Origin of the sequence: Pigmentibacter sp. JX0631 (assembly GCF_029873255.1) — a bacterium.
Taxonomy (GTDB): domain Bacteria; phylum Bdellovibrionota_B; class Oligoflexia; order Silvanigrellales; family Silvanigrellaceae; genus Silvanigrella.
Window position 1 is genome coordinate 115,344 of record NZ_CP123622.1, and the last position, 230,686, is coordinate 346,029.

At 30.4% G+C, this 230,686-nt stretch carries 210 protein-coding genes, 1 tRNA gene, 1 pseudogene, 3 CRISPR repeat arrays and 1 riboswitch (2 of these 216 only partly in view); of the genes and pseudogenes, 116 read left to right on the plus strand and 96 right to left on the minus strand.

The annotated features are described in order from the left end of the window. A protein-coding gene (locus tag QEJ31_RS00425) for a peptide ABC transporter substrate-binding protein (RefSeq protein WP_280591744.1) crosses the window boundary here: on the plus strand, positions 1-1,329 show its 3' portion. Its footprint begins 303 nt before the window's first position; 1,329 of the gene's 1,632 nt are visible here — the last part of the coding sequence; its start codon lies beyond the left edge, outside the window; the stop codon is at positions 1,327-1,329. A gap of 1 nt (position 1,330) precedes the next feature. On the opposite strand, the gene dapF is transcribed toward QEJ31_RS00425, so the two are convergent. Both dapF and QEJ31_RS00435 read right to left on the minus strand, forming a co-directional pair. Next, positions 1,331-2,284, minus strand: a complete 954-nt coding sequence (dapF, locus tag QEJ31_RS00430) for a diaminopimelate epimerase (RefSeq protein WP_280591746.1) — start codon at positions 2,282-2,284, stop codon at positions 1,331-1,333. Between the two features lie 38 nt (positions 2,285-2,322). Then, positions 2,323-2,604: a 2Fe-2S iron-sulfur cluster-binding protein gene (locus QEJ31_RS00435; protein WP_280591748.1), complete on the minus strand. Its 282-nt coding sequence runs from the start codon at positions 2,602-2,604 to the stop codon at positions 2,323-2,325. A 155-nt stretch (positions 2,605-2,759) separates the two neighbouring features. Between QEJ31_RS00435 and QEJ31_RS00440 the strand changes: the two genes are divergently transcribed. From QEJ31_RS00440 to QEJ31_RS00450, 3 genes are all read left to right on the plus strand, one after another. After that, complete coding sequence (locus QEJ31_RS00440; protein ID WP_280591749.1) at positions 2,760-3,566, plus strand: hypothetical protein; 807 nt, start codon at positions 2,760-2,762, stop codon at positions 3,564-3,566. 66 nt (positions 3,567-3,632) lie between these two features. Further along, entirely contained in the window at positions 3,633-4,493 is an 861-nt protein-coding gene (locus QEJ31_RS00445) for a lysophospholipid acyltransferase family protein (RefSeq protein WP_280591751.1), read from the plus strand. A 5-nt stretch (positions 4,494-4,498) separates the two neighbouring features. Continuing rightward, positions 4,499-4,690: a hypothetical protein gene (locus QEJ31_RS00450; protein ID WP_280591752.1), complete on the plus strand. Its 192-nt coding sequence runs from the start codon at positions 4,499-4,501 to the stop codon at positions 4,688-4,690. Positions 4,691-4,746: 56 nt separating this feature from the next. Here QEJ31_RS00450 and QEJ31_RS00455 read toward each other — a convergent pair whose 3' ends face one another. The 9 genes from QEJ31_RS00455 to aspA all read right to left on the minus strand — a co-directional run bounded on the left by QEJ31_RS00455 (position 4,747) and on the right by aspA (position 16,389). Further along, a complete protein-coding gene (locus QEJ31_RS00455) occupies positions 4,747-5,226 on the minus strand; it encodes a hypothetical protein (protein ID WP_280591753.1) in 480 nt (159 codons plus the stop codon). 10 nt (positions 5,227-5,236) lie between these two features. Beyond that, the gene (locus QEJ31_RS00460; protein WP_280591755.1) at positions 5,237-6,433 is read right to left on the minus strand and encodes a hypothetical protein; all 1,197 of its coding nucleotides are present in this window, start codon (positions 6,431-6,433) and stop codon (positions 5,237-5,239) included. Positions 6,434-6,656: 223 nt separating this feature from the next. Next, entirely contained in the window at positions 6,657-7,769 is a 1,113-nt protein-coding gene (gene menC, locus QEJ31_RS00465) for an o-succinylbenzoate synthase (RefSeq protein WP_280591756.1), read from the minus strand. Continuing rightward, on the minus strand, positions 7,766-9,259 hold the full coding sequence (locus tag QEJ31_RS00470) for a hypothetical protein (protein WP_280591758.1): 1,494 nt from the start codon (positions 9,257-9,259) through the stop codon (positions 7,766-7,768). Before QEJ31_RS00470 ends, menC begins: the two co-directional genes overlap by 4 nt. 39 nt (positions 9,260-9,298) lie before the next feature. Then, on the minus strand, positions 9,299-10,516 hold the full coding sequence (locus tag QEJ31_RS00475) for a branched-chain amino acid transport system II carrier protein (protein ID WP_280591759.1): 1,218 nt from the start codon (positions 10,514-10,516) through the stop codon (positions 9,299-9,301). 482 nt (positions 10,517-10,998) lie between these two features. After that, complete coding sequence (locus tag QEJ31_RS00480) at positions 10,999-11,517, minus strand: GNAT family N-acetyltransferase (protein ID WP_280591762.1); 519 nt, start codon at positions 11,515-11,517, stop codon at positions 10,999-11,001. Between the two features lie 125 nt (positions 11,518-11,642). Continuing rightward, entirely contained in the window at positions 11,643-13,082 is a 1,440-nt protein-coding gene (locus QEJ31_RS00485; RefSeq protein WP_280591765.1) for a DHA2 family efflux MFS transporter permease subunit, read from the minus strand. A gap of 17 nt (positions 13,083-13,099) precedes the next feature. Beyond that, complete coding sequence (locus tag QEJ31_RS00490; protein WP_280591767.1) at positions 13,100-14,479, minus strand: hypothetical protein; 1,380 nt, start codon at positions 14,477-14,479, stop codon at positions 13,100-13,102. Between the two features lie 62 nt (positions 14,480-14,541). Continuing rightward, the gene (gene aspA / locus QEJ31_RS00495) at positions 14,542-16,389 is read right to left on the minus strand and encodes an aspartate ammonia-lyase (RefSeq protein WP_280591768.1); all 1,848 of its coding nucleotides are present in this window, start codon (positions 16,387-16,389) and stop codon (positions 14,542-14,544) included. A gap of 140 nt (positions 16,390-16,529) precedes the next feature. Between aspA and QEJ31_RS00500 the strand changes: the two genes are divergently transcribed. The 4 genes from QEJ31_RS00500 (at position 16,530) to QEJ31_RS00515 (ending at position 20,683) form a co-directional block, all read left to right on the plus strand. Continuing rightward, positions 16,530-17,504, plus strand: coding sequence for a hypothetical protein (locus tag QEJ31_RS00500; protein ID WP_280591770.1), 975 nt, complete (start codon positions 16,530-16,532; stop codon positions 17,502-17,504). A gap of 126 nt (positions 17,505-17,630) precedes the next feature. After that, complete coding sequence (locus tag QEJ31_RS00505; RefSeq protein ID WP_148697668.1) at positions 17,631-18,659, plus strand: rod shape-determining protein; 1,029 nt, start codon at positions 17,631-17,633, stop codon at positions 18,657-18,659. Positions 18,660-18,703: 44 nt separating this feature from the next. Beyond that, on the plus strand, positions 18,704-19,306 hold the full coding sequence (locus QEJ31_RS00510) for a hypothetical protein (protein ID WP_280591777.1): 603 nt from the start codon (positions 18,704-18,706) through the stop codon (positions 19,304-19,306). A 222-nt stretch (positions 19,307-19,528) separates the two neighbouring features. Beyond that, the gene (locus QEJ31_RS00515) at positions 19,529-20,683 is read left to right on the plus strand and encodes a nucleoside hydrolase (RefSeq protein WP_280591779.1); all 1,155 of its coding nucleotides are present in this window, start codon (positions 19,529-19,531) and stop codon (positions 20,681-20,683) included. A gap of 86 nt (positions 20,684-20,769) precedes the next feature. Here QEJ31_RS00515 and QEJ31_RS00520 read toward each other — a convergent pair whose 3' ends face one another. Next, positions 20,770-21,525: a hypothetical protein gene (locus QEJ31_RS00520; RefSeq protein ID WP_280591781.1), complete on the minus strand. Its 756-nt coding sequence runs from the start codon at positions 21,523-21,525 to the stop codon at positions 20,770-20,772. 294 nt (positions 21,526-21,819) lie between these two features. Further along, positions 21,820-23,439: direct repeats of the CRISPR family, unit length 36 nt; unit sequence AGCGTATCAAAGCGTTTATTCTAGGCAAGTCCTAGC. A 1,069-nt stretch (positions 23,440-24,508) separates the two neighbouring features. Between QEJ31_RS00520 and cas9 the strand changes: the two genes are divergently transcribed. Genes cas9 through cas2 form a run of 3 tightly spaced genes read left to right on the plus strand, consistent with a single transcriptional unit; the run spans position 24,509 to position 29,014 of the window. Next, positions 24,509-27,748 (plus strand): type II CRISPR RNA-guided endonuclease Cas9, encoded by a 3,240-nt coding sequence (cas9, locus tag QEJ31_RS00525; RefSeq protein WP_280591782.1) that lies wholly within the window; start codon positions 24,509-24,511, stop codon positions 27,746-27,748. Next, positions 27,745-28,638, plus strand: coding sequence for a type II CRISPR-associated endonuclease Cas1 (gene cas1 / locus QEJ31_RS00530; RefSeq protein ID WP_280591784.1), 894 nt, complete (start codon positions 27,745-27,747; stop codon positions 28,636-28,638). Before cas9 ends, cas1 begins: the two co-directional genes overlap by 4 nt. A 34-nt stretch (positions 28,639-28,672) precedes the next feature. Continuing rightward, a complete protein-coding gene (gene cas2 / locus QEJ31_RS00535; protein WP_280591785.1) occupies positions 28,673-29,014 on the plus strand; it encodes a CRISPR-associated endonuclease Cas2 in 342 nt (113 codons plus the stop codon). 52 nt (positions 29,015-29,066) lie between these two features. Then, positions 29,067-29,552: a CRISPR direct-repeat array (repeat unit 25 nt; unit sequence AGCGTATCAAAGCGTTCATTCTAGG). Positions 29,553-29,566: 14 nt separating this feature from the next. After that, positions 29,567-29,867: direct repeats of the CRISPR family, unit length 32 nt; unit sequence TATCAAAGCGTTCATTCTAGGCAAGTCCCAGC. A gap of 243 nt (positions 29,868-30,110) precedes the next feature. On the opposite strand, the gene QEJ31_RS00540 is transcribed toward cas2, so the two are convergent. Both QEJ31_RS00540 and QEJ31_RS00545 read right to left on the minus strand, forming a co-directional pair. Continuing rightward, positions 30,111-30,458 carry a helix-turn-helix domain-containing protein gene (locus tag QEJ31_RS00540; protein WP_280591786.1) on the minus strand — a complete coding sequence of 116 codons (348 nt, stop codon included), beginning with the start codon at positions 30,456-30,458 and terminating at the stop codon, positions 30,111-30,113. A 1-nt stretch (position 30,459) separates the two neighbouring features. Beyond that, on the minus strand, positions 30,460-30,795 hold the full coding sequence (locus QEJ31_RS00545; RefSeq protein WP_280591787.1) for a type II toxin-antitoxin system RelE/ParE family toxin: 336 nt from the start codon (positions 30,793-30,795) through the stop codon (positions 30,460-30,462). Positions 30,796-31,490: 695 nt separating this feature from the next. Here QEJ31_RS00545 and QEJ31_RS00550 point away from each other — a divergent pair. From QEJ31_RS00550 to QEJ31_RS00565, 4 genes are all read left to right on the plus strand, one after another. Continuing rightward, the gene (locus tag QEJ31_RS00550; protein ID WP_280591789.1) at positions 31,491-32,297 is read left to right on the plus strand and encodes a transposase; all 807 of its coding nucleotides are present in this window, start codon (positions 31,491-31,493) and stop codon (positions 32,295-32,297) included. Between the two features lie 84 nt (positions 32,298-32,381). Continuing rightward, positions 32,382-32,771 carry a hypothetical protein gene (locus QEJ31_RS00555; protein WP_280590086.1) on the plus strand — a complete coding sequence of 130 codons (390 nt, stop codon included), beginning with the start codon at positions 32,382-32,384 and terminating at the stop codon, positions 32,769-32,771. Continuing rightward, positions 32,768-33,139: an IS66 family insertion sequence element accessory protein TnpB gene (tnpB, locus tag QEJ31_RS00560; protein ID WP_280591791.1), complete on the plus strand. Its 372-nt coding sequence runs from the start codon at positions 32,768-32,770 to the stop codon at positions 33,137-33,139. Before QEJ31_RS00555 ends, tnpB begins: the two co-directional genes overlap by 4 nt. Positions 33,140-33,170: 31 nt before the next feature. Next, positions 33,171-34,757 carry an IS66 family transposase gene (locus QEJ31_RS00565; RefSeq protein WP_280590084.1) on the plus strand — a complete coding sequence of 529 codons (1,587 nt, stop codon included), beginning with the start codon at positions 33,171-33,173 and terminating at the stop codon, positions 34,755-34,757. 265 nt (positions 34,758-35,022) lie between these two features. Here QEJ31_RS00565 and QEJ31_RS00570 read toward each other — a convergent pair whose 3' ends face one another. From QEJ31_RS00570 to QEJ31_RS00610, 8 genes and pseudogenes are all read right to left on the minus strand, one after another. After that, on the minus strand, positions 35,023-36,882 hold the full coding sequence (locus QEJ31_RS00570; RefSeq protein WP_280591793.1) for a site-specific DNA-methyltransferase: 1,860 nt from the start codon (positions 36,880-36,882) through the stop codon (positions 35,023-35,025). 35 nt (positions 36,883-36,917) lie between these two features. Further along, positions 36,918-37,960, minus strand: a pseudogene (locus tag QEJ31_RS15735) (NAD(P)-dependent alcohol dehydrogenase). Positions 37,961-38,073: 113 nt separating this feature from the next. Continuing rightward, a complete protein-coding gene (locus QEJ31_RS00585) occupies positions 38,074-38,919 on the minus strand; it encodes a hypothetical protein (RefSeq protein WP_280591799.1) in 846 nt (281 codons plus the stop codon). Positions 38,920-38,976: 57 nt separating this feature from the next. After that, positions 38,977-40,461 (minus strand): tRNA uridine-5-carboxymethylaminomethyl(34) synthesis GTPase MnmE, encoded by a 1,485-nt coding sequence (mnmE, locus tag QEJ31_RS00590; protein ID WP_280591801.1) that lies wholly within the window; start codon positions 40,459-40,461, stop codon positions 38,977-38,979. Between the two features lie 50 nt (positions 40,462-40,511). Then, entirely contained in the window at positions 40,512-41,582 is a 1,071-nt protein-coding gene (locus tag QEJ31_RS00595; protein WP_280591803.1) for a R3H domain-containing nucleic acid-binding protein, read from the minus strand. A gap of 91 nt (positions 41,583-41,673) precedes the next feature. Then, the gene (gene yidC, locus QEJ31_RS00600; protein ID WP_280591805.1) at positions 41,674-43,386 is read right to left on the minus strand and encodes a membrane protein insertase YidC; all 1,713 of its coding nucleotides are present in this window, start codon (positions 43,384-43,386) and stop codon (positions 41,674-41,676) included. A gap of 32 nt (positions 43,387-43,418) precedes the next feature. Then, complete coding sequence (yidD, locus tag QEJ31_RS00605) at positions 43,419-43,640, minus strand: membrane protein insertion efficiency factor YidD (protein ID WP_348524547.1); 222 nt, start codon at positions 43,638-43,640, stop codon at positions 43,419-43,421. Between the two features lie 10 nt (positions 43,641-43,650). Beyond that, entirely contained in the window at positions 43,651-44,043 is a 393-nt protein-coding gene (locus QEJ31_RS00610; RefSeq protein ID WP_280591807.1) for a ribonuclease P protein component, read from the minus strand. Positions 44,044-44,138: 95 nt separating this feature from the next. Between QEJ31_RS00610 and QEJ31_RS00615 the strand changes: the two genes are divergently transcribed. Genes QEJ31_RS00615 through QEJ31_RS00625 form a run of 3 tightly spaced genes read left to right on the plus strand, consistent with a single transcriptional unit; the run spans position 44,139 to position 47,045 of the window. After that, positions 44,139-45,254 carry a FecR domain-containing protein gene (locus QEJ31_RS00615; RefSeq protein ID WP_280591809.1) on the plus strand — a complete coding sequence of 372 codons (1,116 nt, stop codon included), beginning with the start codon at positions 44,139-44,141 and terminating at the stop codon, positions 45,252-45,254. Between the two features lie 14 nt (positions 45,255-45,268). Further along, on the plus strand, positions 45,269-46,348 hold the full coding sequence (locus QEJ31_RS00620; RefSeq protein ID WP_280591810.1) for a hypothetical protein: 1,080 nt from the start codon (positions 45,269-45,271) through the stop codon (positions 46,346-46,348). A 55-nt stretch (positions 46,349-46,403) separates the two neighbouring features. After that, complete coding sequence (locus QEJ31_RS00625) at positions 46,404-47,045, plus strand: hypothetical protein (protein WP_280591812.1); 642 nt, start codon at positions 46,404-46,406, stop codon at positions 47,043-47,045. Here QEJ31_RS00625 and QEJ31_RS00630 read toward each other — a convergent pair. The 3 genes from QEJ31_RS00630 to QEJ31_RS00640 all read right to left on the minus strand — a co-directional run bounded on the left by QEJ31_RS00630 (position 47,042) and on the right by QEJ31_RS00640 (position 49,590). After that, complete coding sequence (locus tag QEJ31_RS00630; protein WP_280591814.1) at positions 47,042-47,257, minus strand: hypothetical protein; 216 nt, start codon at positions 47,255-47,257, stop codon at positions 47,042-47,044. The genes QEJ31_RS00625 and QEJ31_RS00630 overlap by 4 nt on opposite strands. Before the next feature lie 91 nt (positions 47,258-47,348). After that, the gene (locus tag QEJ31_RS00635; protein WP_280591816.1) at positions 47,349-48,977 is read right to left on the minus strand and encodes a peptide ABC transporter substrate-binding protein; all 1,629 of its coding nucleotides are present in this window, start codon (positions 48,975-48,977) and stop codon (positions 47,349-47,351) included. A 211-nt stretch (positions 48,978-49,188) separates the two neighbouring features. Then, positions 49,189-49,590: a TraR/DksA C4-type zinc finger protein gene (locus QEJ31_RS00640; RefSeq protein ID WP_280591817.1), complete on the minus strand. Its 402-nt coding sequence runs from the start codon at positions 49,588-49,590 to the stop codon at positions 49,189-49,191. Between the two features lie 223 nt (positions 49,591-49,813). Between QEJ31_RS00640 and QEJ31_RS00645 the strand changes: the two genes are divergently transcribed. The 5 genes from QEJ31_RS00645 to QEJ31_RS00665 are packed head-to-tail and all read left to right on the plus strand — an operon-like array spanning position 49,814 to position 54,775. Further along, on the plus strand, positions 49,814-51,292 hold the full coding sequence (locus QEJ31_RS00645; protein WP_280591819.1) for an aldehyde dehydrogenase family protein: 1,479 nt from the start codon (positions 49,814-49,816) through the stop codon (positions 51,290-51,292). Between the two features lie 17 nt (positions 51,293-51,309). Beyond that, positions 51,310-52,557, plus strand: coding sequence for a GTP cyclohydrolase II (locus tag QEJ31_RS00650; RefSeq protein ID WP_202914074.1), 1,248 nt, complete (start codon positions 51,310-51,312; stop codon positions 52,555-52,557). Continuing rightward, the gene (locus QEJ31_RS00655) at positions 52,550-53,794 is read left to right on the plus strand and encodes a URC4/urg3 family protein (protein ID WP_280591824.1); all 1,245 of its coding nucleotides are present in this window, start codon (positions 52,550-52,552) and stop codon (positions 53,792-53,794) included. The genes QEJ31_RS00650 and QEJ31_RS00655 overlap by 8 nt, the downstream gene beginning before the upstream one ends. Before the next feature lie 58 nt (positions 53,795-53,852). Further along, positions 53,853-54,464, plus strand: coding sequence for an adenylate/guanylate cyclase domain-containing protein (locus QEJ31_RS00660; RefSeq protein WP_280591826.1), 612 nt, complete (start codon positions 53,853-53,855; stop codon positions 54,462-54,464). Then, positions 54,461-54,775 carry a hypothetical protein gene (locus QEJ31_RS00665; protein ID WP_280591827.1) on the plus strand — a complete coding sequence of 105 codons (315 nt, stop codon included), beginning with the start codon at positions 54,461-54,463 and terminating at the stop codon, positions 54,773-54,775. The genes QEJ31_RS00660 and QEJ31_RS00665 overlap by 4 nt, the downstream gene beginning before the upstream one ends. Positions 54,776-54,779: 4 nt before the next feature. On the opposite strand, the gene QEJ31_RS00670 is transcribed toward QEJ31_RS00665, so the two are convergent. From QEJ31_RS00670 to QEJ31_RS00680, 3 genes are all read right to left on the minus strand, one after another. After that, on the minus strand, positions 54,780-55,151 hold the full coding sequence (locus QEJ31_RS00670) for a redoxin domain-containing protein (protein ID WP_280591829.1): 372 nt from the start codon (positions 55,149-55,151) through the stop codon (positions 54,780-54,782). Between the two features lie 9 nt (positions 55,152-55,160). Next, positions 55,161-56,159: a hypothetical protein gene (locus QEJ31_RS00675; RefSeq protein ID WP_280591831.1), complete on the minus strand. Its 999-nt coding sequence runs from the start codon at positions 56,157-56,159 to the stop codon at positions 55,161-55,163. 164 nt (positions 56,160-56,323) lie between these two features. Next, positions 56,324-56,647 carry a hypothetical protein gene (locus tag QEJ31_RS00680; RefSeq protein WP_280591832.1) on the minus strand — a complete coding sequence of 108 codons (324 nt, stop codon included), beginning with the start codon at positions 56,645-56,647 and terminating at the stop codon, positions 56,324-56,326. Between the two features lie 58 nt (positions 56,648-56,705). On the opposite strand from QEJ31_RS00680, the gene QEJ31_RS00685 reads away from it, so the two are divergent. The 4 genes from QEJ31_RS00685 (at position 56,706) to QEJ31_RS00700 (ending at position 59,902) form a co-directional block, all read left to right on the plus strand. After that, the gene (locus QEJ31_RS00685) at positions 56,706-57,503 is read left to right on the plus strand and encodes a hypothetical protein (protein ID WP_280591834.1); all 798 of its coding nucleotides are present in this window, start codon (positions 56,706-56,708) and stop codon (positions 57,501-57,503) included. A gap of 20 nt (positions 57,504-57,523) precedes the next feature. Beyond that, positions 57,524-58,795 (plus strand): hypothetical protein, encoded by a 1,272-nt coding sequence (locus tag QEJ31_RS00690; protein WP_280591835.1) that lies wholly within the window; start codon positions 57,524-57,526, stop codon positions 58,793-58,795. After that, the gene (locus QEJ31_RS00695) at positions 58,786-59,376 is read left to right on the plus strand and encodes a hypothetical protein (RefSeq protein ID WP_280591838.1); all 591 of its coding nucleotides are present in this window, start codon (positions 58,786-58,788) and stop codon (positions 59,374-59,376) included. Before QEJ31_RS00690 ends, QEJ31_RS00695 begins: the two co-directional genes overlap by 10 nt. Before the next feature lie 205 nt (positions 59,377-59,581). Further along, a complete protein-coding gene (locus QEJ31_RS00700; protein WP_280591840.1) occupies positions 59,582-59,902 on the plus strand; it encodes an RNA-binding protein in 321 nt (106 codons plus the stop codon). A 42-nt stretch (positions 59,903-59,944) separates the two neighbouring features. Here the strand turns inward: QEJ31_RS00700 and QEJ31_RS00705 are convergent, their stop codons facing one another. Further along, positions 59,945-60,436 carry a hypothetical protein gene (locus QEJ31_RS00705; RefSeq protein ID WP_280591842.1) on the minus strand — a complete coding sequence of 164 codons (492 nt, stop codon included), beginning with the start codon at positions 60,434-60,436 and terminating at the stop codon, positions 59,945-59,947. Between the two features lie 126 nt (positions 60,437-60,562). On the opposite strand from QEJ31_RS00705, the gene tmk reads away from it, so the two are divergent. The 11 genes from tmk (at position 60,563) to QEJ31_RS00760 (ending at position 75,448) form a co-directional block, all read left to right on the plus strand. Further along, positions 60,563-61,219, plus strand: coding sequence for a dTMP kinase (gene tmk / locus QEJ31_RS00710; RefSeq protein ID WP_280591844.1), 657 nt, complete (start codon positions 60,563-60,565; stop codon positions 61,217-61,219). Continuing rightward, positions 61,216-62,058, plus strand: a complete 843-nt coding sequence (locus tag QEJ31_RS00715) for an AAA family ATPase (protein ID WP_280591846.1) — start codon at positions 61,216-61,218, stop codon at positions 62,056-62,058. Before tmk ends, QEJ31_RS00715 begins: the two co-directional genes overlap by 4 nt. Before the next feature lie 63 nt (positions 62,059-62,121). Then, positions 62,122-64,596, plus strand: a complete 2,475-nt coding sequence (gene glgP / locus QEJ31_RS00720; RefSeq protein WP_280591847.1) for an alpha-glucan family phosphorylase — start codon at positions 62,122-62,124, stop codon at positions 64,594-64,596. Positions 64,597-64,635: 39 nt separating this feature from the next. Further along, the gene (locus tag QEJ31_RS00725; RefSeq protein ID WP_280591848.1) at positions 64,636-66,054 is read left to right on the plus strand and encodes a glycosyltransferase; all 1,419 of its coding nucleotides are present in this window, start codon (positions 64,636-64,638) and stop codon (positions 66,052-66,054) included. 12 nt (positions 66,055-66,066) lie between these two features. Next, the gene (locus QEJ31_RS00730; protein ID WP_280591849.1) at positions 66,067-67,392 is read left to right on the plus strand and encodes a glycoside hydrolase family 57 protein; all 1,326 of its coding nucleotides are present in this window, start codon (positions 66,067-66,069) and stop codon (positions 67,390-67,392) included. Next, positions 67,320-69,203, plus strand: coding sequence for a glycoside hydrolase family 15 protein (locus tag QEJ31_RS00735; protein ID WP_280591850.1), 1,884 nt, complete (start codon positions 67,320-67,322; stop codon positions 69,201-69,203). Before QEJ31_RS00730 ends, QEJ31_RS00735 begins: the two co-directional genes overlap by 73 nt. 2 nt (positions 69,204-69,205) lie before the next feature. Then, positions 69,206-70,189: an ABC transporter substrate binding protein gene (locus tag QEJ31_RS00740; RefSeq protein WP_280591851.1), complete on the plus strand. Its 984-nt coding sequence runs from the start codon at positions 69,206-69,208 to the stop codon at positions 70,187-70,189. 86 nt (positions 70,190-70,275) lie between these two features. After that, positions 70,276-70,959, plus strand: a complete 684-nt coding sequence (locus QEJ31_RS00745; protein WP_280591853.1) for a cyclase family protein — start codon at positions 70,276-70,278, stop codon at positions 70,957-70,959. 305 nt (positions 70,960-71,264) lie between these two features. Continuing rightward, positions 71,265-72,005, plus strand: coding sequence for an ABC transporter substrate-binding protein (locus tag QEJ31_RS00750; RefSeq protein WP_280591855.1), 741 nt, complete (start codon positions 71,265-71,267; stop codon positions 72,003-72,005). A gap of 204 nt (positions 72,006-72,209) precedes the next feature. Beyond that, the gene (gene mnmG, locus QEJ31_RS00755; protein ID WP_280591858.1) at positions 72,210-74,111 is read left to right on the plus strand and encodes a tRNA uridine-5-carboxymethylaminomethyl(34) synthesis enzyme MnmG; all 1,902 of its coding nucleotides are present in this window, start codon (positions 72,210-72,212) and stop codon (positions 74,109-74,111) included. Positions 74,112-74,263: 152 nt separating this feature from the next. Then, the gene (locus tag QEJ31_RS00760) at positions 74,264-75,448 is read left to right on the plus strand and encodes a hypothetical protein (RefSeq protein WP_280591860.1); all 1,185 of its coding nucleotides are present in this window, start codon (positions 74,264-74,266) and stop codon (positions 75,446-75,448) included. 44 nt (positions 75,449-75,492) lie between these two features. On the opposite strand, the gene QEJ31_RS00765 is transcribed toward QEJ31_RS00760, so the two are convergent. Then, on the minus strand, positions 75,493-76,038 hold the full coding sequence (locus QEJ31_RS00765) for a GNAT family N-acetyltransferase (protein ID WP_280591862.1): 546 nt from the start codon (positions 76,036-76,038) through the stop codon (positions 75,493-75,495). A gap of 258 nt (positions 76,039-76,296) precedes the next feature. Here QEJ31_RS00765 and QEJ31_RS00770 point away from each other — a divergent pair, with 258 nt between their 5' ends. Then, complete coding sequence (locus tag QEJ31_RS00770) at positions 76,297-77,280, plus strand: fatty acid desaturase (RefSeq protein WP_280591864.1); 984 nt, start codon at positions 76,297-76,299, stop codon at positions 77,278-77,280. 59 nt (positions 77,281-77,339) lie between these two features. Here QEJ31_RS00770 and QEJ31_RS00775 read toward each other — a convergent pair whose 3' ends face one another. Both QEJ31_RS00775 and thiD read right to left on the minus strand, forming a co-directional pair. Then, positions 77,340-78,029 (minus strand): MBL fold metallo-hydrolase, encoded by a 690-nt coding sequence (locus QEJ31_RS00775; protein WP_280591866.1) that lies wholly within the window; start codon positions 78,027-78,029, stop codon positions 77,340-77,342. A gap of 27 nt (positions 78,030-78,056) precedes the next feature. Then, a complete protein-coding gene (thiD, locus tag QEJ31_RS00780) occupies positions 78,057-78,881 on the minus strand; it encodes a bifunctional hydroxymethylpyrimidine kinase/phosphomethylpyrimidine kinase (protein WP_280591868.1) in 825 nt (274 codons plus the stop codon). A gap of 36 nt (positions 78,882-78,917) precedes the next feature. Further along, a riboswitch (TPP riboswitch) is annotated at positions 78,918-79,024 on the plus strand. Positions 79,025-79,176: 152 nt separating this feature from the next. On the opposite strand from thiD, the gene thiC reads away from it, so the two are divergent. The 7 genes from thiC (at position 79,177) to QEJ31_RS00815 (ending at position 86,191) form a co-directional block, all read left to right on the plus strand. Continuing rightward, positions 79,177-80,832, plus strand: a complete 1,656-nt coding sequence (gene thiC, locus QEJ31_RS00785) for a phosphomethylpyrimidine synthase ThiC (RefSeq protein ID WP_280591871.1) — start codon at positions 79,177-79,179, stop codon at positions 80,830-80,832. A gap of 10 nt (positions 80,833-80,842) precedes the next feature. Further along, the gene (locus QEJ31_RS00790) at positions 80,843-81,928 is read left to right on the plus strand and encodes an FAD-dependent oxidoreductase (protein ID WP_280591873.1); all 1,086 of its coding nucleotides are present in this window, start codon (positions 80,843-80,845) and stop codon (positions 81,926-81,928) included. After that, on the plus strand, positions 81,916-82,128 hold the full coding sequence (gene thiS / locus QEJ31_RS00795; RefSeq protein ID WP_280591874.1) for a sulfur carrier protein ThiS: 213 nt from the start codon (positions 81,916-81,918) through the stop codon (positions 82,126-82,128). The genes QEJ31_RS00790 and thiS overlap by 13 nt, the downstream gene beginning before the upstream one ends. Further along, entirely contained in the window at positions 82,129-82,905 is a 777-nt protein-coding gene (locus QEJ31_RS00800; RefSeq protein WP_280591875.1) for a thiazole synthase, read from the plus strand. After that, positions 82,898-83,521: a thiamine phosphate synthase gene (locus tag QEJ31_RS00805; RefSeq protein ID WP_280591876.1), complete on the plus strand. Its 624-nt coding sequence runs from the start codon at positions 82,898-82,900 to the stop codon at positions 83,519-83,521. The genes QEJ31_RS00800 and QEJ31_RS00805 overlap by 8 nt, the downstream gene beginning before the upstream one ends. Beyond that, the gene (locus QEJ31_RS00810; protein ID WP_280591877.1) at positions 83,494-84,579 is read left to right on the plus strand and encodes a ThiF family adenylyltransferase; all 1,086 of its coding nucleotides are present in this window, start codon (positions 83,494-83,496) and stop codon (positions 84,577-84,579) included. The genes QEJ31_RS00805 and QEJ31_RS00810 overlap by 28 nt, the downstream gene beginning before the upstream one ends. Positions 84,580-84,943: 364 nt before the next feature. Further along, entirely contained in the window at positions 84,944-86,191 is a 1,248-nt protein-coding gene (locus QEJ31_RS00815; RefSeq protein WP_280591878.1) for a protoglobin domain-containing protein, read from the plus strand. On the opposite strand, the gene QEJ31_RS00820 is transcribed toward QEJ31_RS00815, so the two are convergent. The 5 genes from QEJ31_RS00820 to QEJ31_RS00840 form a co-directional block, all read right to left on the minus strand. Next, complete coding sequence (locus tag QEJ31_RS00820; RefSeq protein WP_280591879.1) at positions 86,192-86,530, minus strand: carboxymuconolactone decarboxylase family protein; 339 nt, start codon at positions 86,528-86,530, stop codon at positions 86,192-86,194. A gap of 77 nt (positions 86,531-86,607) precedes the next feature. Beyond that, complete coding sequence (locus QEJ31_RS00825) at positions 86,608-87,111, minus strand: hypothetical protein (RefSeq protein ID WP_280591880.1); 504 nt, start codon at positions 87,109-87,111, stop codon at positions 86,608-86,610. A gap of 455 nt (positions 87,112-87,566) precedes the next feature. Beyond that, complete coding sequence (locus QEJ31_RS00830; protein WP_280591881.1) at positions 87,567-87,857, minus strand: hypothetical protein; 291 nt, start codon at positions 87,855-87,857, stop codon at positions 87,567-87,569. 79 nt (positions 87,858-87,936) lie between these two features. Continuing rightward, positions 87,937-88,239, minus strand: coding sequence for a hypothetical protein (locus QEJ31_RS00835; protein ID WP_280591882.1), 303 nt, complete (start codon positions 88,237-88,239; stop codon positions 87,937-87,939). 79 nt (positions 88,240-88,318) lie between these two features. Beyond that, entirely contained in the window at positions 88,319-89,197 is an 879-nt protein-coding gene (locus QEJ31_RS00840) for an Rpn family recombination-promoting nuclease/putative transposase (protein ID WP_280591883.1), read from the minus strand. A gap of 518 nt (positions 89,198-89,715) precedes the next feature. Between QEJ31_RS00840 and QEJ31_RS00845 the strand changes: the two genes are divergently transcribed. The 4 genes from QEJ31_RS00845 to QEJ31_RS00860 are packed head-to-tail and all read left to right on the plus strand — an operon-like array spanning position 89,716 to position 96,257. Then, the gene (locus QEJ31_RS00845; protein ID WP_280591885.1) at positions 89,716-91,542 is read left to right on the plus strand and encodes a hypothetical protein; all 1,827 of its coding nucleotides are present in this window, start codon (positions 89,716-89,718) and stop codon (positions 91,540-91,542) included. A gap of 16 nt (positions 91,543-91,558) precedes the next feature. Continuing rightward, the gene (locus QEJ31_RS00850; RefSeq protein ID WP_280591887.1) at positions 91,559-93,286 is read left to right on the plus strand and encodes a hypothetical protein; all 1,728 of its coding nucleotides are present in this window, start codon (positions 91,559-91,561) and stop codon (positions 93,284-93,286) included. Further along, on the plus strand, positions 93,283-94,518 hold the full coding sequence (locus tag QEJ31_RS00855) for a hypothetical protein (protein ID WP_280591890.1): 1,236 nt from the start codon (positions 93,283-93,285) through the stop codon (positions 94,516-94,518). Before QEJ31_RS00850 ends, QEJ31_RS00855 begins: the two co-directional genes overlap by 4 nt. Then, the gene (locus tag QEJ31_RS00860) at positions 94,518-96,257 is read left to right on the plus strand and encodes a hypothetical protein (RefSeq protein WP_280591892.1); all 1,740 of its coding nucleotides are present in this window, start codon (positions 94,518-94,520) and stop codon (positions 96,255-96,257) included. Before QEJ31_RS00855 ends, QEJ31_RS00860 begins: the two co-directional genes overlap by 1 nt. Before the next feature lie 77 nt (positions 96,258-96,334). On the opposite strand, the gene QEJ31_RS00865 is transcribed toward QEJ31_RS00860, so the two are convergent. Next, positions 96,335-99,295: a hypothetical protein gene (locus QEJ31_RS00865; RefSeq protein WP_280591894.1), complete on the minus strand. Its 2,961-nt coding sequence runs from the start codon at positions 99,293-99,295 to the stop codon at positions 96,335-96,337. 328 nt (positions 99,296-99,623) lie between these two features. Between QEJ31_RS00865 and QEJ31_RS00870 the strand changes: the two genes are divergently transcribed. Next, on the plus strand, positions 99,624-101,129 hold the full coding sequence (locus QEJ31_RS00870) for a hypothetical protein (protein WP_280591896.1): 1,506 nt from the start codon (positions 99,624-99,626) through the stop codon (positions 101,127-101,129). 3 nt (positions 101,130-101,132) lie between these two features. Here QEJ31_RS00870 and QEJ31_RS00875 read toward each other — a convergent pair whose 3' ends face one another. From QEJ31_RS00875 to QEJ31_RS00895, 5 genes are all read right to left on the minus strand, one after another. Further along, the gene (locus tag QEJ31_RS00875; protein ID WP_280591898.1) at positions 101,133-102,224 is read right to left on the minus strand and encodes a dipeptide epimerase; all 1,092 of its coding nucleotides are present in this window, start codon (positions 102,222-102,224) and stop codon (positions 101,133-101,135) included. After that, positions 102,221-102,502 carry an HU family DNA-binding protein gene (locus tag QEJ31_RS00880; RefSeq protein WP_158999620.1) on the minus strand — a complete coding sequence of 94 codons (282 nt, stop codon included), beginning with the start codon at positions 102,500-102,502 and terminating at the stop codon, positions 102,221-102,223. The genes QEJ31_RS00875 and QEJ31_RS00880 overlap by 4 nt, the downstream gene beginning before the upstream one ends. 548 nt (positions 102,503-103,050) lie before the next feature. Then, positions 103,051-103,560 carry a DUF3015 family protein gene (locus tag QEJ31_RS00885; protein WP_280591899.1) on the minus strand — a complete coding sequence of 170 codons (510 nt, stop codon included), beginning with the start codon at positions 103,558-103,560 and terminating at the stop codon, positions 103,051-103,053. A gap of 308 nt (positions 103,561-103,868) precedes the next feature. Beyond that, a complete protein-coding gene (locus tag QEJ31_RS00890) occupies positions 103,869-104,705 on the minus strand; it encodes an MnmC family methyltransferase (protein ID WP_280591900.1) in 837 nt (278 codons plus the stop codon). After that, entirely contained in the window at positions 104,693-105,199 is a 507-nt protein-coding gene (locus QEJ31_RS00895) for a transcriptional repressor (RefSeq protein WP_280591901.1), read from the minus strand. Before QEJ31_RS00895 ends, QEJ31_RS00890 begins: the two co-directional genes overlap by 13 nt. 123 nt (positions 105,200-105,322) lie before the next feature. Between QEJ31_RS00895 and QEJ31_RS00900 the strand changes: the two genes are divergently transcribed. From QEJ31_RS00900 to QEJ31_RS00945, 10 genes are all read left to right on the plus strand, one after another. Continuing rightward, a complete protein-coding gene (locus QEJ31_RS00900; protein WP_280591902.1) occupies positions 105,323-105,889 on the plus strand; it encodes a DUF2796 domain-containing protein in 567 nt (188 codons plus the stop codon). After that, positions 105,886-106,569, plus strand: coding sequence for an ATP-binding cassette domain-containing protein (locus QEJ31_RS00905; protein ID WP_280591903.1), 684 nt, complete (start codon positions 105,886-105,888; stop codon positions 106,567-106,569). The genes QEJ31_RS00900 and QEJ31_RS00905 overlap by 4 nt, the downstream gene beginning before the upstream one ends. Then, on the plus strand, positions 106,566-107,825 hold the full coding sequence (locus QEJ31_RS00910) for an FtsX-like permease family protein (protein WP_280591904.1): 1,260 nt from the start codon (positions 106,566-106,568) through the stop codon (positions 107,823-107,825). The genes QEJ31_RS00905 and QEJ31_RS00910 overlap by 4 nt, the downstream gene beginning before the upstream one ends. Continuing rightward, positions 107,822-108,784 carry a metal ABC transporter substrate-binding protein gene (locus tag QEJ31_RS00915; protein WP_280591905.1) on the plus strand — a complete coding sequence of 321 codons (963 nt, stop codon included), beginning with the start codon at positions 107,822-107,824 and terminating at the stop codon, positions 108,782-108,784. The genes QEJ31_RS00910 and QEJ31_RS00915 overlap by 4 nt, the downstream gene beginning before the upstream one ends. Positions 108,785-108,807: 23 nt before the next feature. Beyond that, entirely contained in the window at positions 108,808-109,479 is a 672-nt protein-coding gene (locus tag QEJ31_RS00920; protein WP_280591906.1) for an ATP-binding cassette domain-containing protein, read from the plus strand. A gap of 53 nt (positions 109,480-109,532) precedes the next feature. Continuing rightward, on the plus strand, positions 109,533-110,372 hold the full coding sequence (locus QEJ31_RS00925; protein WP_280591907.1) for a metal ABC transporter permease: 840 nt from the start codon (positions 109,533-109,535) through the stop codon (positions 110,370-110,372). 11 nt (positions 110,373-110,383) lie between these two features. Further along, complete coding sequence (lysS, locus tag QEJ31_RS00930) at positions 110,384-111,868, plus strand: lysine--tRNA ligase (protein WP_280591908.1); 1,485 nt, start codon at positions 110,384-110,386, stop codon at positions 111,866-111,868. A 41-nt stretch (positions 111,869-111,909) separates the two neighbouring features. Then, positions 111,910-114,771, plus strand: a complete 2,862-nt coding sequence (gene polA, locus QEJ31_RS00935) for a DNA polymerase I (RefSeq protein ID WP_280591909.1) — start codon at positions 111,910-111,912, stop codon at positions 114,769-114,771. Further along, entirely contained in the window at positions 114,772-115,623 is an 852-nt protein-coding gene (tatC, locus tag QEJ31_RS00940; RefSeq protein WP_280591910.1) for a twin-arginine translocase subunit TatC, read from the plus strand. Between the two features lie 322 nt (positions 115,624-115,945). After that, entirely contained in the window at positions 115,946-117,364 is a 1,419-nt protein-coding gene (locus QEJ31_RS00945; protein ID WP_280591911.1) for a hypothetical protein, read from the plus strand. An 88-nt stretch (positions 117,365-117,452) separates the two neighbouring features. Here the strand turns inward: QEJ31_RS00945 and QEJ31_RS00950 are convergent, their stop codons facing one another. The 9 genes from QEJ31_RS00950 to ccsA form a co-directional block, all read right to left on the minus strand. Then, positions 117,453-118,850: a TIGR01777 family oxidoreductase gene (locus QEJ31_RS00950; RefSeq protein ID WP_280591912.1), complete on the minus strand. Its 1,398-nt coding sequence runs from the start codon at positions 118,848-118,850 to the stop codon at positions 117,453-117,455. A gap of 116 nt (positions 118,851-118,966) precedes the next feature. Further along, positions 118,967-119,278 (minus strand): Grx4 family monothiol glutaredoxin, encoded by a 312-nt coding sequence (gene grxD / locus QEJ31_RS00955; protein ID WP_280591913.1) that lies wholly within the window; start codon positions 119,276-119,278, stop codon positions 118,967-118,969. 25 nt (positions 119,279-119,303) lie between these two features. Further along, positions 119,304-119,564 (minus strand): BolA family protein, encoded by a 261-nt coding sequence (locus QEJ31_RS00960; protein WP_280591914.1) that lies wholly within the window; start codon positions 119,562-119,564, stop codon positions 119,304-119,306. Positions 119,565-119,597: 33 nt separating this feature from the next. Then, a complete protein-coding gene (locus tag QEJ31_RS00965) occupies positions 119,598-120,104 on the minus strand; it encodes a hypothetical protein (RefSeq protein ID WP_280591915.1) in 507 nt (168 codons plus the stop codon). Between the two features lie 107 nt (positions 120,105-120,211). After that, positions 120,212-120,958, minus strand: coding sequence for a uroporphyrinogen-III synthase (locus tag QEJ31_RS00970; protein WP_280591916.1), 747 nt, complete (start codon positions 120,956-120,958; stop codon positions 120,212-120,214). Positions 120,959-120,973: 15 nt separating this feature from the next. Continuing rightward, positions 120,974-122,062, minus strand: coding sequence for a hypothetical protein (locus QEJ31_RS00975; protein ID WP_280591917.1), 1,089 nt, complete (start codon positions 122,060-122,062; stop codon positions 120,974-120,976). A gap of 27 nt (positions 122,063-122,089) precedes the next feature. After that, entirely contained in the window at positions 122,090-123,472 is a 1,383-nt protein-coding gene (gene hemA / locus QEJ31_RS00980) for a glutamyl-tRNA reductase (RefSeq protein ID WP_280591918.1), read from the minus strand. Between the two features lie 12 nt (positions 123,473-123,484). Beyond that, on the minus strand, positions 123,485-124,528 hold the full coding sequence (locus QEJ31_RS00985) for an asparaginase (protein ID WP_280591919.1): 1,044 nt from the start codon (positions 124,526-124,528) through the stop codon (positions 123,485-123,487). A 23-nt stretch (positions 124,529-124,551) separates the two neighbouring features. Further along, complete coding sequence (ccsA, locus tag QEJ31_RS00990; protein ID WP_280591920.1) at positions 124,552-125,403, minus strand: cytochrome c biogenesis protein CcsA; 852 nt, start codon at positions 125,401-125,403, stop codon at positions 124,552-124,554. A 117-nt stretch (positions 125,404-125,520) separates the two neighbouring features. Here ccsA and QEJ31_RS00995 point away from each other — a divergent pair, with 117 nt between their 5' ends. The 3 genes from QEJ31_RS00995 to QEJ31_RS01005 all read left to right on the plus strand — a co-directional run bounded on the left by QEJ31_RS00995 (position 125,521) and on the right by QEJ31_RS01005 (position 129,736). Beyond that, positions 125,521-125,907, plus strand: a complete 387-nt coding sequence (locus QEJ31_RS00995; RefSeq protein ID WP_280591921.1) for a J domain-containing protein — start codon at positions 125,521-125,523, stop codon at positions 125,905-125,907. Between the two features lie 35 nt (positions 125,908-125,942). After that, complete coding sequence (locus QEJ31_RS01000) at positions 125,943-127,421, plus strand: M20/M25/M40 family metallo-hydrolase (protein ID WP_280591922.1); 1,479 nt, start codon at positions 125,943-125,945, stop codon at positions 127,419-127,421. Positions 127,422-127,633: 212 nt separating this feature from the next. After that, positions 127,634-129,736 carry a hypothetical protein gene (locus tag QEJ31_RS01005; protein WP_280591923.1) on the plus strand — a complete coding sequence of 701 codons (2,103 nt, stop codon included), beginning with the start codon at positions 127,634-127,636 and terminating at the stop codon, positions 129,734-129,736. A 2-nt stretch (positions 129,737-129,738) separates the two neighbouring features. On the opposite strand, the gene QEJ31_RS01010 is transcribed toward QEJ31_RS01005, so the two are convergent. Next, positions 129,739-130,410, minus strand: a complete 672-nt coding sequence (locus tag QEJ31_RS01010) for a DUF374 domain-containing protein (RefSeq protein WP_280591924.1) — start codon at positions 130,408-130,410, stop codon at positions 129,739-129,741. 192 nt (positions 130,411-130,602) lie between these two features. Between QEJ31_RS01010 and QEJ31_RS01015 the strand changes: the two genes are divergently transcribed. The 5 genes from QEJ31_RS01015 (at position 130,603) to QEJ31_RS01035 (ending at position 138,639) form a co-directional block, all read left to right on the plus strand. Then, positions 130,603-132,165, plus strand: coding sequence for a hypothetical protein (locus QEJ31_RS01015; protein WP_280591925.1), 1,563 nt, complete (start codon positions 130,603-130,605; stop codon positions 132,163-132,165). 60 nt (positions 132,166-132,225) lie between these two features. Next, a complete protein-coding gene (locus tag QEJ31_RS01020; RefSeq protein WP_280591926.1) occupies positions 132,226-134,049 on the plus strand; it encodes an acyl-CoA dehydrogenase in 1,824 nt (607 codons plus the stop codon). Positions 134,050-134,271: 222 nt separating this feature from the next. Continuing rightward, positions 134,272-135,279 carry a C1 family peptidase gene (locus QEJ31_RS01025; RefSeq protein ID WP_280591927.1) on the plus strand — a complete coding sequence of 336 codons (1,008 nt, stop codon included), beginning with the start codon at positions 134,272-134,274 and terminating at the stop codon, positions 135,277-135,279. Positions 135,280-135,482: 203 nt separating this feature from the next. Further along, on the plus strand, positions 135,483-136,871 hold the full coding sequence (locus tag QEJ31_RS01030; protein WP_280591928.1) for an O-antigen ligase family protein: 1,389 nt from the start codon (positions 135,483-135,485) through the stop codon (positions 136,869-136,871). Between the two features lie 148 nt (positions 136,872-137,019). After that, positions 137,020-138,639: a hypothetical protein gene (locus QEJ31_RS01035; protein WP_280591929.1), complete on the plus strand. Its 1,620-nt coding sequence runs from the start codon at positions 137,020-137,022 to the stop codon at positions 138,637-138,639. A 123-nt stretch (positions 138,640-138,762) separates the two neighbouring features. Here the strand turns inward: QEJ31_RS01035 and QEJ31_RS01040 are convergent, their stop codons facing one another. The 8 genes from QEJ31_RS01040 to QEJ31_RS01075 form a co-directional block, all read right to left on the minus strand. Further along, on the minus strand, positions 138,763-139,437 hold the full coding sequence (locus tag QEJ31_RS01040; protein ID WP_280591930.1) for an O-methyltransferase: 675 nt from the start codon (positions 139,435-139,437) through the stop codon (positions 138,763-138,765). A gap of 69 nt (positions 139,438-139,506) precedes the next feature. Further along, positions 139,507-139,582: transfer RNA gene (locus QEJ31_RS01045), tRNA-Phe, on the minus strand. A gap of 40 nt (positions 139,583-139,622) precedes the next feature. Continuing rightward, the gene (locus tag QEJ31_RS01050; protein ID WP_280591931.1) at positions 139,623-140,648 is read right to left on the minus strand and encodes a hypothetical protein; all 1,026 of its coding nucleotides are present in this window, start codon (positions 140,646-140,648) and stop codon (positions 139,623-139,625) included. After that, the gene (locus QEJ31_RS01055) at positions 140,638-141,807 is read right to left on the minus strand and encodes a hypothetical protein (RefSeq protein WP_280591932.1); all 1,170 of its coding nucleotides are present in this window, start codon (positions 141,805-141,807) and stop codon (positions 140,638-140,640) included. Before QEJ31_RS01055 ends, QEJ31_RS01050 begins: the two co-directional genes overlap by 11 nt. Continuing rightward, the gene (locus tag QEJ31_RS01060) at positions 141,749-142,447 is read right to left on the minus strand and encodes a hypothetical protein (protein WP_280591933.1); all 699 of its coding nucleotides are present in this window, start codon (positions 142,445-142,447) and stop codon (positions 141,749-141,751) included. Before QEJ31_RS01060 ends, QEJ31_RS01055 begins: the two co-directional genes overlap by 59 nt. A 6-nt stretch (positions 142,448-142,453) precedes the next feature. Beyond that, a complete protein-coding gene (locus QEJ31_RS01065) occupies positions 142,454-142,951 on the minus strand; it encodes a hypothetical protein (protein ID WP_280591934.1) in 498 nt (165 codons plus the stop codon). Then, entirely contained in the window at positions 142,948-143,745 is a 798-nt protein-coding gene (locus QEJ31_RS01070) for a hypothetical protein (protein WP_280591935.1), read from the minus strand. The genes QEJ31_RS01065 and QEJ31_RS01070 overlap by 4 nt, the downstream gene beginning before the upstream one ends. A gap of 2 nt (positions 143,746-143,747) precedes the next feature. Beyond that, positions 143,748-145,610, minus strand: a complete 1,863-nt coding sequence (locus QEJ31_RS01075) for a pilus assembly protein N-terminal domain-containing protein (protein ID WP_280591936.1) — start codon at positions 145,608-145,610, stop codon at positions 143,748-143,750. 248 nt (positions 145,611-145,858) lie between these two features. Here QEJ31_RS01075 and QEJ31_RS01080 point away from each other — a divergent pair, with 248 nt between their 5' ends. The 6 genes from QEJ31_RS01080 (at position 145,859) to QEJ31_RS01105 (ending at position 150,196) form a co-directional block, all read left to right on the plus strand. Further along, the gene (locus tag QEJ31_RS01080) at positions 145,859-146,149 is read left to right on the plus strand and encodes a hypothetical protein (RefSeq protein ID WP_280591937.1); all 291 of its coding nucleotides are present in this window, start codon (positions 145,859-145,861) and stop codon (positions 146,147-146,149) included. A gap of 2 nt (positions 146,150-146,151) precedes the next feature. Further along, positions 146,152-146,967: a hypothetical protein gene (locus tag QEJ31_RS01085; RefSeq protein ID WP_280591938.1), complete on the plus strand. Its 816-nt coding sequence runs from the start codon at positions 146,152-146,154 to the stop codon at positions 146,965-146,967. Then, entirely contained in the window at positions 146,964-148,415 is a 1,452-nt protein-coding gene (locus tag QEJ31_RS01090) for a CpaF family protein (RefSeq protein ID WP_280591939.1), read from the plus strand. The genes QEJ31_RS01085 and QEJ31_RS01090 overlap by 4 nt, the downstream gene beginning before the upstream one ends. Positions 148,416-148,576: 161 nt before the next feature. Beyond that, the gene (locus QEJ31_RS01095; protein WP_280591940.1) at positions 148,577-149,128 is read left to right on the plus strand and encodes a type II secretion system F family protein; all 552 of its coding nucleotides are present in this window, start codon (positions 148,577-148,579) and stop codon (positions 149,126-149,128) included. Then, complete coding sequence (locus QEJ31_RS01100; protein ID WP_280591941.1) at positions 149,125-149,682, plus strand: type II secretion system F family protein; 558 nt, start codon at positions 149,125-149,127, stop codon at positions 149,680-149,682. Before QEJ31_RS01095 ends, QEJ31_RS01100 begins: the two co-directional genes overlap by 4 nt. Positions 149,683-149,701: 19 nt before the next feature. After that, on the plus strand, positions 149,702-150,196 hold the full coding sequence (locus QEJ31_RS01105; RefSeq protein ID WP_280591942.1) for a MarR family transcriptional regulator: 495 nt from the start codon (positions 149,702-149,704) through the stop codon (positions 150,194-150,196). Positions 150,197-150,322: 126 nt separating this feature from the next. On the opposite strand, the gene QEJ31_RS01110 is transcribed toward QEJ31_RS01105, so the two are convergent. The 8 genes from QEJ31_RS01110 to QEJ31_RS01145 all read right to left on the minus strand — a co-directional run bounded on the left by QEJ31_RS01110 (position 150,323) and on the right by QEJ31_RS01145 (position 159,697). Further along, on the minus strand, positions 150,323-151,354 hold the full coding sequence (locus QEJ31_RS01110; RefSeq protein WP_280591943.1) for an ROK family protein: 1,032 nt from the start codon (positions 151,352-151,354) through the stop codon (positions 150,323-150,325). A 130-nt stretch (positions 151,355-151,484) separates the two neighbouring features. Next, positions 151,485-152,594, minus strand: a complete 1,110-nt coding sequence (locus QEJ31_RS01115; RefSeq protein ID WP_280591944.1) for an FUSC family protein — start codon at positions 152,592-152,594, stop codon at positions 151,485-151,487. A gap of 1 nt (position 152,595) precedes the next feature. Further along, complete coding sequence (locus QEJ31_RS01120) at positions 152,596-153,690, minus strand: hypothetical protein (RefSeq protein WP_280591946.1); 1,095 nt, start codon at positions 153,688-153,690, stop codon at positions 152,596-152,598. Beyond that, positions 153,683-154,330, minus strand: coding sequence for a phosphoribosyltransferase family protein (locus tag QEJ31_RS01125; RefSeq protein ID WP_280591947.1), 648 nt, complete (start codon positions 154,328-154,330; stop codon positions 153,683-153,685). The genes QEJ31_RS01120 and QEJ31_RS01125 overlap by 8 nt, the downstream gene beginning before the upstream one ends. Continuing rightward, entirely contained in the window at positions 154,327-155,478 is a 1,152-nt protein-coding gene (locus QEJ31_RS01130) for a hypothetical protein (protein ID WP_280591948.1), read from the minus strand. The genes QEJ31_RS01125 and QEJ31_RS01130 overlap by 4 nt, the downstream gene beginning before the upstream one ends. A 2-nt stretch (positions 155,479-155,480) precedes the next feature. Next, complete coding sequence (locus QEJ31_RS01135) at positions 155,481-156,461, minus strand: amidohydrolase family protein (RefSeq protein WP_280591949.1); 981 nt, start codon at positions 156,459-156,461, stop codon at positions 155,481-155,483. Between the two features lie 11 nt (positions 156,462-156,472). Beyond that, entirely contained in the window at positions 156,473-158,128 is a 1,656-nt protein-coding gene (locus QEJ31_RS01140) for an argininosuccinate synthase (RefSeq protein WP_280591950.1), read from the minus strand. 231 nt (positions 158,129-158,359) lie between these two features. Continuing rightward, positions 158,360-159,697, minus strand: coding sequence for a hypothetical protein (locus QEJ31_RS01145; protein WP_280591951.1), 1,338 nt, complete (start codon positions 159,695-159,697; stop codon positions 158,360-158,362). Between the two features lie 174 nt (positions 159,698-159,871). Between QEJ31_RS01145 and QEJ31_RS01150 the strand changes: the two genes are divergently transcribed. After that, on the plus strand, positions 159,872-161,152 hold the full coding sequence (locus QEJ31_RS01150) for an N-acetylmuramoyl-L-alanine amidase (RefSeq protein ID WP_280591952.1): 1,281 nt from the start codon (positions 159,872-159,874) through the stop codon (positions 161,150-161,152). 12 nt (positions 161,153-161,164) lie between these two features. Here QEJ31_RS01150 and QEJ31_RS01155 read toward each other — a convergent pair whose 3' ends face one another. The 3 genes from QEJ31_RS01155 to QEJ31_RS01165 all read right to left on the minus strand — a co-directional run bounded on the left by QEJ31_RS01155 (position 161,165) and on the right by QEJ31_RS01165 (position 165,741). Next, positions 161,165-163,363 (minus strand): glutamine synthetase III, encoded by a 2,199-nt coding sequence (locus tag QEJ31_RS01155; RefSeq protein ID WP_280591953.1) that lies wholly within the window; start codon positions 163,361-163,363, stop codon positions 161,165-161,167. 153 nt (positions 163,364-163,516) lie between these two features. Next, positions 163,517-164,311, minus strand: coding sequence for a hypothetical protein (locus tag QEJ31_RS01160; protein ID WP_280591954.1), 795 nt, complete (start codon positions 164,309-164,311; stop codon positions 163,517-163,519). After that, positions 164,308-165,741 (minus strand): DHHA1 domain-containing protein, encoded by a 1,434-nt coding sequence (locus QEJ31_RS01165; protein WP_280591955.1) that lies wholly within the window; start codon positions 165,739-165,741, stop codon positions 164,308-164,310. The genes QEJ31_RS01160 and QEJ31_RS01165 overlap by 4 nt, the downstream gene beginning before the upstream one ends. 213 nt (positions 165,742-165,954) lie before the next feature. On the opposite strand from QEJ31_RS01165, the gene QEJ31_RS01170 reads away from it, so the two are divergent. The 5 genes from QEJ31_RS01170 to QEJ31_RS01190 all read left to right on the plus strand — a co-directional run bounded on the left by QEJ31_RS01170 (position 165,955) and on the right by QEJ31_RS01190 (position 171,718). Then, positions 165,955-166,728, plus strand: coding sequence for an S-adenosylmethionine decarboxylase (locus tag QEJ31_RS01170; RefSeq protein ID WP_280591956.1), 774 nt, complete (start codon positions 165,955-165,957; stop codon positions 166,726-166,728). Positions 166,729-166,902: 174 nt separating this feature from the next. Beyond that, complete coding sequence (gene rarD, locus QEJ31_RS01175) at positions 166,903-167,820, plus strand: EamA family transporter RarD (protein ID WP_280591957.1); 918 nt, start codon at positions 166,903-166,905, stop codon at positions 167,818-167,820. Between the two features lie 140 nt (positions 167,821-167,960). After that, positions 167,961-169,862: an NAD(P)/FAD-dependent oxidoreductase gene (locus QEJ31_RS01180; protein WP_280591958.1), complete on the plus strand. Its 1,902-nt coding sequence runs from the start codon at positions 167,961-167,963 to the stop codon at positions 169,860-169,862. Between the two features lie 117 nt (positions 169,863-169,979). Then, entirely contained in the window at positions 169,980-171,290 is a 1,311-nt protein-coding gene (locus QEJ31_RS01185; RefSeq protein WP_280591959.1) for an AarF/ABC1/UbiB kinase family protein, read from the plus strand. Between the two features lie 5 nt (positions 171,291-171,295). After that, positions 171,296-171,718 (plus strand): 6-carboxytetrahydropterin synthase, encoded by a 423-nt coding sequence (locus QEJ31_RS01190; RefSeq protein ID WP_280591960.1) that lies wholly within the window; start codon positions 171,296-171,298, stop codon positions 171,716-171,718. A gap of 8 nt (positions 171,719-171,726) precedes the next feature. Here QEJ31_RS01190 and QEJ31_RS01195 read toward each other — a convergent pair whose 3' ends face one another. Both QEJ31_RS01195 and QEJ31_RS01200 read right to left on the minus strand, forming a co-directional pair. Then, positions 171,727-172,374 (minus strand): VTT domain-containing protein, encoded by a 648-nt coding sequence (locus QEJ31_RS01195; RefSeq protein ID WP_280591961.1) that lies wholly within the window; start codon positions 172,372-172,374, stop codon positions 171,727-171,729. Positions 172,375-172,463: 89 nt separating this feature from the next. After that, entirely contained in the window at positions 172,464-174,314 is a 1,851-nt protein-coding gene (locus tag QEJ31_RS01200; protein WP_280591962.1) for a hypothetical protein, read from the minus strand. Between the two features lie 140 nt (positions 174,315-174,454). Between QEJ31_RS01200 and QEJ31_RS01205 the strand changes: the two genes are divergently transcribed. Beyond that, the gene (locus QEJ31_RS01205; RefSeq protein ID WP_280591963.1) at positions 174,455-175,099 is read left to right on the plus strand and encodes an ElyC/SanA/YdcF family protein; all 645 of its coding nucleotides are present in this window, start codon (positions 174,455-174,457) and stop codon (positions 175,097-175,099) included. Here the strand turns inward: QEJ31_RS01205 and QEJ31_RS01210 are convergent, their stop codons facing one another. Further along, entirely contained in the window at positions 175,100-175,552 is a 453-nt protein-coding gene (locus tag QEJ31_RS01210) for a hypothetical protein (RefSeq protein ID WP_280591964.1), read from the minus strand. It lies immediately after the preceding gene. Between the two features lie 43 nt (positions 175,553-175,595). Beyond that, entirely contained in the window at positions 175,596-176,207 is a 612-nt protein-coding gene (locus tag QEJ31_RS01215) for a tetratricopeptide repeat protein (protein ID WP_280591965.1), read from the minus strand. A 160-nt stretch (positions 176,208-176,367) separates the two neighbouring features. Here QEJ31_RS01215 and QEJ31_RS01220 point away from each other — a divergent pair, with 160 nt between their 5' ends. The 4 genes from QEJ31_RS01220 (at position 176,368) to QEJ31_RS01235 (ending at position 180,583) form a co-directional block, all read left to right on the plus strand. Beyond that, the gene (locus QEJ31_RS01220; protein WP_280591966.1) at positions 176,368-177,630 is read left to right on the plus strand and encodes an adenylosuccinate synthase; all 1,263 of its coding nucleotides are present in this window, start codon (positions 176,368-176,370) and stop codon (positions 177,628-177,630) included. Positions 177,631-177,748: 118 nt separating this feature from the next. After that, complete coding sequence (locus tag QEJ31_RS01225; RefSeq protein WP_280591967.1) at positions 177,749-179,017, plus strand: diphosphate--fructose-6-phosphate 1-phosphotransferase; 1,269 nt, start codon at positions 177,749-177,751, stop codon at positions 179,015-179,017. A 103-nt stretch (positions 179,018-179,120) separates the two neighbouring features. Beyond that, complete coding sequence (locus QEJ31_RS01230; RefSeq protein ID WP_280591968.1) at positions 179,121-179,588, plus strand: Dps family protein; 468 nt, start codon at positions 179,121-179,123, stop codon at positions 179,586-179,588. A gap of 233 nt (positions 179,589-179,821) precedes the next feature. Then, complete coding sequence (locus tag QEJ31_RS01235; RefSeq protein ID WP_280591969.1) at positions 179,822-180,583, plus strand: thioesterase domain-containing protein; 762 nt, start codon at positions 179,822-179,824, stop codon at positions 180,581-180,583. Between the two features lie 62 nt (positions 180,584-180,645). On the opposite strand, the gene QEJ31_RS01240 is transcribed toward QEJ31_RS01235, so the two are convergent. After that, positions 180,646-181,005, minus strand: a complete 360-nt coding sequence (locus tag QEJ31_RS01240; protein WP_280591970.1) for a hypothetical protein — start codon at positions 181,003-181,005, stop codon at positions 180,646-180,648. Between the two features lie 99 nt (positions 181,006-181,104). Beyond that, a complete protein-coding gene (hisS, locus tag QEJ31_RS01245) occupies positions 181,105-182,442 on the minus strand; it encodes a histidine--tRNA ligase (RefSeq protein ID WP_280591971.1) in 1,338 nt (445 codons plus the stop codon). Positions 182,443-182,665: 223 nt separating this feature from the next. Between hisS and QEJ31_RS01250 the strand changes: the two genes are divergently transcribed. Genes QEJ31_RS01250 through QEJ31_RS01275 form a run of 6 tightly spaced genes read left to right on the plus strand, consistent with a single transcriptional unit; the run spans position 182,666 to position 190,624 of the window. Then, positions 182,666-183,445 (plus strand): isoprenyl transferase, encoded by a 780-nt coding sequence (locus tag QEJ31_RS01250; protein ID WP_280591972.1) that lies wholly within the window; start codon positions 182,666-182,668, stop codon positions 183,443-183,445. 10 nt (positions 183,446-183,455) lie between these two features. Further along, a complete protein-coding gene (rseP, locus tag QEJ31_RS01255) occupies positions 183,456-185,243 on the plus strand; it encodes an RIP metalloprotease RseP (protein WP_280591973.1) in 1,788 nt (595 codons plus the stop codon). A 13-nt stretch (positions 185,244-185,256) separates the two neighbouring features. Then, positions 185,257-185,898, plus strand: a complete 642-nt coding sequence (locus tag QEJ31_RS01260; protein ID WP_280591974.1) for a hypothetical protein — start codon at positions 185,257-185,259, stop codon at positions 185,896-185,898. Then, positions 185,895-186,794: a CDP-diacylglycerol--serine O-phosphatidyltransferase gene (gene pssA, locus QEJ31_RS01265; protein ID WP_280591975.1), complete on the plus strand. Its 900-nt coding sequence runs from the start codon at positions 185,895-185,897 to the stop codon at positions 186,792-186,794. The genes QEJ31_RS01260 and pssA overlap by 4 nt, the downstream gene beginning before the upstream one ends. Positions 186,795-186,815: 21 nt before the next feature. Further along, positions 186,816-187,898, plus strand: coding sequence for an aspartate-semialdehyde dehydrogenase (locus QEJ31_RS01270; RefSeq protein WP_280591976.1), 1,083 nt, complete (start codon positions 186,816-186,818; stop codon positions 187,896-187,898). Between the two features lie 20 nt (positions 187,899-187,918). Then, entirely contained in the window at positions 187,919-190,624 is a 2,706-nt protein-coding gene (locus tag QEJ31_RS01275) for a hypothetical protein (protein WP_280591977.1), read from the plus strand. 2 nt (positions 190,625-190,626) lie between these two features. Here the strand turns inward: QEJ31_RS01275 and QEJ31_RS01280 are convergent, their stop codons facing one another. Beyond that, positions 190,627-190,887 carry a hypothetical protein gene (locus QEJ31_RS01280; RefSeq protein ID WP_280591978.1) on the minus strand — a complete coding sequence of 87 codons (261 nt, stop codon included), beginning with the start codon at positions 190,885-190,887 and terminating at the stop codon, positions 190,627-190,629. A gap of 93 nt (positions 190,888-190,980) precedes the next feature. Between QEJ31_RS01280 and QEJ31_RS01285 the strand changes: the two genes are divergently transcribed. From QEJ31_RS01285 to QEJ31_RS01310, 6 genes are all read left to right on the plus strand, one after another. Then, positions 190,981-191,928 carry a hypothetical protein gene (locus QEJ31_RS01285; RefSeq protein WP_280591979.1) on the plus strand — a complete coding sequence of 316 codons (948 nt, stop codon included), beginning with the start codon at positions 190,981-190,983 and terminating at the stop codon, positions 191,926-191,928. A 113-nt stretch (positions 191,929-192,041) separates the two neighbouring features. Next, on the plus strand, positions 192,042-192,683 hold the full coding sequence (locus tag QEJ31_RS01290; protein ID WP_280591980.1) for a YceI family protein: 642 nt from the start codon (positions 192,042-192,044) through the stop codon (positions 192,681-192,683). Between the two features lie 21 nt (positions 192,684-192,704). Further along, positions 192,705-193,064, plus strand: coding sequence for a hypothetical protein (locus QEJ31_RS01295; protein ID WP_280591981.1), 360 nt, complete (start codon positions 192,705-192,707; stop codon positions 193,062-193,064). 22 nt (positions 193,065-193,086) lie between these two features. After that, a complete protein-coding gene (locus tag QEJ31_RS01300; RefSeq protein WP_280591982.1) occupies positions 193,087-193,440 on the plus strand; it encodes a hypothetical protein in 354 nt (117 codons plus the stop codon). A gap of 5 nt (positions 193,441-193,445) precedes the next feature. Then, positions 193,446-194,273: a DUF692 domain-containing protein gene (locus QEJ31_RS01305; protein WP_280591983.1), complete on the plus strand. Its 828-nt coding sequence runs from the start codon at positions 193,446-193,448 to the stop codon at positions 194,271-194,273. After that, entirely contained in the window at positions 194,270-195,106 is an 837-nt protein-coding gene (locus tag QEJ31_RS01310; RefSeq protein WP_280591984.1) for a hypothetical protein, read from the plus strand. The genes QEJ31_RS01305 and QEJ31_RS01310 overlap by 4 nt, the downstream gene beginning before the upstream one ends. Here the strand turns inward: QEJ31_RS01310 and QEJ31_RS01315 are convergent. Beyond that, positions 195,087-196,094: an adenylyltransferase/cytidyltransferase family protein gene (locus QEJ31_RS01315; RefSeq protein WP_280591985.1), complete on the minus strand. Its 1,008-nt coding sequence runs from the start codon at positions 196,092-196,094 to the stop codon at positions 195,087-195,089. The genes QEJ31_RS01310 and QEJ31_RS01315 overlap by 20 nt on opposite strands. Positions 196,095-196,258: 164 nt before the next feature. On the opposite strand from QEJ31_RS01315, the gene QEJ31_RS01320 reads away from it, so the two are divergent. Beyond that, positions 196,259-197,038, plus strand: a complete 780-nt coding sequence (locus QEJ31_RS01320; RefSeq protein ID WP_280591986.1) for an FKBP-type peptidyl-prolyl cis-trans isomerase — start codon at positions 196,259-196,261, stop codon at positions 197,036-197,038. 222 nt (positions 197,039-197,260) lie between these two features. Here the strand turns inward: QEJ31_RS01320 and QEJ31_RS01325 are convergent, their stop codons facing one another. Together QEJ31_RS01325 and QEJ31_RS01330 are read right to left on the minus strand one after the other, a co-directional pair. Beyond that, the gene (locus tag QEJ31_RS01325; protein ID WP_280591987.1) at positions 197,261-198,112 is read right to left on the minus strand and encodes an ABC transporter substrate-binding protein; all 852 of its coding nucleotides are present in this window, start codon (positions 198,110-198,112) and stop codon (positions 197,261-197,263) included. A 500-nt stretch (positions 198,113-198,612) separates the two neighbouring features. Beyond that, positions 198,613-200,820 (minus strand): hypothetical protein, encoded by a 2,208-nt coding sequence (locus QEJ31_RS01330; protein WP_280591988.1) that lies wholly within the window; start codon positions 200,818-200,820, stop codon positions 198,613-198,615. Between the two features lie 344 nt (positions 200,821-201,164). Here QEJ31_RS01330 and QEJ31_RS01335 point away from each other — a divergent pair, with 344 nt between their 5' ends. Then, positions 201,165-201,974, plus strand: a complete 810-nt coding sequence (locus tag QEJ31_RS01335; protein ID WP_280591989.1) for a transporter substrate-binding domain-containing protein — start codon at positions 201,165-201,167, stop codon at positions 201,972-201,974. A gap of 2 nt (positions 201,975-201,976) precedes the next feature. On the opposite strand, the gene QEJ31_RS01340 is transcribed toward QEJ31_RS01335, so the two are convergent. Continuing rightward, the gene (locus QEJ31_RS01340) at positions 201,977-202,561 is read right to left on the minus strand and encodes a PAS domain-containing protein (protein ID WP_280591990.1); all 585 of its coding nucleotides are present in this window, start codon (positions 202,559-202,561) and stop codon (positions 201,977-201,979) included. A 165-nt stretch (positions 202,562-202,726) separates the two neighbouring features. Here QEJ31_RS01340 and QEJ31_RS01345 point away from each other — a divergent pair, with 165 nt between their 5' ends. Then, positions 202,727-203,281, plus strand: a complete 555-nt coding sequence (locus QEJ31_RS01345; protein ID WP_280591991.1) for a hypothetical protein — start codon at positions 202,727-202,729, stop codon at positions 203,279-203,281. Positions 203,282-203,284: 3 nt separating this feature from the next. Here the strand turns inward: QEJ31_RS01345 and tpiA are convergent, their stop codons facing one another. Together tpiA and QEJ31_RS01355 are read right to left on the minus strand one after the other, a co-directional pair. Beyond that, a complete protein-coding gene (gene tpiA / locus QEJ31_RS01350; RefSeq protein ID WP_280591992.1) occupies positions 203,285-204,082 on the minus strand; it encodes a triose-phosphate isomerase in 798 nt (265 codons plus the stop codon). Positions 204,083-204,099: 17 nt separating this feature from the next. After that, the gene (locus QEJ31_RS01355; protein ID WP_280591993.1) at positions 204,100-205,308 is read right to left on the minus strand and encodes a phosphoglycerate kinase; all 1,209 of its coding nucleotides are present in this window, start codon (positions 205,306-205,308) and stop codon (positions 204,100-204,102) included. Positions 205,309-205,464: 156 nt separating this feature from the next. Between QEJ31_RS01355 and QEJ31_RS01360 the strand changes: the two genes are divergently transcribed. Together QEJ31_RS01360 and hemE are read left to right on the plus strand one after the other, a co-directional pair. Beyond that, a complete protein-coding gene (locus QEJ31_RS01360) occupies positions 205,465-206,577 on the plus strand; it encodes a sugar phosphate nucleotidyltransferase (protein ID WP_280591994.1) in 1,113 nt (370 codons plus the stop codon). A 32-nt stretch (positions 206,578-206,609) separates the two neighbouring features. Beyond that, positions 206,610-207,656 carry a uroporphyrinogen decarboxylase gene (gene hemE / locus QEJ31_RS01365; protein WP_280591995.1) on the plus strand — a complete coding sequence of 349 codons (1,047 nt, stop codon included), beginning with the start codon at positions 206,610-206,612 and terminating at the stop codon, positions 207,654-207,656. A 134-nt stretch (positions 207,657-207,790) separates the two neighbouring features. On the opposite strand, the gene QEJ31_RS01370 is transcribed toward hemE, so the two are convergent. Further along, the gene (locus QEJ31_RS01370; protein ID WP_280591996.1) at positions 207,791-208,198 is read right to left on the minus strand and encodes a hypothetical protein; all 408 of its coding nucleotides are present in this window, start codon (positions 208,196-208,198) and stop codon (positions 207,791-207,793) included. A gap of 274 nt (positions 208,199-208,472) precedes the next feature. Between QEJ31_RS01370 and pepF the strand changes: the two genes are divergently transcribed. The 7 genes from pepF (at position 208,473) to QEJ31_RS01405 (ending at position 216,621) form a co-directional block, all read left to right on the plus strand. Beyond that, positions 208,473-210,284 carry an oligoendopeptidase F gene (gene pepF, locus QEJ31_RS01375; protein ID WP_280591997.1) on the plus strand — a complete coding sequence of 604 codons (1,812 nt, stop codon included), beginning with the start codon at positions 208,473-208,475 and terminating at the stop codon, positions 210,282-210,284. Between the two features lie 15 nt (positions 210,285-210,299). After that, positions 210,300-211,115: a YoaK family protein gene (locus QEJ31_RS01380; RefSeq protein WP_280591998.1), complete on the plus strand. Its 816-nt coding sequence runs from the start codon at positions 210,300-210,302 to the stop codon at positions 211,113-211,115. 19 nt (positions 211,116-211,134) lie between these two features. Beyond that, a complete protein-coding gene (locus QEJ31_RS01385) occupies positions 211,135-211,995 on the plus strand; it encodes a purine-nucleoside phosphorylase (RefSeq protein WP_280592000.1) in 861 nt (286 codons plus the stop codon). 23 nt (positions 211,996-212,018) lie between these two features. Then, positions 212,019-212,564 (plus strand): hypoxanthine phosphoribosyltransferase, encoded by a 546-nt coding sequence (hpt, locus tag QEJ31_RS01390; protein ID WP_280592001.1) that lies wholly within the window; start codon positions 212,019-212,021, stop codon positions 212,562-212,564. A gap of 182 nt (positions 212,565-212,746) precedes the next feature. Beyond that, complete coding sequence (locus tag QEJ31_RS01395; RefSeq protein WP_280592002.1) at positions 212,747-212,935, plus strand: hypothetical protein; 189 nt, start codon at positions 212,747-212,749, stop codon at positions 212,933-212,935. Positions 212,936-213,013: 78 nt separating this feature from the next. Then, positions 213,014-213,766 (plus strand): hypothetical protein, encoded by a 753-nt coding sequence (locus QEJ31_RS01400; protein ID WP_280592004.1) that lies wholly within the window; start codon positions 213,014-213,016, stop codon positions 213,764-213,766. A gap of 89 nt (positions 213,767-213,855) precedes the next feature. Continuing rightward, entirely contained in the window at positions 213,856-216,621 is a 2,766-nt protein-coding gene (locus tag QEJ31_RS01405; protein WP_280592005.1) for a M1 family aminopeptidase, read from the plus strand. Here QEJ31_RS01405 and QEJ31_RS01410 read toward each other — a convergent pair. Genes QEJ31_RS01410 through mreC form a run of 7 tightly spaced genes read right to left on the minus strand, consistent with a single transcriptional unit; the run spans position 216,565 to position 223,138 of the window. Further along, complete coding sequence (locus tag QEJ31_RS01410) at positions 216,565-217,776, minus strand: hypothetical protein (protein WP_280592006.1); 1,212 nt, start codon at positions 217,774-217,776, stop codon at positions 216,565-216,567. The genes QEJ31_RS01405 and QEJ31_RS01410 overlap by 57 nt on opposite strands. Beyond that, positions 217,731-218,312: a crossover junction endodeoxyribonuclease RuvC gene (locus tag QEJ31_RS01415; RefSeq protein ID WP_280592007.1), complete on the minus strand. Its 582-nt coding sequence runs from the start codon at positions 218,310-218,312 to the stop codon at positions 217,731-217,733. Before QEJ31_RS01415 ends, QEJ31_RS01410 begins: the two co-directional genes overlap by 46 nt. Positions 218,313-218,324: 12 nt before the next feature. Then, positions 218,325-218,510, minus strand: a complete 186-nt coding sequence (locus tag QEJ31_RS01420; protein WP_280592008.1) for a hypothetical protein — start codon at positions 218,508-218,510, stop codon at positions 218,325-218,327. 10 nt (positions 218,511-218,520) lie between these two features. Further along, on the minus strand, positions 218,521-219,642 hold the full coding sequence (gene rodA, locus QEJ31_RS01425; protein WP_280592009.1) for a rod shape-determining protein RodA: 1,122 nt from the start codon (positions 219,640-219,642) through the stop codon (positions 218,521-218,523). A gap of 3 nt (positions 219,643-219,645) precedes the next feature. Further along, positions 219,646-221,676: a penicillin-binding protein 2 gene (mrdA, locus tag QEJ31_RS01430; RefSeq protein ID WP_280592010.1), complete on the minus strand. Its 2,031-nt coding sequence runs from the start codon at positions 221,674-221,676 to the stop codon at positions 219,646-219,648. A 21-nt stretch (positions 221,677-221,697) separates the two neighbouring features. Further along, entirely contained in the window at positions 221,698-222,246 is a 549-nt protein-coding gene (locus QEJ31_RS01435) for a hypothetical protein (protein WP_280592011.1), read from the minus strand. After that, entirely contained in the window at positions 222,239-223,138 is a 900-nt protein-coding gene (mreC, locus tag QEJ31_RS01440; RefSeq protein WP_280592012.1) for a rod shape-determining protein MreC, read from the minus strand. The genes QEJ31_RS01435 and mreC overlap by 8 nt, the downstream gene beginning before the upstream one ends. Before the next feature lie 170 nt (positions 223,139-223,308). On the opposite strand from mreC, the gene QEJ31_RS01445 reads away from it, so the two are divergent. The 4 genes from QEJ31_RS01445 to QEJ31_RS01460 are packed head-to-tail and all read left to right on the plus strand — an operon-like array spanning position 223,309 to position 227,194. Then, positions 223,309-224,850: a peptidylprolyl isomerase gene (locus QEJ31_RS01445; RefSeq protein ID WP_280592013.1), complete on the plus strand. Its 1,542-nt coding sequence runs from the start codon at positions 223,309-223,311 to the stop codon at positions 224,848-224,850. A gap of 47 nt (positions 224,851-224,897) precedes the next feature. Next, on the plus strand, positions 224,898-225,884 hold the full coding sequence (locus tag QEJ31_RS01450; protein WP_280592014.1) for a hypothetical protein: 987 nt from the start codon (positions 224,898-224,900) through the stop codon (positions 225,882-225,884). Between the two features lie 39 nt (positions 225,885-225,923). Further along, a complete protein-coding gene (gene nuoB / locus QEJ31_RS01455) occupies positions 225,924-226,421 on the plus strand; it encodes an NADH-quinone oxidoreductase subunit NuoB (protein WP_280592015.1) in 498 nt (165 codons plus the stop codon). A 2-nt stretch (positions 226,422-226,423) separates the two neighbouring features. Further along, on the plus strand, positions 226,424-227,194 hold the full coding sequence (locus tag QEJ31_RS01460) for a response regulator transcription factor (protein ID WP_280592016.1): 771 nt from the start codon (positions 226,424-226,426) through the stop codon (positions 227,192-227,194). Between the two features lie 32 nt (positions 227,195-227,226). Here QEJ31_RS01460 and QEJ31_RS01465 read toward each other — a convergent pair whose 3' ends face one another. The 3 genes from QEJ31_RS01465 to QEJ31_RS01475 all read right to left on the minus strand — a co-directional run bounded on the left by QEJ31_RS01465 (position 227,227) and on the right by QEJ31_RS01475 (position 229,924). Further along, positions 227,227-228,447 (minus strand): hypothetical protein, encoded by a 1,221-nt coding sequence (locus tag QEJ31_RS01465; protein ID WP_280592017.1) that lies wholly within the window; start codon positions 228,445-228,447, stop codon positions 227,227-227,229. A gap of 44 nt (positions 228,448-228,491) precedes the next feature. Continuing rightward, positions 228,492-229,277, minus strand: a complete 786-nt coding sequence (locus QEJ31_RS01470) for a hypothetical protein (RefSeq protein WP_280592018.1) — start codon at positions 229,275-229,277, stop codon at positions 228,492-228,494. A gap of 173 nt (positions 229,278-229,450) precedes the next feature. Then, the gene (locus QEJ31_RS01475; protein ID WP_280592019.1) at positions 229,451-229,924 is read right to left on the minus strand and encodes a hypothetical protein; all 474 of its coding nucleotides are present in this window, start codon (positions 229,922-229,924) and stop codon (positions 229,451-229,453) included. Between the two features lie 225 nt (positions 229,925-230,149). Here QEJ31_RS01475 and QEJ31_RS01480 point away from each other — a divergent pair, with 225 nt between their 5' ends. Both QEJ31_RS01480 and QEJ31_RS01485 read left to right on the plus strand, forming a co-directional pair. After that, a complete protein-coding gene (locus QEJ31_RS01480) occupies positions 230,150-230,542 on the plus strand; it encodes a hypothetical protein (protein ID WP_280592020.1) in 393 nt (130 codons plus the stop codon). Between the two features lie 80 nt (positions 230,543-230,622). Next, positions 230,623-230,686, plus strand: partial view of a hypothetical protein gene (locus tag QEJ31_RS01485; RefSeq protein ID WP_280592021.1) — the start only. It continues 128 nt past the right edge of the window; only the first 64 of its 192 coding nucleotides appear in the window; its start codon is at positions 230,623-230,625; its stop codon lies off the right edge, out of view.

Here is a 230,686-nt window from a genome sequence, read left to right on the forward strand (position 1 = left end):
AGAAAAAATGCTAAATGGTCAGATGGTTCACCCGTTACAGCTAATGACTTTGTTTATAGTTTTAGACGTTTTGTAGATCCTAAAACGGCTGCAGAAATGGCTTATCTTGCTTCTGTGATAAAAAATGCACAAAACATCAATGAGGGTAAACAAAAACCAGAAACTCTTGGTGTCAAAGCCATCGATCAGTATACCTTGGAGATAACCTTAGAAACTCCCGTAAAATATTTTTTAAGTTTACTTACTGGATCAAATTTTGTTCCACTAAAAAAAGAAATTATAGAAAAATATAAAAACAATTGGACCAATCCAAATAAAATGGTCAGTAACGGAGCTTATAAACTAACTGCATGGAACGTTGGTGAGAAAACTACATTAGAAAAAAACTCTCATTATTGGGATAGCAAAAATACAATTATAAAACAGGTTAATAATTTCGTAGTACAAGATAAAACAGCTTCACTTAGAATGTATGAAGCAGGCCAATTAGACTGGACTTATGGAGTCCCGCCCGGTATGTTTCAAAATTTAAAAATTAAATATCCTAAAGAGATGCGCAGCTATCCATCCTTAAGTGTAGGTTATTTAACTTTTAATACAACAAAACCTCCATTTGATAATAAAAAGTTAAGAGAAGCTCTTTCTATTATTATAAATCGTGAACATTTTACAAAATTTATTTCTGGGAAAAATGAAAGACCAATTTTTGATTTTCCACCATATGGAATTGCAAATTATAACCAATTTGTTCCTGCATGGGCAAATTTTTCTGAACAACAAGTCAAGGAAAAAGCTAAAAAATTATATCAAGAAGCCGGTTATTCAAAAGACAAACCTGCAGTGATAAAATTTACTTATAGCACTAACGAAACAGATAAAAAATATGCAACAGCATTAGCCTCTATTTGGAATAAAGAACTAGGTGTAAAAACAGAAATGTTTAGTGAAGAATGGAAAATTCACTTAGCTAATTTATCAAACAAAAATTTTGAAATAACACTTCAATTATGGAGTGCCGATTACAATGACGCGCAAAACTTTTTAGGTTTACTTGAAAGTAACAACGTACAAAATGTTGGTGGCTTTAAAAATGCGAAATTTGATGCAATTATGCACCAAGCTGAAAAAGAAAGTGATCAAAACAAAAGAAAAAAATTACTAGAAGAAGCAAGTAAAGTAGCTATGGATGAGTTTCCTGTTTCACCAATTTACTCTAGCACTAACAGCAGATTGATAAAAAATTATGTTCAAGGAGCAAATTTTCATAATCCGCAAGATAATTACAGAAGTAAAGAATTTTATATTGTTGAGCATGATAAAAAAAGTTAACTTAAATTGTTCCGTTATAAACAAATTCTGCTGGCCCAATTAAAAGTCTTTGTTCAGAAAATTGAGGGATAGACATTTGAGAAGAAATTTGGATTAAACCTCCTGGCATTTTTAAAGAAACAAGCTCAGTATTCTTCTCAATTTTTCCTAATTTTTCTAGAGCTATTCTTGCAGCAACACCGCCTGAACCACAACATTGAGTCAATCCAGCTCCACGCTCATAGACAACTAAACTATACTCATTGTTTGGTTTTTGCCAAAGCATTCCAATATTGGCTTTTGGAACAGAATAATTAACTACATTTTCGCGCAAAGAATTTTGTGCGAATTCTCCAAATTGAACAAATTCTTTGTTACTAAATTTGTCGAAATCTTGAGATAAAAATACCCAATGGGGGTTCGCAAGCTGCACAAAGATAGGATCAGCCTCTAATGCAATTTGTATACTATTATTTTTCGTAAATTTTGTTTCTGTAACAATTTGTTCTTTTCCCATTCCCACTTGAACATTTGCAACTTTGTTGGAATTTGAAAATTGAGCCGATTTTAAAATGGCAAAAGGTTGAGTTAGTTGGAGGAATTTGACCTCAGAAAAATTTTCAAGACATGTTGGATAAATATAATTTACGGGAAACAATATGTTTCCATTCCAGATTTCATCTTTAATTAATTTTAATCCAAGACAACGTAATGCATTCCCACAAGTTTCTGGAATGCTGCCGTCAGAATTGATAATTAGAATTTCAATTTTATTTAAAGAATTTGTATTTGATAAAAATTTATAAAAAACAATTCCATCAGCTCCAATTCCTGTATTTCTGTTACAGAAGCGAAAGGCAAAGTTTTTTAAATCTTCTAAATTACTAAATGAGGAAAGAACATCATGCGCAATAAAAATGAAATCGTTTCCTGCTCCATGATATTTTTCAAACGTAATATTTTCATGAAAACTCATATTAAATCCTAATAAGCAGAGAAACAAATATTAAAAATTTATTCGGACACTTCTATAGTAACATCACCTAAAACTTTACATTGGCAAGCCAAACGTTCATCTTCTCTTGCCGCCATAGTTTCCAGAAAGTCCTTTTCATGATCTTCCATTTTGCTTAAATTCGAAGGATTATCAACTACTTTTATCATGCAAGCACCACAAGCACCGTCACGGCATCCAAATAAAATACTTGTTTCTTCATTTTCACAAACATCGATAATAGATGCTCCTACTTCAACATTTATATTTTTTTTATCTGTTTTTATTGAGAGAATTGGCATTTTTTTTTCCTTCCTAAAACTATCCTTAACTGGACGTTCCAAATACTCCTATATGAGTTCCCTGGTGATAGCAATATTTAGTTTTTTAACAACTTTCCGATATATATAAAAGGAATGCTTGAAGTTATCACCCTATTATTTCATAGAAAGATACTATGGGAATTCCAAGAAACATTCAATCTTTTTTAAAACCCTCTGCAGGCTCCCTTTCGCCAATGCAGAGACTTTGCCGTGTTATGAAGGGACCTGGTTGTTATGTATGTGGTTTATGTGGAAAAAGATTTACAAATCCTAACGATGCCTGGAAATGTTTAACAAATAATGCCTTAAATATTCAGTCCTTACCTGTCATTGCAACAAAAAATAATACCCAAACTTACATGTGTTTATTATGCGGTAAAACATATACAAATCAAGAAGATACCGCTCTATGTGTGATTCGCGATCTGCAAGTCAGTCGTTTTCCAAAAGTATTAGGAGATCATTTACACAATTTGTTTTCAGGTTTAGCTGAGAAAGCTGAGAAAACAAAGCGTGATAAATTAACATCGAGGCAAGGAACAATAGGTTCTTCAATCCCAAAAAATTCAGTAGCATATAGAGCTCCATTACGAGCAGTACCAAATCAGCCTGAAGATTCAGAAAATGTAGACACAACACCTGATGATATAAATGTTGAATCCTCAGAGTCAGATGTTATGCAGGCTCAAGCTGAACCGGCTGTAGAACCACCACCAATGGAAGAAGAATCGGTAAGCACGGGCGACCCTATGGATCATGAATCGGATATAAAACAAACGCCAAAAGAAATTGAAAAACCAGTATTGTATAGAAAACCAAATCAAAAACCGTTCTCCCGTGAAAACGCTCAATATCGCTGTTCAGTATGTAATGAGAAATTTTTTACCAAAATGGAAGTTGAAACTCACTTCTTGGAACACCCTCTAGTTGAAGATGTCTAGACTTAATAACAAATTATAGTTAGGCTAAGATGGCTTTGGCAGTCATTTTAACTTGGGGCCTTTCTAATGTTATTAACCTTATTTTTAAATATAATTTCTTTTTTGTTTTATACTTTAGGACATAGAGGAATTGCTATTTTTGCTTTTTTTCTTGGCATACTTTCCTTTGACATTTTGCGTATTAGAAGAAAAGTTATTTTAAAAAATCTGTCGATTGCTTTTGGAGATGAAAAAACATTAGAAGAAAAAATAAAATTAGGTAGGAAATCTACGATAAATTTTTTCCGCACCGCAATTGAATTACTTGCAGCTAATAGGTTATTCAAAAAAACCAATTATATATTTAAAAACAAAGAATATATGGAAGACCTTATAGCAAGAGGTCAAGGCGTATACGCAATTTGTATCCATATGGGAAATTGGGAATATCTTTGTCATATCAGCGCAAAAAATTTAGTTCCTATTCATGTTGTTGTTAAGCCTATTGGTAAAGGAAACTTGGCAAAATGGTTTGAAAATATGCGCTCAGAAGTTGGTTTTCATTTAATTGAACGTAATGGAAACTTATCTACTACAACACAAATATTTAATGCCTTAAATAAAAAAGAAATTATTGGTTTTATAGTTGACCAAAAGCGCCCGAGAGGAGAAATGTTACCTTTTTTTGGGAAAAATGCTTCTACTAATAATAGTTTAGCAAAGCTTTGGCTACGAAGAAATGCTCCAGTTATTCCGGCGATAATAAAACGAATTAACATCAATACCCATGAAATTATTTTCTTTCCAGAATTTCAAATGACTCAAGATAAAAACAAATCTTTTCAAGAAAATGTAACAGAAAATACTGTTCGTATAAATTCACAAGTAGAACAAATGATTCGTTTAAATCCTGAAGAATATTTTTGGATGCACAATCGTTGGGGATAGAAAGTATGACCAAATCAAATCTAAAAGATGAAAAAGCAAAATTAAATCATGATTACAAAGCAAATATTCGATTTTTAGAAAATTTATTAGAAGAAATAAAATTAGCGACCACTATTGAAGAAATAAATGACCCACATATTCTTGCAAAATTAACTGATTGTATAGATTTCTTTAAAGATAAAGTTAAAATATCTTAATTATCTAATAAAGATCATTTATTTCAATTTTTAATAGATAATTAAAATTTAATTCCTTAATTCCACGTGATCAATTCAAATACTTTATTATCTTGATCTTTTAAATAAACGCCATTAGCATTGGAATATAAATACACAACAGGAAACATACCATGTAATTGAATTTGTCCTATTAACGGAATTTTTAGAAATGAATTTAAATCTGTAAAACGATCTCCATAAAAAGCATTTAAAGACCAATTGCCGGAATCTGCCAAATAAAATTTAAATCTTTTTTTTCCAGAGGGATCGAAAAAATAAAAGACATCAGAAGCCTGTCCTGAATTAAATACTAACTGACATCCTGGTGGAAAATTTGTAGTTGAAGGACATGAATAAGGAGGATAAGTATTAGCGCTAAAATAAATATTACTTCTGTTTAATTTTGTATAATCCAATGTACTTACATTTACAGTATAATCAGCATAACAAAAACTTGAATAACAGAAAGGTAAAAGACTTAAAAATATTCTAGAATAAAATTTAATTTTCAACATAAAACTTCCTTTAAAGAGAAGGAACACTAACCGGCCAAGTTACTAACATTTTTGGTTCATTTTCTTTACTATTCATAAAAGCAGTAGTCCCAGAAGTAATTCCAGAATTTGATTTAGAATCAAAATAGTCTTGTGCTTTAGAAAAAGTAAATTCAGAATTATTTTCAAATTTCTTATTCAATTCACTAATCAACTCATCTACTACAGGAAAATTATCATTTACTCCAATATAAAGTACGTATTCACCTATCGTGGATTGTGTTTCGGGTTTATCAAAAGTAACAGTGTTTGTTACAGTAGTGCTGTCTTGAAAAGACACCGTTTTATTAATTGCTTGTCCTATTGTTCCGCTAAGATCACCCGCTTTAATTGGAATTTTTAAGCCAATTGACCAAGATAAAGTTGTTGATGTCGTATCAGTTAAACCTGTTGAATAAGAAAATTGAAAGGATTGAGAAGTATCTGGACTAAGATATCCTTTTTGCTCAAGTTTCCAAAAGCTTAAATATTCTACTTTGTTTCCTGAAAACATAGCATCAAAAAGTTGTTTTTTAGGAGAACAATTTTCTCCTTTGCCATCACATATTTGATAGAAAGAATTAGGTACTAAAGGCAACTGGATATAAGATATAGGTTTGCTAAATTGGTATGAAAAATATGGACTCACATCTATAATATTATCGGTTCCTATAATTTCATTCATATTTGGTTGTTCTAAAGTATAAGCTAAATTGGACATATTTATAGGACTTCCATTTTCTGTACTCAACTTTATGCTAACATCAGCTTTTTTATTGGTTAAATTGTCAGAAGCTACAATATGCAGTAATCCATTACCCATATCCCCTATTTCAAGCCGTGTATTGCAAAGAGGTTCTTGCATGCAATTAAGTTGAATAGGAAAATTTTTAAATCCGCCGGAAGTAAACGCTTCATTTAACTGAACAGTATTTAAATTTAATTTGCCATAAACATTTGGCAAATTACCACTATTTTGTTTGGCATATTGCTTTAAACCATTTAAATCAGGTAAAGGTGCAGGAATAATGCCATCGCTACTTCTATCTAAATTATTAACATTTAATATTTTCACATCACTATTTATTAATTTTTCAGATTTATTAGAAAATGCGTATATTTTTAAATCAAAAGTTAATAAAAAAAGATACATAGAAACTTTAAAATAGAGTTTTGTTTTCTTTTCCATAGTTTACCTTTCTGAAAGAATAGATAACCAAAAACAAATTAAGTAATACATCATTTTTGGGTAGCTAACAAAGAAAGGTTTTGATTGTAATTTTTTATGACATGCTATTTAGAAAAAAGAATAAATAAAATCTTTGATTTTATTATAAATTTAAAGATTTTGCAGGCATTTGCATAATTACAAGACAGAATTTTTAAAATAATCACTAATAAACTAACATTATTTAAATTAAAGAAGAATGTAAGCAATTTAAATTGATATTTTCACTAATTCCACTTCCAAAGAAATACAGAGAAGCTTTATCCAGTTTTTTTTCAATAGGATGTTTACAAAAATATTTGTAAAAATTATCAATTAACCAAAATGAATCTAAAAAATCGACTGGATAATTGCAGCCCGGCAACGCAGAAAAGGCAAGATTAGCACTTATTCCAACGGGGGATTCTACCATACCGCCTACCCAAGCAGGAATTTTTTCTTTTAAACAATAATTATGGATTTTAATACTTTCTGATAACCCACCTACTCTTGGGATTTTTATGTTAACCATCTGACAACTTCCCAATTCATAGGCTTTAATAAGATCTTCACAGCTTTCTATTGATTCATCCAATGCAATCGGAATATTTAATTTCTTTTGTAACTTTGCGTGTTCAACAATATCGTTGTGAGCCAAGGGTTGCTCAATACAAAATATAGAATATTCTTCCATTTTTTTAAATATTTCAATTGTTTCTTTATTATATGGATAAGAAGCATTAGCATCAACCATTATTTGAGCATTAGGAAAAGCATTTCGCAATGCTGCTACAAAGTGAATATCATTGCCGGGTTTGATTTTTAATTTTAGAGTTTTAATATCTTTATAACTATTGCTTTCATTTAGCATAGCAGAAATTTGTTCATGAATAGAAATTGTATTTGATACTGTAACAATATTTTTTTCAGCTCCAAGAAATTTCGCCAAACTTTTTTTATTTATTTTAGCGAAATAGTCATAAGCAGCTATCGATAAAGAAGCCTTTGCAAAATTATTACCTTTAATAAAATTCAAAGATTTATCAAGTTCCTCTGGTGAGGAAAACGATTTTCCAACTAGAAATGGAAGTATAATTTCATTTAAAACACAATATGCTGAAGAAAAAAATTCTGATTTATATACAGGATAGTCAAGAACTGGGGCTTCTCCAATCCCAAAATTCCCATCAGAATCTATTAACTTTACAAGTATAATATTTCTTTGTACTAAAGAACCAAAGCTCGTAACAAATGGTCTAAGTAAAGGGATTGATACTTTAAATATTTCAATATTTTTAATTTTAAGAATATTATTCATAATTGTAAGATATTTCCTTTTTCTTTAATTTGTTGAATAAATTGATTTTCAAACAAAGGATCAAAATTTTCTTGCAGTAAAAATTCGCATAAACTTGGAATACTTAAGTTTAAAGCATCCTCACCTGGAATATTTAAAATAGAATGCATATGACTTTTGTTTAGCTTTATTTCCTTCTCCAAAAAATCTGAATAACATAAAAGATCATTCGTACCTTTCATAATTCCCCAAGAAAGACTGATATTCATAATCTCGCTAGGTAATTTTTTAAGGGCTGCAGCACGTTCATGTTCACCAAGATCATTTTGTAAAAAATGTATTGATAAATCACGAATTTTAGTACAATATATCGATTGGTTCATACCCCCTAAAGGTAACAATCCGCCTTCTATCATGAAAAGAAAAAATTGCAGAACACCTTTTGGGATAATTCTATTTTCACGCAAATTTTCCAATATCTTCTCAATGAAAAGATCAGATTCACTATTTTCAATTTCAGAGGCTATGAGAGGAAATAATTTTTTTATCCCATTTTTTTCTATCACCTCATCAAAAGGTAATTGTCCAGATTGCCACCCGGTTTGAATCTCAGAAAAAATATTTAAAAATTTATCCCGCAATTTTTTATCAGAAAATATTTTATACGTTATACTTTTTTTATCTTCTAAAAGTTCAATTAAAAAATCCCAAGAAATTTTTTCATAATCTATTGAAACATGCTTTAAACCTGTTTGGCTTAAAATTTCGTTAAAAAGAAAAGAATTAACTTTAGATATCTGTTCACTAAAAGTTAAATTATTTTTATTTTCAGCATTTTCTTTTGTTGAAACTTCTTCAAAGAATGCGAATATTTTTTCAATATTTTTTATACCATTTTGCAATTCATCAACTTTATTCGCATATTTTTTTCTAATAAAATTTGTTGCTTGCATTTTTAAGTTTAGAATACCAGATAATTCAAAAGAAGGTATATAAATTTGTGGAGTATCTTTCCAACGATTAGATACTAACCGAACACATCCGTCATCTTTGTCAAACTGAATATATGCCGCACTATTTGCGTTGTTTAAGTAAACTCTACTTGTACCCATACTAAAATGAATTTTATTTTCATTATTTATATTTTTTGCTGCTGATAATATAGTCCCCTGAAAAATTAACGTATTTATGTTACGATTAACGCTAATATTTTTCCCAACTTTATCTTGACTTCTAGGTATAGAAATATGCGAACCAGTTTCAGCACAAAAATTTGAATCAAAATATTTTTTAACTAAATAAGCAGTTTCAATATCATATACTTTTTTAATATTGTCTATTATTCTAGATTTTAAATTTTCTTTGTAAGGAAAATTTTTACTATCAGGTTTCCAATTACATGCTGGTTCATAATAATATTTTAGATTTTTACTATCTATAATTCTTTTGAAATGAGGATTAATTTCTAATAATTTAAAAATTATCTCAGAGTATTTTTGTTTGTCTAGCATAATTAATTCTCTAATTTTAATAAAATTTATAAAACATTTCTAAAAAGATAAAGTCTTAAGTATAATTGTAATTATAAAAGTTGTAATCACTGACATTTTCACATAGTTAAACCCCATTTTTTTATAAATTATATTGCAGATTGATAAAACGATAATTGCTGGATAACATATTTCAGCTAAAGGGATAATAATGTTCATAATGCCGCTAAATCCCAAATTAGTTAATATACAAGCTAATATAATTGTAAATAGTAAACAAATAATATATGATTTATCTTCTTTAAAATGAAATATTTTATTAAACATTTGTTGCAAGTAATTTGTAAAAACAGCTATTAAAGCAATTGCTGAAACTATGCTAGAAACTACAATTATTGCGCTAATTAACATTCCACTATTTTTGCCTAAAATCATTGGAGCTAAGGTATTAATTATTTCATAGCGATCAACTCCCGCAAGTTCAGTACTATGAAATGAAGCTAGTAAACAGAATCCTACATACACAACTAAAAGTAATAAACCACCAATAATAGCTACTTTTACTGAGTCCATTTGGAATTTTTTGTCATTTTCTGACATTACTTTACAATCATTTTTTCGTAGATGAGAAGCGATAAATTGACCTATAAGTAAAACTCCAAGAAGATCTAAAGTTCCATATCCATCAATTAGTCCTTTTTGAATTGCCTGAAGTGGATTTAAATCAGTTTGAATTTGTGAATTCATTCCAAAAAAGAGTCCATATATAACAAACATCAACAATATTATTATTTTAATAGGACCAAGAATTTTTCCAATGTAGTCTATTATACTATTTTTCTTAAAAGTAAACAAAAGTAATATCGGAATAATTATAATACTAAATTGTATAAATGAAAGATCAGGTAAATACCAATTTAATGAAGTATATGCTGTTCCTAACAAACGTGGAATAACTCCTAAAGGGCCAAGCAAAATCATGCAAATAAAAATAATTAATTTCCCTGGAAAAATTCCCACTTTTGAAAAATATTCTTCAATATTTCCATCATAAAGTAAAATTGATAATAGGCCAATAATGGGTAACAGTACGGTAGCTATTATAAAACCTATTAGGGCCCAATGTGTCATGTTACCCGAATCTTTTCCAAGCGCTAAGGCTAAAATAACACTTCCACTTCCAAATAACATTGCAAAAAAAGCAACTCCTGTAAAAATTAAATCAATAGATAAAAAAGGTTTTTTTAATTTTATGTTATGATCTATCGTATTTTTCATTCAAAAATTACTCCATATAATAAATATTTATAGTAACTTTTTTAATAGAAATTTATTCCTATTAAATGCAGAAAAAGATTTTTAAAAATATAGATTTAAAATTTATAAATAAAATTACCTATACTTTTAATTTTTTATATTTTTGAGATTTGTTTTTTTGTTAGTCAACGACAGAGAGGAGCAGGTTTAATAAGACTAGTAAATTAACTTGAGATACTTTTGAAAAGAATTTGTTATTAGAATTATAAAACCTTTTTATGACATAAAAATTGTAATTTTTCATAAGAAACAGCCTTTTCAAGAGACAGAAAAATTCTGTACCAATACATGTATAGTATTTATCCTCTTTTATCAATAAGAAAATATAAATTTAATCAAATATATAAATTTTTAGGTAGTTACATTATTATTTTAGTATCCTCATAATTGAGAAATATATCTCTTTTAAAATTAATTACTGGTTTAGTATTCCATTTTACTTGTCAATTCTTTACTTGTTCAAGATTAATATCAATTTTAGGAGAATCAATTGGCATTTTTACATCACTTATTATATGATTTTTATCTAAAGATTTAATAAACATTTTAAGGTCTTTTATATATTGAAAGCCATTTTTAAGACAAAAATTACTTTCTTCTTCTATATTCGATTGGTTATATAAAAATACCTCTTTAAAACCACAATTTTTAGTCCAGTTTTCAGCATAATTTAGTAGTCTTCTACCTACTCCATTACCTCTAAACCTTTCATCAACAATTAAGGCAGAAATTTCTACTCTAAATGTAGAAAAAAGGAGGTAACGGATTTCTAAGTGCATCCAGGCAATAACATTTTTATCCGCAAGTGTTTCACCAACAACAAGATGATGATGTGGTAGTTTATTAATGAGCGAAAATCTTTTATCAAAATCGATTAATTGTTCTGGATAACCTAATTGGACAGTTAATTCTTTGCATTTAACTGAATCAAATTTATTCATTTCACGTAAAACGAATTCCACAGTTTGATCCTCACTCTAAAAGAGGTTTGTTCTATTAGAACATAAGAATTTAAAAAAAACCAGATTCAAAAAAATGATTGATTATTAGCTGATTGCATAAGCTTTTTCCTAAAACTCTATTTTACCTAGGTTTTCTTTGCTACAGAATTCGAAGTCCTTAACTTTTCCAGGATTTGTTTATTACTGATAGTTAGGGTTATAAAAACTGCCAAAAAAGATATTGCAGATAGTAATATGAAAACTCTCTCAAATATTGGTAAAGAGCTTTTATTTAGCATTATATCCGTTGAAGAAATATTAAATTCACGAAATCCGCTAGCTAATACCAGCGATGACAATGCTACTCCAAAACTAATGGCTATTTGTCTACCAGCATTGAATAAGGAGCTTGCACGACCAGCATCTTCTTTCTTTATATTGAATAAAACTGAAGCTTGTATTGGAGCATTAATGAGACCTAAAACAAGGCCTCGAACCCAAAGCAAACACGCTGCGAAGAAAAAGTCACTCTCAACTTGAATTTTAGGAATGAGATAGGTCATTCCAGATAAGCCGATTAATCCCCAAAAAATTAAATATTTTGGCCCAAAGCGATTAAAAATTTTTGGAACAATAGGCAAAAGCATAATTGAGCCTATAGGTTGAGTACACATAGCCAGTCCACTTTGGAAAGGTGTCATTCCTACGCCAATTTGCAAATAAATAGCAATTATAAATAAAGAACCAAAATGCGTTATTTGTAAGCAAAATTGGATTAAATTAGCCTGAACAAATAGTGGTACTTTAAAAAATTTTAAATCTATTAAGGGATTTAAATGTATTTTCTCCCAAAAAATAAAAATTCCCATAGAAAAAATAGCAATAAGTAAACAAACCCACACCAATTCATCACCTAATCCAAAGTGTCCTACTCTTGAAAAAGTATATAGCAATGAAGCTAACCCAATGGCTGATAAGAAAAATCCAAACCAATCTAAAGGGGGAGCTGATGGCAATTTTTCTTCCTTTAAATAAATAATAGAGAGAAAAATTGCTAACATTCCAATAGGAACATTAAATAGAAAAATCCATCTCCAGCTAAAATGCTCGAGAACAAAACCTCCAAAAGTTGGCGCTATCGCAGGGGCAACCAAAGTAGGCATTAGTGTGTAACTAGCAGCTTTAGAAAATTCGGTATGTGAAAAAGCTCTATAGGTCATTGTCATACCAACGGGAACTAAAATTCCTCCACCTAAACCTTTTAAGACTCTAAACATAATTAGTGATGAGAGACTCCAAGAACTCGCACAAAACAATGAACCTAATGTAAAGATAATTGTTCCTAAAATAAAAATTTTTTTATACCCAAACTTGTCTCCAAGCCAACCACTAATTGGAATTACAATTGCGAGAGACATCAAAAAACCAGTTGAAATCCATTCTGTTCTTGTAATTGGTACTTCAAAAACTTTTGCAAATGTTGGCATTGCTATATTAACTATCGTAACATCCATGCGATCTAAAAATAGAACGCAGGTATAAATTAACGCAACTAGATATTTATATTCCAGCCTTTTTATTATCATTAGTAACCAATATTAATTTAAAAAAATAAAGGACTACCATTATTAATATTAGATTTCTTCTTACTTAAAGTCGAGTCTGGAAAGAAAAAAGAAAAACTATACTTTTCCTGATCTGTGACTAATCTATCGACTATTTGTGATGTTATTTTTTCTTTCAATTTTTCCCATGGTAGTTGTTTATTTTTAACCAAATTTAGATTTTCACGGAATATTTTAATTTCAGCTATTCTATGCTCAAATACTTGACGCACTAAATCAAAGCCTTGAAGAGCAACTATACATTTACTTAATTCAGAATCAATATATTTAAAATCGCTTTTTATTTCTTGATAAGTGTCGAACCAAGTTAAGTTAATATACTGATCATATTTCAATTTTCTTCTTAATGAAATGATTATTTTTTCTCCTAAATCATTCCCATTGAAAGTTGTAAATGCTTGATGTAAATTTCCAATATCACCAAATCTTAAAACGTGCGTTCCAAGCTCAACTCCAACATCTTCTAAACTTTTTGCTATTGGGTCTAGCTGTTCAGTAAAATTCATAAAATTTTCAAATTGATCAAAAATATCATGAGAAGACGCTGTATCTCGCATAAATAATGCTTCAAAAGTTTGTACTACTGATTCAAATGTTCCACTACTCAAATTGATTGCAGAAACTACTGTTTTGGAAATTTCATGAATATGAGGCATTAATGACATTAGATAACGTGATTTAAATTCACTAAAATTTGGTAAAATATTTTTCACAGAAAATTCTAAACAAGAAATTTTCGCACAAATATTTTGTAAACTTTCCTCAATTAAAATAGAAGTAGAATCTTGCGCTAACGAACATATTTCTAATACTAATTTTGTAAAACAAACATATTCATAAAGAAAAGTACAAAAATCTTCATTCTCAATACACCACTTTGATACATAATTCTTTTTTGGTAACAAATAATCCTGAAAATACGGTCTACATAAATGATGTAACGAGCCACTAATCATTTGTCCTGTTTGGATCTTTGCAAAGCGCCCTTGTTTTTTTCCTAAATCACTAAGTTTCTCTAAGGTAATATCTTGTTTTAATATTCTATCATCTAATCCAAAAAATTCAATTTGAAAGCTTTTAATCCCAATTTTTCTTCCAAAATTAGGAAGTAAAAGCAAAATCCTATAAACATGTGGCGGTATATTAGATAACTTAATAGGATTTTCTATTTTTAATAAAATATCATATAGACGTTGAACACCAAGCCAACTAATAGAATTTAATTGACTAAAATTAATTTCATTTGATTTAGAAAAAACTTCTTCGAAACGAGAAAATTCTGTAGAATCTACCAAATGTCCTTTGAGGGTAGCTACAGCATCTTCCAAAATTACGTCGAAATCATTTTCTACAACCATGTAAAAATACCCCTGCAATTTTGAAAATATCTGTAAGATTTTCGGAATTAGGGGTTGTTTCTTTAGCGGGAACTTAACATATTTTCAGGTTTTAATGCTTCTTCTAGCTGCTCTCTTGTCAGTAATTTATGTTTTAAAACTAAATTAAAAACACTTTCGCCAGATTCAAGAGCTTCTTTTGCTATCATAGTTGAATTTTCATATCCAATTAATGGATTTAATGCAGTCACTAATCCAATACTATGTTCAACAGCTCTGCGACATGCTTCTTTATTAGCTGTTATACCTTTCACACAAAGACGAGTTAAAGTGCGCATTCCTCGACTTAACATATTCACACTTTGAAAAATATTAAATACCATGACAGGTTCAAATGCATTTAATTGCAACTGCCCACCTTCAGAAGCCATAGTCACAGTTAGATCATTTCCTATTACTTGAAATGCAATTTGGTTTACGACTTCAGGAATCACTGGATTTACTTTTCCAGGCATAATACTGGAACCAGGTTGCATTGGAGGTAAATTAATATCACCAAAACCACAACGCGGTCCGCTGGATAACAGGCGTAAGTCATTAGAAATTTTACTTAACTTAACTGCTAAACGCTTTAAAATTCCTGAAAAAAGAACAAAAGCTCCCGTGTCAGGAGTGGCTTCTATTAGGTTAGGTGAAGAAACAACATTTAATCCTGTAATTTCTTTAATTTTTCTCACAGCTGTTGCTGGATATTTTGGATGCGCATTGATACCTGTACCAATAGCAGTTCCACCTATACTCAACTCTAAAAATAATTTCGCACCTTCACGAATTCTTTCAATATCTTCACTAAGCATGACTGAAAATGCTTCAAACTCTTGTCCTAAAGTCATCGGCACTGCATCTTGCAACTGAGTTCTTCCCATTTTAATAACATCAGAAAATTCTTTAGCTTTTTCAGAAAATGTTTGGCATAGTTCTTCTAACGCTTCTATTAAATATGGAATAGATTGAAGTGCTGCTAAACGAATTGCTGTTGGATAAGCATCGTTCGTTGATTGACCTAAATTTACATGGTTATTTGGATGAATATATTTATATTCACCTTTTTTCTTGCCCCATAATTCTAATGCTCGATTTGCAATGACTTCATTTGCATTCATATTTGTTGAAGTTCCTGCGCCTCCTTGAATCATATCTACAAGAAACTGGTCATGCCAATGGCCTGCTATAATTTCATCACAAGCCATAGAAATATAATTGCAAATTTCTTGATCTAGGATTCCAATTTCACAGTTTGCCATAGCTGCAGCTTTTTTAACCTGGGCTAAGCCTTTAATAAATATTGGGAAATCACTTAAAAGAACACCTGTAATATTAAAGTTTTCTATAGCACGTAAGGTTTGAACTCCATAATAGGCTTCATCAGAGATTTCTCTATCACCAAGTAAGTCGTGCTCTAAACGTTTCTTTCCAGAACTATATCCTGAATATTGCACTTTGCCTTGACTTGCTCCTCGAGCCAATTTGCTAAATACGTAAGAACCAATATTCATTTGAATTTTACAAGATATTTCTTGATTTTCTTGCATTAATTTTAAAAACTGAGCTCTGGTTAAAATAATAATATCTACATCTGTTACTGTTTGTGCTTTTGCTTTGTGGAGCGTGCCTTCTTCTAATAACGCAGCTTCACCTAAAAATTGCCCAGGACCATAAATTGTAGAGGGTTCTTCAAAATCAAAGGTTTGTGCCGAAACTTCTATACGCCCTTTGACAATCAGCCGAAGTCTGTCTCTAATAAGTCCTGGAGAGTAAAGAGTTACATCTTTCTTAACAGATAGTGTTTCTAGGTAGTTAGACAAAATTTGCAGATCATTATCTGAAAGATTAGCGAATAAGGGAAACTGCGAAATGAGAGCGATATCCATAAAAAATACACCTCCAAATATGGATTTAGTTTGTGTTACACTTAATTTTTTGTTGTGACAATGGGAGGAATAAGTGGTACTGACATATGGTTGATACTCTTGATAATTAGTAAAAATCTAGCACTACTGGGGACATTTTTTTGAGTTATAGAGAAACTGAGATTAACTTTGCTATATGGCTTTACCCTGAAAAAAAAGACTTTTTCAGTTTTATTCTTATTTATTCTATAATTCTTCATGTTTTTTTTGCTTTCATTCTAGAAAACTTAAATAAGTCAAAAGACACAAAAGAAGTAACGACTATAAGCCACCAAAATAAACCAATTCATATTCAATTTACAGACGGAAAACTACAATCTAATTTACCAAAAAATAAACAAAAAGAAAAACATCTTACAGAAAATATTCCTGAAAATATTGCGGGAGGAGTTTTAACTGATAAAAATCCAAACTCAAAAAGTAAAGTTAATGTACCAGAAGAACTTGCAGCTAAAAACTTGAAAGCTAATTCAAATCCTTTTATTTCTAAACGACTTCCAACTTATAAAAAGAAAAATATTCCTCCTACAATAGTTGATAAATCTGATAAAAATCGAAAATCAGAATTAGACAAATTTTTACCAAATGCAGATTCTGCATATATTGATAACCTAAGAAATCAATACAAAAATGAACCAAATATTGAGGGAGACAGTGGAGATATTCCTATTATGGGTGATGAATATACTCCATTAAGCGAACCAAAAGTTAGAGAACGTTATTCTGTTAGAGATTTAAGTCTATTTCAATTCAGTCAACAATTTAAAGAAAAATTTTCTGGAATTTGGAATTCAAAAGATAGAGTTGTTCCGCCAAGCTCACCTTTAAAACCGGGAGATATTATTTATTATAAGCTTTACATTAAAGGAAATGGATCTTTAGAGAAGTATGAAAACCTAACACAAAAAAGATTTCCGCAAAAAGATTTTTTAGCAGTTGATAAAATGCTCGATGAAGTAGTATCTAAAGTTTTTCCACTTGCTTTACCAGGTAGGTTTGCAAATAACATTGTGACTGAAATAATAGCAATTCAAGTGGTAGGAAGGAATAGTCCTGTCCAATATTCGTTTCAATAGGTGAAAAAGTGTTTTGATTTTATAGAATAACCATTCTCAAAGTGATACCTTTTTTGATATAAGCATGAATTAAACTCTGAATGCACTTTAACTGTTCATTCTCTCAATTTTCCTTAGGGAGGATCCATGTTCGATTGGTTTTTTAGACTTCTATCCCATGATTTAGCCATTGACCTTGGGACAGCAAATACACTCGTATATGTAAAAAATAGAGGTATTGTTGCAAATGAACCCTCTGTTGTCGCTGTGCAAAGAGACTCTCGCGGTCTAAGAACTGTAAAGGCAGTGGGAAGAGCAGCAAAAGAAATGCTAGGTAGAACACCAGGCACAATAGAAGCTGTTCGACCTATGAAAGATGGGGTAATTGCTGACTTTGAACTTACTGAAAAAATGTTAAGTTACTTTATTGGCGTGGCACACAATCATCGTTCGCTGGTCAGACCACGTGCAGTTATCTGCATCCCTTATGGAATTACTGAAGTTGAGAAAAGAGCAGTTAGAGAATCAGCAGAGTCCGCCGGTTGTTCCTCTGTTTACTTAATTGAAGAACCAATGGCTGCTTCCATCGGAGCTGACTTGCCCATTCATGAAGCAAGCGGAAATATGATTGTTGATATTGGCGGAGGAACGACCGAAGTTGCAGTTATTTCTTTGCTTGGAATTGTTTATTCAAAAAGCGTTAGAGTTGGTGGCGACAAAATGGACGAATCCATTGTAAATTATTTAAAACGCCGTTTTAACGTACTCATTGGGGAAAGAACTGCGGAGCAAATTAAAATAGCTATTGGCTCTGCATACCCAGAAGAAGAAATTCGCACTATGCAAGTTAAAGGTAGAGACCTTGTTGCCGGAATTCCTAAAACTATTGAAGTAACAAGTGAAGAAATTCGTGAGGCTATGCAAGAACCTGTTAATGCAATTGTTGAAGCAGTTCGTCTTGCACTTGAAAAAACTCCTCCAGAACTTGCTGCTGATATCGTGGATAAAGGTATTGTCTTAGTTGGTGGTGGGGCTTTGATTCGTAATTTAGATGTTCTATTGCGCGAAGAAACTGGTTTACCGATTGTTGTGGCAGAAAATCCGCTAACAGCAGTTGTACTTGGCTCTGGCCGAGTTCTTGACAATCCTGAACTTCTCAGGGAAGTTACATTCTAAATAAAAATTTTGTTTTTATTTAGAATGTAACTGTTGAGGTTCTAATGCCATTTATTTTCACTGCTGCCCAAAGAAGATCACTTGATAGAATTTCTGGGAATTATTTAAATTTTTTGGACGAAGAATCTGATTTTACTATTTCAGATATTTTCTCCTTAGGACTGTTACTAACACAAGCCACTCTTGCAAAAGATCGCAATAAACAACTTATTGATTATTATAAATCTGCCTATTCTATCACATGCGGAGCTTTACACATTAAAAATCCTGAATTATTTTTGATTCGTGTTGCTGGGAAAGATAAGGTTGAATCATGGAATGATTTTTCTGATTTTAAAGCAGTTTGGTATCCTAAATGGTTTTCAAATCAATTAGAACTAAGAAAAAGTATTTTTCTGTTTACTAACGAAGAGCTACAAAAAAGTACTCCTGATTTTTGGGGAGAAACTTGCTCAGATGATTTAGTAAAAAATGAACTTTTAGCAGTAAAAAGTTCATTTCAGCAAATTCATATTGGTGTCTTAGCTGTAGTTCTAAAAATAGATTTTGCCTTAGCTGCATTATTAAATTGGCCTTCGCATGTACAAATTCCTTGGAAAAATTTACAAGAAAATTATCATTTTCCTAGTTATCCAGGTCTTTCTTAATTTTATTTTAAAAAAATAATTCAAATCAATTATTTTATGCTTAATGTGCAAAGTTAACATAATTGGTTTCTTTTTTAGCGTTAAATTTTAAATAATATATAAAATTTTTATTTTCATCTCTTAATATAATGAATCATTAAAATATAAAATAGCATAGCATTTACAACTTTTTTGAGTTAAAAAAAGAAAAACACTGTAAACTTAAGAAAGGTATATTTTATTATGATATTTTCAAAATATTGGAAAATTATCTACATTTTATTTTCTCTATTTAGTTTTAATTTTGGACATGCATACGAAAAAGAAGCATTTCCCCTAATCATTGACACAGATGCGGCCATCGATGACTGGCCTGCAGTTTTGTATTCTCTTAATCAAAAAGCGCATTCAGATTTGCTTGGTATCACAATTAGTGCTACAGGAGAAGCCCATTGTAAACCAGCACAAAAAAATATAGCCGATTTAATATATTTGTCAGGTCGGGAAAGCGAATTTATCCCTGTTACCTGCGGAGATTCAGTGCCTCTCGAGGGTTTTCATACTTTCCCAGATGAATGGCGAATTACTTCAGACAGTTTATTTGATGTTAAAATTCCTTCTAACCCTACCCCACATATTTTAACTAAACACTCTGTTGAATGGATGCATGAAACTTTAAGTAAAAGTAAAAAGCCTGTAGTTTTTTTAACGATTGGACCGCTCACTAATCTTGGTCAATTAATTCAAAAATATCCTGATGATGTTAAAAAAATTAAACGTATTTATATCATGGGCGGCGCTATCAAAGCAAAAGGAAACTTAAATGTACCAAATATTACAGAAAATTTACAAAATAAATATGCAGAATGGAATATTTGGATAGATCCTCTTTCGGCAAAAATCGTATTTAACTCTGGTGTTCCTTTGTCTGTTATCCCATTAGATGCCAGCAATCAAGTAAGAGTAACACGTGAATTTTTAAAGAAACTAAAAAGCGAAATTCATTCAAAATCTGCACAATTTTATGCAGATATTTTAGATAAAAATTTAGACTTTATTGATTCTGGTGAATACTATTTTTGGGATGTCCTATCTACAGCTAGTATGTATATGCCTTTTTGTACTGAAAAAAAAGTAAAACTCGATGTCGTCACCAAATTCGATCCTAGTCAATCTGGAAAAGAACAAATGAAAAGTTTTGGTAAAAATTTTAGTTTGGTATTTGCACAATTCGAAGGTAATATGCAAAATAGACACCCATTCGAACAAATTGAAAGTGGTAGAACAATTGAAATAGTAAAGCAAGATAAAAAATTAGATCATGTTATGTGCTTTAAAGTTGACGGGGATGTATTTAAAGATCACTTTATAAAGACTTTGAATAATTCGAAGGAGTAGTATTTTAGTTTTTTTTATAAGAATATATCTATGGTTCTCTATTTTTTTGCAAAATAGAATTAATTTATATTACTGAATTTTCTAACTCATTTTTTATCTAAATCTGATGTTTCATTTGGAATATTATTCTCAGTCTCATCAATGATAATTGGCTGTGCAAAAGCATTTAGAATTTGTTCAAACATTTCTAAAAGTTCATCTTTAATTTTTTGAGGATGAACTTCATTTAAATAAATTAATGGATTCGAAGGAGACTCTGAATAACCTGGATAGTAAAACTCATGAACTGCTAAGCGCATTTTTTTAACTGAATATACCAGTCTATAATTCCAGCAGGATTTTAATTCTGAATAATAATTTTGTTTTTCTTCTAAAGATAATTCCATAAAGTTATTTGAAAAAAATTCTTTACTGTAAACGACTTGTTTTTTATTTTTAGTATCGTATATAAGAAAGCCTTTTGAATCATCATTTATTTCAATTTCCTTAATTAAAAAAAATAAATTAGAACTTTCTTTTTTAATAAATATTTTTGCGTTATCTAATGTTGTATAGTTGAAAACTCTATTTTTATTTTTTTGTATTTCAGATAGAGAAGGCTCAATTGAAGAAAAAGATTCTTTGTACCATTTATCTAGCTCATCTTTCGTTGGAAGCATCCCATTTTCAAAACAAACAACACTATCTATTCCACAATAGGGACATAGTGCAGTTTCATTATTGTCAACGTATTCGGTAATTTCAGAAGTTTCAAACGTTTTTAAACAATAAAAACATGAGCATTTCTTATATTTTTCAAGAATATTTCGATTTTTAAAAGATAAATCCCCTTTGAATGACATTAGTTAATTCTCTCTCATTTGTTAAATTGTAATTATGCTGGAATTAATTAATCCTACTTTTTCTCATCTACTTAATTAGATTAAATCATTTCTGTTAGCTAGTCCTCTTTAATTGGAACACTCATTGCACATGTGACAGCATTTTTAGTAATAACAAAACTTTAAAATTTTAAAAGAAGGAATAAAATTTATAAAAAACAATCTTATGCAAAAAAATTTGCTCATAAGATTATAGTTTTTATTATAAAAAATAACTAAATAATCCTTTAAAGTCAAAGCATTATATCAACATCTAGCGTATCAAAGCGTTTATTCTAGGCAAGTCCTAGCCCAGATATGACTGTTTTGTATATTAAAGAAAGCGTATCAAAGCGTTTATTCTAGGCAAGTCCTAGCCGAATGAGTGGCGAGATCGCAAAGAGATCGAGCGTATCAAAGCGTTTATTCTAGGCAAGTCCTAGCAAAGCCATAGGTTATAAGGGATTCTTTTTAGCGTATCAAAGCGTTTATTCTAGGCAAGTCCTAGCTGACCTGTTTCAGTGTTCACCATCATTATAAGCGTATCAAAGCGTTTATTCTAGGCAAGTCCTAGCCTTGCCGACGGAACGATCAGGTACGGCCATTAGCGTATCAAAGCGTTTATTCTAGGCAAGTCCTAGCTCAATTTCAACACTGTCAAGAATTTTGTCTAGCGTATCAAAGCGTTTATTCTAGGCAAGTCCTAGCTAGTTTCTTTGTACTTTTCAAGTAATTCTGAGCGTATCAAAGCGTTTATTCTAGGCAAGTCCTAGCCACTATATCAACAGAGCCCAATGTATTAATAGCGTATCAAAGCGTTTATTCTAGGCAAGTCCTAGCAGCGATTCCAGTTTATTAAAACCAGAAAAAAGCGTATCAAAGTGTTTATTCTAGGCAAGTCCTAGCTAAACTATCGCAATTCCACCCGCTTTGTTCAGCGTATCAAAGCGTTTATTCTAGGCAAGTCCTAGCTTGAGAGCAATTGGAAAAGAGAAAGCGGAAAGCGTATCAAAGCGTTTATTCTAGGCAAGTCCTAGCGAGAAGACAGACCCAATCTACTCACTAAATAGCGTATCAAAGCGTTTATTCTAGGCAAGTCCTAGCAAAGGCTGGAGACTGAAAATAAAGATTTAAAGCGTATCAAAGCGTTTATTCTAGGCAAGTCCTAGCAGAAGCCCTGGCATTAATGCAGACTGTAACAGCGTATCAAAGCGTTTATTCTAGGCAAGTCCTAGCTCTTCACATTCATGTGAGATATTTACTGTTAGCGTATCAAAGCGTTTATTCTAGGCAAGTCCCAGCTTTATTAATGATTCATTTTTTGTTGCCCATAGCGTATCAAAGCGTTTATTCTAGGCAAGTCCCAGCTATAGCTTGCAAAGATGAAGATGAGCAAGGAGCGTATCAAAGCGTTTATTCTAGGCAAGTCCCAGCTACGGAGGAATATGAGTGAATCCTTGCTGAAGCGTATCAAAGCGTTTATTCTAGGCAAGTCCCAGCTGCCTCACGTAGGCAGTAGTAAGGATTGTAAGCGTATCAAAGCGTTTATTCTAGGCAAGTCCCAGCCAAGACGAGAACCATTTTCATAATAAAATTAGCGTATCAAAGGGTTTATTCTAGGCAAGTCCCAGCTTCAAATTACTTACAGACACAATTAAAAGCAGCGTATCAAAGCGTTTATTCTAGGCAAGTCCCAGCCAAGACGAGAACCATTTTCATAATAAAATTAGCGTATCAAAGGGTTTATTCTAGGCAAGTCCCAGCTTCAAATTACTTACAGACACAATTAAAAGCAGCGTATCAAAGCGTTTATTCTAGGCAAGTCTCAGCAAAAATCTAAAAAAGTAACAAAAAACGGTAAGCGTATCAAAGCGTTTTTAGGCAAGTTCTAGCATAAAACTGTAGCGTATCAAATCGTTTATACTAAGCAAGTCACAACATTTATCAAAATAAACCGAAAAAATAGTTAGTGTATAAATGGAATCATTTTGGGCAAACTCCAGCCACTTAAGACGCAGTAAGGGTGAGTATTTCTGCGATTAAGTAATTCAACTGCAAATGAGAAGAATAATAAACTATTTTAGAATTTAAAGTTAAATTAGAATGAGAGTATTTATTGGAAATAATAAAAAAAGGAGCCACGAAGGCTCCTAAAGCTGATTAAAGCTGCGGGCATAAACCCTTGCTAAAGCAAGCAAAGAATATCCGCTTTGATACGCTTGTTGTTATAGATATTTCTATATTTATAATTTGTCAAGTAGCAAGTACTAAAAAATTTATTTTAACAGCTAAAATGTAAATTAAACTAAAAACAATGTTATTTTTGTGCCGTGAAATAAATTTTTCCAGAAAATTCAATTAATAGTTAAATAATAATTCCAATTCTACTAAGTTTTACCGATAATGTTTTTTAAAATTACGAAAATTATATATACTTGATAATTTTGTTACATAATTTTCTCCATGCTTCTCTTCCATTTTTAATAAAATATTCTAATTTTAGTATAATTTTAAAGATAAAAAATTTTATTTAATAAGAATCAATTGCGGACTATATGATAGGAGAAAAAAATAATAATTTTGTTGTAAATATCTATCGTTAAAACATCTAATTCCATAAAGTGAAGTCATTTAAACTATTTATTCTAAATTTCAAAATTTATTTTTGGTTTGTTTTTGTAAATTATATTTTATTTTGGTTAGTTATTTTAAGCAAAAAATTTATCAGAATGTATGTTACATAATGCTAAAATTTAATGAAAGGATTTTAGGACCAAATATTGGATATTTTATTTTTTTATTATCAATAAATGAAATTTAATTAAATAAAGAGTTGACAAATTTTAATGTTTAGAAATAACTTATCGCAATTGTTTATTTTAGCTATGATTTATTATTATAAGTTATTTTAAATAAAAAAAATATTATTTTATTACTTAAATGCGATACAAGGAATTATGGAAATATGAGCAATCTAGAAATAAATGGTCTAATTTTAGGACTTGATTTAGGAACCACTAGTATTGGTTGGTCTCTGATAAATGAAGAAGAAAAAAAAATAATTAAAATGGGTGTTAGAATTTTTGATGAAGGAGTAAATAGAGATCCATCAGGTAAAGAAAGTACCAAAAATGCACAACGAAGAGATGCAAGATCGGCTAGAAGGATGCGTGAAAGAAGATATATGCGCACCCAAAAGTTGTTTAAATTGCTGCAAAAATATGATCTTCTTCCTAAATATTCAAATGAGCAATTAAAAGAAATAGAAAATGTAACGTATACAAAACAAGCAAAAAAGAAAGAACAAAGAAGACTCCAATTATGTTTTAGAAATAAAATAATTGAAAATCTAGACAAAGAATTAATATCAAAATGGGAAAAAATATTACCACATCGTCCAGAGCTTTATAAAAAATATTCTAAATCTTTACATCTTATTTTTCCATTTTTTTTGAGAACGATAGCATTAAGCGAAAAACTAGAAAGATATGAATTAGGTAGGGCTATTTTCCATTTAAGTCATAGAAGAGGTTTTTTAAGTAATAGGAAATCTGGTAAAGGCAAAGAAGATGGTGATGTATTAAAATCAATAAATAAACTTTTTGATGACATTAATATTCATCAATATAGGACTATTGGCGAGCTATTTTCAACATTTGATCCGGAAAAAATTAGAATTAGGAAAAGATATACTTCTAGAATAATGTTTGTTGATGAGTTTAATAAAATTATTAATTCTCAAATTGAAAGATTAAATCAAGTAGTTCCAGATGAGATAGGAATTAAGTCTATTTATAAGTCTATTTTTTATCAAAGGCCATTGAAGCCTGTCAGAAAATTTATTGGATTTTGTTCTTTAGAGAAAAATAAAAGAAGAATGAAGATATCTTTCTTAAATGCACAAGAATTTAGAGTAAGACAAACGCTAAACAATATTGTAATATTTAATGATTCTCTTGAAAGACGGTTAAGTAAAGAAGAGACAGAAATTTTGTATCAATATCTTCTTGAGAACGAAAAACTAAAATTATCTTTAGCCAAAAAAATAATCAGGCTATCACCTAAAGAAAAATTTAAATATGAAGATAATGAAATTAAAGGAAATACAACTTCAGCTAATATATCAAAAATATATAAAGATTTTTTATCTTTTAATGAAAAAGACAAAGAAAAATTCGTTAACTCATTAATAAGTTTTGATAGTGAAAAGCATCTAACAACTCATTTGGTAAATAAATGGAATATTAAAGAAGAAATTGCATCAAAATTAGCAGAGATAACTTTTGAAGAAGGGTATTTGTCGTACTCTAGTCGAGCAGTGAATCGATTACTACCAATGTTAAGAGAAGGTTTAGATCTCCACAACTCGAAATTAGCAGTTGGATATAAAGAAAAATCAAATATTAATATTTTTAATTTTTTGCCATCTTATGAAACAGTTGATCCATCACTAAGAAACCCAATTGTATCTAGAGCATTATCTGAATTAAGAAAAGTGGTAAATGGCCTAATCAAAATATATGGAAAACCAAAACAAATTAGAGTAGAACTTGCAAGAGAATTAAAAAAAGGGAAAAAATATCGTGAAAATATATTAAAAGAAAATAAATCAAGAAGAAGCGATAGAGAAAAAGCTATCGCTGAAATTAATAAATTTAATCCAGCCTTAAAGGTTAGTAATAGAGATATTGAAAAGTTACTTTTATTTAATGAATGTGGCAAGCAATGTCCTTATACAGGTAGGTCTATAAGCATGGAAGACTTATTCGGAAGTAATCCTCTATATGATGTGGAACATATCATTCCATTAAGTAGATGTTTAGATGATTCTTTCTTAAATAAAACTTTATGCTTTCATTATGAAAATCGACACGTGAAAAAAAATAGAACTCCTTATGAATCTTATGGATTAAATAATCCGGAAAAATATAATGAAATTTTAAAAAGGGTTGAAAAATTTTCAGGAAAAGGAAAATATAGAAAGCTGGAATTATTCAAAAAGAAAATTTCAACTTCTGAAGAAGATTTTACAACTCAAATGCTTAATGATACCCGCTATATAACTAAATTAGCAAAAGGATTTTTAGGATTATTATATGGCGGCGAAGTAGATCCTAATCATATACTTCGAATAAGAGCGAGTACAGGTCAAGTAACATCATATTTAAGAAATATGTGGAAATTGAATTCAATTCTTTCTGAATCAAATTTTAAATCTCGGGATGATCATAGACATCATGCAATTGATGCTTTAGTTATTGCTTTAACTACTGAAAATTCAATAAAATTACTAAATATTGCTTCTAAAAATTCTTATTTAGAAGGGAAAAATAAATTTGGGAAAATAAATCAGGTTTGGGATGATCTTTATGAGCAAACTAATGAACATGTTAGTTGTATTAAAATTTCTTATAGAGTAGAAAAAAAGATAAATGGTTCACTTCATAAAGAAAGTTTTTATGGGAAAAATAAAGATAAAATTGAAAATACAGAATATTATACAATTCGAAAACCAATAAATTCGTTATCTAAAAATGAACTCAACAGTATAATAGACCCTTACATTAAAAATGCCGTCATTGAAAAATTAGATTCTAGTGGTACTAGCGATGTAAGAAAAGCTTTTGATCTGGAAAAAATTGAAACCCTGCCGTACATTGAAGTAAAGCATAATAAGCAAGAAAATAGGCCGTATGCGAAAAATAAAGGTGAAAAAATATTTATAAAAAGTGTTCGTATAAGAGTTAAATATGTAAATAATTTAGAAATTGGAAAAGGGATACAACAGAGAGCGGTTCAACCAGATGAAAATCATCATATTTCCTATTACTTATTTGAAAAGAATAATGGGACACTATGGAAGTCGGAAGTAACTTCTAGATTACAAGCTGTATTAAGAAAACAAAATAATTTACCAGTAATAAACAAAGAGGTTATGAAGGAGCATGGAGGTAAATTTTTATTTTCATTGGTTAAAGGAGATACAATAGAAGTGAGTGAAGGTGATAAAATTAAATACTGGAATGTAAAATCTATTTTGTCTGATGGACGAATTTATTATTCACCAGTAAACGATGCAAGAACGCAACAAATAAGAGAAGAAAATAATGCATACTTGAGAGTTTCAGCAAGATCGTTACAATCATTGAGATGTAGAAAGGTAATTATATCTCCAATTGGAGAAATTTATGAGTGCTCTGAATGATAAAACGAATAATTGATATATCAAGCTTGAATGTTAAATTATCTGTTTCTCACGATTTGCTTGTTATCGAATCTCAAGAAAAGGTAACAGTTCCTTTAACTAATATTGCGGCATTGATAGTTTCTTCTCCCGCTGTAATCTATACCCATGCAGTGTTAGCAAAATTATCTGAATTTGGTGCAATATTTGTATGTTGTGATAATTATCATTTGCCAATAGGTATGCTTCAGCCATTAGTTTCTCATTCAACTCAAACGCAACGTTTTGCAAAACAGATTTTGGCTACTATTCCTTTTAGAAAACAAATATGGAAGAAAATTATCACTAGAAAAATTGAGGTGCAAGCCCAATTATTAATTAGAAGAAAAAGAGAAGATTTTGGTTTATTATCATTATCAAAAAATGTGAAAAGTGGTGATGAAGGAAATTTAGAAGCACAGGCTGCAAAAATTTATTGGAAGCATATTTCTAGCAACATTGATTTTAAAAGAAATATCTACGGTGATAATGAAAATATATTACTGAATTATGGTTATGCTATTTTACGTGCAACAATAGCTAGAAACCTTTGTGCCACAGGATTAAATCCTTCTATTGGTATTTTCCATAAAAGCAAATACAATCCATTTTGTTTGGCTGATGACCTAATGGAACCATTCAGACCTTTAGTTGACAATGAAGTTTTCACAATTGTGGATGAAGGAAAATTTAATGATAAAATCCTTAATTCAGAAATAAAACATCGGATTATTTCTTTAATGTATAATAAATTTTTATTGAATAAAGAAAGTAGACAATTGCATGATATAATTTCCATATCTGCACAGAGTTTGTCTGCGGCATTTCTTACCTCTAAATCAAATTTAGTTCTGCCGAATTTATTGAAGTGAAATTAAATTTACAAAATTATTTAAGAAAATTCTTATGAAGAAAGTTAGTACACCTGGAGGTTATGCGGCAGTGTGGCTTTTTGCGCTTTTCGACATGCCCAATAACACAAAAAATGAAAGAAAAGAATATACGAAATTTAGAAAAATTTTGATTTCTTCTGGTTTTAGCATGTTGCAATATTCAGTATATGTAATCTATTTTCAAAGCGAAGATGCGAGTATTAGTACTCAAAAGCTAATAGAAGCTCGTCTTCCTAGTTGTGGTCAAGTCAGACTCCTTTTAGTTACCGACAAGCAATTTGGAAAACAAAAGGTATTTTTTGGAAAAAATGAAGCTTTGCCAGAGATTCCATTGCCTCAAATACTACTTTTTTAAAATGTAAAAAACAAACAAAACACTATGATTTTATCATAATACATAGTGTTCTAGCGTATCAAAGCGTTCATTCTAGGCAAGTCCCAGCATTTGCATATAGTTTGGAACACCAGGAATTAGCGTATCAAAGCGTTCATTCTAGGCAAGTCCCAGCTTGTCGTCGCCAATTAAAACACCTTCGACAAGCGTATCAAAGCGTTCATTCTAGGCAAGTCCCAGCGTGTTTTTTAACGACTCGCTATAAGTTTTAAGCGTATCAAAGCGTTCATTCTAGGCAAGTCCCAGCAGACCCTTGCGTATATTGCTGCTTTCATGAAGCGTATCAAAGCGTTCATTCTAGGAAAGTCCCAGCACAATGGCAATAGAAAGACCTGATGAATTAGCGTATCAAAGCGTTCATTCTAGGCAAGTCCCAGCACGGCTAAAGATCCTAATTCAGTCTTATATAGCGTATCAAAGCGTTCATTCTAGGAAAGTCCCAGCAAGCCTCCCTCGTTTAGTGCATTAATCACTAGCGTATCAAAGCGTTCATTATACAACGCAAAAAAGGAAAAGCGTATCAAAGCGTTCATTCTAGGCAAGTCCCAGCAACTCATGAGGTTTATTACGGATAGGTGTAAGCATATCAAAGCGTTCATTCTAGGCAAGTCCCAGCAAACTTTGGTTAATAAAAAGAGCAAAGAAAAGCGTATCAAAGCGTTCATTCTAGGCAAGTCCCAGCGGATTTTGTTGTAAAGCAGTCATGCAAAATAGCGTATCAAAGCGTTAATTCTAGGCAAGTCCCAGCTCATGCATAAAATTATGAACATCTGAAGACAGCGTATCTAAGCGTTTATTCTGGGCAAGTCCCAGCTTAAATCTATCAGGAAGAGAAAGTTCATTTAGTGTATAATAATTTTTATTCTGCACAAATTCTTAATATAAAGTCGTTGTAAGTATTATCGAAGTAATCATTTTATAATTTTTTTTTCGCTAGTAAATTATATAATTTGCAATCAGAATTTATCAATAAATAATTTTTAAGTAAAAAATGATTCTATAAAAAAGCTTTGTTAACTTAAATTATAATAGTTTTAATTTATCCTGGAAATTTTCCTCAATATCTTGAACCAATATGTAGATCAATTTTTAATCCAGTAACTTCACTAATCTCTGCTATTGTATCTAAAGTAATATTTGAATTCCCTTTAAGAATTTTTGATAACGTTGCTGAACTCATATGTAGTTGTTTTTTAAAATCATTAAAGCCTAGATGATTTTGTGCCATATATTGTATTAATGCTTTTGATAGAGCTTCAGTCATGTCATTTCTAGCTTTTGATCTTTTTAATGCTCGTTTATGAATATCATTTATCTCATCTTCAGAAAATAACTCTTTTTCTAAATCATCTAGTGACTGAAAACTATCAAAATCTTTTTCAGAGAAATTCATTTTTGTTGTCATGTTATACCTCATTCTTTAAACGTTTTTTAGCAAGATCAATATCTCTATCTTGGCTTTTTTTGGACCCTGCGTGCACAACTAAGCAAATTATTTGCGCCCCATTGAATCCAAAATAGATTCTAAACCCAGGCCCAGGGGAGCGTTTGTCTTTGATTTCCCATAACTCGCCCTCTAAATGTTTAAAAACCTTTGGCCTTGAGAAAGGGCCATCCGTGGCAAGATCTCGAAAGATATCTGCTAGATAGATTTGATCCTCTTTTCTAAGAGATTTCATCCATTTAGCCACTGGTTTTTCACCAAAACGATTCTGCCAAAACAAAACTTTAAAATTACTCATCCTTAAATACCCTATCGGCTTTAGTTTATTATACTAAACTACTTCACTAAAGTAAACTATTTTAATTCAAGAGTCAAAATTTTTGAACAAAATATATGTATAAAATACATTAATAAGATATTTATAAATGTTACATTGCTATTGATCCAAAACAAAAAATTCTACAGCTATACCATTACCTAAATGGATTTAGCTGTGAAACAAGATTTCTAGCTAAATGTTGAAACAATTTGCTCGATAAATTGATCTTTTTCAGTGAGCATTTCAAAATGCCTAGGGGTTCAAATTTTAATAAGTCATTTTTCCACTGAATTAATCATTAATTCTTACATCTTTTTCTGAAAAGGGTTCTTTTGGATCAACATAAATAATAGCTTCTTTATCTCTATAATCCAAAGAAAAGCAACATTAATTTTTCATCATTAAAACACCAAACTTCAAAAGAATCTTATCACCAACGTGTATTTGAATTTAATGATATAATTTTTCAGTTTCCTTTAACTTTTACATTTATTCAGTTTTCTTTATTCAAAAGTAACAACTTCAAATAAGGCCAGGATCAGAAACTCAACCTAATTTTTCATTTAAATTTAAAATGCCAGTTAAGAGTTGAGAAAAATATTGTGAAGATTGAAGAAATAGCTCCAATTTGTTAGTTAATTGTTGCTTAAAACAAAGTAACAAAGGAGCTACCAATGGATTGGCAGAACCAACTCATTACCGTTTACCTTACTTCCTGCAAATTTTTTTCTCAACTTTCTCCCTACATTTTTTTAAAAATAAGTCCTAATTCAAATCCTTCGTTTACTGATGAAGAAACCATCACAATTTACATCTTTGGAATTTTGAATGAACTTAAAAATATAAAATCAATTTTTAAATTTACAAAAAATTTCCTTAGTGAATGGTTTCCAAATTTACCTTCTTATGAAGGATTTTTATTTAGACTTAACAATCTGAATCATCTTTTTCCTGAACTTTCTAAATTCCTTTTACAGAATAAAAAGTTCAAATTAAATTCAAATACTACTAAACCTTTCGTTCTAATTGACTCTTTACCAATTATCTTGGCAAAGGGTTTTAGAGCTCACAAATGTAATACAGCAAAAGAAATTTCTTCAATTGGTTTCTGCTCTTCCAAAAATCTTTTTTATTTTGGATTGAAACTTCATCTTACTGCTTTATTTAAAAATAAACGCCTTGCTTCCCCGGTATCAATGAAAATAACACGTGCTGCAACACATGATTTAACAGCGGTTAAGAATGATCTTTTAAATTTAAATCACTCAGAACTATTTGCTGATCGAGCGTACTGCGATCAATTTACTAAACAAAAATTGGCTAAAAAAAATTCTAACTTGCATACTCCAATTAAACTTTCAAGAAGTAAAAAAACTCTCTCATACGATGAAAAAGTATATTCAAAATCTGTTAGTTCAATTAGACAATCAATTGAAATCCTATTCAACTGGCTAATTGAATCTAGTGGTATTCAAACGTAAATCATCGCACAAGCCCACATTTCAATAAAAATTAAATTTGTTAGATTAAAATAGTCATCATAATAGAAGAGAAAGGAGATGATAATGGAGAATGTAACCTTAAAAAGGAAGTTAAGTTCTTATGTATCAGATAAAGGGTATTTAAAGCATGTCCCCGATGACATATTGTTTGAAGTGTTAGTAGCATGGGAGAATTGGACAGGTTCAAGTAAGGAATTTTATGCGACTTTAGGTTTTACACATGCACAAATGGCATCTTTAATTGGTAAAGCAAAAAGGTTAAAAAGAGAAGGTCACTTTAGTGACGAAGATTTTAAACAAATAAAGATATCAACGGAACAAAATTTAAATTCAGAACATGCAACAGTAACAACATCTGTATGTGGTGCTGCAGAGTTAGTGTTACCAGGTGGTAAATTGATTCGATTTTCAAACATAGATTTTTTATTGGATTATTTAAAGAAAAGCGCATGATTAATTTTAATAGAAGAACAAAGATATATGTAAATAAGAGTCCCACGGATATGCGAGAATCGTATGATGGGTTATTTAATCGTGCAAAAAATGTTCTTCGTAAGGATCCTTTTTCGGGACATTTATTTTTATTTATAAATAAGAAAAGGTCTTCTTGTAAGTGTCTTTATTATGATGGTACTGGACTCGTAATCATATCCAAAAGGCTTGAAAAAGGGTTATTTTCAAGAATAAATCCGAGGTATAAAAAAGAAATTATTCTTACTCAAGCTGAATTTAGTTTATTTTTTGAAGGAACAGATCTAAACAAAAGATTTGTTGAAAGTCCTGCAGAAATTAGAAAATACACAACCAAATCAAATGCTTGAAATTTAATGAATTAGGTGTTATCTTGCGCGAATGGAAAAAAATCTATTCGAAAAAATTACCGCGAATGATCTTTTAAAATTCAATAGCAAACAGCTGATTGAATTCTTTGAAAATCAAAAGAAATATACTGAGAAAATATTAAATTCTCATAATGAATTTATTCAAAAACACAATCTCATCCTTGAAGAACGAGATAGCTTAAAAAAGCATAATAAAGAGTTACTGGATAAAATTGTTGAAGTTGAGGGGCAACTTGTATTACTTAGACGAAGGATATTTAGAGAAAAATCTGAAAGGATTGTAAAAGATAAAAGTACTTCAGAACCATCTGATAATATAAAGAAAAATAGTTCAAAAAAACGTGCCAATGAAATTAAAAGACTTCCTTCTGAGCGATATCCTGAAGCAGAAATAATTGAAGAACATGTAGAATTTAAGGAACTGCCTATTTGCAACTGCTGTGGTTCACAAATGCGTGATTCTGGAATGACTGAAGATAGTGAGTTTTTAACAACAGAGCCAAAAGATTACTACATAATAAAACAAAAGCGACATAAATACCGGTGTACCAAATGTCATGGAGATATTAAGACTGCTCCTACTCCTAAAAAAATAATACCAAGTTCAGTTTATAGTGACGAAATGATAGTCGATGTTGCAATGACAAAGTACTGTGATCTCATCCCTATTGAAAGATACAGTTCAATAGCAGGGCGTGAAGGCTTTGTGGATTTACCACCCAATAGTTTAATAGGTACGACACATAAACTAGCCGAATATGTTGAGCTGGCATATAATAAAGTAAAGGAAGAAATATTATCTTCAAACGTATTACATGCGGATGAAACTCCTCACCGAATGTTAGAAGGAGATGAAAAAAAGAGCTGGTATTTATGGGGATTTTCCAACAAACAAAGCTCATACTTTGAAATCAGGAATACCAGATCAGGCGATGTCGCTTCTGAGATTCTTGGCAAATCTAAGTGTGAATATTTAGTCAGTGACATTTATTCCGGTTACGTTAAATCAACAACAGAAGTAAATAAACAGCGAGAGAATAAAAATATTCCATTAATTAAAAATATTTATTGCAATGCGCATAGTCGTCGCAAATTCATGGAAGCTGAAAAATTCCCTGAAAGTAAATTCTTCATTGAACAGTATCATGAAATTTATAGGTTAGAATCAGATGGAAAAAAGGATCCTCAACTACTCCAAAAAAATAGAAATCAAATGAAAGCACTCTTTGAAGACATGAAGATAATAGGAAAAAAATTGTTACAAGGAGTTTCTGCTCAAAGTACACTAGCAATCGCTATAAACTATTTTTTAAAAAACCATGAAGGGCTTACAAGATTTATCGAAAATATTGAATTGCCCATTGATAATAATCACCAAGAAAGACAACTTAGAAGTCCTGTTATAGGAAGAAAAACTTGGTATGGAACTCATTCAAAACAAGGTGCAAAAACAGCATCTATTATGTTTACTCTTGTAGAGTCTTGTAAATTAAATGGAATAAATCCTAGAGAATATTTTTCAATGCTTGTTAAGCATATTCATGCTGGGAAAAACGTCTTTACCCCAAAAGAATTTAATAATATAGACAGCGGATAAAGAAACAATTCTTATTCATTTATCAAATTACGTAAATAAATCACTATAAATTAAGTTACTTCATTGACGTTTACTCGGCAATGTGTGAAGGTTCGACGATTTACATTCAAACGGCATCTAAAGTCCGTTCAACAAAGGGCTTGCTTGTACATGTTTTCGGAAGATTTTCTGCATGCCTTTTTAAGTACATGTTCTTTTTCTAAATACATATTCTCAACTCTTAACTGGCATTTAAAGAATATAAAATTTGACTTTAAAAAATATTCTAATGAATAACATCTTCATAAAATTTTACATTATACAACGTTACTAATTTTTGAATCAAACTCTGCTTTAAATTAACAGAAAGTACAGGAAGAATAACTACTATTTTCCAAGAACTAAATTTTTCATGGATATGTTCTATATTTTTTAAAGAATTATCTAAATTTTTTTCACTATAATAAATTAATAATATTTTATTTGTTGGCTCATCAATTACTAAATAAAAATCATTTTTTATATCATTCGTATTATTTGAAAATTTAAATTCTAAAGATAATTTTTCTAAAAATATAATATCCCAAATTAAATTCCTCCTGTGATTAGAAATTATATTATCTCGATAATTTGTACTCTTTTTTACTGCTTCGCTATAACTAAGTAATTTAAATATTTTTTGATCTACAATTTTAAAGCACTTAAAGCCTATATTATTAATATTTTTACATTTACTATTATCTTTTAATATTTTTTCTATAGCTCGTCTATTTCTTTCTACAGCTAATTCATAGATAGAATTGAATCCGAAATTAACTTTAAGTAAATGACTTTTTTCTGCATTTTGGATTGAGATAGAATTCAAATTATAATGCCCTGATGCATTCATTTTTAAAATAGAATGTAAAGTTGAGCCTGAACCGGCAAAAAAATCTAATATGTAGTCGTTTTCATTTAATTGCACTGATTTTAATAAATACTCTATTAATCCAGTAGGTTTTGGATTATTAAAAATCCCTTTTTGATTATTAAAAAGATGTTTTAATTCTTCTGATCCTTTTTCATTATAACAATCAGAATTATCCAAAAAATCATTCATAACAGATTTCTTCGATAATTCAACCTGAAGTACATTTCTTCTAAATCCATTATTTTTTGTAATGAAAATTGTTGAGTTTAAAATATTTTGATTGATTCTCCAAGGACCTTTTACTTTTATAGATTTATCTAAAACACTATTTTTTATAATCATGTCATTCAATATTTCAAAATGAATACTTCGTGTTTTGTAAATTCCAGCTTTATAAATACCATCAGGACATTTTGCAACTGTACCTTTATGAACATCCCTAATTGAATTTTTATTTCCTTCATTAAATACAGGTCTAGTTACTTCAGTATTTTTTTGATTGCCCAAAAATGGAAGTTTCGAATTTTTAGAATAAATAACAATATAGTCAAATAAATCTGACATACATTTAGATAAAAAAGTATTTTTCCTTGCAGCTCTTCTCTTTATTGTCCCACAATAATTTTCAGCTCCAAAAATTTCATCAAGCAAAATTCTTAAATTATGAATTTCGTTGTCATCAATTGAAACGAATATAATTCCATCTAAAGTCAATAAATTTTTTGCAACTTTAAGTCTTGGATATATCATACTTAACCAATTATCATGATAATTATTAACTTGACGATTTTTCATTACATCTTTAGAATTTTTAATTTTTTTATTCTTAAAATTATCGCTATAAACAAACAACTGACCTGTATTGTAAGGAGGATCAATATAAATAACTTTTATTTTATTTGAATATGCTGTTTGAAGAATTTGCAATACTTCTAAATTATCACCTTCTATAAAAAAATGTCTTGCATTATTTTCTAACACTCCACTTTCAAATTCGGGGCATAAAATTTTATTACAATTCAATTTAATATTATTTAAACATTTTTCTTTTTCATACCAAGTTAATTGATATTTATTTTTTTCTTTAATTAAAACATTAAGCAAATAAGAATAATTTATTTCCTGTTGATTTATAAAAAGGTTAGGAAATAATTCTTTTAAAATATCTTTACAACCGTTGTTCGATTCATGTATATTGATGCAAGATTCTAAATTATTTTTTAAATTTTCTTCCATCAAAAAACCTTATAATTAAATCTAATTTTTTTAGACTAAAAAGATTTTAAATCAATAACAAATCTATATTTTACATCGCTTTTAACAACTCTTTCATAGGCTTCATTTATTTTATCAGCTGAAATAACTTCAATATCTGCGGTGATATTGTGTTTTCCACAAAAATCTAACATTTCTTGCGTTTCTTTAATTCCTCCAATTAAAGATCCAGCTAACCTTCTCCTTTTAATTATCATCGAAAACATATTTAAAGTATTAGGTTTATCTGGAGCACCAACCTGCACCATTGTCCCATCTCTTTTTAATAAAAAAAGAAAATTTGTTAAATCTAAATTTGCAGACACTGTGTTAATTATAAAATCAAAAGAATTCATTTCATTTTGCATTTGGTCAGATATTGTTGAATTGATATAACCTTTTGCCCCAAATCTTTTTGCATCTTCCTTTTTATTTTCAGAATGACTAATTACAAAGACATCAGCTCCCATTGCTACTGCAATTTTAACAGCCATATGCCCAAGCCCCCTAAACCTATTACACCTACTTTATGACCTTTTGTAATTTTCCAGGTATTTAATGGAGAATAAGTAGTTATACCTGCACATAACAAAGGGGCAGCCTTATCAAGGGGAAGATTACTAGGTATTTTTAATACAAAATCTTCATTAACGACTAGTTGTTTTGCATAGCCGCCGTAAATGGGTAATCCTGTGTCACGAAATTTATCATTATAAGTTAATGTAGCCCCTTTTTCACAATACTGTTCTAAATTCTCTGCACAAGAGCTGCAATCTTTACAGGAATTAATCATACAACCAACACCAACAGTATCACCGATTTTAAATTTTTTTACAGAGGAACCGACTTTCGTTACTTTACCAGTTATTTCATGGCCTGGCACCATAGGAAATATGCCCGGACTCCATTCGTCTCGCACTTGATGAATGTCTGAGTGACAAATACCGCAATAAAACACTTCAATTTGTACATCCTCTGCTGTTAAATTACGTAACTCAAATTGAAAATGACGCAAAGGTTCTTTTGGCTTCATAGCAGCATAAGCATCAACTAAGTTCATAAATTCTCCTAGCATTGTAACTTAACAAATTCAGTTTAGTTACTATCACAAACGGAAAATTAATTCAATGATTTCAATTATTAATAAATATTTGATACTAATTCTAATAAACTCTATTGATTACTATAGTACTTAGATATTAAATTAGAAATTAATTCTTTATTACTATATACGTTTCTAATTTCGTTCCATAAACTAATTCTATGCTGCTTAGGAAATGATGATTTTTTTGAAAAAGGTATATAATATGATTTTTGTACATAAAATTTCTTATGAATTTTTAGTTGATCGGAAAGTTTCTGATATTTTTTAAGATCAAGAATATATGCAAAATGAGTAATCACACTTCCCTGCTTATCTCTTAATAGCTTTTGTAGATTTATCATATCACTTTTACTAACTTCTAAATCATTTTTAAAAATATCTTCAAGATCGGAAACTATAGAATAACCTCTTGCAACTCTTACCGGTCTGGGTAGTAACTTTACATCTCCTTTGTACTCAAAAGGATTAGACTTTAAAGTAACTACAACATATCCCGAACAGGCTATTTTAAAAAGAGAAGCGCATGGTCTGCCTTCTTTTCCTCCTGCGTCAGGAGGATAATCTAAATACTTAGCCCGTTCTTCTTTGTGTGATGCTATCAAAGCTGCATCCATTTCACCTTTTTCAAGTAAAAATAAGCAACGACTCCAAGGCATGTATTCTATTTTCAACTCAATATCTGCTTTTTTTTTCATATTACTAACAGCTTGTTTTAATATATCGATGCTTACATTTGTATTTGGCGCGCTAGGATCTTCCAGTCTTATATCATTTGCACAAATTTTTAATTCAATAGCAGAAGAGTATTGTTGAATAAAAAGACAACATATAGAGCAAAAAAATAAGAATTTTAAAAAAACAATACCTTTTGCTTTAACAAGTATATTGATCTTTTTAGTAATGTAAGTAAACATAAAAATCCAAGTTACTATATTTTCTAATAACAGACAAAATTCAATATGTATTTATAGCTATTTTCCGATACAAAATGTGGAAAATATTTTTTCTAAAACATCGTCTAATTGAATTTCACCAACAACTTCCTGTAATGACTGTCTTCCTTGATTAATCACTGAAGATATTTTTTCAGGATAATCTTTTTTATAGATTAAATCTATGCCTTCATTTAAATTTTTGACAGCAATTTCGATTTTATTTCTTTGTCTTTCAGAAATTAATGTGGGATTATTCTTTTGCCCTAAAAGACCTGTCAATTGATCGTGCAGTTCTACTAATTCAGAAGAAAGAATTTCCGTATCTAAATATGAACAAAATATACATTTTTTACTGAGAATACTTTGGAAATTATGAAATTTTTTGTCTTTTATAATTATTGAATAGCTATTTTCTATAATTTCAAGAGAATTATTCGGTATTGTATCCATTTTGCTAAACACCGGAAGAATTATTTGCTCAGAAAAAAATTCAGAACTCAAAAGAAATTCAGATAGTGATTCATCAATAAATTTATGATAGTCTTCATACTTAACATTTTCTAATGTAATAACTAGACAAATTATATCTGCTTTTGTTAAAGTCTTGATACTTCTTTCTACACCAATTTTTTCAACAGCATCTTCTGTTTCTCTAATGCCAGCTGTATCCATTAGTACAAAATCTTTATTTCGAATAATTAGCCTATCCTCTAAAACATCTCGAGTTGTTCCAGGAATGTGCGTTACTATTGCTCTTTCATATTTTAACAGAGCATTATACAAACTAGACTTCCCAGCATTAGGTTTTCCCACTAATGCTATTTTCACTCCTTCTCTCGCTCTTAAACCTGAAGAATAAGACTTTAATAAAATTTGCATTTTATTTAAAGCTTGTTTCATTAATGGCAAAAGTGATTCAGGTTGGTAATCCCCGACTTCATCAGGAGCAAAGTCAATATGAGCTTCTAAATAAGCCATAATTTCAATCAATATATTTTTTACTTCTTCTGTTTCTTTAGATAATTCTCCTCCAACAGATTCTCTAGCTAACTGAATTCCACCTAAAGTTTCAGTATGAATCAATTGATTTATACCTTCAGCCTGAATTAAATCAATTTTACTATTTAAATAAGCACGCTGAGTGAATTCTCCTGGTAAAGCATCACGCAGTCCAAGGTGCCTAAATAATCTTTGCAACAAACTGCTTATAAGAGGATTTCCATGGGAACTTATTTCAATTACATCTTCACCTGTATAACTATGCGGCGCCTTAAAATATGAAAATAATACATCATCAATAATGTTACCTTCAGTATCTTTTAGAATAAGATATTGAGTAAATGGCTTTGATTTAATTTGATCATTAATTAAAGAAGTATTTATTAATTCATTAGATTTTACTTTAAATAAATAGCCTTGAAAATATTTAAGTAAATTTATTCCTGATATTCTATGAATATGAATGGCACTTCTTGCATTAGCGGAAGAAAGAGCAAAAATAGAATCAATACTTGAGGTCAAATCATCTTTCCTTCTTTAATAAAATAAAAGCATATTTTATTATGTGAGATTTATAAATGTTTCTGATGAGTATGAGGAAGCTCATCTTGATCATCTTTCGAATTATCTATTGAAGAAACTGCGCCTACTCTTTCAGTATTTTGTTTATCTTGGATAGAGAAGTTAGAATTTCTTTTTTTTGGAATTTTCTTTTTATAGCGAGATTGATTTGAAGAATTAGGAAAATTTTTCTCTTGATTTTTAGGTAAATTATTTGCATGATTTCTTGGTTTTTTTTCAGTTGAATAAATAACCAATCTTCTTTTATCACCTGTTCCAACACTACGAGTTGCAATCCCAGCCATACCATCTAAAGCTAAGTGAATAATTCTTCTTTCCTGACTACTTTTTGAAGATAGTATTACACTTTTTCCAGTTTTTTTAACTTTTTCAGCAAGTGATTTCGCCATTCCAATGAGTCTTTCTTCTCTTTTTTCAGAAGAGTCACCTGCTTCCACCGTTATTCGGGAGGAAATATCTCCTAATTTTTTTTGCGCAATTCTTTTAAAGACATGCTCAAAAGCCAAGGATAATTTATCACTTTTACTTAGATATTTTTCAATTTCAGAGTCAACAACTTTAACAACAGCTTCATTTTCTTGCACGATTATTTCAACTTGGTCTTGTGAAATACCAAAAGCAGAGAAAAATAACTGATTATAATTTTCAAATAGTTCTTGTACACCTTCACTTTCCATATTCAAAAAAGTTCGCGGTGGGTAGTCACTTTGAGTATTCGAACTAATATTCTGTCTCTCTGTTTTTCTTTCTACCGTTTTAGGCTCAGAGAACATATGCGTTTCTTTTTTTACTTTCCCTACAGGAGACAAATTATTTTTAGTTGTGTTACTTTTTCCTAAAGTTTGCCTTACAACTTCACGGGCGGCAGCTTGTAAATCTTGTTTTACTGTTTCAACCCAAGCTTCAATTTTCACAGATCGCGAAAACAATCGAGATAATATTCCGCCAGTAGGTTGTTGGATTACATTATAACAAAGCAAATCTTTATCAGTAGAAAAGGCTCTTGCTGCTTCAGATAAAGCATCGTCAAGAGTTTTTCCAGTAAATTGCCTTTTATCCATGAATACTCCATTTTTAAAAAAGTTTAAACAGCTACTGCAATGCCTTAGCTGTTTTCAGAATCTAAAGGTAGACTCCTAATTATAGATTACTTTATTTTTCATGAACGTTCTTATACCGATGTGTCAGGAACGCCTGCCTAATCATAGAAATAATAGTATTTGTTATCACGTAAAGTGCCAACCCTGATGGATAAAAAACCATAAAGATGGAAAATACCAAAGGTAATATTTTCATCATTTTTGCTTGAGTTGGATCCATGGAAGGCATTGGAATCATCTTCTGATAACCAAGCATCAAAACTGCCATTAAGATTGGTAATATGAAATATGGATCGTGTTGAGTAAGATCTTTTATCCAAAAAAAGAATGGTGATTGACGCAAATCAAATGTGTGTCTTAAACAGGAGTCTAAAGCAAAAAACACGGGTATTTGAGGTAACAAAGGAAGGCATCCGCTTAAAGGATTAACTCCGCTTTTTGACATTAACGCCATCGTTTCTCTTTGCAGAGCCTGTTTATCTTCTTTATATTTTTCTTGAAGAGCCTTCATTTGGGGTTGAATTTTCTGCATTTTTTGCCCAGATAAATAACCTTTAATTTGCAGAGGTAAAAAGACTATATTAATTAATATCGTTAAAAGAATGATTGCCACACCCCAGTTATTTACTAAACCATGAATAAAAAATACGATGTGGTACATAGGACGAGCTATAATTTTGAAAAATCCATAATCAATAGTTTCACTTAAATGATATTGATCAAAGTCTTTTAAAATTGTTTCTTTTTTAGGGCCAATATAAAGTTTATAATTCAAGGCTACAGATTGACCTGGCGCAAGATTTACAGGTTGTTTTACCCATGCTTCATAAACAGTTTGATCATAAGGAAGACCTACCGCTTTACTTAAATTAAATCCAGTTCTTACTACCTCAAAAGCAATTGGTGATTGATTTTGCGGGATAACTGCATTCATCCAATACAAAGAATCGACAGTGAACCATGAAAAAAAGCTGCCAGACTCGCTCAATAAAAGTTTTTGACCTGCAGATTCTTCGAATTGAGTCATCTCTCTTTTTACTGTTCCATCAGGCAAACGGACTGCAGCTGAATGATACTGAGGCATAACTGAAGATAAAAAGCCTCCATTATTTTTATTATCTGACGTTGCTCCAATTTCAAAGTCAACACTTGTACTTTGTGCATTTTGGGCAATATTTTTAACAACTACTTGCATTTCACCAGAATAATTAACATCAGCAAATTTAAATATACGGGTAATTTCTAAACCATTTACAGTTTGTACAATTTGCAAATCTCCTTGGGAATTTTTAGAAATTCCAGCAGGTACTTTACGTAAGTCGAATGATCCCACTCGAAATCCAAAAGCTTTACAAATATTATAATTTTCTATGACAGAAACAGGAGTAGAATCATTATAAGCTAATTTTTCACCAGTTAAAATGTTACTTCCTAAACATCCTCCTACAGAAGTAAATTCAAAAGTAGCATATGATTTCTTGATGATGAGATCGCTTGGATTTGCTACCGGTAAAACAGCAGATGCATTTTCTATGCTTGTTTTTGGAGTTTCTGCGGGTACTGTGGGAATAACACTTTGAGAAGGAATTGTTGTTCCCTGTGCTGCTATATTTGGATCAGAATTTTTTGCTTGGGCTGCCTGTATATTTTTCTGATGCGCATCGATTTCTTGTTGCTGTTTTTGGACATAGTACTGGTTAATAGCAATATATCCGCCAATTAACAAAAATAAACCTAACATAAAACCAATTGATTCTTTTTTCACTTCCAAATCCCATTCTAAATTTAGTTAAAACATTAAGGCAAATCAACTCCGCCTTTATGAAAAGGATGGCATTTACAAATACGAACAGTTGTTTTGCCCAATCCTTTAACAGCACCATACTTCTGAAATACCTCAAGACTGTATTGTGAACAGCTCGGATAAAACCGACAATGTGATCCAAGTGCTGGAGAAATACACTTCTTATAAAACTTGATCAACAGCACAAAAAATAAAGTCGCATAATCATTTAAAATTTTTAAACTTCTATTTCCTTTCAAACCCTTTTTCTTTCTCTTTTAGCGATTTTTGAAGTATCAATGAAATTTCTTCTAATAACTGCTCCCAAGTTACTGATAGCACACTTCTGTTTGCCATAAATACAATATCCAAGGCAATCTCAGAAGGTAAATCAAATGTTTTTAATACAGAGAACAAAGCATGGCGAATCCTTCTTCTTGCTTTGTTCCGTTTTACAGCCCTTTTATGCACACCCTTTTTAGATGAAATAATTGCATATTTCAAGACACTGCTATCTATAAGGGAATTATTGACTTGAAAATAGAACAGAAAATAATTTGTTTTGATTTTTCTCGCTTTTTCAAAGAAGAGAGAAAAATTTTCTATTTTCTCAATAAGAAAATTTGTTTGATTTTGCATTATTAAGTGTCGTCCTTTTTGGCACTAAACTAACCACTCTAAAGGAATACTAGTTATGCTCTAAATACAGTCAGAATCTAGGGCAAAGGGAAAATATGCTCATAAATGTAGATAATCCAGTGCTTAACAATATTTACATCAAGATCATAAGGGTTATATTACTGTCCTTAGCTTTTGCAACATTTATAAATTCAAATTTTACTTACTCACAAACTACAAATTCCCCCCCTGGGATAGGTAAAATAGCAAATATTATTGGAAAAATAGATATAATTAGAAATGGAAAGAACATTCCCGGAGAAAAAGACTCCATTTTGTATGAAACCGATGAGGTTCAAACTTATGAAAAGACTGCTGTAAAACTACTGTTTAATGATGGCAGCAATATAATGGCTTTTCAAAATGCGCACTTAAAACTTATTGAATACAAAATAAAACAAAAAGCTGAAGCGGTTAATGATGTCAAATCAGCAATTGATGTTGTGAAAGGAAAAGTCCGCTTTTTTGTAAAACCTCAAGAAAGTGAGAATGAGACAGGTAAAGTAGACGCAAAATTTAAAACATCAAACTCAGTTATGGGAATTAGGGGAACAAGTGGTTTTATCGATGCATCTATTCCTGGAAACACTCAAGTTATCGTAACTACTGGAACTGTTCAAGTAACAAGTTTAGCTGATCCAAGTAAATCAGTCGTTGTTGCATCTAATTTGTATACTGAAATAGTAGGAAATAAAGCTCCGACATTACCCAAAGCTATTCCACCAGCTGTTCTCAACAAATTAAATTCAGATGCAAAAGCTTTGGATCCAAACTTTAGATTAGACGATAAAAGAAATAATAATACTCCTGGTAAGGAGTCTGGTTCTACCAACACCCCTGGCAATAAAGTTGGCAGTGATAAAAGTGCAAATGCTTCTCCTGAAATTAACAGTGGGGTAACAGAACAAAGAAAAATAGTATTTAACCCAGATGGAACAAGTTCTGTTGTTAGTACAAATAGTGCTTTAAACGATTTACTAGTTGCTCAAGGCAATAACTCTTTACGCCCCAAAAGTTATGCTGATTATGACCCTATTAAAAATTCTCTCCAACAGATATCTGAAATAACTAATCAATTAAATCGTCAAATAAGTCAAATTATTCAAACAAATACTGGATACTTAGTGAATAAAAACATAACTATAAATGTAAATAGTCCGAGTACACCATAATTTCAGGAAATAACATGCTGCATATTTTCAAAGAAATTCATTATCATCTAAAAACAGTAGAAAAAAATACAAGATTAATTGACTTACTCTCAGCAGCTGCAATTATTAATAATCAAGATGAACAAATATCAAGCCTTCAAAAAGATTTTTTAATTACTGAAGTTGCCTTTTCTTACAAACATTTTGGATTCAGTTTATTTTGTCCAACAAGTGTCAATTTTATAATAAAAGAAATATCAAGATTAGCAAATTTAAGTCCAATTTATATAAAAAAATGGCTCATGATAGTTGCTGATTTGCTTTTACAAGAACTAGACCCTGATGAAAAAGAAAGAATTTTTGATAATACAAGTAATATATTAGAAGAAATATTTGCACAAGAGTTTATAAAACGAATTTTTTGTACAGAACAAGAAGAAGATTATCTTACTGGAATGTCAATATTTCCAACAGATTTTATAGATAATATTAGAAGTTATAGCAGAAATAAAATTAGTAAAATCACTTTAAATAGCAATATTAATCATGATGACTCTGTTTTTGATGAAAACGAATTTTTTCTAGATGAGTTTGATACTTTAAAAAATTCTGTCTTTAATTTTCTAAATAAATTACAGGAAGATCCTTTATCTTTACTTTCTTGGAGATTAGAATCATTTGTTTGTGTTTCTCAAAAAAATAATACCTTATTTTTACTAAAAGATGATCGAACAGGAAGAACAAACGATCCCAAAAAAGTAATGTCTATAATTTCTTTGTTAGTACCGCATAGAGATCAAACTGGTAACTTATTACTCCCTGATTCTCCAATATCAATATCACAGTTGGCAAAAATTTTTTCAGAAGAATTTAAATCAGATAAGTTTCAAGTAGATATAATAAAAAACTGGTTAAATCTTAAAAATCCAGAAAATATCAAAAAGGAAATAGAATTTCTACTTAATTCTGGTGTTGAAAATGGTATATTTTTTAAAATTCCGAATGGAAATAAATCTTTCTCATATGGATTGAGTGATAATGGCTTAAAAATTATCAAACCATTTCATAAAGTATTAACGGACACAATTTTAATACAGAATATTGACCAATTTTAAAATACAGATATTCTAACGGGCAACTAGGGTTTTTCCCCAAGATTAGAGGACAACTATGCCAAGACCCGTTATTGATCACTATGAAACAAATGAATACTACACCATTAAAGTAACAAAACCTAGTTTAAGGTATATCGACTTTTTTTTAAAACTAAAAGCAGGTCCTAAACTTTTAAGCACGGGTTTTTACCCGAATGCTAAAGAAATCTCAGAAACACAAGGCGCATTTGAAGCTGTAAGGCATAAACTAAAGTTAAATTATTCTGATGAATCTGTAGCTGTTGTTATTGTTGGAGATGGTATTAATCCTCGTACTGGGTATTATATTGCAAACATGACAAAGTGGCATGTATTTTCAATTGATCCTGAAATGCAAAGAAATTACCAAGAAATATTAGAAAAAATCAAAGACAAAAAAAACCTTTCTATTTTCCCCCAGAAAATTGAAGATTGTCAATTAGATCTAAGTAATTTTAGTACAATTGTTTTATTATTCGTCCACTCACATGCTAGTCTGAAAGCATCAATACAAGCGATTACGAAAAAAAGTGATACGACAATAATTCATGCTGTTTCGATGCCTTGTTGCTTTGATGATGACTTAGGAATTCCTTTTGATTTAAAATTCGATGACCCTTATGTCATTTCAGTACATAGAACATTATTTATTTATAAAAATATAATGAAACATTTTTAATTATCAAATGCCCTTGAAATAGCATCTATTACCTTTTGTCTATCAATTTGTTTTTTATTTGAATTATCATCGTCTTCTTCAGGAGCAACTTTTAATTCTTTTTGAATGGCTGCAAATAAAGTCGTTTTTTTAGACACTTGAATTGAAAAAATGCCAAACCAAACCAATCCAATAATAAAAAATATTGATAGATATTTAAAAAATGCGGCCATAAAACTCTCCTTCTTAAATTTCGGAGAGTTTTCTTACTAATCAAGAGTCACTTAAGTGACATGTCTTAAAAGTAACAATTTTTCTTAAAATTTAATGCTCTTTTATATACATATCAAAACTTGGATTAAAATCTTGTGAATTTTTACCAGTATAACCACCAACGTAACTTTTTACTAGATGAGTGGTTACAGCTGAATATAATGGAACAATAGCATAGTCATGCATAAACAAAAGAGAAGCATCTTCTAGTAACTTTCTTCTTTTCTTAGCATCTATTTCAAAAGAAGATAATTTTAGCAACTGATCAAATTTTTTGTTACTATATTTGGGACTATTCATTTGACTATCAGAACGAACGACATCTAAAAAAGTATTTGGATCGTTATAGTCTGCAACCCATCTATCCCATGCAACGTCATAATCTCCTTTGTGTCTTGTATTTAAAAATACTTTCCATTCTTGATTTTCTAAAGTTACATCAACATTCAAATGCTGTTTCCACATTGAAGCTACAGCTAGAACCAATTTTTTATTATTTTCATTAGTGCTATAAGTTATCTTTAATTTTAAAGGATTTTTATCACCATATCCTGCCTCTTCATATAATTTTTTAGCTTTTACTACTCTTTCTGTAAAAGGTAAATTTACCCACTCATATTTTTGTTGGGAATAGTTTTTAGTTCCTAATGCAACTATATCATATGTAGGTATTTCACCTCTTCTTGTTACTTGTTTAGTTAAAATGTCCCGATCAACTACCATTGAAAGTGCTTGTCTTAATTTCAAATTATCTTTAAAAGGTTTTTTTTGCATATTAAATGACAACCAATATGCTGCTAAATAAGGATTTATTTTGACTTCTCCTGGAAGTTTTTTCTTCAAATGATCAAATAGGTCAGTAGGAATTTCATTGGTAAAATCAATTTGTCCAGTTTCATACATTTGCACAACAGTACTTAGACTTTGAGTTGGATAGTAATTAACCTCTTCTAAAAGTGTTTTTTTTGCATTCCAATAATTAGGATTTTTTACCAAAGTTATTTTATCACCAACTTTCCAGTACTTTAAAAGAAAAGGTCCATTATTTATCATTTTTCCAAGTTGAAAAAAATCATCTTTATGTTTGTTCAATGCATCTTTTTTTGCAGGTGAACAATTAATCATTGCTATAATTTCTAAAAAATAAGGAGTTGGAGAAGTCAATGTAATTTCTAATGTTTCTTTGTCTAGTGCACGGACGCCTAACTTATCTACAGATAATTTACTTTGATTTATAGCTTCACTATTTTTTATTGGGAAAATTAAAAAGGAATATGAGGATGCTACTTTAGGATCAACTAATCTTTGAAATCCAAAGACATAATCATCTGCTGTTATTATATCACCATTAGACCATTTTGCATTTTTTCTCAGATGAAAGATATAAGTAAGACCATCTTTACTTACTTTCCAACTTTCTGCTCCTGCGGGTTTTAAGTTACCGCTAGCATCATTTCTTATAAGACCTTCAAATAAATCTTGAACAACATTTGTTGTAGGAGCATCTTCTGCTTTTTGCGGATCTAATGTTGCAATTTCTGTTCCATTTGAAATATTTAATTTTTGTACTTTTGCAGCCTTTTGATTGTTTTCTAGTTCAGCCGAAATTGTTTGTATAGAGACAAAGGTACTGTAAAATATAAGAAAGTATTTAAGGATTATTTTGAACTTAAGACCCATTTTTTATTTTCCTTTCATAATTTATTTAAAGTAAAGTACCACTAGCTAAAAAAAAAAGCTAACTAATAGTAAAATATTTCATGCATAAATTTAAAATATATCATTAAGCATTTTTATTTAAAAACTTAAAGAATAAAAATAAAATATGTCTTTAGGGAATAAAAAAAAGCCTTACTAAAAAACTAGTAAGGCTTTTAAGAAAAATAATAAATTATGTTGCCCGTTTACCCCTTTCAAGATCTTCTTGATGGCGCAAAGAATACAGAGCCCATGGTTGAATTTGCAGACGTTTGAAACCAATAGGATCTCCGGTTCCTTCACAAAGACCGTAAGTTCCATCATTAGCATCTATCTTACGCAGAGCTTTTTCTATGAGAGCAATTTTGTTTCTATCTGCTTCAGCAAGTTTCATATTTACTTCTTGATCGGTTTCCACAGAGGCAAGGTCAGTCTCATCTGAAATATCGTCACGACTGATCTCATAAGCTCCTTCATTCTTACGTGCCTGTTCTTTTGCGTAGAGTTCATCTCGCAATTTCGTAAGGAGTGCTTTTAATTGACCGACTTCTTCACGAGTCAATTCCTGTGGTTGAGAAGGCATTTTAGGCGGCATCGTTTTCTGTTCTCCTACACAACACGGATACCAATTCAAATAAACGTTGGTATGACTTTATTGGATGCAAATTAAAACATCAATTGTCTAAATTCGCCTTTTTATTAGTGGGTTGAATTTACCGCACCGGAAAATTGACATACAATAAATTCTCACCAATAGTCTAGGGATAGTATGCATACTCTTTTTGTTCAGTAAAGCCAAGAAAAAGGATAAGGATTTTATGTTCTCGCCCAATAACATTGAGAATATTCAAGAATGTCTTAATTTTATTTCAGGTAAATGGGAGCTTCCTGAAGAAAAAATGGGACACATTACGAGCCCTTTTACAGGACAGATCATAGCGAATACCTATCGTAGCAAAAATGCAACCGTTAATTCAGCTGTACTCAGTGCAAGTAAAAGTCAGCAAGAATGGGAAAAATATAGTTACCGAGATCGAGCTGCTATTTTTCTAAATTATCGTAAATGGTTAATAGAAAATCTAACAGAACTAGCAAAAATTATTAGTAATGAATGTGGGAAGTTACCGAACGAAGCGAAGGATGGATTGTTAAAAGGAATTGAAATTTTAGATTATGCTGTTTCTATTCAAAATCTCGATCAACTTGGAAAAATGACTGTTTCTAAAGGTGTGCAATGCGAATATAGGCGCGAACCTTTAGGAGTCGTAGCAGGTATAACTCCAAGCAATTTTCCAGCTATGGTTCCAATGTGGATGTTTCCTATAGCAATTATGGTTGGAAATAGTTTTATTTGGAAACCATCAGAAAAAACAGCGATGACTGCATATTATTTAGCGCAAGGTTTCAAAGAAGCAGGTTTACCTGATGGTGTTTTAAATGTTATTCAAGGGGATAAAGAAACAGTAGATTTATTATGTGATCATGAAAATATTAAAGCAATTGCTTTTGTTGGTTCTACACCAGTTGCAAAACATGTTTATACAAAAGCTACTACGTCTGGAAAAAGAGCTCTTACCTTGGGTGGAGCTAAAAATCATATATTTTTAATGCCAGACGCAATTAATGAACTTGCCGTTGAAGGAATTCTTTCTTCATTTACCGGTTGTTGCGGACAACGCTGCATGGCCGCTAGTGTTTTACTTGCAATAGGTGATACACAAAAAATTATCGAAGATATTATTATTAAAGCTAAGAATTTTACGCCTGGAAAAGATATCGGAGCCTTAATAACGAAACAATCTTTACAGAAAGTAGAGAAAGCAATTTCTACGGCGAGTTTAAATAAAGAACAAATTTTAGTTGATGGACGAAACCCAAAAGTTGAAAAAGAATTATCTCTAGGTAATTGGTTAAACCCAACCATTATTGATTATGTTTTACCTGAAAGCATTCTTGCAAAAGAAGAATTATTTGCGCCAGTACTATCTATTATTCGTTGTAAAAATATTGAAGAAGCAATGCAAATAGAAAATGCTAACCCCTATGGCAATGCCGCATCAGTTTTTACAACGAGAGGTGATATTGCAGAATTTGTTACATTAAATGCTAGAGCTGGAATGATTGGTATTAATGTTGGAATACCGGTTCCAAGAGAACCTTTTTCTTTTGGAGGCATTAATCATTCGAAATTTGGGCATGGAGATATTACAAGTGATGGAGGCTTAGAGTTCTGGAGCAACCGGAAAAAAGTAACAACTAAATGGTTTCAAATAAAAAATCAAAATTGGATGTCCTAATTAAATTGGAGAATATTATGGTTAACTTTGGACATGTTTTGTTAACTTCACATCCAGCAAGTATATTTAAACAGGCCGCACCTTTAAATTGGGGAGAAGCCGATCCTTTACTAAGAGGACCTGTCGTAGCATCTTTAACGAAACGTGAGCACAGAAATGCTATTGGAACTCATAGCGGAAGTTATTCAGTATATAGAGCATTAGCTAATGCCTCAGGAGCTCTTACGGTAGAACACCGACCAGATTTAACAAATACATCACCCGTGGTTGATATTGGACCATTTCCATCTTGGGGAGATCCCGAAAAAATTGTGAGCTTAGATCCTTGGGGAGCTAAAGTTGGAGAAGTTTTTCAAAGTTTTTTCACAAAAGGGTATGATATACGCCCAACAATCGCTATTACAAAAGCACATATTAATATGCCCGAAATATCTTCGGCAATTGATGCTGGCAGACTTCATATAGATGATAAAATTATTTCAAAAAATAAAGATGTTCTTGTTACCAAAGCCGCAATCGATCCGGTCTGGTATCTTCCAGGAATAGCAAAACGTTTTCAGGTTTCAGAAGGAGATCTCAGGCGGGTATTATTCGATCAAACTGGTGGAATGTTTCCAGAACTCATTACAAGACGAGACTTAAAAGTACTACTACCGCCTATAGGAAGTACAAGTATTTATATTTTTGGTGAAGTAAATCATGTAAGTGATTTATCAAAAAAACTTACTGTAAGAATCCACGATGAATGTAATGGTTCAGATGTTTTTGGCTCAGATATTTGTACTTGCAGACCCTATCTTACACATGGAATAGAAGAATCTATTCGTACTGCTCAAGAAGGAGGAGCAGGAGTTATTGTTTATTTTCGAAAAGAAGGAAGAGCACTAGGCGAAGTAACAAAATTTTTAGTTTACAATGCGAGAAAACGCCAAGAAGGTGGAGACAGTGCAGCAACATATTTTCATCGCACAGAATGTATTGCTGGTGTTCAAGACATGCGTTTTCAGCAACTCATGCCAGATGTTTTACATTGGTTAGGAATTCGTAGAATTGATAATTTAGTCTCAATGAGTGATATGAAATATAATGCAATAGTAAATAGTGGGATTGAGATTGGAAGAAGAGTTTCTATACCTGATGAATTAATTCCACCAGATGCACAAGTAGAAATGGAAGCCAAAAAAGCTGCTGGTTATTATACTGAAGGTAAAACAAAAAGTGTCACAGAACTTAAAAAAGTAAAAGGACGCAAATTAGATGAATGATATGCTCAAAGATCTTAGTGGAGATATTCACGATATAGAATATATTTTTTCTCCGCTTACTATTAGAAAAAAAGCTTTAGAAATATTTAACTTATCTTTAGCAAACAAGACTTTTTTTCAAGTAAATTCTGACAAATTGGATGAAGTATCTACTTTTGTTTCTTCTGTTACTTTAGATAATTATCCAAATTTAAATATCCCCTTTCATTCGCGTTGGAATCATTTTAATGTTGGTCATTTTGATAGATTATCTGAACTAAAATTAGCATTAAAAGATTTAACTACTTATCAAATAACTAAATCAAAAATAGATTTAGTTATTATAAGCGTATTACTTGATGCTGGCGCTGGAAGTAGATGGAAATACTTTGAAAAATCTACTGGAAAAGAATATTCTCGTTCCGAAGGTTTGGCCGTAGCTAGCCTGCGCTTGTTTCTTTCTGGCTTTTTTTCTCTTGATTCTAATAAACCATATCAAGTCCATGCAGAAAAATTAAGACAACTTACATTAGAAGAATTAGCAAATGCACTCCAAGTATCAGAGAAAAATTTTCTAATTGGCTTAGATGGTCGCTTAAAATTACTGCAAAATTTAGGGGAAACTTTACTTAAAGATCCTGAAATGTTTGGAGCTGATAAACCAAGAATTGGAAATATCTTAGATTATTTGCAAGAAAAATTCCCAACTGGGCACATGACTGCTACTCAAATTTTACGTACAATACAAAGAGGTTTAGGATCAATTTGGCCCGGTCGTATTTCTATTAATAAAATAAATTTAGGTGATGTCTGGAGCTATCCTTTATTAGGTGATGGTATAGAGTCTTTGGTTCCTTTTCATAAATTGTCACAATGGCTTTCATACTCTATGTTTGAACCCTTAATGGAAGCTGGTTTTACCATTGGACAAATCGATAATTTAACAGGTCTTGCTGAGTATAGAAATGGTGGATTAATGCTTGATTCAGGATTAATTTCATTAAAAAACAAAGATGATTTAGATAAACTGCATCATCCCGGTTCACCCATAATTGTTGAATGGCGAGCATTAACAATAGTTTTATTAGATGAAATTGCTAAAAAAGTAACAGAAAATTTAGGAAAAAAATCTACTGAATTTCCATTAGCTAGAGTTCTTGAAGGTGGAACATGGTGGGCAGGACGAAAAATTGCAGCGCAACTTAGGAAAGATGGTTCTCCGCCAATAAAAATTGATAGTGATGGCACTGTCTTTTAATATATATAAAATTTATACTATAATGGTATATATTTAATTTGGCGGAATAGGTTTTGCTATGAAGACAAATAAGCCGCAAAAATTTAATGCAACTGTTTTATTTTGTGATATCCGTAAATTTACTACATTATTCGATGAAAAACCGCCTGAAGAAGCGTTCTCTTTTGCAAATTATGTCCTTTCTAGTTTAAGTAAAGTTATTATTAAAAATAAGGGAACAGTAGATAAAATAATGGGGGATGGAATTTTAGCGCATTTTGGTATCACTGATTCACAAAAAGAACATGCAAAATTTGCATGCATTTGTGCGCTAAAAATATTAGACGAAATAACGGTTATTAATTCAAATTACTATTTCTTAAAAAAACCTATTATTTCAGTTGGGATAGGAATTAATACTGGTGATGTTGTTTTTGGTAATATCACGGTTGGAAACAAACTAGTCTCTTCTATTTATGGAGATGTTGTAAATACTGCTTCAAAAATTGAGCACTTAACTAGAAATTTCTTAGTTGATATTATTTGTTCAGAAAGTACATATTTATCTTGTAGTAATTATCTTAATTTTAACGCTCTTGGAAAAGTAAATATAACTGGAAAAAAAAATCAGCAGTCCCTTTATTGGCTATTACCTACAAATTTCAGTAAAATCAAAAAGGATGACTTATGAGTTTTGAAGAAAATTCTTTATTAGATCAGAATGGGAAATTAACAAAAGATTCTATTCAAAAGCTGAAAGATAATGCTGACATGTTAGAATGCCAGTGCCCAAGCAAACTCATAGAAATTATTGAATTAATAAATAATTACGAAGCGTATACTGATGATTGTATTCTTAAATATCCAAATGATAAAACTACACATGAATGGCTAAAATATTCTGCAATTAATATTAATAAACTTCTTTCCTCAACCCTGTTGCAATTAGCAAGATTAGAAGGTTTCCTTACTGATAACAATACAATTAAGAAAAGAAGATAATATATTAATTATTTATATAAATATGACTTGGAACAGTTTTAATGTTATATTTTTTTGTTAAAACTCTATTTTTATCAAAGTAACAATCAAAATCAACATTTAGTGCTTTTAATGCTTTATTAGCATTTTCAATTCTGTCAAAAGTATTTATTATCACAATTTTATTTTTTAATATTTTTTGTTCTTTGCTTAACTTTAAAAGATCATCTTTACAATCAGAGCACCAAGATGAGAAAAATATTAATTCAATTTTGCTTTCACTATTTAAAAGAAAATCAAAATTTTTCTCTTCAAATTCTTTACATTGAGCAATAATTTGATTTGTAAATACAAAAGAAAGTAGTAATATAATTTTTTTAATTACATTTAGTCGCATTATTTACTCTTAAAAGAATGTTTTTTCATATGCAATTAATGCTGAATTTGATGTGGTTTGATTTGAATTTGTAAAAGGTCCTAAATTACCATCATATGCACCACCAATTGTGTAAGAAAATCTTAAAGTATCTTGTTCTGTAACATTATATTTAACTAAAAAGAAAACAGAGTTAGATTGTTGAGTAGGGTTAACATATTTAGTTGAATAACCAGTAGCTTCATTTTTACGATAAATTGTTTCTTCACCTATATAATCAAGAATCATTCCTGTTTGGAATGCTAATTTATATTCTTTCAGAACATGGCCTAAAGTTAGTACAGTAGTATATTGCATATCTCTTGTTCTTTTATATTGAGTCATACCACTAGCATTAACATTATCTGGTTTTCTATCAAATGAATAAGTAAATAATTGACTTGCACCAAATTGTAACCAACTCATTCCCCACCAAAAATCTATACCACCACCGACTTGATGAAAGCCATTTCCGACTGTATCTATTGCGTCTCCATCCAAATCAACCATATTTTTTGCTATTTTAGGTTTATAACTTCCGACTAATTGTACTTGTGGTCTGTATACATTGTCTATCCCCATATTAACCAAATTATAACGTCCTGATAAAATAGGATCTCCTAAAACATATTTAACTTTATTTCCTTTTGATAGATCTGTTGTATCTATAGGTCCTTCATTTTGATTCAACGTTCCTGTTAATGTAATAAAAGCATCATCAGTAAGTCTATAACCAATAGCAAGAGTTAAAGTTTTTCTTGTTATTAATTTTGGATTCGTTGTTCTTATTGCTCCTTGAGAATCACTTTCCTTATAATTCATGTATCCAAAATTTTGTGAAATACCCAAATACGCTTTTAAATTTTCATTTGGATTTAAAACTAAAGGAGTTGTTGCGCTTGAACCACAAGATGAACATGCATAAGAATAAGAGGAAATTAAGGATAAGGTAGCTAATCCAGATGTTAAAGATAATTTTGAAAATTTCACGTATTAATTCCTAACTTAGAGTAAAAATAATATTTCACAACAAAATTAGAAATATTTTGTTCCTATATTTTCTCAACACCTTTTATGAAACAAATTGTTGCAGTATGAAATTTTTGCAATAAATAATTATATTTTATGAATTTAGTAAGGAAAAAGAAATATTCCTATTTTTTATCATCAGGAAATGAACTGCTAAAACTATAATTATAAACCGTATCATTAGAATTAAAACGAATTGTTAAATCTTTGGTTTGACTTTCAGAAAAAGCTGAATATTTATAATATCCATAAGAATATGTTTTCAAACCAGAATCATATCCAACCCGAAAAGGAGGGCCATAGGCCTTTTCAATTTCGGCACGTGTAGTTTCATTAGCTTTTATCCAAACTACTGTACTTGGAAATTGATTACCTACAGTTAAACATGAAGTAATGCTAACCGAACTAAACAATGTCAGAATCATGATAAAAATATTTTTTGACTTCATTTCTTAAGTTCTCCTCTTTCAGTAAAATAATTCATAAACTAGGTAAAGGGTAAAGCAATTGAAACAACTAAATAGATTTTGTTTCTTTATTCTCTTTATATCATATTCTGCTTTTGCTCAAAGAGGTAAAGATTCAATTCAGCAATCTGCTCCAACAGCAACCCCACTAAGTATGTTTGCTGGTTATTTTGACACAGGGATGGTTCCAAAAAATCGTTTTACTTTTGATCTACCTTTAACTGGTGTAGATTATGGCGTTAGCGAAAACTTTACACTTGGGGCAAATTCAGCTTTAGGGGTTTTAACTTTATTTACCCTTCAACCTTTTTTATATTTGAAAGCCAGATATCGCTTTTTTAGTAATAAAGATATTAGTTCTGTGATCACTGGTTATGCTAGTTACGTTTATCTTTCGCCACAAGGAAATAATTTAAAAACTACTTTAAGTTATTATAACTTCACAAATAACACTTCCTATTTTTTTAATTCATACAATATTCTTACTTTTCATTTAACAGCTCTCAATTTAAATTTACAATCAGGTGAACCTCAAGACTTAAAATATTACAAACTTTCAGTTAGCACTGTTGCATTTGGCTTTGGCTATCAACTTTTCTTTAATGATTATATTGGTATTGAAGGTCAATTTCTTTATGCACCTTTTTTTCGCATAGGATATGATGATCCAGGGCAACAAATATCACTTGATTACACTGCAGGAAGCAATTCTATTCCCTATTTTGGAAGATTCTTAATGAATATTAAAACGGGAAAAGAATCAAATTTAAATTTTGGTTTTTTTAATTTAAGCGATCTTATTTACGGTCCTTGGTTAGGTTGGCAAGTTTTATTTTAAGAAATATGCTGGAGAAAAATATGATATTAAATAAACATTTCATAATATTTTTTCTTATTTCTGCTATTTTTTTTATGAGTTGTCAAAACCAAGACTCTGTTTCAGGACCGCCTTATTCAGCATTTGTTTTACAGCTTATTCCTTTAATTAGCTCCCAGCAGAGATCAGAAGCTCCAACATATAAATACGATATTGGTACTTATGCTAGTTTGCAAGATTTAAATAATTTATCTGGAACTTACTTTCAAATGTATCAAGGAGGAAAATTAACAGCTAAATATGTGACAGGCTCAATTGTATTTGCAAAAAGTTTTGAACAAACGAAAAATGTAAATTTAAGATATAAAGTTGTAAATGGTGCAGTATCACCAAAAGATTACTCAACAGCGGCTATGTTATCAGCATATTTTCAATTTGATACTGTTATGAGTAATATTTTAACAATGACGGGTTTTAGTCCCAGTTATATCAATTCAATATACGGATCAATTAAAGTTTTTTTTGAACCTTCTATCATACTTTCCGGTGATGGTTCTACAATTCAAGCTTCAGGGAAATTAAATGCAGCTTATATGCCTGGAGCCCACCAGTTTTTACTATATCAAAGATCGTCTTTAGAAAATATTCCTTTATCTAGTAATTTACAGGTAATTGCGCATGAATCTGGGCATTCTATTTGGGAACTTGCCTTTGATAGCGGAAGTACTCCTGATTGTAATCGCATTAATCAAGAATACGTAATTAGAGGACTCAATGAAGGATTCGCAGATCTTCTTAGTTATACAATGACCGGAAGTACTAATATATTAAAAAACAGTATAGATATTAAAGGAACAAGTGGACAAAGAAATTTCTCATCTATTACTTTCAATTATGATCAAATTTCAAATGGTGTAGCTGATTCAAATAATTCTATATGCCAACAAAGCTTTTACTGTATTGGTACTTTATTTGCCAATGCCATTTTTAAAGCACAAGCAAATTTAGGCCAAGATCAAACTACGTTATCTGGTAGAAGCACTATGATGAATTTATTAACAAACGCTTTAAAGACAACAAAAAATAATATGTTAAATTTACCAACGCCAAATTTTTCAGATTATTGTAGTCCTAGTAATGGGGATAGCAATAATACTAGTTATAATGGACAAATATTAGGTTCATTCTTTCAATCTCTTCTAAACCAAATAGGAACAGGTAGTTCCCAAACGCAAATTTGTTCTCAATTAAAAAACAACTTTGGATCAACTGGATTTCCAAGTAATTATAGAACAGGTTTTACATGTCCATAATAAAAATAAAATTTTTATTTCTTTTTTTACCTTTTTTTTGTTTCGCTTCCTCAATACAAGCTGCTGAGTCTGCAAATTTTCATCTTGCAGGCGGAGGAGCAGGAGTATTTTATATTAGGCAAGACTATGGGGAAGCGACTTTTTCCCAGTTCGCACCTGAAGTCGTTGTTTATGGGTATATGCCTATTTTTTCTCGCTTTTGGTTTCGTCCAGGATTTCGGTTAAATTATTCATGGATACAGCCAGATATGCCACAGGGGCTTCAAATTAAAGAAACAGATTTACGCTATATGCTTGAAACCGGTCTTGTTTTTGACTGGATTATTCTTCCTAGTCTTTCTTATGCTTTTGGATTCACATATAGAAATACGACTTTAGTCACAAATTACCCTATTGTATCAGTAAATGATAGCGTCTCTGGAAGTGAAAATATCTTTTATTCCCATGTCCAATTAGGGATTGGATTTCCTATCCTCAGTGGTTTTATTGTCATTGAGCCATTTGGAAGATTTGTAATGGTGCAAAATGACTATAGATTTAAGTGGGCTTATGGTCTGGAAACGACTTTTCAAATTTTTTAACCCCTAAGTCTATTCATTTTTTTTGCAGGAACATTTTTCTCTTGCAAGTAAACACGTTCCATGAAACACTATCCCATGAGAATAGTGCGTGCGTCATGAAAAATATTCAGAGCCACCGAAGTCTCATAGTTTTTTAATGTTCGATACAACGCGTGGCATGGGGCTTTTGTGTTTGGTCGGCACGTAGAATTCATCAGGAGATCCTGTGGGTACCAAGTTATATGTAGGCAATTTGCCTTTTTCTGCTACAGAGAATGATATTGCTAGCCTTTTTGAAAAAGCTGGGAAAGTTGAATCTGTAAGAGCAGTTATGGATCGTGAAACAGGACGTTTTAAAGGGTTTTGTTTCGTAGAAATGCAAACAAAAGAAGATGCTGACAAAGCAATTGAAATGTTTAATGGAAGTGAACTAAATAATCGCCCTATGGTTGTTAATCCAGCTCGTCCACCAGAACCTCGCAATCACCGTGGAGGCTTCAACGGAGGCCAACGTGGTGACCGCCAAGGCCGCCCTACGCGTTACTAAAAACGAAGCAGTAATTTAACTCCTTTAAATTACTGCTTTTTTTTACCCTGCTTTGGGTAATGGATTGCTTTCCTGCAACCACTTCTTCCAATTTTCTACCATTTTAATAAATTTTTTATCCTCTTGAACTTTAGCTAAATCTGCTAACCAAGTTCCAATCATTTTATCTTCTTGCTGAACCTTTGCACTTTTTTTCATAGATCTATACTTAACTTTATATAATTTTGTTGGAATTTCTCCCTCATAAAAAGAAGCAAGGGCAAATTCGGGCGGAACTCCTATTTCCTTCGCAAGAAGTGTTGAGATATTTCTAATAATTTCCTCTTTTGAAGCAGACTCCCCACCACTTGTTGTCAACTCATCAAATGAGTAAACTACAGCATCAGCTAATTGTTGCTCTAAGTTCTCAACTTCATTAGCCATTACAACAGGTAAGGCATAGCTCAAAAACCCACGCCAAAGCTCTCTATCTCTTGCATGGGAAGGGTCGGAATAAGCTGAGACACCTGTTAAATCTAATTCAAGCTTTTCCATAGGAAATCCTCCAGCGAATTTCTTATTTCCACTTCTTTCTCTTTCGGTCATGTTTTATGCTAGCTAAGATGGGGGGATTTTTACCCATGGCAAAAACCACATTGCACAAACTTAGGACTGACAAAAATGGCGTTTATTGTATTTGAAGGCGGAGAAGGAGCAGGAAAAACGACACAACTCGAGTTTCTTCATAAAGCTTTAAAAAAACAAGGAAAAATTTGCCTACTAACTAGAGAACCAGGCGGAACCCCGTTTGCAGAACAAATTCGCTCATTGTTTAAACAAGTCGATCCTAGTATAGAATCTCCTCTCCCTTTAACAGAATTGCTTTTAGTTTCTGCATCCCGAGCTCAACATGTAGCCAAGGTTATTCAACCTGAACTTGGTGAAAAAAAAATAATTTTATGTGATCGTTTTCTAGACAGTACCTATGTCTATCAAAGTATATTAGGAAAAATTCCAAAACAAACTATCGATAAAATTTCCCATATTTTTTTAGAAGATCTTGTTCCAGATCTCACTTTTATTTTTTCGGCGGATCTTGATATTGCTTTACAACGGATGGCGAAAGAAAAAAAACGAACATTAGATCGCATGGATTCACAAGAAAAAGAAATTCATCAAGTGATAAAAGAAGGATATACAAAAATATATCAAGAACGATATACATACCCTAATGGCAAAGTACCTAATCGAGTTTTAATAGATGCCAATCAAAGTAAAGAACAGATACATATGCAAATTAAAGTCGCGTTAGAAAAACATTTAGGTATTTCTATATGATTTCGTTTGAAGAATTTATTCAAAATACAATTTATTATAGACATCATGCATTTTTATTTGTGTCGAAATACTTTGAAGCAAATAGCTTGCCTGAAAATGATTTTTGTTTGTTACTAAAACATTTAGCAGGTATTGAGTTAACACAAATAAAAGATGGAAATATTTTTGAAACCGCTACTCAACATAATGACATTTTTGTTGCTGACAGGACAAGAAAAATATTAAGGCTTGAAGATTTAAATAAAGTAAAAGAATTAATTCTGTATCAACCATCCGAAGGTAAAAGAAGAGTTATCTATATTGAAAACTGCGATAGAATGAATTTAAACTCTGCAAATGCTTTACTTAAAGCTTTAGAAGAACCTCAAACAAAAACAGTTTTTATTTTAACAACTAGAAATATTAATACAGTAATTCCTACTATTGCGAGTCGCTGTCAAAAAGTTTTTATTTCTTTTCATAATTTTTCACAAAATAACATTTTAAATACAATCAATATTGATGATTTTAATTTAATTAAAAATTTAATTAGTAGTTTCAAAAATTATTTTCCTAATCTTCCAAAATCTCTTTTCGAAAAACCTACCAAAAACTTGCAAGCAGCTGAAATAAAAAGTGTGCTCGATTTATGTGAAAAAATAGCCAAAGAATATTCTCCACAAACAATTCAAGATATAATTGTGTTAGCTACAAATGAAAACTTAAAAAAAGACCATAGTTTCCTTATGATAGCCAAATCAATTTTAGCGAATGTAACAGAATGGAAACAAGCTGAAAACCTTAATCCATCAACATATTTATGGTTAACAAGAATTTTTTTAGGTCACAAAATAAATTAACAGAGTTGCAATTCTCCTAAATTCAAGCAAGTATTCAATGGACAAAAACTTAGGGGAATATTCATGCGTACTATACAACTACATATACGTTCTTCTTTACCTAAAAATCTAGAAGCTCTTTGGGAACTTGCTAGGAATGTCTGGTGGTCTTGGAATAGTAATGCCATTAATTTATTTAGAAGAATAGATCCTCAAGAATACGAACTCAGTGGTCCCTGTCCATTAAAACTTTTAAATACATTGCCTTCTGCTACATGGGAAAATTTAAAAGATGACAATGGATTTTTAGAACATTTAAATGAAGTTTATAATGAATTTAAAGAATATTTAGAAAACGGAATTACTAAAGTTCAAGATTATCATGAAAGAAATACAATTGCATATTTTTCAATGGAATTTGGCTTGCATGAAAGTATTTTACTTTACTCTGGCGGACTTGGTATCTTATCAGGCGATCATTTAAAAACAGCGAGCGATTTGTGCTTGCCTTTAATTGGTGTTGGACTTTTTTATTCTGAAGGTTATTTTCGCCAAAATTTAAATAAAGAAGGTTGGCAAACTGAAAAATATGATATTAATGATCCTTTTTATTTGCCAATGCAACTTGTTACGGAATCATCTAATAATCCTTTACTAATCGATATAAAAATTAATCAACAAAAAGTTTATGCCCAAGTCTGGAAACTTAATGTAGGAAGAATTCCATTGTATTTGCTTGATACAAACATAAGAGAAAATTCTCCTGAATTTAGACAAATTACATCTAGATTGTATTCCGGCGGTCAGGATCTAAGAATACAACAAGAATTGATTCTTGGAATTGGCGGAATCAAAGTACTAAATAAACTAAATATAAATCCCGCTGTTTATCATTTAAATGAAGGCCATTCAGCATTTCTGACTTTAGAAAGAGTAGCTCAATTCACTCAAAAAGGTTTAACATGGCAAGAAGCATTACTCGCAACAAAAGGAACACAAGTGTTTACAATTCACACACCTGTCCCTGCTGGAAATGATGCTTTTCCTATTCCTTTGCTTGGAAAATATTTGGGAAATATTAAAGAAACATATGGTATACCAGATGATGACTTTTATCAATTAGGTCGACTTCCTGATAATTTTTCAGAATTTTCTATGCCTGTATTTGCTTTAAAAACAAGTGGGCATCGAAATGGTGTTAGCCAATTACACAAAAAAATATCTAAAAAAATATGGAAACAACTTTGGCCAAGTTTACTTGAAAACGAAGTTCCTATTCAAGGGATCACAAATGGCGTACATATTCGAACTTGGATTTGTAATGAATTAGTTGAATTATTTGATTTTTATTTGGGTAAAGGGTGGGATGCCAAACTTGCTGATCCCGTTATTTGGAAAAGAGTTGAAAACATTCCAAGTACAGAACTTTGGAATGTACATTTGAATAGAAAAAGTAGATTGTTATCAAATATCCCAAATTGCAATTTTTCAAGCGAATATTTAACAATAGGCTTTGCAAGAAGATTTGCTAGTTATAAACGTGGTCATCTTATTTTTAGAAATATTAATAGACTGAAAAAAATTCTCCAAAATTCTGAACGGCCTATCCAATTAATTATTTCTGGAAAAGCACATCCAGCTGATCATTTAGGCAAAGAAATTATTCAAAAAGTTGTTCAATCAATTCAAAAAGAAAATTTATCTGCAAATATTTTATTCTTAGAAAATTATGACATGCATATTGCTCAAAAATTAGTTCGAGGTGTTGATGTTTGGTTAAATAATCCTATCAGACCACTAGAAGCATCTGGAACTAGCGGAATAAAAGTTGCAATTAATGGTGGATTAAATTTATCAATTTTAGATGGATGGTGGGATGAAGCATACGAACCTGATTTAGGTTGGAGTATAGGTAACAGAGAAGAAATTCATGATGAATTTCAACGCGACGATAAAGATGCTGAAAGTTTATATGATAAATTAGAATTAGAAATTGCCCCTTTATACTATAGCAATAAAATACCGGTTGAATGGATTGAGAAAATGAAAAAATCCATTGCTATTTTAATACCAAAATTTAGCTCACATCGAATGCTAAATGACTATATTAAAAAATCATACAAACCAGCTTCGATATTTCATGAAAATTGGTCTTTTCATTCTAACGACCAAATTGAGTCCTTGAAGCAGCATATAAATAATGTCCAAATATTAAAAGAAAATTGGAAGCAAGTTTCAGTTGCTAAAATTGAGTTAAAACCATCAGATACCGTTATTGTTGGTGAAAACGTTACTTTAATAGTTGAATTATTTTCACCATTTCCTGAAGCATGGTTAGAGGTAAATCTAGTTTTAGAAAGTTCCGATAATTTTCACATATTTCATAATCAGAAAGATTTAAAATTAAAATGTATAGAGAGTGACCAGCATAATCATCACTTTCTTTACAAAATAGATTTAGAAACAATGAATCCAGAAATTAGAACTTACACAATTAGAATTTGTCCAAATCCCATAATATTTCCAGAACATCTTGATTTGGATTTAGTCGCAAGGTAAAAGATAAAAATCTTATTTTGACAAATTTAGTGGTGAATTATGAAAATACTAATGTTAGGTTGGGAATATCCTCCAGTAATATCTGGTGGTTTAGGTACAGCAACGGAAGGTTTAGTGCAAGCACTCATTTCTATGGGGCATAAAATAACTTTAGTTTTACCAAATTATCCTCATCGTTTGCAAACAAAAAATCTCACAATTGTTAGTCCAGAAAATCCTTTTGATATTGCAAAAAATAAAGATAATAATAACATAGATATTTCATTAAGTAATACAAAACTAAATATAGAATCTTCACTAAATGAAACCTATAAAGAAATTTCAGAAATAGTTGAAAAAAAATCTATTGAAACATTAAATTCCCATTATAATTATGTAATAAATAAAAAAGAGCTTACTAGTAAAGAAAAAAATATCGTAAAATTAAAATTTAATGAATATCAAAATTATCTTCATGAATTAAAATTAAATAGCAATAATAATTTTGAAAAAAAGGATAAAATAAATTATAATTTTTCAGCTAACTGTAATGTTAATGAAAAATGTTACATTTTAGGTTTACTTGCACTTGATATTTTAGAAAAAGACGCTGACTATCAAGTCATACATGCACATGACTGGATGTCATTTACTGCAGCAAAAATGATTAAAGAAATTTATAATATTCCTCTTGTTGTACATATTCATTCAACAGAATTGGATCGTTCTGGTGAAATCGATAATAATAAAGAAATTTTACAAATTGAACAAATAGGAATTCAATTATCTGATTTAGTAATAACTGTTTCAGAATTTACTAAACATTTAATTGTTGATAAATTTCATACTCCTGCCGATAAAATTAAAGTTGTTTATAATGCTAATAATAGTCAACATTTAATTAATAGTAGTGATCCAGAAAACACTTTACATAATGTAACAAATGCAAAACTGCCGGTAGTAACTTTTGTTGGAAGAATAACTTTTCAAAAAGGACCTTCTTATTTTGTATTTGCAGCAGAAAAGGTTTTAAAATTTAATCCAAATGTTATATTTAAAGTTGTAGGAACTGGAGATTTATTGCCTGCAATGAAACAATTAACTTGGGAATTAGGAATAGATAAACATTTTCAATTTGAAGGTTTTTTAAATGCTCAAGGTGTTCAAAAGACATTACAAGACTCAGATATTTTTATTATGCCAAGTGTTTCAGAACCTTTTGGAATTGTTGCGCTTGAAGCTATTGCTCAAAATATTCCAGTAGTTATTTCAAAACAATCTGGTGTTTCTGAAGTATTAAATCATGCATTAAAAGTTGATTTTTGGGATACAGATCTTATAGCAGATAGAATTATCAGTTTATTAAAGTACCAGTCAGTAAGATCTGAAATGATAGAAAATTCACTAAAAGATCTTGATAATCGAACTTGGTTAAATTCAGCAAAAATTTTGCTTGAAGCTTATAAAGAAATTAATTGAAAGGAAAGTTAAATGGTTGCAATATGCTTTTATTTTGAAGTACATCAGCCTTTTAGAATTAATCATTATCGAATAAAAGAAATAAATAAACATAAGCCTTATTTTAATTCTGAATCAAATGAACAAATATTCCAAAAAGTAGCAAAAAAATGCTACTGGCCCGCTGGATTACTATTTGCATCGTTATTAAAAAACTTTCCTGAAAATTTCAAAATTTCATTTTCAATGTCTGGTACATTCCTTGAGCAATGTGAATTGTATGATAAAAAACTTCTTGAACTGTATCAAGATATTTTAAGTCTCCCTAATACAGAAATTATTTGTGAAACTTCACATCATAGCTTAGCTTCCTTATATGATGAAGAGGAATTTTATGCACAAGTAGATAGACAAAAACAAAAAATATTTGAGCTATTTTCTAAAGTACCAACAACTTTTAGAAATACAGAATTAATCTATTCAAATAGAATTGGAAATTTAGTTTCCAATTCGGGCTTTAATATTTGTCTGTTGGAAGGTTGGGATCCCTTTCTTCCTGATGGTTGGAATCCGCACCATGTTTTTCATCATCCCGAAAATCACAATTTAAAATTGTTGCCAAAAAGCTATAAACTATCTGACGATCTTGCATTTCGTTTTTCAAATAGAGCTTGGGCAGAATGGCCATTAACCGCAGACAAATATAAAATTTGGTTTGAGAAACTGCTCGATGGAAGTCATGAATTTGTTGGTTTATTTATGGACTATGAAACATTTGGGGAACACCAATGGGCTGAAACAGGTATTTTTGAATTTTTAGAGCATTTTATAACGAATATGACTCATGATCAAAGATTTGAATTTTTAACTGTATCTGAAGTAGCAGCTAAATTTCAATCAAGAGCTTCCATGAGTGTTGATAGACCTCTGAGTTGGGCTGATACTGAAAGAGATATTTCTGCATGGTTAGGTAACAGAATTCAAGAAGATGCCATTCAAAAAGCTTATAAACTAAAATCTCAGGTTTATGCACTTAACGATCCACAAATTTTAGAAGAATGGCGGAAACTTTTAACTAGTGATCACTTTTACTATATGTGTATCAAATGGTCTAATGATGGAGATGTTCATAAGTATTTCAGTCCTTTTGACAGTCCATATGAAGCCTACCTTGATTATGTAAATATATTGGAAGATTTAGAATGCAAATGTAACAAACTTTACCAAGCTAAAATTAAAAGTTATGAAAGAAATATTCATCGACATGCTGCGGGAGATATTTCAGTATGCGAGAAAACTACTCCAGTATCACAGCCTCAGAAAAACTTCTCGCCTGCCTTGGAGAAGACGGCCAACTAAAAGGACTCTTTTGGCCTTATAAAGATAGTAGACATTCTCATCTTGAATTTGCAATTTGTGGTTTTGCTATTAATGGAGAAAGTATTTGGCTAGATCCATTAAGAGATCAGCTGCAAATTCAATTTTGTCCAGATGAAAAAATTGTAATTTCAAGTTGGGAAGTTAAGCATCCAAAGTTTTTTGGTGCAGTTGTAAAGAAAAAAACATTAGCTGTTCATGAATCTGTTGTTGAAAAATGGGAATTGACTGTTCCGAAAGAATTAAGTAGTTGTAAAATTAATTTATGGTTACTTTCATCTTGGAATATTTGCTCTGAAAAAAGATTTCAATCAGTATATACAGAAACAGGCGAAGATATGATTTTTGCTTATTCTAAAGATATTTGGGTAGGAATTGGAGCATGTAATGGTTCTTTTTATTCCCACTTTCAAGCTGTAAGGGCTATTCAAAGTAACAGTTTTTCAACCCTTGGTGAAATAGTTGATCATTTTTTACTAGAACCAAATAAGTTTAGAAGAATTGAAATGGGAAAAGTATATGCCGCTGCTTGCACACAGCCATTTGTTTTTACCAGATCAAATGACAATTACTACGAAGGTAAAGTAACAATTTTTTATGGTTTTGGCAAAAATCAAGAAGAATTGGAATATAGACTTTCATTATATTTTGATAATAATGCCTTAGAAAAAGAAGTGAATGAAACAATAGAAAAGTTACAGAAGAACTCTAATTTAAAACTAAAAAATTTGAACTTTCAAGAAAAAAGAAACTATCTTAAAACTGTTTCTCTTTATGTTTTACAATCTTTAACTGATCAATCAAGCGGTGGTATAATAGCTGCTCCGGAATGCGATCCTGATTTCAAACATAGTGGAGGATATGGATTTGTTTGGCCAAGGGATGCTGCTTTTTGTGCTTTATCTTTAATAAAGTGCAAGGAATTGGATTTGGCAAAAAAAATTCTTTTATTTTTAGCAAAAACACAAAATCATCATTCTGACTATTTTCAAAGATATGATATTCAAGGAAACAAAGCTCCGAGTTGGTGTGAATTACAGGCTGACCAGCTGGGTTTAGTTATTTGTGCAGCTATCGAATATTTACAATATGAAAATAACATTCTACTTCTAGAATTAATTAAAAAAGGTACTCAAAAATTAATTCATGATTTTTCTGAAAAAGGATCTTTGCAAAATAGTTTTGATTTATGGGAAGAATGTTATGGCTTACATTTCTATGCGCATGCAGCAGCATATTCTGCCTTATCTCGATCTGTTTCATTACTCCCAGAACTTGCAGAGCAAATTCAACAATCTTTAAAAATATGTAAAAATTTTTGTTTTCATTACTTATTTGTGGCAAAACAAAAACGATTTGCTCGGACAGTTGATCCTCATAGCAACAGAGACCTCCAAGCTGATATTTCATTATTGTCTTGTATTTTTCCATTTAATGATTTTCCAATTGAAGATGACATAAAAATTTCTATTTTTGAATTTTGTTATGATAAACTAACTACTAAAATAGGAACCTTAAGATACGAGAACGATCACTACATAGGAGGTAACAGCTGGGTTTTAGCTGGATTTTGGATGTCACTTGCTGCTTTTGAATTAACAAAAATTCAACCATCAATGCAAGAATTAGCAGAGGAAATTTTTAAAAAATCCATTGATCTTAGTAATGAAGCCGGCTTTTTTCCCGAACAAGTTGATTCAGTAACAGGAAAACCTATTTGGATAGTACCATTAGCTTGGAGTCACGCTTTTTACTTATGGGCAAATGAAATTTTTAACTTAACAAAGGATTAAGAATGCATAAATTTTTATCTATTCTTTTTTTTCTCTTCCTAAATATTGGAAATGCTTTTGCTGGTGAAAAAGATATTGTGGTTGTTGAAAGTTATTCCCAAAATATAAAATGGGATGTTGATTATGCAAATGAAATTAAGAAAATTTTAGGCAAAGATTATAAATTAACGTTTTTTGAAATGAATACAAAAGTTCTTCCACCATCAGAACATGAAGGCATGGGAAAAAAAGCATGGGCATTAATTGAAAAAATAAACCCAACTTTAGTTGTTGTAGGAGATGATCCTGCTTTGAAGTATGTTGGTCCTCCTTTAGAACAAAATCAAATAAGAACTGTTTATTTAGGCATCAATGACAATCCAAGAATTTATTTTTCTCAAGAACCTAAATATGTTACTGGTGTTTTGGAAAGACCTTTAATAAAAAGATCTGCTGCATATATTAAAAAAATATTACCTAATGCCAAAAAAATGCTTATCCTTTTTGATAAATCAAGAACATCTCAAATTATAGATAAAGATTTCTTTAATAATCAAAAATCTATTTCAATTTCAGATATTACTTATGATATTGCTTTAATTGATCAATATAGTGATTGGAAAAAAATTATTAGTAAAGCGAACAAAGAATACGATGCCATAATATTAGGTATTTATTACTCTGTCTTTGAAGATAAAAAATATGTAGATCATGAACAACTTATAAAATGGTCAGAAAAAAACTCTAAAAAACCAATATTTGCATTTTGGGATTTTGCTGTAGGGAAAGAAAAAGCAATTGGAGGTTTAGTATTAACAGGAGCAAGTCAAGGCAAAGCTGCAGCTGAAATAGCTTTGCAATTACTTAATGATCCAAAAAAATTACCAAATTCAATTTATCCTTTATTTTTACAAGAAGGTAAATTTATTTTTAGTAAAACAGAACTAAAAGCAAAAAACATAACTCTACCGAAAGATATACTAGACGATACTATCTTTGTTGATTAATAGAATTGACCTCATTTAATTTTTTTACTACAAACACAACTGCGTTTATGTATTGAGAATAAAGCTAAAATTGTACGAGAAATTAAATGAATCTTTTTTCTGCAAAAATTACTGACTTATCGCACCTTGTCACAGAACAATCTCCCACATGGGATAATGTCTCTATTAAATTAACAACTCATTATGAATCTATAACAGAAAATTCAGACGCTAAATTTAAGATACAGTGTTTAGAAACCCCTATGGGAATTGGAACACATATTGATTTGCCAAATCATTTAAATAAAAATTTAACGACTGCAGATAAATTTAATATTGATCAGCCATTTTATGATACTTATGTCATTAAATTATCGCATTTTATGCAAGAAAATTTTAAAATCAGTCTTCAGCATATTCATGCATTCGAAAAAAAATATGGCACAATTAAAGCTAATAGTTTAATTTTTTTTTATACTGGATGGGATCAATTTTGGGAAAATGCCGAGAGGTATCGAAACAATTTAATATTTCCAAGTATTTCCCCAGAAGCAGCAAAATATTTAGTAGATAGAAATATTGCAGGAATAGGTATCGATACCTTATCTCCCGATGCCGGAAATAGTATGTTCGAAGTTCACCAAGAAATGCTGCAAAACGGAAAATTTATCTTAGAAAATGTTGCTAATTTAAGTTTAATTCCTGAGATAAATGCAAAAACTTTAGTTTTGCCTCTTAAATTATCAAACGCTACAGAATCGCCTATTCGCCTGATAGCACTACATGAATAATATGTAATCCATATCAAGAGTATTTGCACTCAAAGCAAGAACAATTGGTAAATATTTAAAAAGATAGTAATACATTTCTTTTCCTCAGTTGCAAAAATGCAATTCATTATTGCAAGAAATTTTTTAAATTTTAAGTAAATCTATTTATTTTAAGCATATTTTAATCTAATTTTAAGAAAAGTACAGTGTACTAAGTTCTAAATGCTGAAAATGCGAATAACTGTCATTTTTTTTTCACTCATGAATATCAAAATAAAAATGTTAGAATTACTGAAACCGAATTTTAAATGAAAGAAAGGACAGTTATGAAAATTTCAAAATTTGTTTTTTACCCACTAAGTTTTCTTTTAGCCTTGTTCATTCATTCTGTTACTTTTGCAGCAACTAAAATTAAATTAGTTACAGAAAACTATCCTCCTTTTAATATGGAAGAAAGTGGAAAAATAGTTGGAATGTCCACTGATATTTTAAAAGAGCTATTAAAAAGAGAAAATATTGAATATAGCTTAGAACTTTTTCCTTGGGCTCGCTCTTATAAAATGGGTATGGAAGAAAAAGACACTGTTGTTTATTCCACAACAAGAACACCGGAAAGAGAAGCTTTATTTAAATGGGTTGGTCCTTTAGTTTCAAATGACTGGGTGTTTTTTGCAAAAAAAGGAAGCTCAATAAAAATAAATAGTTTAGACGATGCCAGAAAATATTCCGTTGGTGGTTACAATGGTGATGCTACTTCAGAGTTTTTATTAAAAGAAAAGTTTGAAAAAGGTAAAAACTTACAACTAGCAACAAACGACAAACAAAATGCATTGAAACTTGAGGCTGGCCGTATTGACCTATGGGCTACTGGCTCACAACTAGGCCCATGGATTGCTAAAACCGAAAAGACCGGCAAAGTGGTTCCACTTTATACCTTCAAAAAGACTGAAATGTATGCAGCTTTTAATAAGGATTTCGATGCCGCTTTAATTAAAAAATTAAACGATGCTCTAGACAAAATGAAAAAAGAAGGATTTGTCAATAAAATATATGACAAGTATAGGTAATATATAGATTAATTTCACCATTCTCCCATTCCCTACTCTCTCAAATTTTATCCTTCCCCATAAAAAATTCTTTTTTATTTCTTTTTCCCTCTTTTGAATAACCCTTGTACGGTAACAGATTTACGGGTAAGAAAAGGAGCTGCTCAGGCATTTTCCTGTTTTTAAGAAACAAGCTGTTCAAATGATTGGTAAGAGGTTCATAAAATGCGTTCATTAAAATATGATGTTGTCGTTGTTGGTGGTGGTCATGCAGGCTGTGAAGCTGCTTTGGCGGCAGCCCGTATGCAACAAAAAACACTCCTCATAACAATGAGTATCGATCGCATCGGGCAAATGTCATGCAACCCTGCCATAGGCGGCACCGCAAAAGGTCATTTAGTTAAAGAAATCGATGCTTTAGGCGGAGAAATGGGTGCAGCCATCGATAAAACTGGTATCCAATTTCGTATTTTAAATAAAAGCAAAGGACCTGCTATTTGGTCTAGCCGTGCGCAAGCTGATATGGATCTTTACCGTAGTTATATGCGCAAAACTTTAGAAGATACTGATAATCTTGATATATTACAAGACACTGTCGCATCTTTACTCATTGAAAATGATCAAGTGCAAGGTGTTAAAACAAATCTTGATCAACTTATTCATTCGAATTGTGTTGTATTAACTACTGGAACATTCCTAAATGGTCTCATTCATATCGGTGAAAGAAGAATCACGGCGGGAAGAGCTGGAGAGCCTGCTAGCATTGAACTCGCAGAAGCATTAAAAAACTATGGTTTTCAAGTGGGAAGAATGAAAACGGGGACTACACCAAGACTTGATGCCCGTTCGATAGATTTTAGCAAATTAGAAAGACAAGACAGCGATCCTGATTTTGTTCCTTTTAGCATGCGGACTAAAAGCATGCCGCAAGAGTTAGTTCCCTGTTACATTACTCATACTAATGAAAAAACTCATGAAGTAATTAAGAGCCATATGCATTTATCTCCACTATATAGTGGAATTATTACTGGCATAGGTCCTCGTTATTGCCCAAGTATAGAAGATAAAGTAGTTAAATTTCCTGATAGACTAAGCCATCAAATTTTTATAGAACCAGAAGGTTATCAAACTCATGAAATTTATCCAAATGGAATCAGCACAAGTCTACCTATTCATGTTCAAGAAGCTTTTTTAAAAACCATTCGTGGATTTGAAAATGTTGTTATTATGAAACCTGGATATGCAATTGAATATGATTATGTTCAACCTACTGAACTACATCCAACTTTAGAAACTAAAAAAATTGGCAATTTGTATTTTGCTGGACAACTAAATGGCACTACTGGTTACGAAGAAGCTGCTGCACAAGGCTTAATTGCCGGAATTAATGCAGCTTTAAAAGCACAAAATAAAAAGCCATTTATTCTAAGTCGGGCTGAAAGTTATATTGGTGTCTTGATAGATGACCTTACCACATTAGGTACTAATGAACCTTACCGGATGTTCACAAGTCGTGCAGAAAATAGATTAAAATTAAGAGAAGATAATGCAGAAGCTCGCCTAACCAATTACGGAAAAGAACTAGGGCTTATTTCCGATACAATTTTTGCTGAATTTAAAGAGAGAATCGACAAAATTGAATTTGAAAAAGCACGAATTAAAAGTATTTGGTTAAACCCTACACCTGAATTCAACGCTAAATTAACAGAATTTGGTTTACCAGAATTATCAAATAACGTTACATTAGAAGCTTATTTAAAGCGTCCAGAAACAAACATCCGTAATTTAAAAGAAGCTGGTTTAGTTTCTGATTTTGATTTAAGAATTCTTAGATGTTTAGAAATTGAAGTTAAATACGATGGTTATATCAGACGGGAAGAAGTTTTAAGTGATAAATTAAAAACTTTTGATCATGTTTGGATCCCTAAAGAATTTAATTATCATTCTGTTAGTGGTTTATCTAGAGAAGTCGTTGAAAAATTAAAAAAGCACAACCCAAGCACTTTAGGTCAAGCTTCAAGAATCAGCGGTATTACACCAGCAGCAGTTACTTTATTGCATACTATGATAGATAGAGAAAGAGCTGTAAAGAAAGCTCCAATTGTTAATGAAATTTTTACTAATTAACAAAATTAAGCAGAAAATAATTTACAATTCATCGTTAATCTTTAATTAAATTCACTCATATTGTTACATAAAATTAAATATTAATTATTAAAAAAAATGCTAGAATTTATCAATATTATAATATAAATAATTTGATACTTTTGGAGGCGGTTTTGACTACTAATATCGATATTCAAAGAAAATTAGCATTTACAAATTTTTGCAACTATGTAAAAAATAATGATATTATTATATTAGGAGAAAGTCATTCTGAAAGCTCACCCGCTTTTAATATACTTATCGATTATTTTTTGCATCTTTTTTCAGAAAATGAAAATATTGATTACAGCGAATACTGTATATTTTTAGAAGGTTTACCAAGATATTATTACAAACCGAATCATCTTCCCGAAATTATTTCATCGCATCAATTTTTTTCATGGATTTTTTATTATTTTGGAATAGATATTCGTGGTTTGGAACATCAAAATCACTTAAAAGAAAGAATTGAAAACGCAAAAAATGCTGTGTTGCATAAAAAATCAATCAATTCAAATCGAAATTTTAATCCCGTTACAAATGACGAAGATGATGATTTTACTAAAAGATCAATTATGACAAAAAGAATCCTAAAAAGTAATGATTTTTCTGAGACTATAAATCAAGTAATTTCAAATAAACAATATAAAAAAATATTTATCATTTGTGGTTCTGTCCATGGAATAGATATGCAATTTAATTTTGATAGATATCTTCTAGAAAAAACATTCTACGGTATAAATTTTCCAAAAAATAAATTAAAAATAATTAAGCTTCTTCTAGATGAATTAAAAGAAAATAGATCACTAAAAATTAACGATGATTTTAATTTACATAAAAAAATAGCATTAGAAGACCCAATTTCTCTTCCTAGAAATTTTAATTTATCATATAGAGGTTTTTATGACTACAACATTTATTACCCAGATGCAAAAAACAATTTAGCTTTTTTGGTTATTAATAAATTATTCTCTAGTTATCTTTGGAATTATAAAATAATGAGTACATTTTTCGATACTAATATTTATGAAATAAAAACTTTTTATGAAATTCAGCAAGAAAGAAAAATAGTTATTTACTCTTTACCAAAAATATTTACTGAAAATCAAAAACTATACAATTCTATATATAGATACAAAATTGTGAAAATAATTGAAAAAAATGAAAAATATTTTAATCTAAATTATCTTAAAGATTGGAATCCAATTCCTGACAGAGGGTTAGTATTAAGAACTACCAATAAATTATTAGATAAACAAAAACAAAATCCTAAAAATTTTATTGAAGAAAAAAAACATAAGTTTAATATTTTTAAATAAAATAATCTTCTCTTAAATTTATAATTGTATTTATAGATTACTTGCTACCAATTTTCTTTTTTATGGAAAGCAACTACTGTTTCAAATCGTTTATCAGGAAATGGAAATGGAGGTATTCTAGAATCAATTTCAAAATTAAAGTACTTTCCATAGTATTCATATGTTCGTTTTTGTCCAGTAGCTACAATACCCGCAGCTCCTAATTTGTAAGCATTTTCTATGCATTTTCTAGTTATTTCCTTACCAAGATCATTTCCAATATACTCTTTGGCAACCCACAAACCCCTTAATTCAAAAAAATTCTTTTTTTCTGTAATGTATTTTCTAAATTCCTCTGGTAAATAACTTTCATCATGTTCTAGTGGTAATACTTTTTCTAAACTTCGTTGATATATTCTAGCTCCACCAACTAATTTTTTCTCAGAGTTAAATGCTAAAACTGCATATGCTTCTGGATAAACTAAATAGTCAATTTTTGAAAAGATAACTCCTTTTATTCCTGCATTTTCTAAGGCCTCAATTTGGCCACCTATTAATTCATCAATACACTTCGTATGACTTAAATTCACAAAATGCAGATCAACAAGCATAAATTCCTCCTTATAAAGTTAAAAAAATTTTAAATAATGTAACACAAAAAAAATTGACATCCAGAAATTTTAAAATTTTTTATTTTTATTTATATTATTTAATTTTTTTTTATAATAATATTAAATATTTTTTATTTTAACATATATTTCAACTTGTAAATAATTTTAATAAATTAAAATTTTCTATCTCCTTCTTCTTTTTTACATCTTTATCTACTATAAAGTGAATGTTTATTTCAAAAAATTTAGGAGTTAACTATGAACAAAATGGACTGGGTTTCTTGTAAAGCTAAGTTCAAGATTCAAAAAATTCAATGGCAAAATATTTTACTATTATTACTAAATATTACATTAATTTTTATATCTTTTTACTTCCAAGACAATTTTTATTATTTTCCTATCAAAATTTTAACTCTAACTTTAGCCCTACTACAAATTTATTTGTTACTGCATGAGGCAACTCATTATAAAATAGTAAATAATAATATCCTAAGCGAAGTCATTGCACATGTTTTAGGTTGGCTCATTTTTTTGCCATTTCTAGCTCGCAAACGCTCACATTTACTCCACCATTCTTGGACTGGTCATCCTATAGGAGATCCTGCTAATAAAAGACTCATTCAAAGATTTTCAGTTATAAATCATCGTCAAAGAAAAATTTTAGAATTCATTTGGCGCAGTTGGCTTCCACTTTTAGCCCTAAATGACAGAATTGGTCTTTGGAGAGACGCTTTTCTCCAAAGAAAAAACTTAAATAGTTCAAAGGAAATTAAAAAAGAAATATTTTTTATATATCTTTACATAATTTTTTATATTCTATTTTTTATTTTTCTTATTCAACAAAATCTTTTTCTTTCATTTATTAAAATTTATGCTCCTGCATTTTTTTTCTTGTTATTTTTAGAAGAACTGGCAAATGGACCACATCATGCAGAAACCCCGCTATTAAACGAAACAGATCGTTCACTACCATATTGGGAACAACAAGTTGTTACGCATTCATGTAAAAGCATTCCAATTTGGTCTAATTACATATTGCTAAATTTTAATTTACATAATGCCCATCATTATATACCATGGGCTCCATGGTATGAATTAAAAAAAATTCACAATGAAATGATTAAAATAGATCCAAATATAGAAAAGAACCGAGTATATAATGAAATTACTTGGTCCATTAAAAACAGGAAAAAACCTTTACTTAATATAATGGGGCACTATTTTAATAAAATAAAAAATTAATTTATTTTTTATATTTTATTATTTTGTGTAATAATATTAAACTTTACTTAAATTCAACTTTATAACAACCCGCCATTTAAATTTGCAGGAACAGATTCTTTTATTTTTTTAGGTGGAGGCAATTTCCAAGAATCAAGTTCAGCACAAAACTTTGGATAATCAGGAAGCAATTTTAATACTTTATTTTGCAATAGTTCTTCCCTTAAGTTAGAAACATAACGATTGTTATAATCATGCCCAGGATAGATTAAAGTATCTAAAGATAATTTACTAATTTTCGTTAATGAAAGAAACATATCTTGATTGCTTCCTTGTTGAAAATCAGTCCTTCCACATGATCCTATAAATAAACAATCACCTGTGCACAATCTATTATCAGCAACTAATAAGGACATAGAATCATTAGTATGCCCTGGGGTATGTATAGCCTTTAGAGAAATTTTTCCGACCATTAATTCTTCATTATCTTGCATTTTTTTAGCTTTATATTGAATATTAGCTTGATTACTTATAACAGCAATTGCTGCGGGATATTTTTTTTGGAGCAAATTAATTCCAGTAACATGATCGGCATGAACATGTGTTTCAATAATAAACTTAAGTGTTAATTTATTTTCTTCTATAAATTTGATATATTCTTCAACATTTTCGAATACTGAATCTATTATTGCAATTTCATTACTATCTCCAGTTAAATAAGTATAAGTTGAACTTACTTCATCTTTAAATTGCTTAAATATAAAACTCATACATTCCCCACTAATAAGTAACAATAATTAAAAATGACAAACTGGTCCTATCCCTTTTCCAATTTTATACATAGAACCTTTTTGGATACATTGAAAAATATATTCTTTGGCTAAATAAAATGCTTTTTCTATATTTTCTTCTTTCGCCAAATGGACCGCCAATGCAGCTGAAAAAGTACAACCAGTTCCATGCGTATTTTGGCTTTTAATTCTTTCAGTTTCAAGCCATACTTTTTTTATTCTATTTTTTTCTTGCATAACTAAACAATCAGCACTAAAAACTTGCGATGAAAAATGCCCTCCTTTAATAATGACTGCTTGCATTCCATAATTTAGAAGATCCTCGCCAGCCTTTTCCATGTCATTTTTAGTTGATATTGAATACCCTAATAAATATTCAGCTTCAGGAATATTGGGGGTAATAATATTAACTTGTGGTAGTAAATTTTTTTTTAAAGCAGAAATTGCTTCGGGTGAGATTAATTCATAATTATTTTTTGATAACATTACAGGGTCTAAAATTATATTTGAACAATTATATTTTTTAAGACATTTAACAACACAATCAATGATATCTGCAGAAAAAAGCATTCCAATTTTTATCGCATCAGTTCCTATATCATTTAAGATGGAATGAAATTGTTCTGCAATAAATTCAGAAGGAATTTCATGAATAGAAGTGACCCCTAATGTATTTTGTGCAGTTAATGCAGTAAGAATACTCATACCATAACATTCAAAATGTTGAAATGTTTTTAGGTCAGCTTGAATACCAGCCCCTCCACTACAATCGGAACCCGCAATCGTCAATAAACGCTTGTATTCTTTAAAAGCAAAATTTTTTTCTTGCATCTGGACATCCTTCAATGGAACAGTTATACGTGCATCGGAGATCACCAGGGGAGTCCATTTTGGACTGAGATTGCTTTAATTAGCTAGACTCTTGGAACCTGATCTGGATTATACCAGCGTAGGAAGAGTGATAAGAATTGTTAAAACATATATTTTCCCAAAATTCCATAATTTATATATACACCTATTTACGGAATTTCAGTTTCCTCAATTTTGTAATAAAACATTTTTTTCACTTAAAATCTATTTCTATTGCTGGATTTCAAAATATTTTTTATTTTAAAGGAATCCAAGTATGGAGTTATTTTCAAATATTAATGCGTATGATCTTTTTAAAGACAGACCTCAAAGTAAAAAAGAATATATAAAAAGTAATTTATTTTCTGATGTTAATGTTCCTTTTCGTGAAATTACTTTAATGGGAAATAAACAAAAAGATAAGCCACAACATTTATACGTTTATGATTCAGCAGGAGCTTACTCAGATAAAGACGTTAACATTAATATTTCCGAAGGTCTTCTACCAATAAGAAAACAATGGCTATTAAATAGAAAACCTTTTCAACAATGCTCCACGCAAATGGCTTATGCAAAAAGAGGAATTATAACTGAAGAAATGGAATATGTTGCAATTCGTGAATCCAATCAAAATTTACATTTAAGAAAAGAAAATTTAGAAAGAGAAAATAGATTAAATAAAAATTTAGCAAATTCACCCTTGCCGAAAAAAATCACCCCTGAATTTGTAAGAAACGAAATAGCACAAGGTCGAGCTATTATTCCTGCCAATATCAACCATCCAGAGCTTGAACCTATGATAATTGGAAGATCTTTTTATACAAAAGTAAATGCTAATATTGGAAATTCTGCTATTCAATCCTCGATTGAGGGAGAAATTGAAAAGTTACTTTGGTCATTACGTTGGGGTGCTGATACCGTAATGGATCTTTCAACAGGTAAAAATATAAAAGAAACTCGAGAATGGATTCTTCGAAATTCACCAGTTCCCATTGGTACCGTTCCTTTATATCAAGCATTAGAAAAAGTTGGGGGAATTGTTGAAGATTTGAATTGGGAAGTATTTAAAGAAACAATTTTAGAACAAGCAGAACAAGGTGTTGACTATTTTACAATTCATGCTGGTATTTTATTACCTTATGTTTCTTTAACAAAAAATAGAATGACAGGAATTGTTTCGCGAGGCGGAGCAATCATGGCTAGATGGATGACAAAGCATCATAAAGAAAATTTTCTTTACACACATTTTAATGAACTCTGCGAAATTATGAGATACTACGACATTTCATTTTCTTTAGGAGACGCTTTACGCCCTGGTTCCATAGCAGATGCCAATGATGAAGCCCAATTTGCTGAATTAAAAACTTTAGGTGAATTAACTAAACAAGCTTGGAATTTAGATGTGCAAACGATGGTTGAAGGACCTGGTCACATTCCTATGCATTTAATCCAAGAAAATATGGACATGCAATTAAAACACTGCCATGAAGCGCCTTTTTATACTCTTGGGCCCCTTACGACAGATTTTGCTCCGGGCTACGATCACATTACAAGTGCCATAGGTGCTGCACAAATAGGTTGGTATGGTTGCGCTATGCTTTGTTATGTTACACCAAAAGAACATTTAGGTTTACCAAATAAAGATGATGTAAAACAAGGTTTAATTGCTTATAAAATTGCAGCACATGCTGCCGATTTAGCGAAAGGTCATCCCGCTGCTAGAGCTTGGGATGATGCACTCTCCTATGCGCGTTTTAATTTTCATTGGGAAGATCAATTTAACCTAGCTTTAGATCCGCAAACAGCTAAAAATCATCATAATGAAAGTTTACCGGAAGAAAGAAACCTGCATACACCATATTGTTCTATGTGTGGACCTCGTTTTTGCTCTATGCGCATCAGTTCCCAAATTTATAATTCAAATCAAACGTAAGGGATAAAAAGTGAAAATTGCTATCATAGGGGCAGGTATCTTGGGACGCATGTTAACAATTGATTTTTCGTTACTTGGTCATTTTGTTACTTTATTTGAAAAAGACGACAATTTTTCAACAAAATCTAGTTGTGCCACTGCTGCTGGAATGCTTACTCCATGGTCAGAAATTTTGGAAAGTTCGGAACTAGTTTTTAAATTAGGTGTGCAATCGTTATCAAGATGGGAAGGAATTTTAAAAATAATAAATGCAGAAGATATTTTGTTTAATTGTGGATGTTCACATTTGGTAGCAGCTTCTGATAAAGCTAAAATTGCTTATTTATTGAAATATATTTCTAATAAAGACCCAAATTTCATTCCAATAGAAATGAACTCAATTTTATTACGGAAGTTTTTTAATAGAAGTAAACAAAATTTTCAATATGGTTTTTATATTCCCAATGAAAAGTGTCTTGACCCTCGAATTTTTATTAAAAAAAGTAAAGAATATTTCTTAAGTAATAAAAATATTTCATTTCATTTCAATACACAAATTAAGAAAGAAAATATTGATAATAATTGCTTAAAAATACTAGATAAGAAATATGATTTAATTATAAATACAACAGGATTTCATGCTAAAGAAAATCTTAATAATTTAATAAGAGGTGTGAGGGGTTCTCTCATTCTTGTAAAAGCAACTCAAGTTAAAATAGACTGCATTGTTAGACTAAGTCATTTTCGTTATCCGATTTATATAGTACCTAGAGGAAATCAAACATTTATAATTGGTGCGACCTCACAAGAAACAGAATGCCTTGATCCTATGACAATAGCAGATACATTAGAATTATTGAGTATGGCTTGCCAATTTGATTCTGGTTTTTTAGAGGCAAATATTTTAGAGCAAAGGGTAAATCTTCGACCCACTTTCTTAAATTCAGAGCCAAAAATTTTTACACATGAAAATGTATTTTACATAAATGGATTATATCGACATGGAATAACAATTAGTCCTACAATAAGCAAATATTTTACTGAATTTATTCATCACAATTTTAATTTACCAAATAATTTAGATCAATCTATATGGAAAAATTTATGCAACTTTTAAAAGTAAAACTAAATGGGGAAGATAAATTATATTCTCAAATAGACATAACAATTTCTGAAATACTAGAAAAGGAACAAATATCACAAAAAGGGATTGCAATAGCATTAAATAATGTCCTCGTACCAAAAGATAAAATTCTTTCAGTAAAGTTACGAATGCATGACGAAATTGAAATTGTAACACCCTTTGAAGGAGGTTAAATGCTAGAAATATACGGTGAAAAAATAAACTCCCATTTAATTATAGGTACTGCAAGATATCCATCATTAAATATACTAAAAGAAGCAATAATTGCATCTAATTCTAGTATCGTTACACTTGCTTTGAGAAGGCTTTCTCCTGAAAAAAAAGAAAAAAATAACTTTTGGGAAACTATCAAAGAATTAAATGTCAAAATATTACCAAATACGTCTGGTTGTTATGATGCAAAAAATGCAATTAAAACTGCTTTTTTAGCTCGTGAATTATTTGGAACAAATTGGATTAAACTTGAAATTTTTGGTGATAGCTACACGCTGCAACCAAACCCTTTTGAATTACTGAAAGCTACTGAAGAATTAATAAAAAATAATTTTTGCGTTTTTCCTTATATGACCGATGATTTAATCCTTGCTAAAGAATTAGTAAATTTAGGTTGCGAAGTACTTATGCCTTGGGGAGCGCCCATTGGTTCTGGCAAGGGAATAATCAATCCCTATCATTTAAAAATTATGCGCCAACGATTTCCAAATATAAAAATAATTATCGACGCAGGAATTGGAGCTCCAAGCGATGCTGCATTTGCTATGGAATTAGGAATGGATGCTGTGTTGTTAAACTCTGCTATAGCGCAAGCATTTGAGCCTACTCCTATGGCAAAAGCGTTTGCACTTGCCGTTGAAAGTGGCCGCATAGCATATCAAAGCGGCATCATGCCTGAATCAGATTTAGCACAAGCAAGTTCACCCATTCAAGGAGTTCCATTCTACCATGTTTAACAATAATAATCCTTTTTCATTTCATTTTTATCCAATCGTGGATAGCCTTTATTGGTTAAAAAAACTAATAGAAAATAATGTTCCAATTAGTCAGTATCGGGTAAAAAAATCAATGTCTGTTGCATTAGAAGAAGAAATTAAAACAGCAATTGAACTTGCAAAAGCAAATAATCATCTTCTAATAATTAATGACTTTTGGGAGCTTGCAATAAAATATAATGCTTTTGGAGTGCATCTAGGCTTTGAAGACTCATTGATAGCTGATACAAATAAAATTCAACAAAGCGGATTACTTTTTGGACTGAGCACACATGATGAAAAAGAACTAAATCACGCAATTCATTTAGAACCTCAATACATTGCTTTGGGGCCAATTTTTCCAACTACTTCGAAAATAATGCGTTTTTTGCCACAAGGGTATCAGAAAATTTCCGAATGGCGTGAAAAAATTCCTTCTAAAATTAAACTTGTTGCAATTGGTGGCATTGAACTTGCCAATGCTGAAAAAATATATCAATCAGGTGCTAATTGCATCTCGGTTATTAGTGATATTACTAAGGCAAAGAATCCTGATGAAAGACTTCAACAATGGTTAAAGAAACAAAACCTTTTTTAAATTTGCATAAATATTCTAGACAAATCTCTCTTCCATTTATTGGAATTAAAGGCCTGGAAACTATTAAAAAAAGCAAAATTATGATTATTGGTGCTGGTGCTTTAGCTCATAATTGTTGTCAATATTTAGCAAGCTCAGGAATTGGTGAAATTATTATTTTCGATAATGATATTATTGAAGAATCGAATTTACCAAGACAAGTATTGTTTACAAAAAATGATCTAGGTAAAAAAAAAGTAGAAGTTTTATCTAATTACTTAAAAAATCATTTTCCAGAAACAAAAATTAAAACTTATGCTTGCTTTTTTACAAACCAAAGTAATTTTAATTTTCCAAAAAATATTGATTTAATTATTAATGCTAGTGATAATTTTAGAACTAGAAAAAAAATTAACGAATTTTCTATCCAAAATTCTATTAGTTGGATTGATATGGGAGTATTGGCAATGAATGCACATGTTGCTTTATTTCAGCCTGGTCAAGGTTGCTTTTCATGTTTATTTCCAAATATAGAATCTTCAGATGTAAATTGTTCTTTATTTGGTGTATTGCCATCTGTTTGTGGGCTTATTGGTTCTTTTGTTGTCAATGAAGCTATAAAATTTTTGACAAATTTAAAGCAAATTAACGTAAATACTTATTACCAGTTTGATTTTAAAGAAAATAATTTTAAAAAATTTTTTTGGGTAAAAGATCATTCTTGCTATATCTGTAAAAATTCAAAAAAAATTGAAGCAAAAAACGATAATAAAGATAATTTATACTTAATTTCTTATGATGATTTTAAAAATCAATCTAGTTTAAATTCCGTCAAAATAAACTTCAATATTTGGCATGAAAAGCATGAACAGTTTGATTTAGATTTTAATATTAGTGAAAAACTTTTTCAATCAATTTTAAATAGCAATATAAAGTTAATAAAATCTATCTTAAATGAACAAAAAATAAATATCAAAAGTACTTTCTATTTTTTCTGTAATTATGGAATAAAAAGTAAAATTGCTTGTGAGTTTTTTAGAAAAAATGGTTTTAATGCTTTTTACTCAAAAAAAATTTGATTTTAATTTTTTAATTTTTTAATATTTTTGAAATTGAATCTAATAAAACATCTTCACTAAATTTTGTTAGCAAAATGCAATGACTTTCATCGTAAGATGATTAGTCCATTTGCAAAGCAGAAAGTCTATCACCATTCATAAAATGTGTCTGTTCTAATTCAAAAATTTAAATAAAGCGTCAATGTACCGTCCTGGATAATTCTTACCTATGTACAATTTTAATCTTTATTTCTCTTTGATATGTTTAGGAATATACATTTTTTTTTAAAAAATAATAAATAGAAGTTATAAACCATTATTTCTGACTATGCTTTGCAACCAAATATGTTAAATTTACTTTAAAGCTCCAATAAAGGATCAGCACATGAATGAAGAGTATGATGAATATGTAAAAAATTATTTTATTAATAGTCCTATTAGCGAGTTTGAAAAATATTTAAATTTTGACGAGAAAAAAAAAGAAACAGCAAAAAAATTAAGTTCAATTTTAAAAGAAAATATTGAAAATGTTCTAAAAGATTTCTACGAATTTAATTTAAATAATGAAAAAACAAAAAAATTCTTTCATGGAAGTGCTGAAGTTGAACGATTGATGAAAACAAATCGCAACTATATTCCTTATTTATTTTCTGGACCATTTGATCTTGAATATTATTCAGAAAAAATAAAAATTGGCTATTTACATTTTAAAAAAGGCATTCCAAATGACGCATATTTGGCCTCAATAGGTACTCTTAATTCCGCCATTAATAAAATATGGAAAACTAAATTTACAGATATTATAGAACTATTTGAAGCGCAATCTATCACAACTGATTTATTATTTATTGAAGTTTATTTTACTATTAATACTTACTATTCATTTTTAGAAAAAAAACTAGTAACTGAAGAAACTAAAGTAAAAGAAATTTTAAATAATATAAAAGATGCTTACTTCATAATTGATAAAAATTTATTAATCAGTGATGTTGTATCAAGATCTTGCCACTTTATTTTTGAGGCAGATATTGCCGGAAAAGACTTTCCTCAAATTTTCACAGATTCTCGTGTAAAAAGAGGAGATATTTTAGTTTTATCTATTAAACAATATTTTGAAAACTTGTTTAATCTTGATTCCATTTTCAATATGTTCCCTTCTACAATAGAGTTCTATAATAAGACGTTGAAATTATCTTATACTCCTATCCTAAATATCAACAAAAAACCTGAAAAAATGGTAATATGTGCTACAGATATTTCTGAACATATAAAAAATCAACAGGTCATTGAAGACAATAATGCGAAAAATGTTTCACTCATTAAAATTATTAAACAAAAAAGCGATTTCGAAAATATGTTAAAAATTATTGCAACAAAAAATATTACTTTATTAGATTGCGATGATATTGCTACCGGAAAAACAATACTTCATGAATATAAAAATCTTTTTGCCACTTTTGGGTTGCTGAATATTTCATCACTTATTAGCAATCTTGAACTTGAGTTACTTGCTAAAGAACATCTTGAAAAATTTAATGTAAAAGAGTTTCTATCCTTATCTTGTTGTATGATATCAGACCTATTAAAAAAATACTTGGAAGAAAATTACGATATTTTAGGAATTGCAAGTTAATTATTTGCTGTGATCAGCTACTGCATCCATAACCCGTGCAGCGTATACCAAGGCAGCACCAGCATTTAAAGCAATGGCAACTCCTAGAGTTTCAGATATTTCTTCTAAAGTTGCACCATGTTTTAAAGCTTCTTTTGTATGCACTGATATGCAACCATCACACCTTGTAGTAACAGCAACAGCAATTCCGATTAATTCACGAATTTTTGGAGTCAAATGATTCGTGGAATTTCCTGCTTCAGATAGAGTTTTATAACCTTTAATAGTATCAGGACTGTGCTTTGCTAATATTTTAACTCTTTCTGCTATTTCTTTCCGATATTCTTCCCAATTTAGCATACTCTGTTTCCTTATATGATAAATTAATTAAATTATGTTCTCTAAAATTGTAACAGAATATTGAACAATAATAAATCCTATACATCTAATTCCAGCTGCACTGGAGCTACAGTGTCATTTTGCCACCATCCTACATTCAGAAACTTAATTTGATATTTGCCTGTATTAGTTTTAAATACTTCTACATATGCATTGAAATGAATATCAACAACTGAATATTTATTAGCACAAAATTGACCTTTTAATTGATGATCAATGAAAATATCAATTACAATCCCATGTCTAATTTGAAAACCTAAAATACTAATCCATGAGCATGCAATTTTTTTTTCTTTTAGTTTTAAATGAAATATATTATTAACATATAAATCATCACCATTGTAAAAATAACCATATTCGTCAATATTAACTTTATTATAGCCCATCATATGAATTGGGTATAGCGTATATTTAATATAAGAATCATTAACAAATTCTAAAGTTTCATTTGTTTTGTTAAAGATAAGAAATCTAGAGTTAGCATATAAATTAGTCTGAATAGATACTAAAAATATGCTTATGATAAATGAAAAATATTTCATTTTATTTAAACCTCCAACAATAATTAATAAATTTTAACTCCGCATTTTTTTAATATCATTTTCTTCCAATTTAATAAATAATTTTCTTCATTTTTGTTATTCTAAAACAGGATAATTTTTAATATAATTTTTAATTAATTACTTATACTAATCTATAAAAAGAAGAATATTAAAAGTTTTCTAAGCCAAATATTATTTTTTTTTAATTTTAAAAACATCCTAATTTTTTTATCCAAAAAAAAAAAATTAATCTGTTAAATATTATTTAGATTTTTCTTTTTATTTATAATAAATATTGTATTTTTAAACTTGATTTTTTATAAATAATTACCGTTAAAGTTTAGCATCTATAATTCTGAAATTGAATAATTTGTTAATATATTAATCATTTCAATGGAATATTGAATGAATTAAAATTTTAAAACATTTTTTTAAAGAAAAGTAATGATGAGAAACTAACTATTCTTTAGTTTCTCAATTTCAGAAATAGGTAGATCTGTTAATTTGCTTATCATTTCAATGGGAAAATGATTGGCTAAAAGGTTTAAAACAATTTCTTTATTTCGATTATTAATTCCTTTTGCAAAGCCTATCTGAACTCCTTCTTCCCTAGCCCCATCCATATCTGTATTATAGTCCAGCTCATACTTTCTTCTGGCTTCATACTTCGCCCTAGCAACGGGATCTTGGCTGATATATTCAAGTGTATTAAATGCTTTTTCAATTTCAGGTGTTTGCATAGCCATGACTGTCTCCTTTGAAGCACCTTTAAAAAAGTGCATTTCTTAATATTTTATTCTTTTAAAGAAAAGTGATGTTGAGAAACTAAGTATTCTTTAGTTTCTCTATTTCAGAAATAGGTAAATCTGTTAATTTGCTTATCATTTCAATGGGAAAATGATTGGCTAGAAGATTTAGAACAATTTCTTTGTTTCGTTTGTACTCACCTATTTGCACCCCTTCATTTTTCCCTTTAGCAAAACCCTCTTCCCTAGCCCCATCCATATCGGTGTTATAATCAAGCTCATACTTTCTTCTGGCTTCATACTTCGCCCTAGCAACGGGATCTTGGCTGATATATTCTAGTGTACTAAATGCTTTTTCAATTTCAGGTGTTTGCATAGCCATGACGGTCTCCTTTGAAGCACCTTTAAAAAAGTGCATTTCTTAATATTTTATTCTTTTAAAGAAAAGTAATGTTGAGAAACTAAGTATTCTTTACTTTCTCTATTTCAGAAATAGGTAGATCTGTTAATTTGCTTATCATTTCAATGGGAAAATGATTGGCTAAAAGGTTTAAAACAATTTCTTTATTTCGATTATTAATTCCTTTTGCAAAGCCTATCTGAACTCCTTCATTTTTTCCTTTAGCAAATCCTATTTGAACTCCCTCTTCCCTAGCCCCATCCATATCTGTATTATAGTCCAGCTCATACTTTCTTCTGGCTTCATACTTCGCCCTAGCAACGGGATCTTGGCTGATATATTCAAGTGTATTAAATGCTTTTTCAATTTCAGGTGTTTGCATAGCCATGACGGTCTCCTTTGAAGCACCTTTAAAAAAGTGCATCCATTTGTCCAGTTCATTATAGTACTGATCGGGGATTTTGGGAACTTCTAAAAAGTAAAGTTGGAAATCAGAACTAAAAATATATTTTGTATCAATATCTAAGGTTTTAATTTTAGTAAAAAAATGTTCTTTGTGTTTAAAGAAATTAAAGTTTAAGATATGAATACAAATAGCTGGTTTTAAAGTTTTGTATTTTTTTCCACTGGTTAATTGTTGTTCATAAAGTTTAGCCCAATAATATAAACACCGTTTTTCATATTCATAGGTATTTTGTACTTGGATTTCTATATTGACAAAACTTTCGTTATTGAGTTTTGCCAACACATCTAGCCTAGTTTCCTTATCATCTTCTTGATCTTTATTAATTTCTGTATTTAAGTAAGTTAAAGAAATAATTTTTTCATCTTCTGGGTAATTTAACACGCTATTTAAAAAGTGGATTAAAACATCTTCTTTCTCCCCAAAAATGCGTTTAAAGACATAATCATTTTTAATATCAAGCAATTCAAATTCCATTACAGCTCCTTTCAAGTAAACGGAAAAGCAGCATAAATTAAAAAATATAAAATGTATGGTTGTTTTAAAATTTGAACAAAAGCAGTAGAAAGTTGGACAAAATTAAAATGTATATAATATTTTTCTTTTCAATTATAAAATGAATATTTTTTCTTTTATAAAATATGAAGAAAAATTATACCTCTCAGCTTTAGTAAAAAAAATTCAATCATTTCTTTTTTTGCCTTAATAACTTAATTTTACTTTTACATATTTTTTAGATATTTTTAAGTCAATTTATAATAAATATTGTAATTTAAAATTGATTTTTTTTAAAAGTAATTATTAAAAAAGTGAACATTTTTTTATTAATAAATTTATTTTTAAATTAAATACTATGTATACTAGAGTTTTAAGTTACCAAAAATAATTTATTTCTTTAGTAAGTATTTAATTGCATTATAATTTTTAATTTTGTATAGACATCCAAAATATTTCTTCCCCGTTCTTTAAATTTATTTTTTAAGGATTACTTTTCTATGCGTAAAATTTGTTATCCCATTTTTTTTCTTCCACTTTTTAGTGTTTTGAGTTGTCAAAAGGACGGCAAAGTTTCTTCGAATCAAACTCGAAATACAAGTTCAAATCATACAGCTATGATTGAAATTTCAAATCACACAATAAAAAATTCTGCTGAAAATCATAAACAAAATTTTTTGGATAGGGCACTAAATAAATTAACCACGACAAATAGTGATGAATTTGAATACACAAAATCAACACCACTACTTGGCCAAGGCTACAATTCAAACAATGATGAATATCTTTCCCAGTGTGTTAGTGATTCTGCTTCAGATATTGAATATTTTGGTCAAGCTACAACAGAACCTATGCAACGACTAAACATGACCTATGACCAACTTAATACGATAATAAATGGGAAAGCTAGTGGTAATGTTTCCCTATCCACTTTTTCTGCAAACGGAGAATTTGAATATTCATCTAATGCACAACATACTGAAAACAATATCACATTCACAAATATTGTGAATTTTGACAATATAAAATTTAATCTTAGTAACCCAGAACTGTCACAATCGGCTTATAGCTTAATAAATTTTACAACAAAACAGGTTAGCCCAATTGCCAATGACGTTTGTGGAAATAAATTTGTCTCGTCTATAACACTAGGCGCAAAATTAGCAATTACAGTTAAAATTTCAATGAATGATGCCATTGAAGCAAGAAACATAGGTGGAAAATTAGATGTCAACATGCCTAATTTTGGAAGCATTGCAGGTTATTTAAATAGTTTAACTTCTGAAACAGCAAAAAATAAATCAATTTCTATTTATATTATTCAAGTAGGTGGTGATGTCAGTCAATTAGCGCGCGCTATTCCAAATAATGCATTAAAGTGTAGTTTAGATACTCCCGAAAATAGAGCAGCTTGTTTAGATACCTTAGATGCGTTAATAAAATACCAAAAAAGTGTATTCATTCCATCTGTCGTAAATTTAAAATACGAAACAAATAATCTTCATGGACTTGCAACAACGTCGACTGTTTTATCCGACTATAGAAATAATTCCATCTCATATACTGAACCTACAAATAAATCAAATGCAATTATTCTTGTTAGTCCAACTCCAATAAAATTAGTTGATTCTAACATTAAACTTTCTAGAAACGAACTTGCAAATTTGTACAAATTTGAAAAATACATTTATTCTAGAACAAAAGAATTACTTTCAATTCGCATGAATGATTATCAAAAAAACCTAATTCAAAATATTCAAAATAATGCTGCAGATAACATGAAATTATATAGTCTAGCAGGAAACAGTTGTTATCGGGATATTGAAAATTGTATAGCAAGTAAAGAATCTGCAATACATAATGCAATAGAGTATGATGCATCAGTACTCGATTTTAAACCCATTTTACCTGCCATGAATATTTCTGGTTTTTGGTTTAATAGCATTTTAAATATAAGTCTAAATGTAGCGCAAATTGGTATAAATGTTGATACAATATATACAGATGAAAAAAATATTCAGCACCATGACTATGGTATGTTTACTAATGCAAATAGTATTCAAGCAGACTCTGAAAGTACGACCACAGTTGAAGATGAAGTCTGTAATTTTAATAAAAAAGTAGTTTATTCTTTAGAGCAAAAAAATAATAAAAATTATTTGTTGAAGTATGAAAGAATTTTAGAAAATAAATGCGGTATACCTAAATCTTTCTGCGACTTACCCAATGAAAAACTATTTCAACAAAGCTGTGAGCCATTAGTTTTTCAGATGATACAAGAACAAAATGTTTTAAATATATTAAATAATTTGGCAAAAAAAATATAATTTCTAAGAGGATCATATGATAAAATTATACTACTCAGCTATAGCTTTAAATTTTTTAATTTTTTCTTCTACATTTGCTGATACGTTTATTCCATATTCAAATATGAACAGTATTTCTTTAGGTTCAGGCTATATCTCAAACAAACAGACTGCTACTTCTAAATGTATAAATGGAAAAATAAATTACACTGGGGTAAATACTGCACAAGAAGATTTCATTCACAATGCTTCCTATAAACAAATTTATGATAGTCTAACAGGTGGTGTATCAGGCAGCCTAAACTTTTCTTATTTTAATTTAAATGGAAAGTTTGACTATGCAAGTAGCACGGCTAGTAATGACTTAAGTTTAAGTTACACTGATATTGTTTCCATAACTCCAAAAATGATTTCCCTCAATAATTATACTTTAAATCCAAAACAAAAGGATCTTTTAATTAACAAAGATGGAACTACAACAGATAATGTTGAAGTTATTTGTGGGGATCAGTTTATTAAACAAGCAGTTATTGGTGCAAAGCTATTTATAAACATAAAATTTTCCTTCAATAATATTGCTGATAAAAAAGATTTTTACGGAAAAATAGGCGCAAATATTTACTCAATTGCCAATATTCAAGGGAGTTTAAATGTAAGTGACAAAAAATTACTTGCAAATACAGTTGTGTCAATCCAAGCAAAACAAATAGGAGGAGATCCCTCTCAATTGACTACTGCAATCCCTGAAGATTCTGTCTATTGTAGCTTAGATGAACAAAGTGAAATTGTTAATGGTAGAAAAATAAATTCTATGCAAAAATGCTTAGATATATTAGAAAGTTTTTCAACCTATAAGCAAAATTTTGCTACACAATTAATAAATAAAAATTATGACCCCAGCGATTCTAAAGGCTGGGCTTATTTTGGTTGGATTGCGACACAGTATAAAAATGCTTTGCTGAGTGTTGATGATAAACCCATTCAACTCATTCCAAAAATACCTTCACCACCTTTGGCGCAGGCTATTATAGACACGAGAAATAAGCTTAAATCAGCATTTGACTTGCAAACTAAATATTCTGGACAAATTGCAGATTTATTTTTATTTAATTTAAAAGCATCTAAGATAAATGAATTAAAGTCGTTAACAAAAGTGATTAGCAAAAATTTAGACCTCATTTCTAGTGCTGCTGAACAATGCTTTGGAGATGAAATTATTGATTGTATAGAAACTAGCAATTTTTATCTCAAAAAAATGACTCCTATTAATGAAAAATTATTGCAAATCAATGAATTTTCAAAAAGTAATTTTTCACTTTTAGGCAGTTGGTATTTAAAACAAGATAATTTTAATTCGTTTCTAAATTTTTCCTCAAATGGGCAAAAAGTTACTTCAATTGTAAATTTACCTCAAGAACAAAATACAACTATACTAGCGACTGGTGGCTTCACTGACAATCAAACTCTTTATCTAACAGGTTATGGTGAAAAAGATAAATTTAAAGATAATAGCAAGATAAAATGCATTAAAAATACAAGTATCAAAGTTAAATTTTTAGACCCCAATAAAGTAATCGTACAATTTAAATCTCAACCTCCCATGTTTCAATACGATAATAATTGTCCTATCATTGATAGTGATTTTTGTATTTTTGAAGCTGGTGACCAACTACCTATAACCGATCATTTGATAATAAATCCCCCTATCTGCAAGCAATACTACTATTCAAACCTACCTATTATTCAAGAAATGAGATTAAAATGAAAATAAATGTTAAATTGTTTTCATTTTCAAGTATACTCTTTTTAACCAATCCTCTTGTTGCTAATGCTGAAGATAAAAAATTTCCTGCTGAAGGGTTTGATTCATACCTGCATACATTTCAAGGTAATTGCATTAAACAGGATTTAGATAAACTTTATTATTACGGACAAAATACCAATGATATAAATTACTATTTTGATCTTTCTGCTCAGCAAATGGCACATAAACTAGAAACCAAAGGGTCTGGTGGTGTAAATTTTAGAATTATTTCAGGAAAGACAGAAATAACTTTGAGCAAAGAATATTCCTCTAATCAAAATAGTTTATCTTTTGTTTATGATAATACAATTACTGGGAAATCCGCAATAATACATGATCCTACTCTTACTGATTTAGGAAAATCAGCTACTTATTTAACGGAATCTGAAAAAAGAAAAATTTGTGGAAATAAATTTATATCAGCTATTAATTTAGGTGCCAAATTTTTACTAAATGCAAAATTATTTTTTAAAAATGAAGAAGCTAAATCGCGTTTTTTAGTTACGGTCTCTATGAAATTCTTATGGAAAACTTTTACCAGAACTGTAGTAGATGAAAATTTAAGAAAATTTAGTAATGATGTTTCTATTGTTGTTTCAGCTACTCAAATTGGTGGTAGCCAAGCAAAGTTTCAAAATTTTTTAACCCGCATAGGAGGTAAACCAAATTGTTCATTCGATAATTTACGTCCATGTCAAGAATATTTTCAATCTTTAATTAGATATAGTCAAACAGAATTTATAGCACAGTTAAACGATATGCAATATTCGCTTAATCCAGAAGAAGGACCTGTTCCATTATCATTTGTTTTTTCTGACTATTCTAATTTTGGTTTTCTAAATTTAACCAGTAACTCAACGTTACCTTTAGATTATCAAGCAAACCTAACACAAAAAAATGTTTTAAATAATATTCAAAATAAAATTGAAGATGAATATGTTAATAATGAAAGAGCTAGTCAATTTATTTTGAATAAAGATACTTTTCTCTTAACTGATAAACAATTGAAATCAATACAAGAATTACAAGAAGAATCTAATTTTAATTTAACAAAATTGATATATGCTAAAGAAACTTGTTTATATAATAAATACCAGTGTCTTGAAATACAAAATATTATTTTTCCTCAATTAGTCAATTATGATTTAGCAACACTAAACCCACAAAACCCAAATAATAAGGAATTTCAATAATGAAATTAAAATTACTTACCCTACCATTTCTTCTTGCATCAGTTGTGCATGCCAATCCTAAATTAAAGGTTGATATTAGTGTCAGTGGTAATAAAATGACTTGTACCCCAACAATTGAAAATGGAAATATTGCCGACTATACATTTTCATACCAATGGTTAAGAAGTTTTCAAAATATTAAAAATGATATTTATGGAAAATTTCCAAATAGTGCTTTTGAAGAAAACACCACTACCTTACCTACTGTTTCTTTAAAAAATTTAAAGAATGGTATTTTTCATTGGACCCGCTGTAAAATAATTGCAACTCCAAAAGAAGGTAACAAATTATACAGTTTAAGTATTCCAAAAAAATTGACTGTGATTAATTTAGAAAATGTGCTTAGGGTAACTAATAATAGATTTTTAAAAAATGGTGAATTATATGATATATTATCAGATGATAAAGGTCCGTATAAAATAAAAAAACTTAATTTTCCAGAAAAAATCTCTAAAGTTCTAGAAACATCCTTGTTAACAAAAAAAACAATATTTGTTAACTACGAAAATGGTAAATTATCGACAATAGATAAACAATTCATAGAATTGCCTTCCACAATATCATTAATTGAAGATAAAGTTTTATATAATGGTCCTAGTGTTCTTTTAAATAATGGAGATATTTACTACATCGATGATAACAGTCCCTACAAGACATATAAAATATCCTTACCAGCTAGAGCACAGAAAATTTTTAGTACTTCATATAATTTTTATGCCCGTCTAGAAAATGGAGAAGTTTATTCTTGGAATAAATCACTAATTAGCAATGAAAATATTATTTATCCAATTGCGAAAGATATTTTAAAAAATATGCTTTTTGTCAATGAAAACCAAGGTTTTTCAAGCACTTATATTTTAAATTCGCAAGGCGAACTTTTTGCAAAAGGTAATAATTATTGTGGGATCAACATACTAGGATGTTTAGGGATATCAGACACGCAATCAAATTTTGTAGAGAAGGAACAAAAATTAATATTTCCATTACCTGTAGAAAGAATTTTAAGTAATGATTTGGATTATCCGACAAGATTCGTTAAATTAGTAGATGGTAGTCTTTGGGGTTGGGGAAATAATATTTCTGACGGTGTAGGCATTGATTCAACTGATAATGTAATATCGCAACCACAACAAATAAAGCTCCCTAGTCCTATAAAAGAATTAGTTCAATATCGAAATGAAAATTTTAATTTTTCTGGATTTTCTTATCTTGCGTTATTGGAAAATGGAGAGTTATACGGCTGGGGAAAAAATATTTTTAATGCAAATTCACAGTCTATTAACTCAAAATTACCTATCAAAATTGATTTCCCTAAAAAAATTAAATCTATTAAATATAATGACAGGTTTATTAAAATAATATTTGATGATTACACAAAATATACCGATCAGCCAGACTCTGTCAAAGTTGCTAAAGATAACATTATAATAAATGAAAATGGAAATCTTTACTTAGTAAAACCCAAATATTTAAATGTCGAACCTATTAATATTAATATTCCTTCTTCAGTCATCAATACATTTGGTGGAAAGAACTTTAATAACATAATAGAAGGCTATGCAATTACAAAAACTGATGAAATATTTTATTTTAAAATTAATGAAAAAAATGAACAGTATTTTAGAAAACTGGAATCTGACCTTGATATTAGTAAAATAATAATTTTAGATGAATATAAAATTATTATTTCAGATGAATAATAAAATATTTTTCATTCTTTAAAACAAAAAAACAACCTTAAATTCTTAAGGTTGTTTTAATCACATTAAAATGAAATTTAATTTGCTTTACTTGCTTCAACTGCAGCACTTTCCATCCATAATGTAAAGATATCAGTTGGAGTTAAAGAACTAGTTTTATTTTTCGGCTCCCATCTAGCATCTACAATTGCATCTTTTTGCAAACCGTCTTGGAATAGCGTTCTATTAAATAAAGGAAAATTTCTAGCTGTTGGTGGACAGGCATTTAATAGGTAACGAATTCCTGTTTTAGGATCAGTACAATCAGTGGGATAAAAAATATTTGTCATTTCTTTTTTATTCGCTATATTATAAGCAAAATTAAATGTTGATAATTGTTTACTTATATCAACTACAGAAGCATTATTTTTTGAATTTTGATTTCCATAGAGTAATGAATTTATAATATCGTTCTTGTTAGCTTCATAACTCATGGCTTTTAAAGGTTCAGAAATAAGCCTTGCAGTTCTTACAGCAGAATCTCCATGCGCTACTAATCCATCACCAGAATCATTTAGATCTAAATTTCCAAAACATTTTTTAACATACGGATTATAGTTACTCGCTGTTTTACCTTCATAATCTGTTTTGCTACAGATACTACCATCAAAAGTTTTTTCACCTAATTTTACTCCATAAAAACGATCTTCAGGTTGAAATGCAAATAATTGAGAACCAACAGCAGAGATATTAAAACTCGTTAATGGATTATTTGGAATTTGTGTACTACCATAGACAGCATCAAATACCGTATCCATAGCTTTTTTAGCAATTAATGATTGCGTATAAGGAACAACTCCATCTTGGGTAGAATGTAAGAAGATAATTGAACCGGGGGCTGATTTACGTTTTTCCATTAAAACTTTTAAATAAGGCTTTAATAATTCGGATATAGCATTTTTTCTTTTTTCTTCTGGTAGCGAAATTATGATGCTTTTTAATTGCGCAAAGTTATCTAAATTTAATTTTATTTTATCAATTAAATCTTTAGATGGATTATCAAAACTCAAATTTGGGTTTCTATTTGCTGCAAATAAAGCTTCACCAATAAAATTTATAAATTGCTTTAAAACTTCTGGCTTAAGACCCGTTATTTCAGTTAATCCTAAAATCATTGTTAAATTATTAAATTTATTATTATTATCATCAACAATTAATAATTTTAAATATATATTTAAATAATTAATAAAATCAAGAAAATTCTTTACTTCACCTTCTTGAATTAATGGCAGTGTTGCAGGAATTATTTCGTATCCTAAATTTATTTCTGCTTGTCCCTTTACTAAAATATTATAAATGGAACAAGATTTATTTGCTGGATTTGCAATATCCTCAGAGTAATTGCACTGTTTTATATTAATTTTATCATTATGTGCTTTTTCAATTGAACCTTTTATCTTTAACAGAAGATTACCATCAGAATTTGTTTCATCTGTTAAATTTTTTAATATCGAAAAAACGGGTGCTAACTTTTCATTTGCTGTTAATGCAGGATAAGTAACAGTATCAAATGTATTAATTATATCGTTTATTACTACGCTCCAATTTTGCATTCCCACTGAAATATACGGGGCTAAAAAGACTATATCTGATGCCCCAATCCATCCTATTAGTTTATTTAATTCTTTTTGATCTTGCCCAATAGGAGCCAATCTATAATCTGAAATATATGAATTGTTTTTTAACTCTGGTATCATAGGTAACGCATTTAAAATACTGGTATCATAAATATTACCTGCTAGCATATTTTGGGTAACAACTCTAAAACCACCAATTAAAAGGGTTGAAGGTGTATAAAATAACCCTGCAGAACTAAATAAAGGTAAGAAAGACATTTTTTTAATATCAATATTCCCCAAACCACCTTCTAAAGTACTTTTTAGCATTATCCCAGTTCTTCCAATAGCAGCTAATAAAGTTGCACCTCCACGGCTATCAGATACACCAATCGTTTTAGGGCCAGCGATTAATCTAAAAGCAGGATTTTCATTAGTATAATAATCTAAATTTAAATTGAAATTCGGATCAACATTGTTTGAAAGAATATTTGGTTTTTCTTTTGTAGTAACTGCTAATTTTGAAATAGCATTATGCAATCCTAAAAAAGAATTAACATCGTTATCTAACGGTGATTTTTCACCTTCTGCAGCAACAGCTGGTTTTATTACGTTACCTTTTGCGTCCCCACAACTGCGTTTAAAATTGTTAGCTACAGTTCCACCAATGGTTGTGATAGAACAAATGGGTTCACCCGGAAAGCTTGGGGCAGCTACAATTCCTTTTCCTAAATTATTTTGCAAAACTCTTGCCATATTTGGCAGAGAAAGACCTGCATCGCCACCATGCGCATACATAATTAATTTAAATTTTTCGTCAATTTTATCTGTATCAGGAATAGTAACAATGGAAGAATATTTTTGCTCCGATCCATTTAATTTATAAATAAGTACATATGCTGTACCTTCTGCAAATTCTTTAGTATCAATCTTGCCTTCTTTGGTAGAATAAATTTTAAATTTTGATTTTTTATTAATACCACTGAGCGTTTTATAAGCACTAAGATCGCTTGGTGCTACCTTATCTCTTTCATAATAAGGTATAGAAATAAATTCAGGATTTGTTACTTCTGCTACCTGATCATCAAAACCAGCCTCAACTAAAACATCTGCTAATTTTTTAACACTTACAATTTCTGTTGCTTGTGTTTTAGTTGCCATTTGACTTACATAATTTTGGACTAATTTTGTTACTTCTGCATAATTAGAACCATCAGGAGCAAAATGTTTAGGCATTTCACTTAAGTTTTTTATAAGCCCTGCTTTATCAGTAGCAGACACAGCTTGATCACAACCCGGAACACCAACTTTTGCAGCAAACGCATCCCATTTTTGACAATTTGTTTTTCCTTCTTTCTGCATATCCGTATTGCCTTTAAAATTACAACCAACTATGGCAAGGCAAGAAAGAAAACTCGAGACAGAATAAACAATACGGCGCATATCAATTCCCTCTTTTAATTAGGCAATAGAGTACTACAAGTACAGTAATACTTAATATAAAATTTATTTTTCTTGTACGGAGTTCCTCTAAAATACTCCAACCCAACCTTTTTCTCTCTCTAAGATAATCAAATAGTTGGCTTGTTATTGTAAGTATACTTTTCTAAAAAATTTGGCAAGTATCAATTAAAAATTGTTTGAGTTGCAAAAGAAGTATTTAGGTGCTAATTAAAACTTGTATTTACCTAACCTCTCTCTCTAAATTTTTGGTTGGCTTTTTTTAAAACATTTTTTTATTTCCTATTTAAAAGCATTTAGAGGGACATATATGCTTCGCTTTTCAAGTAAAAATATAAAGAAATTTCTAGGCAAAAAAAATTTAATAAATTCTTCTCTAATTGCTATATTGGGGAGCTCAATTACTATTCAAAGTAATGCGTTTGGTGAAGAAACAAATAGAAAAAATTCACAAAATATTGCACAAAATACAAATGCAGTTGATGAGAAAAAAGAAAATCACAATATCGATCCAACCGCAGATGTTGCTGGTGGTTTAGGAGAAAAGGGAAGAAAACCTCCTAAATATGCTGTTTTACAAACTGGAAAAACATTACCAGAAGGCATTTTTAAAATTGATCTTCCAGTGGCATACAGTTTTGGCAATCAAGGTTTTGATAGTAATGGAAAGAAGGTTGATAACGGAATTTCCATGAAACGGGTCATTACTGGTATGGCAATTCAATATGGATTGACAAATTCATTATCTATTGCAGTTGGTTTTCCTTATACTGCTTCTTACCAACTCGGAATGAATGGTGACAGTGTAGCGGCAAATTCAGAATTATATGCAAAATATTATAATCACGTTCTTCATGATCTTTCTACTAAACTATCTCAAATTAACAATGGCGCTTTATGCGGATTTAATAATACGCCTGACTCCTGCGCAGGTTTTATTAACGGCGGAGGATCTTTAAATAACACTGCTACTTTAACAATTCCTCTACCAACTGGTGAAACATTTACGTTTAGCTCAGCCAGCCCATTGAAAGATCAAATTAGAAATATTTTACTTACAGCTTCGCAGCCAACAAACGGAGCAACCGGATTAGGTGATATTCAGGTCGGCTTTTTATGGAGCGTTATTTCAGAAGAATCACCTATCAGACACGTGCCGCTTTATTTTTCAATTGGAGGCGGTCTACGAATCCCAACAGGAAAATTTAATTTAGTAACTGCAATGCGCTCCACAGGCGGAGACGGCACCTTAATTACTGGTGGTGGTACTTATGATGCCATCGCGCGGTTCAACCTTGATTACGTAGTTGTCCCAGGAGTTATATTAAGCTGGCAACATCAAGCTGAATATTCAATTAACAAAGTTAACTTACGCAGAACAAGTATGCTTGATAATACATCTTTTAACACTGCGGACACATCTACTGGTGACGGCCAAGGTAATGATTTAGAATTTTGGCGCAAAGGTTTGCACCACATCGGATTTTTACAAGCTTCTTGGGGATTAGGAAATGTCTCTTCTGACCTAAAGTGGTTAGGATTATATACTCAAGCTAAATATAATATTGCAGCTAAAGCCTATTTAAATGGTCAGCCTATTTATACCGTGGGCGATCAATTTTATTTAGGAGAATCTTCCATGCACCCAGATCATGGATATGAGCAATACTATTCTGTTGTAGTTGGATCAAAATTTAGTGGCTTACCTTATATGATTCCTGCAGAATTTAGCGCTGAATTTGAATACCCATATGCTGGTTATAACCGCATGGTTTCCCCAATGAATGCAAAAGGCGTATTATCAATTTATTTTTAATATTTAAAGGTATTGAACATTTAAAACCTCTTTGATCCCAAGGCCAGCAGCGTTTTCGCTTAAAGAAAGAATGTTACCGTCTAAAGTAACACCGCCAACGACAGGATTTTCAGCCAGTAAAGCCGGTGAATCTAAATCACAACGAACAATAGCTTTTTTCGCTGCCGCTAAATGCGCGGCAGCGGTAACTGCAATCTGACTTTCTAACATACAACCCAAAATACATTCTACACCAACTGCTTCTGCTATGTTTAAAATTTTTTGGGCTTGAAAAATTCCACCAGCTTTAGCAAGTTTTATATTAATCATATCTGCAGCTTTTTTCGCACAAATTTTAAAAGCATCTAATGGAGTAAAAACTGACTCATCAGCTAAGATTGGGGTCATGACATGTTGAGTTACAAATTTTAGATCATCTATTCTACTAGCTAAAACAGGTTGTTCAATAAAATCAATATTAAGCCCAGCATTTTCAATTTTGTGAATGAGACGTACTGCTTCTTTCGCTCCCCAAGCTTGATTGGCATCGAGACTTATTTTAATTTTATTTCCAACAGCAGAACGAATATTCTGAACCCGATCGAAATCATGATTGGTGTCTATTCCTAATTTTAATTTTAAATCAGAAAAGCCGTCCTCTAAAGCAACAAGAGCATCTGCTATCATAACTTCAGATGAATTTGCACTTATAGTAACAGAAGTAAAAGTTAAATTACGATAACCACCAAGTAGTTTGTATAAAGGTAAATTTAGAGATTGGGCATATAAATCGTAAATTGCCATATCCAGAGCGGATAATGCTGAAGTATTATGTATCAACGAAACATGAATTTTAGACATTATGCTTTCTATACTAGCAATTTCTTGTCCAATAATTCTTGGTATTAGAACATTTTTTAAGGTATGGTAAATGGAATCTTGGGAGTCACCGGTAATGGCTACTGTAGGTGCAGCGCTGCCAAAACCAACTAAGCCTGATTGAGTGATAAGCTTCACAATGATGTCTTCAGCAAAATAAACCGTTCTTAAAGCCGTTTTAAATGGCCTTTTTAGAGGAATTTTAATTTTGCCGATTTTGACATCAACAATTTTCAACCTAAACCATCCACACGTTGACGAAGTTCAAGACCTGTTTTCCAGAAAGGAAGTTTTTTCTCTGGCACTTCAATCTTTTCTCCAGTTTTTGGGTTCCGTCCGTCATAGGACTTATATTTACGCACAGTAAATGCTCCAAATCCACGGATTTCTACACGCCCGTCCTCAGTTAATGCTTCTGAAATTGTATCAAAAAACATATTGATCAATTCTTCCGCCTGTGGAGAGGTAACATCAGCCTTAGAAGAAAGAATTTCGATTAGTTCGCTTTTTACCATAAAAGGGGCTCCAGTGAAAACGTGCAATGGGAATGGGATCTTTTCAGATCCCGCTTACAGTATATGAGATAATCAATCTCATAGAAATGAAAATTTTTCAAAGTTTTGGCACCCAAAAAATTAAAAAAAATGCGAATAATCTCCTTAACCACCTCCCGATTATATTTTTTGGCTTTTCTTTTTACCGTATAAGCTCACTTATATGGCAAAAAAGTCTATAATATAAAAGGATCAGTTAACTATAAAATATGTATGCCCAACTTTAATTATATCGAAATAGAGGTGCGGTTATTTAGAAGCCATAGAAATTACCAAAATAACAAAGTGATTCAATACAAAAGCTGAAGAAGAACCCAAAAATCCTTCAAGCATAATTCTATTTTGGGAAGCAAAATAAATTTAAGGAAATGCACAAACCATCATCACCGAGGAGCCTGAGAAGAGTCACTTAACTTACTAGGAAATCCCTTCAACTTCGAGAATCAATTTTGAAGGGATTTCTATAGTCTAAACCAACATTTTTTAACTTCTTAACTTTGAAGAGAAGATCATATACTTCCTGTTAAACATCTTCTAACTAATGTAGGATTTGTTTTGATTTTAAAATTCATACTCTCAACAATTTGTTCTGTATTATTTGATGAAAATATCTCGCTATAATTAGTTTGCAATAACATTGCGAAATCCTGATAAGCACTATCTTCACACCCAGAGACAGCCGCTAAACCTTTCAATGTTTCGCCATTTCCTTGAGCAGCTTCCTTTTGTAAAGTCACATAATTAACAACAATATAATCTTTTTGTTCTTGGTACCTTGTTAGTGCCCCACTCGCGTTACAGTTTGATGTGCCGGTTGTTATCCCTAATGTTTGTGAAAAAGTTGAACCATTTGTAGTTGCCGCTAAAATTTGTTTCCACCATCTATTATCAGAAAAAATAACAGATCCTAATCCGCAACCAGCAGCACCAACTGCATAAACGTTTTGAAAAGACACAAGGCAATATAGAATCCAACTAAGAATAAATAGCTTACTTTTAGCATTGTGAATGATTGACATACTCACCCACCCTCCAATTATTAAATTGTATTAAATCAAAACTAACTATTCTTATGATACATACTTGCCAAAAAAATAGAATTACAAAACTGTCAATTATTTTATTATTTAAATTATACAATAAATTAAAAATTTTTTTTATTTTTTCTAAAAAAACATATTAGATCGAAATGCAAGAAAAAAAATAACAATTACCAAAATAAAAAATAAGATATTTTTCATATAGTTTTGCACTTCGATAATCCTAAAATAAAAATGTGAGAAAAACTTCTTTCAGAAATCTTAACACACAATTTCTTAAAATAAAATTACCATTGTGGATGTGAATTTATATTTTGGATTATTAGATTTTCTTCAGTTTCAAGCTTTGAGAATTTAGCTGATGATGCTGTAAATGTATTTTTCCAACCTATTGGTAGAGGCTCGATTAAATTATCTAATTTTTTAGCTGCTACTGTTGACTTAGCTTTTTTCCCACTTACCGGTCCATATCCAACAAAGAAACCTGCTGCTAACAGAGCAGCCCTTACCGATGTCGCTGATGAATATGTTATTAATTTAGAATCTACGTTTGCTTTTCTATATAATTTTTTAAAATTGCTATAGATCCACAAATGCGGATGTTTTGCTGGAGAAAAAAAATCGTAACACATTACATCTGCATTGGGAAAAAAGTTATAATCATCGTCACTCAAATTACTAAAATCGCCTTTCAGAAAAATCCATTCAAACTCTTTTATTGTCGATACCGAATAATGAAGATGATCCGTATTTAATAATAAATTCAGTAAAGCAAGATTTTTCTTTAAATGTGAAAAATATTCAATATTTTCTTTTAAAATTTGAAGACCTTCTTTTTCCAGGTCAAAACTAACTATTGTCAATTTTTTTATGTTTTTATTTCCAAGAAAGGCTTCATACATTGCAAATAATTGCGCGCCACAACCCATACCAAGATCATAAACAACATAATGAGAAAGAGAAGTTTGATTTATTCCTGACTGCTCAACATATAACTGCTCAGCTTCTAGTTTTGGTCCAACTTGTCCATGTAATATCTCACTTGTTTCTAAGTGTTTAAAAGTAAACTCACCATGAATAGTTTTTGTAAGTTCATATTTGTTACCCTGCTCTACTTTCGACATTGTTCACAATTTCCATCAATTTGAAACATATGATTGATAGGCTCAAATTGAAATTTAGTTTGGATACTTAGTAAAATACTAGATATCGTTTTGATATCTAAATGCACTTCCATAACTTTATGACATTTCGTACAATTTAGAATAATATGATTTGGATTTTCTTCGCAACGAGTATGGCAAGACAAATAATCACCAGAAGGAAATACCTGATGAATTAACTTTAAATGAATAAATGCTTCTAATATTCTATATACGGAAACTTGATCTATTTTTATATGGTAATCATTTAATAAGGTATCAAATATACTTTTTGGTGATAAAGGCACATTTGAATTTTCCAAACACTGTATGACTGCAAGGCGCGATTTAGTAATTCTTAGATTGTTTTCTTTCATAGCTTCAAATGCAAGTTCTTTAAATGATTTACCATTGCATTGTTCACCATGACTCGTGTGAGAATGTTGATTATCTTTGTGTAAACAGTGATTGTTCATTTGCCTTCCTTATCAGACACTTCCTCATCCTACATATTGCAAATTTTTTGCAAATATGCAAGACTTGATAACATTAAACTCTTTTATTTCTAGAGAGTTCCAATTCTATTTAAGGAGTCATTTATGAAATTTAGCTTGCAACATTCAGTGGCGTTCATTTTTTCAACTGTTTTATTCCTACACGCACATGCTCATAAGGCGCATAATCATGGAACAGCTAATATAGATGTAGCCATTGATGGTAATCAAGCAAAATTCAATTTTGAGATCCCGGCTGCCAGTATGTATGGTTTTGAACATGAAGCAAAGAATGAAAAAGAAAAAAAATTAGTAGCCGATAGCAAGCAAAAGTTTGAAAATAATATTAATAAAATCGTTATCTTAGAAGACCGCCTAAAATGTAACTTTCAAATCATAAAATTAGACCCTTTCTCAACAGATGATGAAGAGGATAGTTCAGACGATCAAAAAAACTCAAAATCTGCTGAAAAAAATAAACACTCAGCACAACATGGCGATTTTAAAGCAGAAGTCCTTGCAAAATGTGAAAAATCATTAAGCAAATCCAAATTATCCTTTGCCTTGATAAAGTTTTTCCCAAAAATAGAAAATATATTTGTTAAAGGACTATCTAATGAAAAACAATTCTCATTGCATCTAAAAAATGAGAAAGGCTCCCTTGAATTATGAAAAGTATTATTGAGATAAATAATTTAATATTTTCATACCATAAGAACGAAAAAATATTAGATATTCCTAAGCTTGAAATTTTTGAAAAAGACAGACTATTTCTTTACGGACCTAGTGGCTGTGGAAAAACAACCCTTCTAAGTATTTTAACAGGAATATTAAGTGCAACAGAAGGATCTGTGAAAGTGTTAAATCACGAATTTGTAGGATTAAAACCTTCTCTCCGCGATCAAATTCGCGGTACTGAAATGGGGTATATATTTCAACTTTTTAATTTGGTACCTTATTTAAATGTATTAGAAAACATTTTATTACCATGTAAATTAAACCCTTCACGGAGAAAAAATAAAACACTTTCTGAAATAAAAGAGAAATGTTTTGAAATAGCTAAAAATTTAAATATTACCCAAATACTTTCAAAAAAGGCAACAGATATTTCTATTGGGCAACAGCAAAGAGTAGCTGCTGCACGAGCGTTACTTGGCGATCCAAAAATTATTATTGCAGATGAACCAACAAGTTCCCTAGATGAAGGAACTAGAGAGTTATTTATTCAACAATTATTTGACCAATGTAGCACACAAAATACTTCATTAATTTTTGTCAGCCACGACAATAATTTAAAAAAACTGTTTAATAAACAAATCAATCTACCTGAATTAAATAAGGTAAAGTTATGATAACACTTTTCAAGGTAGCTTTCCAATCATTATTAAATAGAAAAACATCTTTTGTTCTTTCCATTTTGTCTATTGCTTTAAGCGTAACTTTATTTTTAGCAGTCAACGTTATAAAGGATGGAACTAAAGAAAGTTTTTCTAATACTGTAAGCCAAGCCGATCTTATAGTTGGTGCACGTGGTAGCGGATTGCAATTGCTACTTTATACTATTTTTCATTTAGGAAGCGCCACAAATAACATATCCTGGCAATCTTATGATGCTATAAAAAACTTACCGAATGTTGCATGGACTATTCCATTTTCATTGGGAGATAGTTTTCACGGATTTAGAGTGATAGCCACAAATGAAAATTTTTATAATTATTATCGTTACCTTGGTGACAAAAAAATTGAATTGATTTCAGGACACATGCCAAATAATATTTTTGAAACAGTAATAGGTTCGAGAGTAGCAGAAACTGAAAAATTAAAAGTTGGCGATAAAATAACTTTAGCACATGGAATTAGTGAGCAAAGTATTTTTAAACACGATGATAAACCATTTATTGTATCTGGAATTATTAAAGAAACAAATACATCAATTGATAGAGCTTTATATATTACTCTTGAAGGAATGGAAGCAATTCATATCGATTGGAAAGACGGAATACCTTCTAGGCAAGAAAAAACAAAAGAAAATATTAGAAAAGAAGATATTCAGATCACACAAATTACTTCATTCCTATTAAGAGCTGATAATAGAATTAACACACTTTCATTAATGCGATTGATTAATGATTATAAAAAAGAACCTTTATTAGCAGCTATACCTGGTAGTATATTAAGTCAGTTTTGGGAAACAATTGCTTATGCTGAATCAGCATTTCAAATTATTTTAATATTTGTCGTATTAATCGGTATTTTAGGAATGATGATTTCAATTTATACTTCTTTAGAAAGTAGAAGAAGAGAACTTGCAATATTAAGATCTATTGGAGCCTCTGCTAAAGCTATTGTATTTCTTTTAATAATGGAATCTTTTATCATATGTTTTCTTGGCTGTTTATTTGGACTAATCATAAGTTATGGAAGCATATATTTTCTAGAACCTATTGTTTTGAATAAATTTGGTATACTTATTAACCATAATGGATTTAAAAACTTTGAGTATGTTTATTTATTAATTATTATTTCTTTTGCCTGTTTAATTGGAATTATTCCTGCATTAAAAGCATATAGAAATTCTTTAACCGACGGATTGAGTATTAAGATATGATTATTTCGAAAAACAAATTATTAATTTCATTTTTATTAAACCAATTTTTTGCGCCAGTATTTGCACAAACTGATGATAAAAAAATAAATATTGTTACATCTATTCCCTATTTGACAGATATTTTGTCAAATACAACATGTAACTCAAAATCTATTAATGTTGATACTTTAATTCCTTTAGGTAATGATCCTCATCATTTTCATATAACAAAAAAAGAAAGAATTAGTATTGAAAAATCTAATTTAGTTATAATTATTGGTGCAGAATTTGAGCCTTGGGCAACGAAAATTAAAAAAAATAGCAAACAAAACTGGCTTGTTGTTACTGAAGGAATGGAATTAAAAAAAATAGCTTCTGATAATCACTCCAACCACGATCATAATGATCATACGGAGCATGATGATCATCACCATCATGAGCATAGCCAGCTCGAGTATGACCCGCATATTTGGCAATCTCCAGCACGTACAAAAATAGTTGCGCATAAAATAGCTCTTGAATTAAAAAAACAGCTTCCAGCTGAAGCAAAAAATATCGATACATGCTTAAAAAGCTATACATTGAAAATTGATGAAGAAGTAAAAGAGTTAAAAAAACAAATCGATAATCTACCGGCACAAAAAAGAAAATTTGCAACAAACCACGATGCACTGGGCTATTTTGCAGATGAATTTGGCTTTAAGATTAAAAGTATTGTTGGTTTATCTGATGAGTCCTCACCGACTGCTGCTCGTTTGAAAGAAATTATTACTGAAATCAAACAGGAAAATATACCGGCTGTATTTCTTGAAACAACAGGAAATATGCGTAATATAAAAACCGTTTCGAAAGAAACTGGTGTAAAGATTGGTGGTACTCTCTATAGCGACTCACTTGGAGCAAAAGGTTCTGGAGCCGAGACCGCTGTTGATATGTGGAAAACAAACGTAAAAACAATCCTTGAAGCCTTAAAAGAATAATTACTTTTATGGAAGATGTATGAATGAGTTACTTAAGTTGGCAACAATTAGTTGTAGGATACCCCAATAAAAAGCCTTTAACGAATCCCTTTTCAGGTGAAATTACTAATCCAGGTATTTTTGCTATTATTGGGCAAAATGGTTGTGGTAAATCCACATTACTTAAAACTTGGCTAGGATTAATTAAACCTCTAAATGGAACAGTTTTGCTCAACGATGCTCCTATTCCAACTGAACATAATATTTCACAAGGAATTGCTTACGTACCTCAATTTCATACCGTCAATAGATATTTTCATATCAGTGTTTATGATTTCATTAAACAAGGAAAAGGCCCTAGTCATACCTTTAAAGAGCAAGATATAACTGAAATTAATTCTTTATTGAATGAATGGCAATTGAACGGTTATGGTGAGCGTAGTTTTCATGAGTTAAGTGGAGGCCAAAAAACCCGCGCCATGATCATTCGAGCCGTTCTTTCAAAACCAAAAATGCTTTTTTTAGATGAACCCCTTGCTAGTTTAGATTCCTGCTGTCAGCAACAACTCATTGAAACTTTAGAAACCTTAACTCAAGAAAATAAAGTATGTGTTTTTATAGTAGATCATCATTTAGAAAACTTTAATCAATTTATCACAAAAAAAATTAAATTTACTCGAAAGCATGACCAAGAAATTTCTACTATAATTATGTAAATTATGATTAGAAAATTAATGTCTTTAATTTATTGCAACTGAGGTCGTTTTGCATGCTCCAAGAATTTCTCTCTTTTTTTCAAATTTTTAACTTTGAGTTTGCCCAAATAGCATTCATTGCAATTATATTAATTACAATTATGTGTGGAACATTAAGCCCCGTTGTCGTCCTAAAGCAAAGAGCGTATTTAGGAGACACTCTTTCACACTTGGTTTTTCCAGGTGTTATAGTTGGCATTGTTGTTGCAAAACTTACACTTCTGCCTTTTTGGGGTTGTATTTTAATAGGATCTATTGCAACAGCATTAATAGGTACGTTTTTAGCCGAATGGATTTTAAAAACTTTGAAAATACCGCCTGACGCTTCAGCGGTAATATGTTTAACCTCATTTTTTGCTATGGGTATCATAGCTATTTCGAATGCAAAAGATACTAGAATAGATCCTGAAAGTATTTTATTTGGTGACGTTCTAACACTTTCTTGGCTTGATGTTTTAGTTCTAGCTATTACTTTAGTTTGTGTTTTAATTTCTATAATATTTTTAAGAAAACATTGGGATGCATGGTTATCAGATCCTGAGTTTGCTGAAATAGCTGGTTTTAAAGTAAAACTTCTGGAAAAATTATTTCCAGTTTTAATGACAGCTGCAATACTCTCTGGATTATTTGCAGTTGGTGGGTTGATGATCTCTTCCTTATTAACATTACCTACAATTATTTATCAACCTAGGAGTGTCTTTTCTCCAATTGTTGTTCTATTAAGCTTAATTGGAGGCATACTAGGCTTTTTATTGGCTTTTAGTTTTAATTGGCCTGTAGGTCCAAGCATTGTAATACTTGGATTTTTCTCAATTATCGTCAAAACGCTATCTGTACAGATACGGGAAAAATAAGGGAATCTTTTATGTCAGAGAATATCTTTGAATTAAAAAAAACCAAATTCTTAGAGCAGCGCGAAAAAGGAAACTTAGCTGATCACTATAACAAAACTCACTCTGTAGCAGAAGTATGCAAACTATCTGAGGGAACCCAAAATGTAAGCACCGCAGGACGCATTGTTGGAATGCGGACGATGGGTAAAATAATATTTGCGCATATCTATGATTTTTCAGGAAAAGTTCAAATCTGTGTGCGCAAAACAGAAGACAATCCGAATGTATTTGATGATTTCGCTGCAAATGTTTCCATTGGAGACTTTGTTGGTGTCGATGGTGAAATGTTTATCACAAAAACCGGAGAACTTACTTTAAGAGTTAGCCAATGGAAATTGCTTAATAAGTGTTTGAGAACTTTGCCAGAAAAATATCATGGAATTGAAGACATAGAAACACGTTATAGACAAAGATATCTCGATATTATTATGAATTCTGAATCACGTGATGTGTTCAAAAAACGTTTTGAAATTGTGAAAGCTTTGCGTAGATATTTAGAAGATAATGGTTATTTAGAAGTAGAAACTCCTATTCTGCAAACAACTCCATCTGGAGCCTTGGCTAGACCTTTCTATACTCACCATAACGCTTTAGATATAGAATGCGTAATGCGAATAGCATGCGAAACATATTTAAAACGTTGTATCGGTGCTGGTATGGACAAAGTGTTTGAGTTTGCAAGAAGCTTTCGCAACGAAGGTATTTCTGCAACACACCTCCAAGATTTTACCATGCTTGAATTTTACGCATCGTACTGGAATTCAGATAAAATGCGCAAATTTGTTGAAGGTATGATGCGTGACTTAATTCATAAAATTTTCGGATCAGTTAAAGTAACACTCGCTGGAAAAGAAATTGATTTTTCAGGTGACTGGCCTGTATATGAATATGCTGAACTTGTTTTTAAAGACTGTGGTATCGATATTAAAAAATATAATACCAAAGAAAGTTTAAAGAATGAAATTAAAGCGAAAAATATTCGTTTAGATGACGATATTGAAACTTTAGGTTGGGCTAATATGGTCGATTCCTTATACAAAAAAGTTTCAAGACCAAAATTAATCCAACCCTGCTTTTTAATAAAATACCCAGTTGAAATGGCTCCTCTAGCTAGAAGAAATGCTAAAGAACCTGAATATGTTGATTTCTTCCAATTTCTTGTAAATGGAGTTGAACTAGTAAAAGCATATTCAGAATTAGTTGATCCAATTGATCAGCGTGAACGTTTTGAAGAACAAATGCAAGCACGTGAACATGGTGACGACGAGGCTATGCCAATTGATGAAGAATTTTTAACCGCTATGGAACATGGATTTCCACCTATTGCTGGTGTAGGTATTGGTATAGATAGATTAACTATGATTTTATGTGGCTGTGACAATATTAAAGATACAATTCTTTTTCCATTGTTAAGACCTGAACACAAAGTAACAGAAGAAATTATAGAAAAAAATTAATCTTCTGTTCAATAACTTAATAAAAAATGCAAAGGATTAGCATGGAATTAAATACTCAACGCCTATTTATCATAGACGGCATGTCGTTACTTTTTAGATCTTTTTATGCTATGGGTTCACGACTAACGGCTCCTGATGGAACACCAATAGGCGCTGTGTATGGTTTTCTAAAAGTAATGCTAAAAATTTTTCGTGAACAAAACCCTACACATTTTGCAATTTGTTGGGATTTAAAAGAAAAAACATTTAGACATGAAGTTTTTCCTTTATATAAAGCAAATAGAGGTGAAACTCCTCCTGAAATTATTCCTCAAATCAAAATAATCCAAAAATTATTAAAAGATTTAGACATCCCTACATTTGCAATTCCAGGTTATGAAGCTGATGATCTAGCAGGAACTTTAGCAAAGTTTTTTGAACATTACGGTGCTGTATTTCTTGTTACTTCTGATAAAGATTACATGCAAGTTGTTAACGAAAATATTCAAATGTATTCCTTAAAAAAAGGTGATGAATACGATATTATTACCCCAGAAAAAGTTAATGACTATTTTGGAGTTCCTCCCGAAAAAGTGATTGAAGTTCTTGCGCTTACAGGAGATACTATTGATAATATCCCTGGAGCAAAAGGAATTGGTGATAAAACAGCTGCAAAACTCATTGCTGAATTTGGAACTGTTGAAAATTTATTAAAAAATATTGACACTATACAAAATAAACGGGCTAAAACTGCATTAGAAAACGGAAAAGATGCAGTTATTATGTCGAAATATCTTGTTACTATAAAAACAGATATTCCTCTTAATGTATCTGAATTATCATTACGCTATACTTTTACCGAACTTAAGAATCATAAAGAAACAAGACAATTGCTTGAATCGCTCAGGATGATTACTTTGCTAAAGTCTATTTATGGAGATAAACCACAATCAATAGATACTTCGAAAAGTAAAGAAAAAAAAGAAGAAATTAAATCTGAAATTAAAAAAGAAACAAGTCGGAAAAATATTTCTAAAAATATCGAAAGTATTCCGTGGGAAAAAGAAAATTATAAATTAATCCTTACCCACAAAGAGTTAGCTAATATCTTTGCTAAAATTTCAGATCCTACTACACTAGTGATCGCATTGGATACTGAAACAACTGGATTAGATATTATTGAAGATGTTCCAATTGGAGTATCAATTAGTTTCGAACCTGGTCAAGCTTATTATATTCCTGCACATGAAGAGCATTTGTCTGGCGGAACATTACTTACTGCAGAGAAAGATCTTCCTGAATATTCCAAAAAAGAAGTTTGGCAAGATTTAAACACGGCATTAAACAATAGAAAGGCATTGTTAGTAGCGCATAATTTAAAATTCGATATGCATATGCTGAAAAATGTGGGTGTTGAACTTGGAAATAATTTAACTTGCTGCACTATGGTTGCTGCTTGGTTAACTAATCCTGCCGAAGGTGGTTTTAGTTTAGATTTTTTAACACTCAAACATTATAATTATCAAAAAATACCGACATCTGCGTTAATTGGAAAAGAAACAGGCAGATCTTCAATGCTAGCTGTTCCTTTATCTGAATTGGCTACTTATGCTTGTGAAGATGTTGATGCTACTATCAGACTTTGGTATTATTATGATCAACGCTTCCAACAAAATATAGAGCTACAAAAACTTTATTATGATCTTGAAATGCCCATTTTATTATTACTTTGTGAAATGGAAAGAACTGGTGTGCATATCAATTCAGAATATTTGGGTGCATTAACCGCTGAAGTACAAACAACTTTGCTAAAACTAGAATCAGATATTTATAAAACTGTAGGTGAAACGTTTAAAATTTCCAGCCCAAAACAATTAGGTGATATTTTATTTGAAAAATTAAAAATTCACGAACAATTAGGCTATAAAGGAAAACTTGCACGCACAACACAAGGTTACAAAACAGATGCCACTGTCTTAGAACAGTTTGAAGATCATCCCGTTGTAGAAAAAGTTCAACAATATAGAGAGCTTTCTAAACTACTTTCCACTTATATTCTTGTTTTACCAAAATTGGTGAAATCTTCTACTGGTAGAGTTCATACTCATTTCAATCAAATTGGTACAGCTACTGGGCGTTTATCTAGTTCAGATCCTAATTTGCAAAATATTCCTGTAAAAACTGATTGGGGTAAAAAAGTCCGTGCAGCTTTTAATGCTTCAAAAGGAAATTATCATATTATTTCTGCGGATTATTCTCAAATTGAACTAAGAGTTCTAGCGCATATATCGCAAGATAAAAACATGCTCGCCGCTTTTAACTCAGGAGCGGACATCCATCGACAAACTGCAGCTCAAATTCTTGGAAAAGATCCCTCTGAAGTAACAGCTGCAGAACGGAATAGCGCAAAAGCAATTAATTTCGGTATCATTTATGGCATGGGACCTCAACGTTTGGCAAAACAACAAAAAATAACTTTAACCGAGGCAAAAAGTTTTATAGAAAAATATTTCACAAATTTTTCAGGCGTAAAAAAATATTTAGATGATCAAAGAGCTTCCGCTCATGCGCACGCCATGGTCAAAACCTATTTCGGGAGGGTCAGACCTATCCCTGCCATGCTTTCGAACAATCCAGTTGAAGCAAAATTAGCAGAAAATATGGCTATTAATTCTCCTATTCAAGGAACTGCTGCTGATATTATGAAACTAGGAATGCTAGCTGTGAGTAAAAATTTAAAATCAGCAAATTTAAAAACAAAAGTAGTCATTCAAGTACATGACGAACTTGTTTTGGATGGTCCAATTGAAGAATTTAAACAAGTCAATAAAATTGTAGAACAAGCAATGGAAAAGGCAGTAAACTTTTCAGTACCTATGCTAGTTGAAATTGGAGCAGGAAAAAACTGGTTGGAGGCAAAGTAAATGAGCAGAATGGGTTTTAAACCTTTTCAATATCTGTCATCAATTTTTAATTCTGGCTTACAACGAAAAGCAAAACGGGAAGCGTCTATAATTGGGCTTGAAGATCAGCAAATGTCTTTATTTGATCATATAAAAGATTTAAGACAACATGCCTTTCGAGCAGTATTGTGGCTTAGTTTATTTTCAACCATAGCTTTTATCTTTATGGAACCTTTGATTGCTTTTTTAAAAAAACCTTATGACGCTGTTCTTGTTTCTTTAAAAGATCATGGAATTACTCAAAATCTATCTTCCATAAGCATATTTGAAGTGATCACTGTAAATTTTAAAATTTGTTTCTTACTTGGATTTGTTTTTAGTTTGCCTTTTATGCTGTTCGAAATTTGGAAATTTATTTCTCCTGCCCTATACTCACAAGAAAAGAAAATTGCAAGACTTTCAGTATTAGCAAGTATTCTTTTGTTTTATTTAGGAATTTCATTTGGTTTTTTTCTTATCATTCCCTATTTTTTTTCCAACGCATTAGGGTGGGCTAGTCAGTACGCTCAAGTCATGATCACTTACGAAAATTATTTTAATACTTTAATTACAATGTTATTGATTTTTGGTGCTGTGTTTGAAGTTCCTGTCATTTTATCTTTGCTAGGACTTGCTGGAATTTTACCTGCAAAAGTACTTATGCAAAACAGAAGAATTGCTTTTTTAACTTGCTTCATTATTGGGGCAATTTTATCTCCTCCCGATGTCATTAGCCTTTGTCTTGTTTCAATTCCAATGTATTTAATGGTTGAAATTTCAATTTTCATTATTAAAAAAATTGAAATAAATAGAGATAAAAATTATTTATCGTGAACATTATAGAGTAAAAAAAGAACCTGTTATTTAGTAGTAAGATTAAAAAAATAAGAATCATTTATTTTACTATTGACTCCTATTTTTTTTTTTTATAATAAGTCATGTATAGTTTCTCATTTTTTTTCTGCTTTAATTTCATTAAGAAGACTGATGTTGTCAAAGTAGAATTCAAAATTCGATAAGTCGTAGGTTGACAAATAAAACCTGCTAATTTATCTTCGAAAAGTTGTCATATTAGGATATGTTTTATTTATATTACACTCAGATAAGCTTGTTTCTATTAAAGGAGTAATTTGTGAAAAGATCTGTTATTCATTGTATGGCTATCTCCGCTCTTGCCGTTGCAGGAAATTCCGCTTTTGCTGAAGAAAATAAATCTACTGAAAATAAAGAAATTAAAGTAGCAGACGCATCTAACACTACAGGTGGTACTTTATTCTCCCAAGAACAAATTGATTTTCTTAAAAAAGAAATGCAAAAAAAAGATGTCACTGAAAATAAAATTACGTTCGCAGGTTTAGTACAATTAAATGCAAACTTTAATGATTCTCAACGTTCTAGCGCACCAGACTTTTCTGCTTCAAAAGTGCGTCTTGGTGTAAACGTTTCAGGCGGTATAGCTTCTGGTCAAGTAGAAGTTCAACTTGCCGGTAACAAGTCATCAACTCAAACCGTTTCAAGCACTACTTCCGGTGGTCAAACTACACAAGTAACTTCTGGTGATAATGGTAACGGAGAAGTTACAATTCGCCGTGCTCAATTAAATTTGGATGTACTAACACTAAAAGCTGATCAAAACGTATTCACAACAACAATATCACTGGGAGGTATTCGTATTGGTGGTGGTGACACAACCGCAGCACCTGATACGACGTGGACACCAACGGGTTACGGCCGTCAAGACGGTGCATACTTAAAACAAGCAATGGTATTTGGTAAGTCAGCAAATGTAGAACTCGGAGTGGGTGGATTCAACAATATCATAGCTGTTACAAATAACCCTTATCCTGCTACTAATAATCAAAGTGGTGGATATACCGGGTGGGGGGACGCTACTACTACTACTAAGCAAGCAAATTGGGGTAGCAACTCCTTTAGCCAGTCCATGGGAATCGCTGGTCATTTAGCTGCAACTGTAAACTTTGAGGAAGACCACTTCATAAAAGCAAAGGCTTATATTGGTAGCCAAGGTAACGCTCCAACAGATCAAGACTCTAACGGAACATTGACAAAAGCTAGAGATGTTACTCATATAGAAGCTTCTTTGCTTTATAATAACGGTGCTTTATTAGGAACTAAAGGCGTTATTTCCGGCAATGGTGTTTCAGCTTGGTATGAAAATGAAAATATTGGTCGCACAAAAACTGCTGCTAAAAGCGGTAGTGACTTTAATTATACCAATACAGCAACTGATGATTCTCAAAATGCCACTTTAGCAGGTTTAGGTATTGCGGCGGACTCTTCCAATTACTTAACTGGCATGCTGCAAAAAGGTGACTTCATCACCTATGCTGTCAGTTATGCGATGGCTAACATAACTTTCGGAAGCAAAGCAACTTCTCAAGACTACAATGCTTCTCAATTTGCAGCATCTGTTGGATATGGGGTAAATACTTTTGAAACGGCAGTTAACTTTGAGTTCAACAGTGCTGATACAAATATTTATGCAGATACTAATGGCGTAGTAAACAAAAAAAGCTCAACTAAGACTTACTTAACTATGGCTTATGCGTTTTAATTAATTCTTCCTAGTCCTTAAATCAAAAGAGAGTATAATTGTTACGGTAATTATACTCTCTTTTTTTATTTGTTTTTTTAAATATTAATCATCCACCCAAACAATAGGCAAAAGCATCGTGCAGTTGTGAATGAATAAATTCATATCCATTTTTGAGCGCTTTAGTTGGTTTAGCATGTTGTCCTGATAAAAGAAGTTCTCTCCCCATTTCGCCAAATAAAGACTCAACAAAAAGTTCTGGTATTCGTAATGAACTAGGTCTGTCCAGCGACTGAGCTAATAATTCAGAAAATTGTGCATTTGTAACTGCATGTGGAGAAACAGAATTTACCGCTCCTGTTACTTTATCATTTGTTATTGAAAATAAGATAAGTCCAAGCACATCAATAATAGAAATCCAAGACACCATTTGCCGCCCCGATCCAAAAGGCCCTCCCAAACACAATCGATACGGGGTATACATTTTCTTTAATACACCCCCTGATAAAGATAAAATAGTTCCAAAACGTAAATGGACGACTCTTATTCCCGATTCGTTTGCAGTTTTAGCTGCCTGTTCCCAATCTCTTGCTAAATTTGCTAAAAATCCTTCACCAAGCTTTGAATCCTCATGTAAAATATCATCATAATCTCGGCTTCCAAATATCCCTATACCAGAAGCAGAAATAAAAGTTTTGGGTTTATTCTTTAATTGTTTACTTAACGCTTGACATAATGCTGTTGTAAAATGAATTCTACTATTGATTAATTGTTGTTTGCGCTGCTCACTCCATTTTTGTGATGCAATATTTTCTCCCGCTAAATGCACAACTGCATCAAGGTTTTCAAGATTTTCAGGATTTATAAATTCTCCTTTTTCACTATTCCAAATGGCAAAATTATGCTTTTCAGCTTCATTAATTTCCATATTTCTTCGGACTAGTTTTATTACCTGATGTCCACCGGAAGTTAAGAATGGAATTAAACTACTTCCTACTAATCCTGAAGATCCAGTAACTAAAATTTTAAGTTTTTTTTGAGAATATTTAGCATGCAAATACAAATCATATTTTAACGTTCTATGTCGATAACTAAACAACTTATTCAATCTATCTTCAACAAATGTATGTCCAAGAAAATTAGAAATCATACCAATCGGTAAACTAAACTCAATTTGATCGGTTAATTTACATTTTTTATCTTCTATTTTATCAAACTTATGCAGATGTTTATAAAACGCAAAAGGGCCTTTTAATTGGATATCTTCAAATTGTTTATTTTGTAAATAATTTTGATGCAATGCTTGAAATGTGATGGGTAAAATTCCAATTTTGGTTTTTACTGTTATTGAATCACCATTTTTTATTGTTCCCTTCTTATCAAGCAATTCTGTAGGCATCCATGGAGGTAACAGCCGAAAAAAGGCTCCTTCTCTTTCGTGCCATTGAAAGGCTTCTTCACAGGATACTGGGATAGTAGAACTTCGAGAAAAAAAATGATGTTGCATAAAAAACTCCTGATAAATTCTCAGTAAATTGAGCTTATCAGGAAAAAGTAAAATAAAAAAGTTAAAGAAAAATAAGCTTTAACTTTCTTGCAAATGAAAAGTACTTTAACTCTTAATTATTTTTGCATACCAAGTTTTTCATGCAATTCACCAGACTGATACATTTCAACAAAAATATCGCAACCTCCAATGAACTCACCTTTGATAAAAATTTGTGGAGACGTAGGCCAGTTGTTCATTTCTTTTAAGGTTTGCCATAAAGCAGGATCACTATCCATATCATTTGCATGATACGGTTTTCCTAATTGAGCTAATGTCCTAATTACTTTTGCTGAAAATCCACAGCGCGGAGCATCGGGAGTTCCACGCATGTACACCATAATTTCATTTTCTTTGATGTCTTTTTCAATTTTTTCTTTCCAATCCATACTAAAAACTCCTTAACTCAGATGTCTAAATATTTTTATTTTTTTCATTTTCCCATTGTGTTTGGGTAAAAGCTTTAATGGTAAGAGCATGCACTTCGCCTGTTTCCATTTCCTCTTTGAAGAGATCCATTATCATGCGATGCCGCTTTAACGATGACAAACCTTCAAAAGAATTAGAAACAACAACCACTGAGTAGTGATCTGTTCCACCTGAAAATTCATTTACAGAGCAAAGGGTATTTGGGATACCATTTTCAATTCTTTGCTTAACTTCATGACTTAACACTCTTATACCTCTAATTAAACAGATTAATAACTGCTACGGATGTGAAGCCACCAATCGAAGAGTTTGGGGCAAAGCTCGACATCCAGATACTAAAAAAGAACTCAAGTAGTTTTGAGCAACTAATTCGGGATTAACAAGTTGCCCATCATTTACACAACGCCAAAATATGCCATTTTGCTCATTTTGTTTCAATTCAAAATCGTATGCCAAATAATTTCTTTGACTATCTACATGAACTTGAACTGTACGGACTTGAATAACCTTCCCATTTTGGGAAATAATCATTTTATCGCCAGCTTTTAAAATAATGAGTCCTGTTCTTGGCATTGATAAAGGAAGCACTTGAACTGTTTCATTAGGTTTTATTTCAGATATTATTGAATTTAAATGTGAGGCATAATCAATCATTTTAGAACACAGTTCTTCCAAAAAAACATTTACCGCAAACCGAACAAGCTGTTGGTTCACAGAAGGTGCTAATGTTTTTCCTAGATTTACCCTTGCAAGGTTTTCTATCCAGATTTGTTCGGACTGCTTCATGTTGCATTACCTCAAGTAATCCTAGTTTTTTTATAATTTAAGATTACCTTACACATTTTTAGTTACCACTCTCCTTAATAATAGCGGAACACTTTCTAAAATTGTCATTAAGAGATATCTCTGTCAATTAATTTTAACTCATTTAAAACTTTTTTTGCTGATTTTTCCCAAGGGATAAAAAAAATAGATGCTGGTAAGTTATCAACTATTGCAATTCCAAAGTATGACATTAAAATTTTTATAGTAGTATTAATCACTTGACCTGACTTAGCTGAAAAAATAAGATCACATTCAGATATTTTTTTTTCTCCGATTATATCATTTAAAAATTTTACACATAAATTATAGTCAATTTCTTTTGTATCATAAACAGGTACACTATACAGCTTTAAATTTACATATTTTTCATTCTCAAATATAATTTGTGTTGTTTTTCCTGATAATCCAGTAAAGATATAAATGTTTCTATTTTCAATAATAATTTTATTTAAATCTTGAATTAAAGACTTTAAACCTAATTCATTTTTGGGATAGATGATATTATCTGTTAGCTTACAAAGCGTTGAAGGAAATACTTCTTTCACATAATTTGCAGTTTGTTCTCCAACTGTTCCTATACAAAAACACTTCGAAAAGAAATTAGTTATCTCAATGTTACTTTTAAATTTAAGAAGAAAAAAATCCACCGCATGTTTACTTGTAAAACAAATACCAAAAGATTCCAAACACTTAAAACCAAAATTAAATTCTAGTGGAATTAAATCTAATACAGGAAAAAAAAATGCGTCTTTTTTTGTAGACTTGTCTCCAAAAATTCCAGCCTCAATATAGATTTTTTCCCGAATTTTTTGCATAAAAGCACTATCTCGCTAGTTTTCTGAAAAATCAGCAACTGCTGAAAAGTCATTGTGTAATAAAAACTGCTTCACTTCATTAGCAATGAAAGATTGACATAATTTTTCAAAAAATTTAGAAAATTGAGCATCAGATTCTTTTAACAATGTTTCTAAAATTGAAGGAAATAAAGGAGGAATCAACATAACCGCCTCACGTATATTTCCATTTCTTTCACAGATTACGTATAATTTATCTTTCTCGCAACATACACCAACAGCTGAGTGACAATCTCCACCTAATAAAAATAAGGTTAACCTTTCAAGAGCAGCTTGCATAACTGTACTAGAGTGAGATATCTTTAAAACATTCGTGAATAAAAGTTTATTTTCCTCATCTTTTAATTCTACTGCCACAACCCCTTGTGCTGGAGCTGGGATAAATAAAGAAATGGGAAGTAAAAACATTTTCTTTTTGTCAAATAAATTTAATCGCTGTAAACCAGCTTCGGCTAAAATGATCGCTGAAAATTCATTATTGTTTAGTTTCGTTAGACGAGTATCTACATTACCTCTTAAAACCTGAAGATTTAAATTTGGTGACAAATGTTTTTTTAAGAGCATTTGTCTTCTAGAACTTGTTGTGCCAATAGGTAACTTAAAAAACGAATTACATTGGAATAATATACTTTTGAGTTTATTAAAATCAGACTCATTTTCTAAAGAAAAAGATGGATCAATTTTTTCCATTTCCGATAAAATAATAGGCGATAAAAGTAAAACATCATGTTTCCCAGCTCTTGGTAATAAAGATACAACTGAAAGACCTTTTGTTTGGGTAACAGGAAGATCTTTCATACTATGCACAGCTAAATGTGCATTATTAGTTAAAATTGCTTCTTGAATTTCTTTAATAAATAATCCTTTTCCCGTTGCTAAATGTGGATTATTACTTTTTTCTAACTGAATATTTGATAACTGAGTTTTTTGTAATTTATCACCTGTCGTAGTTAAGGGTAACAATTCTACCGTAACACCTAAATTGGTCAATAAATTCTGCACAGTTTCAGCTTGCCACAAAGCTAATGGACTTTTTCTTGTTGCGATTTTAAATTCCTGTTGCATGAAAACAATCTTTCTGACTTTAGTAATTTATTTTTCTTGATATTTATTTTTAACAGGAAATTTTAAAATATTTTCTTCTTTAATAAAATTACCTGGTAGTAATGGTTGTTCAGATAGTTTAAAAAGAAAATTTAGTAAATCACCTACAGTTTCAATTTCTGAATCTATCTTTATATTATTCTTAGCTAATAATGCTGGAATTGAAACCATTTTCTTCGCTATTGCATCAGAAATTATTTTTGGAGTTACTTTTTTACCGTTATTCAGCTCTTTAAAGTATCTATTCACTTCATAATCAACTACATTTTTTACCCAAATATGAAATTTTCCAACATTTGCTAAATTTTGTTTTTGAATTTCTGTGAAGATATAATCTTGAACTTCATTTTCTATTATTTTTTCAGCATGACTAGCAGCTAATAATCTAGATTCTCTATTTTTTTCCATCACGGAATCGAGATCATCAACATTAAATAAAAATAGATTTTCTATTTCTGAAATAGATGGATCAATTTTTCTTGGTACACTGATATCGACCATTACAGATAATTTTCCATATCTCTTTTTTGAGTATTTTTTTAGATGTTTCTTTTCTAACAGAAACTGACTTCCACCTGCAGCTGCAATACAAATATCATATTCATCAATTTTTTCTAGCGCACTTTCAAGTTCCAAAGGCCATGCCTGTCCTAAATCCAATGCTAATTTTTCAGCATGAACAAAAGTTCTATTTGCAATAAAAACATATTTAGCTTTGGAAAAAAGTAAATGCTGGGCAGTGATTCGAGCCATTTCTCCTGCACCAATGATTAGTATTTTTTTATCGATAATATTATCGAAAACTCTAGCAATGATATCAATTGCTGCGTGACCTATTGAAATTCCATTACGACCTATCTCAGTTTCTGTTCTCACTTTTTTGGCAACTCGAAAACATCGATTGAAGATGGGCCCTGCTAAATTATTTGCAAATCCTAATTCAACTGCTAATAAATATGCTTCTTTCACTTGACCTAAAATTTGTGGTTCACCGACAACTAATGAATTTAAACTTGCTGTAACTTTAAATAAGTGGCGCAAAGCATCTAAATCATAAAAAAACTGTAAATAATTTGCTAAATAATTCGAAGATAAATTTTTAAAAAACTCTTTTTTTTCTATTAAATAATCAGAATAAAGCTTTAAATAAACTTGGCTAATTTGTTGAACAGAGACACTTCCAAAAAAACAGACATCATATCGATTGCATGTACTGATTATGACAAATTCAATTTGCTCAAAAGGAAATAATTCTTTCCAAACATCGTTCATTTTTTGTGAAGTTCCTATTGTTGCCCATGCTTCTCTTAATTCGACTGGACAAGATTTATAGTGAACTGCGCAATAGGTAAAAAAATGTGAATTTACCATTTCATTCCTCTTTTAATTGCCTTGTATAGAAGCTATATTCTGGCATTCAAATGCTAATGGTGTTGCAAAAAATAATTGTCTTTTTTCAAATGGGATTTTTCGTCCCAGCATAATCATTAATTTCACACTAGCGGCTTCAAATGTCATATCTAAAGCAGATATCCCTCCCAAAGCAGCAAATCGTCTTCCATTTTCATATAACTGCAAATCTACACTTCCCGATTCACACTGAGTAGAAATTACAATTGGTATTTGTCTATCTAATGCTCTTTCAAATAATTCTAACCAAATTTTACCTGCAATGGGAAGATTTCCAGCCCCAAATCCTTGAATAATTATTCCTTCCGTGGAAGATAAAAGTCCTTCAATAAAAGTAATTGATGGCAGTGCACCAGGGACACACATTAATGAAGTAATATTTCCATTTATTTCTGAATTTATACTTGGAGCATGGCGTTTTGCCTCTGGTAAAATTGAGTTTATAACTTTTTTACTTAACTTTATATTTACCCCAAAACTGCCAATTATGGGAGAATTATAGCTTTTATAAGCATATAAATGTTCATTACTATATTTAGTTGCACGTGTCGCACGATGCACTTTACTATCAAAACAGATCATTACTTCTGGAATTCCATGAGTCGCCAATTCAACAGCATCGATCATGTTCATCCTTGCATCGCTACGTAATGCAGTGAGAGGGCGTTGCGCTCCTGTAAACACAACTGGTTTTGTTAATCCACCAAGAAAAAAAGCTAGTGCAGATGCAGTCCAGGCCATTGTATCCGTTCCATGCACAACGACAAATCCATCACATTGAGACCAACATTCATAAATTGTTTTTGCTAATAGTTTCCAAATATCAATTGTCACATCTGATGAATCAATATTACAAATAACCTTTAAATCGATATCAGCTAAAGATGCTAATTCGGGAATTTGTTGTAACAAATTTTCTCGAAGATTTGACGAATGTTGTTTTGCAGCGGTTTGGCCACTTCCTAAAACCATTGCAAACGTCCCACCAGTATGGAGGATTAAAACTTTTTTTCTCATAAATAACTACTAACTTTCTTAATTCAAAAGTACTGCCAAATTGTACCAAATAATCCCAAAATAAGCAGGATCATGCCAAAAATTGCCAGTTTAGCACCTTTTCTCCCACGCCATCCCCAACGACTGCGTCCAAAGATGGTCATGACATACCATCCCCAAACTAAAAAAGCCCATAAAATTTTGATTAAACCAACTTGAACAGATTCTTTACCGATGAAAATCAAGGCCAGACCTGAGAATAAACTTACAGTTATGAAAGTAAGACCAATCAGAGAAGACCGTTCCATCAATTTTTCTAAACCAGAAAGACTTGCGGCAGAAGGATTTTTATCTATTTTTCGTTGTTTAAGTTTTCGATATTCCCTTAAATATAATAAAGAAGCACAAAATGCAGCCACAAAAATAGCTTCTCCTAGCGATGCTGTTCCTATATGAAAATATACCAACCAATCAGTAGATTCCGCTCTATACAAGGGTTTTGGATCTAAAAATGGGGTTAGTGTTGTCATAAGAAAAATTAATGCACCAACTAAAAAAGAAAATGCTGGGAGTCCTTCTTTTCCTCTATCAACTATAATTACAGCAATAGAAAGGACTAAACAAATTGAAGTATAAACTTGAGTGGTGATTGTATTTATTGGTAATATAAATTCTAAGGTTGAATATATTACTGTAAATACGCTGCCTAAAATAAAAAAAATACGCGCCACATAATGAAATTTTTCATAATGTTTTTTCTGACGCGCTTTTAAACTGAGTGTATAACCAAAGCCTAATAATGCTAAACCAAATAACACACTCATTGAGATGCGAGAAATAGCCTCTAATAGAAATATGTTATTCATTAAGTTGTCTTGAAATATCAGACGTTGCATATTATTAATGATATCCTTTTAAGTAGTTTGGACTTTTCCAATTTGCTGAACAAATTCAAAAAGCTTAAAGGTATTCAGATCTAGAAATACATATAACAGTGGATGGACTTTTCCAATATGGATATTGATTTTATTGACGATGACTCTTTTCAAACCAAAAAGCAAGAGGCAGATTTAAAGCAGCAAAAAAAATTAGCAAAACAAGAAAGACTTGCAAGGAAAAAAGATCTGCTTTTAAATATCCAAAATCTTCTAAAAAATACAACAACTAATGAAACATATGACTTTGATAACTGTTTACTTAATGCTGAAAAATATTCTCGCGGAAGTAAAAAATGGGCTTTATCTATTTTACATTTACAAGAGCCTGTTAATTTAAAAGAAATCAAAGATAAATATTTATTATTAGCTCAAATTTTGCATCCCGATAAAAATAACCATATTAATCCTGAAGCAATGAAATATTTAAATGATGCTTGGCAAATATTAAAAAAAAATATATAAAAAAATTCTTAGTCTCATTAAAAAGGATTTAAAAAATGACAAATAATCCTCACATCCATTCCCAAAATTGTGGCTGTAAAAATGAAAAAGGTGAACCACTTTTCATAACGGCACCTAGTGCTTCAACTATAAAAGCAATTGAATATAGTGAAAAAAATATAGCTAAAGAATATGAAGAATTAAAAAAACTCGTAAAAATACCAAGTGTAAGTTTGCAAGGATTTGATCCTCATGATGTTAAGCTAAGCGCTGAAGCAACAGCAGAATGCCTTCAAACAGCTGGTCTAGAAAATGTTGAAATTTTACAATTAAGCAATGATGTTCACCCTTATGTTTACGCCGAATGGTTACATAAGCCTGATACACCAACTTTATTGCTTTATGCTCACCACGATGTTCAACCTCCGGGGCGTGAAGAAAAATGGAATTCGAATCCTTTTATTCCTACAGAAAGAAATGGACGACTTTTTGGAAGAGGTACTGCTGACGATAAGGCTGGTATTATTGCACACACAGCTGCTATTTCCGCTTATTTAAAAACGATGGGCGAACTCCCTGTAAATGTAAAAGTTATTATTGAGGGAGAAGAAGAAATAGGGAGTAACAATCTAGGACAATTTGTTCGTTTGCACAAAGAAAAATTAAAAGCGGATAGCATTATCGTTACAGATTGTGCGAATGTTGATTCTGGAATTCCAAGTATTACTACAGCTTTAAGAGGTCTTGTAGCAGTAGATATTGAAGTTTCAGCTTTAGATCATCCTGTCCACTCAGGATTATGGGGTGGAATTCTACCTGATCCTGTTTTTGCTTTGACACAAATTCTTTCTTCACTAATGGATGAAAAAGGTAACATCAAAGTTAAAGGTATTTTAGATGAACTAAAACTTTTAACTGAATTTGAAAAAGAAAATTTTGCAAAATTAAAAATGGAAAATATCGCACGCGGTGCTACAGGCTTATTGAATGGACTTCCCTTTACTGCAAAAGAATCTGACTTTGCAGAAAAATTATGGAGATACCCATCTTTAAGTATTAATGCAATTCAAAGTGGCTCTAAAAAATTAGTAAGTAATATTATTCAAGACTCCGCATGGGCTCGTGTTTCTATTAGAATTGTGCCAAATATGAATCCTGAAGATATTCTCCTAAAATTAACTAAACATATTGAAAATGTATGTCCTCCTGGGTTTCGGTTAAAAGTAACTCCAGAATCTGCGAGTAATTGGTGGGCAATTGCTAATCCAAATGAAGATGTTTATCAAATTGCAGCGCGTTCATTAGAAAAAGCATACAAACATACAACACAATTCATAGGTTGTGGTGCGAGCATTCCTTTTGTTCAGCCCTTAACAGAAGCATTTGGCGGTATTCCTGCAATATTGGTTGGAGTTGAAGATCCTTACACGAATGCACACTCAGAAAATGAGAGTTTGTTACTTAGTGATTTCCAAAAATCAATACAAGGTCAAATTTATATGTTAGCGGATTTAGCGAAATACAAGAGGGCATAAAAAAATATTCAAAAACACACATAAAATCTTACAAAATTTAGTTACTAGCAATCCTCTTCTTTAAAAAATTTAATTAATTTGTGAAAATCAAGAAAAAAAGGATTTTAAGTTATCATAAATAATTACTTTTTATTTATTAATTTAAATTGCTTAAGTTTTATATATAAACTTCCGAACATAAAATGTATTGATTTTTCTTCCTCGGAGGAACCATGTTTTATGTCCCTAAAAAACTGCTTGGTAAAGTAAATTTATCAGCATGCATTGGAGTAGTTACTTTATATGGCTGCTCTTTGAAAAGTGGACAATCAAACATTGATAGCAATTCTTCAAATTTTTCAGTTGCCACTATTGATATGAATCCAAAACAAGACATGCAGAATTATTTATTAATTGGCGCTAAGGGAAGAGCAGGTAAAGGGGCTGTTTTTAGATGCCAATTAGATGGAACAAAATGTTTAGAATATATTGGCGGTAATTTAGATTTACAACAATACTTAGAAAAACCAAATGAAGTAATTAGTTTATTAAAAGGGGAACACTTTGCTTCCGGTATAGCTGCAAATCAAAGCTTTATCTATATTGGTGCAATGTTTAAACCTGGTTATGATCAAAATTCTAAACACGATCCTAAATCAACAAATGGAGCAATATATAAATGCGATTTACTTGGAAAAATTTGTGAATTAATTAATTTAAGCTCAATTAATCTAGTATCAAATGACCGTTTCGGGGCCAGTATTTTTGCCACAAAAGACAGTATTTATATTGGTTCTTCGGGGAGAGATAGTTACATTAACTCTATCAGACAAAATGATGATGTTGGTGCAATCTTTAAATTCAATATAGCATTAACAAATGGAAAAGAATTAATTGGTGGAAAAATTGAAGATAATGGTATCAAATTTTTACCAAAAGATAATTTTGGTTCAAGTATTTTCCTAACACAAAAATTTATTTACGCCGGATCAAGTAATAGAAATAAGGAAACAGGAACAGCTTTTATTTGCGAAATATCAGGAAATAATTGTAAAGAATTTAATACAAACAATTTAAATTTGAACTCTAAAGATCAATTTGGTTCTAGTATTTATGGCACAAATCAATATATTTTCATCGGTGCTCCTGGAAGGAAAAGCAGTTTATTATCAGGCATCAATTCTGAAGATATTGGAGCTGTTTTCCGTTGTAATACTAAAGGAGAAGATTGCCAGGAGTTATTTGGTGCAAAAAACCAAAAAAAACAAGACATTAATCTTGAAAACGGTGATAGATTTGGCTCTAGCATTATGATCTTTGATAATTATATTTACATTGGTGCTGAAGGGAGAAAAGATCAAGAAAATAATAAAACAGGATCTGTCTTTAAATGTGATTTAGAAGGCAATAAATGCTCAGAACTTGTTGGTGGAAAATCTAAAGACAATCTTGGGGCAAAATTTGGTCTAAAAGATGGTGATTTATTTGGTTCAAGTATTACTATTGCGACTTTACCAATAACCGAGAATAATAACATAATAAATGAAAACTGTTCAGAACAAAAAATTCAGGCAGGAAATGTTTCAAATAATTTTAAATATACTATGTGCAATATTCTTTCAGACTTAAATAAAACAAAAATTAAATTTATAAATGCCTTTAGTTCAATGAATAATAGTACTTTAATACTCACAGAATCTCAAGGTAGTTTTAGACTTTTAGCAAATAAAACCGGATTATATATTGGCGTAGGTACTGTTTATGAATATTGGGGATCTCGCGATTGGGTTAGTAGTAATCCAAGTGATGCTTTTAATTCAGGTAAAAAACTTCTTGCCTTTGGAGAAATTAAAAATAGTATTAGTCAAATAGGAAATATTTGGAATGGAATTTGGGATATTAGATTTATTGATGACAATGGAAATATTTTGAAAGCATCCAGTTTAATTAATGGAAATTATGCTGGACATAGTGCAAATTACACAATAGAAAAAACCCTTGAAAAAAACTACATTAACAATGTTTTTAGTGCATTTATACTTTCAAAATCTAATGGTGATGAACTATATTTTTTAAAGAAAGATGGTAATTATGATATTTTAGATCCTATCAAGTATTCAATTATTGACACAGGATCTCTTTCAGAATTATTTTCTGGAATACCAAAAAATGATATTCAATTTATAGATTATTCTATAAAATTGAAAGATAAAATTGTACTGTTTAAAAGATCTAATATCAATAATCAATATCAAGGCTTTTATATATTAGATATAAATGATGTTATCGGAAAAAATAAAGAAGCACAAATTGTATTTATACAAAGAGTTGAATAAAATTATTTTTTATAAATATGCTTATATAATTCTGTAGTTCTTTCTTCTACTTTTTTTAGAACAAATTTTTCATATTGTTCATCATCCGTAAAATTCATTTCAGACTTATCGGGAATTTTTTCAAAATGAACAGATACTTTTGAAAAAGGAAGAGGGATTAAAAATCTATCCCAAGAATTAACTCTTAATTCTTTTTTTAAACCCCATATCCTACTGCCAGTTACATGCGCATGAATAAAAAAAATTGGGCCATCAACTACTCTCGCACAAGCAACAATTCCCCGTTTTGGGACAAAAGGGGGACCTTTAGGACCATCAAAAGCAATACCAACACTTTTTCCAAGTTTTGCCGCTTTTTGTAATTCAAGCAATGCTTTTTTTGCTCCCCGACTAGAAGACCCCCTTATCATTTCAAATCTTCTTTTAATCAGTAATTTAGCTACTAGTTCACCATCTTGACTCAAACTAGAAATTAAAACGACATTAGGTCTGTGCACCGAATCAACCCCAATAAAACAAGCTAATATCGCGTTATGTGGGCAACAAAAAACTATATTTTTTTTCTGACGCCAATATTCTTCAACCTCATTAAATCCTACCAAGCGAATTTTACAGGTTTTAACCAGTAGCAAATAAAAGTAGTAGCCAATAATAAAAGCAATGTTTCTAAGCATTTAAACTCTCTATACAGTGAATTTATAATCTATAGGAAATTTTAAACCAATATGATCAAAGCATTAAAATTTCAATAATTTCAACACACTAATCCTAATAACACAAAACTTAATAATTCATCAAATAAGTCGATAGGCAAGATAGGGAGAAGGTGACTTAAGACTTTCTCTGATACCGCGGAAGGAATTTATTTGCTTAAAAAGATCATTTCTTTAAGTATATTATGTAATAGTATCAATATGGAGTTGTTAACTTACGCTAATAGCTTAGGTGATGATAATTTACAAAAACTTACAAGTTTAAATAATTCCGTTAATAAAAAGCAGCAGAAAAATGAAGCAGAAATTGCTAAGAAATTATTTAAAGAAGCAAAAGCAATATTAATTAATGCTCTACCTGGCGAACAAATTAAAGCTGAAAAATTATTGATAGAATGCATCAGACTAAATCCAAATGACATAGATGCGTATATTGATTTATCAAAACTTATCCAAATTCAAGTTTCACAAGGATTAAGACATCCTTATGAATTACAAAAAAGTGTTGAATTAGTTACAGAAGCCTATGAATTAGCCCCTACTAGACCAAAAGTTTTGTTTGCCAAAGCAGATATTCTATATTATTCAGGCCAGGCAAAAGCCGCTGAACAGCTTTATCTTGAAACTCTTAATCAATATCCAAACCATTTAGATTCTTACATTGAAAAAGCTAGATTATTTGCTGAAAAGAAACCTGCTGAAGCAATCGAAAACGCTAAACTTGCACTTCAAAATGGCGCCTCAACTGATGATATTTCTCAATCAGTTGCTTTAGCTTTTTCAAAGCTTTATCAGCCCGAAATTTCAGCAAATATGCTAAAAGAATTTTCTGAAATTTATCCCGATAGATGGCTTTGGCATAAAACCGCCTTGTCATTTCTCATGCTTAAAAATTTTGAAATGGCTACATTATCCTTTGAAAAAGCTATTGCTTTAGGAAATGATATTGAATCAAGATTACAATTAGCCGTTATGCAATACAGCTTGCAAAACAAGTATAAAATGTCTCTAGATAATTTAAACAAACTTTTAACTACATTAAGTAAACATAATTATATTAATAAAACTGCTTTTTCTTTAGTCTACGCTCACATTTCAATGGCTCACTTTAGAAATAAAAATTACACTGATGCATCTACCGCCGCTGTTTACTCGGCTGAAACTGCTTTTGAAAATAAACAGTTCTTTGTTTCTCTTGTTACGGAGTACAAAAAACAAAACGCCCTCCACATTGTAGAGAATGCTCTGAAGTATTTAATTAAAGAACAACCAAATTTTTCTTTATCGTATACAGTTTTTGGTGAAATATTTAGAAATCAAAAACGTTATGATGATTCAATCGACATGTTTAGTAAAGCTATTGCACTAGATCAATCAAAAGATGATATTTTTGCTGAAAGAGGAATTTCATACTACAAAAAAACAGACTACTTGAATGCTTTAAATGATTTTGAAACTGCTCTTAAAATAAAGCCAAATACTGCTATTTACATCTACAATAAAGCTTGTATGCTCGCCTTACTTGGGAAAAAAAGTGAAGCTTTGCAAAACTTGAAACTTGCGCTTATAGAAGATAAAAAATTAGTTGAACTTGCCCGATTTGATTCAGATTTTGCTTCGTTAAAATCTGATTCTGAATATTCATCACAGTTTGCTTCAATTATTTTAGATGACTCTGATGAAAAGTGGCTTGCAACTGAAAAAGATTCAAATTAATCTAGAGGTTTTCCTTTTTGAATTTTTAATGATTTAGCTTTTTCTTAGGAGATGTCACTAATGGCCGCTACAAGTTCCTTTATGATTGACAGAAGAGAAATTGAATTTGTCCTGTTTGAATATCTTAAAATACAAAAATTATTTGATATCCCATATTATTCAGATCATTCAATAGATTCAGTTGGTGAAATGCTAACATCTGCTATCACTTTATGTAATCAAAACTTAGGACCCTTGAATAAGGTTGGGGATAGGATAGGCTGTACTCATAATAAAGAAACAAAAGAAGTAACAACACCACCTGGAACTAAAGAAGCATATAAACAATTTGTTGAAAATGGCTTCCTCACCCTTGCTGATTCAGAAGAAGCGGGAGGTATTCAAGCCCCTGGTATTGTTGCATCAGTGTTTATGGAAATTTTTTCTAGTGCGAATCAAGCTTTTACAATGTATCCAGGTTTAACCCGATCAGCTTCGCATGTGATTTACCACTTTGGTGAAGATTGGATGAGAAAAACCTGCATACCTAAAATTGCAGAAGGGTTTTGGACAGGAACAATGTGCTTAACAGAACCATCAGCCGGGAGTGCGGTCGGAGATTTACGATCAACCGCAAAAAGAAACAAAGATGGCACTTTTTCAATTAAAGGTGTGAAACAATGGATTTCTGGCGGTGAAAATGATTTCACTGAAAACATTCTTCATTTAGTTTTAGCAAGAATTGAAGGAGCTCCAAGTGGAATTGAAGGGGTTAGCCTATTTTTAGTTCCAAAATTTCGTTTTGATAAAGATACAGGTAAAGTAACTGGAAAAAATGATGTTTATTGCATTTCTTTAGAAGAAAAAATGGGAATTCATGGAAATTCCACATGTCTCATGGGATTTGGAGATAAAGAGCAATGCCAAGGTTTTCTCATTGGAAAAGAAAATCAAGGAATTAATTACATGTTTCTCATGATGAATGAAGCAAGAATTGGCGTTGGTTTACAAGGATTAGGACAAGCATCTGTTGCATTTTTAAATGCAGAAAACTATGCCAAAGAAAGAATCCAAGGAGTTGATATTGCCGTAAAAAAAGGGAATGAAAACCCACCACGAATTGCAATAGTAAATCATCCTGATGTAAAAAGAATGCTTTTAAGACAAAGAAGTTTAGTTGAAGGTATGCGTGCACTTTGTTACACAGCCGCTCTCATGCATGATGAATCACAACACGCTTTAAATGAAAAAGATAAGAAAATAGCTCATGGTTTTTTAGAATTACTCACTCCTATTATGAAGTCTTGGTGTACTGATATGGGATTCCAATCGATTATCCAATCTATTCAAACTTATGGTGGTTATGGGTTTACAAAAGATTATCCAGTTGAGCAATTGCTTAGAGATTCTAAAATAACTTCCATATATGAAGGCACAAATGGTATACAGGCACTAGATCTTGTTGGTAGGAAAATGCGAATGGAAGATGGGGCAATTTTTATGAAATGGCTCCAGAGACATGTAACTTTTATAGAAACTAACAAAGAAAATTCAGAAATAGCTAAAGAAACACAAATACTTGGAGATTACGTTAATAAAATTGGAAAAGCTGCTATGCACATGAGTGAATTAGCTAAAAAAGGCAATAAACATGCTGCTGTCTTAAATGCTTATCCTTTTATGATGGCATTTGGTCACACAATAATCAGTGGGCTTTTATTAGAACAAGCTGTAATTTCTCAAAATTCATTAAAAAACAATAAGCTTTCTGCAAATGATAAAAAATTCTATAGTAACAAAATTAAAACTGCGAAATTCTTTGCTAATCATGTATTACCAGAAGCTAAAGCTTTTTTAGCAAATGTTTTTTCTGACGATATTTCTTGTTTGGAATTTGATTTCTAATTTTACTATCTTTAATTTTTTAGTTTCCATTAATAAATTGGGTTTTATTATTTTAAATAATAAAACCTTTTTCAATTGCAACAAAAAATTCCTATAAAATTATTTTTCAATTTACAAATAGGAATTATTTTTCCTACTACTACCTTCAATTCCTAAAGATCAAGACGAAATAAAAATCCAAATATTTAAGTTTCCACTAACGCTAAATAGAAGGAGAAAATTATGCGTTTTCCAGGAAAAATTGTTTCTATTTTAAGTATTTTTAACTTATTACCGCTCATTGCACAAGCTCAATCAGGATCAATAATCACTGATTATGCAAATATTAATGGATATGTTACTTTAAATGTAGAAAAAAATGATCCTCAAGGAGGATTTAATCCTATCTTCAACTTTGATAATAAAAAAGAAATAACATTTATGAATGTGGAAATAACACCAAAAATGGAGGAAAAAATAAATTATGCTAATTATTTTATGCTTTTCCGTGGGGGAGAAAAAGATTATAGACAAGGAATAGTCAGATTTTCACAATCAGCAAATGCTGTTGATTTAAAAATGGCAAATGTACCAGTTTTAGATCAAGGCCGTTATGGAACTTGTGTTACATTTTCTTCAACAGCTGCTTTAGATGCTAGATTTGCAATTGGTGACTACATAGATCAACAATGTGCATTAGCATTAACTAAAACTCTAGGAAATAATTACTGGAATGGAGCTTGGACTGCAAATGACATTATCCAACCTTTAAAAAAATATGGTATCACTGCTAAAAATTATTGCTTTGGTTCAAAATATCCAAACCCAAATCAAACAATTGATATAAACCAATATACGAAACAAAGTTATAAAGATTTTAGTGATAAAATTCAAACTACAAACACAAAAGCTGACTTAAATGCATTAAGACAAGCTTTGGCTGCTGGACATAGAGTTTTAATTGGTTTCCTTTACAATTCAGACTTCGGGACAACTATGATTAACAACGATGGTAGCCAAGCAACTCAAAACAGAGGTGGGTTATGGGCATGCTATCAACCTCAAGATACAAGAAATCGTTGTGTAAGAACGAATGCTGGCCATGAAGTCATTGTCATTGGATATGATGATAATCAACAACTATTAAAAATTAGAAATTCTTGGAGTACTGAAATGGGTGATAGTGGTGACTACTATATGACTTACAATTACTTTAACGCGATGACTATGGATCAAACTATTTTGTATTAAAACTATTTTATACCACAAGTGTTTCCCAAAAAGCACTTGTGAACTTTTTAATACATGACCTTCCTTTTTCTTCTCATTAGCTTTAAAAGAAATAAGTTTTAATATTAATTGTCATTATATTAGGCAATAAATTTTTAAAATGCTAGAATTCAATTAACTTTTAGTTATTTTTTAAAGTTTTTTTTGTTTCAAAAGGATGGATTATGTTTATAAATTATCTTTTTTTCTTGTTCCCATTCTTTCTTTACCTAGGTATAGCACTACAAGGTCTTTCCTTTTATATTATTTGTATTGTAGCTCCTGCAGTTTATTTCATCAAACACAGACATATAATTCCTGATCATATTATAAAAACTGCAATTTGTTTATTACTAATTCATATTATTTTCCCCATTACGAATATAATTAATTACATATTTCCACTTGAACAGTTTCCTAATTATAAACATCAACTTTCTTTAAAATGGCCGAGTGTATTACAAAGCAATTTTCCTTCTTATTTATTTATAGGATCAATTTTGTTATTTATTTTTCTATTTTTTAGTAAAAAATATAACAAAAAAATTTCTCAAAATAAGTCAGAAAAAATTGAAATTTCGCCTTTAAAATATTTTTTATCAGGATTATTTCCAGCCTCTATTTTAATTTGCCTTGCTCTCATATACCAATACAATGTAGGTCTGGACTTCCATTCCTTTAAAGGAAAATATCTTGAAGCAACAGAAATCCTTGATAATGGAAAGTATAGAGTTAATGGATTTTATGGACATCCTTTAACAATTGCAGGTGCGGGATTAGCATACTCAATTTTTTGTTGGAGTTTATTATGGTTATCAATAACTAAAAATCATATTTATAAGTTTGATAATCTCTTCATTTTTAAAAATAAAAATATTCACAAGCTTGCTTTAGTTATCATCTCACTTTGCAATTTTATAATTGTTATCTTAAGTTCTGGAAGAACAGCCGGAATTGTTTGTGTATTTTTACTTATTTCAATACCACTTCTGTTAGGTATAAGAAGAAAACCATTCTTAACAATTCTTACAATTTTAACTCTAGGGGTTACAAGTCTATTTTTTTTAAAAAAGTCTGGTTTAATGGAAAGAATATTATTTACAACAAATTCTATCTCAGAAACACAAACTCTTGATAATGGTAATTACAGGCAATATTTTTGGAAAGTTTATTGGCAAATGTTTTTAGATAAACCCATCGTTGGTCATGGTAATTATTGGTTGAAAGACGGTGTTAGAGAAAACTACTACAATAAAATGGGCTATGAAAATTTACCTGAAAAATATAACGCTCATAACAACTATTTAGAAATTTTAGCAAGTGGTGGGCTATTAGCCTTATTTTGGATTACAACAATTCTTGTATTTTTATATAAAACTATAAAAAACAAAATAAATAAACATTTCAAAGAAATGAATTTTTTAATTTTTTGTTATTTAAGTATGTTTATAGCAAATTTAATTCATGCCCTAACACAAAATGTATTTTTTGATTCTTCAGTAGTTTATATTTATACTTCAATAATTTATGTAATAATTTGGCATATATCTTTCAAAGAAAAAAATACCATATAATCACACCATTTTTATTTTTAATAATTTAAATAATTTATATTGACATAATTAAATTAACAGATTAGTTTCGCACTCGAAGTGTCGGCATTTCAAATTTATTTATATTCACATAATTACTATATAATATCTATTAGTAGGGGATTTGCTTATGGATTATAGCAAAAATTTTCGAAAATTTCCTATTGCCATTGCTTTATGTCTTTCTTCTGTTGCCTTCGCCAACCCACAATCAATTCAAACAGATGTAACTGCTTTTTTAAATGAATTTAATAAAAATCCTAAAAAAATTATGGATACAATACCACAAAAGAAAAGTTCTTCTAATGAAGTAATTCCTGAAAGTCAATTTTCAAGTAATGATCAAAAAACAAAAGAGTACTTATCTAAAAAAGACAAAATTCGTGAAAAACTCATGAAAAATGCTTATAAAAATACACGGAGATTCACACCATTTGCTGAATATTTAGGAAATGATAATCCAAAATACTTAGTTGAGAATCCTAGTTCCTTTATTGATAATATTAAAACAATAGATAGCAAGAATGTTTCAACATTCCGCTTATCTTTCCAACCTTGGTCAGGAAGCTACTGGCCTCTTTCGCAAGGTTCAGTAACAAGTAGATACGCAGAACGTTTAGGAGCCGTTTCTGATATCAGAGCGTACGAAGACTACATCTTAAATCAAAAACCAGCTAGCAGCTTGGTTCAAGAAGGAAGAATAAATAATTTATCTCCCGCTGAAAAATATGACCTGCTCGTTAATGATCAAAATTATTCTTTAACTCGCGCAATTCTTGGAGAAGTAACAAGTTATGGATCATTTGAAGGTTGGGAAGGAATTTGTCATGGCTGGGCACCTGCTGCTTACATGTATAATAGACCAGCAAGAAGTGTTAAGTTAACAAATACAAGCGGAGTCGAAATAACTTTCTACCCATCCGATATAAAAGCCTTGTCTTCATTACTCTGGGCAAATTTAAGTTATCCGACAAAATTTATCGGTGGTCGTTGCAATCAAAAAGATCCACAAACTGATGCAAATGGACGCATTCTTAGTCAAGAATGTTTTGATACCAACCCTGGAACATTCCACCTTACTTTAATTAACCAAATGGGACTAAATAATAGAAGTTTTGTATTTGATGCGACTTATGATTTCCAAGTATGGAATCAGCCAATATTAGGCTACTCGTATGTTTATTTTAACCCACAAACAGGCAGAGTTGCCTATAATGCAAAAGATGCAGCTATTCCAATTCAGCAATTTACCAATGACAAATTTAGAAAATATCGCTCTAACAGAGCTGCAAAAGTTGTCGGAGTTAAAACAAGAATAGAGTATATTGCAGAAACAGGTCCTAGTACGGCACAAAAAGACAATGAATCAAGAGATAATGTTATTTCCGTTGAATATTATTACGACCTTGAGTTGGATTCTAGTGATAGAATTATTGGCGGGGAATGGTACCAAAATGCGCATCCCGATTTCATTTGGACACCAACAGCAACAGCCGATGTATCGACTGGATTAGTACCCGGAAATACAACTGAGTCTTACAACTATAACATTTATAAATGGCAAGAAAACCCAACCCGTCCATTCAATGAATGGGGAGCATATTCTCCATACGCAGCACAAAGAAAAGTTCCATTAGAAAACATTATTCGCAGCTTGGTAGCATGGTCTGCTGACGATAGGGGCGGTGAAGCTCCTGAAAATTGCAGACAGCCTTGTATTCCAAATACTTATAAATGGCACAGATATTGATTCTGAATTTTCAAGAAGGGGGATAAGGAGTTTCTAAGTTTATCCGAAACAAAGTTCTATTCTTGTTCCTTTAGAAAAAAAAAAATGCGCCCTTGAATAAAAGCTTTTGCTATAAAATGATTGCTATTTTTTAGTAGCAATCATTAAACCTTCTCCGGTAGGCAAAAAAGTAGTTACTAAACGTTCATCTTTAACACATTTTTCATTGAATAATCGCATTGCAGAAACAAGATTTTTCAATTCCCCTTGCTCAGGAATGTTATCTTCACCAATATAACCAAATACAAAAACATTATCAGCTATTAAAAGACCTCCACTCCTTAAATTTTCAATAGCCCAATCAAAATAATTAGGATAATTTAGTTTGTCTGCATCAATGAAAACAATATCAAAGGGGCCTTTATGGCTTAATTGGGGTAGTGTTAAAACTGCGTTTCCTTCAATAATTTCAATTTTGTCTAACAAGTTCAATGTCTGAAATACTTCTGTGGCTACCTGGATATGATGCTGACTCTGCTCACAGGTATACAATTTTCCCCCCGGAACAAGAGCATTAGCTAAAAACAAAGAAGAATATCCGCAAAGAGTACCTATTTCGACAATTTTGGTGGGCTGTATAGTTCTTGCGATGACTTCAAGAGTCCGACCATCTGTTGGTAGAACTTGTAACGGAGGAGTCCCGCGTTTCTTGGCAACCTGAAGAGCCAATTGTTGGGAAGGATGCGAATCTACGCTTAGTAGATCTTCAACATATTTAGAAACAGATGGCAGTAAATTTGAATATGATTTGGGTCGCATAAAACTAACCTATTTTTATTTCAAAGGATGATATACTTAAAAGGAAGTAAAGGAAAGACAGGAGAAGGATGGTGGCACCTCCCAGAATCGAACTGGGGACACGTGGATTTTCAGTCCACTGCTCTACCGACTGAGCTAAAGTGCCGAACCGTTGGTAGGACTGTGACTAATACACGAAGGTCAGATCAGTCAAGCATTGATCTCAAGTTTTTTTCATTTTTTTTATCTGCCTCTAAATTACTCACAAATTCGCCTCTTAATTGTGCTTCTAGCAAAGAAAAACGTGCTAATTCAGATGAAACGAAGAAATTTGTGGCAATTCTCACCTCTCTTGACTTAGCGTTCAGCAATGGACAAACCCATGCGGGAACACCAAGTTCAATTGCATTTTTTATCTGGACAATCTTGCTGGCAACACAAGCCGCAATGGCGGGCCCTGAACCGGTACAACGCGATGTCGCTTCTGCAAAACAAAGGCTGATTTGGAAATTTGTAGAATCAACAACTGTACGATTTAAAATATTCTGGATTGTCTGAAGCGAACAACGGGGAGAAAATGGCTGCATAAGACACTTCTGGACAAATTCTCCTTGCAAAGGAAAAAAAAATGAAGCCTGTTGTTGAGAATACTGCTGAGATTCCAAAGTCTTACTAAATCCAGTGACAGATTTAAGAACTTTGAAATTTCTATTTTCAAGGTCTAATTCAGAAGAAGGATAAAAAATATTTTGTTCTTCGTAAATTTTATGGCTAGGACGAAATTCAAACTTAAAAGGTAAATTTTTTTCTCTCTCATAATTAGAATCATACGCCCAAGTTTCTAATAAAATAATTCCTTTTAAACTGTTAAATATGCTATATTGAGGAGTATTTTTATTTTTCAAACCTGCTTCATTTTTATTTAAGTAAACTTTATCAAAAAAAAGTCCGTCAATTTGATCAACAGAGTTTTTAAAAAATTTACTGGGCATAAAAGAATACAAAGTTTGTTGTGAAACAATTTTTTCAGATTTTATTTCACTCCATTTTTCTTCATCATTTAAGTAAGCAAAAGATAACAGTTGTCCACTTAAAACATTTTCATCCGTCATTATTCTTAATTTTCCTTGAAAGAGGATAATAATACCTGACAAAAGTAAAAAGAAAATAGGAATTATAAAGATAGACTCTACCAAAGCTTGCCCATTCATATCTGAATAACTAATTTTCATTTTCAAGTTTATCCTTTTCAAAAGAAATAATAGCAGTCCAATTTGGCATAAAGAACGAAAACAAAAAATCGTTTTCAGAAATAGAACAATGTAAATTATTGCTGCTGAAAAAATTATTTTTATTTTTTATAAGTTCTGAATGATCTTTTTTACAAAAATGATTTCTATGTATAATATTTGCAGAAATATGCTTAGAATGTTTTGCCAATAATTTTTTGTCTAAACTTTTTATTAGAGTTCTCTGAACTAGATTAAAAAAAGTTACATAGCTATTCTTAAAATAGACATCAGTAGGAGCTTCTGAAGCTAAGGAAGTTAAAAAACTTTCTTTTTTTGCAAAAGGGACATATAGTAAGCTATAATGCAAAGAATTTGAAATAGAAGAATTTTTCTCCAAAAAAAGAAATTTATCTTGCATATCAGCTTTTAAAAAAGGCAAATTTGCAAGAAAAGAAAAAAACTTATTTCGCTTATGAAAAACTTCGCATTCATTCTTAGAAAATTGAAAAGTATAGAAATTTTCTAAAATCGGGAAGAAAAAATTTCCTGGATATTTGAAAATATTTTTATTTGACTCTAGAGCCAAGCAAAATGTAGAATTATTTTCTGAAAATTTAAAATTACTAGCTACTTTTTTGGGTAGTTTATTAAAAAGAGTTATATTTCGAAAAGACAAACTTTTAGCAATATATAGATTTCTAGCAACAGAAGCGCTAAATGTTTCAAAATTTAGTTTAATACTTTTTTCACTATAATTTGCTAAATAGTTTTCAAGAGATGCTGAATTATTGATTTTACTAAATGTTTCCCAATAAGGTTGAGAATATGCATTATACATACTCAACTCACTTGCCTGTAAAAAATATTTCTCAGCAAATTTTATTGCATGAACAATTAAGTAATTATTGATACTTATTTCATTTAATATATTTGCTATAACTGCTCTTTCTTTTAAAACACTATTTCGTGCGATATTTACATTCGAATAATTTCTAATGTAACTTTCAGAAATAAAGAGAAAAAACAAAGAAAATGATAAAGAAAAAATTATTAGAAACAAACCAGAAAATAAAACCTGTCCTGCTTGACATGTTTTATTTTTATTGTTCCAAATTTTTCCCGATATTTTGCATAAAAAAATTTCTTTTTTCTGTTTCATTAATTGTTTCCATACCATAAAATTTATCAGGAATATATAAACCTTTTAAAAAAATATTTGTTGAAGCTGGCCATGGAATATAAGCAGCACTTCTTACGCGGAAATAGAATACACTTTCCTTTGTTTCATATGTCAGAAAATGACCTAAACAATTTCTATTTTTATTGGAATTATTTTCACTTTTCTTACCAATTGATATTTCTTTATAAAAATATTCATTCAAAAATTTAGAAAACAAAAGAGGTAAACATGTATTTATCTTTAAGTATATACCAGAAGGAATTTTTTCCTTAATCGAATCAATAAATACTATATCTAAATAAATTGAATTACTATATTTTCCTATTTTTTCATAATTACTCTGTATTTTATAAGTTGGAAAATTATCAATTTTAATTACTATATTTTTTTTAATTTCATTTTTTATATCATCAATTTCAGAATCACTACTTATATTTATTTTTAATTTTTGATGGGACAAATAAATTGATATATCATTTGTAATTGCTTGCAAAAATAATTTAAATGAATACAATCTAGAAATTTCCACAATTGAGATTGCAAGAAAAATAATTGTTGGAAAAATAAATACAAATTCAAGCAATGTCAATCCGTCTGAATTTTTAGTAAACAATTTCATATAAAACTACTCTTTATTTTTCTCATTAATTAATTTAAGAATATTTTTTTCAATTATATATTCTTTAGAATATTCAGAATTATTATTTAATTCGTAATATTTTGTCTCATTTTTTTCAAAAAAAATAATTTTAATAAAAAATGCAGTAAGAAAAATTATTACTATTAAATTTCTAAAAATCAAAAAAACCATTAAAACATCTTTCACTGTAAGAAAATAAATTATTTTTTTTAAATACTCTATTAAATTGTATTCCAAAAAAAAATTTTTCTCTATACTATCTTCAATAATAAAATTATTACTATTTTTATTTAATAAAATATAAATATTGCTATCTAAATAAAAACAAGTATTATAATTAACAAACATTTCAACACCGTTATACTTAACAAAAAAAATGTCGTTTTTAAAAGTAAATAAAAATTTAGTATTTTCATTTAAAAAATCTTCAATACTTATAAATTCGTTCTTTTTAAAAGAAAATAAAATCAGAGAATTTGTCATATTCTAATCCGACAAAAATTCTCCACACTATATGAAGAATAAGACTCATAAGGAAACAAAAGTATACCATATTTTTTATTGTTAATATTAATATCATTAAAAATTAATACTTCATTTAGTTCAACTAAATTTATAATAAATATATAAAACACTCCATCTTTATTACTACAAGAATAAATAGGTTGAATTAATTTATAGTCTTCATTTAATAAAAATAATTTACTATAATAAGTTACCAATATTTTTTTATTAACTTTGTTGCTACCAAATGAACTTATATTTTTAGTTTTTATATACTTTATATTTTGTGAATAATAAAAATTACTTAATTCAGCATACACCATACTACTCTGATTTCCAAGAATAATTTCTTTACCATTACTGAATAAAATTTTTTGTAATAACTCATTATAATTTAATTTTACATCTTCTATTTTTTTATAAAATAAGCCACAATATAAAAACTTCGTAGTAATTAAAGAAATGCTAATTAAAAAAAATATTTTTTTTATAATAGCAAAGTATTTTAAATTTTTTTTCAAATTTAATGACATATTAATAAATAAAAATAAATTTTTGATTATAAAAGTTAATATTTTACTATTTACATACAAACGATAGTCAGGAATATATTCTTGCTTCACAAATTTAAATTTCAAGTTTATGATAATAATGTTAGGTGATAATAAAAATTCTTCCTTGAATAAACATACACCTCTATGAATTGTTTTAGAACTAGGGAATAAAGAAGATATTTGCAAAATCCGTGTTCTTGTATCAAATAAAACAATCATAATTAATCCAGCAAGCTAAAAGACAAAGAATTTTTTGAATTATTTTTCAATTTATTCATATAAATTTCATTCATTTTAGAATAGCTCTGTTCTTCTTTTGTAGCAGAAATTGCAATCCAAAGTTCTGATTCATCATCTTTAAATTTCCTACTTTTAAAAAGCTCCCCTATTATTGGTAAATCTCCTATCAAAGGGAGCTTTGAGATACTTTTTGAGTGCTTTGTTTGAATAAGACCGCTTAATACAACATAATTTTCATCTTTTAGAATAATATTAGTCTTTAATTTTCTAGTTACAAATCCTGGAATATTTTGATAAGATAAGGCATCTGAAACATCGCTTACTTCTAAATCCAATTGAACCCAAATTGCTCCATCATTCTGTAGAATTGGTGTTACATGAAATAATATTCCAAAAGGTTTAAAACTTACTGAACTACTTTGCTGATTGTTTTGCATTATATTTGAAACAATTGGTACTTCACCTCCTGCTAAAAAAAATGCTTTTTCACCTGAACGAGTGAGAATAACAGGCTTAGCAATATTTCTGGCAAAATTTCTCTCTTTCAATGCTTTTAATAAAATAGATAAGGGTGCTACTTGAAGAGTTGAATTAGAAAAACCTTCTGTTAAAAGATTTCCACCTAAATTAAAATTTCCTACAATTGGTTGATGCATTCCAGGCCATGCCGTTCCCACTTGATTATTTTTTAATTTTCCGACTTCAAGAAACTCAAGGTTAATTTGTACAATAGAACTATCTCCTGTCTTTAGACTGATGTGATCATTTAAATTTGGTAATAATGCGCTTAAAAAACTCCAAACTTTATTTTTAGCCGCTGGATTCGTAGACACTCCAGAAACAACCAAAAACCCCGCTCTGTTTAATATTTGTAAATTTTTTTCTCCCATTAACTTTAAATAACCTTCTAAAATTTTATAAATCTGTTCTTCTAAATACGGATTAATTTCATACGCAGGATAAAAAAGTGTAGATTTTGAACTCACTATTTTTACTAATTTACGAAAATCAGGTATCGTTTTTATACTTCCAACAATAATAACTTTTCCATTTCTAATTAGGTAACTAATTCCATTAATTTTTCTTAAAGGTTTTGCTATAATATCTAAGTTAGAAAAATTTTCTTCATAATTAGGAGCTTCATAATTTGAACTATTTTGAGCTTTTCCAACATTAATATTCCAATGCTGTTCGTTTCCATCAGAATATTGAAGAATTAGAGTTGTAAAACCATTTTGCTTAGGAATTAATTTTATAGAATTTGTCATTCCAACTCTATTAACATCTATGATATCAGGATCTGATATTTGGATACTTAAAGGAGCTTGACCTAAATCTAATGTTTTATCTTTACCTAACAAAAGATTGAGTTGCTCACTTGCTAAACAAGAAAAACTTATAAACACAATATTTGCCAAAATTATAATTAAAAAAAATAATTTTATGCATCTTATAATGCTACATAAAAACTTATTTTTTAATAAAATAATTTTTTTATTCAAATTATCATTTTTAATAATTGATATTGATTTACAAGATAATTCACAAACATATTTCGTCTTTAAAGGAACAATAAAAATTCTATTTTTTGGAACTAAAAATGGAGTGCTAATTAAATTATAGTATTTATCAAAACATGCCACAAAAATATCAAAATTCATATCTAAGGAGTGAAAAATAAAATGATTTTTATAGATTAACCCATAATTATCAGGTGGAAATAAGTGATTTAAATATCCTGCCTTCATTAAAAATCTTTTTTTAACTTCTAGCAAGGGAATTTTTTTCTCTAGATCATTTTTAAAAAGAAGATAATATTCTTTTTTATATTTTACTAATTTCATTCTGCAACCTTTAAAATAAAAGACAAAATTAACTTTAAAATATAAATTTTTAAAATGAATTGACAAACTTCAGAAATAAAATTTTTTTTATGTACTTTTGTTATTTGATATTTTTCCAATATGTTACATGAATCCTTTTTTAGCCAAATAATTTCATTGTAATTTCAGTAAATTAAGTATCAGAAAATAATTGATATATAATTTTTTTAAAAGTGTTAATTATTAATTTTTTATAAAGGAGTTGTTTTATGCTTTCAAAGTGGAAGTCAGAATTAGGCCAAAGTTTAACAGAATACGCAATAATATTAAGTTTAGTAGCCGTTGCTGCTGTTGCTGCTACTGCTTTTTTTGGAGGAGCTATAAAAGGAAAAATAGCATCACTAGCTGGTGTAATTGCGGGTCAAGATGTATCAAAAGTATCTGACGCAGAAAAAAAAGCAAAAAATTCAGCTGAAAAAGCACAAAAAAATGCTGGCAAAGTTAATGGTAATACTTCAATAACTCAAGATGATGATATATTTGACAGCGAAAGTCTTTAAAAATGATAGATATTAATTGGGAAGTTAGCAATAAAAATTTAAATAAAGAAAAATTAAATTTTTTTTCTTTTAAAAGTAATATTTCAAAAAAAATATATCTCTGTCTTGTTATATCTTTCATTCAAATTATTTTTCTCCATTGTTTAAATGATAATAAACTAGTAAGTAATACAGAATTTAAAATAATTAAAACTAAAGGGAAAATAAATTTTGGCGAACCACTAACAGAAGACAATATAGTAGTTTCTTCAGAAAAAATTGAAGATATTTCTAATTTTATCCAAAAAAATAATAATCTTAATTTCTTTTTAGGAAAAAAAACCGCTATTGATTTAGATGAAAATAACTATATTTTTAATGCAAACATTCAAACAAAAGATAAAAATTCTATACCCGAAAAAATTCCTTATGGAAAAAGACTATTTGTATTAGAACTAGAATTAGGGGCAATTGCTAAAAGTTTGCGCACAGGTGATAAAGTTGATATTATTGCTAATCTTGACATCCCAGGTTTTGGAAAAGCTACAGAGGTAATCTTACAAAATATCCAACTTATCGGTCTAGAAGAAAAAAATAAATATTATAGATCTCGATATAATAGTAGCAATTCAATAAGTTTCTATTTAACACCAGAAGAAATTAAAATTATTTTATTTATGAAACGGTACGCAAATTTTTCACTAGCCTTAAGAAATCCTAATGACAATTTTGATAGCAAAGATCAAGCGGTTACATTAAATAAATTTATTGAAAATGAAAAGATAAAAAACATTATAAAAAATGATAGATTTCAAATAATTTATGGTGATAAAAAATGAGTTGGGAAATAGAAACTTTTTTTAACAATAAAAAGGCAAAAACTGTTGATGCTCATCTAACAATTGGATCTTCTAAAGAATGTGATATTGTGATTAGTTCTCATAAAAATAAATTTATTCAATTAATTTTGGAAGAAGGTTTTATTTATATAGTTGAAAATAAAACAAAAAAAGTTTTTTTTAAAAATACTTTTTTAAATATTAGTAAACAAATGATTACTATTAATTATTTAGATAATTGCAAGTATTTAGAACCAAATGAAAATGAAATTTCTAATTTTTTTATAGATAAAAATTTTGAAACAATTTTTAATAAAATACAAAACAAGTTTATTGATAAAGAACAATTTTTTCACGATAATTTGCATATTTCCGAAGATAATTTTTATGAAGTAGCAACTAATATTTTAGGAGAGTTATTTTTTCAAAATGAAGACATATTTTTCCAAGAAAATAGGATTTTTTTCCGTAAATACCTTTGGTGCTTGAAAGCACAATTTTTTGATTATGGAGTAATTTCTTCACTCTTGCAGCAAGAAGATATCACAGAAGTGATGATAAATAATTATAAAACAATATTTATTGAAAAACTAGGAACTCTAATACTAACAAAATTAAAATTTCCTTCAGAAAAAAGCTTGATACATATAATTGAAAAAATGTGTAATTATTGTGGAAGAAAAATAGATATTACTTCTCCTTTTTGTGATGCCAGATTAAACAATGGTGATAGAATACATGCCATAATTCCCCCTTTAGCAATTGATGGAGCCTGTTTAACCATTAGAAAATTTCCTAAAAAATCATTTTCTATAGACACCCTTCTAAGAAATAGTAATTTTCATGAGGAATTAAAAAACTATCTTAGAAATGATATATTACTGAAAAAGAATATACTGATCTCTGGTGGTACTGGTAGCGGAAAAACTACTTTATTAAATTGCTTAACTTCTTTAATTTCAGAAAATGAAAGAATAATCACAATCGAAGATTCAGCAGAACTAAAACTCGTTCATCCCCATGTAATTAGATTAGAAACTAGAAAAGAAAATATTGAGAATAAAGGATCTATTAGTATCCGTGATTTGCTTAGAAATGCTTTAAGAATGCGCCCTGACAGAATTATTATTGGTGAATGTCGTGGTGAAGAAGCCCTGGATATGTTGCAAGCTATGAATACGGGACATTTAGGAAGTATGACAACCATTCACTCAAACTCTCCCCATGATGCATTGCTAAGACTTGAAACACTAGTTTTATTTTCTGGATATGAACTTCCTATGAAGGGTATTCGAGAACAAATTTCTTCTGCGATTGATGTAATTATTCAACTAGTTAGAAAAAATACTGGTGAAAGGAAAATTCAATCTATCTACGAATTGGTACAGTTAAGCAAAGAAAATGATTATATATTAAAAAAAATTTATGAAAATGATGCCTTTATATGATTACTTTATTTTTAATTTTTTTTATTTCAAACTTCATTTATTTTGAAGTTATAAAGAATGAAAAGCTTTATATCATAAAACTTTTCCACCCATTTTTTTACTTTTTGCTAACTTCATTTTATTACTTATTAGAATATGTTAAAAGAAAAAAATATGCATATATGATAAATAAAGAATTGCCAAAATTCGTACTTTATTTAAAATCTTATTTATCTTCTGGGATTGATCTTGCCCAAGCTCTCCAAAAAATTTCAATAAATCACAATTGGAATCCATATATTAAAAATATATTATTCTTAATAAATTATTATTACAATAATGGAAATTCTTTAGTTTATTCTATAGATAAAACAATACATTCTAACAAAATTAAGACCCATGAAAGTAATTTATTACTATTACTCAGTACACTTAAAATATGTTCTATTAACAAAGGAAATATAAACTTTATTTTAGAAAACTTTAGAAATAGGCTAATTGAAAAATTATCTGCAAAAAAGAAATTTCAGACCTATACTTCTCAAATTCGTTTTCAAGCTTTAATTATTTCTCTATCACCATTTATTTTATCTATAATTATGTTTATTTTATCTCCAAATTATATTTTATTTTTTATTGATAATAAGTTTGGAAAAATTTTACTTTTTTTTATGATAATATTTTATCTGGTAGGAATTTATTTAATAAACAAAATTATAGGCATATTTAAATGAATTTTATAATTATATTTTTTTTCTTAAACTTAATAACTCTTTTTTATAAAGATATTTTTATTCCAATTAGAAAGATAAAAATAGCATCTATAAATTTTTCGCTTAATGAATATTACACAACTATAGATTTTATTGATCTGTTAGTTTTAAATTTAGAAGCTGGACAAAATTTATATAAATCCTTTCAAAATGCATGTTATTGTATTACAAATGATGATTTAAATAAAGTAACAAATGAAATACTTCTACGTTATCACTTAGGCACCCCTTTTCCTACTTGTTTAAAAGAAGCATACAATAAATCATTAAGTCCATTTTTTCTTGAGACAATTGAAACAATACTAATTTCTCAGCAACTCGGAACACCAATACAAAAAGCATTATTGGAATTAAGTCGGACATTGCAATCACATGCTATTTTAACCGCTGAAGCTTTTGCAGCCAAGGCTGCAGTTAAAATGGTTTTCCCTTTGGTTTTATTTATTTTTCCAGTTATATTTGTTCTTCTTGGTAGCGGTTCCATACAGGACTTGATTATTTCTTTGCATTTTTAATGTTCAATTGGAGAATAACATGGAAAATCTTGATTTTGTTTCGTCTGAGAAGACAGCGTCTATTCCAAAGTTTAAAACAGATAATTTGAGCATTGATGTTATTTTAGAATTTTACTTTATCGATACAATTAATCTTTGGCGAAATAAATTAGATGATCTTGCAAAGGAGTATGAACTTAGTAGATTAGAAAGACGAATACTTGTTTATATTGGTAGAAATCCAGGAATTCGACAAGCGGATTTAGCTTTAATCATGGATGTGGAACCTCAAAGCTTAACCCGTTCACTCGAAAATATGGAACAAAAAAAATGGTTGCAAAAACAAGACGACAATAAAGACAAGAGAGCAAAATGCTTGCATCTAACAGAACAAGGAGAAAGCAAACTACTAGATGCATTCAAAATAAGCGAACGTATAAGACCAAAAGTGCTTAAAGATATAGCTGATGATGAAAAAATGTTACTTACTCGTGTATTAAAACAATTAAGAAAAAATTTAGAAAGTATGATCTGAGAGAAACAAAATCTCGAAATATTGTAAAGATTAATCACTAAAATTTTTACTAATAATATTTAATTGTGATTAATAAAAATTTTACAGAATATTTTTTATATTTATATGGAATGTTAAATAGTGTTTTTAAAAATGAAGTTTGTTTTGTTCCAATACAACTAGTGCTGCACCAATAGCTCCAGCTGAATCACCTATTTTATGTTTATATATAGGAATTGGTTGTTCAGGCAGATAAGTGTTTTCCCCAATTTTTCTTTCTAATCCTTCATAAATGATATCTTGCAGACTCAGACCACCTCCTAAAACAAAGTAATGAGGATCAAGCATACAAGTTAAGGAACCTAAAAAAAGAGCTAAGTCAGATTTATAGCGTTTAACAACAGCTAAAGCGATAGGATCTTGCGCTTTATATAATTCAAAAATTTCTGCCGCAGTCGGGCGTTTTTCTATTTGTGAATAAATTCGATTATTTAATGCAGCTTCAAGTGCTGGGCCGCATAAATATTGTTCTGCACAACCAGCACGGCCACAGTAACAAGGAGATCCTCCAGCATAAAGAGTCATGTGCCCCACTTCACCAGCGCCGCCTCTTCTTCCAGTAACTGCTTTCCCATTTACAACAATGCCGCCACCAAAACCTGAACCTAGTATAAGACCAATACTTACTTGCTTGTTTACAGGAATTCCTGATTTTTTAAAGTAATCTAGACCTGCTCCGCAGAGAGTTTCTGCTAAAGCAAAACAATTGGCGTCGTTTTCACAAACAATAGGAAAAGAGACTTTTAATTTTGCCCGAAGATCTTGATGTATATTATGACCTACTAAGATCATAGTATTACTTGATGTCACTACTTCAGTTTTGGGATCAACTGGTCCTGGGATACTTAACCCAATCCCAGCTAATGAATGCAAATCTAAATTTTTCTCGGCACAAACTTCTTTAGCAAGCGATGCTAGCTTATCAATTACTTGTGCGTAACCATTATGCCTTTCTGTCGCCACTCTTTTCTTAAATAAAACATAACCTGGTACAATGTCACCTGATGATTTTTGGAATTCAAAAGAAGAAAGGTAATCTTCATCTTTATTTAACTTTCCGATATGAATCAGCATAGCTTCAAGTTTTGTTCCACCTATATCAAACCCAATAAGATGCATAACGACTTCTCCAAGAGAAACAATAAACAATAGAGCCTGTAGCTTGCCATACAAAAGCTTAGTTTTTCAACTTTTAAAATGGATAATTGCAAAAAATAATATTGGACAATAATTATTTAATTATAAGGATTTAATGTAGATGATAATAATCATAAATTTTATTGATTTCTTCGTTCATAAGCTTTATGTCATTCACTAACTTTTCTAATAAAAGTATAAACTTTTTATGATCTAATGAATTTTCTTTCCTCCGATAATGAGAGATCCCCTCTTCAGCCTGTTTTTCAAGCTTTTGCAAAAGTTTCATTTCATTTCCAGTATCATGCAATTGAATATTTCTCTTTGAGAGAGGTAATCTTGCTACTGACATTCGAAAAAAATCTTGGATTGTTTCTAATTGAATTGAAACTGAGGATAGGCCATTTATCTTTTTCTCATAGGAGTTTAATTGTAAAGTATTATAAATATTTAAGAGTGAATAATGAATTCTTTCTTGAGATAAGATAAAAGACTCATATTCTTTTAAGGGATACTTTTTAGAACCAAGTTCATAATATATTTCAGAAATTTTATTTCTTGCCTCTTGGTTTGAAGTGGCAGAAACAATTTTTTGTGCATAAACGCTTTCTTCGGAAGCTTCTCCCCCAACCCAATTTCTAATTATAATAAAATAATTTTCAATTTCAGAGACAACTTTCAACAAGTCATTTTTGAATGTTTTTCTTGCAAAATCAGGCCATAATACAAGAGAGCCTAATGTTCCAACAAGAGCTCCTAGTGCCACATCTTCAATTCGTAAAATAGCAAATTCTCTTCCATTGTGGAAAATAGTTGAAAAAATAGCTATTAATCCAAGAGTGAAAAAAAATACTGTGTATGTGTATGAATATGTATTATACAAAGAATTATATATAGCTAGTAATATAGAAACTAAAAGTATCCCAATAGATAAATAAACATTATCAGGGAATAAAAGAGTTAACGATAATGCAAGAGCACACCCCAAAATAGTACCTATAACTCTTTGCTTCACTCTCTTTAAGGTAGCTCCAAAATTGCTTTGTAGACAAACAACAGCAGTTACAATAGCCCATGCAGGAAATTCGCCTTGGAGAAAATGTCGATTTATAAATAAACAAATTATACAAACAATCGAAGTTCTCCAAGCTTGTCTAATTTCAAGGACTCTGAAATTAAAAACAAACTTTACTGCACTATAAATAATATTTATTAAAGACATATTATTCAGCTTTACTTAATATTTTAAACTCTTTATAAATTAGACTAATATTATCTTTTAATAAAAAAACCAAAAATAATATTTCATCAAATGTTTCATTATTAGAAAAACGCAAACCAATCTTTTCAAATTTTCTAAATTCAACCAAACTGTTTAAGTACAATTTTTCAAATATATTGCCTAAATCTTTCAAATTTATTAAAGAAACATTAGAAATAAAATTAAGCAAATCCTGATTAATTTTATTGATTAAAATTTTAAATTTTAAAAAATAATCTTCAAGTTCTAAAGTTATATTCAGAGCCCTTATTTTTATTGAAATACCCAAAATGTTTTCAACATATTTTTCAATCAATTTTATAAGAATATAGAATGGATTTAGCTCATTTTTTGTACTTTTTTTTCCTTTTTTAATTATTAAATTTAATTCATTTAAAAGAATTCTAACATTTTTTAAGCGCAAAAATATTTTTTCCCTTTTATTTGTAAGAAGAAGAGCATTCTTATCTGTTTTATCATTCATATAAATATCTAAACTTTGCAAATATGAATTTACTTCATGCAAAACCGACTTTAATTCATAGTAACATTCTTTTTTTAGTTTTGGCGGTATTATTAAAACTGAAACTAAGTAACAGATTGAAAAAGCGACGGTATCCATCAACAGAAATTTTATAAAATCATTATGATTTTTTATTGTCATAATACTATTTAAAGGGATAAAATACGCCCAAATTGAAAAAAGACTATTAATTTGATAGTAAGTACATATATATAACAAAAAAGTAATGAGAAATAAAAACACATACGTTGTTGATATATAAAAAGAATAAGGATAAGAAATAAAAACTAGCATAATTGAAATAAAAAAAGAAAGTAACATATTTATTTCAAAACGCCAGTACATAGTTCGTGTGCTTGCTTGACTTAGGCCTAGAGCACAAATACCCATAAAGAAAAGAGAAATATCTTTGAAATAAGCATAAATAAGAACTACCACTAGAATAGCTAATGCAGTTCTCAATCCTTGAAGAATGGAGCGATAGTCTCTTTCCCAAAAATATTTCAACATTTCTTTAAAATTATTTTTAACCATCCAATTGTGTTAACCACTCCATGATCATTTTCATTTCTTTTCCGGTTATAAATTCTTTTGCGTAAGCAACATCAAACAAATCAGTAGTTCTGAAAAGACTTTTAGCAATGACATGATGGGTTGCAAAAGACTCACTTGCTTTTTTTAACTGATGAGTTGAAATGCTAGTCACAAAAATATTCTTTACAGGTTCCATCTTTACATATTCTAACGCTTGAAGCACGCTACCGCCTGTTGTAATCATGTCATCTACCACAAAAACAACGGCATTTGTTGGTAAAGTTCCCTCTATGACGGAAGTCAATCCGTGTTGTTTAGGTTTACTTCTGACATAAACAAAACCACAATTAAAAAATTCAGCTAAAGCGTATGCGGGGGCTATCCCTGCAGTAGCAGTACCAGCAAAAACAATATTGTTTGTACTTTCAAAAACAGAAGGAAATTCTGTTTTCAAAAAATGACCCCATTTAGTTACTATTTTTTTCCTTAATGTAACGTGAGAAAAAATTTTACGGTGATCCAAATAAACTGGAGATTCTTTTCCACTTGCAAGTTTAAACATCGGATTTGTACTAATTTGTAATACTTTAGTTTCGATAAAACCTCTGACTATATCATGAATATCAGAATCAAGTATCATGATAAAACCTCCCAACTTTTTTCAAATGGTACTTTTAATACTTCTGCAATTTCAGCAGCTAAATTTAAATTCCACATCATACCAGTTGCTGCATGAACAATATTCGCTCCAGCAGATAGATAAGAACTGAAATGTTCTGCAGACATCACACCACCAACACCAATTATTGAAAGTTCTGATGATTTTAAGCCATGCTTTTCTTTTAATTTGGCTAGTCTAGAAACCATTTGGAGCCCTTGTTGAAAAATTAGTGCCCCACAAATCCCTCCACTATAGGTTCCACTACCTAAAGCAATTTCACCATTTGGTTTTCTGATCTCTGCAGAAACTGTATTTATTGCACTAATTGCATTAATTTTACCAGCGGTTTCACCAATAAATCTATTTAAATCTTCTTCAGATAAAACACCAATTTTAGCAATTAAATTAATTTTTTTCTTTTGTTGCATTAGAATTGAATTTACTAAATGAATGACCTCTACTGAACTCTGGATGTCCTTATATAATGGACTTTGCACTTCATTTGGGCAACTTAAGTTTATTTCAATAGTACTGCTATTTGTCGAATTGACACATTCAAGTACTAATTGCGTTACTTTGATAATATCTTCATAAAAGGCTTTTTTTGTTTCAGTAGAGCTTCCTTTTTCCATTCTACTACCTTGGAAACTTAAGACAATTTGTCGTCCTGTTGCAGAATGTAAGTCGCAAAGCTGGATAAAATCCTTTTGCCATATTGCAGGTTTTTGACTAGGAACTCCGAATGAATTTGATATAGAAAGATTTCTGGAAAAAAAATCTTCTGCTATTAAGTTACGTCCAATTACTAAGTTATTATTTTCTGCATATAAAGATTTTTCATTAGCAGATATTGTTAAAATATTTGGCCAAGCATTACTTTTCCATTCTAATGAACGCACCGTTTTGTACACTGGCATACAAAAACCAGCATTTAATGCAACTCTTACAAATGCAGCATTTAACAAGGGTCCAGCAGCAACCCCAAAAGGAATATGCAAAGGACAGCCTAGAAACTCATACTTTGCATTTTCAGTATATTTTACAATTGGTACCTTACCACCCTTCACAAAACGTGGATCTGGGCCTTTTATATAATTTTCATCGTAAGTCGCCGCAGTATTATACATAATTAAGCTAATCCCATTACTTTCAAACCGTTTAAAGTAGCAATTTTAACCAGTTCATCCATTTCATAAAAATGTGTTGCTTCTAACAAAACTCTTAATTCTGTTAAAAGATTTCCATCTGCAAAAGGTTTATATATATCACAAATATTATCTGATCCCAATGCAACAGTTAAACCAGCAGGAATCATCTCATCAATTGGTGTAATTGAATTATGTGTTGGTGAAAATATTTCATTGCGTCTGCTATCAATCCATGCAGTTGGACAAGCTACAAAACTTAGATCAGCATCTTTACAAAGCTTGTATAATTCCATTCGATAATTTTTGGAATGAGCTGCAATTGATATTCCATGCACTGCAGTTACTTTGCCTTCTAAACCGTACTCAATTACTTTGCGAGCCAATAATTCAGTCTCTTTTTCTGTTGCAGAATTTAATTGATCCACATGAACATGAACCCGTTTGTTTGTTTCTTTAGCGGCTTGCAAAAGAATGTTTAAGTGCTGCTCTTCTAGGCCAGCATCAGCTCCAGGTAAACCGCCAATAATATCAACGAACTCCAGAGATTTTTCAAACCATTTGCGAGCCTCTGGCTCAACAACTCCTTTTAATGTTTGACAAGCGATTAAAAAACGCATTTTGAGTTCTTTGCCAGCATATTCCTTTGCCTTAATTGCTGCTTTTAAAGCTCTTTCGCCAGCAACAGAATCACAATCAATGAAGGAAAGACAATTTCTTATCCCTTGTTCATGTTGTAATTGCAAAGCGGTTGATATGTGCTGAAAATAGATATCTTCTGTAGCTGTTTTTTTAAACCTATCTACTAATTGCCACTTTTCTTGTAATTGACTGTTGATATTTCCCTGGGTTGAATTGAAATCATTTAAAGTTACAGAATAAGCTCGATCAAAATGCGCATGAGCATTGACGAACCCACCCTGACCAGAGATTAACCCTGACAGTTTTGTAAGTGGATTCCACATATTTTTTATCCTTAAAGTAATGCAGGTTTTTTGGATGATTCTATTGATTTAGATACACCAGACTTTGGAGTCTTCGCCATTTTCTCAACTGTAACTTTAAGTACTTCAAAATCTGTTATGAGCTGAACTCCATTTTTAACACTCCAATTTCGAATATTTTTTCCATCTATTTCTTCACTTGGAAGTTTGGAAGGGTTTGGAACATTAACAACTAAATCAAATCTATTTTGTTTTAATAAATCAATTAAATTTGGCTTATGACTTTCTTCATTTGCTTTATGTACAAGGACACTTTTAATTCCATGTTTAGCCAAATATGAATGAGTTCCTTTTGTGGCAAAAAGTAAAAAACCTTGTTTATTTAATTCATTTATTAAAGGAGTAAATTTTTCTTTATTTTCATCGCCACCCACAGATACCAAAGCATATCTCTCTTTTTCTTGTGAAAGTCGCATTTGCATGGTGTAAATTTCAGTAAACCCTGCTGAAGCATTTTGATTAAAGGCATTACTCTTCATGAATGTTGCTAGTTTTTCATCAAAAATACTATTTGGAGTTTCAACTGCAATAACATCCGCTCTTCCTTTAAATAATTTCACAGTAACTAAACCTGTTACTTTTTCATTTATTTTTTCAATAAATGCATTTAAATCATCCATTAAAGGCTCATGCCACAATGCCCCATAGCATAAATATCCCCATTTTTGATCAACTAATGTTTTAAATTCATTTTCTTGACGAGTGCAAACAAACTTCTCGAGTGTTTCATGCGCACGAATAATAACATGCGCAGCTGGAGCTTCATAAACTCCTCTTACTTTAAGACCTACAACCCTGTCTTCTAAATGATGAGTAACGCCAACACCATGCGCAGCTCCTAATTTATTTAATTCAAAAATAATTGAAGGAAGATCAAGATCTTTACCATTAATTTGCACAGGAATTCCTCTTAAAAATCCAATTTTTAGGACTTCCGCTTCATTTGGTGTTTTTTCTACAATATTACATACTTGCAGTATGGCTGGGAGATTAGGAATTAAAGCTGGATTTTCTATTTCTCCACCTTCTGCTGAAACTCCCCACATATTATCATCATAACTATAAGGAGAATCTTTAGTTTGTTTTACTGGAATGTCATGCTTTCTTGCATATTCTAACTCTTCATCTCTACCCATACCCCATTCACGTACAGGGGCAATAATTTTCATTTCTGGAGCCAATGTTAATATAGTTCCTTCAATTCTTACTTGATCGTTCCCTTTTCCAGTACAACCGTGTGCAATACAGTCACAATTTTCTTCTCTTGCAATATCAACTGCAATTTTAGCCAATAAAGGTCTACCTAATGGAGTCGCAAGATGATAGTCCCCTTGGTAACGAGCATTTGCTTTGATTCCCTTTGATAAATAATGGTATGCAAATTCCTTTTTTGCATCGATAACATATGCTTTTTTTGCACCTAAGCGAAGGGCTTTTTGTTTTATTTCTTCAAGATTATCAGCTTGTTGCCCTATATCAATAGTCAAGGCAATCACTTCAGCTTGATAATACTCTTGAATCCATTTCAACATAACAGATGTGTCTAAGCCACCAGAGTACAATAAAACAACCTTACGAATTTCTCCCTTGCGACCTTCATAAGAGGCTACTTTTACATATTCTGTCATAATGAAATCTCCTAATTTAAAAACTTCTAAATTTAGCCAAAAAAAAAGCCCCGCAAAGCGGAGCTTAAAATAAATTACGAAATAAAATCACCAAAAAGGTCTTTTTCCTTAGAGCGCTTTAAGCTTAGATTGTATACAGATAAAACGTTCACGAATAACCTCTTTTGGAATGGCAAAAAAACATCCGAAGTTTGATATAGGAAATTCATAAAAGAAGCAAGCAAAAAAAGACTACTTCGCATAACTCTTTGAAACAACAAATAAACTAGAACCAAACTGGTCGCCATCTAAGAGATCTAAGCTCTCCGAATCAAGATATCCAGTACTTTTTCCCCCAATAAATTCAATACAATTACTGCCATTCAGGTCGCATCTAAAGACCGCTCCCGTCCTTTGATTTTGAAAATTCATTCTTCCAGGAACTCCAATAAACAAATATTCTTTAAAAACTGCTATACTCATACCTAAGTAATCTCTTGGTCCTAATTTAAGTTTAGCTGCACTTTCTTTATTTTCTCCACCAATTATTTCTGAACAGTTGTTTCCATCTAAACCGCATTTAAAAACGGCACCTAGATCATATTGTTGAGGATCTGTAATAGGAACACCACTTCTTCCAGAAGCGCCTACGTATATATTTGTTTTTGAAATAGTTATACTTGTTCCAAAGTTATTATTCGAGGCTAGACGTAAATTTTTTAAATTGAAAAAATCACATTTTGATCCATCAATTGTACATTTCATAACACTTCCACTACCTGAATTTTTATTTGGAACTCCAATATATAAAAAATTATTACTTGTTATTAGACTTGTTCCAAAAGAATCATCAGTTGCTAATTGGCTTATAACTGCTTTATTTTTAGATTTACCACCTAAAAATTCTGAACAATATTTTCCATCTAAGTTACATTGAAATATACTACCAATATCATCGACATCATTTCCATCTCTTCCAGGGACACCAATCAGTAATTTATTTTGACTAAAAGCAGTACTTGCAGCAAAATGATCACTTGAAAATAACTTTACAGGAACAATAACTTGTGAATTTTCAAATGGTAAATGACCTCCCAAAAATTCTCTGCAATCGTTTCCTTCCAAATCACATTCAAATAATGAACCGACTTCGTCTTTATAATTTGCACTAGAAATGCTTCCCGTATCATTTGCTTTTTTATTATCTCTTCCCGTAGCGCCAATAAATATTTTTTTATTAAAAACGTTAATGCTAGCACCAAAAACATCACCATTAAAAATATTTACTGTTTTATAAGATCTATTTTCAGGAGGAGAAAAGCGTTTGTTACCTCCTAAAAATTCATAGCATTCATACCCATCTAAAGTGCACTTAAAAACAGCACCTTTTCCAGCCCTTCCTTTTGCACCAATTAAAATATAGCTAGCATCATCTCCTAAGTTTTCTTTTGTTACACTCTCATTTTGCGTCTTATTTTGCTCTGATGTATATGTTGATTGGCAAGCAATACATAATTTCATCACCCCTATTGCCAATAAAAATCTATATAAATTGCTTGGTATATTTAGATTAGATAAACTTTGAAGCATATAACTCCTTCCAACAAATGAAATTCCGTATGATTCATTATACCTAAAATAAAATGTCATTTTTTTTACTATACGTATAATCAATTTCCACAAGGATTTAATTAACTGTTGAAATATTTCGATGATAGCTTGGCTAATGGTTTTTAAACTACTAGGTTAGGCTTTCTAAAAAGTATGAAAAGAACGTATTTACTTAAACTTATTCTGATACTTACGCTTTCTGGTTGTTCTTCTAGTAACAAAACTAATGAACGTAACGAAGATGAGTTTTCTGAACATTATAAAACAAATAAAGAAATTATTTATGCAAAGCCTAAAGAAGCAAAAGATGTGATAAAATACGATATCAACGACGACTATATTACTGATGAACAATACCCAAATAGAATTCAGAATGAAAAAATTTGTACTATGGTGTTCCATTATACTGCACAACCCTATAAAAAATCTCTTCGAGCCCTGACAACTGGCGGAAACAGTTCACATTGGCTTGTCCCATCCAGTGGTAAGACTGTCTTTAAAATTGTTAGCGAAGATAGAAGGGCACAACACGCAGGAACGAGTCTTTGGAAAAACAGAAAAAATGTTAATGTTATCTCAATTGGAATTGAAATTGTGAACTTAGGTTTTAAATGCAAGAATAACAAAAAATTTTGTGATCAAGATTCTATTGAATGGATAGATTTTCCAGATGAGCAACAGAAACTCATTATTTCATTAGCAAAAGATATTCAAGAAAGATATAATATTGATCCGCTGTGCATTGTAGGACACTCTGATATTGCTGTAGATAGAAAACTCGATCCTGGACCTCTTTTTCCTTGGAAAAGAATGGCCGATAATGGAATTGGAGCTTGGGCTAACGAGTCTGAAATTCAAACACAAATTGAAAAAATAAAACAATCATTAGGAGCAAATATTTCTCCTTTTTTAATTCAAATACGTCTTTATGAATTTGGCTATGATATTAGAAATGAAAAATCTTCAAATAAAAAAATACAAACAGATCTTTTAAATTTTGAATACAATATACATAAAACACCAATTGCAGATATCAAAGCCTTAAATCTTGCAAATGAATTTGGTACAAAAAATATTAAAAATAAAATATTTGATAATAAAAAAACAAACTTTGCCTTACATGCATTTTTAATGCATTACTTACCTGATGATTATTTAGCCCATAGAACTATAGAAGAAGCACAAGTAGCAAAAAAACAAGAAAGAGCAAAGTTAAGAGAAAAATCTAATGGAAAGAACAAGAAAAATAAAAAAACCCAAGTTAAAATAAACCGTTCAAAACATGATCCTAAAAAAACACCCGATAAACAAAGCGACTTTGATGGGGATACCATTGAATTAATTAAAGGATTTGATAATTTGAGAGTTCTTGCAACCCTTCAAGCTTTACTTGTTAAGTACCCAAATAAAGTTAGAACTGGCTGCAATTTTTAATTTCTATTTCTTTTATTCAATACTAAAAATCATATCAGAATATTTAGGATAAGGCCAAAGTTCATTTGGCACCATTCCTTCAATATTATCAACAGCGTTACGGAGATCATCCAATTTTGGAATTAAATTATTTGCAATTTCTTTACTTGTTCCTGTTAAGTTATCATGTTCTAGGGCATTTCCTGCTGTTACCTTTTCAACTTGAATTTTTAAATTTTCAAGAGAACTTGCTACATGTCCCAAAGCATCATTATATTTTTCAACAATTTTTTTCACTGGAGTTGAGATGTTTAATTCATTTGAAAGCTTAACATTTTTTAGTAATTTATTATGATATTCTATACAAGCTGGTAATACTAAAGATTGAGCCATTTCAATAGCACAATTAACTTCAATTAATCTTTGTTTTACATATCTTTCTTGCTGAATTGCCAAACGGCTTAAAATATCTTCAGCATTAAAAACGCCTACTTCTTCCAGAAATTTTGTTTTATTTTTATCAGCTAATACAAGTAATGCTTCAGGAGTGTTTTTAAAATTTGAAAGTCCACGTTCAAAAGCATCATCTTGCCATTCTTGCGAATATCCGTTACCTTCAAAACGAATTTTTTTAGTGAAACTAATTACATCTTTTAATATTTTTAAAAGATCATTGTCTCCTACTGTTCCGTTAACTGCTACTTTTTCTAACTTTTTATTTAATTTTGCAAGCCCATCACATACTGCTGCATTTAATATTGCTGCTGGATAATTTATTGGAGCACTTGAACCAACAGCACGAAATTCAAATTTATTCCCAGTAAATGCAAATGGAGATGTTCTATTTCTATCAGTATTATCTTTAGCTACATCTTGTAGATGAGATACGCCGAGATCAATCATGACTTTTTCTGCATTTACTTTATCTACAGAACCAACTTCAATGGCATTTAAAATTTTGTCTAGATTATTTCCTAAGAAAATAGAAATTATTGCTGGTGGTGCTTCATTGGCTCCTAATCTATGATCATTTCCCGCAGAGGCAATAGATGCTCTTAGAACATCAGCATTTTCATAAATACCTAATAAAACTGAGCATAAAAATGTTAGAAAAACTAAATTCTCATGTGGAGTGGCTCCAGGATCTAATAAATTTCTTCCTGTAGAATCCATCATAGACCAATTCAAATGCTTTCCGCTTCCATTAACGCCTTCAAATGGTTTTTCATGTAATAAAGCAACAAATCCATGTTTTAAAGCAACACTTTTTAAACATTTCATAACAAGTTGATTATGATCTGCTGCAATATTTGAACTTTCATAAATAGGAGCAACTTCAAATTGACTTGGCGCAACTTCATTATGTCTCGTTTTTACTGGAACGCCTAATTTGTATAATTCAACTTCTAGTTCATTAAAAAAAGATTGAACTCTACTTGGGATATGCGCAAAGTAATGATCTTCAAGTTCTTGACCTTTAGGAGCTTTTCTTCCAAAAACAGCTCTTCCTGATAAATGCAGATCAATTCGTTTCATAGCGTGCCGTTTATCTATAATAAAAAACTCTTGTTCAGGACCTACTGAAACAGTAACGTGCGTAACTTTTTTTTCGCCTATTAAATTTAAAGTTTTAGTCGCTTCAGCAGAAATTGCAGCATTAGAACGTAACAAAGGAGTTTTAAAATCTAAAGCTTCTCCATGATAACTAACAAAGACTGAAGGAATATATAAAGTTTTTCCATTTTCAGTTTCCATGATAAACATAGGACTTGAAGGGTCCCAACCAGTATAACCTCTAGCTTCAAAAGTAGAGCGTTTACCTCCTGATGGAAAGCTTGATGCGTCTGGCTCACTTTGCAATAACTCAGGTCCAGTAAATCTTTCAATGGGATTTCCGCTTTTATCAAACCAGAGAAATGCATCATGTTTTTCAGCTGTCGCACCTGTTTGAGGTTGAAACCAATGACAATAGTGTGTTGCCCCTTTTTCCATTGCCCACTCTCTTGCTGCTGATGCAACTCTTTCAGCTAAAGCCGAGTCTATTTTACCTCCAAGCTTCATAACTTTACTCATAGTTTCCAAATCTTGAGATGATAGTCGTTTTACCATTGCTCTAAGATCAAAAACATTTGTTCCAAAATATTCCGCAACTCTAGATTGTTTTCCATCTCCGTTTAGAGGGCGATTCACTTTGCGAAAAGATAAAGGGTAGTAAGGTAAAATATCAGTCATTTGGTGCAACTCCAAAAAATAAACAAAATTCTAAATAAAAGAATAAACCTCTAAATAAACAAAATTTATATATAGAATTTTAAATATCAAAAAACTTTAATCAATTCGGTCATTCGTTCTTAGCATAAATAATTTTAAAAGGAAAAGAGATTTTTATTTTTTAGAAGAATAGCGTAACCAAAAGAATATAGGTACTCTTGAAGGAAAAATGACTATAAATAGAAAGGAAAGAATTCCTCCTAATAAAAAAGCTTCCGAAAGTGCTGCACATATTTTTGATTTTTCGCTCACTTTCAAATGGATATTTTTATGATTTTTTATAGCAATACCAAAAATCCATCGACCTAAGGTTGATCCTTCAAAACCTAAAATTGAATATTGAAAAAGAAAAACTAAAAAGGCCATAAACAACCAAACTTGCAAAGAAAACATAAAGGTGTAAATCATATTCATATCTGTAGTTATAAAGCTCAAAATTTTTGCATTACTTGGTGATATCGCAAAAAAACCCTTTGGAAGAAAAACAAAATTTATACATAGTGAAATAATTAAAAAGCAAAATCCTAATAAAGCATCTATAGTCCAAGCCAAAAACGCAAAAAATGGATTTACATAGTATTTCTCAATAGTTGAATTTTTATAATCTATTTTTTGTTTTTCATGTTGTTTTTTTAAATTTTTATTATTTAAAGAATTTTCTGAATCATTTAAAATATTTTCACTCAAAGGAATTGCAATTTCAGATGAATGTTCATCGGCAAAAATCTCATTTTTGGTTTCGATTTTATTTTCTAAATAATTATTTTTAACTTTATCGGATTGAATTTGTTTTATTTCATGAGAATTTAATTTTTTTTGGATTACTTCAGAGAAAAAACCAAATCCTGAATGGAGAGGTCTGATGTCATTTTTCTTAGTAGAAAAGTAGTTTGAGAGAATGAAACTCATAAAGCTTCCTCAACAAACAAATTTAGTAAAGATTTTTTAACAATATCTTCTTTAATAGAACTAATTTTTTCTTTCCATTGATTTACAGGAAAAATTGCTTTTGCCATTGTCCGATGTCCTCCACCTGAACCAAATCCTACGTTTGCAATGATTTTTCGCACTACATCGCCTGCATTTTTAACATATCCCACATTGCGGATACTCATCACAAGATTTTCTTCAAATACACCAGCACAAACAACCCATTCAATTCCTTCAAACTGCAGCATAAAATCTGCAACTTGAGGAATTAAATCTTCTCTAGTTACATTTGTTAAATAGCTTACTAACAGTTTATCTTGATATTCCATTTTCAATAAAGCATTTGCCAACAAAGGAGCAAATGCCATAGGTATTTCTGGTTTCTCCATTCTTCTGAGCAAATTATAATTTATATCTGGATATAAAGAAACAAAAGCGTATAAATCCGCATCGATAACTTCTCGATTTAAATGTAAGGTGTCGGCCTTAATACCGTAAATCAAAGCAGTAGCTAATCGTTGACCGATATTTACAGCAGCTGCACGTAAATATTCGGTTAAAATAGTGGATGTGGCTCCATATTTTGAACGAATATCGCAATAAGGTATATTTTGATAATTTCCGACCATAGGATGATGATCAATAATGACGTCTACTCTCGGTAAAGGAAATGTGAAATGTGCTGGTTGCGTATCAAGCAAAGCTACTTTATCAAAATTAGACAGATCTTGGGGCTTAATTGTTAATACTTCTAAATCTAGTAATTGCATCATCGCAATATTTTCAGGACGAGTTACTTTTCCAAAGCTAACTATAGGTGTTGAAAGTTTATTTCTTCCTAACAGACATCGTAAGGCAAGAGCTGAAGCAAGGCCATCCGGATCGGGATCGGGTTGTAGTAAAAGGGCTATTTTATCACCATTTAATAAAATATCTCGAACTTCCTTAACTCGATGCGTACTTTCAATATGCCGAAGTTCAGCACTAATCGGCCTGCTTAACAGCTCTGTCCAAGAAAGCACAAGCTCTCTATCATTATCAACCAACTTTCTAGGAACTTCTTCCGGATCCCCTATTTGAAAAGAAAGTATTCTTGATTTAGGCAATTCATCTAAAATATATTCACGAACAATTGAATATTTATCATGATCTTTTAGAGAAAGAACAACACAAATTGGATTGTACCCACTCCATTGATGGTAAAAAGAAGCCTTTGTAATATCACCCTTAACTAGAATTTCTTCAATGTCTTTTGAATCTTCACAAGCTTCAAGGAGAGATGCCTGAAGTTGATTTTGTTTGTTCGGCAGCCAGACTTTAATATCCATATTCTTCTGTATATGCACCAAGGTTGAAGCCAATTCGGGGTCATCACAAATAACTAAAAAAAGTCCACGCTTTGAATCCATTTAATACACCTTAATACCAAATTCCACTTTAAACAAAAAAGCGAAATCTTTTAAATTATTCTTGCACGATAGCCCATGCTACAATATTTTACCAAATCGATTAGAAAGTAGAAAATACTGTTGCATTTTCCACTCTACACTATATTGCATTAATTCTGTATGATCAGGTAATTTGCTTAGAACATTTTAAGCTGAACTCATTGAGGACATAAGATGACAGAAATACTCGGTTTTAATAACCTAACCAAAGCTTTAAGCTTCAATCTTTATGATTTTGCTGTTGCCCTAAATGACGAGGAAAGGGCTTCCTATATCCGTTACATTGACGAAAGATACTCAGCAAAGCAAATAGAGTCTCAATTAATCAGAATAGCAGAAATTATCGATGCAGAAGTGCTGAATGTTAGTTCAAAAGATTTTGATCCCTATGGAGCGAGTGTTGTCCTTTTAATGAGCGATTTAAAAGGAGATCAAGCTACTAAAGAAGCTAATAAAGCCTCGAATCTAATGGCTCAATCTACTGTTTCTATTCACTTAGATAAAAGTCATATCTGCGCACACACTTATCCTGATAGTCTGGATCCTTCAGGAATTTGTAGTTTTCGTGTCGATATAGATATTGCAACTTGTGGAAGTATTTCGCCTTTGTATGCTCTCGATTTTATGTTCAAAGCCTTTGAAACTGATGTGGTTTGTGTGGATTATGTTGTGCGCGGTTTTGCACGTACTAAAAACAATGAGAAAATATTTATGGACCATGAAATGTCCAGTATTACTAAGTATGTTTCTCCTTTAATTTTAAGAGATTACGACACTATTGATCAAAATTCACCAGAACACCATACTTTTCAAACTATGTTTTGTCGTAGAGAATTAGATGAAAGTTCTTATTTCAGAAACCCAAGAACTGTTCCAGCTGATATTGCTTCGGAAAAAATGGCTTTAATTCGTAAAGAAATGGAATCAATAGCAAAAATAAAAAGATAGTTTTTTAAATCATATAATATCCCATGTCTTATCAAGCCTCTATTTACTAGAGGTTTTGTTTTTATATATTTTCCATTTACTAATTTTAATTAAAATAAATTCATGTTAGAAATCTTTAAAATAATTTTATTAGTAACAAAAAAATTATTTTTACCTTAATTTAAGGGAATCATCATGAAGAATAAAATAAATTCAAATACTTATGGGACAATCTTAATATTAATTGCCTTCTTTTCTTGGGGACTTTCTCCTTTTTATTTTAAATCTATTAATATGGTGAATCCTTTTGAAATCCTAGCCCACAGAATTTTGTGGTCAATTCTATTTTTATTTGCAATTATTGCTATGAAAAAGCAGATTTTTAAAATTATAGAAGTTTTTTATTCTCCTAAAACTATATTAACATTAACTTGTACTGCAATTTTGATTTCTGCTAATTGGTTTACTTACATTTGGGCAGTAATAAATAATCATTTAACCGAATCAAGTTTTGGTTACTTTATATCACCAATTTTTAATATTTTTTTAGGACTCATTTTCTTAAAAGAAAAATTAAACAAAGTAGAAATTTTTTCTGTTATAGTTACTATAATTGCAATTGCAATTCAATTTTCTGAAATGTCATTTACAGGCTTTGCGCCATTAGTACCTATTTTATTAGCATTAACTTTCGGTTTTTATTCTTTGCTAAGGAAAAAAATCAATATTGATTCTATTCATGGGCTAACAATTGAAACTTTATTGCTAGCACCTTTAGCTTTAATTTATATAATTAATTTAGGTATTCAGCATGAATTATCATTTTTATCAAATGTAAAAATAACTGGTTTATTATTACTTGCAGGTGTTATAACTTCAATCCCCTTAATTACATTTGTTGCTGGTGCTAAGCTGTTGCCAATGACAAAAATTGGGTTTTATCAATATATCAGTCCTACTTTGCAATTAATACTAGCTATGTTTGTTTTTCAAGAAAAGATAAGTCAACTTAAAATATTTAGTTTTTGTTTAGTTTGGCTAGCAATTATTATATATATATTAAATTCAATTAGAAAATACAGCCTTAAAAAGGTAACTAATAGTAATGTTTAAAACAACTTTAATTTTATATAATTAAAAAATTTCTAAAATTTAATTTTGAATTTATAAAAAACAATTTTATATTACAGAAACTCTCCCTTTTGTTTCTATTTTTGTTAAACTAAATCAAACAAATATGCGCGGAGGGAAGAATGAGTATTAATAGAAGAGACTTTATTAATGGAAGTGCAGTTGCTATTCTGGCAGGAATGTCTCCCCTAGAAATTCTTGGAAAAGAAACTTGTCAAAATAACTATCCACCAGAACTTACTGGTTTAAGAGGCAGCCATATTGGTTCATTTGAAAACGCACATGCTTTAGTTTCTGGTGAAAATTTTAATATTGATACTATGCAAAGTGAAGAGTTTTATGATCTTGTAGTAGTTGGTGCTGGAATAAGTGGTTTAACAGCCGCATATTATTATCTAAAAAAAAATAGCAAAGCAAAAATTTTGATCTTAGATAATCATGATGACTTTGGTGGACATGCCAAAAGAAATGAATTCAAACAAAAGAAAAATTTTGTTTTGGGTTATGGTGGAACTGAATCTTTTCAATCACCAAAACATTATTATCAGAAAGAATTGAATCATTTTCTGCTAGAATTAGGAATAAATATTGATAAACTTGGAAAAAAATTCGATCAAGAATTTTACAAAAATTTGGGACTAGATTTTAGCATATTCTTTGATAAAGAAAATTTTGGAGAAGATAAATTTGTTTTAGGAGACCCATTAGGAAGTGCTGAAGTAACTAAAAATAGTAATTCTGTAACAGAAATTATTGAAAATTTTCCTTTAACTGATGAAGAAAAATTTTCATTACTTAATTTATTGACTGTAAAAAAAGATTATTTACCTGATCTAAAATCCGTTAATGAAAAAGTAGAGTATTTAAAAAAAACAAGTTATAGAAACTTCTTATTACACAATGTTAAGTTAAGTGAAAAAATAGTTAATATTTTTCAGCAAAAAAGTCACGATTATTTGGCGATTGGAATTGATGGAATTAACAGCTACCTAGATGCCAGAAGTATTTCCCTTCCTGGTTTAGACGGGATGAATCTCCCCCCCCTCGACCCAGATACTCAGGCAGAAGTAGATGAGCCATACATTTATCATTTTCCTGATGGCGGGGCTACAATTGCTCGCTTATTAGTAGCAAAATTATTGCCAAAAATATTTTTGCAAAAATTAAATATGGATTCAATAATACAAACTAAATTTAACTATTCTTTCCTAGATTTACCAAATTCACAAGTTAGAATTCGCTTAAATAGTACAGTAGTCCATGCGAAAAATGAAATTAATAATACAGTTTCGTTAGGGTACTTAGAAAAACCTATTTTAGATTCACAAGGGAAATTTATACGTCATGGTAAATTGCATAAACTTACTGCTAAACATGTAGTGATGGCTGGTTACAATATGATGATTCCTTTTATTGTACCAGAACTTCCCAGTAATCAAAAAGAAGTTTTACTTTCAAATGTAAAAGCTCCTTTAATTTATACAAACGTATTACTTTCTAATTGGCGGTCATTTTTAAAATTAAAGACTCATTGTATTTATAATCCCTCTTTAAATTATGCTCTCATTAAATTAGACTTTCCAGTAAATATTGGACATTATTCACATCCCAAAAACCCAGATAAACCCATTTTACTGCATATGGTAAGTATTCCAAAAAACAATAAACTTGGATCTGATGCTCGTACTCAGTTTAAAGCAAGCCGAGCCAAATTATATTCTACGCCATTTTCTGTTTTAGAAAACGATATTAGATTACAGTTACAAAGAATACTTGGACCTACAGGTGAATTTGAACATGAAAAAGATATACTTGAAATCACAATAAATAGATGGCCACATGGATATTCTTATTCATTTAACCCGCTTTTTGATGATGAAAATAGTGTTGAAAATTTAATTTCTTTAGCAAAAAAACCATGCAAAAATATTACTATTGCTAATTGTGATGCGGGTTGGAATGCCCTTACACATGTTGCTATTGCAGAAGCAATAAGAGCAGTGAATGAATTTAATTTTTCTTAAACAATAATTAAAAAGTCGCATAATAAGAAAAAATTATATATAATTTTATTCAGCGAATTCTTGTTTCGCTTTCAAGATTTTAGTTATTTTATAAAATCATGTTTAAAGGAAATTTTTTTGAAAAAAGATAACGATGCCAAAACAAGAGCTTTATCCTTAATAAAAACGATAAGCAGTACTGCGGTGAAAGCTGGAAATGAAGCTCTTAAAAGAAAATTGAATCTATCTGGCCAAAGTGAGACTTTTATGAGCGAAGCTGCTTTACGTTTAGTTAAAGGACTAGATGAATTAAAAGGCGCCGCTATGAAAGTCGGACAACTTTTAAGTATGGTTGACGACAATATTTTACCTCCAGGTTGGAAAGATGCCTTAAGTAAACTGCAATCACAAGCTACAGCAAAAGATTGGGAGTTTATCGAGCCTATTCTGTTAAAAGAATTTCATGATTTAAGTTTTATTAAACATATAGACAAAAAAGCTGTTCATGCAGCAAGCATAGGACAGGTTCATAAAGCCGAATTGATAGATGGACGCATTGTGGCTTTTAAAGTTCAATACCCTAATTTAGAAAAAAATGTTCACTCTGACTTGCAGAACATGAAAAAGGTTGTAAAAATAGCCAATCTTATTCCAAATATGTCAAATTATGATAAAGTTTTTGATGCAGTGGAAAAACTATTTATTCAAGAATTAGACTTTTATCGTGAACAAAAATTTTATGATATTTATCATGAAAAATTCAGAAGTAATCCTAATATTGTAGTTCCTAAAACTATCCCTGAGTATTGCCGAAAAAATATATTAACTACTGAATGGGTTGATGCCATCACTCTACAAGAGTGGATGAAACAAAATGAGTTGCAATTACATACAGCGCCCGATTGTATTTTCACTCGAGATAAACTAGGGAGTGTTTTATTAGAATTGGTATTTACAGAAGTTTTTCATTTCAAACATATCCAATCAGATCCAAATCCAGGCAATTTTTTAGTAACACCTTCTGGGCAATTAGTATTGCTTGATTTTGGCGCAACTCAAGAACTAAGTGATGAACTTATAGAAAATTATGCAACTTTAACCCTTTCAGCCATTGAGAATGATTTGCAGGAATTAGTGAAAGTTGCAAAAAAAATGGGCTTTTTACATAGACATGACCCTCCAGAAGCAAAAGATAGTTTTATTAAATTGATGGAAATTGCTATTGAGCCCTTTCTCCAAGAAACTTATTCATGGAAAAATTGCAAACAATTAAAGCGGACAAATGCTGAATCTATTCATTTTATGAAAGCTACTAAATTTAGAGCTCCTAGCTCTGAAGTTCTCTTTATTAACAGAAGACTTGGTGGTAATTTATTAATCATGGAAAGTTTAGGGCCAACTGTTCAAGCTAGAAGTATTTTACTTAAAATTTTACAGGAAAAAGAGTAATCAGCATGTTAACTTTAAAAAGAATGTTTTCTTTCTGTGCTAGTCATAGATTATATAACCCAAATTTTAGTGATGAAAAAAATCATTCAATTTTTGGTAAATGTTCTGGTATGAATGGTCATGGCCATAATTATAAATTAGAGGTTGTAGTTAGTGGTAATATAGATCCTGAGACAGGAATGTTATTTAATCTTCAAACTTTAAAGCAATTAGTCAATGAAAATATTATTAATGATGTTGATCATAAACATTTAAATCATGATGTATTATGGTTACAAGGTAAAATTCCAACTACAGAAATTTTAGTAGAAAGTATTTGGGAAAGATTAGAATATAAAATGAAAGAAGAAAAAATTACATTAATTCAGTTAGAATCAATAACGGTTTGGGAAACAGAAAATAATATTGTTACTAAAACAAAAAAATAATTCAGTTGTTAAGCTTGTTTCTTTTCAATTTTTTTAGCTTGTAACCATTTAATTAAAATTGGTAGGAATGAAATAATAATAACACCCACTATTAAGTAATGAATATAATCATTTATTTTATCACCAAAAGTTTTTCCTAAAAAATACCCCGCAAGAAGCATACTCCAAACCCACAAGAAACCTCCAACAATATTAAAAATAGCGAAACGCAGATATTGCATTTCAGCTGCGCCAGCAACAGTGGGAGCAAATGTTCTTATGATTGGGATAAATCTAGCAAGTATAATGGTTTTACCACCATGTTTTTCATAAAAATCATGCGCTGCTAATAAATGTTTTCGCCGAAAGAAAAAAGAATCTTTTTTCTGATAAAGTAAAGGTCCTAATTTTCTTCCAATATAAAATCCGACAGCATCACCAATAATTCCAGCTATTGTTAAAGTTACTAATAAAATAACAATATTCATGTCACCTTTTGCAGCAAATAAACCAGCTGCAATTAATAACGAATCTCCTGGTAAGAAAAAACCTAATAATAAACCAGTTTCAGCAAAAACAATAATTATTAAACCTATATATCCGACTGTTTGAATTAGTAAGATAGGATCTTTTAGAAATCCTAGTAAGTAATACACAAAAGAAATTAAAGAATCCATCAAAATATTTCTCCTAATAAAAAACAAAAAAATTCTAACTTTTTACCACTTGAATAGCAAATAAAAAAAATTAGAAGAATTATTTTTATTTATAAAATGGTTCGTATGTAGTTATATTCAGGTATGAAATCCCAAGATACACCTATACTAAATTCTATCCAGCCACTATAAAAGCGTTTAATACCGATATCAAAAACCAATTCCTTTGGTAATTGATTATAAGGTCTTATATTTGCTTTTATAGACCAAACTGAAGATTGTTGCACAAAATCTAGAACAGATAAGCCAGCCAATAGATTATAATTCCCAAAAGAAGCGACATTATCTTCCCACATTACATTTGCCATTACTGCTGGATGTGACAGTACATTACTATCTCTACAATCACAGCTATAATCTATTTGTCCACCAGTGTATTCAGCTGAAGCACCTATCGACAAATAATCATAACGATCGATATTTACGATGGTGTCTAAAAAAGCTGCTCCTGCATAATAAGAACTACCTGAAAGAGTAGAATTTTGAAAATAAGAATACTGCGCATAAGGTAACAATTTCAATTGAATTTCAGAATCTAAATTAATATACGAAGCCCCTGATAATTTATTTAAAATAGTTTTAGGAAAATCAGAGATGTAACCATTACTCGCTCCTATTACTATACCCGTACCTAACAAAGCTGTATAAGGAAACCAGGTTCCAGGTTTGTTAATAATTGCTCTTTTAAATTTATTGCTATTAATCTCACTATTCGCAATAGGTAAATTTTCTTCTTTACCAGCTATTTTATAAGGTAATCCTTGTTTTTCTGTAATATTTTTATTATTTCTTTTTTGTAACTCTTCTTTCGTTAATGGAGCTCCAAAATTTGTTTCTTTTTCAAAAACAACAGGAGGAATTGCTGATTTTAAACTTTCAGGCGCTTCTTTTTCAACAATAGGATTTCCAAATCCCGATTCAACGGCTCCCAAAATCGGTGCTGTTTCAGGATTATAAGGCTCTCTCCAACCTTCTTTATAACCAGATTGATTTTTTTTCCAAACCAGCATTGTCACATCATTTGTTCCAAGGACTTTTAAGGCCTGTTCAAAAGCCAATCTATCCGACGCTATTATTTGACATAAAGAACTTCCCTGCCTAGATTCTAAAACTTTTATTTCATGAATTGTTACTCTTTGAGATCTTAAAAATTCTCCACTTTGAGGATGAAAACTTGTGAGTAATACATAACCTACTGACAAAGAATCTCCCCTAACTACACCTCTTTCAATTCCAAAATCTATGGTAAGTAAGTTTTCTCTTAAATATGTTACCTTACCGTCATGTCCAATGGTATTGATAAGACGAGCAAGAGCTTGAGAAAAAGCAACTTTAATTTTATCTTGTGATACTTGAGGTTCTAACATGATATCTTCTCTTGCCCAAACAGATGAATGAACCCCTGCTCCTTTTAAAACCAATCTAACTAGAGTTTGATCTGGGGCAAAATAAACAGATGGCTTAATCCAAGCCTCTAAATTATAATCTAATTCCAATCGTCTTTTAAAATCTTCAATTTTTTTAGTTAAATTATTGCTTGGATTACCTGCTAAAGGTAATAATTTAACAAAATCATTTAATGCTAAGTTCCAAAATCTTCCTGTATTTTTTATTTCATCAGCAATATCTTCAGCAAATATTTTTTGAATATCGCTTTCATTAAAAGGAAAAGCGGGAATTCCATATAATTGCCTATCTTGCTTGCGCATATATATTCTAAATTTATCTAAATTTGTTTCTACAATATCTAGTCCAACTCTGCGCAGGGGAGGTAATAAAAAGGTATCGCCTTGGGTAATAGGAGATTGAGCAGCGGGATTTTCTAAACCAAAACATATTAAAGGGTAAAATAATAGAAAAATTGCAGAAATTAATTTTTTGACTATTTTTAAACTACTCACTTAATGACTCCCTAATTGTTTAAATTGTATGTTAGTTTTATAAAGATTTAGAAGCCTCAACAATTTGACATAGGGCTGCAATTTTTAGACAAAAAGAAAGGTTCAATTCAAATAGTCTTATTTTAAGAATAGGAGACATTTTGATTCCAAAATTCATTTCGTTGCCATTAAAAATCCTAAAGTTTATTTTCATTTCTGTTTTCTTAATTTTTTCAATTGTTTGTCTCATTTTTTTAGCAACTAACACAATTATGTATATTAATTCTCAAAGTTCAGAAACACAGACCACTGCAAAAGAATTTGCCATTGTATTAGGCGCTAGTGTGCATGGTGATTCTTTATCAGGCTTATTAAAAGCTAGAATGGAAAAAGCAATAGAATTATATGATAAAAAGCTGGTTAAAACTATTTTAATGAGTGGAGATGGTACTGATAGTTATTATAATGAAACAGCAGCAATGAAAAAATATGCATTAAAACATGGTATTCCTGAGGAAGTATTAATTACTGATGAAAAGGGATATAATACTTATGCTACAATTTTAAGAGCAAAAGAAGTTTTTAATGCTCAAAGTGCTTATATTATTAGTCAAAATTTTCATTTAGCTAGAGCTGTTTGGCTTGCGAGAGAAATTGGAATAGACGCACAAGGCGTTAATGCTGGAGAAAGCAAAAATAATTGGTACTATTCATTTAGAGAATTTTTAGCAAGAACCAAAGACTACTTTCAAGTAGTCTTTAAAGTAACGCCATATGATGATAAATTTTTTGATTGGATTTATTAATTACGAGGCTTTAATTTGCTTAAAGTTTTCATCATCTTCATCACAAGTCAATTCACCAAATTTAACAGAACAATTTACTCCGCATTTTGCATCATCAAAATAACTTTCACATCTAAATTGTTTTTTAGACGCGCAAGCAGCTACTGATTGCTTATCAATGCAATTAAATCCACAAACTACACCTTTATCATTTGCTAAACACGTTTCATTTTTACTTTGTTTGCAATCAGCACCAGAACCATTTTTCTTGCATTCAATTCCGCAAAGTTCTTTTCCTTGATAAGTGATGCATTCTTTTTTAGGTTCATTTTTCTTTTTTTGTTCGTACTTATCTTTTTCTTGAACTACAACTTCAGTTCCACAAAAAATTCCTTTTTCATTTCGAATACAAACTTCACGCGCAAAAGAAGAAAAAGAAAATAAAACAAGTAATAATGATAAAAATATTCTCATAAGAAGCTCCAATATTGCACTCATCACAAACAGATGAGATATGTTATTGCATTATCTTATTTTCAAGTTCTTTACCAGAATTACGACTTGCTATGTAATGATCTAAAGTTTGTTCACATTGCTGTTTTAAATTTTGAGCAATTGAACTTTGAGGATTTATTATCAAAGCTTCATTGATACTTTGCAAAGCTTCACTGAATTGTTGTAATTCAATATGTATACGAGTCAATTCGACATAGTAATCATGATCCTTAATAAGTTGAATAGCTTTTTGAATTTCTTCTATAGCTTCCTGAAATTTTCCAACTGATTGATAAAAAAGAGTCATATCATAATGTTTTCTTGCAAGAATAACTCCTTCCCTTTGACAAGCATCTTGAAAACGAATAGCTGCTTCGTCATAAAAACCTAAGTCACTTAATATAATAGTTGCATTAAATTGAGCTTCTATAAAATTAGCATCGGCTTGAATAGCGCGATCAAAAAACCTGAGAGCTTCAGGCAGATCTCCTTTCATTAAAAATAAAAGACCTAATTCATTCAACCAATCAGCCTTTTCGCCTAATTGCTGAATTTGATCAAGTCCAATATTTTCAGCTAATTGAAAGTCTGCCGCAAACAGTGCTGAACGAAAATCATTTAAAGAATTTTGCACAAATTCTCTCCTTTATAACAATACACAAATAATACATTAAAATGTTGAAGATTAAAAATGGATGTGTGAGAGTTGCGCGAACAGATCTCTGTTCCTATTTCACTTTAAAAGTAACCATTTTAAAATTTTCAATGGTTTATAAATCTAATAGGAGAAAAGAATGAAATTAAAACATGGCGCTGCAACCCTCGTCTTAGGAGTCCAATATGGCGACGAAGGAAAAGGGAAGCTTGTAGATGTTTTGGCAGAACAAGCTGAACTGGTGTGTCGTGTCCAAGGTGGAAATAATGCTGGACATACAATTTGGGTAAATGGTGAAAAAATAGTTACACAACTTTTACCTTCAGGCATTCTTAGAGAAAATTGTGAAATTGGAATTGGAGCTGGAGTCGTTGTTGATCCTTTTGTTTTAAGAGATGAAATTAAAAAAATAAAATCTCAAGGATATGACATCACACCTGAAAGACTACATGTCGATTACAGAGCAAGTGTTATTTTACCATATCACAAAAACATGGATCTTAAACGTGAATTAGAGCGTTCTAAAAATACAACAAAAATTGGAACAACTGGAAGAGGAATTGGACCAACTTACGCTAGTAGAGCTTACCGTGAAGGACCACGAATAGCAGAAATTGCAAGTCCTGAAAATTTTAAAAACTGGTTAAAAGCAAATCCTTACTTGGCTGAAGGATTAGAAGGAAAACTGCTCGATGAGTTTTTAGAAACCGCTGAATTATTAAGACCTTATATGAAAGATTTGGCTATGATTGCCAATAACAGACTTTCTCAAGGCGCTAGAGTACTGCTCGAAGGAGCTCAAGGAGCTATGCTTGATGTCAGTTTTGGTACCTATCCTTATGTTACTTCAAGTAATTTAGTGGCTGGTTCCTGTGCTGGTGGGTTAGGAATACCACCTTGGAAAGTTTCAAGTATTCTTGGAGTTATTAAGGCTTACTCAACAAGAGTTGGAAATGGGCCTTATCCTGCCGAATTAACAGGACCTTTTGCTGATGAACTCCGCAAACGTGGGCATGAATTTGGGACAAATACAGGTCGCCCACGCTCAGTTGGCTGGCTCGATCTCGTAGCTTTACGTTATTTAGCTAAAATTAATGGCTTAACTGGTCTTGCCATTATGAAAGCAGATGTTCTTGCTGGAATTGAACATATTGGACTTATAACAAATTACAATGACAAACGAACAAATAAAGAAATGAATGGCTACCCTATGACGCAAAATGCATGGGACAATGTTGAACCTGTAGTTGAGTTTATGGATGGATGGGATAATGTTGCGGTTGGTACTAATTTAAACAAAAATTATAAAGCTTTTGTGAAAAAAATTGAAGAATTCATAGATGTTCCAAGTGCATATATCTCAACGGGAGCAGAAAGAAGCGAAGGCATCTGGTTAGCATAAATTTGATTCTTACGCTTGAAATTACATTTAAAATTTTTTAAAGTAGATTATAAATGTAATTTTACAGTTATATAGTTATAGCATTTTTGCTATAATTTTTCTTTTTTGGAGAATAAAAATGATACTTCAAGGCAATGCTCTCATTATTCAATCAGGCGGCCCCACAGCTGTTATCAATCAATCACTGGCTGGAATTATGGGAGCAAGTCGTGACTATCCAGATAAAATTCAAAAAGTTCTAGGAGCATACCATGGTTTGCATGGTGTGTTGTATGAAAATTTAGTAGATTTATCGGCTGAAGATACTCGAGTTTGGCGAACCATCGCCATTTCCCCAGGTGCTGCCTTAGGTTCTGCAAGAATAAAACCAAGACATAGTGATTTAGACAGAATTTTTGAGGTTTTTTCAGCACACAACATTAAATTTGTTTTTTATAATGGTGGAAATGACTCTGCTGAAGCTGCTCAATTAATTAGAGAAGAAGCAAACAAAAGACACTACGATGTTAGAATTCTGCATATACCTAAAACAATTGATAATGATCTTATGGTAACCGATCATTGCCCCGGTTATGGTAGTGTAGCAAAAGTCGTATCCCACATTATTGCAGGTGATGACCTAGATAATAGAAGCTTTTTTAATAGTGTAAAAATAAATGTTGTCATGGGAAGACACGCTGGGTGGATAGCTGCGGCAACCGCCATTGCTAAAAAAGGGCACATCGATATTGAAGATGATGATGAAGTAGGTCCTCATCTTATCTATCTTCCAGAAGTAGAATTTAACGAAAAAAAATTTCTATCCGATGTACAAAAGACATATAACAGAATTGGTAGAGCTACTATTGTTGTTGCAGAAGGGATAGCTGATCAATTAGGTGAAGAAAAATTCTCTGGTGAAGTCGATGAATTTGGCAATGCACTACTTTCAAGTTCAGGAAAATTAGGGGATTATCTTTCAAATTTAATCAAAAAAAATCTTGTATATAATACCGCATTTGGAAAACTTCGTTGCAGAGCTGATACTTTAGGATATTTGCAACGCTCATTAGCAGGAATGGCCTCTGAAACCGATCAAGCTGACGCATTTTTAGTTGGCTCTATGGCTGTACATTACATGATGAAAGGTGAGTCTGATAAAATGGTAACTTTGGTAAGACTGCCTGGCACAACATATAAATGTGAAACTTCTCTTTGCGATTTAAAATTAGTTGCTCAAAAGACAAAACTTATGCCCAGAAGTATGATTAACAAAGAAGAAAATGGAGTAACTGAAGAGTTTTTTGAATATGTCCTACCATTAGCGGGTTCAGTCCCTGAAATTCATGCTTTAAAACCAAAACATTTAAAGAAGCATTTGATCGACTACGTTAGGCCAGAAAAATAGACTTAAATTAATTTTAGAATAAATCTAATTTAGTGGTGTTTTTTAAATTTTCATGCTATTTCTTCTGAGATGGAATTTTTCTTCATCCCAGAAAGGAATTACAATGAAGGCTAATATTGGAATCAATAAATCAAATATTTCTAAAGTAGTTAGCATACTCTCAAACTATCTAGCAGATTCTTATTTTCTTTATTTTAAAACCCATGGTTTCCATTGGAATGTTACAGGTATGTTTTTCCAACCTTTGCATAAACTATTTGATGAGCAATATAATTCGCTTTTTTCAAGTTTAGACGAAATAGCTGAACGAATTCGTTCTTTGGGAGAATTTGTTCCTGCATCATATATTCAATTAAAAGATCTTACTTGCCTCAAAGAATTAAAAGAAGTCCCTAAAGATATGGAAATGCTAAAAGTTCTTGCAGAAGACCACGAAACCATAATTCGAAACTTACGTACTTGGATAGATGAAGTAACTACAGCTGGTGATGTTGGGACAGCCGATTTTCTAACCGCAAGAATTGAAGAACACGAAAAAACGGCTTGGATGCTCCGTAGTCATCTTGTATAAGCCAATTTTTTTAATCCCTCCATCTTTATACGAATTGATAAGTTGACTTAACAATTCGTATATATTATTAAATATTTGACTATTTGTTATAGAAAAATAAACATTAATATTCAAAAATTTTATCTAAAAAAATATTAAAAGTAATAAAATAAATATTTTTTTAGGAAATAGTTTTTCTTAAAATCCTATTATAGGCTTATAATTTAATTCTATTTTTAAGAATGGAGAGAATTTTGATTAATGCAAATAAAAATATCTTTATTATAAATAAAATTGATAATCCTGAAGTTAAATTAATAGTAAATCATCATGCAGGCGGAAATGCTGCATTTTATTTTAAATTTACAGATTACTTTCCTAAAAATTGGGAAATCTATTTAATAGATCTACCTCTTAGAAGTTATCATAATCAAGTAAAACAATTAAAAGAAAGAGATGATTTATATCATTTTTTTTCTAATACTTTTAATGAATTTGAAACTGGAAATATTGCAATTTTTGGGCATAGCTTAGGTGGACATATTTCGCTTGAGTTAGCTTACTATTTAGAAGAAATAAAAAATATTAAAATAAAATGGCTCGGTATCTCAAGTAAAAATCCGCCAGGCCAAAGTAAGAATACTATTCCATTATATACCTATAGTGACGAAGAATTGATTAATTGGTTAAGAAAAGTTAATGGCACACCTAGTGAATTGTTAGAAAATAAAGAAATTTTAAATCTATTTTTACCTAGCTTAAGGCACGATCTTTATCTTTATCACAACTTAAATAGTTCATTTAAACTAAAATATAAATTAGAAATTCCTCTATCAATTTTTTATGGAAATAAAGATTCAGGAATTGAAAAAGAAAAAATAACTAATTGGAAAAATTTTACAAAAAACACTTGCAACATAATAAATTTCGAGGGAAATCACTTTTATTTTAATGATAATTTAGACTTTTTTTCAAATACTCTAATTTCTGAAATTAAAAGAAATTTAATAAATTAAAAATAAAATTCATTAATAAATCTAATTATAATATCTACTTTCGCAGTCAAGTAACTTTTAGATTAGTAATATAAACAATGTATTTTAAAATCTGTTTTTAATTCAAATTCAAGAACATTTAATTTTTCATTGGAAACAAATAAATTACTGCAACTAAAATGTAGTTCAGGTTGAACATTCATAGCAAATACTTTTAAATCTATTTTATTCCCATAATTAATAGGAATCATAAAATTTCTAGGAACAAGTTGATAAAATATATTTTCAGAAACTATAGAAATATAACCACCCATAAACGCCCAATTATTAGGATTTTTAGGTACAACCATTAAATAAACAGAATTTTTAACCTCAGCTTTAGCAAAATAAGTAAAAAAAATAAAAGAAAAAATCGAAATTAATTTAAAAATTGAAAATTTCATAATTACCTCCGCACAAAAGGTAACATACATGGAAAAAATAAATTTTCAAATTTTTATATAAATAAAATTAATAACTTAATTTTGGTAATCTATATTTATTTAAATAAGAGCAGATTTTTTAATAAAATTATTAATTTCATTATCATTTAATTCATAATTTTCTTGTAATCCAGTTTTTAACCACTTAACCGAAAAAGTTTGGCTTTTAATTTCTTCTTCACCTTGAAAAACAACTGCTTTTGCACCTATTTTTTCTGCATATTGAATTTGCTTCCCAAACTTAGATACAGAAACAGGGGCTTCAATATTTAAACCTTTTTCTCTCAAAATTTGAGTTAATTTTAAAGCAGACATTCTATCTTGCTCCGAAAAACGCAAAACACAAATATCTGTCTGTTTATTTAATACTGGCAAATAGCCATGAACTTCCATGAAATTAATGAGAGCCACATCTCCAGCACCATAACCAACTCCCGGTAATTCATCACCACCAAAAGCACCTACTAAATTATCGTAACGACCTCCACCAAATAATGCGCGTTGGTTTGACGGATGACGATCAAAAAATTCGAACACCATGCCAGTATAATAATCAAAACCACGCATAATATCAGGCGAATATAAAATACATTCAGAAGAAGTGAGTTCTTTTAATGCATCTATTCTTAACTTTAATTCTTTTGCTTCTGCTGAATATTCACCAAGTAATTGGATACACTCTTCAATACTTGAATTCATAAAAGAATTTATTTTATGAATATTTTCATCAGACAAATTTAAATTTTTACATTGAATCTGAAAATTTTCTGCAGATAATTTATCTTTTTTATCGAATAAACGAAGAATAGGAGGTATATTTTCAAGATCTATAGCCAATATTTTTGTCAAAAAGGAATTAATTATACCTCGGTGATTTATTTTAACTACAAAATCTTGGTAAGATGCCCCTATAGATTTTAATATATCAATACCTGTTAGAACTATTTCAATATCTTCATCTAATGGATTTCCACCAAAAATATCAACATTTAATTGATCAAATTCTCTCAATCTTCCCCTTTGAGGACGCTCATAACGCATACATGTTGGTATAGAGTACCACCTTATCGGTTTTATTAATTCTCTTTGCTTTGTAGCCACCATTCTTGCCAGAGTAGGAGTCATTTCAGGTCTGATAGCAAGAGTTCTATCTCCCTTATCTTTAAATGAGTATAATTGATCTTTAACAATTTCTTCACTGGATTTAGCAGCATATAGTTCTAAATGTTCCACAAAAGGCCCAGCATACTCTTCATAACCATAAGACACCATAAGTTTATGAATTTTAGAATAGAGATAAGATTTTAACCGTTGTTCAGAGGGAAAAAAATCGCGAGTACCCTTGTAACCTTGGGTACTTAGCGTATTTTTTTTTAATTGTGGTGTTTGTTTTGACATATTGACTTCCTGCAAATCTGGAAACGCTATCAGCATATTTAAGCACTTGAAGTTAATAGTTGTAGAAAAGCCTGTCAATTCTATTTCACGTTATATCATACTTGCTTTACAGTTATTAAATATGCCAGATTGCATTTCTGAAAATGAGATTATCTAGCCCCATAGCTTGATAGTTTAAGAAATCGTTTTTATAAGGTGATATATTTAAAAATGGGTATAAACTATGAATAAATATTGTGAGCAATGGGATCTAAACCCACTTAAACTACCACAGCATATTGGCATTGTTATGGATGGTAATGGGAGATGGGCAACAAAAAGACATCTACCAAGAATTGCTGGTCATCGTAAAGGTGTAGAACGAGTTCAAGAAATAACTGAGTTTTGTGGAAATATTGGCATTCAGGCTTTAACACTATTTGCATTTTCAGATGAAAATTGGCGTCGCCCAGAAGAAGAAGTAGGCGGAATTATGGGATTATTACGCTGGTATATTAGAAAAGAACATGCGAGAATCAAAGAAAATAATGTCCAATTTAGAGTTATTGGAGACCGCAGGAAACTATCCCTAGACATTATAGAACTCATTGAAAACTTAGAACATGACACCAAACACAATAATGGTATGCATTTGTGCGTTGCATTAAGCTATGGAGCAAGAGGTGAAATTCTAAGAGCTGTTCGAAAATTAGTAGAGAAGGTAAATCATAATGAACTTTATCCTAATGATATTGATGAAAATATATTTGAAGATTGCCTTGATACACAAGGGCTGCCTCAATTAGATATGTTTATTAGAACAAGCGGAGAAATGCGGGTTAGTAACTTTTTATTGTGGCAATTGGCTTATGCAGAATTATTTTTTAACGACTCATTTTGGCCAGATTTTGATACAAAAAAACTAGTAGATTTACTAAAACAATTTACACTAAGAGAACGGCGTTTTGGTATGACTTCTGAGCAATTAAAAAAAAATGAAACTGCGGTCTTTTTAAAGAGGTAACAAATTAGTAATGGACATTTTACATTCAATACTTTCAAATACAATAATAGCTTTCATAATTTTAATAAGCATAGTTGTATTCGTCCATGAATTGGGTCACTTTTTAGCAGGAAAAGCATTTGGGATAGAAGTAGAAGAGTTTAGTATAGGGTTTGGGCCAAAGGCTTTTTCATTCAAAAAAGGAGCTACTGAATACAGAATTAATTGGTTACCTTTAGGAGGATATGTTCGGTTTTATGGTTCGGATATAGAACAAATTATTCCACCAGAAAAAAAAGAAAAATCTTTTCTATACGCTAAAGTTCACAAAAGAGCTATTGTTTCTTTCGCAGGTCCTTTTGCCAATTTTATATTAAGCTTTATTGTTATGACTTTTATTTATTTGTATGGTGTTCCTTATAAACCAACTGTCATAAACGTACTTCCAAATTCAGTTGCTGAAAAGAGTGGATTACAAACTGGCGATAAAATTCTTTCTATTGATCAAAAGAATATTGAGAGTTGGTCGGATCTATCTACAAAAATAAGTACCTCTCCTGAAAAAATGTTATCACTAGAAATTGAAGCAAATGGTATTAAAAAAAATATCAATATAAAACCGAATAAAGAAGAAGTTGAAACCACTTTAGGTAACAAACAAATTTCAGGAAGAATTGGTATAACTCCTATTTTTAATTCTTCGAATATAATTGTTTTTCCTTCAAGTTTTTTTGCTCAAATTGGATTACAAACCGGTGATAAAGTAACAAAGATTGACGATAAAGAAATAAAATTTCAATATGAAGTAATATCCTATTTAAAAAACAATTTAAAAGCAGATTCTGAATATCTGTTAGCAAAAAATATTATTCAGAACAAGTTTTTAGACAATAATTTTAACCTTACTGTAATTAGAAATAATTCAGAAAAAAATATTTCAGTTAACTTCAATCAACCAACTTTAAAAGTATGGGCGACGAATATCATTAAAAGTAATCGTCCCGAAATTAATGAAAGTTGGCAATATCGCTTTCTATCAGCAGATCAAACAATATCAGAATTTTCTGCGAAAGGAAAAGAAGATATTCTTTTTCCTGCCCAGTCTGCTTGGCAAAAATGCGGTCTGAAAGAAGGTCAAACTATTTATTCTATTGTTGGTCAAGGAAAAATTATTTCGCTTTTACAGGTTTATTCTTGGATGGATAGTGCAACAAAAGGAATTCCTCCAGCAAATAATAAAAATATTAATGTGAAAATGAGTGTATTAGAAAAAAATGGTACTTTATCTACTTTGAATTGTGAAATTCCTTTACGCTATGGATATGATCATTTAAATAGAGCCACTTTATATCTTGATTTTCCAATCAAATTTTATTCCCAAAGTATCACATTCCCAAATGAAATTTCCAAAGCAAATAATTTATATTCTGCTTTGGAAAAAGGATTTAATTCTGTATTGAATCAAATTCAAATGACTTACAGCGCCATAAAGATGCTCTTTACAGGGTCAATTCCCCTATCCAATTTAGGGGGGCCTATTGCTATAGCTAATGTAGCTGGAGAAGCTGCAAAAGGTGGTTTAATTATTTTTCTAATGACTATGGCTTTTATTAGCACAAATATAGGTATGATGAACTTATTACCACTTCCTGCCTTAGATGGAGGCCATTTATTTTTAAATTTAGTAGAAGCTGCATATGGTAAATCTCTACCTAAAAATATCCAAATTACAGTTCAAAGAATTGGTATATTTATTCTTTTAACTTTATTTGTTATAGTATTTTATAATGATATATTAAGACTTATTCGTTTTCATTAAAAGGATCATTTTGATGCAGCATCAAAAAATAAAATTTCCCCTTGTTTTAATACTAACTCATCGAAGAGGAGTAGGTATTGCTGTTTTAAAAGACGAAAAAAAAATTACTGAATTATTAAAAGAACCAACTGAACTTTTTTTAAATGCAACCAATCATAGCATTCAAAAAACTTCACTTTATGAATATTTTAAATACCAAGATATTTTGTTCACTAGAGTTTTAGCTAAGACTGCAGAAAATTTATATGATTTATTTAAATTTGCACTTGATATTTCAGGTCTTCATCCAAAAGATGTTAATACTTATGCTGTTGGTATTGGCCCTGGTTCTTTTACTGGATTAAGACTTGGTTGTGCTTTTATTAATGGAATAAAAATTGGAAGTCCTTTCATAAATTTAATTCCCGTAACAACCCATCTTACACCTGAACTTATATTAAAATGCCAAGCAAAATTTTCTGAAGATGCTTGCAAAATGCAATTAGCAGACTTTGACCTTGATGATGAATCAACAGGTTTTGTTACTTTTTTTGACCTTTATTTTGCTCTAGAAAGTATTTTTCTTGAAAAGAATTTACCTGTGGATTCTCTAATTCCTCAATACGGAAAACAACCTGGACCAGTTCTTAAAATGTTAGAAGGAACTATAATATGAACTCTGAGTTACAGCAAGATAACAATTTAAAAGACGATAATGTAACACACATTATCGATAGAAGAAAAAAAGTTAAATCAAGTATTTATCTATTACCTAACCTAATTACATCTGCTTCGCTTTTTTTTGGATTGCTTGCAATCAAGTATTCAATTGATGGAAGAATCAGTGGCAATGCACAAGAATTTGTTTTTGCTGCTTATGCTATTTTAGCCGCTGGTCTTTGCGATGGATTAGACGGAAGTGTAGCTCGCTTAACTCATACGCAAAGTTCTTTTGGTGTCCAACTAGATTCTCTCTGCGATTTAGTTTCTTTTGGAATAGCGCCCGCTGTCGTTATTTACAATTACGCTTTAAATGATTTTTACCGTTTAGGCTTTTGTGTCGCATTCATATTTGCTGCCTGTGGTGCTTTGCGTTTAGCACGATTTAATGTCCAAAGCGCTATGGGAAAAACGAGCGGAAATTTCACTGGAATTCCCATTCCTATGGCAGCAGCACCGCTGGCTGTATTTATCATGGCACAAAATGAATTAGCTACTTGGAATTTAAATGATCATTCAGCATGGGAAGTATCACTTGCACAAATTCTGATAAATCCGGATGTTAGAAATATTACTCTCCTCATTATTATGTTTTTTCTAGCTCTAGGTATGATTTCAACTTTTGAATATTTAAGCCATAAAGCAATGCGCCTACCGAAAAAAAGGCCATTTCGAGTTTTAGCTGCAGTTTTAATCATTTGCGCAATAATTTTTATATTGCAATTTATTGTTTCCCTAGCGCTCTTTTTAATAATATATTGCTTTCATGGTCCTGTTTTATGGATTTTCACTCGGAAAGATAAAGCAGCTGAAGAAGAAGAACTTTTTGAGGCAGGACACAACTCAGAATAAGTTTTATATTAGAGGTCTTTTATGCTAGAACTAACGATAGGAATTGTTGGCTCCACAGGAGTGGTAGGCCAAACAGCTCTTGAAATTTTACATGATGATTTTCCTGGTTTTAAAGTAAAAAATTTAAAACTATATGCTTCAAAGTCCTCTGCTGGGAAAAAAGTTTCTTTTAAAAATAAGAAAATTACTATCGAAGAAATAACGTTAACTTCTATTTTGGAATGTGATGCAGTTTTATTTGCTTCTGATGCTACTATTTCAGCTGAATACATTCCAAAATTAGCAGAAAAAGGAATATTATGTATTGATAAATCTTCAGCTTTCAGAACACATCCTAATGTTCCTTTAGTTGTTCCAGAAGTAAATGGTGAATTGTTAAACAAAAATTTTCTGAAAAAATTTCCAGTAGTTGCAAGTCCTAATTGTTGCACAATTCCTTTGGTGATGGTGCTAAAACCTATCCTTGAAAATTTTGGCATAAAAAAGGTAATTTTATCGACATATCAAAGCGTATCTGGAGCAGGAAAACCAGGCATTGATACTCTTTTGGAAGAATCCAAAAACTTTTTTAATCAACAAGATCTAACAAGTACCTCTTCAAATATTTTTCCAAAATCTATAGCTTTTAATGTATTTCCTTATGTTGCAGGTATTTTAGAAAATGGAGATACAGACGAAGAATCAAAAATAATTGCAGAAACACGAAAAATTCTTGCTAATGAAAACTTTCCTATCTCTGCAACTAGCGTCAGAGTCCCTACTCTAGTTGGACATGGTGAATCCGTTACCTTAGAATTAGAAAAATCTTTTGAAATATCTGAAATTAAAGAAAAGTTGCAAAAATTTCCCGGCTTATTAGTAATAGATGGAACTGCTATTCATGATGATGAATTGCAACAATATGGCCAATTTGTCACACCTCGTGAATGCCATGGAAAAGATGAAGTCTTTGTGAGTCGTATAAGAAAAGTCAGCGTTTTTGAGAACGGTCTCTCTTTGTGGTTAGTAAGTGACAATCTCCGTAAAGGTGCTGCATTAAATGCAATTCAAGTTATTAATACTTGTGCTATAAATGGAACGATTCAAGCTATTTTAAATAAGTAACATGATGTGAAAGAAAAAAAATGAAATGTTTGTTTAAATTAATGATTCTATTTTATGGAATGATACAGAGTCAATTTGCTTTTTCTCAAGCATTTAATGCATGTGATACTAGTGTTGTTTCTTCAGCTAATTGTACCTCTACTAATATTCTTATATATGAACCTAACCAAAGTACTGGTACTTTTGCACCACCAACAAAATATATCTCTAATGGAAATCCTGTTCCTGGTAAAATTGGTAAACTTCAGTTTACTTATTCAGTTATCCTCGACGCTCGTAATGTAGATAATTTTAATTATGATGCTAACAAATGGGGAATACGATTTGGTTTATCTTCCGCATCTCCAGTTGATTACTATCCTGGAGCTGGAAATTTAGGAAGTGTAACTGTCTCGTCTAAATTAAATTTATCTGCAAGCGGAAAAAACTATTTTGCAGGAACTGTTGCCGTCACTCTTGATTTTACAAATGCTAGCAATCAACTGCCTACAGATATTGTTGGAAAGATGTCTAACTCAAGCATAACTCTTCAACCTTTATACTATAATGGTTCATCCCCGGTAGCTAGAGATTCCCTTGCTTTTCAATGGCAGGCCGATCAAGGAGCTATGATTAACCCACCCACCATTTCCGTAACTGCCCAAGATCAAGCTTTTGTAGTAACTCTTAAAGGGCCCAGCGATACTTCGGCTGTATTAGCTGACTCAGCTTCTTCAACTCTAAAAGCAACAGCGAATAATTCTATTTCTGGATATATTATTGTTTATTGGTTAGATTCAGACGCTAAAGGTAACGCAACGGGTTGTAGAGCTTCGCCGGGAAATTGGAGTTTTCAGATCAATCCAGCAGCTTTAAGTGCAGCGAGTACAAAATCTTATCTCTGCTCTTATCAACAATATCAGAGCTCTTTTAAAGCAGGAGGCACTTCAAGTGTAATAGGATGCGCTTCTGCAGGTATGACAGGCTTTCTACCGCTTGCTTCTGGGCCAGCTCCCCTTACGGCTGATAATGTAGCAATTCCATATACACCAAGTTATTCAAATCCTAATACAATTCCAAGCGATAGCAATGGCACACCTTCTGGTTGTTACAATGTAGTTTACGTTCCCGGAAGCCAAACGACATGGAGTAAGGGAAACTTAAAAAATGGAGATATCTATGGAATTATGGCCTGGGCACTGAATAGCGTTTATGACACTACAACAAACACCGTAAAGCCAAACTATAGTTTAGCTCATTCTAATATAAGTTATGTCACTGGGGTTTATATTCCCCTCGCAAGCACAGATAAAACACCAGATTTAGCTAAAACAAAAGATTGTTTTGTAGTTACTGCGGCTTCTGGAGATCCAAATAGTTCTTCAGTTTTTTATTGGAGACTTTTAAGAGATGAATATTTAACTCCTATTGGTTTTACTAAATTTTATTATCAACATGCACAAAGTTGGGCACAATGGTTAGATGAACATCCAAGATTAAAACCGGCTTTAAATTTTATATTTGAAACATCAGGAAAGTATTTTTATAAATTATCTGGTCTTGTAAAATCATTTAATGAATATATTTCAGAAAAAGCTAAAAGTTTAAAAAATATTTTTGTTCAAGAAGCAAGCGCCCAGGAATTACCGGCTCAAATTATAGATGAAAAATCAATAAGTGTTGAAAATCATAATACTGATAAAGTATCACAAACTTCTTCCTCTTCAGATAATGCAAATAAAACTGCTGAAACTCCAAAAGAGGATAAAGTACCACAAACTTCTTCCTCTTCAGATAATGCAAATAATACTGCTGAATCTCCAAAAGATGATAAAGTACCACAAACTTCTTCCTCTTCAGATAATGCAAATAATACTGCTGAATCTCCAAAAGATGATAAAGTACCACAAACTTCTTCTACTTCTGAGAATACTGATAAAACTAAGGATTTATCTCCAAAGGAAAAACCAGAAGATATTCAACCTAAAGAAGAAAATAATCCTTCAGTTGTAGAGCCAATTAAAGAAGATCTTAATTCTTCTCCAAAAAAAATAAACAAAAATATTATTCCACCAACAGCACAAACCCCACAGAAAAAAGAAATGCGTGATAAATCTTCAAGCTATTATTATGCTAAAGATGAACAACCTAATTATGATCTTTTTATTACAGGTGGCATACTAATGCCCACTGATGATCAAAAATATTATGATAAATATTATAGTTCACAACAAACAGCTCATTTTGAACTTGGAGCAAATTATATTTGGTGGTTCTTTGATTATTTGGGACTTTCATTAGGATTACAAGGAAAATACGTTTTTAATAAAGGTTCTGATAACGTTACTATGTTAGGTACTCAGCAACCTATTAATCGCCAAATTTATGCCTTAATTGCTGAAGGAATTGTAGGAGCAAGATTTAGAAATCCTCGTTGGGCATATATCCAACCAGGTGTTTATTTAGGTGTTGGAGCTGTCAGAATGCGAGAAGACTCTGATTCTGCTAGTTCAAATTCTAATACTGATAAGCCATTGGGAGTCACAAAATATAGTCCGATATTTGAATTTGGAGGAAATTTAGATATTAGTTTAGTACCTATTTTTTCAATCACTCCTGGTGAATTAGGAATTTTTCTTTCTGATGTTTTATTACGCTTATCAATTGCTTATAACAACAATCCAAGTCCGGCTTTATCTACTTCCGGAATCTTTTTACAAGGCGGATTTGTCTTTTTGTTTGAATAATATTAGCCAACATTCCGTCTAAACCACATTCTATCTTTTTCAAGTAAAATACACGGATAAATCAGTTTATTAAAATCATGCCAAAGTTTATCTATAGATAAATCTGCTGTTCTTGCATAACGCATATTTTTTATTATTTCTTGAATTGTCCAGAAAACATCAACAGGAATAAACACTTCAATTTCTGGAATATTTTTATCTGTTTGAATTGGATCTGGACGTAGTTCAGGAATGTCAGCAATTGTAAGAAAACGTTGTAACATTATCTGTTTCCTCTTTCTTCAGTTCATTGGTTCCGTTTCGGAAATTTTGCGTTAGTATTTAACTTGGTAACTTTTGATTGGAGGGAAACACAGGTGAATCTCAATACCTTCTTAGAAAGAGGCGGGTTTAAAGTTCTTGCTGTAGCACGTTTAGGCTCCTGTAGCTACTCGCTTGTTCTATATATTATTAATTGCATAGTAGCTCGAATAGACGAATTGATTTCAAGTGCAGCGGAATTATCAATTTTATTAGGTGTAACTGAACGCCAAGTTAAACTGGCTCTAGATGAACTCACAGATAGCAATATTATTTCTGTTTCGAATAAACACGGAAAAACTCTTGTTATAAAAATGAATTTAGATCCTGGAAAATGGAAAAATTTGCGCAGTTCTCCAGAACCCAAAAAAAGAATTTTAGGGGATGCAAAAAATTTACATTCCCTTATTCCCCAAAAAAATATTGGTTCTAAGAGTAGTCCTATAAATGTTTCAATTTCAAGTGAAGAAGCATTATTATTTCCTAATAAAATACAAAAAGAAAAGAAAAATATTGGAGAGGAAAAAGATGTTGAAGTAAAAAAAATAGTAGAAAATTTTGCTAAATATCACGGAAATAAAATGGATTTAAAAAAAGAAGAAAATTTTGCAAATCTGCTTTTAGAAAATCATCCTTTTGATCAAATAATTGCCTTAATTGATTTTTTTTCAAAAGAAATTCCATCTTTATCCATGCTAGTTGGAGCATGGTTTCATTATATGAATAAATATAGGGAAGAAACATCGGATATAGATGATTTAAATGCTTTCCGAAAAAAACATGAAGGATTTGATGAAAAGATAAGAAGTTTAGCATCATTTGAATTAAAAAAGATTCAAAAAGAAAAAAAAAGTATTACTGCAGATGAAGAACTTCTTCTTCATATATTAATCAGACATGAGCAACCAAGGAAACAACTCTATTGGGCACTTAAAGCAAGAGATCGTTATCCAAGTTTGCATTTATTCTTAGATAAAGCTAAAAATTCTGTTGAATTAAATTAACAATAATAACTTAACTAATAAATTTGACTTCTTAAAAAATGCTTATTAATTTGTTAAGGTTGTAATTTGTCAGAATAAGACATAGAAAGTCTGCTAATTCTAAGAGGTAAGACATGCGTTCTATCGATCTCTCTAAGTTACTAGTGTTAACTTCTCTTATAGTTACCCCAATAAACGTTTTAGCCAACAGTACAAATACTAAAACAGAAACTGTAATAGCTGCGGCAGAAGTAGCTAAAGACTATTCGATAGATCCTGATCATTCGAAAGTCTCATTTGAAGTTGCCCACTTAGTTATTAGTTCAGTTACTGGTGAATTTAAAAAATTTAAAGGAAATTTTAAATTTAATCCTGAAGATTTTTCTCAAACTCAATTAGAGGCAACTGCAGAAATAAATTCAATAGATACTTCTGTGAAAAAAAGAGATGATCATTTAAAAAGCCCTGATTTTTTTGATGCAAAAAAATTTCCTGTAATGACTTTCAAATCAACAGGAGCCAAAAAAACTGGTGATAAAACATTTGAATTAACAGGTGATATGACTATAAAAGGAACATCTAAACCTGTTACTTTTAAAGTTACACATAATGGTCAAATAAAAGATAAAACAAAAGTTCTTCAAGCGTTTAAAGCTGTAGCTGAAATCAATCGAAAAGATTTTGGAGTTAATTTTCAAGCTGTCGTTGAAGCTGGACCAGTTGTCGGAGATACTGTTACTATAAATATTGCCTGTGAAGGGACTCGTAAACCATAATTTTTTTTAAGGAGATTTTTTATGTCAAAGAAAAGTAAATTAGTTCTTAGTGCAGCAGTTGCTGGTTTAGCTATGGGAGCAATTTCTTCTGCTTCTGCTGAAGAAGTTAAATGCTGGGGAGTTAATAGCTGCGGAGGAAAATCTGCGGCAAAAGATAAAGCTGGTTGTGGAGTAAACAAAGCACAAGTTGAAGCTGTTAAAAAAGATAAAGAATTAAGTACTAAGTTTGGAAAAGCAATGGAACATTCATGTTCTGGTAAAGCTGAGTGCGGCGCAAAAGGCGGAAACCTAAACTGGACAAAAATTTCAAAAGATGAATGTCAAAAATTAGGTGGTTTTTTAATGGATGATAAAGGTAAAATAGAAAAATTAAAGAAATAATTTTTTAAAGGAGATGACAGATATGCAGAAAAAAATAGTTATAACAGCTGCGTTAAATAGTATAGCCTTAACTGTTCATGCACAAAATAATGCAGATCCTGTCATCTCTCAAGAAGTTGAAAAATGCTTTGGTATTCAAAAAAAAGAAATGAATGCTTGTGCTATAGATAAAACTGATATTGATGCTGCCAATGCAGCGTTCAAAAATAAATACAAAAAAAGTACCACATTTGAATGCGCTGGAAATGTCATGGGATCTGATAAAAAAGGTTACCTTGGCTGGCTGTATGTTGCAAAAGGATCTTGTTTAAAAATTGAGGGAGGATTTTTAATTCGAAAAGATGAGAAAGGAAAAAAAGTTGTCGAAAAAGGATAATCAATGTGAATGAAAAAAATATAATTATAGAACACAAAGATGGAATTTTTGGGGCAGGCCTACGTGCTGCCCATTATTCATTTTGGCACCAAATGTCAAACCTTCCAGTTCTTGAAGTGATGGCTGATAACTACATGACGTTAGAAGGGGGGCCTGCTCTTTATCACTTGGATAAAATAAGGGAACGGACAAAAACAGTTATGCATGGTGTTGGTTTAAATATTGCAAATGCGTTTAGTATTGATAGAGAATACTGCTACAATTTAAAAAAATTAAGCGACAGACTCAATCCGCTAGTTATTTCAGATCATCTTTGCTTCTCAGCTTCTCCAACGCACAATAGTTTTGATTTACTTCCTATTCCTTTTAATGAAGAGACAGAAAAACTTTTAGTAAATAACATTCATATCGTTCAAGATATTCTTCAGAGACAGCTTTGTTTAGAAAATATATCTTCTTATGTATCTTATAATAATAACGATTTTACTGAAATAGAATTTTTAAATTCACTATGTAAAAAAACTGGTTGTGGTATTTTATTAGACATTAATAACATTTATGTCTCAGCAAAAAATCATAAATTTAGTGCCATAACAGAATTAAAAAAAGTCAATCCAAATTATGTCAAACAGTACCATTTAGCAGGTCACTCAGCTATGGATGATTTTTTGTTTGATACGCATGACAATTTAGTATGCTCTGAAGTTTGGTCGTTAATGCAGTCAGCTCTAAATTTCATTGGTAAAAGACCTGTTATTATTGAACGTGATGATGAACAAGCACCTTTTTCTGAAATAATAAATGAAATCAATATTGGAAATTCATTAATATGAAAATAGATGAATTAAAAGAACTGCAAAATTTTTTCTTAAAAGTAATTTACTCGAATCTAGATGAAAATTATAAAAATTTTACTACTGAAAAAGAGTATACTTACTTTCTTCCAGAGACATTTCATAGGATTCAAGCATATCGTCAATCATTTTATGGAAGAGTATCTGGAGTTTTTTCGCAAACAATATTTGATCTTGCCAGTGCATTATTTGGTAAAAGTTTTATTGAAAATTATCTCATTGATTATTTCCATAAAAATCCTACCCCATTAAATATGACCAATTCTGTCAAAGAATTTTCTAGTTACTTAAAGGCGCAAGAAGAAATTCAAAATTGCCCTTTTGTACCAGATTTTATTTCATTTTGTTTTATTATTCATGAAATTTTATCTGCAAAAAATCCATTAGAAAATACCTTTAGCCAAAACGCTCCAAATGCCGAAAATATATACTTACAAAAAGAGCATTTTTTGTTTACTTCTGAGTGGCCAATTTTACAGCTATATAACGCTGCAAAAGATATATTAAACGAAAGCGAAAATAAAGAAAATACTCCAGAATTTTTAGCAAAGTTTCGCGAAGATAAATTAACTCAGATTGAAAATAAATCTGAAGATGTTATTCTTTTTAAAAGTAATGCTTGGAGCTTAGATGTAATTTTAATTCCTAAAGAATTTTTTCCTATTATAAACCTTTTAAGTCAAGGTTTAAACTTACAACAAGCTGTAGAAAACTCAGAAATATCCGAAGAAAATTTTGACTTGAATAAGTTTTCTGATTGGATATCAGTCTTAACAAGACAAAATGCTTTTTTTAATAAAAATTCTTTTTAAATTTTTGAATTATCTGATAGTGATCTGAATACATTTTATTTTCTAAAAAAGATAAGTCATCTAATAAAATCCAAATTACTTCAGATGAATTTCTTGCCTTTGAAATTACAGGTAAATTATCAGATTTAAGAATAAATAAATAAGTCTTTGATATTTGTTTTCCTAAAGGAAATCGATCTGAGTAATTAAAAAATTCGCTGGAAACATAGCTTTTAGAAAAATACTCTTTATCTATATTTATTCTTACTTCATACTGCAAATATTCAAGTGCATTACTTTCAAAATCTTTGTTGAAATTATTTGCTTCTGGAAGAGAATAAAGTCCTTCTTTTAAAGTTTCCTTGCTTTTTAAAAGCAGAATATACTGATTGCAAAAAATTAACACATTAGTCACATTTTCATTAAAAAATGAATCTTTATTTTTTTCAATATATTTAAATTTATTTTTTAGAAAATTATAATCATCTGATTTACTATATTTAGTTAAGTAATTTAAAATAGATTTAGGAACAAGCTCTTTTATTCTTGGTAAATCTTTTTTTAAAAAGTAAATTTTTCTTATGTCTGTAGCATTTATTTGTTTAAAATTACCTGTTTCCAAAAATTTCCATTGCGGAAAAATTTTAAGATAATAAGAACTAGAATCTTTTTGATGTCCTATTATTGCAATATTACTTTCTGAGTTTGTAATTTTAAATACTTCTCCTTGGACATTTTGAATCCATTTTTCTTCACAATATAGTCTATCTCGAATACCAACAAAAAAGACTTTTTTCTTTTCCAAAGTTGTAAGACAGGAGCGAATCATTTCAATTCTTTGCGTAATATTCCAAGGTCCTCTTGGCGAAGGAGAGGAATATGCTCCACCCAAAATAATTATTAGTTTTTTTGAATACTTAAGAGCAAATTTGATGCTTTGCAAGTGTCCTAAGTGAAATGGCTGAAAGCGTCCAATATATACACTGAACTCATAAACTTTTTTCTCCACCATGACTCCAATCATAAAAATCTAGTATTATCATAATATTAGATGATTTCTCCGCTGCTAAAAAAAGAAATTATCTTGACACTTATATATAACAGTAATACAGTGTTGCGACCATTCGTTTTGTTGACGAATGCCATACTTTAACCAAAAGAAGGAACTCAGTTATGAAATTTGCTTCAACAAAAAAATGGGCAACACTTGCTGCTCTTGCAAGTTCTCCAATGTTTTCTTTTTCATCCTTTGCAGCAGAAACTCCTGCAAAAAAAGAAGCGCCTTCTACTCCAGCAACGAAGAAGGGTACTATGACTTTCAAAAATGACGAAGAAAAAGCAAGCTATATTATTGGACACGAAATTTCTTCCAGCATCAAAGGCGGAGAAATTAAAATTAATAAAAATATTTTAATAAAAGCAATTGAAGATGGATTGAATGGAAAAGAATCTGAAATAAGCCCTCAAGATTCCCAAGCTTTTATGCAAAAATACATGACTGAACAACAAAAAGTTCGGAGCGATAAAAACTTAAAAGAAGGCGAAACTTATTTAAGCAAAAATAAATCTGAAAAAGGTGTTGTTACTTTAGCTAGCGGCCTACAATATAAAATTATTACCGAAGGTAAAGGTGCCAAACCAAAAGCAACTGATACAGTTACAGTGAATTACGAAGGTACTTTAATTAATGGAAAAGTATTTGATAGTTCTTATCAACGTGGCCAACCAGTTTCTTTCCCAGTAAATGGCGTAATTAAGGGTTGGACTGAAGCGTTGCAATTAATGCCAGAAGGATCAACTTGGATGCTTTACATCCCAGCAGGTCTTGCATATGGTACACAATCTCCTTCTCCATCTATTGGACCAAATTCTACTCTTGTTTTCAAAGTAAATTTAGTGTCTATAGCAAAACCAGCACCAGCAACTAAAACTGCTGAAAATGAGAAAAAATAATTAACTTTATTGTTTATTTTTCAAAAGGGCTTCAATAACTTGAAGCCCTTTTTTTATATTCTTTTTTTAATTACGAATTTTCATGACTAGCGCGACATTTTCAATTTAGGCTATCAATGGAAATCCTTTTCAACTGCTAAATTGAATCTAGTAACATGCAAAGGACATCCAAATTCTTTTCAACAAAGAGGTTAAATTCCTATTCTTTAAAGTTATGAAAACTTATAAATCATTGATGCTTTCTGTTTCAGCTCGTATTTTATCTAATGTTTCTTCATCAAATTTACTGATAGTTTTAAAATATTTTAAATAAATTTTTTTAGCTATTCCCTCTTTTAGTATTCTATTTACAGCGAATTGCCAATATTTAAATTCTTTAGCAGTAATATTTGCTTTTGAAAAGCCGATTGAAACTAAAAAACCTCTATCTTTTGGGGTCCAATCCTGAATTTCAATCTCATTTTTAAATTTTTCATCCCATAATTTCAAGTTATATTTAGCAATTAAATTATTAATGATATAGCCTTGAATTCTATTGTGTCGTAATTTTTCTTCTAAAGAACTATCACTTTTAGATATTTCAATTCTTTTTTGATCTTTCAGGCCAGCAATAAATTTATCTAACTGTTCATTGCCATATACTCGACCCAAATGGTCTCCAAAAACTAAGTTCTTTTTAATAATAAAATCGTTCATATTTTTTACTTGAGAATCTTTTCTAACAATAACTAAATTTTTTGAAAAAAAATAAGTTGCAAAATATGCAAATTCTTTTTTATCCGGATATAAAATCACAGAAGTTAGAATATCTACTTCACCCTTTTTTAAATAGTACCATATTCTTTCTCTTGGTAATGTTAGAATATTAAATTTACATTTAGTTATCTTTTGTAGGGCATCTACTAAATCTTTATCCAATCCTGTATTAGTTTCAGGATCATATACAATGCTATGTTTAGATAATCCAATATTATAAGTTTTTGAGCAAGGAAATTTTTTTTCTTTCGCATATGTGTTAAATTGGTAAGACAGAATTAAACTAATATAAAATATTATTAATAAAATATTTTTCACTTGACTTCCTTTTAATTATGGTTTGTCCTACATAGAATTTAATAGAAATAGACAGAATTTAAAACAAGGTGTCAATTATTTTTTAATCATGAGATATTTCATTTCTAAATTTTGATAAATTAATAGGAGTATGTATTTCGCTACCGACAAAAGTTAACTTTTGAGTTCTTTATTTCTAAATACCTCAATAAGATGAAGTTTCATACCATAGCCTTATGTTTCTTTAGAAACATAGTATTCAATATCTTAGATATCATAGGAAACCTTGCATGTGTAAATGCTTTTGAGTTTTATGATAGTGAGATAAATTTTATTGAGTTTGTTCCGCTATTCCATTAGCAACTTCTTTGATACTTTTTTTCAAAATTAACAAGCAAATTAGAACTTCTTCTTCGAACCAAACAATATTTTTCTAAACTCTTATTTATTATATTACATCTTTATTTTCCTTTATTTCTTTCAATATTTTTCTATATATTCTTTAATTTAAATGCTATATTTTATATTTTTTTCGTTATATAGTTTACGGCGCCGACAAGCTTTTTTTGCGGCTCATATTTAGCTTTATATAAAATATTGCTTGAATTTAATTTTGTAGAAAGCATTTCATATATTTTACTTTTTTTATTACTACATAACTCAATTCCTGTCTTACCTTCCATATTTTTCATTTGAATAGCTGTTTTTACCGATGATTGATCTGCATATTCTAAAAATAATGCAAGCATTGCATCAGAATTTAACAAAACAGCTTTATGCAAAGGGGTGTTAAGATATTCATCAATAGGAATATCAATTTTTATATTTTGAATATATTTACTTTGAAAGGTATATTTCATTAATCTTTTTATTGTTAATAAGTAATTATCCTTCTTTAAAATACTCACACTACTTGCATTAAATACTGAGATAAAAAGAATTTGAATAGCTGACAGTCCTTCAGGATTAAGAAAATTAGAATTATAATTTATTTTTAACTCATGAATTATTTCTAAATAATTTTTAATAAAATCATGATTTAAACTTTGACTAGCAACTTGCAACACACTTAAATTTTGCTCATTTAAGACATAGGGATCTGAAAACTGAATTATTTTTTTCAAGTCTATGCTTATTTGATCTGTTTGCAAATTTATTCCTCCAGATTTAGCAACAAGAAATAATCTTTTTTCATAAAATTTATTTTGATATGATTTTTTTAAAGCATCATTTCCTTTCATACTTCCAGAAGAAGTTGATCTGTCTAATGTACTAGACTCAGACGACATTGATCTTTCTAGCGTAATAGATTCTTTCTCATTGGTAAGTTTTGACAAAATAGGTACATTTTTAAATGCTTTTTTTATATTCCGATCAAAAAAGGTACTTTTATTATTTGGTGAAAATCTATCCTTTCCTAAATCAACAGCATTTGATTCTTTTTTTCCATAATTCATTATGGGAGCTGGTTTTTGTTTCGTAATACATTTCGTAAATTTTAAAATTAAGTCTATGAAGGTATCTCGATATGATTTTTCATAATTTTTAAAGTTAAATTTAATAGTAATTAAATACTGTATTCCTTCCTTTAATTTAAAATCAAGAACAGAATTACTAGTTATAGATTTTTTAAAATCAAAATATTCATTTTTAGAAATATCTGAAGGATACAAAAAAAGCTTATTTTTATTTATAAGACAATAATTTATGTTTTCACTTATGTATTCTATGGATATAAAATTTTCTTCAAAATTATTATATAAAATTTTCTTTTCACCTAATGAATTTATTTTCACCAATATCTTTTTGTATTTTGATTTAGAAAAATTTTTAAACAATATTTCTTCAGCATGTGAAACTCTAAAGTTACCAGTGAATCTCCCCCTATTAATATATATTGTTTGAAGTAATTCTCGATTAATTAAAAGATATAAGTAAATTTCATGAAAATTTAAAAAATATTTTTTATCCCTATATTCTTTAAATTTATATTGAAGGTTTTTTTTATCCTTTTCGATAAAATCTCCAAATAGTTTTAATGCTCTGTCTTCACCTGATACTTTTTTGTATTCTAAAAAAGATTCCATAACTATATCAAGTATTTTACTTATTCTTTCAATCCTATTTATTTCCTCAAGGTAAAGAAGCAAACTTTCATTATAAAAATTAATAATTAACTCAGAAACAAATTCTGTTTCAACTCTTCCGTTTATGTCTATAAAATTTATAGACTCTCTATTATAAGTTTTGATTATATATTGCAAAAGTATGATATAAAATAAAAGTTCAACAGAATTGTATTTTACAATATAAGCATTACACCCTGTATGTATTTTTTTATAGTCTTCTTTTTGAAGATCAATTTCTTTTAAAAAACTTTTTTTACCTTCTTCTGTTTCAAATAAAGAGCTTAGATCATTGTAAAAATCTTCTTCTTTCTGAATTTTGTAAAATTTACTGTACAATAAACTGGAAAATTCATTAATAACTAAAACCTGATTATCAATTAATTTATTATGTAATTTTTTTGAGTCTAATGAATTTTTCACTAAGTATCTAAAATACTGTTTGCATTCGTCAGCAAAATCATACTCATGAAATTGAAAAGTTTCTATAGAAAAATCATGCATTTTTGTATCAGATATTAAAATTCCTTTATCAGAAAGAAGATGAAACATTTTTGGAAGATCATTACTTAATAAATCATTAATATAATTATATTCAGGCATTTAATATTTTTCACTCCTTGTAAACTTAATCACCTCTTCATTATTTTTTATATTTTTTTTGAATTTTGTCAAAGATATTTTTCTTTATTTTGATAAAATAATAATTTCACATAATTTCAATAATTTATTATCTTATTAATATTCCTCTAATTACATGATTTTATTTTCTAAAAAACAGGTGCAAATAATTTATAGATATTTTTACAGTATTTTTAAATTATTAAATAAAAATCCTTTTAAATTCAAACTTACTAAGAAAAAAAATGTCAGTAATTTGATGTTTTTATCTTTTAAGTAATCAGTTAAAATTTATATACATATTCTTTTAATTTGGAAGGAATTCTATGGTAAATTTTTTAAATTTAAAATTTATCGTTACATTTTTTATTATTCTAACTAGTTACAGAACATTTGCGGTAGATCTATGCAAAAAACCATGGAAAGTAGCAGTTTCTGATCGCTATCCGTTTGAAGTCTACCTAGAGGGCAAACCTAAAGGACTAAATATTGATGTTCTGAATAAAGTAGCAGAAAAGCTAAACTGTAAGGTAGAGTATTTTGATCTTCCTTTTGCTCGGATTATCTATGAAGCGAAGCATGGAAATTTAGATATCGTCATGGGAGTCGGCAAAAGAAAAGAGAGAGAAGAATTTGCTTTCTATTTTGATCCATATCTTAATTCGCCTTCAGTCATTGTTATTCATAAAAAAGATTACAAAAATTTTGAAAAATTTAAATTAACAGACCTTACTCAGGAAAAAAATAAAAGTAAAATAGCAGGAATGATTGGGGCTGTTTATAATAAAGAATACGAGTCTCTTATGAGCAATCAGGTTTTTGTAAATCATTTAGTCTTAACTTCAAAAAATGCAATAAGTTTTAAAAAATTAATTGATAAAGATGTTGATGCTATTTTACTGAGTGATATAGCAATTGCTAAAACATTAATAAATTCTTCAGATTTTAAAAATGACCTTTTAATGATTCCTATTGACAAAGAAGATTACTCATATTTTATGTATTCAAAAAAATCTTTTTCTGAAGAAGAAGCAAAAACAATAAATTCGACGTTGACAAAATTTTTAAAAGAAAAAGAAGCTGAAAATTTAATGCTAAAGTATTTTACAAAAGAAGAATTAAAGATATTTAAATAATATTAATCATGCAAATAATTATAAACCGAAGCTCTTGAAAGATTTAAAATTTTAGCAATATATTCTTTTGAATTTTTTGCTAAAAATGCTCCATTTTTTTCTAAGTCAATAATTATCTGTTTTTTTTCTTCTTTAGTCAAAGATTTTATATCTTTTTTCATTTTTAATAAGGTATTATTCAAATATATATGAATTTTTTCTTGCCAATCATCTTTAAAAAGTACAGCTGCATTTTTATCAAAGCTGCCTTTATTAAAAAAAATATCTATAAAATTTCTTACATTAACTAAAAAAGAACAATCAAAATTCATACACATTAAATAATTTTGATTTGCATCATTTAAAACAATACTTATGCATTTTAAAACTTTTCCATCATAGTTTATTTTCTCATAAGGGCCAATTATATTTTGTGAATTATCAAATTTAATATCACTTAAATTTGAATCTTCTCCAATTTTTCTATTAGAAATATTATTTGCAATATAAGTAATTTTTTTTAATTTTAAATCATGAATTACAATTTCCAGATAAGGAGTGAAGAGTTTTTCTAAAGATTTTGAAATATTAATGTAATTTTCCAGCATACCAACCTCCTGCGAAACATATGTATTCTATTTCTAAGTTTTATGTCAATTTTCTTAGCAATTTTATCATCAAGCAAAAATAATCAGTAATCTTAATGATTTGACATATTTTTTTTTTTTATGTATTAATTCAATCTTGTTGATTAAGATAGAAAGGAAAATTATATGTATTCTTTTAAGTCTATTCAGTTATTAATACCTATCTCCTGTTTACTTTTTTCAAATTCATATGCCATTTCCGAAAAAAATTATAGTAACAAATATGAATGCCAATTTGAATTTGATCTGAACAAAAGCAATGTTGATTCAAACTTTATTTCATCTTGCTTAGAAAATGTTAAAAATAATGAAAACGTTTTCTCAATTAAAGTACTTGCCTCAGCAAATTTAAAGGGAAGTAAACACTACAATGAAAAACTTTCAAAGGAAAGATTAGAAAATACTATTGAAATTATAACGCAAAAGTTGCCGAATTTAGATAGTAAAGAATTGATTTCAGTTGGGAAGAGTGGTGAATATGGGAAAAAAGTATATATTACATTATACACAAAAGAAAAAGAAATTCCATCTCATGTTAGTGACTCTAATTTAAATAATCATAATCAATCTACTGCAGCGTCAGAACCTACTGAACATAATCACAAAGCTACAGCTCAAAAAAACAACTCTGATTATCAAAAAGAAGAGCCCCCTTACAAACTTGATTATAAGCGAGAATAAACTTTAATTAGCGCATTTCATGCACAATTCTAAAAAGTCTTTTGGAACTAAACTTGCTCCACCAACTAGTGCGCCATCGATATTTGGGCAATTAATATATTCATTAACATTACTAGCTTTTACACTTCCTCCATACAAAATCTGGAAACGATTTCCTAATTCTTCACCAAAATAGGATTGTAAAAAATTTCTAATAATAGTGTGCGCTTCTTGTGCTTCAACAGCAGAAGCGGCCTTTCCTGTACCAATGGCCCACACAGGTTCATATGCGATAGATAAAAGAGGTTTATTAGGATCTGAGCCGATGAATGATTGTGAATTTCTTATTTTAGTTGCAATAAACGCTTGTTCTAATTGAGATATAAGGATTTCTTTCAGTAATCCTTTTTCGCGTTCCACAAGTGTTTCTCCAACACAATATATAGCTCGCATACCTAAATTTAACAATGCACTTATTCTGCCGCCAGCAGTTTGATTTGTTTCAGCAAACATTTGTCTTCGCTCGCTATGCGCAACTAAACTTCCCAAAACATGGATACTTTTCAACATTGTAGGAGAAACTTCACCTGTAAAAGCACCTTCTTCAGCCCAATGTGCATTTTGGGCAAATAAAGAAACAGTATTTCTAGTTTTTCTAGCTAAATCAGCTAAAAAAATACTTGGCGCAGCAATACCAACTTCAATGGATAAATTTTTTTCTGTTACACTATCAGATAAATTTTCAAAATCCGCAGATGCTTGAACAGCATCTTTAAACATTTTCCAATTACCAATAACAAGTTTTTTTCTTTTAATTTCCATAATTCAAACCCAATCCTTTATTTTTTGCGAAGTACTTTAATTCCTGGAAGCTCTTTCCCTTCCAATAACTCCATACTTGCACCACCACCTGTAGAAACATGAGTCACTTTATCTTGTAATTTAAATTTCACAATAGCTGCTGCTGAATCTCCACCTCCAACAATTGTTGTTCCGTTACAATGCGCTAATGCTTGTGCAACAGATTTTGTTCCTTTAGCAAAAGATTCAAACTCAAATACTCCCATAGGTCCATTCCAAACTACAACGTTACTACTTTCAATAATTTTACTAAAAGTAACAGCGGATTTTTCTCCAATATCTAGTCCCATATAACCTTCAGGTATATCCGCAGTCTGAACTACAACTGGAGTCGTGGTTTCAGAAAATTCATCCCCACAAATATGATCTTCAGGTAAATAAATTTTAACATTTCTTTTTTCTGCAGCTTTAAAAATTTCTTCTACTAAATTTAATTTGTCTTCTTCAACCCTAGATTTCCCAACATTTTTTCCTAAATACTTTAAAAATGTATAGGCCATTGCTCCACCAATGATCATATTATTTGCAATATTTGTAAATTTACGAAGGATATCGATTTTATCTGATACCTTTGATCCACCAAAAATTGCAGTAACAGGAGCTTTTGGAGCTCTAAAAGCTTCTTCTAAAAACTGCATTTCTTTTGCAACTAAAAATCCTGCAGCTCTTTTCTCTAAAGGAAAACATTCAGGTACTGCAAACATAGAAGCATCAGCTCTATGGCAAGTTCCAAATGCGTCATTCACATAAAATTCAGCATGTTTTGCTAATTTTTGGGCAAAATCTGTATTACCAGCCTGCTCTTCTTTATGAAAGCGCAGATTTTCTAACAGTATAATTTGATTTGGTTTTAAATCATATACAATTTTTCCAAATCCGTCTTCAATATAATCTTGCGCTAAAACAACTTCTAAATTAAGCATTTCTGCTAAACGAACACCAACGGGTGCAAGAGAAAATTCTTCTTCATAACCAACACCTTTGGGTCTACCTAAATGTGAGCAAGCAATAATTTTTGCTTTTTTATCTAATAACCATTTTATGGTTGGTAAAGCTGCAACAATTCTAGTTTCATCCGAAATAGTACCTTTTTTTATAGGCACGTTTAAATCTAACCTTAAAAAAACAACTGGTTGCTGTTCTGGGAAAAAAGATAAATCATTTAAAGTTTGAATTTTATTTGCCATAAGTAACCCTTTCAAAGAGGCTGAATAAACTATCCAAGCAAGTAAAGAACGCTTAATGGTGTTTGTCAATTAGTTGAGAATTCTTGCTTATTGTGTAAATACAGATACATTTGAAAGGATATTCTTTATCCTACTTTCTGCATGAAAGGAGCTACTTTGAAATCAGATCTTTTAGAAAATTTTGATAACAATGATATTTATTCAATCATTTTATGTGGCGGATCAGGGACAAGATTGTGGCCTCTTTCTAGAAAATCCTTCCCAAAGCAGTTCTTATCACTAGGTGAAAAACAAAAAACTCTTTTGCAATTAACAATCGATAGAGTAAAAAATTTATCTCCCTTGCAAAATAGATGGCTTGTTACAGCGCAATGCCAAGAAAATCTTTGTGCTAACCAAGTTTCTCAACAAATAGCTAAAATTATAATTGAACCTGAAGCTAGAAATACTGCCCCAGCGATTGCTCTTACAGCTTGGGAACTCATGCAAGAAAACCCTGACTCTATAATGGTTATACTCTCTTCGGATCACTCCATCCAAAATGTCAGATCATTTGAACAGACCATCCTAGATGCTATTAAACTAGCAAAAAATAATTTATTTGTTACCGTTGGAATTCAACCAACACATCCTGCAACGGGTTTTGGTTATATTGAACAAGGTTTACCCCTTGATAATGAAGGAAATATACTTTCACCCCAACGTCTTTCCGAAACAACTCCTACAGGTTATAGCGTGCGTAGTTTCAGAGAAAAACCGAATCAAGCCGCCGCTGAACAATTTATAAGAACCCAAAAATACTTATGGAATGCGGGAATTTTTGTTTGGAAAACAAAAACTTTTTGGAACGCTTATTCCCATATTCAACCGGAAGCTGCCAAACTGATAGAAAGTATTAATAAATATAATATTTCTGAAGTATATAAAAAACTAGAAAATATTCCTATTGATATTGCTTTTATCGAACAAACAAGTCACGTTGCGTGTGTTCCAGCTAACTTTGACTGGAATGATGTTGGATCATGGTCTGCCGTAAGAGAATGCTTTGAACAAGACAGCCAAGGGAACAATACTTCGGGTGAAGTTTTTCTTTTGGATACAAAAAACTCTGTAGTTCACTCAACAGGCCCTTTTGTTTCAGTAATAGGCATGGAAAATGTTGCCGTAGTTGCTAGTGAAGATGCAATACTGGTAATGCCTCTAAATCGCAGTCAAGATGTGAAAAAAACAATTCAGTATTTGGAGACAAAAAATCCAAAACTTTTGTAATTTGATTTAATTTGATTAATTGGAGATTTCTTATGACGAAAATCTTGTACGACGCAGCTATTGGAAAAAAAACAAATAAAATTCCATTGTGGCTGATGCGCCAAGCTGGTCGCTATTTACCAGAATATCGTGAAATAAGAAAACAACATTCAACCCTCACAATGTTTAAAACACCTAAAATTGCAGCAGAAGTAACGTTACAGCCTTTGCAAAGATTTCAATTAGATGGTGCTATTCTTTACGCTGATATTTTACTCATTCCTGATGCCTTAGAACTTGGTCTAAATTTTATCGAAAAAGAAGGGCCAAAATTTGAAAAAACTATTCGTTCACAAAATGATTTAAATAGTATATTAAATTTAAGCGAGAATATTGATAAAATTATTGAAAAATTAAGTTATGTTGGAGAAACTCTTGATAAAGTAAAATCAAGTCTAGATAGCAATGTTACTTTACTTGGTTTTGCTGGAGCGCCTTTTACTGTTGCAAGCTATATGATTGAAGGAGGAAGTGCGAAAGGAGAATTTTTTGAGTGCAAAAAATTAATGTTTAATCAACCTGAAGTATTCCATAGTCTTATGAATATTCTGACTAAAATAACAATTGCTTATTTAAAAATGCAAATTAAAGCTGGCGCCGAAGTATTGCAATTATTTGAAAGCTGGTCTGGGGCTCTTTCTGCAGATCAATATAATGAATTTTGTCTTCCTTACACCAAAAAAATTGTTACTGAAATTAAATCACATGCTCCAATTATTCATTTTTTTGGACAAGGAGCACATCTTACAAAACAACTATTAGACATTAACCCTAATGTCTATGGTGTTGATTGGCGACAAAATTTGGGTAAAGTTTCTGAACAATTAAAAGGAACAAGTATTGCAGTGCAAGGAAATTTAGATCCCCTTTTATTATATTCACCTTCTGATCGACTTTTAAAGCAATTAGAAAATTGCTTAATCGATGGTAGTAAGCATCCTTATGGATATATTTTTAATTTAGGGCATGGTTGTACCCAACATACTCCAGTTGAAAAAGTCGCTGAACTTGTTAAGTTTGTAAATAATTTTAAACCTTAGTTCTACTTTCTAATTTTGTTCAATAGAACTAAGAAGCTTTTTTTATCTGATTCAATAAAATTAAATACATTTTAAATAGTTTTAGAAATATTTGAATTTTAAAATTGATTTAAAAAATATACTTATACAAAATTCTAGTTTGCGTGATAAACACCGTATTGATCATAATAACCACCATAGGGGAGATAGTAGTAGCCGTTTACACTATAATATCCACCATAAACATCGAAATAAAGTCCTCCGCTATAATAACCACCAATACCACCAAAGAAAAATCCTGATGCAGTATAATATCCACCATTTAGATAATATCCACCATAAACATCATAATATATGCCATTCGAGTAATACCCACCTACTGCATCATAGTAAGTACCACCAAAGTAAACACCGCCTCCATAATAATAATTGCTACTGGTATGAAAATGACTAATACCAAAGAAATGCTTACCAACATGAGCACTGCTATTAGTATTTGCCAAAATTGGTTGGCTTAAAGCTAAAGTTACAGTTACGGCAAGAAACTTTAAAACTGTTTTCACAAGAATTCTCCTTTTGTTTATAAAAATATTTTTATTTTGGTAGGCATTCTATATTCTGAAATAACTTTTAGCAACTTTTGTAATAATTTATTTTGGTTATGATAATAGAGTTATTTTTTGACTGTTACTTTGAAATTAAATTTCGACATAAATTTTTAAATCAACAAGTATCACTTAAATCAAGAAATCTTACCTTCCTCAGATCCTATTCTATAATAGAACCCTATGGTATAAGTATACGAATTTGATTGGGTTGTATTGAAAGGATTATAAAATGAATATGCAAAAAATCAAAAATAGAAATGAAATCAACATTGAAGAAACATGGGATCTGTCAGATCTTTTTCAAGATTTTGATATTTGGGAGAAAAATTTCAAAAGTCTTCCCAGTGAAGAGGAAGTAGAAAATATAATTCAAGAAAAATTTAAAAACAAATTGGCTATAAAACCGGATATTTTGTTTGAATGTCTTCAATATAAAGAAAATTTATCGCGAAAACTTGAAAATTTATTTGTATATGCTCAATTAAGAAGCACAGAAGACACTTCTAACAATAGAGCCACAGAAGCTGTTGGAAAAATTGAAAATAAAATGGCTAATTTGACCGCGAAATTTTCATTTATGAATCCAGAAATGTTAGAAATTTCAAATTTAAAAATTTGGTTAGAAAAATCTCCGTTAAATGCTTATAAGTTTTCACTATCAGAATTGTTAAGAAGTAAAGAACATATATTAACTGAAAAGGAAGAAGAAATATTAGCAAAACTTTCTGTTCCTTTAAGAACATTTGATGAAATTCATAGTAAATGGAACAATGCCGACCTGAAATTTGAACCAGCATTGGATTCTGTAGGCGATAAACATATTGTTTCCAATTCCAGATATTCTCTTAACCTACAATCTAGAGATCGAAAATTAAGGGAAAATACATTCCAATCGTATTATCAAGAAATTGCTAAATGGAGAAATACCATTACAGCGAATTATTACGGAAACATGTCTACAGGCTCAAACATCGCCAAAATTAGAAAATTCTCTGGTTTTCTTGAGAGTGAACTATTTGATGATAATATACCCATAGAACTTTATGACAGTTTAATAAAGAATGTAAAAGCAAATTTGAAAACCTTACATGAAAGTATGCGGATTAGAAAAAAAATCTTGAAATTGGAGAAAGTATATCCTTACGATAGATATGTTTCTTTATTTGAAAGCAAAGAAAATGCTTATTTTTCATGGGAAGAAGGTAGAGATCTTGTTTTAAAAGCAATTCAACCATTAGGAAATGAATATGTTGAAATTGCTACAAGAGGTTTAACAAAGGAAAGATGGATTGACAGAGCTGAAAATGAAGGAAAAAGATCTGGTGCCTTTTCTTGGGGAACTTACGATTCTCGCCCATATATGTTACAGACCTGGACTGGAACGTTAGGCGATGTATATACATTAGCCCATGAATTAGGCCATTCTATGCATTCCTATTACAGTAACAAAAATCAGCCATACCATAATGCCCATTATGCAATTTTTGTTGCTGAAGTCGCTAGTACATTAAATGAAGCACTACTTAGTCAATATATATTAAAAGAAAGAAAAGGCACTGATCTTGCTAAATATGTTTTATCCGAAAATGTAGAAAATTTTGAAGGAACAGTTTTACGCCAAGTTTTATTTGCCAATTTTGAACGTGAAGCGGCAAAAATTGTTGATGAAAATGAAGCATTTACTCCTGAAAAACTAGAAGAAATTTATTTTAATATGAATAAAGAGTGGTATGGAGAAGAACACAGTGCTCTTCCAGACTTTATAAAACATGAGTGGATGCGAATTCCACATTTTTATTCAGCTTTCTATGTTTATAAATATGCAACTAGTTACTGTGCTTCGCTTGCACTATCTGAAGCATTACAGACAGATCCTGAAACTACAAGAAAGCAAATCTTTACTTTGCTAAAAGCTGGAGGTTCAAAACCTCCTTTGGAAATTTTGCTTGACGCAGGAATAGATTTCCTAACTCCAAAACCTGTTGAAAATGCCTTTTTAAATTATCAAAAAAATTTAGCTATTGCGGAAAATGAATTGTAACAACTATAATTAAACATGGAAACAAGTCATTCAAAAGACAATCAAGAAAGTTTAATTCTCAAAGTATCTCGGAAATTAGGTTTAGGTTCTTTGCTTTCATTTGTTGCAGGCCTAGTAAATTCCGTTGGTTTTTTGGGCTTTGGATTATTTGTATCCCATGTCTCAGGACATGCCACCTATGCAGCTGTTGAATATTCTAAACACTATTATATTTTGGCGATAACCTCTTCTACTGCAGTTTTATTTTTTATTTTGGGGTCTGCTTCAACAGCCATCCTCATGCGAGGTAAAACTGTTGAAGAACAAGGAATAACTTTAATATTACCAGTAATACTTGAAGCAATTTTATTATTTTACGTCATGTTTGAAGCTTTTTACTATTCAGATTTACAATTAACCTATGATTCTTACGGTCATGCTAACTTTTTTCTCGTGTTAAGTTTTGCTATGGGTATCCAAAATGCAACTTTAAGAAAAAAACAAGGGGCCCATATTCGAACAACACATATGACGGGAACTGCTACAGATATTGGAAGTTCTCTAGGTACTATCTTCTATTTAAGTTTTAGACCACTGATCATAGCTCCTTTATACATCATAAAATATAGAAAATTATCAGCCTCATTCTTGATCCCTCTCAAATTAGTTTATTCAAGACAACAAATCGATATTTTAATTGTAAATTTATTCACCCTACTCTTTTTTGGGGTGGGAGCTATTATAGGAACATTTGGATTTATCCATTTCCATTTTTTTATTTTAATTGTTCCAATCTTTATTCTAATTATGATAGCTATTATTGAGTTTTTTATAGGAAGCAAGAAACTTTAATAAAATAAAAGGATAATCCATGCGAATAACAAAATATAAAGATAACGTTCAACAAAGTGTTGAGTATTTAAAAAAATGGCATGGAAGCGCGCCAGAAATAGCCATTGTATTAGGTTCAGGACTGTCTGACGCAATTCCCAAAATTCAAGAAATGAAATCTGTACGTTTTGAAGAAATTCCTGGTTTTAAAACTTCAACTGTTCAAGGTCATTCTGGAGACTTGCGTATAGGCTCTGTTACAGCGTACTTAACTTCTGGAAAAGAAAAAACCCGCGAAATTGCTTTTTTAAGAGGCAGAAATCATGCCTATGAAGGAAATGATCCGGGAGAAGTTGTGCATAATTTAAGAAGCCTAATAACTTGGGGTGTAAAAGGAATTATATTGACAAATGCTGCAGGTTGTCTGAATACAGAGTGGGAATTGGGAAAAATGATGATCTTAACAGATCATATTAATGCAACGGGATTAAGCCCTTTAAATGGTGATTATGGTTTGGGGTTTGGTGCACAATTTGTTGATATGAGTGAAGGTTATGATAAAAAATGGCAATCCCAAATAAAAGAAATAGCGCATTTAAGCAATCATACCATTTATGATGGAGTCTATTATGGTGTCCTCGGAGCACATTATGAAACTCCTGCTGAAATCAGAATGTTTAAAACCCTAGGCGCAAGCGCCGTTGGTATGAGTACTGTTTTAGAAACCATTGCGGCTCGACAGTTAGGTGCTAAAGTTGCAGCTTTGAGCTGTTTAACTAATTATGGCGCAGGACTTAAACAAGCTCAATTATCACATACAGAAGTAATGGATATGGGTAAACGATTTGCTTCTGATATGGCAAATATTGTTTTAAAAGCTGCTGTTTCTTTAGAAGTTTAGTTTTTTTTTTGGAGTTTTTGTAAATGCAAATTCAAGTTGATGGTACTTTAATGAATGTTGGTGTTTTATTTAGTGAATTAGATATTAAAGAACGTACCAAAAAAATAGCTGAACAAATAAATAAAGACTATGGTAACAAAGAAACTTTAGTAGTTTTGATAGTATTGCACGGAGCAATTTTATTTGGCGCAGATTTAGTAAGAAATTTAGAAATGCCAACTGAAATTGAAACCATAAGAATAAAAAGTTACGAAGGCACAAGCAGCACAGGTAATGTTAAATTGGTAACACCGTTACCTACTTCCTTAGCAAATAAACATATTCTTGTAATAGAAGATATTGTTGATACAGGTCGTTCTATTAATTTTCTTTTAAACGAACTTAAACATACGAATGCATTATCTATCAAAGTTTGTTCATTACTAGATAAACCTGATGCGCATGAATTCCCCATTCAAGCTGATTATATTGGATTTACAATTCAAAAGAATTTTGTCATAGGCTACGGACTCGATTTAAATGGCAAATTTCGCAACCTCCCATATATTGCAAATTTAACCAAAGCCTAGTCAATAAATTGACGAAAAATAAAAAAGTTTCTGCAATGGAATAAAAAAATCTCTTCTTTAGTTTTAATATATTGAGAGCCTACAAAAAAATAAACTTTTCTTCTTAAAGTACGTTTCTAGTAGGATACTCAATTTCTTAGACTATTCCGTTGGCTCTAGCCCGGACATTTGGGAGCTTTTTTATGAGAATGATTCCAGCAATATTATCCTCTGCTTTACTTGTTTCTTTAGTTACTCCAGCTCTTGCACAAGCTCCAGCAGGTACTCCTGCAGCAGCTCCAGCTGAAGCAGCTCCAGCTGCCGGTAAAAAAGAAAAGAAAGCTAAAAAAGGCAAAAAAGCTAAAAAAGGAAAGAAAGAAGAAGCAAAATAATTTTGTTACTTCGCTCTTTAAAAATAATTTAAAAGCCTACATAATATTTGTAGGCTTTTTCAATTTTAAGGTGTTTCTATGAATAATGCTTTTATCATTCATGTTGGTGCTAATTTAAAAGAAAATAAAGGTCTTTCTCCAATATTTAAGGATAATACTTACGAATACATACCATCACCTTTAGAAACTTCTTTTAATACAAGTAAACATCACAATCATAAACATTATTCTAAAATGAATTGTCAAAATCTCAATTTACGTGGAATGCACATGAGTTCTTTTGTTGACGAAGGGACTGGGCATGTTGATCCTGAGTTCTACACTTTCACATATGGAGAAACAAGAACACAATATATTAGTATTCTCAGTAAATTAAAAAAGGATGATCTTTTACTTTTTTCAATAACTTTACAAAAATATGATTCTAAAAAAGACAATTTTGTACTTAATGGGGATCCAAATAATTTTATATTTGGTTACTTTTTAGTTAATGACCTTGATGAAGCTAGCGGACCAATTGATGAAAACAAACTTGTAAATTTTCACACATCTTGCAGTGAGCATATCATATATAGAAAGCAACATATTCAATCTCCAGATAAGAAAAAAGTCTTACTGATAAGAGGACAAAAAAATGAATCCGCAATATTTAAAAAGCCATTGAAATATACAGATCATGATACTTTGCTCCCAAAATTCAAAAAAAACTGGGATATTGAAAGCATAAATAAAAATTTAGAAATTTATAGATGTTTAAATTATTCAAAAATTTTAAAAGACCTTCAAGATCAAGCAGAAAATAATAGATGGGTAGATTGGATTATTCCTTAAAAAAAAATTGTAATTCTAAAATATCACAATCTTATTATTTACAAGTAAAATTAAAAAAATTACTCCTATAGAACATAGGAGGGTCGTCAATGATTATAGGTTCTCATTTACAAAAGGTGTTTGAGTTTAATAAAGTAATAGAAGAAAATACAATAGGTTTTCAAAATTTTCCTGCAAAATCTAAAATAAAACGGATATATAATGTTTCTCGTTTAGCTGAACAAAAACATATGTACCTTAATGTTGTAATTGACTTTGAAAATAATAGTTTATTTGGTGACTGTTACCTTGTTTTTGAAACTAAAGCTGAAAATTTAACAAAATTTAATATAGATGCATATGAAATGCAAATTAATTCTGTATCATTTTGTAATATTATTTTTGAAGATTTATTCAATTTAGAAAATAAAAAAATCCCAGATTTTAGAAAGATTGAAACACTTAAATATCAAAAATGTGATTATTCAGCTGATAGTAGCAAAATCAATCTTGAAATTCCTAAAAATATAAAAAAAGATACTTATTTTATTTTAAAAATTAATTATAAAATTCAAGATCCAAATGCTGGCTTTTATTTTGTCCATGCAAATAAAAAAAGCCATGCTAATTATGATTGTGTTTGGACTCAAGGTCAAGATTCAGATTCACCCTACTGGTTTCCATGCCAAGATGATCCTCGATTAAAAATAACAACAACATTACAGTTTTCATTTCCAAGTCAATGGAACGCATTAGCAAATGGCTTAAAAATTTCTGAAAAAATACATGAAAAATATAAAGTTCAAATTTGGGAAATGTCTACTCAACATTCCCCTTATTTAGTAGCATTTGTAGCTGGAAATATGGCTTTTAGCAAAGATGAATGGCGAAATAAAGAAATTAGCCTTTTGTTACCTTTTAAATACGAAAATATGAAAACAGAAATTCTATCAGAGACAAAAGAAATGTTAGAATTTTATTCTAATTATTGGAACTATGAGTTTGCATGGGATAAATATGGTCAAGCTTTTGTGGCTGATTTTCTTTATGGTGGAATGGAAAATACAAGTATAACGATAAATACAGATGAGGTTTTAGGGCCAAAATTATTTGCAAATGGTAATGAAAGAAGAACTTATTTAGTCATGCATGAAATGGCTCATCAATGGTTTGGTGACTTACTTACTTGCAAAACTTGGAGTGAAGGTTGGCTTAATGAGGGTTTCGCGACTCAAAGTGAAATGTTGTGGGATGAATATACTAATGGTAAAGTTAGCGGAATTTTTTATGCGCACGATAATTACTTAGCTGGATATTTAGGAGAAGCTAAATCATATATCAGACCTATTGTATGTAATCAATACGAATTTGTTTCTGAAATATTTGATGCTCACTTATATGAAAAAGGAGCCTTATTTTTAAATTACTTAAGAGATATTTTAGGAGAAAATGAATTCAAAAATTCAATTCACTATTACCTTACTCACAATGCTTTTAAAGCTGTTGAAACGAAAGATCTTATAAATGCTATACAAACTGTAACAGGTATTGATCCAACAATTCATTTCGATAACTTTATATTTAGAGCAGGGCATCCTGATCTTGATGTTTCTTGCGAGTTTTCTAAGTATGATACTTCGATAATAAATATCAATATTTCTCAAAAACAAAATATTTCTAAAGAATTTCCTGAATTTTATTTAGAAACTAATATATACTTAAAATACTCCAGTGAAAAAGAAGAAATAATTAAAATAATTATTGATGATAAAAACAAAAAAATATCAATACCTTTGAAAGAAAAATTGTCTTTTTGTATATTTGATCCGAACGGAACTATTATTGGAGAAGTTAACCAAAAAATTCCTGAATCTTTTATTTCAGAAATATTTAAACAACAAAATTCAAAATATTCTTATTTTAAATTTTTAGCTACTAAAAATATCTGCCTTTATTATAATAATAAAGAAAATTTTAGTCATATCGAAAAATGGCTAAAATCTGAAGAAAGCTTCAGAGTAAGAAGTTCTTCATATAAAATTCTTAGTGAGGAAGGACGAATTCATGGAGCAAATTTATTAACAATTTTAAATGACACTCATCCTTTATCCAAAGCTGCACTAATATCAGCACAAGCTAACTCATCACAAATAAAACAAATAAATCTGCTCGATAAATTAGTAATTATTGCAGAAAATGAGAAAGAAACTTTAAATTGTAGAGAAACCGCAATTCGTTCTATCCAACAAATTTCACAAAAATCTTCACTCTTACGATCTGATGATAATAGAAAAAAAATAATAAATTTTGCATTTTCTTTTTTAAGTAAACCATCTTTTAACGGAATTTTAGAACAAGCTGCATTAAATTTAATTGCAGAATTTTGTGAACCTGAGCACTTAAAATTAATACAACCTTTCTGTGAAAAAATATCCCAACATTGGCGAATAAATATTGGAGCTTTAACAGTTTTAAGCAAACTTTCAAGCAAATATCCAAATATTAGATCAGAACTAAGACCTTCATTAATTTATTTTGCAGAAGCTTTATTTCCTATTCGGATTGCCTCAGCTTTACCAGATATCTGGGCAAATTCGTTAGATCCATATTATGATGCACAATTTAGAAAATTTTACCAAAGAAAAAATTATGGCATTTTATCAATGCTAATTCCAAGATCAAGGAGATCTTATCAAAAATTTCTCAAAAACTTAGATACAAAAAGCTACTTTGAAAAAGTCTTGGAAATAAATGAATTAAAAGAAAAGTATCAAAAAATTCAACATGAATTAACAGAAATAAAACTTGTGCTAGAAAAATTAAAACCGATCGCTCCCAAAAAGAAACATTTGAAATCCAAAGCCAAGAGTAAATAAATATTGTTCGTTTGGAAGGTAATTTGTTGTATTAAGTAATTGAAATTTTCCGGGTATATCCATATTATAAACAGAAAATTTCAAAAATGATTCTACATCTTTTGATATTCTATATCCAGTTAATAAAGAATAATGAAGAGAAAAATGCTCTCCAATTGATTCCCTTTCATCTTGTTCCGCTATATTCAACCATTTTAATTCTAATGCTAAAAATACTTTATCTATACTTAACTGGCTTCCTATACCAAAAGAAATATTTAAATCAAAGGGAAATGTAAGAAAATTATTATTTAATAAAAAAAGTCCCACTAGTTTTTTATTAACAACATAATTTTTAGGAGAAGCTTCAATAATACTATAGAACAAATTGCTACCTATTTTTACTCCATAGCTTAAGGGAAAATAATTTTCTGAAGCAAAATATAATTTTGAAAAGCCATTTGTTTTATCCATTGAAAAAATTGTTCCCAACGATAACCCTTTTGATTCTCCGGCTATATTTATAAATCCTATTTGCGATCCATAAACTTTTTTAGCATTATTTACTATTCCTATTTGAACTCCACAAACCTCATCAGCATCATTATATATTCCAAATTGTATTCCTTTTAAATTTCTTGCATAATTTGTTGAAAATGAAAGTTGAGCTCCATTTATTTCTTCGGCATAATTAAATCCGCTAAATTGCAATCCATTTACGATATTTGAGTTTGCAATAAGAGATAATTGGAAACCATTTAGCTCTTTAGTTTGCGAATATAAGCCTAACTGGAAACCGCTAAATACTTCATCAGTAAATTGAATTAATGAAATTCCAAAACCATAAAAATTATTTTTAACATTTAGAAGTCCTAAGCTAATTCCAAGGCCAATAATATTTTCAGCTTCATTATTTACAAGACCAATTGAAATATTTTCAATACTTTTTTTATATTCGCGGTCACCAATAGAAAAAGAAAGATCAGTAAAAGGAGAATATACCGTTAACTTAAATAATCTATATCTAGTTGGGAATGATATTATTTCCGAATCTAATTCTTGCTTAAAATCATTTGCATAAAGATTAGAAAATAAAAAAATAAAAATGAAATAATATATAATTTTTAACATTAAAAAAACTGTAACTTTCTTCTTTGTCTTTTCGATTTTTTCCATTCTTCTAAAATATTATTATTTTTTTCATTAGCAACATTTTTATGCATTGGATGGAAAGACTGTTGTTTTAGTCGCATTGCATCTGCACAGGCTATAGATAACGCATCGGTTGCATCAAGTGGGAGAGATTGCATTTGAAAACCCAATAATGAACTCATAATTTTTGCAATTTCATTTTTATCACAACGTCCATTGCCTGATATTATTTTTTTTGCTGCTGTGGCGCTAATTTCACTTATCTTCAAGCCACATTGATGAGCTTCAGACAGCACCACACCTCTAGCATGTCCTAAATATAAAGCCGATCTAGGGTTTTCAGCCAAAAATGATAGTTCAATACATAAATGTGTTGGAGAGTACGCTGCAACAACACGCCGAAATTCGATAGCTAAAGTTGCTAATCTAGAAGCTAATTCTTGAGATGGATTTAAATCCCAGGCTCCAGCTGCAACAGCCAAAATTTTTCCCGAATTTTGTATTTCTATAACACCATATCCAGCCATTCTTGTACCTGGATCAATCCCTAAAATTCGCATTACTATATTAACCTAGTGAAATTTTTCTGTTCTTATTTGATTTTGATGAATATTAAGTTGAGGCTGATCTACTTTATGCTCATCTTCTAGTGCAGTTAAAAATAAATATAAAGATGTACAAATAAGTGTAAAAATAAATCCACTAATAAATAATATTTTTATTTTTGAGTTTTTTTCTTGTACCACTTCTTCTACCACAAATAACCTCTTAAAAAGATGTTGTTGATAAATACCTTTTTCTTTCTACGGCAACTACTATTCCAATGCAACTCAAAGCAGTAACCATATGCGTCCCGCCATAACTAATAAAAGACAGCGGAACACCAACGACCGGAAAGACACCTAAAACCATGCTGATATTGATAACAAAATGAAAAAGAAAAAATGCACCAACCCCAACCGTAGCCAATACCGAAAAGGAATCTCTGGCTCTATCAGCTATTTGAAATATTTGAATAATTAAAATAGAAAACAAAAAAATTAAAATCAGGCAACCAATAAAACCATGCTCTTCAGCCCAAACAGAAAACGCAAAATCGGTATGTCGTTCTGGTAAGAAATTTAATTTAGCTTGCGTTCCTTGTCCAAAACCTTGTCCCCAAAGTCCTCCACTCCCAACGGCAATCATACTTTGGATTGAGTGATACCCTGAACCTCGAGGATCCAGCATTGGGTTTATGAATGTTAACACTCTCTGTTTTTGATAGTCATAAAGAATAAAGTTCCAAGCCAATATAGATAAGGTTACAGTTATGAATAGAACGGTTAAAATACTTTTTCCTCTTACTTTTATTGTCGCAATTTGTAGCCCTGAAATAAGCAATACTAAACTGGCCGTTCCCAAATCAGGTTGTGCTAATATTAACAGAAAAGGAACACCAATAAATAAAATTTGTCTCCATAAACTTAATAAAGAAAAATCAGAAAAACCTTTCATTAAATTAAAGCTTCTTGCAACAATTAATATAATAACAAACTTCACAAATTCGCTCGGCTGAATTCTTACTGGTCCCAAAACCAACCAACGCTCCGCTCCTTTTGCGCTACGTCCAAATATATCAACAGCCAAAAGCATTAAGCAAACTAAAATATATCCAAATAAACTTAAACGTTCCAAATTTTTAATATCTAATAGAACTCCCCAGAATATTGCCGCAAAAGTACCAATTAAAATAAAAATAATTTGATCATAAAATCGGGCAGGATAATAAAAAGCATTTGTGGCACTATACAAATTATAAAGTCCTATACAAATAATTGAGTAACTTGTAATAACAATGCCCCAAGGCATTCCTTTAAAACGATCTTTAATTAATGAAAATATAATCATAATTTACCTCAATTCTTCAGGCAAAACCGATTCATTTAATGGCTGTCCATCAGTTTGATTTTGTTCATTAATACGCTCCATAGGAATATTTTCATTTGGCAATTCTGAATTATTATCCATTATAGGTTTTTGTCTTCTCGGTATCAAACTGCTTTTCACGGGCTTCGCAAATTTTTCAGGAAATTTTTTTCGCCAAAATGCTTCAATAATCTGTTGCGCTATTGGAGCAGCATTGGCTCCACCTCCCCCTCCGTCGTATTCACTAAATACAACTACTGCTATTTCAGGAGTATCGCTTGGACTATATGCAGCAAACCAAGCATGATCTAGAGCATTAAAGGCAACATCTTCTTGATTCACACCTTTGGTAAATTTCAATGCCGAAGTCTGCGCTGTTCCTGTTTTCCCTGAAACGGTAAACCCTTCCACACGTGCTCTTTTTGCAGTTCCTACATTAGATTGCACAACATCAAATAATCCTTTTTTTACAACTGCTAAATTGGCAGGATTTATTTTAATTTTTCTAATTTCTGTCTGTTTCTCTTCAAAAATTACTTTTCCTTGACTGTCTATAATTTTCTTTAAAAAATGTGGCTTATATAAAGTACCACCATTACCAACAGCGGCAAAAGCGTTTAAAACTTGGATTGGTGTACACAAATTAAATCCTTGTCCAATTGAAGCATTAATTGTATCACCACTTAACCAGGGAAGACCTTTTGTACGCAGTTTCCACTCTGTTGAAGGAGAAATTCCAGGTAATTCCATATTTAAATCAAGACCTGTTCTCTCGCCTAATCCAAATAGTTTTCCCCATTTTGCTATGCGATCAATTCCCACTAAGTTTCCAACGTTGTAAAAATAAACATCACAACTTAATTCCAAGGCTGCAGACATATTAACTGGCCCATGACCTGTATGTTTCCAACATTTCCAACGCCCATTTCCTAAGACAAAATAGCCTGGACAATTGAATTTTCTTTCAGCAGTAACAATTCCCTCTTCAAGAGCTGCTAAGGCTACAATAATTTTAAATGTAGAACCTGGGGGGTATGCCCCACCTGTTACTTTATCGAGTAATGGTTTAAATGGATTTGATCTTAAATTTTGCCAATCTTCCATAGTTAAACCATCTTGATACATTGCTAATTTATAATTGGGATTAGATAGATATACCAAAATTTCACCATTATTTGGATCTATTGCACATACTGCTCCATTTTTGTTCCGAAATGCTTCTGTCGCAACATTTTGCAAGTCTGAATCAATTGTTAAATAAACATCATTTCCTCTTTGGGCGGGTCTACTCAAATTTAAAGAAATATCTAATGAGTTGTCAGCCTGTAACCTTCCCAATGCGTCTACAAGCAATGCTTCTCGCCCTTCTCCGCCACGAAGATATTTTTCATATTTTCTTTCAATTCCTGTTTTTCCAATAATAGAACCTACACGATATTGATAATTAGAGACTTGTGAATTTAAAATATCTAATTCTTTTGCCGTTACCTCACCAAGGTAACCAAACAAATGCGCTGATTCATTACCTAAGTAATCTCTTCGAGGTGCAGAATCCACATCCACTCCTGGTAAAAAGAATTTATTAGATTCAAGAGTGGCTACTTCATGAAGAGATAAATTTCTTTTTATTCTAACAGGCACAAATTTTGGGTTTGCCTGTGAATCTAAAAGTTTTCTTTCAATTTGTTGAATTGGTATATGAAATAAATCAGAAACAATGGAAAGAGTTTTCGGTCTATTTTGCAGATACTGAGGGATAACAATTAAATCAAAAAACAATCTATTTGAAAGTAAAATACGGCTATTTCGATCATAAACAAGTCCTCTTGGAGCAGGTCTTGTAATTTCTCTAACTCTATTTCTTGCCGATGCTACAGAAAAATCTGTTCCTTTAATAATTTGTAAATACCAAAGACGAGCTGTAATAGCTGCTGTAATTCCTAAAAAACAGGAAACTATAATATTTCTCCGATTTGGATCTGAAACAGACTCTTGTCTTGACCTATTATCAAGCATTATCCGACTCCAATAATAAATTTAAAGATCTATTAACTTCTTTTTATCATGAGAAGGAATAAATTCAAAAAATGAATCTATAAAGTTTAAAAATTTAAATAAAGGTAATGCGATAATTAGCGAAGAAATAAAGCCTTTCCATGAAATGGATAGTAAACCTACTAAAGTCAAAAAATCTCTGTTTTGTATTGTAAAATAAAAAAGAAAAAATTTTAGAAAAAACAGACTCAAAAAAATAAAAAATTGTCCAAAGTAACTGTTGAATAAAAATATTTTTGAAAGAATATGTGAAAATACAATAATTAACAAAAAATACATAATGTAAAAACCATTTGGTATTGATGAATTTACTTGCAATAAAATTGCAATGAATAATATTTTAATTAAAGCTAATGGTAAAAAATGTTGGATACTTACAAAAATTACTGCGACAGAAACTAAATCTATATGCAACCAAAGAGAAGAACTTTTTGCCAGAACGCATGACTGTAAATAAACAAGAAATATAAGAAATAGCAGGGAGAAAAAAAAATGGGATGTCTTGCTTTTTAAATAGTTAGTCTTAGCCACCAGATTTCTCCGCATTTGATTCTAGTAATTTCTTCATCCAATCTACTCCACCAACTTTACGAATTACATCAACTTCTCTATTAGGATTTAAAAGAACTAGAGCCTCAGATAGATCTAAAAAATTTACTGCTGGTTTAACTTCAATAGTTTGTGTAACACCATCTGAATTGACCCTAATATTTGTTACCTTTCCAACTAAAATTCCACTTGGAAATGCTCCAGTTAAACCACTTGTTACAATCTCATCACCAACTAAAATACTGCTTCCCCGTTCCAAATATTTAAATTGCATTGAATTGTCAGTACCACCCTGGAGAACGCCTCTTCTACGATTGCGAGCTACTATTACATCTAAGTTACTATTAGGGTCGACGAGTAATAAAACATCAGAATGACTCACTGCAACACGCATAACTACTCCAACAACTCCTTCTTCACCAACAACTCCCATTCCTGGTTGGATTCCGCTTTTAGAGCCTTGATTAATTCGAACATTTTTATATATGAATGAAGGATCAGAGCTTGTTACTTCACAAGTTATAAACTTTACAGACATTCTTTCAGATAAATTTAATAATTTTCGTAGTCTATTATTTTCTAAAATAATATCATCCAACGTTCTAATTTTTACTTTTAATTCTGCATTTTCTCGGAGTAATGTATCGGCTTCTTTCCTTGCATTTTTTAAATCTATATACGAATTATATGTTGTATAAATATAATGACTTGAGGAAAGAAAAATCATTTCAACTGGTTTACTTATAGAATAAACTATTTTTTCTAAAATACTTAACTCTTTTTTTGTAGGATGAGTTGTTGAAAAAAAGAACATTGTAAAGATGAGAGTTACTACAGATACCAGCCAAAAACCGTATCTTTTAAATTGTATCATTTTTAACCCACATAAAAACGTCTATAATAAAAGCAAGTTTGCAAAAATCAGAATTTACAGAAAATAATAAGATGTTCTGAAGAAAAAAGAAAGATCTTTCTGTATAAAGTTTGAAATTGTTCTCAAAAAGTGCGAGATAATGTTGACGGTTTTTTGCAGAGGAGTTTGCTGTGCGTTTAAACACTAAAATATTTTCATCGGTTAGTACTAAGTCATTTGTTTTAGGATTTATCATCATTACTGCAGTTGTTGCGTTTGTCTTTACGGGCTTTGGCAGGTTAAACCCAACCGGTCTATTTGGTTTAGATCCTAATACAGCTGCGCAAGTTGGTTCTGAAAAAATAGAAATGCAACAATTTGCTGCAATTATTTCTAGTCAGCTGAACCAAGATACTCCCCCAGAACAAAGAAAAATGCTTGCTCGCCAACTAATCCAACGCATGATTCAAGAAAAAGTTCTTGCAGAAGAAGCTAAAAGTTTTGGTTGGAACGTTTCAGATGTTGAAATGGCTACTCTAATTAGAAGCATACCGCAGTTTCAAAATCCTAAAACACAACAATTTGATATGCAGGCCTTTAAAAATTATATCGCTTCACAACAAATGTCAGAATTGAGTTTCTATTCATTTTTAAAACAACAATTAGAAATTCAAAAATTTAATAACTTGTTATATTTACCAACTCCAACAAGCACAAATATTGCTGAAATTCAAAATAAAATTAATTCAACTGAATTTAAATTACAATACGCATTAATTGCATTACCTGATACTGTTTTAAAACAAAAAGTTCTTGAAGAATCTCAAAAATATGCCAGTGATAAAAATAATTTAAATAATTTAACTCAATTATATAATAATTCAAAAAATCAATTTTCGCAAAAAGCACAAGTAAAAGCTCTAACGATATTGATTTCCTACAAAGATGCGCAACGTGCACAAGGAGATGCGTTAAATAGAACTCAAGCTGAAGCAAAAAAAATTATTGAAGAAATTCATGCACAATTAGCAAAAGGTGCAGACTTCAGCAAATTAGCAAAAGACAAAAATGATGATTCCAACGCTAAAAGCAACGCTGGAAATATTGGATTTATCGATGAATCTAATATGGATCCAAAATCTGTTAGCACTGCACTAAGCCTAACTTCCCAAAATCCTTTATCTACTATAGTTGAAACCCCTTTTGGTTACCGCATTTTTAAATTTATAGAAGGTAAGCCAGCCATTACAAAATCATTTGAAGATGTAAAATTACAATTAGCTGAACAAATGATAGGAAGCGACATTAAGCAAAAGCTAGAAGCGAATCTATTAAAAGAAATAAATGAAACTTTATCAGCAAAAAATATCGCTAAATTAAACACAATATTAACTGAAAATAAAATCACATGGCAATATGTTTCAAAACAATATAAAGTTTCTGAATCATTTATTACCGAGCTTGGAGTATCAGACAGTTTGGCGCAAAATGTTTTCTCCCTTAAAAATCCTGGAGATTTAATTCAGAAAGTTTTAGATTTCGGGGCTAAAAAAGCTATTGTAAAATTAGTCTCAAAAACTGTTCCAACTAATACAAATGAACAAATTGAAGCTCTTAAAAAACAAATGACTGGAATGAATAGCCAAGAATTCGCCACAAAAACACAAAAGTATATCCTATCTTCATATGAAAAAAGTGATAAAATTAAAATCAACCCAGCTCTTCTAAATTAATTTTTTAGAGCGCAAAAAGACTTCCGATTTATTGAAAGGTACTAATTTTGCAAAGTGATGTTGATGTTTTTATTATTCAAAAACAAACAACCCTAGAGCGATATACAAGAAGTAAAATTAATATAGATTTTTTTGATTACTTGGAAAGAGACAACCAAACTCCAGTTCCTTTACAAGAAGCGCATAATGAACATACAAAAAGTAGAGATATTTTACTCAAAGCTTTAGAAAAATATTCATTGACATATAAAATATTTAATTTGGATGAATTATCTTCAAATAATATTTGTTACTATAATGATAAATGCAAAAATTCTGGTTTAAATCCAAAATTAAAATTGGTCATTTCATTAGGTGGTGATGGTACTCTTTTGCACGCAAGTCATCATGTAGGAGGCGATGTCGCTTTATTAGGAATTAATTCTTGCCCCGCACACTCTGTAGGGCATATGTGTCCTGTAGTTCCTAACGATATTGAAAAAGCCATAGGCTGTATTGTTAAGAAAGAATATTCAACAAAAAGTGTAAGAAGAATTAAACTAGAAGTTTCACGAAAACAAATTCTTCCATTGGCATTAAATGATGTGCTGCTCTGTAATCGCCACCCAGCTGCCACAAGTAGATATCAATTAGGAATTTTTTCCTCAAATTTTACTAAAGAGTTTGGTTCTGAGAAACAATTGTCAAGTGGACTTTGGGTATCTACTGCAGCTGGGAGTACAGCTGCTATTTCATCATATGGTTTTCAAAAGTTAGATCTTCTTTCATCCCAAATATTAGCAGCAGTCAGAGAACCCTACACCCCAAGAAATGAATCTTTACAATTAAAGCAATTTTCTATTGACGGAGATGAAAAATCATTGTTGTTTTTTTCTCGCATGCGCCAAGGTCTCGTCTGTGTTGATGGACCTGATTCCTGCGCATATTTGGGTTTTGGTGATACTGTAAAAATGAGCTTACCAAAGGAATGCGCAATAAATCTTGTTCTCGATTTTTTTGGTAAAGTACCTTTGTTTCCGATAGATAATGGTTAACACAAATAGTGAAATAGTATTTTATAGGAGAGCTTTTTTATGAAGCACCACAATTATGGAAGTGAATTTTACATAACAACTAAGCAAAAAGAACTTGTTGCTTGGGCAAGAAAGAACTCTTTGTGGCCTTATCCTTTTGGAACTGCTTGCTGCGGAATCGAATTGATGTCGGTCATGGGACCTAAATATGATTTAGCCCGATTTGGAGCAGAAGTCGTGCGTTTTTCTCCAAAACAAGCTGATTTATTGATTGTTGCTGGCACGATTACAGAGAAAATGGGGCCAGTAATCAAAAGAATTTATGATCAAATGCCAGAGCCAAAATGGGTTCTTTCAATGGGCGCATGCGCTTCTTCAGGCGGTTTTTATCGCGCTTATCACGTTATGCAGGGAGTTGATAAAATCATACCTGTTGACGTCTATGTTCCCGGCTGTCCCCCAACTCCAGAAGCTGTTTTAGATGGCTTCATGCAACTGCAAGAAAAAATAAAAAAAGAAGCTCTTGAAGGCATTTCAGCTGAGAAAGAAGACAAGTAAACATGAAGGAAGAAAAGCTTCGCATTCTTATCATAGAAGATGACAGAGATTTAAATAATTTATTGAAATATACTCTGGAAGCTTCTAGGGATTATGACGTCAAATCACATTTTGATGGTAATGGTGCTTTTGAACTTATTTCTCAATTTATGCCTGATCTTGTTTTATTAGATGTGATGTTACCAAATATATATGGTACTGAAATATTAAAAAACATTCGTGATAACTCTAATACAGCTGGAATTCTTGTCATTTTATTAACAGCACGTTCCCAAGAAAAAGATAAAGTAGAAGGATTCGAAGCTGGTGCTGACGACTATATTACAAAACCATTTTCTCCAAGAGAACTAATGCTTAGAGTGAATGCTTTATTACGTCGATCGCATGCCTTAAAATTTCAAAACTCTCACAATCCATCAAATAAAGATGGCGAGAAAATAAACATTCCCCAAGATCCATTAGAACAAAATAGTTCGAAAATTATTTCAGTTGGCACAATAAAAATATTTCCTGATGAATATAAAGTAACAGTGAATAATGAAGTTATTTCACTTACGGCGACTGAATATCAATTATTAGTTTTTTTGTGTGAAAGAGTAGGAAAACTGCAAAGTAGAGAAGCTCTTTTACAAAAAGTCTGGGGATATGAAGGCCAGGTTAATACAAGAACAGTCGATACCCATATAAAACGCCTAAGACAAAAATTAGGAGTTGCTGGAAGTATGATCGAAACTATTCATGGATTTGGTTATCAATTAATTGATCCTCATTGAAATTATATTTTTTGCGTTTCTCCCAACGATAATTAATGGAAACGAGTGCAATTCAGAAGGAAATGCATATAACTAGAAAAAATTTGGAATGTGGAGAAATCTTTTGTTACAAACATGTCCGGAAAAGACTCCAATACAACCTTTCTTTGTGATTGAACGGGATGTATTGCTGCAAGTTTCGCTGTGGCATTTATAAAGTCAGTTTCATTTGAAGTTTCTATTGCGGTAAACACAGCATTAATTGCCGCTTTTTCATATGGTCGTTCAGCTGCAAATTGCGTCCAATCCGCAACATTAGCGAATGAACGAGTTACATACCCTCTATCTAAAAAAGCATTTAAAGTGTTGCCCCCATTAAAACACGTTTGATTTAATGGGGCTATCAAAGCATAACCTGTGCATCCTGGATTTCTTTCCGAATTAGTAGCCATATGTTCTTTAAACTTTTGTGAAATTTTTTCTTGTAAATACTTAATATAGCCAATCTCTTCTATAGTCCTTGGGCTCATTGGCTTTCCTGATAAAGGATGTAAGACAATATTTCCACCTACAGGTCCTCTAAAAATAAAAGGACTATCGTCTCCAAGATTCGCATTTAATACTGCAGCCGAATCGTCTCCCCCTTCTCCATTATACTCAAGCCACGCATTGAAATAAGCTTTTTTGATACATGGATTTATAATCTCAAATTCATATTGTATATTGGACTGAAATGTGGAGCCAACACTAATTTCATTGTAATGACAATTATCTCTTAATTCTCTCACAAAATTTCTTCCTGAATCTGTGTTTGTTACTTCGTAAGCATGCGTGTTAACTGTGTCTGGGAGAATACCATCCATAAATTTTTTATATTTCCAAAATCCATCATTAGGATAACCTTTTATTCTTTCCATTTCGTGAAAAAATGATTCATGATGATGTTCTAGCCATGCACTATGACCTGCTGGTCTGTTCGCTAAAATTGGTATTTGATGGTCATAGTAGTGCATATTACTTCCTAGGTTCATCCGGATTTCCCAAAGATCTTTCAATAATTTTACTGGAGACCCATTATAAGCTCTTAAATAAGTAGCTCTTAACTCTTCTTTAAATGTAGGGGTTGGAGTTGCAGAAGGAACGCTGATAGCTTTTTTATTTTCATCTTCACTTGTGTTTCCAGTGTTACTTTGACTTTTTTTAGAGCAATCTATTACTAGAAATAATGATGAAATTAAAAATAAGAACAAAAATATAAAATTACTTTTTTTCATTACTAACCCCTATTTATTGGAAGAAAAAAGATCATAAATAATGATCAAAATTCGTGCGTCATCTTTTGAATTACATCCCAATGTTCAACAATTTTTCCTTTATCTAGGCGAAAAAGGTCATAAAAAGTATATTCTTCACAAGCCATGTCACCTTGGCTTATAGCAAGAACAAAGTTTCCTTCCCCTAAAATATTATCGATATCATTATATTTTATGTTCTTTTTTGATATTGAAAATTCATTTTCTATTATTGCACTATGTTGAATATAATTTTTAGGGTCTATCCACTTTTTTATAGAACTTATTTTTTGATTGATTAAAACAGTTTGGATGTATTCTAGGATAATTTTTTTATTAGCATCTGTTTTCTTAAGATCTTTTATTTCTTTAGATCCATCAATTTGAGTATTTCCAGTTGAATTTTTTTTATCTACTTTTTGTTCTAAACCTCCCCAATGTTCGACAATTTTTGAATTTTCAAAACGAAAAATATCGATACCAACTTGTGGCCCCTTAAAGATATAATCTGTGTGGGCAAAAACAAAATTTTTATCTTCAAAAACCCGAATTGTATTTACTTTAATCGGTGAATTGGGGAGTTTCTTATGAATTTTATTAAACCCTTTTATACTATCTCGTACCCTATAATTATTTTCTTTGAATTTTTTCTCATCTATATTTTGAATAGATTTAGGGTCCTTGGTTTCCACACTTTTTAAAAGCTCAAATACGATCTTTTTTTGGTCTACTTTTTTTTCCACTCCGAAAACTAAAAAATTTGAAACTAACAAGGATATAAATATAATTGATTTAAATATATATTTAAGCATATTATTCCTTTCTACTTTACTTTGAAGCATAAATTTAATATCATTTATCAATACATATATAGTAAATCTTAGTAGTAGTTATTATCAAGTGTTTAATATTTTGATAAATTATTCTTGACACTTTAGAAATCGATAAATTTTTGTGCTTTTTAAATATATTCTTTCAATTTTAATCAATCATTTTCTAATATTTTTAATTTTTGAGCATATTTTACTTCATCACTTTTATTTTTTTCTGAATAATTTTGAGACAGTTCACAGTTGACTTTTTTATCTTCCAATCCATTCAACATATAACAAAATTGTTTTTTTGAATTTATTCTTTGAATATCAAACTCGCCATTAGATAAGACACGAACATAAGCTGCTGCAAATTTATCGGGAGAACTTATCAAAAATACTTTATCATTTTTGTTACTTTTTTTATAAAAATCTTCTTTAATGTAAGGATCCAATTCTTTAAGATCCTCTAAATAAACAATTTTTTGTTGCGTATCAATAAACGTTCCATTTTCTAATCTGTAGGCATATAATGAATTATATACTTTAACTAATTTAATTCTAGCTTCTGATTGTTGCCCTTTTGCTTTAAAACTTGAAACTTTAGGAAAAACAATTAAAGCCAAGATAGCAATGAACGTTATCAATCCTAAAATTCCAAAAGTTGTATAGCCTAAGTTACTTTTAAAGTTTTTTTGAATCTTAAAAATAAGCCAATCCTTCTTCAAATTGAATAATTAAATTTCTTATCGCAAAAAACTATTGTTAAATTAAATTGTTTTTGTTTTTTTTATTCTAATTTTAAACTATAGTATTTTCAGATAGTTATTAACTTTGAGTACCATACAGGTTCAACTTTCGAAAGGTTTAAAATGTATATAAGTTCAAAAGTAAGATTAAGTGGTTGGCTTCTCCCAAATGGAACTTGGAGTGAATGTTTACCATGGGAACATCTTAAAAGCGCAAAAAATATACCTTATGTTATTGAAAATAAAGAAAATAATGCGGTTCTTCAAACTTATTGGGATCATCCTGATGAAGAATTATTACGTTCTGAGTTGGGTAAAATAGGAATGATTAAAATAAGTTATACTCTAATAGATGCTGATTATATTAATGAACTTCAATTAACTCAGCTCCAAAAACTTGCTCAGATTTATCCTCTCGAAGAAGAACTAGAATTTATCGGCAAGATAAAACTAAAAATTCAAGTTAGAATTTTCTTAAAAATCAAAGATCCTCAACGGTTAAACAATTTATTTTAAAGTAATAAGTGTTTTTTTAATATTTTTTAAATATTTACCGAACACAAATCAGGATAAAATATCTGTTTTAAGGATTTATTATGGGCACTTTTGAAACGATTGGTGTTGAATATAATAAAATAAAAGAAGTATATTTAAAGTACA

Bases quoted from the DNA above. Each gene is read 5' to 3' on its own strand.
- QEJ31_RS00520 (WP_280591781.1), bottom strand. From the start codon at position 21,525: ATGTCATTCAAAGGGGATTTATCTTTTAAAAATCGAAATATTCTTGAA.
- QEJ31_RS00490 (WP_280591767.1), bottom strand. From the start codon at position 14,479: ATGGTTGTAGAAAATGATTTCGACGTAATTTTGGAAGATGCTGTAGCT.
- QEJ31_RS00565 (WP_280590084.1), top strand. From the start codon at position 33,171: ATGGAAAAAAATCTATTCGAAAAAATTACCGCGAATGATCTTTTAAAA.
- QEJ31_RS00885 (WP_280591899.1), bottom strand. From the start codon at position 103,560: ATGTCAATCATTCACAATGCTAAAAGTAAGCTATTTATTCTTAGTTGG.
- QEJ31_RS01155 (WP_280591953.1), bottom strand. From the start codon at position 163,363: ATGACTGATATTTTACCTTACTACCCTTTATCTTTTCGCAAAGTGAAT.
- grxD (WP_280591913.1), bottom strand. From the start codon at position 119,278: ATGGATTGGAAAGAAAAAATTGAAAAAGACATCAAAGAAAATGAAATT.
- QEJ31_RS00830 (WP_280591881.1), bottom strand. From the start codon at position 87,857: ATGGCTATGCAAACACCTGAAATTGAAAAAGCATTTAATACACTTGAA.
- QEJ31_RS01335 (WP_280591989.1), top strand. From the start codon at position 201,165: ATGGTAAATTTTTTAAATTTAAAATTTATCGTTACATTTTTTATTATT.
- tmk (WP_280591844.1), top strand. From the start codon at position 60,563: ATGGCGTTTATTGTATTTGAAGGCGGAGAAGGAGCAGGAAAAACGACA.
- QEJ31_RS01010 (WP_280591924.1), bottom strand. From the start codon at position 130,410: ATGCTTAGAAACATTGCTTTTATTATTGGCTACTACTTTTATTTGCTA.
- QEJ31_RS00680 (WP_280591832.1), bottom strand. From the start codon at position 56,647: ATGAAGTCAAAAAATATTTTTATCATGATTCTGACATTGTTTAGTTCG.
- QEJ31_RS01150 (WP_280591952.1), top strand. From the start codon at position 159,872: ATGAAAAGAACGTATTTACTTAAACTTATTCTGATACTTACGCTTTCT.
- QEJ31_RS01230 (WP_280591968.1), top strand. From the start codon at position 179,121: ATGAAGGCTAATATTGGAATCAATAAATCAAATATTTCTAAAGTAGTT.
- nuoB (WP_280592015.1), top strand. From the start codon at position 225,924: ATGAAGCACCACAATTATGGAAGTGAATTTTACATAACAACTAAGCAA.
- QEJ31_RS00670 (WP_280591829.1), bottom strand. From the start codon at position 55,151: ATGCGACTAAATGTAATTAAAAAAATTATATTACTACTTTCTTTTGTA.
- QEJ31_RS01380 (WP_280591998.1), top strand. From the start codon at position 210,300: ATGGAAACAAGTCATTCAAAAGACAATCAAGAAAGTTTAATTCTCAAA.
- QEJ31_RS00460 (WP_280591755.1), bottom strand. From the start codon at position 6,433: ATGGAAAAGAAAACAAAACTCTATTTTAAAGTTTCTATGTATCTTTTT.
- QEJ31_RS01470 (WP_280592018.1), bottom strand. From the start codon at position 229,277: ATGCTTAAATATATATTTAAATCAATTATATTTATATCCTTGTTAGTT.
- QEJ31_RS01000 (WP_280591922.1), top strand. From the start codon at position 125,943: ATGACAAATAATCCTCACATCCATTCCCAAAATTGTGGCTGTAAAAAT.
- tnpB (WP_280591791.1), top strand. From the start codon at position 32,768: ATGATTAATTTTAATAGAAGAACAAAGATATATGTAAATAAGAGTCCC.
- glgP (WP_280591847.1), top strand. From the start codon at position 62,122: ATGCGTACTATACAACTACATATACGTTCTTCTTTACCTAAAAATCTA.
- QEJ31_RS01075 (WP_280591936.1), bottom strand. From the start codon at position 145,610: ATGAAATTAGTAAAATATAAAAAAGAATATTATCTTCTTTTTAAAAAT.
- QEJ31_RS01160 (WP_280591954.1), bottom strand. From the start codon at position 164,311: ATGAGTTTCATTCTCTCAAACTACTTTTCTACTAAGAAAAATGACATC.
- QEJ31_RS01055 (WP_280591932.1), bottom strand. From the start codon at position 141,807: ATGAAACAGAAAAAAGAAATTTTTTTATGCAAAATATCGGGAAAAATT.
- QEJ31_RS00555 (WP_280590086.1), top strand. From the start codon at position 32,382: ATGGAGAATGTAACCTTAAAAAGGAAGTTAAGTTCTTATGTATCAGAT.
- QEJ31_RS00615 (WP_280591809.1), top strand. From the start codon at position 44,139: ATGCTCATAAATGTAGATAATCCAGTGCTTAACAATATTTACATCAAG.
- tatC (WP_280591910.1), top strand. From the start codon at position 114,772: ATGAGCAGAATGGGTTTTAAACCTTTTCAATATCTGTCATCAATTTTT.
- QEJ31_RS00895 (WP_280591901.1), bottom strand. From the start codon at position 105,199: ATGAACAATCACTGTTTACACAAAGATAATCAACATTCTCACACGAGT.
- QEJ31_RS00820 (WP_280591879.1), bottom strand. From the start codon at position 86,530: ATGCTAAATTGGGAAGAATATCGGAAAGAAATAGCAGAAAGAGTTAAA.
- QEJ31_RS00805 (WP_280591876.1), top strand. From the start codon at position 82,898: ATGTTTAACAATAATAATCCTTTTTCATTTCATTTTTATCCAATCGTG.
- QEJ31_RS00690 (WP_280591835.1), top strand. From the start codon at position 57,524: ATGATATTAAATAAACATTTCATAATATTTTTTCTTATTTCTGCTATT.
- QEJ31_RS00850 (WP_280591887.1), top strand. From the start codon at position 91,559: ATGATAAAATTATACTACTCAGCTATAGCTTTAAATTTTTTAATTTTT.
- QEJ31_RS00635 (WP_280591816.1), bottom strand. From the start codon at position 48,977: ATGGGTCTTAAGTTCAAAATAATCCTTAAATACTTTCTTATATTTTAC.
- QEJ31_RS01355 (WP_280591993.1), bottom strand. From the start codon at position 205,308: ATGGCAAATAAAATTCAAACTTTAAATGATTTATCTTTTTTCCCAGAA.
- QEJ31_RS00880 (WP_158999620.1), bottom strand. From the start codon at position 102,502: ATGGTAAAAAGCGAACTAATCGAAATTCTTTCTTCTAAGGCTGATGTT.
- QEJ31_RS01310 (WP_280591984.1), top strand. From the start codon at position 194,270: ATGAAAATAGATGAATTAAAAGAACTGCAAAATTTTTTCTTAAAAGTA.
- QEJ31_RS00450 (WP_280591752.1), top strand. From the start codon at position 4,499: ATGACCAAATCAAATCTAAAAGATGAAAAAGCAAAATTAAATCATGAT.
- ccsA (WP_280591920.1), bottom strand. From the start codon at position 125,403: ATGCAACGTCTGATATTTCAAGACAACTTAATGAATAACATATTTCTA.
- QEJ31_RS01050 (WP_280591931.1), bottom strand. From the start codon at position 140,648: ATGAAAATTAGTTATTCAGATATGAATGGGCAAGCTTTGGTAGAGTCT.
- QEJ31_RS00655 (WP_280591824.1), top strand. From the start codon at position 52,550: ATGAATGATATGCTCAAAGATCTTAGTGGAGATATTCACGATATAGAA.
- QEJ31_RS01105 (WP_280591942.1), top strand. From the start codon at position 149,702: ATGGAAAATCTTGATTTTGTTTCGTCTGAGAAGACAGCGTCTATTCCA.
- QEJ31_RS00890 (WP_280591900.1), bottom strand. From the start codon at position 104,705: ATGTCGAAAGTAGAGCAGGGTAACAAATATGAACTTACAAAAACTATT.
- QEJ31_RS01330 (WP_280591988.1), bottom strand. From the start codon at position 200,820: ATGCCTGAATATAATTATATTAATGATTTATTAAGTAATGATCTTCCA.
- QEJ31_RS00765 (WP_280591862.1), bottom strand. From the start codon at position 76,038: ATGCTTGTTGATCTGCATTTTGTGAATTTAAGTCATACGAAGTGTATT.
- QEJ31_RS00435 (WP_280591748.1), bottom strand. From the start codon at position 2,604: ATGCCAATTCTCTCAATAAAAACAGATAAAAAAAATATAAATGTTGAA.
- QEJ31_RS01340 (WP_280591990.1), bottom strand. From the start codon at position 202,561: ATGCTGGAAAATTACATTAATATTTCAAAATCTTTAGAAAAACTCTTC.
- QEJ31_RS01125 (WP_280591947.1), bottom strand. From the start codon at position 154,330: ATGATACTTGATTCTGATATTCATGATATAGTCAGAGGTTTTATCGAA.
- QEJ31_RS00640 (WP_280591817.1), bottom strand. From the start codon at position 49,590: ATGCCGCCTAAAATGCCTTCTCAACCACAGGAATTGACTCGTGAAGAA.
- QEJ31_RS01030 (WP_280591928.1), top strand. From the start codon at position 135,483: ATGTTTATAAATTATCTTTTTTTCTTGTTCCCATTCTTTCTTTACCTA.
- cas1 (WP_280591784.1), top strand. From the start codon at position 27,745: ATGATAAAACGAATAATTGATATATCAAGCTTGAATGTTAAATTATCT.
- QEJ31_RS01225 (WP_280591967.1), top strand. From the start codon at position 177,749: ATGATACTTCAAGGCAATGCTCTCATTATTCAATCAGGCGGCCCCACA.
- QEJ31_RS01275 (WP_280591977.1), top strand. From the start codon at position 187,919: ATGAAATGTTTGTTTAAATTAATGATTCTATTTTATGGAATGATACAG.
- QEJ31_RS00900 (WP_280591902.1), top strand. From the start codon at position 105,323: ATGAAATTTAGCTTGCAACATTCAGTGGCGTTCATTTTTTCAACTGTT.
- QEJ31_RS01300 (WP_280591982.1), top strand. From the start codon at position 193,087: ATGCAGAAAAAAATAGTTATAACAGCTGCGTTAAATAGTATAGCCTTA.
- QEJ31_RS00995 (WP_280591921.1), top strand. From the start codon at position 125,521: ATGGATATTGATTTTATTGACGATGACTCTTTTCAAACCAAAAAGCAA.
- lysS (WP_280591908.1), top strand. From the start codon at position 110,384: ATGTCAGAGAATATCTTTGAATTAAAAAAAACCAAATTCTTAGAGCAG.
- QEJ31_RS00985 (WP_280591919.1), bottom strand. From the start codon at position 124,528: ATGAGAAAAAAAGTTTTAATCCTCCATACTGGTGGGACGTTTGCAATG.
- QEJ31_RS00835 (WP_280591882.1), bottom strand. From the start codon at position 88,239: ATGGCTATGCAAACACCTGAAATTGAAAAAGCATTTAGTACACTAGAA.
- QEJ31_RS01410 (WP_280592006.1), bottom strand. From the start codon at position 217,776: ATGGAAAAAATCGAAAAGACAAAGAAGAAAGTTACAGTTTTTTTAATG.
- QEJ31_RS00595 (WP_280591803.1), bottom strand. From the start codon at position 41,582: ATGGATAAAAGGCAATTTACTGGAAAAACTCTTGACGATGCTTTATCT.
- QEJ31_RS01115 (WP_280591944.1), bottom strand. From the start codon at position 152,594: ATGTCTTTAATAAATATTATTTATAGTGCAGTAAAGTTTGTTTTTAAT.
- thiC (WP_280591871.1), top strand. From the start codon at position 79,177: ATGGAGTTATTTTCAAATATTAATGCGTATGATCTTTTTAAAGACAGA.
- QEJ31_RS01270 (WP_280591976.1), top strand. From the start codon at position 186,816: ATGCTAGAACTAACGATAGGAATTGTTGGCTCCACAGGAGTGGTAGGC.
- thiD (WP_280591868.1), bottom strand. From the start codon at position 78,881: ATGCAAGAAAAAAATTTTGCTTTTAAAGAATACAAGCGTTTATTGACG.
- QEJ31_RS00625 (WP_280591812.1), top strand. From the start codon at position 46,404: ATGCCAAGACCCGTTATTGATCACTATGAAACAAATGAATACTACACC.
- QEJ31_RS01135 (WP_280591949.1), bottom strand. From the start codon at position 156,461: ATGTGGAATCCACTTACAAAACTGTCAGGGTTAATCTCTGGTCAGGGT.
- QEJ31_RS01085 (WP_280591938.1), top strand. From the start codon at position 146,152: ATGATAGATATTAATTGGGAAGTTAGCAATAAAAATTTAAATAAAGAA.
- QEJ31_RS00770 (WP_280591864.1), top strand. From the start codon at position 76,297: ATGAACAAAATGGACTGGGTTTCTTGTAAAGCTAAGTTCAAGATTCAA.
- menC (WP_280591756.1), bottom strand. From the start codon at position 7,769: ATGAATAATATTCTTAAAATTAAAAATATTGAAATATTTAAAGTATCA.
- QEJ31_RS01240 (WP_280591970.1), bottom strand. From the start codon at position 181,005: ATGAAATTTTCAATTTTTAAATTAATTTCGATTTTTTCTTTTATTTTT.
- QEJ31_RS00645 (WP_280591819.1), top strand. From the start codon at position 49,814: ATGTTCTCGCCCAATAACATTGAGAATATTCAAGAATGTCTTAATTTT.
- QEJ31_RS00740 (WP_280591851.1), top strand. From the start codon at position 69,206: ATGCATAAATTTTTATCTATTCTTTTTTTTCTCTTCCTAAATATTGGA.
- QEJ31_RS01065 (WP_280591934.1), bottom strand. From the start codon at position 142,951: ATGACAAATTCTCTGATTTTATTTTCTTTTAAAAAGAACGAATTTATA.
- QEJ31_RS00870 (WP_280591896.1), top strand. From the start codon at position 99,624: ATGCTTCGCTTTTCAAGTAAAAATATAAAGAAATTTCTAGGCAAAAAA.
- QEJ31_RS01220 (WP_280591966.1), top strand. From the start codon at position 176,368: ATGAAATTAAAACATGGCGCTGCAACCCTCGTCTTAGGAGTCCAATAT.
- tpiA (WP_280591992.1), bottom strand. From the start codon at position 204,082: ATGGAAATTAAAAGAAAAAAACTTGTTATTGGTAATTGGAAAATGTTT.
- QEJ31_RS00945 (WP_280591911.1), top strand. From the start codon at position 115,946: ATGGCTATCTCCGCTCTTGCCGTTGCAGGAAATTCCGCTTTTGCTGAA.
- QEJ31_RS00905 (WP_280591903.1), top strand. From the start codon at position 105,886: ATGAAAAGTATTATTGAGATAAATAATTTAATATTTTCATACCATAAG.
- QEJ31_RS00915 (WP_280591905.1), top strand. From the start codon at position 107,822: ATGATTATTTCGAAAAACAAATTATTAATTTCATTTTTATTAAACCAA.
- QEJ31_RS01140 (WP_280591950.1), bottom strand. From the start codon at position 158,128: ATGACAGAATATGTAAAAGTAGCCTCTTATGAAGGTCGCAAGGGAGAA.
- QEJ31_RS00735 (WP_280591850.1), top strand. From the start codon at position 67,320: ATGCGAGAAAACTACTCCAGTATCACAGCCTCAGAAAAACTTCTCGCC.
- aspA (WP_280591768.1), bottom strand. From the start codon at position 16,389: ATGGATATCGCTCTCATTTCGCAGTTTCCCTTATTCGCTAATCTTTCA.
- QEJ31_RS00705 (WP_280591842.1), bottom strand. From the start codon at position 60,436: ATGGAAAAGCTTGAATTAGATTTAACAGGTGTCTCAGCTTATTCCGAC.
- QEJ31_RS00975 (WP_280591917.1), bottom strand. From the start codon at position 122,062: ATGCAACAGGAATTTAAAATCGCAACAAGAAAAAGTCCATTAGCTTTG.
- QEJ31_RS00860 (WP_280591892.1), top strand. From the start codon at position 94,518: ATGAAATTAAAATTACTTACCCTACCATTTCTTCTTGCATCAGTTGTG.
- QEJ31_RS01395 (WP_280592002.1), top strand. From the start codon at position 212,747: ATGAGAATGATTCCAGCAATATTATCCTCTGCTTTACTTGTTTCTTTA.
- QEJ31_RS01040 (WP_280591930.1), bottom strand. From the start codon at position 139,437: ATGCGACCCAAATCATATTCAAATTTACTGCCATCTGTTTCTAAATAT.
- QEJ31_RS00515 (WP_280591779.1), top strand. From the start codon at position 19,529: ATGATATTTTCAAAATATTGGAAAATTATCTACATTTTATTTTCTCTA.
- QEJ31_RS00745 (WP_280591853.1), top strand. From the start codon at position 70,276: ATGAATCTTTTTTCTGCAAAAATTACTGACTTATCGCACCTTGTCACA.
- pepF (WP_280591997.1), top strand. From the start codon at position 208,473: ATGAATATGCAAAAAATCAAAAATAGAAATGAAATCAACATTGAAGAA.
- QEJ31_RS00545 (WP_280591787.1), bottom strand. From the start codon at position 30,795: ATGAGTAATTTTAAAGTTTTGTTTTGGCAGAATCGTTTTGGTGAAAAA.
- QEJ31_RS00840 (WP_280591883.1), bottom strand. From the start codon at position 89,197: ATGGAATTTGAATTGCTTGATATTAAAAATGATTATGTCTTTAAACGC.
- QEJ31_RS00845 (WP_280591885.1), top strand. From the start codon at position 89,716: ATGCGTAAAATTTGTTATCCCATTTTTTTTCTTCCACTTTTTAGTGTT.
- QEJ31_RS00910 (WP_280591904.1), top strand. From the start codon at position 106,566: ATGATAACACTTTTCAAGGTAGCTTTCCAATCATTATTAAATAGAAAA.
- hemE (WP_280591995.1), top strand. From the start codon at position 206,610: ATGACGAAAATCTTGTACGACGCAGCTATTGGAAAAAAAACAAATAAA.
- mrdA (WP_280592010.1), bottom strand. From the start codon at position 221,676: ATGCTTGATAATAGGTCAAGACAAGAGTCTGTTTCAGATCCAAATCGG.
- QEJ31_RS00620 (WP_280591810.1), top strand. From the start codon at position 45,269: ATGCTGCATATTTTCAAAGAAATTCATTATCATCTAAAAACAGTAGAA.
- QEJ31_RS00825 (WP_280591880.1), bottom strand. From the start codon at position 87,111: ATGAAATATTTTTCATTTATCATAAGCATATTTTTAGTATCTATTCAG.
- QEJ31_RS01465 (WP_280592017.1), bottom strand. From the start codon at position 228,447: ATGAAAAAAAGTAATTTTATATTTTTGTTCTTATTTTTAATTTCATCA.
- polA (WP_280591909.1), top strand. From the start codon at position 111,910: ATGGAATTAAATACTCAACGCCTATTTATCATAGACGGCATGTCGTTA.
- QEJ31_RS00630 (WP_280591814.1), bottom strand. From the start codon at position 47,257: ATGGCCGCATTTTTTAAATATCTATCAATATTTTTTATTATTGGATTG.
- QEJ31_RS01480 (WP_280592020.1), top strand. From the start codon at position 230,150: ATGTATATAAGTTCAAAAGTAAGATTAAGTGGTTGGCTTCTCCCAAAT.
- dapF (WP_280591746.1), bottom strand. From the start codon at position 2,284: ATGAGTTTTCATGAAAATATTACGTTTGAAAAATATCATGGAGCAGGA.
- rarD (WP_280591957.1), top strand. From the start codon at position 166,903: ATGAAGAATAAAATAAATTCAAATACTTATGGGACAATCTTAATATTA.
- QEJ31_RS01025 (WP_280591927.1), top strand. From the start codon at position 134,272: ATGCGTTTTCCAGGAAAAATTGTTTCTATTTTAAGTATTTTTAACTTA.
- QEJ31_RS01405 (WP_280592005.1), top strand. From the start codon at position 213,856: ATGATTATAGGTTCTCATTTACAAAAGGTGTTTGAGTTTAATAAAGTA.
- QEJ31_RS00925 (WP_280591907.1), top strand. From the start codon at position 109,533: ATGCTCCAAGAATTTCTCTCTTTTTTTCAAATTTTTAACTTTGAGTTT.
- QEJ31_RS00440 (WP_280591749.1), top strand. From the start codon at position 2,760: ATGGGAATTCCAAGAAACATTCAATCTTTTTTAAAACCCTCTGCAGGC.
- QEJ31_RS01260 (WP_280591974.1), top strand. From the start codon at position 185,257: ATGCAGCATCAAAAAATAAAATTTCCCCTTGTTTTAATACTAACTCAT.
- QEJ31_RS00730 (WP_280591849.1), top strand. From the start codon at position 66,067: ATGGTTGCAATATGCTTTTATTTTGAAGTACATCAGCCTTTTAGAATT.
- cas2 (WP_280591785.1), top strand. From the start codon at position 28,673: ATGAAGAAAGTTAGTACACCTGGAGGTTATGCGGCAGTGTGGCTTTTT.
- QEJ31_RS01320 (WP_280591986.1), top strand. From the start codon at position 196,259: ATGAAATTTGCTTCAACAAAAAAATGGGCAACACTTGCTGCTCTTGCA.
- QEJ31_RS00695 (WP_280591838.1), top strand. From the start codon at position 58,786: ATGTCCATAATAAAAATAAAATTTTTATTTCTTTTTTTACCTTTTTTT.
- QEJ31_RS00775 (WP_280591866.1), bottom strand. From the start codon at position 78,029: ATGAGTTTTATATTTAAGCAATTTAAAGATGAAGTAAGTTCAACTTAT.
- QEJ31_RS01005 (WP_280591923.1), top strand. From the start codon at position 127,634: ATGTTTTATGTCCCTAAAAAACTGCTTGGTAAAGTAAATTTATCAGCA.
- QEJ31_RS01095 (WP_280591940.1), top strand. From the start codon at position 148,577: ATGATAAATAAAGAATTGCCAAAATTCGTACTTTATTTAAAATCTTAT.
- QEJ31_RS00505 (WP_148697668.1), top strand. From the start codon at position 17,631: ATGTTCGATTGGTTTTTTAGACTTCTATCCCATGATTTAGCCATTGAC.
- QEJ31_RS00610 (WP_280591807.1), bottom strand. From the start codon at position 44,043: ATGCAAAATCAAACAAATTTTCTTATTGAGAAAATAGAAAATTTTTCT.
- QEJ31_RS00725 (WP_280591848.1), top strand. From the start codon at position 64,636: ATGAAAATACTAATGTTAGGTTGGGAATATCCTCCAGTAATATCTGGT.
- QEJ31_RS01345 (WP_280591991.1), top strand. From the start codon at position 202,727: ATGTATTCTTTTAAGTCTATTCAGTTATTAATACCTATCTCCTGTTTA.
- QEJ31_RS00540 (WP_280591786.1), bottom strand. From the start codon at position 30,458: ATGACAACAAAAATGAATTTCTCTGAAAAAGATTTTGATAGTTTTCAG.
- QEJ31_RS00485 (WP_280591765.1), bottom strand. From the start codon at position 13,082: ATGATAATAAAAAGGCTGGAATATAAATATCTAGTTGCGTTAATTTAT.
- QEJ31_RS00550 (WP_280591789.1), top strand. From the start codon at position 31,491: ATGGATTGGCAGAACCAACTCATTACCGTTTACCTTACTTCCTGCAAA.
- QEJ31_RS01060 (WP_280591933.1), bottom strand. From the start codon at position 142,447: ATGAAATTGTTTACTAAAAATTCAGACGGATTGACATTGCTTGAATTT.
- QEJ31_RS00750 (WP_280591855.1), top strand. From the start codon at position 71,265: ATGAAAATTTCAAAATTTGTTTTTTACCCACTAAGTTTTCTTTTAGCC.
- QEJ31_RS01195 (WP_280591961.1), bottom strand. From the start codon at position 172,374: ATGGATTCTTTAATTTCTTTTGTGTATTACTTACTAGGATTTCTAAAA.
- mreC (WP_280592012.1), bottom strand. From the start codon at position 223,138: ATGATACAATTTAAAAGATACGGTTTTTGGCTGGTATCTGTAGTAACT.
- QEJ31_RS00455 (WP_280591753.1), bottom strand. From the start codon at position 5,226: ATGTTGAAAATTAAATTTTATTCTAGAATATTTTTAAGTCTTTTACCT.
- hemA (WP_280591918.1), bottom strand. From the start codon at position 123,472: ATGGTAAATTCACATTTTTTTACCTATTGCGCAGTTCACTATAAATCT.
- QEJ31_RS01110 (WP_280591943.1), bottom strand. From the start codon at position 151,354: ATGCATCTTATTGGGTTTGATATAGGTGGAACAAAACTTGAAGCTATG.
- QEJ31_RS01210 (WP_280591964.1), bottom strand. From the start codon at position 175,552: ATGAGAATATTTTTATCATTATTACTTGTTTTATTTTCTTTTTCTTCT.
- QEJ31_RS01130 (WP_280591948.1), bottom strand. From the start codon at position 155,478: ATGTATAATACTGCGGCGACTTACGATGAAAATTATATAAAAGGCCCA.
- QEJ31_RS00510 (WP_280591777.1), top strand. From the start codon at position 18,704: ATGCCATTTATTTTCACTGCTGCCCAAAGAAGATCACTTGATAGAATT.
- rodA (WP_280592009.1), bottom strand. From the start codon at position 219,642: ATGATTATATTTTCATTAATTAAAGATCGTTTTAAAGGAATGCCTTGG.
- QEJ31_RS00810 (WP_280591877.1), top strand. From the start codon at position 83,494: ATGGTTAAAGAAACAAAACCTTTTTTAAATTTGCATAAATATTCTAGA.
- cas9 (WP_280591782.1), top strand. From the start codon at position 24,509: ATGAGCAATCTAGAAATAAATGGTCTAATTTTAGGACTTGATTTAGGA.
- QEJ31_RS01290 (WP_280591980.1), top strand. From the start codon at position 192,042: ATGCGTTCTATCGATCTCTCTAAGTTACTAGTGTTAACTTCTCTTATA.
- QEJ31_RS00865 (WP_280591894.1), bottom strand. From the start codon at position 99,295: ATGCGCCGTATTGTTTATTCTGTCTCGAGTTTTCTTTCTTGCCTTGCC.
- QEJ31_RS01165 (WP_280591955.1), bottom strand. From the start codon at position 165,741: ATGGATTCAAAGCGTGGACTTTTTTTAGTTATTTGTGATGACCCCGAA.
- QEJ31_RS01090 (WP_280591939.1), top strand. From the start codon at position 146,964: ATGAGTTGGGAAATAGAAACTTTTTTTAACAATAAAAAGGCAAAAACT.
- hpt (WP_280592001.1), top strand. From the start codon at position 212,019: ATGCAAATTCAAGTTGATGGTACTTTAATGAATGTTGGTGTTTTATTT.
- QEJ31_RS01080 (WP_280591937.1), top strand. From the start codon at position 145,859: ATGCTTTCAAAGTGGAAGTCAGAATTAGGCCAAAGTTTAACAGAATAC.
- QEJ31_RS01070 (WP_280591935.1), bottom strand. From the start codon at position 143,745: ATGATTGTTTTATTTGATACAAGAACACGGATTTTGCAAATATCTTCT.
- QEJ31_RS00570 (WP_280591793.1), bottom strand. From the start codon at position 36,882: ATGGAAGAAAATTTAAAAAATAATTTAGAATCTTGCATCAATATACAT.
- QEJ31_RS01460 (WP_280592016.1), top strand. From the start codon at position 226,424: ATGAAGGAAGAAAAGCTTCGCATTCTTATCATAGAAGATGACAGAGAT.
- QEJ31_RS00800 (WP_280591875.1), top strand. From the start codon at position 82,129: ATGCTAGAAATATACGGTGAAAAAATAAACTCCCATTTAATTATAGGT.
- QEJ31_RS00585 (WP_280591799.1), bottom strand. From the start codon at position 38,919: ATGTTTACTTACATTACTAAAAAGATCAATATACTTGTTAAAGCAAAA.
- QEJ31_RS01170 (WP_280591956.1), top strand. From the start codon at position 165,955: ATGACAGAAATACTCGGTTTTAATAACCTAACCAAAGCTTTAAGCTTC.
- QEJ31_RS01100 (WP_280591941.1), top strand. From the start codon at position 149,125: ATGAATTTTATAATTATATTTTTTTTCTTAAACTTAATAACTCTTTTT.
- QEJ31_RS01020 (WP_280591926.1), top strand. From the start codon at position 132,226: ATGGCCGCTACAAGTTCCTTTATGATTGACAGAAGAGAAATTGAATTT.
- QEJ31_RS00970 (WP_280591916.1), bottom strand. From the start codon at position 120,958: ATGCAAAAAATTCGGGAAAAAATCTATATTGAGGCTGGAATTTTTGGA.
- rseP (WP_280591973.1), top strand. From the start codon at position 183,456: ATGGACATTTTACATTCAATACTTTCAAATACAATAATAGCTTTCATA.
- QEJ31_RS00965 (WP_280591915.1), bottom strand. From the start codon at position 120,104: ATGAAGCAGTCCGAACAAATCTGGATAGAAAACCTTGCAAGGGTAAAT.
- QEJ31_RS01385 (WP_280592000.1), top strand. From the start codon at position 211,135: ATGCGAATAACAAAATATAAAGATAACGTTCAACAAAGTGTTGAGTAT.
- QEJ31_RS00475 (WP_280591759.1), bottom strand. From the start codon at position 10,516: ATGAAAAATACGATAGATCATAACATAAAATTAAAAAAACCTTTTTTA.
- QEJ31_RS00665 (WP_280591827.1), top strand. From the start codon at position 54,461: ATGAGTTTTGAAGAAAATTCTTTATTAGATCAGAATGGGAAATTAACA.
- QEJ31_RS00445 (WP_280591751.1), top strand. From the start codon at position 3,633: ATGTTATTAACCTTATTTTTAAATATAATTTCTTTTTTGTTTTATACT.
- pssA (WP_280591975.1), top strand. From the start codon at position 185,895: ATGAACTCTGAGTTACAGCAAGATAACAATTTAAAAGACGATAATGTA.
- hisS (WP_280591971.1), bottom strand. From the start codon at position 182,442: ATGTCAAAACAAACACCACAATTAAAAAAAAATACGCTAAGTACCCAA.
- QEJ31_RS01145 (WP_280591951.1), bottom strand. From the start codon at position 159,697: ATGCTTCAAAGTTTATCTAATCTAAATATACCAAGCAATTTATATAGA.
- QEJ31_RS01190 (WP_280591960.1), top strand. From the start codon at position 171,296: ATGTTAACTTTAAAAAGAATGTTTTCTTTCTGTGCTAGTCATAGATTA.
- QEJ31_RS00715 (WP_280591846.1), top strand. From the start codon at position 61,216: ATGATTTCGTTTGAAGAATTTATTCAAAATACAATTTATTATAGACAT.
- QEJ31_RS01035 (WP_280591929.1), top strand. From the start codon at position 137,020: ATGGATTATAGCAAAAATTTTCGAAAATTTCCTATTGCCATTGCTTTA.
- QEJ31_RS00470 (WP_280591758.1), bottom strand. From the start codon at position 9,259: ATGCTAGACAAACAAAAATACTCTGAGATAATTTTTAAATTATTAGAA.
- QEJ31_RS01295 (WP_280591981.1), top strand. From the start codon at position 192,705: ATGTCAAAGAAAAGTAAATTAGTTCTTAGTGCAGCAGTTGCTGGTTTA.
- QEJ31_RS00950 (WP_280591912.1), bottom strand. From the start codon at position 118,850: ATGCAACATCATTTTTTTTCTCGAAGTTCTACTATCCCAGTATCCTGT.
- QEJ31_RS00660 (WP_280591826.1), top strand. From the start codon at position 53,853: ATGAAGACAAATAAGCCGCAAAAATTTAATGCAACTGTTTTATTTTGT.
- QEJ31_RS00920 (WP_280591906.1), top strand. From the start codon at position 108,808: ATGAGTTACTTAAGTTGGCAACAATTAGTTGTAGGATACCCCAATAAA.
- mnmG (WP_280591858.1), top strand. From the start codon at position 72,210: ATGCGTTCATTAAAATATGATGTTGTCGTTGTTGGTGGTGGTCATGCA.
- QEJ31_RS01180 (WP_280591958.1), top strand. From the start codon at position 167,961: ATGAGTATTAATAGAAGAGACTTTATTAATGGAAGTGCAGTTGCTATT.
- QEJ31_RS00855 (WP_280591890.1), top strand. From the start codon at position 93,283: ATGAAAATAAATGTTAAATTGTTTTCATTTTCAAGTATACTCTTTTTA.
- QEJ31_RS00650 (WP_202914074.1), top strand. From the start codon at position 51,310: ATGGTTAACTTTGGACATGTTTTGTTAACTTCACATCCAGCAAGTATA.
- QEJ31_RS01250 (WP_280591972.1), top strand. From the start codon at position 182,666: ATGAATAAATATTGTGAGCAATGGGATCTAAACCCACTTAAACTACCA.
- thiS (WP_280591874.1), top strand. From the start codon at position 81,916: ATGCAACTTTTAAAAGTAAAACTAAATGGGGAAGATAAATTATATTCT.
- QEJ31_RS01280 (WP_280591978.1), bottom strand. From the start codon at position 190,887: ATGTTACAACGTTTTCTTACAATTGCTGACATTCCTGAACTACGTCCA.
- QEJ31_RS01120 (WP_280591946.1), bottom strand. From the start codon at position 153,690: ATGGTTAAAAATAATTTTAAAGAAATGTTGAAATATTTTTGGGAAAGA.
- QEJ31_RS00815 (WP_280591878.1), top strand. From the start codon at position 84,944: ATGAATGAAGAGTATGATGAATATGTAAAAAATTATTTTATTAATAGT.
- QEJ31_RS01415 (WP_280592007.1), bottom strand. From the start codon at position 218,312: ATGCGAATTTTAGGGATTGATCCAGGTACAAGAATGGCTGGATATGGT.
- QEJ31_RS01400 (WP_280592004.1), top strand. From the start codon at position 213,014: ATGAATAATGCTTTTATCATTCATGTTGGTGCTAATTTAAAAGAAAAT.